We start from the raw sequence: 227955 nt of genomic DNA on the forward strand, positions 1-227955 counted from the left end.
AGGAACGGACGCTTCCTTCGGAAGACCCTCTCAGGCTTTCCTCCGGGCGCTTCCCTTCGGTGTCTCCGACTCTATCAGGATCATTTCCCCCGGCCTAATCGGCCGCCGGATTCACCAGAGAGATGCGGAACGCCTCTTGTGCTGTCATCAGAGTAAGCATTTCGAGGCGGGAGATTGCCACCGCTAATCCGGAGCCTAGCAGCTTCCGGACAACTGTTCAAATCTACCTCCCGCCAGCCTCCCCGTCAAGGGGTGGTGCCGGGCGGTGATGACCATAGCAGTCCGGCCGGGCGCCACGCACATCCGACGCCCGTCATGCCGCCGTGGGCACGGCGGCGGGCCGGTCGGCGGCCTCGACGTCGCCGGTCTCCCCCGCGCGGACGGCGCGGCCCCCGGCCACGGCCACGTACGCCAGAAAGGCCAGTTCCGCTGCCACGCCGATGGTGATCCGGGCCCAGGTCGGTAGGCCGGACGGCGTCACGAAGCCTTCGATCAGACCCGACACGAACAGGACGGCGGCGAGGCCGACGGCCATGCCGATCGCCGCCCGGCCCTCCTCGGCCAGCGCCTCGCGGCGGCTGCGCGGACCCGGGTCGACGATCGTCCAGCCGAGCTTCAGTCCGGTGCCCGCAGCGACGAAGACCGCCGTCAGTTCGAGGAGGCCGTGCGGCAGGACGAGGCCCAGGAACACGTCCAGGCGGCCGGCGGACGCCATGAGACCGATGCCGACGCCGAGGTTCGCCATGTTGAGGAGCAGCACCCACAGGACGGGGACGCCCAGCAGCGCGCCGAAGATCAGGCAGACGGCCACGGCCTGCGCGTTGTTCGTCCAGACCTGGGCCGCGAAGGACGCGGCCGGGTTGCTGGAGTAGTACGCCTCGTACTCACCGCCCGGACGGGTCATCTGCCGCAGCTCCTCCGGCGCCGCGACGGCCGACTGGACGTCCGGGTGCGTGCCGATCCACCAGCCGATCACCGCCGCGAGCAGCAGGGAGAGCACGGCGGTCGGGGCCCACCAGCTCAGCGTGCGGTGGACGGCGGCCGGGAAGCCGACGGCGAAGAACCGCCCGGCGTCGCGCCACGAGGAGCGGCGCGGGCTCGTCACCGCGCTGCGGGCGCGGGCGACGAGGCCGGTGAGCCGGGCGGTGAGCGCGGGGTCGGGCGCGCTGGAGCGGATCAGGGAGAGGTGGCTGGCGGTGCGCTGGTAGAGGGTGACGAGTTCGTCGGCCTCGGCACCGGTGCGTCGGCGTCGGTGGCGCAGCAGTTCCTCCAGGCGCTCCCACTCGGCCCGGTGCGCGCTGACGAAGACGTCGACATCCATGGGGAGAGCTTGGCAGAAGGCCGCCGTGGCGGTCAGCCGCTCCCGGTCGGCAGACTGTTCGCATGGGCGACGGCATGGGTGAGAAGGGGACGGGTGCGTGAGCGAACTGGTGACGGGCGACGCGGTGGTGCTCGGGCTGCGGCCCGCGCGGCTGCCGAGCCGGGCGCTGGCGGTGGCCTTGGACCTCGTGGTGCTGTGGGCGGTCTACCTGCTGCTGTCGGTGGCGCTGATGACGGCGGTGGGTGCGCTGGACGTCGCGGCGGTCGCGGCCGTGCAGGTGGGGCTGCTGGTGCTGGTGCTGATGGGGGTGCCGGTCGCGGTGGAGACGCTGAGCCACGGGCGGTCGCTGGGGAAGGTGGTGTGCGGCCTGCGCGTGGTGCGGGTGGACGGCGGCCCGGTGCGTTTCCGGCACGCGCTGGTGCGCGGACTGCTGGGGTTCGTCGAGATCCAGCTCACGCTCGGGACGGTCGCGTGCGTCGCGTCGCTGGTGTCGGCGCGCGGGCGGCGGCTCGGGGACGTCTTCGCGGGGACGCTCGTGGTGCGCGAGCGCATACCCGTGGCCCGGACGGCGGCGGTGCCGCCTGCCCCGCCGTGGCTGGCGGGGCAGCTGGGCGGGCTGGACCTGTCGCGGGTGCCGGACGGGCTGTGGCTCGCGGTGCGGCAGTTCCTGACCCGCGTCGGGCAGCTCGATCCGCAGGTCGGCGAGTCGATGGGGCGGCGCCTGGCGGAGGACGTGGCCGCGGCCACCGGCACGCCGCCTCCGCCGGGCGTCCCGGCCGTGGGGTACCTGTCCGGGGTGCTGGCCGAGCGGCAGGCGCGGGAGGCGCGGCGCGCCTTCGGGGGCGCGGCCGCCCAGGCTCCGGGGCCGTCCGGACCGCCGCAGCCGCCCGCCGCGCCGGTGTCCGGGCAGGCGCCGCCGGCGGCTCCCGCGCCGCCCACCGCACCGGCTCCCCCCGCGCCGTCCGCGGAGCCGCACGGCGCGGGGCGCAGGGGGCCGGGCGGGTTCGTGCCGCCCTCCTGAGCCGCGCCCGGCAGCGCCGGGCCGCCCCGGCTCAGGGGAAGGCGGAGGGCGGGGACTCCAGCTCCTCCAGTTCGACGCCGGGGGCGGCGAGTACGACGTCGCCGGCGAGGTGGACCGTCTGCTGCTCCCCGGTCTGGAGGTCGCTGACCTGGTACGCGTCCACGGTCAGGGGCCCGCTGTCAGTGGGGTGTGTTTCGCTGCCGAGCAGTGCCCAGCCCTGGTCGAGGGTGCGGGGTGCCAGCACGGGCGGGGCGAAGGCGACGAGGCGGGCGCGGGCCGGTGGTCCGCCGGGGGCCGGGCGGAGCAGGCGGGCCGTGGCGACGAGGAAGGCGGGTGAGGCGCCGGTGAAGGCGTGGGCGGCGGTGTTGCCCTCCTGCGCGTGGGTCCCTCCGGGGTCGCCGCGGACCCAGGTGACGCCGTCGAGTGCGGCGCCGCGGACGTGCCAGGCGGTGGTGCGCAGTTCGAGACGCAGGGGACGGCCGAGTCCGTCGAGGGTGAGGTCGACGGAGCCCGCCTCGGCTCCCGAGGCGGTGGTGGTCCGGGAGACGTAGCGCCAGCCGGAGGGGCCGGTGGCGCACTGGAAGTGTTCGTCGCCGAGGGGGGTGTGGTCGTGGGGGTCGTGGAGCGAGTAGCGGCCGCGGGGCATGGTGGGTCCTCGATACGGCGGGCCCCCGTCGCCCGGGCGGGCGGCGGGGGCCGGGTGCCTGCTGCTGCCGGGTGATCAGTACCGGTAGTGGTCGGGCTTGAACGGGCCCTCGACGGGGACGCCGATGTAGGCCGCCTGCTCCGGGCGCAGGGTGGTGAGCCTGGCGCCCAGTGCCTCCAGGTGCAGGCGGGCGACCTTCTCGTCCAGGTGCTTGGGCAGCACGTAGACGCCGGTGGGGTACTGCTCGGGCCGGGTGAACAGCTCGATCTGGGCGATCGTCTGGTTGGCGAAGGAGTTGGACATGACGAACGACGGGTGACCGGTGGCGTTGCCGAGGTTCAGCAGGCGGCCCTCGGAGAGCACGATGATCTTCTTCCCGTCCGGGAAGGTCCAGGTGTGCACCTGGGGCTTGACCTCGTCCCGCACGACGCCGGGAATCCGGGCGAGCCCGGCCATGTCGATCTCGTTGTCGAAGTGGCCGATGTTCCCGACGATCGCCTGGTGCTTCATCCGCTCCATGTCCGAGGCCAGGATGATGTCCCGGTTCCCGGTGGTGGTGATGAAGATGTCGGCCGTCTCCACCACGTCGTCCAGCGTGGCGACCTGGTAGCCGTCCATCGCGGCCTGGAGGGCGCAGATGGGGTCGATCTCGGTGACGATGACGCGGGCGCCCTGGCCGCGCAGCGACTCGGCGCAGCCCTTGCCCACGTCGCCGTAACCGCAGACCACCGCGACCTTGCCGCCGATGAGCACGTCGGTGGCCCGGTTGATGCCGTCGATCAGCGAGTGGCGGCAGCCGTACTTGTTGTCGAACTTGGACTTGGTCACCGCGTCGTTCACGTTGATCGCGGGGAAGAGGAGGGCGCCTTCCTGCTGCATCTCGTACAGCCGGTGCACGCCGGTGGTGGTCTCCTCCGTGACGCCGCGGATCTCGGAGGCGAGGTTCGTCCACTTGGCCGGGTCCGCCGCGAGGGTGCGGTGCAGGAGTTCCAGGATGACCTGGTGCTCCTCGTTCTCGGCGGTCTCGACGGCCGGGACCTCGCCGGCCTTCTCGTACTCCACGCCCTTGTGGAGGAGCAAGGTGGCGTCACCGCCGTCGTCGAGGATCATGTTGGGGCCGCCGGTGGCGGCGTCCGTCCAGGTCAGGGCCTGCTCGGTGCACCACCAGTACTCCTGGAGCGTCTCGCCCTTCCAGGCGTACACCGGGACGCCGCGGGGCGCTTCGGGGGTGCCCTCGGGGCCGACGACGACGGCGGCGGCGGCGTGGTCCTGGGTGGAGAAGATGTTGCAGGACGCCCAGCGGACGCGGGCACCGAGCGCCACCAGGGTCTCGATCAGCACGGCCGTCTGCACGGTCATGTGCAGCGAGCCGGTGATCCGCGCGCCGGCCAGCGGCTGCTGCGCGGCGAACTCCTCGCGGATCGCCATCAGGCCGGGCATCTCGTGCTCGGCCAGCGAGATCTCCTTGCGGCCGAACGCCGCCAGGGAGAGGTCGGCGACCTTGAAGTCCTGGGAGGTGTCGGGCGTCGTCATGAAAGCTGCTCCGCGGTTCGCTCGGGGTACGGGGTGCTGGTCTGCGGCAGCGGGCAGGGCGGGTACGCGAAGGCGCGCGGTGCCCGGCGGTGTGGCGTGCGCCTCCACGGGCGCGTCCGCGGACCCACCGGTCCCTGGCCGCAGCGCAGTCCGTCGGAGGCCCTCTCTCCCTCGACCGCCCCGGTGTGCGGGGCGCCCGACCGCCATCAGCAGCGACGTCTGTGCGCTGTCGACGGTACACCGTTCGCACGCGCGCACGCATCGCGCCGTCCGGCGGCCGGGCGGGACGGCGCTCGGGGCGGCACGGTGCGGCGGCCGGGGCGCAGCGGTCAGGGCGTGGCGGCGGGGCGGTAGAGGTCGGGTTCCAGGTAGATGACGCGCGCGGTGGGAACGGCGGTGCGGATGCGGGTCTCGGCCTCGTCGATGGCCCGGGCGATCTCCGCCGCCGTGTCGTCGTGCTCGACGGCGACCTTCGCGGCGACGAGCAGTTCCTCCGGGCCCAGGTGCAGGGTGCGCATGTGGATGATGCCGGTGACGGTCTCGCCGTCCACCATGGCGTCCCGGATCTTGTCCAGGTCCCCCGCGCCGGCGGACTCGCCCAGCAGCAGCGACTTCGTCTCCACCGCGAGCACGATGGCGATGACCACCAGCAGGACGCCGATGCACAGGGTGCCGACGCCGTCCCAGACGCCGTCGCCGGTCAGCAGCGCCATGCCCACGCCGCCCAGGGCCAGGACCAGGCCGACCAGCGCGCCGAGGTCCTCCAGCAGGATGACCGGCAGCTCGGGGGCCTTGGCGTGCCGCACGAACTCGGTCCACGACTGATCACCCCGGACGGCGTTGGCCTCCTGGATGGCGGTGCGGAAGGAGAAGCACTCCGCGATGATGCCGAAGACGAGGACGCCCACCGGCCAGTACCAGTGCTCCAGCGGGTGCGGGTCGGAGATCTTGTGGTACCCCTCGTAGAGGGCGAAGACGCCGCCGAGGCTGAACAGCACGATGGCGACGAGGAAGCTGTAGATGTAGCGCTCGCGCCCGTACCCGAAGGGGTGCTCCTTGCTGGCCGCGCGCTTGGCCTTCTTCCCGCCGAGCAGCAGCAGGCCCTGGTTGCTTGAGTCGGCGAGCGAGTGGACGCCTTCGGCCAGCATCGACGAGGAGCCGCTGAAGGCCCAGGCGACGAACTTGGCGACGGCGATGGCCAGGTTGGCGAACAAGGCGGCGAGGATCGCCTTGGTACCGCTGTGGGCGCTCATCCGGTTCCTTCCGGTCGGTCCGCGTGTGGCGCCGGTGGACGGCTCAACGCGGTGCCACGGCAGCCGTGGCGCGGAAGAGCGTACCGCTCCCTTCGGCGTGCACCTCGGTGCCCGCCCGCGCGTACGCCGATCCGCCCCGGGGCAGCACCAGTTCGCGCCCCGCGCCGTCCGAGAGCGTGACCTCTCCGGCGGTGCACAGCAGGATCTGGGCGCCCGCGTCGGGCAGTCGGCGCGCGGCGGCTCCGGGCGCGACGACGTGGCGGGTGAGCCGGAACTCGGTGACGGGGGCGGCGTACACCTCGTCCCCGGCGGCGTCGGCCTCCGGGCGCAGCACCGCGGGGTCGCCCGGTTCGAAGCGCACGACGCGCAGCAGTTCCGGCACGTCCACGTGCTTGGGCGTGAAGCCGCAGCGCAGGACGTTGTCGGAGTTGGCCATCAGTTCCACGCCGAGCCCGCTCAGGTAGGCGTGCGGCACGCCGGCGCCCAGGTACAGGGCCTCGCCGGGTTGCAGGCGCACGTGGTGCAGGAGGAGGGCGGCGACGAAGCCGGGGTCGCCCGGGTAGTGGTGGGCGGCTGCGGCGCAGGCGGCGTAGGCGGCGGCGTGCGGTCCGCCGTTCCCGGCCAGCCGTTCGGCGGCGGCGACGGCTTCGGTGACGGTCGTGGCGGACTCCGCCCGGTCGGCGGTCAGGACGGCGGTGAGCACCTCGCGCAGCGCCTCGGCCTCGGGGCGGGCGTGCAGCAGGTCGGCGTAGGGCTTGAGCCCGTCGACGTCGAGGGCGGCCAGCAGCGCGGCGGCCTCCTCGGCCGGGCGGAACCCGCACAGGCCCTCGAAGGGCGTGAGGGCGCAGAGCAGTTCGGGCTTGTGGTTGGCGTCCTTGTAGTTGCGGTGCGGTGCGTCGGCGGGGACGCCCGCGGCCTCCTCGGCGGCGAATCCCGTGGCGGCCTGGCCGAGGTCGGGGTGGACCTGGAGGGACAGCGGCGCGGCGGCGGCCAGGACCTTGAAGAGGAACGGCAGCCGCGGTCCGAAGGCGTCCACGGCGGCGGTACCGAGTTCGCCGGCCGGGTCGGCGGCGATGACCTCGGAGAGCGGCTGCGGGCCCGTGCCCCGGTCGACGTGCGAGGGCGCGCCGGGGTGGGCGCCCATCCACAGTTCCGCCTGCGGTGTGCCGGTGGGTTCCTGGCCGAGGAGTTCGGGGATGGCCGTGGTCGATCCCCAGGCGTAGGGGCGCACGGTGTTGACGAGGCGGTCCATGGGGCGTTTCCTTCGCAGCGTTGCGGCTCGGCGCCGTGCCGGGGTGCGGGCGGGTCGGGCCGGGTCGGGCCAGACTTACGCGCTCGCGGTGAGCGTGAGGTAAACCGCGGCGAAATCGGTGGTGGCGACGAGGTCGGCGGCGGCCTCCAGCGCGCTGCTGCCCTCGGCGGGGCGGAGTTCGCTGAGCGCGGTGCCGTGCGCGTGGGCCAGCGCGCGGACGGCGGGCGCGGCCGTCTCCCCGGTGTCGCCGCCCGTCTGCGGAGGCCGGGCGTCTTGCGGGCTCGCCTGCGGGGGTCCGGGGGCCGGGGGCGGGCTGTCCCGCAGCAGGACGAGGCGGGGACGCAGGGCCTGCGCTTCCTCCACCCGGTCGCGGAAGAAGTCGTCGGGGGCGGTGCCGGATCCGGTGCCGGAGCCGCCCGCGAAGGCACCGGTGAGCAGGGCGGCGTGGCTGGTGAGGGCTTCGGGCAGTTCCGCGGCGAGCGCGGGGCGGCCGGGCAGGGCGGCGAGGACGGTGGTGAAGTGGCGGGCCGCCGCCGAGGCGAGGGGGCCTTCGCTCCACAGCACCGGCAGCGCTTCGGCGAGTTCGACGGCGAGCGTCTTGGCGGGGTTGGCGTAGGTGGGTGTGGCGGGCCCGCAGCGCTCGGCGATGCGGTCGAGCCGGTCGGCGAGGGCCTGGACGGCGGTGCCGGGGGTTTCGCCGAGCCCGAGCCGGTCGGTGAGGACGAGCAGGGGCGTGAGCAGCGCCCACAGGGTGCCGGGCACGGTGGCGGGGCGGCCGGGCGGGGAGCCGGGGGTGCCGTCGGCGGGCGCGGCGGGCGGCGGGGCGACGGGGACGGCGAGGCCGTGCGTTCCGCTGACCGTCTCGGCGAGCGGGCCGCCCGCCGGGGTGACGGCCACGACGGTGCAGCCCCTGCGGTACGCCTGTTCCGCGAGGAAGGCCAGGCCCGGTTCGGTGCCGTCGGGTGTGACGACGAGCAGCAGGTCCACCGGGCCCGCCCAGCCGGGGAGCGTCCAGCGCAGGGCGTGGGGGGCCGCTCCGGCGCCGGTGGGGCGCAGCAGGGCGACGGGGACGGCGCCGTGGTTGACGGCGGCGAGGAGGTCGGCGGCGCAGCCCGCGGCCGGTCCGGGGCCGGCGACGAGGAGGCCGCGGGGGCGGCCGTCGGGGCGCAGGGAGGTGAGCCCGGCCTCCGTGGCCTGCCGGGCCGCCGTGCGGACCCGGGCGCCGGCTCCGGCGGTGCCGCGCAGGAGTCCGTGGTGGTCGGCGCGGGCCAGGGCCTCGGCGTCGTCGAGCAGCGACTCGTCCAGCATGGCGGGCTCCCGTCAGCCGGGGCGGCGGGCCTCGTCGACGAGCAGGACGGGGATGCCGTCGCGGACGGGGTAGGCCAGGCCGCAGGCGTCCCCGGCGCAGACCAGTTCGCCGTCGGGCGCGGTGTCCGTGCCCGTCTCCTCCGGTGCCTGCGGGGCCGCCTCCTCGCGGAGGGGGGCGTGGCACGCGGGGCAGGCGAGGATCTCCAGGAGACCGGCTTCGAGCGGCATGGTGTCCCTCCAGGTGGGTGTGCGGGCCGGCTGGTGCGCGCGGGCTGCGGTCAGCCTACCGCCGGTGACCGCCCCCGGACCGTCCGCGGGCCCGCGCGGACGGCGGGCGGGCGGACGGGTGCCGGGAGACGGTCACCGGGGACGGCCCGCGCGAGGCGGCCGCCGCAGGGGGGGGGCACGCGTGAGGTGCCACCCCGCGAGGCGTGCGCCGTGGGTGTCAGGCGCGGACGAGGGCCAGGACCTCGTCGCGGACCCTGCGCATCGTGGCGGCGTCGCGGGCCTCGACGTTGAGCCGCAGCAGCGGCTCGGTGTTGGACGCGCGGAGGTTGAACCACCAGTCGGACGCGGTGACGGTGAGGCCGTCGAGGTGGTCGAGTCCGACGCCGTCCCACTCGGCGTAGGCGGCCTCCACGGCGGCGGCGCGTCCGGCCTGGTCCTCGACGCGGCTGTTGATCTCGCCGGAGGCGGCGTAGCGGTCGTAGGAGGCCACGAGCTGCGACAGCGTGCCCTCCTGCTCCCCGAGGGCGGCCAGGACGTGCAGGGCGGCCAGCATGCCGGTGTCGGCGTTCCAGAAGTCGCGGAAGTAGTAGTGCGCGGAGTGCTCGCCGCCGAAGATGGCGCCCGTCCTGGCCATCTCCTCCTTGATGAAGGAGTGGCCCACCCGGGTGCGGACGGGGGTGCCGCCCGCCTCCTTGACCACCTCGGGCACCGACCAGGAGGTGATGCAGTTGTGGATGACCGTGCCGCCGCCGTGCTTGGCCAGCTCGCGGGAGGCGACGAGGGCGGTGATCGCGGATGGGGAGACGGGCTCGCCGCGTTCGTCCACGACGAAGCACCGGTCGGCGTCCCCGTCGAAGGCCAGGCCCAGGTCGGCGCCGGTCTCGCGCACCCGCCGCTGGAGGTCCACGATGTTGGCCGGGTCCAGCGGGTTGGCCTCGTGGTTGGGGAAGGTGCCGTCCAGCTCGAAGAAGAGCGGGTCGAGGTCGAGGGGCAGCCCGTCGAGGACGCTGGGCACGGTGTGGCCGCCCATGCCGTTGCCCGCGTCGACGACGACCTTCAGCCGACGGATTCCCGTCAGGTCGACCAGGGTGCGCAGGTACTCGGCGTAGGCGGCGAGCAGGTCCTGTTCGGTGACGGTGCCGGGCGTGGCTCCGGAGGCGGGGAGACCGGCGCGCTGCCACTTCTCCACCAGGGCGCGGATCTCGGCGAGACCGGTGTCCTGGCCGACGGGTGCGGCACCGGCCCGGCACATCTTGATGCCGTTGTACTGCGCCGGGTTGTGGCTCGCGGTGAACATGGCGCCGGGCCGGTCGAGGTGGCCGCTGGCGAAGTAGAGCTGGTCGGTGGAGCACAGGCCGATGAGGGTGACGTCCGCCCCGCGTCCGGCGGCGCCCCGGGCGAAGCTGGCGGCCAGGCCCGGTGACGAGGGCCGCATATCGTGTCCGACGACGATCGCGCCGCCTCCGGTGATCTCGGCGAAGGCGGCGCCGAACAGTTCCACCAGCTCCTCGTCGAGCTGGTCGGGCACCGTTCCGCGCACGTCGTACGCCTTGATGATCTGCGAGACGTCAGGCACAGCCCACCCCTTCGGGAGTCCGTTGCAGGGAGCACAAATCTACCGGTCGCATCCCGCCTGCCCCTGCGGCGCCGTCGGTAACCGGCCGCGTCAGTTGTCGGGTGAGCGCAGGACGCGCAGGTGGCCGCGCCGGGCGACCTCCATCGGGTCGACCTCGGGACGCCGGGGCGTGGGCTCGCCGCGTTCGCGGGTGTTCCGGGGGCCCCGGGCGGCTTCGCGCACGGCGTCGGCGAGGGCTTCCAGGTCGTCGCCGCTGGGCCGTGCCGGGCCCGGGGGTACGGCGAGCCGGACGACTTCCCAGCCACGGGGGGCGGTGAGCCGTTCGGAGTGGTCGGAGCACAGGTCGTAGCAGTGCGGTTCCGCGTAGGTCGCCAGCGGCCCGAGCACTGCGGTGGAGTCCGCGTAGACGTACGTCAGCGTCGCTACGGCGGGACGACCGCACGCGGTGCGCGAACAGCGACGTACAGGGCTCACGATGTTGGACCGTACCGTACTTGTGAGCGGGCCGCGACGACTCCTCCCCACGTCACCCGGCCGTGTCGTCCCGCTTCGCCCGGTAACGCACCACGCGCCAACGGCCGCGGGCGGCGCGGGGGTCGGCCCGGGAGCCACCGCGGACCAGCGGCGGGCCGGACGCGGGCCCGGCGCGGGGTCACGGCCCGGCGCCACGGGCCCGGACGCGGCCACCGCCGTCCCGGTCCGCCCCGGGCCCGCGGGACGGCGGTGGCGGGGCGCCCGCTGCGGCTACGCTCAAGCGTGATGAGCAGCTCCGTACCGCCGCCCCGGCCCCCGGACCGGGCGCGCCACCGAGACCGGCACGGCCGGGGCATGCGCGGCCCCGTCGCGCCGCCGCAGGTCCCGCTCGCGGTCAGCCGTGCCGCGTCCTTCGACGATCTGGTGCGCGACTCCGCCGAGCGGCTGGAGCGGCAGTGGCCGCAGCTCTCCTCGGTCGTCTTCGGAGTGCAGGAGGTGCCGGGGCCCGGCGAGGACGGGTCCGGGGACGGGGCCTTCGACGGGCCCGGCGCGCCCGTGCCGCTCGGCGGCCTCGTGCCCGCCCGGGGGGACCGCCCGGATCAGGTCGTCGTGTACCGCCGTCCGGTGGAGCTGCGCAGCAAGACCCGTGACGAGCGGGCGCTGCTCGTCCACGAGGTCGTCGTGGAGCAGGTCGCCGAGCTGCTCGGGCTGGCCCCGGAGTCCGTGGACCCCCGGTACGGGCAGGACTGACTCCGGCCCGTACCGCCGCGCCGGACTTCAGTCCGTGAGCACGGACAGGTCCTGCTCGACTTGGGGTACGGCGACCGTGCCCGCGTCGTCGGGCAGCGCCTGCACGGTGAACATGGGGACGCCGTCCTCGCTGCGGGCCAGCATGCGGGCCGGGTGCACCGGTCCCCCGGAGACGTGCTCGACCGTCAGCGCGAAGCGGCCCTTGCCGCCCTCCGGCCGCAGGTCCGTCACCGCCGTGGTCGTCCCGGGCTTCAACGCGTAGGTCTTGACGACGGGTTCGCCGCCTTCGCTGCCCGCCGACGCGGTGACCCGCACGGTGGCCGCGCTGTCCGGGGCCGTCAGGAACAGGGTGCTGTCCGCGGTGCCCGCCGCCGCGCCGCCCGCCGCCGTGGCGCGCTCGACGAGGGGGGCGGTGGCGGGGACGAAGGCCGTCTCCTGCTCGCCGTCCTCCTCGCGCAGGACCCGCACGGCCGCCATGACCGGCGCGTCCGCGCCGCCGGAAGGCGTCAGCACCAGCGAGGCGGGCTCGCCCCGGGTGAGGTCGGCGAGGTCGACGGCGGTGGTCATCCCGCTCTTGACGTGCAGCGTCTCCTGGCCCGCCGGGGTGAAGGAGCCGGACGGCCCGGCGAGGCGCACGGCCAGCTCGATGTCCGCCTCGCCCGGTGTGAAGGCCGTCAGCCGCACCTCCGTGGCGTCGCCGGGGATGCCCGGCACGACCACGGGGCCGTCGGCGGGGGCGGCCGGGGCGAGCCAGTCGGAGCCCAGCTTCTCGTCGAGTGCCTGGACCTGGGCGCCGACGCGTCCCACGCGCGCCGCCACGTGCAGGGTGGCGTTCTCGGCGGGCCGTGAGGCGAGCGTGGACAACAGCACCGGCACGCTGGAGCGCGCCGGGATGGTGATGCCCGTGCCGCTCTCGGTCTCGACCACGCCGTCGGTGTCGTAGAGCCGCAGGTCGACGGTGGCGGTGCTGTCGTCGGGGTTGACGAGGTGGACGTAGTCGTGGCGCGCGTCGGCGGTACTGACGCCGGGGAACCAGAACGCGGTGCCGGGGGCGGCGCAGTGGGCGCCGAGCATGCCCCGGCCGCTGCCGCCGGAAATGGTGGTCGTCTGCTGCACGGTCCAGCCGGGTGCCAGTCCGCCGGTCGCCGTCCCGGCGAGCGCCGGGGCGTCGGGGCGGTCCGTCTCGTGCACCACCGGGGTGCCCGGTTCCTCGACCGCCGCCGGGACACCGGCGTCCGCGTTCTCGTCGTCCTCCTCCTGGCCGCCCTTCTCCAGCGTGGAGGGCGCGGGCCGCAGGGCGGCGCTGCCGCCGTCCGGGGCGCCCTCGGCGGGAGCGGGGGTGAAGGCGGTGTAGACGGTCTCGGCCAGCTCGGAGGTGGACGGCTGCGGGCAGACCAGCGCCGAGCGCTCGACCGGGAGCCGGGCGGCGGCGGCCGGGGGTGCGCCGGCGGTCGGGGCGCCGGCGGGGAGGGTCAGGGTCGCCACGCCGGTGACGGCGGCGAGCGCGGTGACCGTCCCGAGCAGGGCGACGGCGGGGCGGTTGAGGCTCACTGCTGGCTCCGGTGGTCGTACGTCGTGCCGTCGTGGGCGCCGTTCCCGTACCCGTCGTAGGGGCCGTCGTACGGTCCGCCCGGGTGGGGCGCGGGGTGCGCGTCGGGGTGGCCGCCCGGCCCCTGGCCGTATCCGTCGTAGCGCTCGTCGTACCGGCCGCCGTAGGGGTCGTCGTGCGGCCCCGGGTACGGCTGGGGGCGGGTGTCGCCGTAGGGCTGCTGCTCCGGCACGTACGGCTGGGGCTGCCCGTCGCCGTAGGGCTCGGCGTACGGCTGCGCCTCCCACTCCGGCTGGGGCGGGGACGAGGGCGCTTCCGGCGCGCCGGGCTCCCCGGGCGCGGGTGCGCCGTCGGGCTCCGGCGTCTTCTCGGCGGCGGCGCGCAGCCGCCGTGCCCGGCGGCCGTCGCCCTCGGCGCCCTCGGCGGGGACGGGCGGCGGCTCGGCGGCCTCCGGGAGGTCGTCGTCGTGGACGCGGCGCCGCCCGGGCAGCGCGAGCACCAGCACGACCAGGGTGAGGGCGGCCTGCGTCCACACCCACGCCGTCCGGCTGAGCGGCGTGTCGTAGGTGACGGTCACCGGGCCCGCCTCCGGGCCGAGCGTGAAGCCCTGGGCCCAGCCGTCCACGGTGACGGGTTCCAGCGGCCGGCCGTTGTGCGTGGCCCGCCAGCCGTCGGCCGCCGCGTCCGCGAGCCGCAGCACCCGGCCCTCGGGCCCGGCCGGGACGTCGCCCCGGGCGTCGACCGGCCCGGCCGGTACGGCGTACGGTCCCGCGCCCTCGGTGACGACGGTGACCCGGGCGATGTCGGCGCCGGTGCCGTCGTCCACCCGCCAGAGCTGGCCCCCGGCCTGGTTGCTGAGCCGTTCGAGGCCGGGCGTCGCGTTGAGCACGTCGACGGCGCTGCGCGGGGTCCCGGCGCGGGCGAACACGTAGCGCACGCCGTACCCGCCGAGCTGTTCGCGCTGGTCGGCTCCGGACCCGGCGACGAGCCGGGCGACGATGCCGTCCAGCCGGGCGCCGGCCCCCGCGGTGCTCAGCAGGTCGCCGTCGCCCAGACGGGCGCCGGAGCCGCGCACGAGGGAGTAGCGCACGGGTGTCCCGTCGCCGCCGGTCAGCACCAGCGTGCGCGGCCGGTCGCCGGTGGCGGACTCCTCCGCCACGAAGGCGGGCACCTGGACGGGAGCGCGGCGCTCCAGCGGCCCGTCCGCGCCGGTCACCGTCCAGCTCAGCGCCGAGACGACCGGTGCCGCCGCCGCGGCGGCGGCGACGAGGACGGCGACGGGCTGCCGCCAGCCGAAGGACTCGGCCGCGACGCGTCCGCGCGCCCCCTCGGCCCCCAGCACGGCGGCGGCCAGCAGCGCGAGCCCGTAGACGAGCGTGGCGGGTCCGGCCCACGCGGAACCGGCGGCGGCCACCGCGAACAGCAGTCCGGTCAGGGCGCACGCCCAGGCGGCGGCGACGGTGGCCCGGCGCTCGCGGCGCAGCAGCGCGGCCAGCGCGGCGAGTACCAGCCCGAGCAGGAGGAGCCCGCCGTGGGTGCCGGGGCCGCCCGGGTCCAGCGCGAGCAGGTGCACGGCGGAGGGGGTGGCGGAGGCGTACGGGAGTCCGGCCTCGGTGAGGAACGCGGCCGGGTCGGTGAGCAGCGTCCACGACCAGGGCGCCAGCAGCAGCAGCGGCGTGGCGAGCAGCAGCAGCGCGCGCGGTGCGTACGTGCCCAGGCCGCCGCCCCGGCGCACGGCTAGTGCGGTAGTGAGCAGCGTCAGCACGGCGGCGACCGGCCAGATGACGGGCGTGAACGCGGTGGTGAGCGTCAGCAGCAGGACGCAGGCCCACAGCGCGCGCCGGCTGGGCCGGGCGGTGCCGGGCCCGGCGGCGGCGACTGCGGCCCGCGCCATGGGCGGCAGCAGCACGGCCAGCACGGCGGTGCCGATCCGCCCGGTGGCCAGCGCCCCGGTGACGGCGGGCAGGAAGGCGTAGGCGACGGCGCCCCAGGCGCGCAGCAGGCGGGAGCCGACCAGCGGGCGGGAGGCGAAGTAGGCGGAGAGCCCGGCCAGCGGCACCGAGCAGACCAGCAGCAGCGTCATCGTCAGCCCGGTGCTGCCGAGGAGGACCGCCGCGAGGGCGGCGAGGACGGCGAGGTAGGGCGGCGCGGAGCCGTCGGCGCCCACGCCGACGGGGTGCCACGCCTCGGCGTAGCGCGCCCACAGTTCGGCGGCGCCGCCCGGAGCGGGCAGCAGGGCGCCTCCGGCGAGGGCGCCGCCGCCGAGCAGGGCGCGGCAGGCGACGAGCGAGATGAGCAGCAGCACGGCGAACAGCACGGGTGCGGGCTTGCGGGCGATCCGCTTGAGCCGGGCGAACTGCTCGACGTCCAGGAAGTCGGCGTCGTCCGAGCCGGGGCCGGATTCGACGGCGCCGTGCCGGCTGCCGCCCGTCGTCTCGGTGTCGTCGCCGAGCGACAGGGACGCGGCGGCCTGTTCGACGGTGGCCCGGATGGTGGCGCCGGGCGGCGGGAAGTGCGGGCGGAGTTCGCCGTGGGCGACGGCGGGTCTGCCGCGGCGGCGGCGGGCGGCGGCGAGCAGTCCCGGGCGCAGCAGTGTGCGGACGAGACCGGTGATCTCCTCCAGGGCCTGGCCGGGGACCTTGCCGACGAGGTAGGCCACCGTCCGCAGCAGGGTGCCCAGGACGAGCCGGAGCAGCACCCAGGGCAGGGCGCGGGTGCGGGCGTTGGCGAGCAGCGTGTAGACGGCGCCCGCCTTGTCGACGCGGTGCGGCCCGGCGACGGCGCGGCCCGCGCAGTCGATGGGGCGGCGCTCGCGGGCCGCCGCCTCGGCGTGCCGCAGGACGGCCTGCGGGGCGACCAGGACGGTGTGCCCGGCCGCACGGGCGCGCCAGCACAGGTCGACGTCGTCGCGCATGAGCGGCAGCCGGCGGTCGAAGCCGCCCAGGCGTTCGAAGGCGTCGCGCCGGATGAGCATGCCCGCGGTGGAGACGGCGAGGACCTCGCGCACCTGGTCGTGCTGGCCCTGGTCCTGCTCGCGGCGGTCCAGGCCCGTCCAGCGCCGTCCGCTGTTGGCGATGGAGACGCCGACCTCCAGGAGCTGGCGGCTGTTGTACCAGCTCCGCAGCTTGGGTCCGACGATGGTCGCGGACGGGCTGCTGTCGGCGACGCGCAGGAGTTCGAGCAGGGCGTCGGGTTCGGGCGCGCAGTCGTCGTGGAGCAGCCACAGCCAGTGCACGGGTTCGCCGTGCGGGAACTCCGGCATGTCGTAGGTGTCCATGCGCCACCTGCGCGTCTGCGGGTCCCAGGCGTCGGGGCGCTTGAGGTAGGGCAGCTCGTCGGGGGTGAGGGCGGGCGCGGTGCGGGCCGCCTCCGCGACGGCGGTGCCGAATCCGGTGCGCCGGGCCAGGTGCAGCACCCGGTCCGGGCCGAGGGCGTCGGCGAGGAGCTGGGCGGAGGCGTCGGCGCTGCCGGTGTCGGCGGCGATGACGTCCTGGGCGGGGCGCGTCTGGCCGGTCACTCCGGCCAGCGCGTCGGGCAGCCACCGCTCGCCGTCGTGGGAAACGAGCACGGCGGTCACGACGTGCTGGGGGAACTCGGGGGCGGCCTGCTCGTACTGGGCCGCCGACTGGCTGTGCACGGACATCGAGCTGTCGGCCCCGGTCGGTGTGGGTGGTGGCGACGCGCGCTGCGTCGTGGACGGTGCCCCACCCTAGTGCGGTTCGGCGCGGGCGCGCCGGGCCGCTGCCCGGGGACGCCGTCCGCTACGCCCGCGCTGCGCCGCTTTCACCGCATTGCCGCCCAACGCGCCCGCGTGAAGCGCCTGTTGCGCGGGCGGGCGGCCCCGGACCGGGCCGGACACGGAACGGCCCCCTGGGCGCCGGGCCGGACGCGGAGGGGGCCGGGAGAGCGGGACGGGCGCGTCAGACCGCTGCCTTCTTCAGCCGGCGGCGTTCCCGCTCGGACAGGCCGCCCCAGATCCCGAAGCGTTCGTCATTGGCGAGGGCGTACTCCAGGCATTCGGACCGGACCTCGCAGGCGAGGCAGACCTTTTTGGCCTCGCGCGTGGAGCCGCCCTTCTCCGGAAAAAACGATTCCGGGTCCGTCTGAGCGCACAGCGCGCGCTCCTGCCAGCCGAGCTCCTCGTCCGCCTCCTGTACCAGCAGCTGCTGGAACTGCTCGGTCATGTGCGCGCCCCTCGTCGTCTTTGCGTCCCCGTGTGCCGTTGTTGTCGATCCCTGAACGACACGAGTGAAATTACAAGTGCGCCGATCAAGGGCAGTCAAGCCGGGTTCTGCTATTGAGCCGGTTATTCACTCTGCGGAACCAAGGCCCCGCAGAAAGTGTTCAAATCGCCACAAACTTTGCGGCGATCCCACCCCACCCGGTCTCGCTCCGCCACGGGGACGAGAACACGGCGGAGGCGGACCGCGTGGTGCCGCACGCACCGGAGCGACCAAGATCACTAAGTGACCACGGGCACGCGACGGCCTTGACCCGTGCGGTTGGCACGCCTTGTATCCGCCCTCGCGGCGCACAAACCTTTCGGCTGCGCACCTCACCGGTTGGAGTGAGGAAGTGCGGCCAAACCGGGCATCCGGTTGACAGGCGGACGGCGCTCGCGCTCTCCTGTCCCCATGCCAGCGACCACCGCGTACCGCCAGGCCCGCACCAGCGGGTCCCTTCGCGCTGCCCGGGTGCTGTGTCGCTGTTGCTGTCCGCGCTGCCGCTGAGGTCCCGCCGCCGCCTTCGGCCCGCCCCTCCGGTACGCCCGCTCCCGGGATGTCCCGCTCGGTCCTGAGCCCGTCGGCGCCTCCCCGCCGTACCCCCGTACTGCCGTAGCGCCGCACCACCGTACTGCCGTACCCCGCGCCGCCGCGCCCGCTGCCCGCTCTCCGCCCCAGGGAACCGCCACCGTGAACAGCGACGTCGAAATCGCCGGCGACCTCCTCGCCGTCACCCACCTCCTGCCGCCCGCCCCGGCACACCCCGGCACCGTCGCCGGGTTCGCCGGGCTCGCCCGCCGCCTCGCGGACGACCGCGCGGGCTGGGAGCCGCTCGTCCGCTACGACGCCACCACCCGCTGGTACCACCGGCTGCGCACCGGTCCCGGCTACGAGGTGTGGCTGCTGAGCTGGCTCCCGGGCCAGGGCAGCGGCCACCACGACCACGGCCCGTCCAGCGGCGTCCTGACCGTCCTTGCCGGGCGGCTCACCGAGCACACCGGCGGGCGCACCCGCACGCTGGCCCCGGGGACGCAGCGCGTCCTCGCGCCGGGCCGCGCGCACGAGGTCGTCAACACCGCGCTGGAGCCCGCCGTCAGCCTGCACGTCTACTTCCCCGGCCTGACGCAGATGCCGATGCGCCCGCCGCGCGACGCGGCGGGCACCGCCTCGCCCGCGCTCCGGGACGCCGCCGCCGGCTGACAGACTGTCCCGCATGCAGCGCATTGTGGTTCTGGCCGGAGGCATCGGCGGCGCCCGGTTCCTGCGCGGCCTCAAACAGGCCGCGCCCGACGCGGACATCACCGTCATCGGCAACACCGCGGACGACATCCACCTGTTCGGGCTCAAGGTGTGCCCGGACCTGGACACCGTGATGTACACGCTCGGCGGCGGCATCCACGAGGAGCAGGGCTGGGGCCGGGCCGGTGAGACGTTCGCGGTGAAGGAGGAGCTGGCCGCCTACGGGGTGGGGCCCGAGTGGTTCGGGCTCGGGGACCGGGACGTGGCCACCCACATCGTGCGGACGCAGATGCTGGGCGCCGGATACCCGCTGAGCGCCGTCACCGAGGCGCTGTGCGAGCGCTGGCAGCCCGGCGTTCGGCTGCTGCCGATGACGGACGACCGGGTGGAGACCCACGTCGTCATCGACACCGGCGAGGGCCGCAAGGCCGTCCACTTCCAGGAGTACTGGGTGCGGCTGCGCGCCGCGGTCGAGGCGCACGCCGTCGTGCCCGTGGGCGCCGACCAGGCCGCCCCCGCGCCCGGCGTGCTGGAGGCCGTGGCGGCGGCGGACGTGGTGCTCTTCCCGCCGTCCAACCCGGTCGTGAGCGTCGGCACGATCCTGGCCGTCCCCGGTGTGCGGGAGGCCATCGCGGACGCCGGGGTGCCCGTCGTCGGGCTCTCCCCCGTCATCGGCGGCGCCCCGGTGCGGGGCATGGCCGACAAGATGCTGGCCGCCATCGGCGTGGAGACGAGCGCCGCCGCCGTCGCGCGGCACTACGGCTCGGGGCTGCTGGACGGCTGGCTCGTCCACACCGACGACGCCGGTGCCGTACCGGAGGTGGAGGCCGCCGGCATCCGCTGCCGGGCGGTGCCGCTGCTGATGTCGGACGAGGCCGCCACCGCCGCGATGGCCGGCGAGGCGCTCACGCTGGCCGCGGAGGTGCGCGTATGACGGCGGCGCGCGGTCCGCGCGAGGCGTCGGACGTGCCCGCGTACCGGGTGTGGGCGCTGCCGGGCATCCCCGAGGTGGCGCCGGGCGACGATCTGGTGCGGCTCGTCGCGGAGGCCGCCACCCGGCCGGGCCTGCCCGGCCTGGCCGACGGCGACGTGGTCGTCGTGACGTCGAAGATCGTCAGCAAGGCCGAGGGCCGGGTGGTGCGCGCGGCCGACCGCGAGGCGGCGATCGACGCCGAGACCGTCCGTGTCGTCGCCCGGCGCGGCCCGGCGCGGATCGTGGAGTCCCGGCACGGCTTCGTCATGGCGGCGGCCGGGGTGGACGCCTCCAACACCCCCGCGGGCACCGTGCTGCTGCTGCCCGAGGACCCGGACGGCTCCGCCCGCCGCCTGCGCGACGGCCTGCGCGCGGCGCTGGGTGTCGAGGTCGGCGTCGTCGTCACGGACACCTTCGGGCGGCCCTGGCGCGAGGGGCAGACGGATGTGGCGATCGGCGCGGCCGGGCTGCGCGTCCTGGCGGACCTGCGCGGCGGTACCGACGCCCACGGCAACCCGCTCGGCGTCACCGTCACCGCCGTCGCCGACGAACTGGCCGGGGCGGGCGAGCTGGTGAAGGGCAAGGCGGACGGCCTGCCGGTGGCCGTCGTGCGCGGTCTGCCGCAGCACGTGCGCGAGCTGGCGCCCGACGACGGGGACGAGCCGGACACCGGGGCGCGGGCTCTGGTGCGCGCGGCCCGGAACGACATGTTCCGGCTCGGTGCCTCCGAGGCCGTGCGGGAGGCGGTGGCCCAGCGCCGCACCGTCCGCGCGTTCACCGACGCGCCGGTGGACGGCGGGGCGGTGCGCCGCGCGGTGGCCCTAGCCGTCACCGCGCCCGCCCCGCACCACACGGCGCCCTGGCGGTTCGTCCTGCTGGAGAGCGCGCACGCCCGGCTGCGGCTGCTGGACGCGATGCGGGACGCGTGGATCGCGGACCTGCGCGCGGACGGGCGCAGCGAGGAGTCCGTCGCGCGCCGGGTGCGCCGGGGCGACGTGCTGCGCCGTGCGCCCTACCTGGTGGTGCCGTGCCTGGTGACGGACGGCGCGCACGCCTACCCGGACGCGCGGCGGTCGGCCGCCGAGCGGGAGATGTTCGTCGTCGCGGCGGGCGCCGGGGTGCAGAACTTCCTCGTCGCGCTGGCCGGGGAGCGGCTGGGTTCGGCCTGGGTGTCCTCGACGATGTTCTGCCGCGACGTCGTGCGGGAGGTGCTGGAGCTGCCCGCCACCTGGGACCCGATGGGCGCCGTCGCCGTCGGTCACCCGGCGGAGCCGCCGCGCGAGCGGCCCGAGCGGCCGGCCGCGGACTTCACGGTGGTGCGCTAGCCGGCCGGCCCGCCCCCGCGGGGGCGCTCAGATCGTGGCGGTGTCGCGGACGTACATGCGCGGGGCCCGGCGGGGCAGGGCCGGGCCCCCGGCGAGGACGAGCCGGGCCGCGCGGTGGCGCTGGCCCGCGTAGGGGGCGAGGAGGGCCAGCATGCCCGCGTCGTCGGTGTCCCGGCGGCCGGTGAGCGCGTAGCCGACCTGCCGGGGCAGGTGCAGGTCGCCGACGGTGATGGCGTCCGGTTCGCCGTTGGAGCGCTGGAGCGTCTCGGCGGCCGTCCACGGTCCGATGCCGGGGACGGCCTGGAGCCGGGCCATCGCGTCCGGCAGGGCCATGGCGGCGGCCTCCTCCAGGCGGGACGCCACCCGGCAGGCGCGCAGGACCGTCGCGGACCGCTTGCCGTCCACCCCCGCCCGGTGCCACTCCCAGGACGGGACGAGCGCCCAGGTGCGCGGCGCGGGCGTGACGTACAGGCCCTCGGGGCGGCCCGCGGCGGGGCCGGGCGCCGGTTCGCCGAAGCGGCGCAGCAGCAGCCGCCAGGCCCGGTACGCCTCGTCGGCGGTGACCTTCTGCTCCAGCACCGAGGGGATCAGCGACTCCAGCACCAGCCCGGTGCGCACGAGCCGCACCCCGGGGTTGCGGCGGTGCGCCTCGCGGGTGACGCGGTGGTGGGCGGTGAACTCCTCGGGGCGGTCCTCGGCGCCGAGCAGCGCGGGCAGCCGGTCGAGCGCCCAGGCCGCGCCGGGCCCCCAGGCGTCGGCCCGGACGCCGGTGCCGTCGGCGGCGAGCCGGAGCGTGGCCGGGCCGTCCGGTGTGCGCTGCGTCCGCCACACGGCCCCGGCGGCGACGCGGTAGGCGGGGTCGTACGGGCCGCGCCGCAGCACGCCTAGGCTGCGGCGCAGGTCGTACGGGCCAGGCGGCGCCCAGCGGCGGGTGAGGGACACCGCACCAGGCTAGCCCGCCGGGGCGGCGGCTCCCGCCGGGGTGGGGCGGGGCGTCAGGTGCAGTCGGCGGAGAAGCGCACGGAGGCCGCCGGTATGCGGGCGTCGCACCAGATGCGGATGCCGTCGCGCAGTTCGTTGTCCGCCCCGACGTCGGCGCCGTCCCCGATGACCGCGCGGTCCAGCACCGTCCGCTCGCCGATGCGGGCGCCCGCGCCGACCAGCGACTCCCGCACGACGGCGCCCGGCTCCACCACCGCGCCCTCCAGGACCGTGCTGCCCTCGACCTCGGCGCCCGGCCCGATCCGCGCCCCGGCGCCGACCACGGTGCCGCCGGTCAGCTTGGCGTCGGGGGCGACGTCGGCCCCGGCCACGACGAGGTGTTCGCCGTGCCGTCCGGGGACGGCGGGCGAGGGCGCCCGGCCCAGCACGAGGTCGGCCGAGCCGCGCACGAAGGCGTGCGGGGTGCCCAGGTCCAGCCAGTAGGTCGAGTCCACCATGCCCTGGAGGTGGGCGCCCTCGGCGAGGAGCCCGGGGAAGGTCTCCCGCTCGACGGAGACGGGCCGCCCGCCCGGGATCGCGTCGATGACCGAGCGGGTGAAGACGTAGGCGCCGGCGTTGATCTGGTCGGTGACGATCTCCTCGGGCGTCTGCGGCTTCTCCAGGAAGGCGGTGACGCGACCGGAGCCGTCGGTGGGCACCAGTCCGAAGGCGCGCGGGTCGGGGACCCGGGTGAGGTGCAGGGAGACGTCGGCGCCCGAGGTGCGGTGGGTGCCGACGAGGGCCGCGATGTCGAGCCCGGTGAGGATGTCGCCGTTGAAGACGAGCACGGGGTCGCCGGGGGCCGAGTGCAGTCGGGAGGCGACGTTGCGCAGGGCGCCGCCGGTGCCCAGGGGCTCCCGCTCGGTGACGTACTCCAGCTGGAGGCCGAGGGCCGATCCGTCGCCGAAGTAGGGCTCGAACACCTCCGCGAGGTAGGAGGTGGCCAGCACGACGTGCTCCACCCCCGCGGCGCGGGCGCGGGCGAGCTGGTGGGTGAGGAACGGCACCCCCGCCGCCGGGACCATGGGCTTGGGCGTGTTGACCGTCAGCGGACGGAGCCGGGTGCCCTTGCCTCCGACGAGGAGGATCGCTTCTGTCACCGTCGTCTCTGCTTCCTGCCGGGGCCGCCCGCACGGGGTCACTGCTGGTGGGTTCGGATGGGCGGCCAGTGTATGCAGACGGGGGACGTGCCGGACCCCGGGCAAGGTTGCCCGGGGTCCGGCACGCGCATGCGGCGACGTGGGCTCATCCGGGGGAGCGTAGGGGCGCACAGGGGGCGTGCGGAGCGCCGGACGGCGTGCGTGACGCCGCGCACGCCGGGCCAGCACACGCCGTCGGCGCCGGAACCGCCCGCCGGGCGGCAGCGCCCGCGTCAGCGGCCCTGGAGGCGGGCGGCCAGCGAACGGATGCTGGGGAGCTTGCCGTAGAGGCGGGCGCCGGGGCAGGCGGTGTTGAAGCCGTCCCGGTGCCCGGCGATGGTCCGCATCGTGACCCGGGTGCCCTTCTTGTACTTGCCGCCCCCGGAGACCAGGGACGTGCTCGCCGCCGGGTTCGCCCCGTACAGCCCGAGCTTCCACGCGGTGATCTTGGCCACGGCGTCCGTCGCCGCCCTCGCCGGCTCGGCGCTGGTGAAGGTGCCGAGGACGGCGATCCCGGTGGTGTCGCTGTTGAAGCCGTAGGTGTGGGCGCCCATCACCGGCCTGGCCACGCCGCCGGCCCGGCCCTCGTAGATCTTCCCGCACTTGTCGACGAAGAAGTTGTAGCCGACGTCGCGCCAGCCCAGGCTGCCCACGTGGTACTGGTAGATGCCGCGCAGGATCGACGGCACCTGCGCGCAGGTGTAGTTGTTCGTTCCCGCCGTGTGGTGGACGAAGGCGGCCTTCACCGTGTTGGTGTAGAGGAAGCCCCCCTCGCGCAGCCGCTCGTCCGCCCCCCAGCCCCTGCGGGTGACGATGCCGGGGCGCGGACCGATGAACGGCCGCGCCTGCGCCCCGCCCGCGTCCCGCGTGGCCGGGGCGGCCCCGTCGTGGGCGGCGACGAGGTCGGCTTCCGCCTCGGCCCGGTCCAGCGCGGGGATGAGGGTGGCGCCGAGTTCGGCGAGCTGGGCGTTGGCGGCGCTGCTCGCGGCGTCCTGCGGGGTGAGGCCGGACGGCGCCGGGGCGGCGGCCCGGGTGCCGTCGGCGGGGGCGGAGCCGGTGGCGGCGAACCGGGCGGCCGGGCCGCCCGCCGGGTGCGCGGCGGTCTCCACGCCGGTCTCCGCGCCGGTCTCGGGCGGCAGGTAGCCGCCGTCGCGGTCCTCGGGCGCCTCGGCGGTGCCGCCCGCCGGGTCGCCGGGGCCGCTGCCGGGGTCGACCAGTTCCAGGCGCAGGCCGCGCGGCAGCCGCGCCGTCTGCTCGCCGGACTCCGGGAGCACCCGCACGGCCACGCCGTCCGCCGCCCCGGCCCACAGCGGCGCGGTGCTGCCCCGCACGGTCCCCTCGCGCCGCTCGGGTGAGCCCGGGTCGGGGGCGTCGTGGCTGTGGGTCTCCAGCGGCTGCCAGGGCGACCACGTGCCGGTGTCCGCGTCCCGGGTGCGCACCTGCACCCGTCCGTGCAGGTGCTCGGCTGCGTCGTCCCAGGAGACCCCGGCGAGCGAGAAGCGTTCCACCGTGCGGGGCGCGAACCCGGCGTCGGCGCCGGCCAGTCCGGCGGAGCCGCCCGCCCGGTCGCTCCCGGCTCCCGGGTCGAGGCGGGGCAGGGGCACCGAGCGGTGGGACGCGGGGCGTCCGGCCCCGTCCGGGCCGCGGTCGGCTGCGGCGCCGGTCCGCGGCCCGGCGGCGGGGGCGGCGGCCGACGCCGCAACCGGAGCCTGGGGCTGGGCCGGACGGGCGGTGACGGTGGCGGTGGCGGACGGGGCGAGGGGCACCAGCAGAGCGGCGGTACAGGCCACTCCGATCGAGGACGAGAGAAGTGCACGCATAGTCATGATGGTGTTCATAACCTGTTACGGCTGTCTATTCGGCTATTGACGCCGTTTGTCCTGGAAAATGCCCCAACCACCCGCCGCCCTAGGCCGGACTGACGAACCGCCAGAGCGCGCGGGCCGTACCCTGGCGCCCATGAACGCCACCGACCGCACCCCCGCCGACCTGCTGCGATCCGCGCTCGCCGGGGACGCAGCCCGCCCGCTGGTGACCTTCTACGACGACGCCACCGGCGAACGCGTCGAACTGTCCGTCGCGACCTTCGCCAACTGGGTGGCCAAGACGGCCAACCTCGTCCAGGACGAGCTGTCCGCCGAACCCGGCGACCGGGTGGCGCTGCTGCTGCCCGCGCACTGGCAGACGGCGGTGTGGCTGCTGGCCTGCGCGGAGACGGGCGTCGTGGCCGCACCGCAGGCCGACCCGGCGGACGCCGACCTCGTCGTCGCGGGACCGGACGCGCTGGAGGCCGCCCGCGCCTGCTCCGGGCCACGGGTGGCGCTGAGCCTGCGTCCGCTCGGCGGCCGGTTCCCCGAGGCGCCGGAGGGCTTCGCCGACTACGCGGTGGAGGTGCCGGGCCAGGGCGACCGCTTCGTCCCGTACGTGCCGCCCGCGCCCGACGCCGTCGCCCTGGCCGCCGGGGGCCGGGAGCTGACCGGCGAGGAGGTGGTCGCCCAGGCGCGGGCCGACGCCGGGGCGCTCGGCCTGGCGCCGGGCAGCCGCGTGCTGTCCGGGCGGGACTACGCCGACTGGGACGGCCTCTCCCAGGGCCTGCTGGCCCCGCTCGCGGCGGGCGCGTCGGTGGTCCTGTGCCGGAACCTGCACCTGCTGGACGACGACGCGCTCGCCGCCCGGAAGGCCAGCGAGCGCGTCACCCATTCGGTCTAGGCGGCGCCGTCGGCGTCGCTGCTCACGGCGTCCGCGACGCGGCGGCCCGGAAGCCGGGCGAGCGCGCGGGCGGGCGTCCCGGGCGGGCGCGGTCCGGCACGCGGCCGGGTGCCCCGGGCGGGCGGGGGCGGGGGCCGCCACCCGTCCGCAGTAGCCCGGCTACGGCCATGGCCTCACCATGGGTGAGGAGGACGAGCCGGAGAACCGGCCGCGACCGCCCGGATCTGACGGCGGGCACCGCAAGCCGTCGCGTCGGCGGAACCGCGTACAACCTCGCGCGGTTCCCAGGTGTCTGCTTGGGCAGCCGGAACCGTACGTGCGTACGGACCGGCACGCCGCCGAACGCGAGGGATGAACGCCGTGACCACAGCCGATTCCGAGGGCAGCCCCCAGCCGGAGCCGCAGCCGGAGACCGCGCAGGGTCAGGACGACGCGGCGGGTGCCCCCGCGTCCCGCTCCCAGCGGGGCCGCTGGCTGCGCCGGATCGCGGTGGGCATCACCTTCGTCCTCCTGGTCTCCGCCGGGGTGGGGTGGTCGCTGCTCCACAAGCTGGAGGACAACATCACCACCGACACCGGAACCGCCGAGGTGCTGGAGCGGTACGACGAGGAGCGCCCCGAGCCGGTCGTCCTGGAGGCGAAGAACATCCTGATCATCGGCTCCGACTCCCGCGACGGCGGCAACGCCGCGTACGGGGAGGACAGCGGCACGGCCCGCTCGGACACCGCGATCCTGCTGCACCTGGCGGCCGACCGGGACCGCGCCACGGCCATCTCGCTCCCCCGCGACCTCATGGTGACGGTCCCCTCCTGCCCCCGCCAGGACAGCACCGGCCAGGACGGCGGCCAAGACGGCACGGAGCCGGAGAGCACGGAGCAGGACGGCGCGGAGCGGCAGGAGGAGAGCACCGAGGAGCGGCTCGCCCAGTTCAACTGGGCGTACCAGGTGGGCGGCGCGGCCTGCACGATCCGCACCGTCGAGAAGCTGACCGGCATCCGGATCGACCACCACCTGGTGATCGACTTCCAGGGGTTCAAGGAGATAGTGAACGCGGTCGGCGGTGTGGAGGTCTGCCTGCCGGAGCCCGTCACCGACCGGGACGCGAAGCTGGACCTGCCCGCGGGGCGGCAGACACTGGAGGGCGAGGACGCGCTCGGCTACGTCCGCGCCCGGCACGCGCTCGGCAACGGCAGCGACACCCAGCGCATGACGCGGCAGCAGGAGTTCCTCGCCTCGCTGTTCCAGAAGGTGCGCAGCAACGGCGTCCTGATGAACCCGGCGAAGCTGTACCCCGTCCTGGACGCGGCCACCTCCGCCCTCACGGCCGACGAGGGCCTCAACTCGCTGACCGAGCTGTACGACGTGGTGCGCGGCGTGCGGGACGTGCCCGCGGAGCGCGTCACCTTCCTGACCGTTCCCCGTCAGCCGCACCACCTCAACCCGAACCGGGACGAGCTGGTGCAGCCCGACGCGGACCGGCTGTTCGCCATGGTGCGTGACGACGAGCCGGTGGACGTGAGCGGCAACGACCCGATGCCCGCGGGCGGCGAGGACGACGGCCGCGGCGGCGGGACGGCGGCGGACGGCGCGGACCCCTCCCCCTCCCCCACGTACCGGGGTTCGACGGCGGCGACGGACAGCTGCGACTGAACGGTCCGGCGCACCCGGCGAATTGCGGCGATGGGCCCGCTTCGACCGTTGTGCGTTTCGTCACCGGCATGGCTCCGTGCCGAGCGGGGCGGATAGTGTGAACGCTCGACCGACCACCCTGACGCCCCGAACGCTCGGGGAACGAGGCGCCGTCCGGCACAACGGAGGACACACGCGACGTGGACGCGCAAGGCCGTGGGCACGCGGGGGATATCGATCCCGCCGACCAGTGGGTGCTCAACCCCCGGACGGGCAATTACGAGTTGCGTCTGAATCCCGCCGGTGACCCGTCGGGTGGCGCGCCGGAGTCCGGCCGCGCGGCGCCGCCGCACCAACGCGGACCCGCGCCCGGCGAGAGCACGGGCCGTCGCCCCGCCCCCGGCGGCACCGGTGCCGCCACGAGCGGTACCGGCGCCGCCCGGGCTGGCACCCGCTCCGGCGAGGGCACCGGCACCCGCTCCGGCGGAGCCGGGCAGCGCCTCCCGGCGCAGCGCGGGCGCCGCGCGGGCGGTCCGCAGCGCGGCGGCGGGCCGGTCAGCCGCCGCAAGCCCAAGGCGAAGCCGCCGCGCAGGAAGAAGGTGCTGCGCATCGGCGGCGGCGCCATCGCCCTGCTGGTGCTCGCCGGGTGCACGACGGCCTCCGTCCTGTACTTCAAGCTCAACGGCAACATCGACAAGGTGGACGTCGGTATCCGCAACGACGCCACCACCGACGGCCCGGTCAACATCCTGGTGATCGGTACCGACGCGCGCACCGGCAAGGGCAACGAGAAGTACGGCGACCTCGACAGCGTGGGCCACGCGGACACCACCTTGCTGCTGCACGTGGCGAAGGACCGCTCCAACGCCACCGTGCTGAGCATCCCCCGCGACATGGTGACCGACATCCCCGCGTGCCCCACGCAGCAGCCCGACGGCTCCGAGAAGGTCATCCCCGGCGAGCAGGGCGTGCGGTTCAACGAGAGCCTGGGTCAGCACGGCCGCGACCCGGGCTGCACGTGGCGCACCGTCGAGCAGTTGACCGGCCTGAAGATCAACCACTTCATGATGGCCGACTTCAACGCCGTCAAGACGCTCTCCACCGCCGTCGGCGGCGTGGAGGTGTGCGTCGCCAAGGACATCGACGACCCCAAGTCCCACCTGAAGCTCTCCGCCGGGACGCACGTCGTCGAGGGCGAGCAGGCGCTGGCCTTCGTGCGCACCCGCAGCTCCGTCGGTCTGGGCAGCGACCTCAGCCGCATCGAGCTCCAGCAGCAGTTCCTCGGTTCGATGTTCCGGCAGATGAAGTCCGCCGAGACGCTGACCAGTCCCACGAAGCTGCTCGACCTGGCCGACGCGGCCACGAAGGCGCTGACCGTCGACACGGGCATCGGCAGGGCGACCGACCTGGCGGCGCTGGCCCGGGACCTCTCCCGGGTGCCGCCGAAGAACATCACCTTCGCCACCGTGCCGGTGCTGGACAACCCCGCCGAGACGGTGAAGACCACCGTCGTCCTGGACGAGGCCAAGGCGCGGCCGCTGTTCGAGATGGTGAAGGCGGACAAGTCCCTGACGGAGACGGGGAAGAAGAAGGCCGGTGACGCCAAGGGCGGCGCCGCCGAGCCCGCGAAGGCACCGGCGGCCGAGGTGCGGGTGGACGTCCTCAACGGCGGCGGCCCGATCGGCGCGGCCCAGCAGACCGTCTCCTGGCTGCAGAACTCCCAGGGCGTGTCGCTGTCGCGGAACGCGGGCAACGCCGAGGCCGAGCAGCCCGCGACGACGCTGAGCTACGGGCCCGACCAGGCCGGACAGGCGGCCACCCTCGCGGAGCTGATGGGCCTGCCGAAGTCCGCGCTGAAGGAGCAGGCCGCGGACGCCGGGCCCGGGGTGCCGATGACGCTGACGCTCGGCGGGGACTTCGACGCGGCCGGTACGCCGCTGGTGGCCCCGGACAAGGCGCCCGAGGGCGTCCAGAAGATCAACGGCGGGGACGACGCCGTGTGCGCGAAGTGAGCGGAGCGCCGGGGACGGCGGCGGGCGGCGGCGCCCCGCGTGCCCGGCGGGTGCTGCGGGGGGCCGCCGTGGCCCTGGCCGGGCTGGTGCTGGCCACCGCGGGCGCGGGCTACCTCTACGTCGAGCACCTGAACGGCAACCTCCGCAAGGAGGACCTGCACCTGGGCGACAACAAGCTCGACAGCAGCAAGCCGGACGCCCGGGGCCGGCGCCCGCTGAACATCCTGCTGCTGGGCTCCGACAGCCGGAACTCGGACGAGAACGTGCGCCTGGGCGGGGCCCGCGCGGACCGGGGACGGCCGCCGCTGGCGGACGTGCAGATGCTGCTGCACCTGTCCGCCGACCGCGACGACCTGTCGGTGCTGTCCATCCCGCGCGACACGCGGGTCACGATCCCCCGGTGCACCGACCCGGACGACGGCACCGTCCACGGGGAGCGCGTGGACCGCATCAACGCGAGTCTCCAGAACGGCGGTCCCGGCTGCACGGTGGCCACCTGGGAGGAGCTGACGGGCATCCCCGTCGACCACTTCATGATGGTGGACTTCGCCGGGGTGGTGGCCATGGCCGACGCGGTCGGCGGCGTCCCGGTGTGCGTGGACGCGAACGTCCACGACCGGCGTTCGGGCCTGCGCCTGCGGGAGGGCGAGACGACGGTGCGCGGCGAGCAGGCCCTCCAGTGGCTGCGCACCCGGCACGGCTTCGCCGACGGCAGTGACCTGGGCCGGGCGAAGGCCCAGCACATGTACATGTCGTCCATGGTGCGGCAGCTCAAGGAGGGGACGCGGCTCAGCGATCCGGGGAAGCTGCGGGCCCTGGCCGAGGAGGCCACCGGGGCGCTCACCGTGGACCGCGGGCTGGACAGCGTCGGCAAGCTCTACGACCTGGCCCAGGACCTGCGGCAGGTGCCGACCGAGCGCATCACGCTGGCCACGATGCCGTGGGTGTACGCCCCCGGCGGCGCGCACGTGCTGCCCAAGGAGGGCGAGGCGGAGCAGGTGTTCTCGATGATCCGCCGGGACGTCGCGCTGGACGGCCGGGGCCGCGAGGAGACCGCCGGGCCGGAGGCCGGTGCGGACGGCGGTTCGGACGGTGCCGGGGACAGCGCCGACGACGGCGCTCCGGCCCCGGGGGCGGACCGGGCGGACGTCGCCGTCCGGGTGCTCAACGGCACCGGCACCGCCGCCCGGCCCGCCGTGACCGGCCGGGCGGGCGCCGTCGCGGAGGCGCTGCGGGCGGACGGGTTCACCCGCGCCGCCGCCGAGCACACGCCGCGCTCCCAGTGGGACACCGTGCTGACCTACCCGCGCGCCGGGCAGCGCGGCGAGGCGCTCGCCGTCGCCCGGAGCCTCGGCCTGCCCGACCGGGCCGTCCGGCACTCGGCGGGCGAGCCCGGGCTGACGCTGACCGTCGGCGCCGACTGGCGCGAGGGCACCGCCTACCCGGCACCGCCCGGGGGCGCGCCGGAGCCGTCGGCGGACGAGCCGCCGGACTCCCTCGACGGCCTGAGCGGCGACGACGCCTCGGCGTGCATGGAGGTCAATCCGAACGCCACGTGGTGACCCGCGCCCCCGGCGGACGGGGGCGCGGGCAGGCGGGCGCGGGCGGGGCGGCCGGACGGGGACGGCCGTCAGACGGCGGGGGCGGGCTCGCGGCGGGAGGCGATGACCTTGCGGGCCAGCGAGCGCGGGCTGGTGAGGTAGCCCCAGCCCCAGGACATGTGCATCGTCGCCAGCGCCAGCGGTATCCGCGCCCGGGCGCCCGGCGGCAGTCCCCGGCCCGCCGGGACGGAACCGGCGGTGATCGCCGCGAGGTACCCCGCCGGGACGACCAGGCACCACGGACTGAGCACCACGCCGGTCACGAGCCCCGCGGCGATGGCCAGCACGGCGGCGGGCGGGGCGAGGTAGCGCAGGTTCACCGATCCGGCGTGGTAGCGGGCCACCACGTGCCGCCAGCGGCCGTAGTTGCGGTACTGCTTGGCCAGCGCCCGCACCGAGGGCCGGGGCCGGTAGGACACCAGCAGCTCCGGGGAGAACCAGATGCGGCCCCCGGCCGCGCGGATGCGGTAGTTCAGCTCCCAGTCCTGGGCGCGGATGAACTCCTCGTTGTACCCGCCCTGCTGTTCCAGGACCTCGCGCCGGAACACCCCGAGGTAGACGGTCTCCGCCTCGCCCGCCGCGCCGCCGGTGTGGAAGGCGGCGTTGCCGACGCCGACGCGCGACGTCATGGCGGCGGCCACCGCCTGCTCCCAGGCGTTCTCGCCCTCCGCGTGCATGATGCCGCCGACGTTGGCGGCGCCCGTCTCCTCCAGCAGGCGCACGGCGGTGGCGATGTAGCCGGGCGAGAGCATGCCGTGCCCGTCCACCCGGACGACGACGGGGTGCCGGGAGGCCGCGATGGCGGCGTTGAGCCCGGCCGGGGTCCGTCCCGTGGGGTTGGCGACGGTGCGCACCCGGGCGTCCTCGGCGACGAGCGCGGCAGCGATCTCGTCGGTGGCGTCGGTGGAGGGGCCGAGCGCGATGACGACCTCCATCTCGCCCTCGTAGCTCTGCCGCAGGATGTGCCTGACCGACTCGCGCAGATGGCGCTCCTCGTTCAGTACGGGCATGATCACGGAGACGGCGGGCAGGGGCGCGTCCGGCCGCCGGGGCGCTGCTGAGGTCACCCGGTCACGTTACCGCGTACGGGGGACGGCCCCGCACGGCAGCCGGTCGGTGCGGGCACGCCCGCCTACGGTGCCCAGTACCCCTATCGGTGCAGAGGTGTCCCACGTGTCCGCAACGCCGCGTCCCGCCCGGCGCCCTCCGGCCCGCCGCCCCCGCCGCTCCCCGAGGTGGGGCGTGTGGATCAGCGCCTGCACGGCGGGCGCCGTCCTCGCCGTCAGCGGCTCCGGCCACGTCGTCGTGACGGGGGTGGCCGCCGACATCGGCCGGGTGGATCCCTTCGAGGGCCTGCGGGACCGGCCGGAGCAGGGCGAGGGCGTCAACTTCCTCGTCGTGGGCGTGGACGGCCGCGAGAAGCTCACCGACGCGCAGAAGCGGAAGTACCACCTGGGCGGCGCGTCCTGCCGCTGCACCGACACGCTCATGCTCGTGCACCTGTCCGCCGGACGCGACCGGGCCTCGGTGGTGAGCCTGCCCCGCGACACGTACACCACCATCCCGCCGCACACCGACCCGGGCACCGGCGACGCCCACGGCGAGCACCGGCTCAAGCTGAACGCCGCCTACACGCACGGTGGTCCGGAGCTGACCGTGCGCACGGTCGAGAAGATGACCGGCGTGCGCGTCCACCACTACCTGGAGGTGGACTTCACCAGCTTCATGCGGACGGTGGACGTGCTCGGCGGCGTGCCGGTGTGCACGGTCGAGCCGCTCAAGGACAGCCGTTCCGGTCTCGACCTCCCGGCGGGCACGACGGTCCTGAACGGCGGCGAGGCGCTCCAGTACGTGCGCTCCCGGTACGTGGACGGCGAGGCGGACCTCGGACGCATGCAGCGCCAGCAGCGGTTCCTCGCCTCCGTCATCGACCAGGTGACCGCCGGCGGCGTGCTGCTGAACCCGGGGAAGCTGAAGGAGGTCGCCTCGGCCGTGCTCGGCTCGGTGCGTGCCGACACCGGCCTCGGCAGCGCGGAGCTGCTGGCGCTCGGGCAGGCCATGCGCGGCTTCGACCCGGCCTCCTCCGAGTTCACCACCGTCCCCGTGCAGGACAGCCGCCACCGGGTGCCCGGCATCGGCGAGACGGTGCTGTGGGACGAGGAGGGGGCCGCGAAGCTGTTCGCGGCGCTGCGGGAGGACCGGCCGCTGGCCCCGCGCGCGGAGGGCGAGAAGCCCAAGCCGCGGGCCGTCCCGGTGGAGGCGGACCCGCGCAACGTCCGTGTCCAGGTGGACAACGGCACCAGGACGCCCGGGCTCGGCCACCGGGTGGACCAGGCGCTGCGCGCGACGGGCTTCGACACCACGGGCATCTCCGGCAACGCCGAGCGCCGGGACATCGAGACGACGCTCATCGGCTACGACCCGCGCTGGGAGCGGGCCGCCCGGTCGCTGCTCGCCGCGCTGCCGGGCGCCGAGCTGGTGGCGGAACCGGAGCGGGGACCCGAGCTGCACGTCGTCGTCGGGGAGGACTTCGAGGAGGTCACCCCCGTCCGCCCGGCCGGTCCCGGGCCCGGTGGTGAGGACGCGCGGCGGCACGGCCACGCCACGACGACCGGGGACGAGGTCGTCTGCCCCTGAGCCGCCCGGCCCCGGGGACGTCCGGCTCCCGGGGCGGCTCCCGGGACGGCGGGCGGGTCAGTCGTCGAGCAGGCCCTCGGCGGCGCGCTTCTCGCGCAGCTCCCGGATGGCCCGGCGGCGCGCGAGGCGGTGGGTGCGGCGGATCTGCGCCTCCTGGTACCGGCGCCGGTCGCGTTCCGTCTGCGGCAGGACCGGCGGGACGGGACGCGGCCTGCCCTCGCCGTCCACGGCGGCGAACACCAGGTAGGCGGTGCCGACCTGCGTCGCGGGCGTGGACTCGTTCCAGCGCTCGGCCAGCACCCGCACCCCGACCTCCATGGACGTGCGTCCGGTCCAGTTGACCTGCGCCTTCACGTGGACGAGGTCGCCGACGCGGACGGGTTCGAGGAAGACCATCTCGTCCATCGACGCCGTCACGGCCGGACCCTCGGAGTGCCGTCCGGCCACGGCGCCCGCGGCGTCGTCCACCAGCTTCATGATCACGCCACCGTGCACGGTGCCGAGCAGGTTGGTGTCACCCTGCGTCATGATGTGGCTCAGGGTGGTGCGCGAGGCCGAGGTGGGCTTGCCCGGGAGGTCGCTCTCGCGGGCGGCGGTGGCGGGGTCGGTCATGCTCACCACCCTAAGCGGCGGCCCGGACGGCGCACGGTGTGCATCAGCTCTGCCACAGTGGCGACCCGATTCCGTACCCGGGCGTGTCGCCTCCCCGTGGGGCAGGGCACACTTCCGGCATGAACGACTGGCCCGAGCGATGGACGGACGAGCGCGGCGGCGAGCGCTACGGAAGCGGTGCGAGCAGTGAGCGCCCCGAGGCGGCGCGCGTCATGCCGACGGTGCGCCGTGGCGGGGGCCGCGTCCCGCCGCAGCCCGCCGCGCCCCCCGCCGGGCCGGGATACGGCGCCGGGCAGGTCCCGGCGCAGGGCGGCTACGACTCCGGGTACAGCGACGGCCGCGTCTACGGCGGCTCCGGCGGCCACGGAGGTCCCGGAGGCCACGGCGGCGCGGGCGGCCACGGCGGCGGCCCTCCCGGCCCGGGGCGGGCGCGGCCCAACTGGGGGCGCCGTGTCAAGGCGGGCCTGATCACCCTCGTCGTCGTCCTGCTGGTCGTCTCCGTCGGCACCTACTTCTGGGCCGACTCCAAGCTGCGCCGCGAGGTGGACCTCGCGCAGGTCGAGGACCGCCCCGAGGGCGGCAAGGGCACGAACTACCTGATCGTCGGCTCCGACAGCCGCGAAGGGCTCAGCTCCGAGGACCAGAAGCGGCTGCGCACCGGCTCCACCGAGGGCAAGCGCACCGACTCGATGATGATCCTGCACGTCGGGGACAACGGGAACAGCCTGATCAGCCTCCCGCGCGACTCCTGGGTGACGATTCCCGAGTTCACCGGCTCGGAATCCGGCCGCCGCATACCCGCGCAGCAGCAGAAGCTCAACTTCGCGTACTCCGTCGAGGGCCCCGAGCTGCTGGTCCGCACCGTCGAGTACAACACCGGCCTGCACATCGACCACTACGCCGAGATCGGCTTCGGCGGCTTCGCCAACCTGGTGGACGCGCTCGGCGGCGTGGAGATGTGCTTCGACAAGCCGGTCAAGGACAAGAACTCCGGCGCCGACTTCGCCAAGGGCTGCCACGAACTGGACGGCGCCGAATCCCTCGCCTTCGTCCGCAACCGCTACAACGCCGAGGGCGGCGACCTCGGCCGCACGAAGAACCAGCAGAAGTTCCTGGCCGCGCTCGCCAAGGAGAGCGCCACGCCCGCCACCGTCCTGAACCCGTTCGCCCTCTACCCGACGATGGGCGCCGCGCTCGACTCGCTGGTGGTCGACAAGGAGATGGGCCTGTTCGACCTGGCATCGATGTTCTGGGCGATGAAGGGGCTCAGCGGCGGGGACGGCACCCAGATGAACATGCCCGTCTCCGGGCCCTTCACCAGCCCCAGCGGGCAGAGCGCGCTGAAGTGGGACATGGAACGGGTACGGCCGCTGATGGAACAGCTCAAGAACGACGAGAAGGTCACCGTCGAAGGGAACTGACCACGGCCGGCTTCCACGCCACACCGGCCCGGAGTCGACCCCTGGGCGCCCCACCGTACGGACCCGCGCGGTGGGGGCGCCCCGCAGTCGGACGCGGGCGCCGTCAGACGAGGCCGAAGCTCCGGGCCTTCACACCCGCCACGAAGGCGGAGAACGAATCAGCGGGGACACCCAGCACCGGACCAGCCGGGTTCTTGGAGTCACGGACCGGGACGGTGCCGGTGACGGACGCGACGCGCGGAGCCCACTCAACGCAGGACCCGCCGTTGTTGCTGTAGGAGGACTTGACCCAATGCGGGGCCAGGAAATCGGTCATCACGGGGTGCCCTTTCGTAGCTGGTGGATCACGTCCACGGAGGCTGCCTGCGAGAGAGACACAGCCTGCAACTGACGGTAAGTCCTCACCAGCGGCAGCACGGAGGTCAGTTCCCGGTCCAGGTGCCCCTGCGTCTGTGACTCGACGTAGGAGATCACGGACCGGTCCTGGAGGGTGAGCAGATTTACCAGCCGATCGAAGGGGCGACGCTCGCCGAGGCTGAAGGGGGCGAGTTGCAGCATGGTGTTCGGTCGTGCGGCGAAGTCGATCAGGTGTCGCGACTGGGTGTCCATGACGGCGGGACCGCCGATGGGCCGCCGGATGCAGCTTTCATCCAACACTGCGATCACCATGGGCGGCATGGGGGCGCTCCAGCGCGGCTTGACGCTCCATGAGGAACGTGACGCGTTCCTCCGCCTGCTCGCGTGTGATGTCGCCACGCTCGACAGCGCTGTTGGCCAGCGCCAGCGCGTACTCGCGGGTCTGAAGCGGTCCGGGTATCACGCCCGTTTCAAAGAGCCGGATCTCCGACGCCCTGCCCTCATGCCCCACGTACTGCGGAAAGCCTTCCAGCAGCACACCATGCCGGATCTCGCGCCACTCGCGTTCGAACGTGTCAGCGCTGCCGTTGAGACCGAACGCACCATCGCCACTGCGCGAAAAGCGGAGGGTTGGCACCTTGCGACCAGTTTCCACGGCCGAGATGTGCGTGCTGGAGTATCCCGTGTGCGCGGCCAGGTCTTCTTGCTTCCAGCCACGTTCCTCCCGCAGCCTGCGAACGCGCGCACCGAAAGCCGCTTCCGGGCTGCTCTCCGGATCCAGCTCCTTGCGGTTTACCAACCTGGCACCAACTTTCCTTCCAAGTACCACAGGTTGAACGAGTCCCCACTCTAGTTCACGCTGAATTCCCTTGGTAGTGGAACCACTACGGAGAGGAGCCGTCGTGCCCGATGAGGATGGGCCCGCGCAGCAGGAAGCCCCGACCGTCCCGGCACCGGGCCTTGGTTCGCTCGTCATGGACGTCGTGCGGGGCCGGGTGGGGGAGCTCCGGCGTGAGCGGGGCGGGTTGTGGTCACTGCGGCCGATAGAGGGCGGACAGCACTGGACGGTGGCCCCGGCCGATACGCGGCCGGTCACTCCGGGCGAGCGGCTGCGCGCGGAGACCACGCGGCGGAACGCCCGCAGCCGGGGAGCGCTGCTGTGACCACGCCGGCCCGCCGCACGTCCGGGTTCGTCAACCGGACCCTGCGGCCGCATCTGGGCGACGACGCCCCGCCGCTCACCTACACGTGGCCGCCCCCCCGCCTGTACGTGCTCGCCGGCGCCGACATCTCGATCCCCGAGGAGACCTTCCGCCCGCGGCTCATTCACGGGCCAGGCTCTCGCGATGGGCGCGCTTTCGACTGCCGAGGCATTACGCCGTGGAATTCACCGGACTTCCGCTTCCTGCGCCTACCGGACGCGTACCGCCTGCTCGCCCGTGGCCTGCCCGCGTTCCTGACGGGCAGCCGGGTCCGGGGGGGGGACGTGCGCGGGTCAGGGGCGGGTGGCGGCGTCGCGGTCGGGGTGGAGGGGGAAGACCTGGTCGAGTCCGACGATGCGCAGGACGCGCAGCGTACGGGCGGGGACGGCGGCGAGCGCGATGTCCGCGCGGGCGGTACGGGCGTGATTGCGGGCGGCGATCAGCGCGCTGATGCCGCTGGAGTCGCAGCACTCCATCCCGGTCAGGTCCAGGACGAGGCGCTGGCCCGGCTGGAGGGTGACCGTGGTGAGCAGGTCGCGCAGCTCGGAGGCGGTGACGTAGTCGAGGTCGCCGGAGATCTCCAGAACGGGCCCGGTGCGGGCGTCCCGGACGGTCGTCTTCAGCGGACTCATACGGCGTCCCCCGTCCGGGAGCCGGGCACGGGGACGCCGAGGGCGAGCAGCGCGGTGTCGTCGTCGAGGCCGTCGCCGAAGTCGTCCAGCAGACCGGTCAGCGCCTCGATCACCGCGTGCGGGGGGCTGCCCGCATGCCCGGCCACGAAGGCGCGGAGCGCCTCGTCCCCGTACAGCAGCACCCCGCCCCCGTCCTCCTCCTCGTCCACGGGGGTGCGGGCTTCGGTGAGGCCGTCGGTGTAGAGCAGGAGGGTGTCGCCGGGGCCGAGCGTGGTGGCGGCGGTGGTGAAGGGCGCGGTGGGCAGGATGCCGATGAGGAGGCCGCCGGGCGTCGGCAGGAAGTCGGCCGTGCCGTCGGCGCGCAGGACGAGGGCCGGGGGGTGGCCGCCCGAGGCGATGCGCACCGCGACCTCGCCGGATGCGGGGTCGGTTTCGAGGAAGCCGAAGATGGCGGTGCAGTAGCGCGGATCGCCGTCCGTGTAGTGCTCGTGCAGCACCTGGTTGAGGGTCGTCAGGGCGGAGACCGGGTCGGGGTCGTGCAGCGCGGCGGTGCGCAGGGTGTAGCGGGTCAGCGAGGTGAGGGCGGCGGCCTGGGGGCCCTTGCCGCACACGTCGCCGAGGAAGAAGGCGAAGCGTTTGCCGTCGACGGGGAAGACGTCGTAGAAGTCGCCGCCGAGCCGGTCGGGGGAGGCGGTGCGGTAGTGGGCCGCCGTCTCCACTCCGGGCACCTGCGGCAGGGCGGCGGGCAGCAGCGACTGCTGGAGCACGGCGAGGGCGTCCTGGAGCCGGGCACGGTCGGCCTCCGCCTGCCTGCGCGCCTCCTCGGCCGCCTTCCGGGCCCGCAGGAGTTCCTCCTCGTAGGCGCGGCGGTCCCGGGCGTCGAAGACGGTGGTGCGGATCAGCAGCGGCTCGCCGGTGCCGCCGTGCTTGACGGCGGAGGAGACCAGGACCGGAATCCGGCCCCCGTCGGCCCGCTTCATCTCCAGGGCTATGCCGTTGATCGTGCCCTGCATCCGCAGCAGGGGCGCGAAGTGCGTCTCGTGGTACAGCTTGCCGCCCACGGTCAGCAGGTCGGTGAACCGCATCCGGCCCACCACCGCCTGGCGCTCCAGGCCGAGCCAGCCCAGCAGCGTGGCGTTGACCTTCGCCACGGTGCCGTCCATCAGCGTGGACAGGTACCCGCACGGCGCGCTCTCGTACAGCTCCTCGGCGCTGTCCTCCAGCAGCGCGGCGAACACCGCGCCCGACACCCTGCCGCCGCCGGCGTCGTGCGGATCGGGCTGCCGCCCGGTGCGGCACATCACCGCAAACCCGCCAAGAACTCGGTGATAGCCGCGTTGGTGGCCTGCGGCGCGGACAGGTGCGGGCAGTGCCCGGTCGCGTCGAGCGTGACCAGCTTCGACCCGGAGATCGACTGGTGCACGAAGGCCCCGACCTCCCGGGGGGCGATGGCGTCCTGGAGGCACTCCAGCACCAGCGTCGGCACCCCCACGCCCTTCAGGTCGTCCCGCGAGTCCGACAGGAACGTGGTGCGGGCGAAGACGCGCGCCATGTCCGGGTCGGTGGCGCAGAAGCTGTTCGTCAGCTCCTCACCCAGCTCGGGACGGTCCGCGTTCCCCATGATCACCGGCGCCATCGCCGCCGACCAGCCCAGGTAGTTCGACTCCAGGGACGTCAGCAGCTCCTCGATGTCCTCCGCGCTGAACCCGCCCCGGTAGCTGTCGTCGTCGATGTACCGCGGAGAGGGGGCGACCATCACCAGCGCTCCGATGCGCTCCGGAGCCATCCGGGCGGCCATCGCCCCGGTCATCGCGCTCACCGAGTGCCCGACGAAGACGGCGTCGCGCAGGTCGAGCGCCTCGCACACCTCCACCACGTCCCGGGCGTAGCCGTCCAGGGAGGCGTAGCGGTCCTCGGAGAAGGCCGACAGGTCCGAGCGCCCGGACCCGACGTAGTCGAACAGCACCACCCGGTAGTCCTCGGCCAGGGCGGGCACCGTCAGGCGCCACATGTTCTGGTCGCAGCCGAAGCCGTGCGCCAGCACCACCGCCCGGCCCTGCGGGTTGCCGGTGACGGTGACGTTGTTCCTGCGCGCGATGTCCATACCCACCACTCTCTCAGGCCCGCCCCCGCTCACCAATCCGGTCCGGTCCCGGGGCGCCCCGGGACCGGACCGGACGCCGCGCACGGGGGCCGCGCACGGGGGCCGGACGTCCCGCCCGCCGCCGGGGACGGGCGCCGCCCCGCGCCGGGGTCAGGTGCCCCGGGGGTCAGGTGTCCTGCGGCCGGGGGTAGCACAGGCAGAACGGGTGCCCGGCAGGATCCGCGTAGACCCGGAAGCTGCGCCTGCCGCCGTCGTCGCCCTGGAGCAGCGTCGCGCCCAGCTCCAGCACCTGCCGTTCGGCCTCCTCCCGCGCGTCCCCGGGCACGTCCAGGTCCAGGTGCGCCTGCTGCCCGTGCTCGGTACCCGGCCACTGCGGCGGCCGGTGGCCCTCGGAGCGCTGGAAGGCCAGGTTGTAGCCGCCCGGCCCCTCCAGCTCGACCCAGTCGTCGTCGCTGTCCTGGGCCGTCTCCCAGCCGAGGACGGCGGCGTAGAAGGCGGCGAGCGTACGGGGGTCGGGGCAGTCCAGGACGGTCGTGCCCATACTGGCGATGGCCATGCGCGTTCCTCCAGGCGTACGGGATCGGACGGGCGACGGGCTCCTCGGGCGCACGCGACGGGCTCCGCCGGATGTACGGATCAGGCGGTGGGGCGGCCCAGCGCGCGGAACGTCCAGCCCGCCTTGCGCCACGCGGCCGGGTCCAGCGCGTTGCGGCCGTCCAGGATGTGCCGCTCGGACACCTCCTCGGCCAGCCGCTCCGGGTCCAGCTCGCGGAACTCGCGCCACTCGGTCAGGTGCAGGACGACGTCCGCGCCGCGCACCGCCTCCTGCGCCGTCGGGGCGTAGCCGAGCGTGGGGAACAGGGCGCGGGCGTTGTCCATCCCCTTCGGATCGTAGACCGTGACCTGCGCACCCTGCAGGTGGAGCTGCCCCGCGACGTTGAGCGCCGGGGAGTCGCGCACGTCGTCCGAGTCCGGCTTGAAGGTGGCGCCCAGCACCGCGATGCGCTTGCCCAGCAGCGTCCCGCCGACCGCGTCCCGGGTCAGCTCGACCATGGCGCCGCGGCGGCGCATGTTGATGGAGTCCACCTCGCGCAGGAACATCAGCGCCTGCGAGGCACCCAGCTCACCCGCGCGGGCCATGAAGGCCCGGATGTCCTTCGGCAGGCACCCGCCGCCGAAGCCGATCCCGGCCCGCAGGAACTTCCGGCCGATCCGCTCGTCGTGCCCGATGGCCTCCGCGAGCTTCGCCACGTCGCCGTCCGCGGCCTCGCACACCTCGGCCATGGCGTTGATGAAGGAGATCTTGGTCGCCAGGAAGGAGTTCGCAGCCGTCTTGACCAGCTCGGCCGTCGGGAAGTCCGTGACCACGAACGGGGAGCCCTCGGCGACCGGGGTGGCGTACACCTCGCGCAGCAGCTCCTCCGCGCGCTCCGAGCGCACGCCCACGACGATGCGGTCCGGGCGCAGGGTGTCCTCGACGGCGAAGCCCTCCCGCAGGAACTCCGGGTTCCACGCCAGCTCGGCCTCCGCCCCCACCGGCGCCAGCTCCGCGACGCGTGCGGCCAGCCGCTCCGCGCTGCCGACGGGCACCGTCGACTTGCCGACCACCAGCACCGGCCGGGTGAGCAGCGGCGCCAGCTCCTCCACGACGGCGTCCACGTAGCTCATGTCACAGGCGTACTCGCCGTGCCGCTGCGGCGTGTTCACGCAGACGAAGTGGACGTCGCCGAACTCCGCCACCTCCGCGTAGGACGTGGTGAAGCGCAGCCGCCCCGAGGAACCCGCCACGCCCGCCACGTGCCGGGCCAGCAGCTCGTCGAGCCCCGGTTCGTACATGGCCGCCCGGCCCTGGGAGAGCAGCGCGATCTTCTCCGGCACGACGTCGAGCCCCAGCACCTCGAACCCCAGCTCGGCCATGGCCGCGGCATGGGTGGCGCCGAGGTAGCCGGTGCCGATCACGGTGATCCTGGGGGCCATGGGGGGTACTCCTGACGGCGCGGACGGGACGCTGCCCGAGCATAACCGGGTCATTGTCGCCCAGCTCACCTATCCCTGTGCGGGCGCCCACCTCTAGAATTGGGTTACTTAACGGTAGTTAGCACGCACGCATCTCCAGGGGAGTGAGCCACCGTGGCGGGAGCCGCTGATTTCGACCTGTACCGGACGTCCGAGGAGCACGAGATGCTCCGTGACTCGGTGCGCTCGCTCGCGGAAGCGAAGATCGCCCCGTACGCGGCCGAGGTGGACGAGGAGGCCCGCTTCCCCCAGGAGGCCCTGACCGCCCTCACCGCCAACGACCTGCACGCCGTGCACGTACCCGAGTCCTACGGCGGCGCGGGCGCCGACGCCCTGGCGACCTGCATCGTCATCGAGGAAGTGGCCCGCGTGTGCTGCTCGTCCTCGCTGATCCCGGCCGTCAACAAGCTGGGTTCGCTGCCGGTGATCCTCTCCGGCTCCGAGGACCTGAAGAAGAAGTACCTGGCCCCGCTCGCCAAGGGCGACGCGATGTTCTCGTACTGCCTGAGCGAGCCCGACGCGGGCTCGGACGCCGGCGGCATGAAGACGCGCGCCGTCCGCGACGGCGACTCCTACGTCCTCAACGGCGTGAAGCGCTGGATCACCAACGCCGGCGTCTCCGAGTACTACACCGTGATGGCCGTCACGGACCCGGACGCCCGCACCAAGGGCATCAGCGCCTTCGTCGTGGAGAAGGGCGACGAGGGCGTGTCCTTTGGGGCGCCGGAGAAGAAGCTCGGCATCAAGGGCTCCCCCACCCGCGAGGTCTACCTCGACAACGTGCGCGTCCCCGCCGACCGCATGATCGGCGCCGAGGGCAGCGGCTTCGCCACCGCGATGAAGACGCTCGACCACACCCGCATCACCATCGCCGCCCAGGCGCTCGGCGTCGCCCAGGGCGCCCTGGACTACGCCAAGGGCTACGTCCGCGAGCGCAAGCAGTTCGGCAAGCCCATCGGCGACTTCCAGGGCGTGCAGTTCATGCTCGCCGACATGGCGATGAAGCTGGAGGCCGCCCGCCAGCTCACCTACGCCGCCGCCGCCCGCTCCGAGCGCGTCTCCCTCGGCGCCTCCGGCGAGGACCTGACCTTCTTCGGCGCCGCCGCCAAGTGCTACGCCTCCGACGCCGCGATGGAGATCACCACCGACGCCGTCCAGCTCCTCGGCGGCTACGGCTACACCCGCGACTACCCGCTGGAGCGCATGATGCGCGACGCGAAGATCACGCAGATTTACGAAGGCACCAACCAGGTCCAGCGCATCGTCATGGCCCGCAACCTGCCGTAACACCGTCCCCCGCGGGCCCGGTGCCTGCGGTACCGGACAGCAGCCCGCGCGATACGGCCCCCGGCGCCCAGCGTGCCGGGGGCCGCATCGCGTCATGCCGGGGCATCCTGGCTGACGCCGGGCGGGAAACGGTAGCTGAGCCGCACACACGACGGCCCCCGGCACGCTGGGCTCCGGGGGCCCGGGCACGGTGTTCCGGGCCCGTGGTCGGCGTACTGGGTCCAGTTGAACCACGTGGTCTCGCCCCGGTGGTTCGTCCGGCGTCGCTGCCCCTGAGTGACGGCGTACGCGTCCCACGCCGCCCGTCCGGTCCTGGTCACGTCTCGGCCCTTCGCTTCCTGCGGTCAGCCGCCCCGCGTCGCCGTCGGCGCGCCCGGGGGTCTCAGCGGCCGACCGGGTCGCGTGGACACGACGCGGTGGAGGGGGGCCGGGGCGGGGTCAGCCGCCGAGGCCGGGGCTGTTGTCGGGGGCGCCGTCGCCGTGCGGGGGGAGGTCGCCGCGTTCGACGGGGGCGCCGCCCCCGGGCACCTCCGGCAGGAGGGCGTCCAGTTCCGCGTCGTCGGCGGGGCGCGCGGCCCCGGCGGCGGCGCGGAGGGTGTCCTGGCCGGTGCCGGGGCGGGCGCCGCTGACCCGGACGACGTGCCCCTCCCCCGCGCGGGCGTACTCGTGCCCGCCCCCGGCGCTGCGGTAGAGCAGTTCGCCCTCCTGCTCGCAGGTGATCTTCCCGGAGCCGGACGGGATGGCGGGTTCGGCGCACCCCAGTGCGGCCAGGTCGCCGCTCTCCACGCTGAGCTGGAACATGGCGCCGGTGTCCTGGGAGACGTACATGGCGCTGAACCCGTCGCCGCCGTAGACGCCGACCGACTGCTGCGCCATCTCGTAGCCGGCCGCCTCGGTGACGTAGACCAGCTCCGGGTCGGAGCCCATCCAGCGGGTGCGCTCGGCCAGTTCCTCCGCGTCGACCGCGGGTTCCTGCCCTCCGCAGGCGGTCAGGAGCAGCGGCAGTACGAGGACGGCGGAGAGGGCGGACCGGGCGGACGGGCGTTTCGCGGTGGTCATGGCTCCATGGTGTCGTACGGGTGTACGCCCCCGGGGTTGTCGTTGCCGTTCCGTAGCATGGCGTCACCACGAGGGAACGGAGCGGGAATGTCCGTGGCGGAAGGGCTCTACCGGGTGCGCAACGTCGGCAGCGGGCTGCTCCTGGAGGTGTACGAGGGGCGGGCGGGCAGCGGCGTCAACGTGCAGCAGGGCGTGCAGGAGGGGTCCGAGGGCGCTGCACGGCAGCTGTGGCGGATCATGGCCGTCCACGAGGGCAGCGCGCTGCACCACATCGAGAGCCTGGCGAGCGGCAAGCGGCTGGACGTGGCCGGGGCGTCCGTGGAGCCGGGGGCGAACGTGCAGCAGTGGGGGGCGAACAACTTCGGGGCGCAGGAGTGGCTGCTGGAGGGGCACGTGGACGCTCCCGGCCGGTATTCGCTGGTCAGTTACGTGAGCGGACTCCCGCTGGAGGTCGCCGGTGCCTCCGGTGAGCCCGGGGCCAACGTCCAGCAGGGCGAGGACACCGACACTCCGGCCCAGTGGTGGACGCTGGAGCCCGCCCGCTCCCCCGGCTGACCGGCCGGGCCGTGGGTACACGGACGTCACCGACTCCCCCCGCACGGGAAGGAAGGTGACGTTCATGCGGACGGTCCGCAGGCGGTTCGAGGAGAGCCTCGCGCTCCAGTTGGCGCTGGTGTTCCTGCTGGGGCTCGGGGCGGCGAAGCTGGTGCGCCCGCACCAGGGCGTGCTGGTCTGGCTGCTGAACGCGGTCCTCTACACGACGGTCGCCGGATGCGTCCTGTGGTACCGGGCGCGCAAGGATTCCCGGACGCTCGGCACGGACCGGAAGGGCCTGGTGGCGGCCGAACACCGGTTGCGGAAGGGGGAGGTGCCCGACGATCCGGCCGAGCGCGCGCAGCTGCGCCGCCTGGTGGCCGAGCGGGAACGGCAGATGGGGCGGACGCGCTGGATGGTGCCGGTGCTCGTCGCCATGGTGGCGCTGCCGGTGGCGCTCGCCGCCCGGGCGGGTTCCTGGACGCTGGCCTTGCTCGCGCTCGCCGGGGCGCTGGGCGTCGCCGCGGCGGTCGTGCTGATGCGCCGGAAGGCCGTCCGTACCGTGCGCCGCACGGCGCGGGCCCTCGACGCGGCCGACGCCGCGGACGCCCCGCCGCCCGCGGACGCCCGGGGCGAGGACGCGCACCGCACGGCGCGGTGACGGCGTCCGGCCGCCCGGCTCCGTAACGCCCGCCCCGCGAGGGCGCCCGCCCCGCGACGCCGCCCGGTCAGCCGTCCCCGGCCGGGCCGTCCAGCGAGGCGAGCGTGGCGTTGGACGGCCGCGTGCGGGCGCCGAGGTCGCGGGCGACGTCCTCGGCCGCGCGCAGGGTGCGCACCGCGTTCTTCCACGTCAGCTTCGCCAGGTCGGCGTCCGACCAGCGGCGGTCCAGCAGTTCGGCGACCAGGCGGGGGTAGCCGGCGACGCTGCCGAGCCCGTCGGGCAGGAAGGCGGTGCCGTCGTAGTCGCCGCCGATGCCGACGTGGTCGATGCCCGCCACCTCGCGCATGTGGTCCAGGTGGTCCGCGACGGTGGCGGCCGTGGCGCGCGGCCTGGGGTGGGCCTCCTCGAAGGCGCGCTGCACGGCCATGGCACGCGGGGTGGTGTCCAGCGGGTGCAGCCCGCCTGCGCGCATGTTGGCGTCCGCCGCGTGGGTCCAGTCCACGGCGGCGGGCAGGATGAACTTCGGGACGAACGTGGCCATGGCCAGCCCGCCGTTGGCCGGGAGCTGGGCGAGCACGTCGTCGGGGACGTTGCGCGGGTGGTCGCACACCGCGCGGGACGAGGAGTGCGAGAAGATCACCGGCGCCGTGCTCACGCGCAGGGCGTCGCGCATGGTCGTGGCCGCCACGTGGGAGAGGTCCACCAGCATGCCGAGGCGGTTCATCTCGCGGACCACCTGCTCGCCGAAGCGGGTGAGGCCGCCGTGCCGGGGCTCGTCGGTGGCGGAGTCGGCCCAGTCGGTGTTGTCGTTGTGGGTCAGCGTCAGGTAGCGGACGCCCAGCCGGTACAGGCCGCGCAGGGTGCCGAGCGAGTTGGCGATGCTGTGCCCGCCCTCGGCGCCCGTGAGGGAGGCGATGCGGCCCCGGGCGCGGGCGGCCTCCATGTCGTCGGCCGTCCGCGCCGGGGCCAGGTCGTCCGGGTAGCGGTCGGTGAGCTGCCGGACGGCGTCGATCTGCTCCAGGCAGGCGCTGACGGCGGCGTCCCCGGCCAGGTCGGTGCGCACGTACACCGACCAGAACTGGGCGCCCACTCCCCCGGCGCGCAGCCGGGGGATGTCGGTGTGCAGCACGGCGGACTGGTCGGTGCCGACGTCGCGGGCGTCGAGGTCGTAGCGGACCTGTTCGCGCAGCGCCCAGGGCAGGTCGTTGTGTCCGTCGGCGACGGGGTGGGCGGCGAGCAGTTCGCGGGCGCGGGCGAGGCTGTCGCTCACGCTCAGCCGCCGAACCCGAAGCCGCCGCCCTGGCCCGTCTTGCTGCGCAGCCGGCGGCCCTTCTCGGTGGCCTGCGCGTTCAGCTCCTCCTGGAAGGCGGCCATCCGCTCGCGCAGCCCCTCGTCGTGGGCGGCGAGCATCCGCACGGCCAGCAGTCCGGCGTTGCGGGCTCCGGCGACGGAGACGGTGGCGACGGGCACGCCCGCGGGCATCTGCACGATGGACAGCAGCGAGTCCATGCCGTCCAGGTGCTTGAGCGGCACCGGCACGCCGATGACCGGCAGGGGGGTGACGGAGGCGAGCATGCCCGGCAGGTGGGCGGCGCCGCCGGCTCCGGCGATGAGCGCCCTGAGCCCGCGCCCGGCGGCCTCCTCGCCGTAGGCGATCATCTCGCGGGGCATGCGGTGGGCGGAGACGACGTCGACCTCGTAAGGCACGTCGAACTCGTCGAGGGCCTGGGCGGCGGCCTCCATGACGGGCCAGTCGGAGTCGGAGCCCATGACGATGCCGACGGCCGGGGACGGGGAGCCGGTGCTGGACGCAGCGCTCATTCGGTGATCGTTCCTCGCAGGTAGTCGGCCGCGTGGCGGGCGCGCTCCCGCACGTCTGCCAGGTCGGGACCGTAGGTGGTGACGTGCCCGACCTTGCGGCCCGGCTTCACGTCCTTGCCGTACATGTGGATCTTCAGCTGCGGATCACGCGCCATGCAGTGCAGGTAGGCGCCGTACATGTCGGGGTAGTCGCCGCCGAGGACGTTGGCCATCACCGTCCAGGGCGCGCGCGGCCGCGGGTCGCCGAGCGGCAGGTCGAGCACGGCCCGCAGGTGGTTGGCGAACTGGGAGGTGACAGCGCCGTCCTGCGTCCAGTGCCCGGAGTTGTGGGGGCGCATGGCCAGTTCGTTGACGAGCATGCGCCCGTCGCGGGTCTCGAACAGTTCGACGGCCAGGTGCCCGGTGACGTCCAGTTCCCGGGCGATGTGCAGGGCCAGTTCCTGGGCGGCGGCCGACGCCTGCGGCGCGAGGCCGGGCGCGGGCGCGACGACGGTGTCGCACACGCCGTCGACCTGCACGGACTCCACCACCGGGTAGGCGACGGCCTGTCCGTGCGGGGAGCGGACGACGTTCGCGGCCAGCTCCCGGACGAAGTCCACCTTCTCCTCGGCCAGCACCGGCACCCCGGCCCGGAACGGGTCGGCGGCCTCCGCGGCCGAGCGCACGACCCACACGCCCTTGCCGTCGTAGCCGCCGCGCACCGTCTTCAGGACGACGGGGAAGCCGCCGCCCTCGGCCGCGAACGCGGCGACGTCGGCCGGGTCCGCGACGATGCGGTGGCGGGGGCAGGGGATGCCGAGCGCGTCGAGCCGGGCGCGCATGACGCCCTTGTCCTGCGCGTGCACCAGGGCGTCCGGGCCCGGCCGGACGGGGATGCCGTCGGCCTCCAGGGCGCGCAGGTGCCCGGTGGGCACGTGCTCGTGGTCGAAGGTGATCACGTCACAGCCGCGGGCGAAGGCGCGCAGCGTCTCCAGGTCCCGGTAGTCGCCGACGACGACTTCACCGGCGACCAGGGCCGCGGAGTCCTGCGGGGTGTCGCTGAGGAGCTTGAACTGGATGCCGAGCGGGATGCCCGCCTCGTGGGTCATACGAGCGAGCTGGCCACCGCCGACCATGCCGACTACCGGAAACGTCACGGTTCAAGGGTACGGGGGCCGGGGCACCCGGTTAGCATGAGGCCGCCGAGTGACGCAGACCGGACGGGGCGATGAAGATCACGATGAGCGGACGTCTCGCACTGTCCGTGCGGCTCCGGCGGCTCCTGCGGGAGCTGGGGAAGTTCGGGACGGTCGGCGCGTTCGGGTTCCTGGTGAACGTCTCGGTGTTCAACCTCTGCATCCACACCTTCGGGCTGGCGCCGGTGCGCTCGGGGGTGATCGCCGTGTCGGCGGCGGTCTGCACCAACTACGTGGGCAACCGGTACTGGACGTACCAGCACAGCGACAAGCGCAGGATACGCCGCGAGCTGACGCTGTTCCTGCTGTTCAGCGGGGTCGGCATGGTGATCGAGAACGGTGCGCTGGCGCTGTCGCACTACGGCTTCGGGTTCACCTCGTCGCTGGCGGACAACATCGCCAAGAACGTCGTCGGCATGGGGGTGGCGACGGCGTTCCGGTTCTGGTCCTACCGGACGTGGGTGTTCCGGAAGGCTCCGTCAGCCCGTGGCCGGGGCGGCGACGACCTCACGGCTGAGGAAGAGCGCGAACACCGGCGGGTACTGCTGTAGCAGCTCCAGCCGTCCGCCGTCCGCCTCGGCCAGGTCCCGGGCGACGGCGAGCCCGAGCCCGGTGGAGTTGCGTCCGCTCACCGTCCGCTCGAAGACCCGCGAGCCGAGTTCCGGGTCCACCCCCGGCCCCTCGTCGGTGACCTCCACGACGACCTGGTTGCCCGCCACGCGGGTGCGCAGGGCGACGGTGCCGTCGCCGTGCACGAGGGAGTTCTCCACCAGCGTCGCCAGCACGGTGGCCACCGCGCCCGGGGTGCCGACGGCGCGCAGCCCGGCCTTGCCGGAGTGGACGACGGCCCGGCCCGCGCCCCGGTAGGCGGGGCGCCACTCCTCGACCTGCTGGAGCACCACCTCGTCCAGGTCGAAGCCGACGGCCGAGGTGGAGCGCGGGTCGCGGCTGTTGGTGAGCAGCCGTTCGACGACGTCGGTCAGCCGCTCGACCTGCGCCAGCGCGATGGCGGCCTCCTCCCGCACGGAGTCCGGGTCGCTGTCGGCGGTGGCGACGATCTCCTCCAGCCGCATGGACAGCGCCGTCAGCGGGGTGCGGAGCTGGTGGGAGGCGTCCGCCGCCAGCCGCCGCTCGGCGGTGAGCATGCGCGCGATCCGCTCGGCACTGGAGTCCAGGACGTCCGCGACCCGGTCCAGCTCGGGGACCCCGTAGCGCCGGTGCCGGGGGCGGGGGTCGCCGGACCCGAGGCGTTCGGCGGTCTCGGCCAGGTCGGTGAGCGGGGCGGCGACGCGGCGGGCCTGGCGGACGGCCAGCAGGGCGGCGGCGAAGACGGTCAGCAGCGCCACCGCGATGATGAGCATGAGGATGCGGCCGACCTCGTCGCTGACCGCGCTGCGCGGCTGCCGCACGGTGACGACCTCGCCGTTGCCGCCCTTGGCCCGGCCCTCGATCGTCCCGCCCTGGGGCCGCTCCCCCAGGGCGATCGGCGGCTGCCCGGGGAGTTCGATGCTCACGTACCGGTCGGCGGGCACCGCGCTGCGCATGGTGCGCCCGGTGACCTGCTCGCCCGCGGCGATCCTGGCCTCCACGACGGCCACGAGCCGGGCGGCCTCGGACTGCGTCGTCTCGTGGACGCTCTTCTCGATGGCCTGCGTCTCCACGATGACCAGCGAGGACCCGAAGACGGCGACGACGACGAGCACCACGGCGAGCGTGGAGTTGATCAGGCGGCGGCGCATCGGACGGCGGCGCTAGTTCTTCTCGAAGCGGAAGCCGACGCCGCGCACGGTGGAGATGTAGCGCGGGTTGCCCGCGTCGTCGCCGAGCTTCTTGCGGAGCCAGGAGATGTGCATGTCGAGCGTCTTGGTGGACGACCACCAGGTGGTGTCCCAGACCTCGCGCATGAGCTGGTCGCGGGTGACGACCCGGCCGGCGTCCCGCACGAGGACCCGCAGCAGGTCGAACTCCTTGGCGGTGAGCTGGAGCTCGTCGTCCCCGATCCAGGCCCGGTGCGACTCGACGTCGATGCGCACGCCGTGGGTCGCCGCCGGGGGCTGCGCCTCGGTGGTGCCGCGCCGCAGCAGCGCCCGGACGCGGGCGAGCAGCTCGGCGAGGCGGAAGGGCTTGGTGACGTAGTCGTCGGCGCCGGCGTCGAGGCCGACGACGGTGTCGACCTCGTCGGCGCGGGCGGTGAGCACCAGGACGGGGAAGGCGTGGCCGTCGGTGCGGAGTCTGCGGCAGACCTCGAGCCCGTCCATGCCCGGCAGGCCGAGGTCGAGGACGACGAGGTCGATCTCTCCGTGGAGGCCGGCGTCGAGCGCGCCGGGGCCGTCCTGGCGCACCTCGACCTCGTACCCTTCGCGGCGCAGCGCGCGGGCGAGCGGCTCGGAGATGGACGCGTCATCCTCGGCGAGCAGTACTCGGGTCATGGCCCGATGGTAGTCCCGCCGGGCGAACGCCGGGACCGCTGTTCGGAGCGGTGGGCGAGCGCCGCGGCGCGCCATCGAACCGTCTTTGGTCTAGTCCGCAGAGCGTCGGCCGGATCGAACGATCACCTGGGAATGCCAGAGGTAAAGAGGATTTTACCTGTGTTCCACGCCTCATCCGTCTTCGATGGGCGTGTCGGCGTGGCGTAGGGTGTGCTCGCTTCCCTCCGGGGGAGCCAGGGGTCCCCGGCACACCGCGGCCCGGCGGCACGACCGCGGGCCGCCCGCCGGGCCATTCTCCGAGAACCATCCGCGCGGACCGGCGCCACCGGCCCGCGCCACCCCCCGTCCGGGCGCGCGCCCACCCCGCGTCGCGTCCCGAACCCGAAGGAACCCCCCTCATGGCGTCCAGCATGTCGAAGGGCCGCGCCCCCTCCGGCGGCAACACCTTCTTCGGCCACCCGCGCGGGATGGCCACGCTCTTCCTGACGGAGATGTGGGAGCGCTTCTCCTGGTACGGAATGCGCGCCATCCTCGTCCTCTACCTGATCGCCGGGGTCCTGGACGGGCCCCTGGAGGACCGCGAGACGCTCGCCGCCGCGATCTACGGCGTCTACAACGCCGTCGTCTACATGACCTCCATGCCCGGCGGCTGGGTGGCCGACCGGCTCTGGGGCGCCCGCAAGGCCGTCCTCGTCGGCGGCATCGTCATCGCCGCGGGCCACTACGTCCTGGCGGTCCCGAACAACGCGACGTTCTTCGTCGGGCTGGGCCTGATCGCCATCGGGACCGGCCTGCTGAAGCCGAACATCTCCGCCATGGTCGGCGGGCTCTACGAGGGCCAGTCCAGCGCGCGCAGGGACGCCGGTTTCACGCTGTTCTACATGTCGATCAACATCGGCGCCCTGGCCGCGCCGCTGATCGTCGGCTCGCTGGGCCAGAAGGTGAACTGGCACCTGGGCTTCGGCGTCGCCGGCGTCGGCATGACGCTGGCCGTCATCCAGTACGTGCTGGGCGGCAAGCACCTCGGGGACGTCGGCCGCCACCCGACGAACCCGGCCTCGGCCGAGGAGAGGCGACGGGTGCTCAACCGGGTGCTGCTGTGGAGCGGCCTCGCGGTCGCGGCCCTGCTGCTCGACCTGGCGCTCGGCACGTTCACCGTCGAGCACATCGTCAACGTGCTGGCCGTCCTCGGCATCGTGGTGCCGGTCGGCTACTTCTGGACGATGTTCCGCAGCCCGAACCTGACGGCGCGGGAGCGGCCGAAGGTCGTGGCCTTCGCCTGGTTCTTCGTCACCGCCGTGCTGTTCTGGATGATCTACGACCAGTCCGGCTCGCTGCTGACGATCTTCGCCGACCAGAAGACCGACCGCTCCATCGGCGGCTGGGAGTTCCCGGCCTCCTGGTTCCAGTCCGTGAACCCGACGTACGTGATCATCCTGGCGCCGCTCTTCGCGGCGCTGTGGGTCAGGCTCGCCCGGCGGGAGAGGGAGCCGAGCACGCCGGTGAAGTTCGGTCTGGCGATGCTGCTGATCGGCGGCTCCTTCGGGCTCATGGGCCTGGCGGGCGCGGCCGCCGCGAGCAGCGACACCGGCCAGGTGACGGTGTTCTGGCTGCTGGGCGTCTACCTCGTACAGACCCTCGGCGAGATGTGCCTGTCGCCGGTGGGCCTGTCGCTGTCCACGAAGCTGGCGCCCAAGGAGTTCGTCAGCCAGATCATGGGCCTGTGGTTCCTGGCGACGGCCACCGGCAACGCGCTCAACGGCTGGGTGACGCGGCTGAACGGGCCGCTGGGCGACACGCTGTACTACGGGATGTGGGCGGTCGTCGCGGTGGCGGCGGGCCTGGCGTTCATGGCGGGCTCCCGGAAGCTGCGCGTGCTGATGGGCGACGTGCGGTAGCGCCCGCGCCGCGCCGCCGCACGGGAGACGCCCCGGCCGGGGAACCGGCCGGGGCGTCTCCCGTGCCGGGGGCCGGGGTGAGGCTCCGGGGGCCGGGGCACCGGGGCCGGGTACGCCGGGCGCCGGGCGTACCGGGAGGGGGCCCGCGCGCGGTCAGGCGGCGGGCCGGAGAGTCCGGAGGGTGGCTCTGGGCGGGGTGTGTGGGTTCAGCGGGCGTTGGCCAGTTCGGCCCAGACGGCCTTCCCGGAGCCCTCGGGGGCGTGGGCGACGCCCCAGTCGAGGCAGAGCCGCTCCACGATGAACATGCCGTGCCCCCCGGGACGTCCCGCGCGGTGCGGGGAGCGCGGCGCCGGTTCCCCCGCGCCCGCGTCCAGGACCTCCACGCGCAGGGAGCGGGGGCCGTACGCCAGGCGCAGTTCCTGCGGTCCTCCCGCGTGCAGGCAGGCGTTGGTGACCAGCTCCGAGACGACCAGCAGGACGTCCTCGGCGGCGGCCCGCTGGTCCGCCTCGACGGCGGGGAGCCAGCCCCAGTCGTTCAGGGCCGTCCGGGTGAAGTCGCGCGAGCGCTGCACCGCGCCGCTCACTCCGACGAGCCGCAGTCGGCGAACCTGGTGCAGCTCCCGCACCTGGCCGGCCGACGCCGCGACGGGCGCTGGCGCCTCCTCCGGCTCCGGGCCGAGGCCGCCCGCCGGGGAGGGCCGGGTGGTGCTCATCAGTGCTTCACCTCACCGGTTCACGGAGTTGGTCATCTCACCGTTCGCGCCCCGCGCGGGGAACGGCCACCGACATATACAGATGGTCTCCTGCCCGTACCGGGGCTGGGAACACCCCTTGATTGTGCCGGGTCGCCGTGACGCGGGTAACGCGCTCATCGGAAGGTACACCCGCATCAGCGGCCGGACAGCTCTGCGAGGGCGTGGTCCAGGTCGTCGTGCAGGGAGAAGACGGTGCCCGCCCCGGTGATCTCGAAGACCCGGGCGACCGCGGGCCGCATCGCGGCGAGGTGCACGGCGCCGCCGGCGGCCTCCGCGCGCAGCCGGGCCGTGAGGAGGACGTTGAGACCGGTGGAGTCGCAGAAATCCAGCCCCGAGCAGTCGACGACGAGACGGTGGCAGCCCTCGTCAAGGCTTTCCTCCAGTGGGGTACGCAACAGCGGGGCGGTGTGGTGGTCAAGCTCACCTTCCGGGCTCAGCACCGCCGTCGCGCCGTCCCGGCGCACGCCGACCACCAGCCGCCCGTACCTGCTCTCCACCCCGGGCATTCCGCGGTCCATGGACACCTCTTCCGCTTTCCCCCGCCCGTGCAGCGCCGCGGGCTCGCCGCGTCCGCAGCCTAGAACCCTACGCCTTGACGCCCCTTTCCGACACCCGCACAAAGCCGCCAAGCGTGGAAAACCGGACATAGCGCACTTGCCATATCGCTGCCGCACCCGATACGCCTAAGAGGTAATCCGCAAGACACGTCGGCCATGGAGGCGCCGCACCTCGCAGTGCACGTCACGGCTCCGGCAGCCATACGCCGGTCAACAATGGAGGACACACCATGTCACCCCAACTCGACGAGGTGCGCGCCGAGCGCAGCACCCCTTACGAGGACGTCGACGCCGTCAACGACGGTGATCCCGTCACTCGGGAGGCCGCGCTGACCGCGCCGTCGACCATCCTGCCCGAAGTTTTCGCCGCCACACCTGGCGATCCGGCGCTGGAAGACCTCGACGGCCAGCTCGCCGAGTTCCCCGCGATCCCCCCCTACGGCGAGGTGGGGCCGCTGGACGCGCGTGCCCTGTCCAAGACGCTGTTCGAGCGCCTGGAGAACCTGGAAGAGGGCACGTACGAGCACGCCTACGTCCGCAACACCCTGGTGGAGCTGAACCTGGCCCTGGTCAAGTTCGCCGCCTCCCGCTTCCGCTCGCGCAGCGAGCCCATGGAGGACATCGTCCAGGTCGGCACGATCGGCCTCATCAAGGCGATCGACCGCTTCGAGATGGGCCGGGGCGTCGAGTTCCCCACCTTCGCCATGCCGACGATCATCGGCGAGGTCAAGCGCTTCTTCCGCGACACGTCCTGGTCGGTGCGGGTCCCGCGCCGCCTCCAGGAGCTGCGGCTCGACCTGGCCAAGGCCGGTGACGAGCTGGCCCAGAAGCTGGACCGCGCCCCGACCGTCGCCGAACTGGCCGACCGCCTGGACCTCTCCCGGGAGGAGGTCGTCGAGGGCATGGCGGCGAGCAACGCCTACACCGCCAGCTCCCTGGACGCCCAGCCCGAGGAGGACGAGACCGAGGGCGCCCTCGCGGACCGGCTCGGCTACGAGGACGACGGCCTGGAGGGCATCGAGTACATCGAGTCGCTCAAGCCGATGATCGCCGAGCTGCCCCAGCGGGACCGGCAGATCCTGTCGCTGCGCTTCGTGGCGAACATGACGCAGTCCGAGATCGGCGAGGAGCTGGGCATCTCCCAGATGCACGTCTCCCGGCTGCTCTCCCGCACCCTCGGCAAGCTCCGCAAGGGGCTGATGGTCGAGGAGTGAGCGTTCCAGGGCAGGCCCGCGTCTGCCCCGTAGGGGTCGTCCGGACGGATGCGTCCGGGCGGCCCCTTCGCCGTTCCCGGCGCCCGGAAGGCTCCCGGGCGCCGACGCGGCCCCGGCGGGCCCCGGCCCCCGCGTCAGGGCGCCGGACGGACGGCCGGGGCGCGGGCCGGGTCCCGGCCCAGGAAGGCCACCAGGCGGTCCCCGGGACGCGCGGACGGCGGCACCGCGACCGGCGCCGCGAACAGCGGGGCACGGGCGTCCGGCACGGGGACGAGCCGGGGCGCCACGCGCAGCAGCTCGTCCGCGAGGCCGTCGGGGACGGGGCGGTCCGGCCGCCCGGCCGCCCGGTGGACGTCCCAGCCGTGCACGGCGATCTCCAGCGCCCCGGCGCTCGTCACCACCGACGTGGTCAGCGGGCAGCCGCCCACCGCCACGGCGCGGCGGGCGCGGTCCGCCGCGCTCCAGGCGGCCAGCAGCCGGGAGGCGGCCCCCCGGAAGGCGTCCGCCGGATCAGCGGCGGTGGCGGCGTCCTCCGCGCCGGGCGCGAGCCCGACGCGTCCGGTGTCCACGCCCTCCCGCAGCGCGGCCAGGGACTCGTTGAGGTGGCGCAGCAGCGTGCGCAGATCCCAGCCCGCGCAGGGCGTCGGGCGGGCCAGCGCCCCGGGCGGCAGCTCGCCGACGGCGCCCAGGGCGTAGCCGATGGCGCGTTCCAGCAGCTCCGTCCCGTCGGGTGGCGGACTCATCTCGGCACTCCTCGCGCGGGCATGGCCACTCCTCGCGTGTGGTCGTCGCACGCCGGACGCCTCGTGCGCCGGCACCGGGACAGACACCCGCGGTGCCGGGAACTCATCGGTGCCAGGCGTGCACGCCGCGCGACCAGACGTCCCGCACCAGCGGCACCCCGGGCCGGTAGGCGAGGTGGACGTGGCTGGGGGCGTCCAGGACGGCCAGGTCGGCGCGGGCCCCCGGGGTGAGGCGGCCGATGTCGTCGCGGCGCAGCGCGGCGGCGCCGCCGGCCGTCGCGGACCACAGCGCCTCGTCGGGCGTCATGCCCATCTCGCGCACCGCCACTGCCACGCAGAACGGCATGGAGCTGGTGAAGGACGAGCCGGGATTGCAGTCCGTGGACAGGGCGACGGTGACGCCCGCGTCCAGCAGCCGCCGCGCGTCCGGGTAGGGCGAGCGGGTGGAGAACTCGCAGCCCGGCAGCAGCGTGGCGACGGTGTCCCCCTCGGCCAGCGCCGCCACGTCCGCGTCGGTGAGGTGGGTGCAGTGGTCCGCCGACGCGGCGCCCAGCTCGACGGCGAGCCGCACGCCCGGCCCGGGGCCGAGCTGGTTGGCGTGCACGCGCGGGAACAGGCCGCGCGCCATGCCCGCCGTCAGCACGGCCCGCGCCTGGTCGCCGTCGAAGGCGCCGCGCTCGCAGAAGACGTCCACCCAGCGGGCATGCGGGGCGCAGGCGTCCAGCATCGGCCCGGTGACCTGCTCGACGTACCCGGCGACGTCGTCGGCGTACTCGGGCGCCGCGACGTGGGCACCGAGATAGGTGACCTCCTCCAGGCGGGCGGCGGCGACGCGCAGCGCCCGCGCCTCGTCGTGCGGGGTCAGCCCGTAGCCGGACTTGGTCTCCAGCGTGGTGGTGCCCTGGCTCAGCGCCTCGCGCACGTACCGGTCGAGGGTGGCGGCGAGTTCGGCGTCGCTCGCCGCCCGGGTGGCGGCCACCGTGGTGCGGATGCCGCCGGCCGTGTAGGGGCGGCCCGCCATGCGGGCGTCGAACTCCTCGGTGCGGTCACCGGCGAACAGCAGGTGGGAGTGGGAGTCCACGAACCCGGGGACGACCGCGCGGCCCTGCGCGTCGTACACGGTGTCGGCGGCCGGGGCCGAGCCGTCGGTCCCGGCCCACACGACCCGCTCGCCCCACAGGACGACGGCGGCCTGCCGGATGACGCCGAGCGGGCCCTCGCCGAGCGCGGGGTCGCAGGTCACCAGGGTGCCGATGTTGCGGAGCAGCGTGGCGGGGGCCGACGGGGTGGGCTCGGTCACGGGTGGTCCTCTCCTCGGGGTGACGACGGCGGTGTGCCGCGCACCGGACGGCGGCGCACACACCGTGCCACGCGCACGCCCCGGGAAGCGGCGGATCCGGCCAGGCGCCGGCGTTCCGGCTCCCCGCCGGCGGAGGCGGGGAGCGCCGTGCCGGCGGCGGGCGCGGCGCGTCCCGTGCCGGGCGGGCTCACGCCGTGACGGCGGCGATCGCGCGGGCCAGCTCCGCCGCCGGGTCGGGCACCAGCGTGTGCGCGCCGTCCCGCACCACCGTCCGGCCGCCGACGACCGTGTGCCGCACGTCCGCCGCCGTCGCGGCGAACACGGCGGCCTCGGCGGCGAGCCCGGGCGGCGGACCGGCCGTGCGGACGGAGTCCAGGGCGACCGTCGTCAGGTCGGCGAGCGCCCCCGGGGCGATCCGGCCCGCCTCCGGCCAGCCCAGCGCGGCGTGCCCGGCCGCCGTGGCGGCGGTGAGCAGCGCGGCGGCCGTCCAGTGGCCCCGGGTGCGGGTGCGCAGCCGCTCGTCCAGCTCCAGGGCGCGGGCCTCCTCCAGCAGGTCCACGACGGCGTGGCTGTCGCTGCCCAGCGACAGCGGGCTGCCCGCGCGCTGGAGCGCCGCGGCCGGGCCGATGCCGTCGGCCAGGTCGCGTTCGGTGGTCGGGCACATGCACACGCCCGTCCCGGTGCCGCCGAGCAGCGCCACGTCCGCCTCGGTGAGGTGGGTGGCGTGCACGGCCGTCGTGCGGGGGCCGAGCACGCCGTGGTCGGCGAGCAGCCGGGCGGGGGTACGGCCGTACGCGGCGTGGCAGGCGTCGTTCTCGGCGGGCTGCTCGGAGAGGTGGACGTGCAGCGGCGCGTCCCGGTCGGCGGCCCAGCGGCGCACCGTGGGGAGCGCCCGCGCGGGGACGGCCCGCACGGAGTGCACGGCCGCGCCCACCCGGGTGGTGGCGTCCGGCCGCAGCGCGTCCGCCCGCTCGGCCCAGGCGTCGGCGTCGCCGTCGGAGAAGCGGAGCTGCGCCCGGCCCGGCGGGGCGCCGAACCCGGCGGAGAGGTAGCAGGTGTCGAGCAGGGTGAGGCGGACGCCCGCGTCGGCGGCTGCGGCGACGAGCGCCTGCCCCATGGCGTTGGGGTCGGCGTAGCGGGTGCCGCCGGGGCCGTGGTGCAGGTAGTGGAACTCGCCGACGCAGGTGATGCCCGCGAGGGCCATCTCGGCGTAGGCGGCGCGGGCGAGCGCGTGGTAGCCGTCGGGGGTGAGGCGCTCGGCGACCCCGTACATCGTCTCCCGCCAGGTCCAGAAGTCGCCGGTGCCCGCCTGGGTGGTGCCGCGCAGCGCCCGGTGGAAGGCGTGGCTGTGGGCGTTGGCCAGTCCGGGCAGGGTGAGGCCGCGCAGCACCTCGGCGCCCGGCGGCGGCGCGGGCACGTCCCGGCGGACGGCGGTGATCCGGCCGCCCGCGGTGTCGACGGCCACGCCCGGGTGCGGGCGGCCGTCGTCCAGCCAGGCGTGTTCGGCCCAGTACGTCACGGACACGCGAGGTCCTCCAGAACATCGGCGAGCGCGGCGACCCCGGCGGCACAGTCGTCCTCGGCGGCGTGTTCCGCCGGGGAGTGGGACACGCCGGTGGGGTTGCGCACGAACAGCATGGCCGTGGGCACGGCGGCGGCGAGGACGCCCGCGTCGTGCCCGGCGCCGGTGGGCAGGACGGGGACGCCGCCGAGGCGGGCCGCGACGCGGTCGCGCAGGGCGCCGGCGAACGTGACCACCGGGGTGAAGGACTCGCGGGTGACCTCCACCCGCACCCCCTCGCGCTCCCCGTGCCCGGTGGCGGCCCGCTCGACGGCGGCGACCACGGCGTCGAGCGTGCGCTCGTCGGCGGCCCGGGAGTCCAGCCAGGCCCGCACCCGCGAGGCGATGGCGTTGACGCCGTTCGGGTCCACGGCGACCTTCCCGAAGGTGGCCAGCGCCCCGGCCGCCTCCGCGCGGGCGCGGGCGTCCAGGACGGTGCGGGCGTAGGTGAGCATGGGGTCGCGGCGGTCGGCCAGACGCGTCGTCCCGGCGTGGTTGGCCTCGCCGTGGAAGTCGAACCGCCAGCGGCCGTGCGGCCAGATCGCGGAGGCGACGCCGACGGGGTGCCCGGTGGCGTCCAGCGCCCGGCCCTGCTCGACGTGCAGTTCCACGAACGCCCCGACGCGGGCGAGCCGTTCCGGATCCGGGCCGATGGCCTGCGGGTCGTGCCCGGCGGCCGCCATGGCGTCGGCCAGGGTGGTGCCGTCGGCGTCGCGCAGCTCCCGCGCGGCGCGCGGCGCGAGCGTGCCCGCGCTGAGCCGGGAGCCGGTGCAGGCCACGCCGAAGCGGGCGCCCTCCTCGTCGGCGAAGTTGACCACCGCGAGCGGCCGGAGCAGCCGCGCTCCCCGCCCGCGCAGTTCGTCCAGGGCCGCGAAGGCGGAGACGACGCCGAGCGGGCCGTCGAACGCGCCGCCGTCGGGAACGGAGTCCAGGTGGGAGCCGGTGACGACGGCGTCGCCCGCCGCCGGGTCGCCCAGCCAGGCCCACTGGTTGCCGTTGCGGTCGCTCTCGCAGGCCAGCCCCCGGGCGGCGGCCTCGGCGCGGAACCAGGCGCGGCAGTCGGCGTCGGCGGCCGTCCAGGCGTGGCGGCGGTAGCCGCCAGTGCCGCGGTGGCGGCCGATCGCGGCCAGGTCCCGCCACATCGTGTGGAAGCCGGACGGGCTCACGCGGGGCCGTCCTCGCGCATGGGGACGCGCACGCCGCGCGCGGCGGCGACGGCCTCGGCCTCCTCGTACCCGGCGTCCACGTGCCGGATGACGCCCATGCCCGGGTCGTTGGTGAGGACCCGGCGGATCTTCTCGCCCGCCAGCGGGGTGCCGTCGGCCACCGTGACCTGCCCGGCGTGCAGCGAACGGCCCATGCCGACGCCGCCGCCGTGGTGCAGCGACACCCAGGAGGCGCCGGAGGCGACGTTGACCATGGCGTTGAGCAGCGGCCAGTCCGCGATGGCGTCGGAGCCGTCGCGCATGGCCTCCGTCTCGCGGTAGGGGGAGGCGACCGAGCCGCAGTCCAGGTGGTCGCGGCCGATGACGACGGGCGCGGACAGCTCGCCGGAGGCGACCATGTCGTTGAACCGCTCCCCCGCCCGGTCCCGCTCCCCCTGGCCGAGCCAGCAGATGCGCGCGGGCAGGCCCTGGAAGCGCACCCGCTCCCCGGCCAGCCTGATCCAGCGGGCCAGCGGCTCGTTGTCGGGGAAGAGGCCGAGGACGGCGCGGTCGGTGGCGTGGATGTCCTTCGGGTCGCCGCTGAGGGCCGCCCAGCGGAAGGGGCCCTTGCCCTCGCAGAACAGCGGGCGGATGTAGGCGGGGACGAAGCCGGGGTAGTCGAAGGCCCTGCCGTAGCCGGCGAGCCTGGCCTCGCCGCGCAGGGAGTTGCCGTAGTCGAAGACCTCCGCGCCCGCTTCGTGGAAGCCGACCATCGCCTCCACGTGCCGTGCCATGGACTCGCGGGCGCGTGCGGTGAAGTCGGCGGGCTTCTCGGCGGCGTAGGCGGCCATGTCGGCGAAGTCCACGCCGAGCGGGAGGTAGGCGAGCGGGTCGTGGGCGCTGGTCTGGTCGGTGACGATGTCGACGGGCGCGCCCGAGGCCAGCAGCCTCGGCACCACCTCGGCGGCGTTGCCGAGCACGCCGACCGACAGCGCACGGCGCTCGTCGCGGGCGGCGGTGGCCAGCTCCAGGGCGTGGTCGAGGGAGTCGGCGCGCACGTCGAGGTAGCCGTGCTCGATGCGGCGGTCGATGGCGCGGGGGTCGCAGTCCACGCACAGGACGGCGCCGCCGTTCATCGTGACGGCCAGCGGCTGGGCGCCGCCCATGCCGCCGAGCCCGGCGGTGAGGGTGAGCGTTCCGGCGAGGGAGCCGCCGAAGCGTTTGGCGGCGACGGCCGCGAACGTCTCGTAGGTGCCCTGGAGGATGCCCTGGGTGCCGATGTAGATCCACGAACCGGCCGTCATCTGCCCGTACATGGTGAGGCCGAGCTGCTCCAGGCGGCGGAACTCCTCCCAGGTGGCCCAGTCCCCCACCAGGTTGGAGTTGGCGATGAGCACGCGCGGGGCCCACTCGTGGGTCGTCATGACGCCGACCGGGCGGCCGGACTGGACGAGCATCGTCTCGTCGGCCTTGAGTGTGCGCAGGGTGCGCACCATCGCCTCGAAGGACGGCCAGTCGCGGGCGGCCTTGCCGGTGCCGCCGTAGACGACGAGGCGGTCGGGGTGCTCGGCGACCTCGGGGTCCAGGTTGTTCTGGAGCATCCGCAGGGCGGCCTCCTGCGGCCAGCCCCGGGCGCTGAGCGTGCTGCCGCGCGGGGCGCGGACCGTGCGCGGCCCGGCCGCGGACCGCGCGTGGTGTGGTGGGCGTCCGGGGTGTCCTGCGTGGTCCGCCATGGTCCGTGCCTCCCGTGCCGCGTCAGTGGGAACGATCTATTCAGACACTGTACGGACTGAATAGAGCTAGTCAACAGCCTCCCGTGCGCCGGACCGCCCTCCCGTGCTTGGCTGGCCGCCATGGACGCCGACAGCCGTGAGGAACCGCCGGCGGGGAACCGCCGGGACGCCCGCCCGGAAGCCCGGCCCGGCGCGGACCCGGTCCGGGACGCCGCGCCGGAGGCCGCCGCGCCGGACGGAACCCCGCCCGGTGGGGCCGAACCCGGTGGGGCCGCGCCGCCGGACGCCGCCGCCCGGCGCGACGCGGCCGTGCGCGCCGCCGTCGCGCGCGGGCTCGTCACCGAGGAGCGGCCCGTCGCGGCCCTGCTGGACGTGGACGCCGTGCGCGGGGCCGCCGCCGCCCTGCACACCGCCTTCGCGGAGGTGACCGCCCCCGGACAGCCCGTGCTGCACGCCTTCGCGGTCAAGGCCGCCTCACTCGTGCCCGTCCTGCGGCTGCTCGCCGACGCCGGACTCGGCTGCGAGGTGGCCAGCCCCGGAGAGCTGGCGCTCGCCCGCGCCGCCGGGGTCCCGCCGGAACGGACGGTGCTGGACTCCCCCGCCAAGACGACGGCCGAACTGCGCGAGGCGCTGGCCCTCGGGGTCCCCCTCAACGCCGACAACCCGGAGGAACTGCGCCGCCTGGACGCCCTCGTCGGACCCGCCGGGCCCGGCGCGCCCGTCGGGCTCCGCGTCAACCCTCAGCTCGGCGCCGGGTCGATCGACGCGATGAGCACCGCGACGTCCACCTCCAAGTTCGGCGTGGCCCTGCGCGACGAGGGCGCCCGCGCCTGGGTGCTGCGCGCCTACGCCCAGCGCCCCTGGCTCACCCGGCTGCACGTGCACACCGGCTCGCAGGGCGTGCCGCTGGAGCTGATGGCCGACGGTGTCGCCGCCGCCCACGCCCTGGCGGAGGAGATCAACGCCGCCGCCGGACGGCGGCAGGTGGACACCGTGGACATCGGCGGCGGCCTTCCGGTCAACTTCGGCTCGGACGAGACCCGGCCGACGTTCGCCGCGTACGCGCGGCTGCTGCGCGACCGCGTCCCCGGCCTGTTCGACGGGCGGTACGGGCTCGTCACCGAGTTCGGCCGCGCCCTGCTGGCCAAGGCGGGCGCGGTGCTGGCCCGGGTGGAGTACGCCAAGGAGGCGGGCGGGCGGCGCATCGCCGTCACCCACGCCGGGGCGCAGGTGGCCGTGCGCACCGTCTTCGCCCCGCAGTCCTGGCCGCTGCGGGTGGCCGCGTACGACGGGCGGGGCCGCCCGAAGGCGGGGCGGGGCGTGCGGCAGGACGTCGCCGGGCCCTGCTGCTTCGCGGGCGACCTGGTGGCCGTCGGGCGGGAACTGCCGCCGCTGGACACCGGCGATCTGGTGGCCCTGCTGGACACCGGCGCGTACTACGCCTCCACGCCCTTCGGGTACAACAGCCTGCCCCGCCCGGGGGTGTACGGCTTCCGGGCGGGGCCGGAGGGCGTGCGCTTCACCACCGTGCGCGCGCCCCAGACGCTCGCCGGGGTCGTCGCCGAGTCCGGTGGCGGGCAGCGGGACGCGCTGACGGAACTGGGCTGACGCCGCCGGACGGCGGCGGGCACAGCGCGGGCGTGACGGCGGGCGGCGTCCGGCGGCGGTGGGCGCCGGTGGGCGGCGCGGTGGGCTCAGGTCACAGCGAGGCGATGACCCGGTCCGCGAGCACGTACACCGTCTCGTTCCCGCAGGAGAACGTCAGGGCGTAGCCGCCGGAGATCCCCGAGCCGCCGAGCAGGACCGGCGGACGCCCCCGCCGCAGCGACTCGGCCAGCCGCTCGGCGGTGTCCCGGTGGCCGGGCGAGAGGCACACCGTGGTGCCGTCGGCGAACACGTACACGTCCAGCGTGCCGAGCGGGCCCGGCCGCACGTCGGCCAGCTCCGTCCCGGCCTCGGCCACCGCCGCCAGCCGGGCCACCGTGCGCTCGCCCTCCTCCGCGCCCTCGCGCCCGGCGCGGCCCTGCCCGGGAACGACGGGCTCGCCGGTGAGCGTGTGGTGCGGGTCGGACGGGTGGCGGCGGCGGGCAGCGGCCCGTCCGGCCGCCTCCGCGGCGGCGCGGGCCGCCGCGGCGTCGTCCTGCCCGGCCCCGGTGCCGCCCCGGGGCACGTCGGCCCGCTCGCCACCGTCCTGCGGGGCGTCGCCCGGCTCCGCCCCGGCGTGCGGCGCCTCGGGGGCGGCGCCGGGCTCCCGGGGGGTCTCCCGGTCCGGCTGGCGCGGGAGAACCGGAGCGGACTCCACCGGCGCGGTCACCTCGTCCAGGAGCGCGTCCAGGAGCGCGGCGTCCACGGCGTCCACCGCGTAGTCGGAGTGCGGCGCGTACGGCGCCTGGGCGTCCCCGCCCCCGTTATGCGCCTCCTGCGCGGCCCAGAAGGCCCGCGCCTCGGCGAGTTCGCGCTCCCGCTCGGCAGCGAGGGCGTCACTCACGGCGGCCCGCAGCTCCTCCCGCGCGGGCACGGACCGGGCGCCGGGCACCACGGCGTCCGCGGCCCGGACGCCCGCCGCCAGGTCGGCGCGCAGCCCGGCGACCTCGCGGCGCAGCCCCCGCACGGCGTACAGCGCGGCCCCGCTCAGCGCCGCGACGACCACGGCGGCCAGCAGCAGGATGAGGGATATGACGATCACTGACGTACTCCCGAGTCGGCTACAGCCCCCTGAATTCCTACCTCAGCTTTACCGCCTGAGCCCCATAAGCACAGCGGATAACATCACATAACGCGCATGCCGCCCTCCTTGCGGAGCAGTGCACGAAGGCCCTGAGCTGGGAAAAGACAGCGCCCCCAGGACAAACATCACATCCTGGGGGCGCTTCGGTCTCGACGCCGCATCTACGCGCCACGACGGCACAAAACGGAACCTGTGCCACCGCCACCGGACCGGCCAACCCTCGGGGCCCTACCGCCCGCCGCGGCTCAGCTCAGCCGCACACACCCCACGCCGCGCACCGCTTCACCTCCGCTACCGGCAGGCCCGCCCTCGTTCCTCGGGGCGGCCCTACCGTCCGCTGCGGCTCAGCTCAGCCGCACACATCTCATTCCGCGCGCCGCTTCACCTCCGCTACCGGCAGGCCCGCCCTCGTTCCTCGGGACGGCCCTACCGTCCGCTGCGGCTCAGCTCAGCCGCTCGATGACCATGGCCATTCCCTGGCCGCCGCCCACGCACATCGTCTCCAGGCCGAACTGCTTGTCGTGCCACTGGAGGGAGTTGATCAGCGTCGTGGTGATGCGGGCGCCGGTCATGCCGAAGGGGTGGCCGACGGCGATGGCGCCGCCGTTGACGTTGAGCCGGTCCAGGTCGATGCCGAGGTCCTGGTAGGACGGGATCACCTGGGCGGCGAACGCCTCGTTGATCTCCACCAGGTCGATGTCCCCGACGGACAGGCCCGCGCGGGCGAGCGCCTGCTTGCTCGCCTCGACCGGGCCGTAGCCCATGATCTCCGGGGACAGCCCGGAGACGCCGGTGGAGACGACGCGGGCCAGCGGCGTGAGGCCCAGCTCCCGCGCCTTCGTGTCGGACATGATCACCAGCGCGGCGGCACCGTCGTTCAGCGCGCAGCAGTTGCCCGCCGTCACCAGGCCGTCGGGGCGGAAGACCGGCTTCAGCCCCTCGACGCCCTCCAGGGTGACGCCGGGGCGCGGGCCGTCGTCCTTGCTGACGACCGTGCCGTCGGGCGTGGTGACCGGAGTGATCTCGCGGTCCCAGAACCCGTCGGCGATGGCCTTCTCGGCGAGGTTCTGCGAGCGGACGCCGAACTCGTCCATCTCCCGGCGCGTCACCCCCTTGACCCGGGCCAGGTTCTCCGCCGTCTGGCCCATGGCGATGTAGACGTCCGGCAGCTCGCCCGCCTCGCGCGGGTCACTCCAGCCGGTGCCGCTCTGCTCGGCGCGGGCGGCGGTGCGGGCCTCCGCGTCGGCGAACAGCGGGTTGTGCGTGTCAGGGAGCCCGTCGGAGCTGCCCTTCACGCTGCGCGAGACCGTCTCGACACCCGCCGAGATGAACACGTCCCCCTCGCCCGCCTTGATGGCGTGCAGCGCCATCCGCGTGGTCTGGAGGGAGGAGGAGCAGTAGCGGGTCACGGTGCAGCCGGGCAGGTGGTCCATGCCGAGCTGCACGGCGACGACGCGGCCGAGGTTGTGGCCCTGCTCGCCACCGGGAAGGCCGCAGCCGAGCATCAGGTCGTCGATGTCGCGCGGGTCGAGCTGCGGCACCTTGGCGAGGGCCGCCCGGACGATCTCGGCCGTCAGATCGTCCGGCCGGACGTCCTTGAGCGACCCCTTGAAGGCGCGTCCGATGGGCGAGCGGGCGGCGGAAACGATGACTGCTTCAGGCATCACGGCTCCAGGAAGACGGCGCGGCAGGACTGTGAGGGAAGCTACCGGCGCGTAGGGCCAAGGTCACGGCTCACGGCGTGTGACACCGCTCGCAGCGGAACGTCAGGCGTCACCCGCGACGGCCACGCGCCGGGGCACGTACCCGGACAGCTGTACCCACAAGGTGCGCACGTCACCACCGCGACGCGCGGCCACCGTCACGGACGCGGAACAATCCCGCGTCTTTCGCGCGTTGTCACGGTGGACTAGCGTGCGGCTTTTGCCGAACCATTACTCTGGTCGAAGAGGCCGTGCCGTGCGGCCATGGAGGAGTGAGATGAGGAGCAGCAACCCGGTCTTCTCGCGACGGGGGTTCAGTCGGGACGGCAACGCCGGCTTCGCCGGTCAGCCGCAGGCCGGGAACCCGTACGCTCAGGGCGTTCCCGCGGGCAGCCCGTACGCGCAGCCCCAGGCCGGCAACCCGTACGCGCAGCCGCAGCAGGGCACGCAGGGCTTCCCGCCCGCCGCCCCGCCGCAGGCCGACCGCATGACGATGGACGACGTCGTCTCCCGCACCGCCATCACCCTGGGTACGGTCATCGCTGCGGCGACCGTCGCCTGGATCACCGACCTGCCCGTGGGCGTCGCGTTCGTCGCCATGCTCGTCGCCTTCGGCCTGGGTCTGTGGCAGTCGTTCAAGGCCAAGGCGTCCCCGCCGCTGATCATCGCCTACGCGGTGTTCGAGGGCGTCTTCCTGGGCGCGATGAGCAACTACGTCAACCAGTGGGCGCCGGGCGCCGCGATGCAGGCGGTGATCGGCACCATGGCGGTCTTCGCCGCGGTGCTGTTCCTGTACAAGTCGCGGATCATCCGCGTCAACGCCCGGTTCGCCCGGTTCGCCATCGCGGCGGGCATCGGCTACGGCCTGCTGTGCCTGGTCAACCTCGGTTTCGCGCTGTTCGGCGCCGGGGACGGCTTCGGCTTCCGCACCGGCACCATCGGCATCCTCATGGGCGTCGCCGGTGTGCTCATCGCGTCGCTGTTCCTGGCCCTGGACTTCAAGCAGGTCGAGGACGGCATCGCCTACGGCGCGCCGCGCGAGGAGTCCTGGCTCGCCGCGTTCGGCCTGACCATGACGCTGGCCTGGATCTACTTCGAGTTCCTGCGCCTGGCCTGGATCCTGAACAGCAGCGACTGAACCGCCCGGCTCCGGCTCCGGAGCCGCTGTGGCACCCGAAGGGCCCGCGAGGTACGCCTCGCGGGCCCTTCCCACGTGTCCGGGCGGCTGTCCGTCTCCGAACGGCTGTCAGAACTTGCGGGCGGCGCGCCCGCGCCGCAGATCGTACTCAAGCACTATGGCCTTGGCGTGGCCGTAGGAGAGGTGGTGCTCCCCGCACAGCCAGTTGACCCGGTCCTCGAAGCGGAAGAAGGCGGGGCCGTCATCGACGGTCCGGAGCCAGTCACCCAGCTCGCGGCCCGTGCACTCCGGGATGCGGGAGAGCAGCTTCTGATGGGTCTCCTCGGAGAAGACGTGGGACATCGGCGCCTCCGGACGCGTTCGCTGAGCCCTTCGTGACACCGTGCCGCAGCGAGCAGACGTTGGCAACAGCGCACGCGGGGGCGCATAGGCTTGCCGCGTGCTCGATGTGAATCCACTGCTGACCGCCGTCGACGCGCTGGCCGGACGGCTGCGCGCGATGCCCCAGAGCGCTCTGCGGCGCGGCGCGGCGGCCGTCGCGCTGGAACTGGCCCGGGAGCTGGCCGACCGGGCGCAGCGCCTGGAGGAGCCGGACCGTCCGCCGAGGGAGATGCCGGACGCGGGCCTCTTCGCGGCCGGGGACCAGGTGGCCGTCGCGGGCAACGACCTGGCCGAGGCCCTGCGCACGTCGGGCACCGCGCGCGAGCTGGACGAGGCGCTGGACCGCGTGGACCGGGCGGCCCGGGCGGTGCGCTGACCCCGGCGCTCCCCGCTGCGGCCGTGCCGCTGGACGGGAGGCGGTGTCCCACCGGCCCGGAACCACGGCGCCCCCACCGGCCCGGCCCCCCCCGGACCCGTCCCGCCCGGGATTGGCGGCTCAGCCGGGCAGGAACAGGCCGCGCTCGGCGGCGCGGGAGTCGAACTCCTCCAGCCGGGCCTGGGCCTCCGGCAGCTCGTCGCACATGGCCTCCAGCAGCACCCGTCCCAGCAGCATCGGCGCGCAGGCGGTGTCGAACACCAGGCCCGTGCCGACGGCGGCGGGCAGCAGGACGTCCTCGGGGCGGGCGACGGGCGTGAACGCGCTGTCGGCCACGGTGACGACGCGCAGCCCGGCCGCACGGGCGTGGTCCAGCGCCGCGACGACCTCGCGGGGGTGCCGGGGCAGCGCGAAGCACAGCAGCGCGGTGGCCCCGGCGCGGGCGGCGGCGTCGATGCGGTCCGTGAGCATCGTGCCGCCCTCGTCCAGCAGCCGCACGTCCGGGTGGACCTTCGCGGCGAAGTAGGCGAAGCCGCGCGCCTGGGCCGAAGCGGCGCGCAGCCCCAGCACCGGCAGCGGCCGGGAGGCGGCCAGCAGCGCGGCGGCCCGCAGGACGGGCCCGTGGTCGGCGAGCTGGGCGGCCAGCAGCCGCAGATTGCCGATCTCCTCCTCGACGGCCTGCTGGTAGGCGTTGGCGGTGTCCCGCGCGCCGACCGCACCACCCGGTCCGCCGGGCGCCTCGCGCAGGTGGCGGCGCAGCGCCGGGTAGCCGTCGAAGCCGAGGGCGACGGCGAAGCGGGTCACCGAGGGCTGGCTCACCCCGGCCAGCTCCGCCAGCTCCACACTGGACAAGTAGGGGGCCTCGTCCGCCCGGCGCACCAGGCACTGCGCGATGCGGCGCTGGGTGGGCGTCAGCCGGTGCCCCTCGAACAGCTTCTGCAGCCGCGCCGCCGCGCCGCCCATGGCGTCCACCTGCCCTCCGCGCTGGTCCCCGGATCGTCGCGCCCGTCCGGGTCATTCAGGGATCACCGACTCTGCATGACGTTATGCAGACAGGCAAGTCCGGGGGTTACCCCCCGTGCGCGGAGAGCCGCCCCCGCCTACCGTCAGCCGCATGAACGCCGCAGACCCCGAGCTGAAGCGGGAACTCGACGCCACCCTGCAGACCCGCAAGGAACTGGGCCCCGAATACGAGGACGAGCTGATCGACTCCTTCCTGGGGAAGATGGACCAGCGACTCGACGCGCTGGTGGAGACGCGGGTGCGCCGCCGCATCGCGGAGGAGCAGCTCAGCACGTCCCGGGAGGCGCCGTCCGGCCGCCGTCCGGAGGCGCCACCGACCAGCGCGGCCGTCCTCGGACTCGCCGTGGTCTCCCTCGTGCTGTCCGTCCCGCTGACCGCGATCGTCTCCCAGGAGACGAACGTGTTCGGCGTCCTGCTGGTGTGGCTGGGCATCGTCGGTGTGAACGCCGTCCACTCGGCGGGACGCCTCGGCTGGGGGCACCGGCGCGACTGACCGGCCGCCCCGGAGCGCTCCGGCGGGGACCGCCGCACCCCGGTGTCACCACCGGGGACGGGACGACGGCGGTCCCCGCGACGACGCGGCCGGGTCAGGACCGGCTCCGCGCCGGGCGGCCATGGAGTTCCGGGAGCCGCTCCGGAGGTCCGTGGTGCCGCCGCTGCCGGCGTCGCTGCCGGCACCCCCTACGGTGCCGCCCCGTTGTTAACCCCGCTTTGCCGCCCCATGACGTTTCCCGTCCCACGCCGCCCTCGCGCGCGACACGCGCTCCAGGCCCCAGGCGCACGACCACGCGCCGGACACCGGTGCACGCGGGCTCGCTTCGGCGCGCGCGTCGCTTACGCGACGTCGGGACGTGTCATCAGCGGTGCCCGCAGATGCAGCGCCAGACTCGGGCTGGTCAGGGGCACGACGTTCCACGTCGCCGTCGCGGTCCCCGTACCGGCGTCGACCGACAGCCGGACCCGGTGCGGTGTGGTGATGACGTAGAGGTCGGCGGTGAACGTGTCGCCCTGCCAGGCGCCGGCCGCGACGACGGGGCGGCCGAGCGGCGCGCTTTCCCGCCACGTGCCGTGACCGGCCTCGATGGTGAGGGACGGCCCGAGTCGCAGGAGCCATCCGTCGTCCACGGGATCGACCGTCACCGTGGTCCCCTCCGGCAGGGCGGAATCCGCGACGGAGGCGTCGAGCCTCGCCGTGGCGGAACGCTCCGGGGCGGCCGAACCCGGTACCGGCTCCAGCGACAGCCGCCGCAGCCGGCCGGCGAGGATCTCGTCGTCCCGGGTGCTTCCCGCCTGGTCCAGGCCCGGCAGCAGGCACTCCCACAAGGGGCCGAGCACCGCCTCCGCCTGCGGGACGGCGCCGGTCACGGCGACCACGAGCTCGTGCGACGGGACGACCACGCACAGCTGGCCGTAGGCGCCCTCGCCGCGGTAGCCGTGCTGCGACATCCAGAACTGGTAGCCGTACCCGCACAGCGCGTCGGGGTTCTTCGACCAGTCGTCGATCTGCCGGGTGCCGATGTGCCGTCTGGTCGCCAGCTCCACCCACTCGCGCGGGACGAGCCGCCGGCCGTTCCACAGACCTCCGCGCAGCAGCAGTTCGCCGAAGGCGGCGACGGCCTCGGTCGTGAGGTGCAGTCCGTGGAATCCGAAGACGGCGCCGCTCGCCACCCGGTCCCATTCGGCGTGGTCGACGCCCATCGGCGTGAAGAGGCGCTCGTCCAGCAGTTCCGCCAGGCCTCGGCCCGTGACCCGTTCCACCATCCGGGCCAGGACGAAGGTGGTCGGATTGTCGTAGGCGTGCCGTGTTCCCTCGGGCTCGGGGAACGGTACGCGCAGGAAGCCCTTCACCAGGTCGCCCGGTTCCCGCTGCCATGCCTCGGCGAGGCTGTCCGTACGGTGTCCGGCCGTCATGGACAGCAGGTGGTGCACGGTGAGGCGGCGTCCCTGTTCCGGGAGGCCGGCCGGGACGTGGTCGGGCAGCACGTCCACGACCCGGTCGTCCGGCGCGAGCAGCCCGTCGGCGACCGCGAGCCCCACGGCGACCGAGGTGAACGACTTGGTCAGCGAGTAGAGGAGGTGCGGGCGCCCGGCCGAGTACGGCGCCCACCAGCCCTCGGCGACGACGTGACCGCGGCGGACGACCATGAGGGAGTGGCACTCGACGGACCGCGCTTCGAGCCGGTCCAGCAGCGCGGCCACCGAACGGGACGAGATCCCCGAGGCGGCCGGCGCCGAGCGCGGCAGGAGGGTACGCCGGGAAGCCATCCGGGCACGGTATACGAAGGCGCTGCCGGGCCCCAGCGATTATCTGATCGGCTCAGACCTGAGTCGCGCCCGCGGTCCCGGGCCGCGTCCGGACGGACGAAGGCGAAGGCGACCGGCCCGCCCGCGCCGGGACGGGGCGGGGTTCGCCGTCGGTGCTACGCGGGAAACTACTGCGCGCTGCCGTTCTCGGACAGGAAGGCCAGGACGTCCTGGCGCGTGACGATCCCGGTGGGCTTGCCGTCCACCAGGACCACCACCGCGTCCCGTCCTTCGAGCGCGGTCACCATCTTCCCCACCGGCTCTCCGGAGCCGACGACCGGCAGCGGCGCGCTCATGTGGCTCTCCAGCCGGTCGTCCGGCCCGGCGTGATCGGCGTACAGGGCGTGCAGCAGCACGCGCTCCTCCACGGCCCCGATCACCTCACCGGCCATCACGTCGGGGTGCCCCGCGCCCGGTGCCACCACCGGCATCTGCGACACCCCGTACTCCCGCAGGATCGTGATCGCGTCGCCCACGGTCTCGGAGGGGTGCACGTGGACGAAGTGCGGGATGCCGTCCGTCTTCTGCGCCAGCACGTCACCGGCCGTGGGCTCGGCGATGGACCGGTCGCTGAACCCGTGCTGGCCCATCCAGTCGTCGCTGAAGATCTTCGACAGGTAGCCGCGCCCGCCGTCGGGGAGGACGACCACGACGACGTCCTGCGGCGTGAGCCGCTCGGCCACGCGCAGCGCGGCGACGACGGCCATGCCGCAGGAGCCGCCGACGAGCAGGCCCTCCTCCCGGGCGAGGCGGCGCGTCATCTGGAACGAGTCCTTGTCGGAGACGGCGAGGATCTCGTCCACCACCTTGGGGTCGTAGGCGGTGGGCCAGAAGTCCTCGCCGACGCCCTCGACCAGGTAGGGGCGGCCCGAGCCGCCGGAGTACACCGAGCCCTCGGGGTCCGCGCCGACGATCTGCACCCGCCCGTCGGAGACCTCCTTCAGGTACCGCCCGGTGCCGGAGATCGTGCCGCCCGTGCCGATGCCCGCGACGAAGTGGGTGATGCGGCCGCCGGTCTGCTCCCACAGCTCGGGACCGGTCGTCTCGTAGTGCGAGCGCGGGTTGGCGGCGTTGCTGTACTGGTCCGGCTTCCAGGCGTCCGGCGTCTCGCGCACGAGCCGGTCGGAGACGTTGTAGTAGGAGTCCGGGTGCTCCGGGGCCACCGCCGTCGGGCAGACGACGACCTCGGCGCCGTAGGCGCGCAGCACGTTGATCTTGTCCGTGGACACCTTGTCCGGGCAGACGAAGACGCAGCGGTACCCCTTCTGCTGGGCGACGATGGCCAGGCCCACGCCCGTGTTGCCGGAGGTCGGCTCCACGATCACGCCCCCGGGACGCAGTTCGCCGGAGCGCTCGGCCGCCTCGATCATGCGGACGGCGATCCGGTCCTTCACCGAACCGCCGGGGTTGAAGTACTCCACCTTCGCCAGGACGGTGGCCCCGGAGGAGGAGGTGACGTTGTTCAGCTTGACCAGCGGGGTGTTGCCGACAAGCTCGATCATCGACTCGTGATACTGCACTGTGGTCTCCGCATCGGCAGGGGCGACCGCGGTCGCGGTCCCGGGACAGAAGCCTATTGCGCGCCGCGCGCCCGCGCCGCAGGTCACCCGGTGTTGCAGCGCGCCCGCAGTGGGGCAGACACAACGGTAGACACGGGTACGGTCGGGCCGCAGGGGAGACGGGAAGGCGGGGGCGATGTCGAGAGCGAGGGTGGCACGGCGGATCGCGGCGGCCGCGGCGTACGGCGGGGGCGGGATCGGACTGCTGGGCGGCGCGGCGCTGGGGCTGCTCGTCACGGAAGTGCACCTGACGCGGCGGAAGGTCGGCGGTTCGGACGACGTGCCGCCGCGCGCCGAGGGACTGTACGGCGCGGTCTTCGGGCACCGGGGCGGGAAGCCGCTGCGGCTGGCCTTCCTGGGCGACTCGACGGCGGCCGGGCAGGGCGTGCACCGCGCCCGGCAGACGCCTGCCGCGCTGGTCGCCTCGGGCCTCGCGGCGGTGGCCGAACGTCCGGTGCGGCTGCGGAACGTGGCACTGCCCGGCGCGTGCTCGGACGACCTGGACCGCCAGGTGACGCTCCTGCTCGCCGACGCCGACCACGTCCCGGACGTGTGCGTGGTGATGATCGGCGCCAACGACGTCACGGAGCGGATGGCGCCGAGCCGGTCGGTGCGGTACCTGGGCGAGGCCGTCACGCGGCTGTGCGCGGCCGGGAGCGAGGTCGTCGTGGGTACCTGCCCGGACCTGGGCTCGGTGGAGCCGATGGGCCAGCCCCTGCGCTGGCTCGCCCGCCGCCTGAGCCGGCACCTGGCGGCGGCCCAGACGATCGCGGTGGTCGCCCAGGGGGGCCGCACGGTCTCCCTGGGCGACCTCCTGGGCCCGGAGTTCGCGGCCAACCCGCGTGAGCTGTTCGGCCCCGACCACTACCACCCGTCCGCCGAGGGCTACGCCACGGCGGCGATGGCCGTCCTGCCCACGGTGTGCGGCGCGCTCGGCCTGTGGCCGGAGGCGGAGGAGCGGCCGGACGCGGCGCGGCGCGAGGGGCTGCTGCCGGTGGCCTACGCCGCCGCCAGGGCGGCGTCCGAGGGCGGCACCGAGGTCACCGCCGTCCGCGGCCCCTGGGCGCTGCTGCGTCACCGCCGCCGCCGGCGCCTGCCCGCCGAGGACCCGGCCCCGGCCGGCGCCGCACGGTCCGCCTCCCCCGGCTCCGGTCACCCCGACGGCTGACCGGAACGCCGGTGCCCACCAGGGGCCCGGGCCTGGCGGCGCGGCGGCGGACGGGCGGCACGTGGCGCGAATCGTACGCGCGCGTTGACGCGCGGGGGTGGCGCGCGGTGTTCCCGCGAGCCTTCCCTCCACCCCCGCGCGCCGACGCCGGAGCATTGCCCGGGTGCGTCCGCGGCCGGAGACTTCGCCGTGTCCCACCCGATCCTCGACCTTCACGGAAGGACCTCATGGTGGCCTTACGCACCCGCTTCACCGCGATCATCGCGGCCTGCCTGTTCGCCGTCGGCTCCGGCACCGCTGCGGCCGCGCCGGACGGCGGCCCCGGCACGACCGACCGCACGTCCGAGCGCGCGACCGACCACACGTCCGAGCACACGTCCGCGTCGGCCAGCGCGGCCAACCGGATCGATGACGGGAGCTTCGAGTACCCGACCGCCCCGGCGAACTCGTTCACGACGGTCACGGCGGGTCAGTCCATCGGCCCGTGGCAGGTCACCGGCGGAGCGGTGGACCTGATCGGCGCCGGCTTCTGGGAGGCGGCCGAGGGCGGCCAGTCCGTCGACCTCAACGCGACCCGGGCCGGAGCCGTGACCCAGACGTTCAAGACCAAGCCGGACCAGACGTACACGGTCACGTACGCGCTCGCCGCCAACCCGGAGGGCGGCCCCGCCGTGAAGACGGGCCGGGTCCTGGTGGACGGTCAGAACTTCCAGGACTTCTCGTTCGACTCCACCGGGAAGACCCGCGCCGACATGGGCTACGTCAAGCGGCACCTGGTGTTCGTGGCCACCGCCGACACCACGACGCTGACGTTCGCCAGCGGCGTCCCCGGTGCCCACGGACCGGTCATCGACGACGTGGCCGTCCGCGGCTGCCACTCCTGCTGCGGCCGCTGAGCCCTGGAGCCCCGGCCACGCCGGGGCTCCCCTCCAGTCGACGCGGCGCCCCGCGCCGTCGGTGCGGGACGTCATGGTGCGGAACGCTGATGCGGGCCATGAGGGGCGGTGCGCCCACGGTGCGCCCACGAGGATGCCGCTGTCCTTGACAACGGCGCGTTTCCGCAGGTCACCGGCTGCGAGCCGGTGTGCCCGGAGCCGGATTCGAACCGGCACGGCCCACGAGGCCAACGAGGTTTAAGCTCGTCGTGTCTGCATTCCACCATCCGGGCACCGGCTTCCGGGCCCGCCGCGCGCGGCAGCGGCCCCTCCTGGGTGCGGGAAGAGCGTAACCGCATCAGTGCGCTCTGTGTCCCCGTCCTTGCATGAAGTTGTCTTATTTTATTGGGAGCTGACGATCCCTCACCCCGTGACCAGCGCATCCAGGGGCCGGTACCGGCACGCGCCGGACCGAGCGGATGTCGCAAAGTCATTCGTGACCGCCGAGTAGGGGCCAGGGCCCCCGGGTTCTGTCGGGGACACGGTCCTCCCCAGGTATGACCGCGCGGTGGTGTCCGTCCCTCCGAAGGCTCCCCCAAGACGGGCAGCGCGGCGGACGAGCAGGCCGGAACGGGCGCCGACGATGGAGGGGTACCGACGTCCGACGTCCGACAGGAGCCCGCACCCGTGACCACCAGCACCCAGCCCGGCGTCCTCGCCACCGCCCCCGCCGGCACGGCGGCCGCCCGCGCCACCGACCTGTCCAAGGTCTACGGCACGGGTGAGACCCAGGTGGTCGCGCTCGACCACGTGTCCGTGGAGTTCCTCCGGGGCGAGTTCACCGCGATCATGGGACCCTCGGGCTCCGGCAAGTCGACGCTCATGCACTGCATGGCCGGGCTCGACTCCGTCAGCAGCGGCTCTGCCTCCATAGGCGAGACCGAGCTGACCACCCTCAAGGACAAGAAGCTCACCCGGCTGCGCCGGGACAAGATCGGCTTCATCTTCCAGGCGTTCAACCTCCTGCCCACGCTCAACGCCCTGGAGAACATCACCCTCCCGCTGGACATCGCAGGCCGGAAGACGGACCGGGCCTGGCTGGACCAGGTCGTGGACACCGTCGGGCTGTCCGGGCGGCTCAAGCACCGGCCGAGCCAGCTCTCCGGCGGCCAGCAGCAGCGCGTGGCGGTCGCCCGCGCGCTGGCGTCCCGGCCGGAGATCGTCTTCGGTGACGAGCCGACGGGCAACCTGGACTCCCGGTCCGGCGCCGAGGTGCTGGGCTTCCTGCGGAACTCGGTGCGGGAGCTGAACCAGACCGTCGTCATCGTCACGCACGACCCGGTGGCCGCCTCCTACGCCGACCGCGTCGTCTTCCTCGCCGACGGCCGCATCGTGGACGACATGGCCGCGCCGACGGCGGAGAAGGTGCTGGAGCGGATGAAGGGCTTCGAGGCCAAGGGGCGGACGAGCTGAGGCAAGGCCCCTCCCACTCACCCGACCCTCCGGATCACCCAGGACTCACCCATGTTCCGTACCGCCGTGCGCAACGTGCTCGCGCACAAGGCCCGGCTGCTGATGACCGTGCTCGCCGTCCTCCTGGGCGTCGCGTTCGTCTCCGGCACGCTGGTCTTCACCTCCACCATCTCGGCCGCCTTCCAGAAGAGTTCCGAGCAGGGCTTCTCCCACATCGACGTGGCGATCCGTCCCGACTCCTCGGAGTCCGGCACGCCCGGCTCGGCGCCCGCGCTGAGCGGGGAGGTGCTGGAGCGCGCCGAGGAGCTGCCCGGCGTCGCGTCGGCCACCGGCTCGGTGTCCGGGTTCGCCGCGCTCGTCGACAAGGACGGCAAGCTCGTGGGCCAGGGCTGGTCCACGAGCGGCGCCAACTACTACGCGGGCGGCGACGGCACCGACGACCGCTACCCGATGCGCGAGGGCCGCGCCCCCGAGCGGGCGGGTGAGATCGCGCTCGACGCGCGGACCGCCGAACGCACCGGCTACGCGGTCGGCGACACCGTCCGCATGTCCGTGGACGGGCCGGTCCGCGAGGAGAAGGTCACCGGCGTCTTCACCACCGACGACGGCGGCGTCGCCGCGGGCGGCACGCTCGTGCTCTTCGACACCGCCACGGCGCAGGAGCTGTTCACCGCGCCCGGCGAGTACACCGAGATCATCCTCGCGTCCGACGACGGCACCTCGCAGGCCGAGCTGCTGCGCGCGGCCGAGGACGCCCTGCCCGAGACGGCCGAGGCCGTCACCGGCCAGACGCTCGCCGACGACCAGGCGGCGGCGATCGAGTCCGAGATGAGCGGTCTGCGCACCGGCATGCTCGTCTTCGCGGGCATCGCGCTCTTCGTCGGTGTCTTCATCATCGCCAACACGTTCACCATGCTCGTCGCCCAGCGCACCCAGGAGCTGGCGCTGCTGCGCGCGGTCGGTGCCAGCCGCCGCCAGGTGACGCGTTCGGTCCTCATCGAGGCGTTCGTCGTGGGCACGATCGCGGGCGTCACCGGTCTGCTGGCGGGCATCGGCATCGGTGCCGGGCTGCGCTCGCTGATGGGCGGCTTCGGCGCCACCGTCCCCGACGGGCCGTTGCTGGTGACCGGTCAGACGGTGCTCGCCTCCATGCTGGTGGGCGTCGTCGTGACCGTGCTGGCCGCCTGGCTGCCCGCGCGGCGCGCCGCGAAGATCCCGCCGGTGGCCGCGATGAGCAGCCTCCACGCGACGGCGACGACCCGCAGCCTGGTCGTCCGCAACAGCATCGGTTCGGTGCTGGTGGCCGCCGGTGCCGCCCTGGTGTTCACGGGCACCGGCATGAAGGCCGAGGAGGCCGCGACGCCGATGGGCGCGGGCGGCGCCCTGCTGATCGTGGGCGTCTTCGTGCTGACGCCGCTGCTGTCCCGGCCGCTGATCGCGGCGGCGGCACCGGTGCTGCGGGCCTTCGGCGTCTCGGGGAAGCTGGCCCGGCAGAACGCCGTGCGCAACCCCCGGCGTACCGCGGCCACCGCCGCCGCGCTGATGATCGGCCTGACGCTGATCACCGGCATGACGGTGATCGCCGGCAGTGTCCAGAAGGCCATCGAGCAGATGGCGACGGGCTCGCTGAAGGCGGACTACACCGTCAGCATGGCCAACTTCCTCCCGCTCTCCCCCGAGATCGAGCGCACGCTCGCCGCCGACGAGCGGGTGACGGCGATCAGCCCGCTGCGCAACTCCCCCGCCGAGATCGAGGGCGGCCGGGAGTACCTGACGGGCGTCAACGGCGAGCACATCGGCGACCTGACGGCGCTGGACTTCTCGGCCGGCTCCTTCGAGGGGCTGAGCGGAGACCGGGCGGTCGTGGACGAGCGGACGGCCGAGAGTTACGGCTGGGAGGTCGGCTCGGCCTTCGCGGTGACGTACGAGGACGGCGGGCGCGGCGAGCTGACGGTCTCCGGCGTCTACGAGGGCAACGAGATGATCCAGGGGATCATGCTCGACACCGGCACGCTGGACCCGCACCTCCAGCGGCAGCACGCCATGCAGCTGCTGGTGGGCACCGGCGGGGACGCGAGCGAGGCGATGAAGTCGGCGCTGGAGGCGGAGCTGGGGAACAACCCGGCGATCCTGGTGCAGGACGAGCAGGACGTGGCCGAGTCCATCGCCCAGATGTTCACGCTGATGCTGAACATGCTCTACGGGCTGCTGGCCATGGCGGTCCTCGTCGCGGTGCTCGGCGTCGTCAACACGCTGGCGATGTCCGTCTTCGAGCGGTCGCAGGAGATCGGGATGCTGCGCGCGATCGGTCTGGACCGGCGGGCGGTGAAGCAGATGGTGCGGCTGGAGTCCGTGGTCATCTCGCTGTTCGGCGGGGTGATGGGCGTCGGCCTGGGCCTGTTCTTCGGCTGGGCGGCGGGGGAGGCGATCGGCAGTTCGCTGTCCACCTACGAACTGGTGCTGCCGTGGGGCCGGATGGGCGTCTTCCTGCTCCTGGCCGCGGTGGTCGGCGTGCTGGCCGCGATGTGGCCCGCGCGGCGGGCGGCCCGGCTGAACATGCTGGCGGCGATCAAGACCGAGTGAGCCGGAGCCGGAGGTGCCGGAGCCGTCGGAGCGGGTGTGAGCCGCAGGTCAGCGGCCGGCCCGGGTGGGGCGCCGTGCGCGTCGCACCCCGGCCGCCGCGCGTCCGCCCCGCGCGTCCGCCCCGCCCGTCCGGGCACGCGGAGTGGAACGGGGCGGGACGGGCGGGCGGCGCGGCGGGGAACCGTGCGGGAGCGAAAGAGGATGGCGGGCTGGGAGCGTCCGGTACCAGCAACCGACGCGTTCTGAGGAGGACTCGGTGCCTACAGTGCTCGCCCGCGATGAGGCCCGGTACGACGGGCACCCTGAGCCCGGTCAGGCCCCGGAGAACTCCTGTGGATGGTCCCGTTTCCTCGCGCTGGCCGCCTGCCGGAATGCACGGTTCCGCTTCCTGTCCTCGGCGGGCGCCGAAGCCGCCACGTGCGTCGTCCTGCGGGTCAGGCGCGGCAGGCGGATGCTGCGGCACGTCGTCGCCGTGGTCCCCGTCGGCCGCACGCTCGACCTCGTGGGCGTCGCCCGGCTGTACGGCGGCAGCTCGGCCGGGTACGTCCCGGCGGAGACGGCCGAGTCGCTCACCGGGTGCGCGCCCGGAGCGATCGCCCCCCACACCGACGGCCCGGGCCTCGAACTGGTGCTGGACCAGCGGCTGCGGGACCGGGAGGAGATCGTCTTCGCCGACGTCCGCCCCGACGTCTCCATCGCCCTGAACACCGACGACTACCTCACACTCGCCCGGCCCCGGACGGCCGCGATCACGGCCTGAGCGCCCTGGTCCGGCCCGGGCCCGGGTGCGCGGGCGCCACGCGCGCCCGCCCCCGTGCCGGGGTCCGCGGTACGGCGCCCCGCCCCCGTCGCGCCGTACCGCGGGCCCCGGCTTCCGCCTGCCCGCACGCGGGAACGAAGCGGGAGCGGCACGGGAACGGGGTGCGGCACACCGGCCCGCCCGCGACGACCGCGGCACCCCGGGCGGACGCCACGGCCGGCGCGCGTCGCCACGCGCGCGGGCCCCTTGGGCGACCGCCCGGCCCTCCTCTCCCGCCCGCCGGCTCCCCCGGCCACCCCCGGCCCGTCGCGGCACCCGCCGCGCCGGGCCTCGCGCGTGCCCCGGGCGCTCCCGCGCGCGCCGGGCTGCTTCCGCGCGCACCCGGCCCCCCGCGGGCCCCTGCGGGCCCGGCGGGGGCCCGCGCGAGCCGCGCCGCGACGGCAGGGGAAGAAGGTGCCCAACGCATATGCAGAATTCCCTCCGTGTAATTCCTGGGCGAATTGTGCCGCTATCAGGCGCCGGTAATTGGGGGGTAACCTGCCAGTCTGTGGAGGGGAACGGAGCGGGAAGCCGGACTGCGAGTCTCGGTCATGTCGAAAGCACCACGACTGGCGAGAGGGCACGAGAATGCGCATCAAGCTGAGCGGCCTGGTCGGAATCCTCGCAGCGGCCGCCTTCTCCTGGGGGGTTGCCATGGACGTCACGAGCGGCACGCACTACGAGCAGCGCACCACCGTCACCGCCAGCGGCCTTGTCCTGGCCCCCCTGGACGACAAGGGAACCCCCTGACAGCACCACCGTCCCACCCCGTCGGCTCTTTTGAGAAAAGCCCAGTTCTCAAAAGAGCCGACGTGCGTTTTCCGGAACTCCCATCCGCTCGTACAGGGCGTCCGCCCGCTGCCGGTAATCCTCCGCCTTCGTGGTTTCACCGAGGGCGAGACTGGCGTCGGCCAGGGTGTCGAGGGCCTGCGCCATCTCGTACCGGAACTTGATGCTGACCGCCAGTTCATAGGCGCGACGCCCCCGGGCCAGCGCCAGTTCGGGTTCACCGACGGCCCGGTAGACGCGGCCCGCGATGCTCTCGACCGTCGCCTGCCGCACGGTGACGTCCCGCATCGCCGGGATCTGGAGCGCCCGCTCGACGTACTCCTTGGCCTGGTCGTGCTCGCCGAGCAGCACGTGGGCGGCCGAGTGCTGGGCGAGGATGAGCGCCGTCGTGGCCGGGCCGTTGAGGTCGTCGCACAGCCGCAGCGCGGCGTCCAGTTCCTTCAGCGCCTGCTGCGGCCGGCGCAGGCCGATCAGTGCGAAGGCCAGGCTGGAGCGGGCCACGATGGTGTGGCCCGGGTCCCCGATGGCCTCCCAGAGGTCGATGGCCCGTGCCGCCGTATCGGCGGCTTCCTCGAACTTGCCCAGCCGCACGGTCACGGAGCTGAGCACGTTGAGGGTCCCGGCCTGCTCCCGGGCGCTGCCGAGCTGCTGCTCCAGCAGGCTGGCGCCCTCCAGGAAGCCGAGCGCCTGGTGGAACTCGCCGAGGCTGTTGTACATCTGCCCCAGCCGTCCCATGCACCCCGCCTCGCTCTCCTGGTCGCCGAGGGACCGGGCCAGCACCAGCGCCTCCTCCAGGCAGGTCACGCCCTCGGGGAACGCACCCACCATCCAGTGCTCCACCGCGAGGGTGGTCAGCGACAGCCGCAGCATGTCGCGGTCGCCCAGGGCCCGTGCGGCGGTGACGCCGATGGTGCACGCCCTGCGGGCGTCCTGCGGGTAGTTGCGGATCGCCGAGTGGAAGGAGAGCGTGCGCGGCAGGTACGCGGCGTGCCGGTACCTGCCGTGGGAGTGGGCGAGTTCGACGGCGGCCAGCATGCTGTCGCGGTGCCGGTCGAGCCAGGCGAGGGCGGCGTCGCGCCCGGGGAACGGCGGCGGCCCCGCCGCCCGGGTGGGCAGCAGGTCCGCGTGGCGGGAACGCTCGGGGAACAGCGCGTCACACGCCCGCTCGGCGCTCAGCACGTAGTGGTCGAGCAGCCGCTCGACCGCCTGCTCCTCCTGCTGTGCGGTGCCGGAGCCGCGCAGGCCGAGCGCGAAGCTGCGGACGAGGTCGTGGAAGGAGTACAGGCCCGGCTCGTGCTCGTCCAGCAGGTGCGCGTCGAGCAGCGCCTCCAGGGCGTCCTCAGCCTCCAGCGGGGTGCGGTCGAGCAGCGCGCCCGCTTCCTCGGGGCTGAGGGTCTTGCCCGGGTGCAGGCCCAGCAGCCGCAGGTCGGCGCGCTGCCGGTCGTTCATGGCCTGGTAGGACATCCGCAGGGCGACGGCCACGCTGCGGCCGGCCGAGTTCAGCTCGTCCAGCCGGCGCGTCTCGTCGGCGAGCCGGCCTGCCAGACGCTGGATCGTCCAGTGCGAGCGGTTGCGCAGCCGGGCGGCGGCGATCCGGACGGCGAGCGGCAGCCCCCCGCACAGGCGGATCAGCTCGGCGGCGGCGGCCGGTTCCCTGGCCACGCGTTCGGCGCCGAGCGTGCCGCGCAGCAGGTCGAGGCCGTCCTCCTCGGAGAGCACGCCGAGGGAGAGCCAGTCGGCGCCGTCGAGGTCCACCAGCCGCGGGCGGCTGGTGATGAGCGTCAGGCAACTGGGCGACGACGGGATGAGGGGACGCACGTGGTCGGCGTCGGCCGCGTTGTCCAGGACGATGAGGAGCTTGCGCTGCCGGGTGATCGAGCCCCACAGGGCGGTGCGGCCGGCCGCCGCGGTGGGCACCTCGTCGCTGGGGACGCCGGCCGCCGCGAGCAGCGCCTCCTGCGCCATGAGGGTGCTGAGCGGCTCCTGACCGGGGGTGTAACCGCGCAGGTCGACGAAGAGCTGGCCATCGGGGTAGTCCTCGGCGAGCCGGTGGGCGGCGCGGACGGCCAGGGCCGTCTTGCCGCTGCCGCCCATGCCGTCGATCGCCACGATCCTGGCGCACTGCCCGCAGACCCCGGGGGCGCGGCGCACCGTCTCGCTGATCCAGCGGAGTTCGGCCTCGCGTCCGGAGAAGTCGCGCAGGTCGTACGGGAGGGCGCTGGGGACGGCACCCGCTGACGGCGGGGAGGCCGCCGGAGTGGCCGCCGTCGGCGGGGAGGCCGCCGGAGTGGACGGGGCGGGCGGTTCGCGGTCCCGCTCGGAGGGAGGGGGCAGGCCGTCGGCGGACGCGGCGTCCGCAGAAGGCGCGACGGGCGCGACCGGCACGGAGGGCGCGGCGGACGCGGCCCAGGCGGGGCCGGCGGCCGGAGCGGCGGAGGCGGGTGGGGCGCCGGGGACAGGAGGGGCTTGGGCCGAACCGGCCGAGCCGGCCGGAGCGGCGGGCGCGACGGACTCGATCGCGCACGCGTCCTGCGGGACGGAGGGCGCGTGGGGGGATTCGGCGGGGGTGGTGAGGGCGGCCAGGTCCGGGCTCTGGCGCAGGATGCGCTCGTACAGCGCGGCCAGTTCCACGCAGGGGTCGATGCCCAGCTCGTCGGCCAGCAGCGCGCGGACCCGGTTGTACTCCTCCAGCGCCTCCGCCTGCCGGCCCGTACGGTACAGGGCCAGCATGAGCTGGGCGCGCAGGGTCTCGCGGAGGGGGTAGCGGTGCACCAGCGTGCGCAGCTCGCCGACGACGTCCACCGCCCGCCCCTCGGCGAGCTTGAGCTGGAAGAGCTGCTCGGCCGCGCCGAGGTGCTGTTCCTCCAGCGCGGCGGACGCGGCGTCGATGACGGGGCCGCCGAACCCGGCCATCACGGGGCCGCGCCACAGTTCCAGGGCCGCCTGGAGTTCGTCCACGGCCCGCACCCGGTTTCCCTCGCTGACGGCCTGCCGGGCACGGCTGACGCGGGCCCGGTACTGCGAGAGGTCGAGCTGGTCCTCGGCGACGACGGCGCGGTAACCGGGGCCGGCCGTCTGGATGAATCCGGAGCCGCCGGGGATGCGCTGCCTGAGTTCCGCCACGGCCTTGCGGATCTGGTGGGAGGCGCTGCTGGGCGGGCAGCTGTCCCAGGCGGCCTCCACCAGGCGGGCGACGGGCACCACCCGGTTCGCCTCCAGGAGCAGCATGACCAGCGTGCGCTCCCTGAGCGAGCCTCCCAGCCTTAACGGGACATCGCCGTCCCATCCCTCAAGCGCACCGAGGATCCGGAAACTCGGTCGTTTTCGCGCAGCACTCAACACCATGCGCTCGCCAGCCCCCCGTCGCTGTACTTGGCCATGCGTGAGCATCAGCGATCGATTCTACGCACGCGGGACCTGGGGCAGCAATGAACGTACGGGGCCCGTGCGCTCGTCCGGCTATCACGCGTTTGAAGGTTGAACGGTAACCGAACGGCATCCAGGCGGTAATCGGTCCGTACACGCTCCCCGTGCCGGGACGCACCGCACCCGGCGGGTTTCGGTTAGGGGGAGCGATGGAGACCGGCCACGACGTGGTAGGAGACCTTTGCACCGACCTGTTCGCCTCACTGCTCCGGCGCGACCAGCGCCTGAAGGCGGAGGCCTACGTCCGGGCGCTGCTCGCGGCCCGAGGAAGGAAGACGCTGCGGAACATCGCCGGGCAGATGGGCGGCGAGTCGGCGCAGCAGAGCGTGCACCATTTCATCAGCAGTTCGTCCTGGGACTGGTCGGCCGTGCGCCGGGCCCTGACCCGGCACGCCGAGGCGCTGGTCGCGCCCCGGGCCTGGGTGGTCCGTCCGCTGGTCATTCCCAAGGCGGGGCCGCACTCGGTGGGCGTGGAGCAGCAGTTCGTCCCGCACCTGGGCCAGACGGTCAACGGCCAGCAGGCGTTCGGGGCGTGGCTGGCCTCCGGGCAGGCCAGCGTGCCCTGCAACTGGCGGCTGGTGCTGCCGGACAGTTGGCTGGAAGACCCCTTGCGACGCAGCCGCGCGTGCATCCCGGCCACCAGCCGGGCCGCGTCGCTGGAGGAGTGCGCGAGTGAGGCCGTGCGCCAGGTGCACGGCGGTCACGCGCCACGGCGCCCCGTGGTGCTGGACGCGGAAGGTCTTGACGTCCAGCGCTGTGTGCACTATATGACCCAGGGCGCGGCGGCACCGCTGCTGATGCGGGTCGGCACGGAGACCCCGCTGCGCGTGGACGGCACGGCCGTGCACGGCTACTGCGGCACACCGGTGTCCGCCGGGCGGCTCGTCGCCACGATGAAGCAGTTCCGGCAGCGCGCCGACGGCGCCCTGCCGGGCGGCGGACGGAACCGGCAGGGGGTGGTGGCGGCGATCCCCGTCGTCCTGCCCGCACCCGGGCCCCGGCTGCCGCTGCTGCTGCTGGCCGACTGGGCGGCCGGGCCGCACGGCCCGGCCCGGCTCTGGCTCACCCCGGCGACCGGCACGCCCGTGCCCGCTCTGCTCGGCCTGGCCCGGCTCGCGGACACCGTCGGGCGGGACGTCGCCCAGGTCTCCGAACGCATCGGCATCCGCGACTTCGCCGGGCGCTCGTTCCAGGGCTGGCACCGGCACATCACGCTGGTCTCGGTCGCGCACCTGGCCGCCGTCCTGGCCCAGGCGTCCCGGCACACGGCCGGCGACGCGGCCTACGCCCACGCCGCCTGACGGTCCGTTCGGGGAACCGCCGGCCCACGGCCGCCCGTCCGCGCCCGCCGCGCCGACGGGCGGCCCGCCGTGCCCCGGGACCGTCGCGCCGCGGCCGGTTCAAGCACTGCCCGAGCCGTGGTCAAGTTCCGGGCGCCACGGTGGGGCCCATGACGCCACTGCCGCCCACCGAGCTGCGGGTCGCCGCCCTGGAGCGGCTGCTCGGGGACCCGCGCGACACCGCGCAGCCGCTCTCGGACGCGGCGGTCCTGGCCGCCGGGCGGCGGGGTGAACTGCCGCTCGGCGGCGAGCCGCTGCTCGCGGCCTTCGGACTGCACGAGGAGTTCGTCCCGCGCGCCCTGGGCGGGCGGCTCACCGGCCTCGACGCCCTCGCCCGCCTGCTGCGCGCGGTCTTCCGCCGGGACGCGGCACTCGGCCGCGCCTACGGCACCGCGTCGCTGCTGCCCGCGCTCACCGTGTGGCAGTACGGCACACCGGAACAGCGGTACCGCACCGCGAAGCTGCTGCTGGACGGCGGACGGCTGGCGGCCGCCGTGCAGGAGACGTCCTACTACACCGACGCCGGCGCCCGGCTCCACACCGACCCGGACGGCGACGGGGCGCTGACGCTCACCGGCCGCACCCCGGCGCTCGTCAACGCGCCGAGGGCGGCGGCCTTCCTCGTCCTGCCGCAGCGGCGCCCGCCCGGACACGGCGACACCGCGCTTCTGCTGGACGGCGAGGAGCTGCCCGCCACCGCCGTGCGCGAGGTGGCGCCGCCCACCACCGCGGGCGGCGCGCGGCTGCCGATGGGCGAACTGCGCCTGGACGGCTGGCGGGTGCCCGAGCGCTGCGTGGTCGGCACGGCGGGCCAGGGCTCCGCCGCCGTGGTGCGCGCGCTCCAGCTCACCCGCCCCCTGCTCCCCTCGATGGCGGTCGGCTGCGCGGACTCCGCGCTGCGCTCGGTCCTGTCCGCCGTGCTCGCCGGGAGCGGTGGCGCACGGTCCCTGACCTCCCGGTACGTGCGCGAGGTCGCCGCCGCCGCGTTCGCGGACCTGCTCGTCGCCGACTGCCTGTCCCTGGTGGCGCTGCGCTCGCTGCACCTCGTGCCGGACCGCTCAAGCCTGCTGTCGGCGGCCAGCGCCTACCTCGTCCACCGGCTGCTCCAGCAGAGCACCGGCGACCTGCTGCCGGTGCTGGGCACCGACGCGCAGCGGGACACCCCGGACGGCACCGGGCACGGGACGTTCCGCAAGCAGCTCCGCGACCTGGCGGAGCTGCCGCCGGGGCAGGCCGGTGCCGTGGCGGCGCTCTCCGCGCTGGTGCCGCAGCTCGCCACCCTCGCCCGGCGCTCCTGGACGGCCGGGCCCGGCCCCCGGGACGCCGCCCCGGCCGCGCTGTTCCGCACCGAGGGCGGCCTGCCGCCCCTGGACGCGGACGGGCTCAAGGTGGCCGCCGCCGGCGACCCGCTGACGGCGCTCCTCACCCATCCGGACGCCGCCCTCGACAGCGGCCCGGACCTCGGCGCCCACGGCCCGGCGGTACGCGGCCACGCCGGGGTGCTGGCGTCCGGACTCGCGGCGCTGGCCGCGGAGTGCCGCGTCCTGCCGGAGCGCGACCCGGCGGTGCTGGCCAACCCGCGCGGTTACGCCCTCGCCGAGCGCTACGCGCTGCTGGCGGCCGGGGCGGCCTGCCTGGGCGTGTGGCGGTGCGGCCCGCGGGGCGCCGGCGCGCAGGACGGGCCCGGCGCGGCATTCCTGCGGCGGCCGGAGTGGCTGGCCGCCGCCCTCGCCCGGATCACCCTGCGGCTGGGGCTGCCCGTGCCGGACCCCCCGGCCGGCGCCCCCGACCCCACCGACGTCCTGGTGTCGGAGGCCGTGGCGCGCTGCCACGCGGGCCGCAGCCTCGACCTCTACGCCACCGCGCTGGGCGGCGGGCAGCAGCCCGACGCCGCCCCGCCGCCCGCCGCGCCGGCTGCGTCCGCCACGTCCGCCGAGTCCACCGCACCGGACATGGCCGCCCTGTCCGCCCTGTCCGCCCTGTTCGCCGCACACTGACCGCCCGCCGTGAGCCGCACACCGAACGCCGTCCGCCGTGAGCCGCACACCGGATGCCGGGCGGCGAGCGCCGGACGAAACCGACCGACACCGACATGACCGCCATGCGAAGGGAGACAGCCATGGGTTCACCCCGTGGCCTCGTGGGGCCGCCCCCGGTACGCGTACGCGCCGGGGACGGACCGTGGGAGGCGCTGGACACCGCCCTGGAGGACGGTGACTACGCGCTGGCCTACGGGTTCCTCGCGGACTGGGACCCGGACGGGAGAACCCCCGGGGAGCTGACCCGGCTGCTGGGCACCGAGGCGGACCGCTACGGACGTCTGGAGTGCCCCGAGGCGCGCCGCCGGTTCGCCGCGTCCCGGCTGCTGCTCAAGCACGTCGCCGCCGCCGTGCTGCGGGCCCGGCCTGAGGAACTGGAGCTGGCCCGGCACCCCAACGGGCGGCCCTACCTGCGCGGGTGCGGCCAGCTGGAGGTCTCGCTCAGCCACACCGGGACCGCGCTGGCCGTCGGACTGAGCCGGCGCGGCCCGATCGGCGTGGACATCGAACCGTCCGGCCGCACCGTCTACGGGACGGGCCTGGAGGAGGAGGTCTGCACCGGGCACGAGCGCTCCCAGCTCGGCTGGCTGCCCGAACCGGAGCGCAACGGCGCGGTGATCCGGCTGTGGACGCTCAAGGAGGCGTACAGCAAGGCGCTCGGGCACGGGCTGCGGCTGCCGTTCCGGTCCTTCGGCTTCACCACGCCGCTGACCGCCACCGCCGTGCCCCGGCTGCTCGCCGTGGACGGCACGCCGGCCGACGACGTGGGCTGGCAGTTCGAGACGCACCCGCTGGCCGACGGCTACACGTTGAGCACGGCCGTCAGCCCGCCCGGCACCGGACCCGGCGCCCCGCAGCCCACCGAAGCCGGGGACCTGCTGGACAAGACCATGACGTCGGCCGTGCTGGGCTGCTACCGCAAGGACGATCCGCAGCCCGCCGGGGCCCACGCGCCGGGACGGTCCGGGTGAGCGCACGCGCCGCCGCCCGGACGGCGCCCGGCGGCGGACCCGGCACGCCCCACCTGCGGGAGCTGGCCGACGGCGTCTTCGCCTACGTGCAGCCCGACGGCGGCTGGTGCCTGAACAACGCGGGCGTCCTGCACGCCGACGGGCGCACCGCGCTGGTGGACACCGCGGCGACCGAGGCGCGGGCGCTGGCGCTGCGGGACGCCGCCGCCCGCGTCGCACCGGCGCCGCCCCGGTACGTCGTCAACACCCATCCGCACGGCGACCACACCTTCGGCAACTGCGTCTTCACGCCGGAGGCGACCGTCGTCGCGCACGAGGGGACGCGCGCCGAGATGGCCGAGGCGGGGCTGCACCTGACGGGGCTGTGGCCGGACGTGTGCTGGGGCGGGCTGTCCGTCAGGCTGCCCGACGTGACGTTCCGGGACGCCGCCACGCTGCACGTGGGCGGCCTCCGCGCGGAGCTGCTGCACCTGGGGACCGCCCACACCACCAACGACACCGTCGTGTGGCTGCCCGAGCAGCGCGTGCTGTTCGCCGGTGACGTCGTCATGTCGGGCGCGACGCCGTTCTGCCTGACCGGTTCGGTGGCGGGCTCGCTGGCCGTCGTCGAGCGGCTGCGGGAGCTGCGGCCGCGCACGGTGGTGGCCGGGCACGGCCCCGTCGGCGGGCCCGAACTGCTGGACACCACCCGCGGCTACCTGCGCCGGGTGCAGGAACTGGCCGCCCAGGGCATCGCGGCGGGCCTCACCCCGCTCCAGACGGCGCGGGAAGCCGACCTCGGCCCCTACGCGGAACTCCTCGACGCCGAACGGCTGGTGCCGAACCTGCACCGCGCCTACGCGGAGGCCCGGGGCGGCGCCCCGGGCGTGCGGCTCGACATCGAGGAACTCTTCGCGGAAATGATCGCATTCCACGGGCGGCTGCCGCTGTGCCACGCGTGAACCGGACCGTGCGGAAAACGCGGTGCGCCGGTTCGCGCACGCCACGGAATCGCCGGCACCGGCGACCGCCAGGAGCAGAAAGGGTTGTGCGTGAGCGTCACACAGGACATTCCACAAACGGCTTCCGAACTGCCGCAGGGCCTTTCCGAGGAGGGCACCACCCGGGCCCGGGTGGCGGAACTGACAGCCCTGCGGCAGCGCGTCCGGTCGGGGCCGGATGAGAAAGCCACGGCCGCACAGCGGGCGAAGGGCAAACTCACCGCCCGGGAACGGCTGGATCTGCTCTTCGACCCGGGCACGTTCACCGAGACGGAGGCGCTGCGGCGGCACCGGGCCACCGGATTCGGCCTGGAGGCGAAACGGCCGCACACGGACGGTGTCATCACCGGCTGGGGCCTGGTGGACGGCCGCACGGTGTTCGCCTACGCGCACGACTTCCGCGTCTTCGGCGGAGCCCTCGGCGAGGCCCACGCGCAGAAGATCCACAAAGTGATGGACCTGGCCGAGACGGCCGGGGCCCCCATCGTCGGCCTGTGCGACGGGGCGGGCGCCCGCATCCAGGAGGGCGTCACGGCGCTGGCCGGGTACGGCGGCATCTTCCAGCGCAACGTGCGCAACTCCGGGGTGATCCCGCAGATCAGCGTCATCATGGGACCCTGCGCGGGCGGCGCGGCCTACTCGCCGGCGCTCACCGACTTCGTCTTCATGGTGCGCGGCACCTCGCAGATGTTCATCACCGGACCGGACGTCGTCCAGGCCGTCACCGGCGAGCAGATCACCCACGAGGCGCTGGGCGGCGCGGACGTGCACGCCGCGACCTCGGGGGTCGCCTCCTTCGCCTACGACGACGAGGAGAGCTGCCTGGAGGACGTGCGCCACCTGCTGTCCTTCCTGCCCTCCAACAACCGGGAACTGCCGCCCGTGCAGCCCGCCGGCGACCCGGCCGACCGGCGCACCGAGGCGCTCACCGACCTCGTCCCGGCCGAACCGGGCCAGGCGTACGACGTCACGAAGGTGATCGCCGAGATCGCCGACCACGGCGAGTGGTTCGAGGTGCACGAGCGGTGGGCGCCGAACGTCATCTGCGCGCTGGCCCGCCTGGACGGGCGCGTCGTCGGGATCGTGGCGAACCAGCCCGCGCGGCTCGCGGGGGTGCTGGACATCGACTCCTCCGAGAAGGCCGCCCGGTTCGTCGGGTTCTGCGACGCGTTCAACATCCCGCTGGTGACGCTCGTGGACGTGCCCGGGTTCCTGCCCGGCGTCGGCCAGGAGCACGGCGGCGTCATCCGGCGCGGTGCGAAACTGCTGTACGCGTACTGCAACGCGACGGTGCCGCGCGTCCAGCTCATTCTGCGCAAGGCGTACGGCGGCGCGTACATCGTCATGGACTCCCGCTCCATCGGCGCCGACCTGTCGCTGGCCTGGCCGATCAACGAGATCGCCGTGATGGGCGCGGAGGCGGCGGCGAACGTCGTCTTCCGGCGGGAGATCGCCGCCTCGCCCGATCCGGACACCACGCGCAAGGAGCGGATCGCGGAGTACCGCAGGGAGCTGATGCACCCCTACTACGCGGCCGAACGCGGGCTGGTGGACGACGTCATCGACCCGGCCGAAACCCGCTCGGTGCTCATCCGCGCGCTGGCCATGCTGGGCGACAAGCACGCGCCGCTGCCCAGCCGCAAGCACGGGAACCAGCCCCAGTGAGCGGCGTGGGGAGGCCGAAGCCCGGTCCGGCGGAGCTGATGGGCGAGGCGGGCTGGCGCATCGTGCGGGGTTCGCCCACCGCGGAGGAGGTCGCGGCCCTCGCGGTGGTGCTCGCCGCGCGGCTGCGCGCTCCCGCCCCGGCGGCCGGCGGCACAGCCGTGCGGGCGGTGGTGCGGTGGAGGCCGGACCGCACCGATCCGGCGGCCGCCCGCTCGTGGGCTGCCCAGCCCCGCCCCGGCTGGCGCAGCGCCGCCTGACCGCCAGCGCCGGAAACCGCCGCGCCGCACACCCACCGCACCCGCCGGGCCGCCCGGCGGGTGCGGTCGTCTGTGCGCGGACGTGCGGTGGCGGCGGTGGCTCAAAATCGATGTGACACTCTCGGCCAGTCCCCATAGGGGAATCACTCGTGGCGCGCTTACGGTTTGGTTGCCACCCTCTCAGAAACAGAACGCGGCATCGCATTCTTCATCTCATGAAGAGGAGCATGTGCAGTGCGATTCAACCTCATCGGCCCGTTCGAGATAGTCAGCGACAACGGCAGAACGTACATGCCGACCACCCCGAAGGTCCGCCAGACGTTGGCATTGCTGCTCACCCGGCCCAACGAGATCGTCACGTCCGACTGCCTCATCCAGGAACTGTGGGGCGAGCGTCCGCCCCGCAGTGCCATCACCACGCTGCAGACGTACATTTACCACGCACGCAGAATGTTCGAGACCGAGGGCCTGATCGCGCCCGACCGCCCGCTGCTGGTGACGCACGCGCCGGGCTACCTGATCGCGGTCGAGGACGACGAGGTGGACATCCGTGTCTTCGAGCACCTCGTGGCACGCGCCCACACCGAGCTGAGCCACGGGCAGCCGGGGGCCGCCGCCGGGCACCTGAACCGGGCGCTGGAGCTGTGGCGCGGACCGGCCCTGTCCAACATCCCGTCCGGTGACGTGCTCAGCGGGCACGTGGTGCACCTGGAGGAGGTCCGCATCCGCGCGCTGGAGCTGCGGATCGAGGCCGAGAACCAGCTCGGCAGGCAGCGGGAGTCCATCCCGCAGCTGCGCCGCCTGGTCAACGACTACCCGCTCAACGAGTGGTTCCACGGCCAGCTCATCTCCGCGCTGGGCTGCGCGGGGCGGCGCGCGGAGGCGTTGCAGGCGTACCAGAGCCTGCGCCGCATCCTCCACGACGAGCTGGGGCTCGAGCCGTCGCCCGAGTTGCAGCGGCTCCAGCTCCAGGTGCTCTCCCCGCCCGCGGACAGCGTCTCGACGCCGCCCACGGCACTCCAGCCGGGTCAGGACCTGCTCCGCATTCCCACGTTCGCCTGACGCCCGCCCGGCGCGTCTCCGCCCCGCTGGAGATCCACTCCAGCGGGGCGGAGACGCGCCGGGCGACCGGACGGAGGTCCGGCCGCCGCGGGGTCAGGAGTTCTTGACGCAGAAGTCCCGGACGGATTCGGCGAGGTAGCCGATCCGCTCGGCGTCCAGGCCCGGGTAGACCCCGACCCAGAACGTGTGCTCGGCCACCAGGTCGCTGTTCACCAGGTCGCCCACCGTGCGGTGCGGACGGTCCAGGTAGGCGGGGTGGCGGGTGAGGTTGCCGGCGAAGAACCGGCGTGTGCCGATGCCGCGCGCCTCCAGGTGCTCCACCAGCGCCTTGCGGGTGTAGCGGGCCTCGGGCGCGACGGTGAGGGCGAAGCCGAACCAGCTCGGGTCGCTGTCCGGCGTCGGCACCGGCAGGACGAGGCCCGGCGTGCCGTCCAGCTCCTCGCGCAGTCGGCGCCAGTTGGCGCGCCGCGCGTCGGTGAAGGCGGGCAGCTTGGCGAGCTGGGTGAGGCCGAGGGCGGCCTGGAGGTCGGTGGACTTCAGGTTGTAGCCGACGTGCGAGAAGATGTACTTGTGGTCGTAGCCGTGCGGCAGCGTCCCCATCTGGTAGTCGAACCGCTTGAAGCAGCGGTTGTTCTCGCCCGGTTCGCACCAGCAGTCCCGGCCCCAGTCGCGCAGGGACTCCACGATGCGGGCCAGCGCCAGGTTGTCGGTGAGGACGCAGCCTCCCTCCCCCATCGCGATGTGGTGGGCGGGGTAGAAGCTGGTCGTGGCGACGTCGCCGAAGGTGCCGGTGAGCCTGCCCCGGTAGGTGGAGCCGACGGCGTCGCAGTTGTCCTCGATGAGGAACAGGCCGCGCTCGTCCGCCAGCCGCGCCACCTCCTCGGCGGCGAAGGGGTTGCCGAGCGCGTGCGCGATCATGATGGCCTTCGTGCGCGGCCCGATCGCCTCCGCGATCCGCTCGGGGGTGGTGTTGTAGGTGCCCACCTCGACGTCGACGAAGACGGGGACGAGGCCGTTCTGGATGATCGGGTTGACCGTGGTCGGGAAGCCCGCCGCCACGGTGACCACCTCGTCTCCGGGCACCAGCCTGCGGTCCTCCAGCAGCGGGGAGGTGAAGGCGGACATCGCCAGCAGGTTGGCCGAGGAGCCGGAGTTGGCCAGGTGCGCCTTGCGCAGCTTGAAGAACCGGGCGAAGTCCCGCTCGAAGCGGCGGGAGCTGACCCCGGCCGCGACGCGCAGGTCGAGGGCGGCCTCCACCAGCGCGGCGCGGTCCTCCTCGTCGAACACCGCGCCGGAGGGCCACACCTCGGTGACGCCCGGCTCGAAGCCCTGCGGCTTCGAGCCCTCGTCGAGGGCGTGGTAGTCGCGCACCGCCTCCAGGATGCGGGCCTTGGCCGCCGCCTTGGCCTCCGCGGACTGGGTCATGTCGTTTCGCCTCCCACGGCGTCATGTGCTGATCGGTGGACTGCGGCGATGAGCCGGGCCTGCCGGACGATCGCCTCGCCGGCCGTGCCGGGGCCGGGCGGAGCCGTGCCGTGCCGCGCCGCGCCGGACGCGACGGCCGCGGCGAAGGCCGCGACCGTGCCCCGGCACTGGTCGTAGGGGGCCAGCTCGCGGTGCTCCACGCCGTCCGCCCGCTCGATCACCACCGTCGGACGGTGGTCAGCGGGCGGGGTGAACGCGTGGTCGAGCCGCAGCCGCCCCGCACTGCCGTGCAGTTCGTACCGCGACGTGTAGTGGTGCTCCATCCCGAACGTGACGTGCGCCGTCACCCCGTCGGGGCGGTGCAGCAGCGCGGAGCCCGACACGTCCACGCCCCGCGCGGCGTCCCGGTGCAGCACCGCGCCCGCGACGGCGAGCCCGTCGCCGAGCAGCACGGACGCCGTCCGCAGCGGGTGGCAGCCGACGTCCAGCAGCGCGCCGCCGCCCAGGTCCGCCCGGTAGCGGATGTCGTCGTCCGGGCGCGGCGGGATGGTGAAGGCGGCGCTGAGCGACCGGAGGCGCCCGATGGCGCCCCCGGCCACCAGATCCAGCACCGCGCGGTGCTGCGGGTGGTGCACCGACATGTAGTTCTCCGCCAGCACCAGCCCGGCGGCGCGGGCCCGCTCCACCAGGGCGGCGGTGGTGCCGGGGTCGGTGGTGAGCGGCTTCTCGGCCAGCACGTGCTTGCCCGCGTCCAGCGCGCGGCGCACCCACGTCGCGTGCAGCGCGGCGGGCAGCGGGACGTAGACGGCGTCCACGGCGTCCGGTCCACGGCGCTCCAGCAGTTCCGCGTAGCCGCCGACGGCGGTGCCGCCGAAGCGGGCGGTGACCCGCGCCGCCCGTTCGCGGCTGCGGCTGGCCACCGCCGCCAGCGTGACCCCCGGCGTCCGGGACACCGCGGGCAGCACGCGCCGCACCGCGATGTCCGCGCAGCCCAGCACCCCGAGCCGCACCGGGGCCGCCGCGCCGCTCACCGCAGGAACCGCAGGCAGGTCAGCAGGTTGCGGGCCTCCACGTTGACCTGGTTCGCGTGCTGGGCGAAGGCGGCCAGCTGGCACGGCGTCATCCACACGAACCCCTCGCCCGGGTCCAGCGGCGCGTCCTCGTCGGCGACGACGACGTAGCGGTTCTCGGCGTGGTGGAACCGCCCGCCCTCCTCGGAGTGGACGACGTCCAGCAGCGTCGCCGAGCGGGGTGCGAGCCGTACCCGGCCCAGGTAGCGGGGGCGCCGTTCGATGGGCAGGTGGCGGTAGTTGGACGGCAGGCACTGGACGGTGGGGCCCAGCTCCGCGACGTCGAAGGTGCCCGCCTCGGTGCGCAGGCGCACCAGCAGGTGCAGCCGGTCCTCGATGTGCCGGGCGAGGAAGGCGATCAGGCCGCGCCCGGCCGGGGCCAGCATCGGCTGCGACCAGCGGGAGACCTCCCGCCCCTCGGCCTCCACGTCCACGCCCATGACCGAGAAGAACCGGCCGTCCTCGTGGGTGACGGACGTGCCCGAGTGGCTCCAGCCCTTGACGTCCGCGAGCGGGACGCGGCGGCGCCGGAATACGGCGGTGGAGCGGACCTCGGTGAGCGCGCTGCGCAGGTCCGTCATCCGGTGCAGGCTGCGCTCCCCCGTCCAGTCGGCGAAGCCGTCGAGCCGTCCGACGAGAGGGGCCTCGGCCTGGCCGCGCCAGTTCCACGGCAGGCCGGACAGGACGGTGCGGGTGTCCATGTTGACGAGGTTGTCGGCGCGCAGCAGTTCGCCGATCTGCTCCAGCGTCAGCCAGCAGAACCCGGGGCGCACCGGCACGTGGCCGCGGGCCTCGACGATCATGTTGCGGTTGCGCTTGGCCAGGAACCAGGCGCCCTGCTCGGACTGGAGCGCGTCGAAGACGACGCGGCCCCGGCTCGGGCCGAGGAAGTGCTCCAGGTACGGCACCGGCCGCCCCGCGTGGACCCGGGTGTAGTTCGACCGGGTCGCCTGCACGGTCGGCGAGAGCTGGAGCAGGTTGATGTTGCCGGGCTCCATCTTCGCCTGGAGCAGGAAGTGCGGGACGCCGTCGAACTCCTGGACGACGATGCCGAGCACCCCGGCCTCGGGCTGCACGATGACGGGCTGCGACCACGCGGGCGTCTCGCGGCGGTCCGTCTCGACCTCCACGCCCTCGATGGTGAAGAACTTGCCGGTGCGGTGTCCCAGGTTGCCCGTCTCCGGGTCGAAGGACCAGCCGTCCAGCTCCTCCAGCGGCACCGGCGTCACCCGGTGGCGCTGCACGCGCTGCTGTTCGGCGAACCACTCCAGGAACTCGCTCGTCTGACGGAACACCCGGTCCTCCCCAGGTTGAGCGCGGATTCGGCGTGCGGTCCCCACCGGGAGTCCGGGAGCCGGGTGGGGGCGGCTCGGTACGCGGTGCGTCCGGCCCGCGGCGTACCGCCGGGCGCGGCGCGGGGCCGCGTCCGGCGGTACGGGGGTCAGTCGCGGGCCTGCTCCAGGGCGGCCAGGACGGCCGTCTGCCGGGTGTCGCGGGCGCGCACCAGATCCTCGTAGGAGGTGCCGTACGCCTCCTCGGCCTGCTCGATGAGCGAGGCGATGGTCTCCTCGTCCATGCGGGGGCGGCCCAGCAGCTCCCAGCCCTGTTCCAGCCCGGCGCCGAGCGTGTTGAGCCACTTGCGCAGGCCGCCGGTGCCGCCGCCGAGGTGGAAGGCGAGGAACGGGCCGACCGTCGCCCAGCGCAGCCCGATCGAGTGCGTCACGATGTCGTCCAGCTCCTCGACCGAGACGACGCCCTCGCGCACCAGGTGGATGCTCTCGCGCAGCAGCGCCGACTGGAGCCGGTTCGCCGCGAAGGCCAGGATCGGTTTGCGCAGCACGACCGGGTGGCGGCTGACGGACCGGTAGAACGCCACGGCCTCCTCGACGGCGGCCGGGTCGGTGCGCTGCCCGGCCACCACCTCCACCAGCGGCACGACGTGCGGCGGGTTGAAGGGGTGCCCGACGACGAGCCGGCCGCCGTCGGGCATCCGCTCGCCCATCGCGTCCGGGTTCAGCGTGGAGGTGGACGACAGGATCAGCGCGCCGGCCGGGGCCGCCTTGCCGATCCGCTCGAACAGCTCCTGCTTCAGCTCCAGGTTCTCCGGAGCGTTCTCCTGGACGACGTCGGCCCCGGCCACCGCCCGCTCCAGGTCGGGTTCGAAGGTCAGCCCCGCCGCCAGCTCCCCCGGGTCCCGGGGGCCGCCGGGCAGGTAGGGGGCGGACAGCTCCAGGGAGTCGCGCACGATCCGCTCGGCCTCGGGCCTGCGGCTGTTGACGACGACCCGCAGGCCGTGCGCGAGGAACAGGGCGATCCAGCCGAGGCCGATCGTGCCCGCGCCGATGACGGCGACCGTGCGCCGCGTTCCGCTCTGGCTCTCGCTCGTCTGGCTGGTCACTGCCGTACGCCCTCGCTTCCGAGCTTGGGGATGACCTCTTCGGCCATCAGCCGCATCGTGGTGGCCGCCTCGTCGAAGGACAGGTGCCCGGAGTGCACGCCGAGGCTGATGGTGATGTCGTCGCCGAACCAGGCGGCGATCTGTTCGAGCTGCGCCCGCACCTGTTCGGGGGCGCCGATCAGCAGCTTGTTGGCCGCCAGCTTGTCCCCGAAGTGCGAGCGCTTGGTGGCCTCGACGAGCTTCTCGTAGCCGGGGTAGGCGCTGGAGCGGGTGGTGCCCCAGGACTCCACGGCCGCGCTGATGGCCGCGGTGTTGCGGGCGTCGTCGTGGCGGCCCTTCTCCCGCGCCCGGTCGCCGTCGGGGTCCACGACGCAGGGGTAGCTGAAGTGGATCTGCTCGGTGCCGGGCTCGCGCCCGGAGGCGGCCCACTCCGCGCGGTACAGGCGCAGCCGCTCCTGCAGCTCCTCGGTGGACATCACGTTCGGGACGGTCTGGAGGTGGTGCCCGGCGCGGCCCGCCTCGGCGCACGACTCGGCGCTGCGGGCGGTCGTCACGAAGACCGGCGGGTGCGGCTGCTGCACGGGGCGGGGCAGCAGCGTGACCGGGCCGAACTGGTGGAACGTGCCGTCCCAGACGGCGTCCTCGCGCGTCCACAGCTCCTTGATGGCCGCGACGCCCTCGGTGAACCGGTCCTTGCTCTCGTCGATGGGGACGCCGAACGCCTTGAACTCGTCGGGCAGGAAGGCGCGGCCGAAGGCGGCGTCCACCCGGCCGCCCGAGATGGCGTCCAGCATCGCCAGCTTCCCGGCGAGCTTGACCGGGTGCTGGAAAGCGGGGATGGTCGCGCTGGTGCCCAGCCGCACCCGGCGGGTGCGGCCCGCGGCGGCGGCCAGGAAGGTCACCGGGTCGGGGCTGTAGCCGCCGTAGGAGAAGAAGTAGTGCTCGACCATCTTCACGTGGTCGAAGCCCAGTTCCTCGGCGAGGTCGACCAGGCGCAGGGCCTCGTCGAAGTACTGCGGCGCCGGTTTGTCCTCGGGGCCGACGGTGGGGAAGAAGACGATGCCGAACCTCATGCCGACTCCTCCGCGCCGCTCTCGCGGGCGGCGCCGTCGTGGGTGAGGTCGCGGTGGGCGACCCGCCAGAGGCCGTCGTCCCCGCGCACCAGGTGGTCGTGGCAGACCACGCTGGCGAAGATGTCCAGGGTGCCGCCGCGCGGTGTGCGCATGGCCAGCGCGTAGGCGCGGGTGCGCAGCGAGCCGTCCGGCTGCGGGCGCACGTCGAGCATGCCGAGCCAGTGCCGGAAGTCGATGCCCTCGGCGTCGAGCCGCTGCTGGCGGGCGCGGGAGGAGGCGCGGATCGCGTCGCGCCCGCGCAGCGGCTCGTTCAGCCGGCTGGCCTCGGCGAAGACGGCGTCCTCGGTGAACGTCGTGGTCCAGGCGTCCGGGTCGCCGTCGTCCAGCAGGCCCATCTGGCGGGCGTAGAACTGCTGGACCTGCGTGTACAGCTCGGCGGTGACGTACCCGTCCGCAGTGGTGGCCGCCGTGGGAGCGGTGGCTGCGGTGACGGTCGCTGCGGTGCTCATCCGCACTGCCTTTCCTGTCGGGGTAACGGGGCTGGTGGTTCGGGGAGCTGGAGGAGCTGGGCGCCGTAGGCCGCCCCCGCCGTGTCGAAGCGCAGGGCGACGTGGCTGGCCAGCCCGTGCACGTCCCGCCACACGCGCTGGAGCGGGTGCGGGGCGAGCTGGCCGGTGCTGCCGATCGTGCGGTACAGCCGCTCGACGACGTCGACGAGCTGCTCGACGGCGAGCGCGCAGTCGGCCGGGTTGCGGGCCGCCTCCACGCGGGTCGCCGCTTCCGCGTCGGCCACCCGGGCGGCCCGCTCCAGCAGCATCGCGGCGGCGTCGACGGCGGTGGCGGCGCGGGCGGCGGTGCGCTGGGTGTCGGCGTCGCCGCCGGCCGACAGGGCGTCGGCCAGCCGGTGGTCGGACCAGACGCGCAGCGCGCCGCGGGCCGCGCCGAGCGCGGGCGCGGCGAACAGCAGGCCGCTCAGCAGCCGCAGCGGCGCGGTGTGGCAGCGGGCGGTGGAGCCGGTGGGCCGTCCGGCGAGCATCTCCCCGCGCGGGAAGGCCCGGTGCCGGGGGACGAACACGTTGTCGGTCACCAGCGTGTTGCTGCCGGTGCCGCGCATCCCCACGGCCGTCCAGGTGTCCTCGACGCGGTAGTCCCCGCGGGGTACGGCGAAGAACCAGGGCGTCTGGTGGTCTCCGGCCGGAACGAGGGCGCACACCAGGGCCCAGCCGGAGAAGTCGACGGCGCTGGTGAAGTCCCACTCGCCGGTGATGCGCCAGCCGTCGCTGACCTCGGTGGCGCTGCCGCGGGGCACGAGGGCCCCGGCCACGGCGGTGTCGGGGCCGTCGGCCCACAGGTCCCGCTGGCCCTCCTCGGGGAGGTAGGCGCCCATGCGGGCGGCGCCGGCGATCACCGAGGCGCACCAGGCGGCGGACGTGCACCCGGTGCCGAGCGCGGCGACGGCGTGCAGCAGTTCGGTGCAGCCGCCCGCCGTGCCGCCGAACCGCTCGGGCACGAAGTGGCGGGCGAACCCGGCGCCCAGGAGCGCGGCCCGGACGTCCGGGTGCAGCGTGCGGTCGGTGTCCGCCCCGGCCGCGTGGCGGGCCGCCAGCTCCGCGGCCTCCTGCGCGGCGGGCAGAAGCAGATCCCTGCTCGTGCGTGGCTGGCTTGGTGGCATGCGGCCCACTCCTCGCCTGTCGGACAACGGCAGCGTCGTTCCGACAGTGCCGACGCCCGCTCCAGCCCGGCTGGAACACCGCTCAATCCCCCGGACGCCCGCCCGCGGCGGGACGCGGACGGCGGGCGCGCGGACGTCCCCGCGCACGGGCGGGCGTCCCCGCGTGCACGCGGGCGCGGGCGGGCGGCAGCCGGGGCCGGGCGGTCAGGGGCGGGGCGCGGCGGCGGCCTCGCCCGGCGCCGCTCCGGCGTCCCCGGCCGCCGGTTCCGGGCCGCCGTCCGCCGGGCCCCCGTCCGCCGGGCCGCCGTCCGCCGCGTCGGGCTCCGGCCGGTCCGCGGGCTGCGCCGCCTCGGGGGCCTCCCCGGGGCGGCGGGGCAGGAACAGCGCGGGGAGCAGCATGGCCGCCACGAGGGCCAGCACCCACCAGAACGTGTCGCCGTAGGCGGCCGGGTCCTCCGGCTCCCCGGGCGGGCGCGGCGAGGCGTTCAGGTGCGCGGCCAGCAGCAGGGCGACGACGGCCGTGCCGAAGGACGCGCCCACGCGCTGCACGACGGCGATCATCACCGTGCCGCGCGGGATGCGGTCGGGGGGCACGTCCCGGTACGCGGAGGTGATGATGGCGACGCCGATGACGCCGAGGCCCAGGCCGCGCGCGCACAGCGACACGCCGAGCCACAGGTCGTCCGGCGCGCTCGCCAGCTGGGTGAAGGCCACCGTGCCCGCCGCCGCGACCACGGTGCTGCCGAGGACGAGCAGCCGCGGGTCGTAGCGGTCCACCAGCCACCCGGCGAGCGAGATGCCGATGAGCATCCCGAGGCCCTGCGGGGCGAGCAGCCAGCCGATGGCGGCGTTGTCGTAGCCGAGCGAACGGGCGTAGAACAGCGGCAGGATGAACAGCGCGCCGTAGACGGCGACGCCGTGCAGGAACAGCAGCACGGCCGAGGACGAGAAGGAGCGCGAGGTGAACAGCCGCACGTCCACCAGCGGTTCGGAGGCGCGGGCCGAGTGGCGGCAGAACGCGCCGGTCAGCAGCAGCCCCGCCGCGAGCACGGCGAGCGTCACCGGGTCGGTGAGCCCGCCGGCGTCGTGGACGCGCGAGAAGCCGTAGACGAGCGCCACCATGCCCGGCGGGAGGAGCAGCAGCCCGGTGCGGTCCACCGGGGTCGCGCGCCGCTCACCGCCGGCGGGCAGCACCCTCCAGGCCAGGGCGAGCGCGACCAGGATGACCGGCACGTTGACGAAGAAGATCCAGCGCCAGCCGACGCCGTCCACGATGAAGCCGCCGACGACCGGGCCCATGATCGGGGCGAGCTGTCCCGGGATGCCGACCAGGCTCATCACCCGGCCGAAGCGCTTGGGGCCCGCCGCCTGCGCCAGGATCGCCTGCACCATCGGCAGCACCATGCCGCCGCCGACGCCCTTGACGACGCGGAAGGCGATGAGGCTCTCCACCGACCAGGCCACGCCGCACAGCACCGAGCCGCCGAGGAAGACGGTGAGCGCGAACAGCCACATCGGCTTGGCCCCGAACCGGTCCACGGCCCAGCCGACGACCGGGGTGACCAGCGCGAGGGTCAGCAGGTACGCCGTGCTCACCCACGGCAGCGCGGCCTGCGACGCGTCGAGGTCGCGGGCGATCTCGCTGAGCGCGACGCTGACGATCGTGGAGTCCAGCAGGGCGGCGATGGCGCCGATGAGCAGGGTCCCGGCGAGGACGAGCAGCCCGCGGTCGAGACGTTCCGGAGCCGGAGTCGGAGTCCGCATGCCGCCACCGTACGGAGGCGCGGTCCACCTCCGCTCGGGCCCCGCTCGAAGACGGCTGGAACCGGGCGCCGGGGACCGCCTCAGCCCCGGCGGACGCGGGTCCCGGGCGGGCCGCGGGGTCCGGCCGGTTCAGTCCCGGCGGCCGTCCGCGGCGACGCTGCGCCGCCGCACCTGCCAGCGCCCGTCGCGCGGCACGAGGTGGTCGTGGCAGAGCAGGGAGCCGCGCACGCCCAGCGGCCCGCCCCGGGGCGTCGCCACGGCCAGTGCGTAGTAGCGGGTGCGCAGCGAACCGTCCGGCTCGGCGGTGACGTCGAGCATGCCGAACCAGTGGCGGAAGTCCAGCCCCGCGGCGGCGATGCCCGCGACACCCTCGCGCACGGAGGCCCGGATGGCCTCCCGGCCGACCTGCGGCTCCGGCTGCCCGCCCGCCTCGAAGACGGCGTCCTCGGTGAAGGTCTCGGCCCAGGCGTCCGGGTCGGCGTCCGCGCCCTCGATCAGGTTCATCTGCCGGGCGTAGAACTGCTGGACGTCGGTGTAGACCTGCGCTGACACGTCGCTCACCTGGTTCCCCTGACGTCGTGTGGTGCCCGCGGCGAACGGGTGCCGCCACCGTGGCCCGCGCCGCTCGCGGACCGGACGAGGGGCGGGCGAGCGCGGCTGGAACCCGGGGGCCGTCCGCCGCCCTTCGAGCGGCCGTCGAGCACCGCACCGCACGGTCCGGGCAGAGGCTCCCGACCCGCCGCCACCCGAAACGAGGTTCCGCCATGCGCGTCCTGTTCGCCGTTTCCCCCGGGCTCGACCACCTCTACCCGGCCCTCGGCCTGGCCTCCGCGTTCCGCGTCGCCGGGCACGACGTCGTCGTGGCCACCGCCGGGGTCACGGTCGAGGCGGGCGTGCGGGCCGGTCTGACCGTGCGCGACGTGGCGCCCGGCGCCGACTTCCAGTCCATCTTCCCCAAGAAGGGCACCCCGCAGGAGCGGACCCGGGCCATGCGCGAACGCGGCCGGGAGATCACGGCCTCGGGGGTGACGCCCGACGTCATCCTGGAGAAGTTCGGCATCGTCAACGACCTCATGGCCGACGGCACCCTGCGCTTCGCGCAGGCGTGGCGCCCCGACCTCGTCGTCTACTCCCGGCTCCAGGGCGCCGCGCTGCTGACGGCCCGCGCGCTCGGCATCCCGGCCGTCGAGAACGGCTACAGCTTCCTGCGCGAGGGCGACCTGCCGTCGCGGCTGCTGCCGCACCTCGCCCCCGGTTTCGAGCGCCACGGGGTGCCGCTGGAGCTGCCGCCGGTCACCGCGCTGTACTTCGCGCCGCAGCACATGATGCGCGGCGAGGGCGAGGGCTGGCCCATGCGGTTCGTGCCCTACCACGGCGGCTGCGTGCTGCCGGACTGGCTGGCCGAGCCCCGCACGCGCAAGCGCGTCGTCGTCACGCTCGGCACGATCGTGCCCGGGGTGGCGGGCGTGGGCAGCCTGTCCAGCGTGCTCGCGGCGGCCCGGGGGGTGGACGCCGAGGTGATCCTCGCGCTGGGCGACGACCCTGACCTCGCGCCGCTGGGCCCCCTGCCGGACAACGTGCGCGTCGTCGGCTGGACGCCGCTCAGCGCCCTGCTGCCCACCCTCGACGGGATCATCCACCACGGCGGCGCCGGGACGACGCTGGCCGCCGCGCACGCGGGCGTGCCGCAGCTCGCCATGCCCTACGGCGCCGACAACTGGATCAACGCGGAGATCGCGGAGACCGCGGGCGTCGGGCTGAGCAAGGAGCCGCACGAGGTGGACGCCGGGGTGCTGGAGACGCTGCTGCACGACGAGGGCCTGCGCAAGTCCGCGGACGCCCTCGCCGGCGAACTCGCCGCGCAGCCGGGCCCCGACGCGATGGTCCCCCGCCTGGAGGCGCTGGCCCACGCCGCGTCCCAGACGGCGTCGAGCCGGAGTTGAGGGGCGCCGCACACGGTGGGGCGGATCACCGCACAGAGAAAGGAAGCGACGTGGGAGAACGCAGGGTGAGACGCCCGCACACGGCGCTGCTGGCCGCCGCGGCGGCCGCACTGGCCGTCACCGCGCTGCCCGCCACCGCGCTGCCCGCCACGGCGGCGCCCGCCACGGCCGCGCCCGGAGCGGGCGGCAGCCGGACACCGGCCGCGGCACAGGACTTCGGGGCGACGGAGCTGGGCACGCTGCCCGGCAGCGCCACCAGCCACGCCTACGGCGTCAACGACCGTGGTGTCGCCGTCGGTTCGTGCGACGCGGAGGGCGGCAGCCGCCCGGTGCTGTGGCGGCCGGACGGCACCGTCCGCGCCCTGCCCACGCTGCCGGGCGACGTGAGCGGCACCGCCTACAGCCTCAACGACCGCCACGTCCTCGTCGGCAGCACCATGGGCGGCGACGGCGTGGAGCGCCCGGTGCGCTGGCGGGGTCTCGGCGAGCCCACCGCGCTGCCGGGCCTTCCCGGCTCGCCCAGGGGCCGGGCCTACGGAATCAACGAGCGCGGCGTGACGGTCGGCTTCTCGGCCACCCCCGACCTCGTCTACCAGGCGATGCGCTGGGACGCCCACGGCAGGCCCTCGCGGCTGCGCCCGCTCCCGGGCGACCACGGCAGCTCCGCCAGCGAGATCAACAACCGGGGCGTGGCCGTGGGCTTCTCCACCTCGCCCGAGGGCAGGCAGCGGGCCGTGCGCTGGCTGCCGTCCGGACGCCCGCTGCCGGTCGGCGCGCCGCTGCCCGGCGACGACTCCACCCAGGCGAGCTGGATCAACGACCGCGGCCAGGCCGTCGGGAACTCCTTCAAGGCCGGCTTCGGGCTCAACTCGCCGTACCACGCGGTGCGCTGGAACGCGCGGGGGCAGGCCCAGCCGCTGCCGCCGCTGCCGGGCGACACGGGCAGCGGGGCGTTCGGCATCAACGACGACGGCGTCGTGGTCGGCTTCTCCTACACCCCGGGCGGCTCGTTCCGCGCGGTGCGCTGGGACGAGCACGGCCAAGTGAGCGACCTCGGGCCGGGCTGGGCGTTCCTGGTGAACGACGAGGGGGTGGCCGTCGGCCACCTGACCACCGCAGAAGGCCAGGAGCGCGCCGCGCGCTGGCGTCCGTGACACAGGAGGCGTGAGGACGAATGGCACCCGTGAACCCCGCGAGACCCGGGCAGCCCCGGACGGCCGAGCACGGCGTACCGGTCCGCGCGGCGGCGGAGCCGGTCTTCCGGCTCCTGGCCGACCTGGACGCCTGGCCGCGCGTCTTCCCGCCCTTCGTGCACCTGGAGCGGCTCGGGCAGGACGAGCGGGGCCGCGAACGCGTCGGCATGTGGGCGATGTCGGGCGAGCGGATCGACCACTGGGTGGCGCTGCGCACCGTGGACGAGGCGGGTCTGCGGGTGTCCTTCGTCCCCGAGTCCGCCCCGCCCCCGCTGGGCTCGATGCACCGCTCCTGGGTGGTCGAGCCCGAGGGGGCGGAGGCGTGCACGGTGCGGCTGCTGCACGAGTACACCGTGCGTGAGGACGCCGACGCGGGCGCCCTCGCGGCGGTGGAGCGGACCGTCGCGGAGATCGCCGCGGCCGAGCTGTCCGCGGTGCAGGCGGCGGCGGAACTGGTGGCCGCCTTCCCCAAACTGCTGCTGGAGGTCGAGGACTCGGTCACCATCGCGGCGCCCGCGCGGGCCGTCTACGCCTTCCTGCTGGACGCCGGGCGCTGGCCCGAGCGGCTGGACCACGTGGCCAGCGCGGACGTGCGCGAGGACGGGCCGGACACCCACGTGCTGGAGCTGGTCACCAACGAGCAGCGCGGCGGCACCTTCACCACGAAAACCGCCCGCGTCGGCATCGCCCCGCATAAGATCGCGTACAAGCAGTTGCTGCTCCCACCGCTCGGCAGTTCCCACCACGTCCAGTGGCTGATCGAGGAGACCGCGCACGGCACCACGGTGACCTCCCGGCAGACGGTGGTCATCAAGGAGTCCGGGGTCGCGGCCGTCCTGGGCGAGGGGACGGATCTGGCACAGGCGCGCGCCTTCGTGCGCCGCGAGCTGAGCAGCAAGGTCCTGCTCGTGCTGGAGCAGGCCAGGGACCACTTGGAATCCGTGGAGAGGACGTCATGATGAGAGCGGCGGCGCTGTCCGGCTTCGGACCGCCCGAGGTGCTGCGGGAGACGGACGTCGAGGAGCCGCACGCCGGGAGCGGCCAGGTGCGGGTGCGGGTCCGCGCGGCGGGGGTGCTGCCCTTCGACGTGCGGGTGCGCGGCGGGTGGACACCGCCGTTCATCAAGCGCGAGTTCCCGCTCGTCCTCGGCAACGAGTTCGCCGGGGTCGTCGACGAGACGGGCGAGGGTGTGACCTCCTTCACCGCCGGTGAGGAGGTGCTGGGCTACGGCGTGCTGGGCGGCTACGCGGAGTACGTCGTGGTGCCCGCCGAGCAGCTCGTGCGCAAGCCCGCCGCGATGCCCTGGGAGGTCGCCGCCGGGTTCTCCGGGAACGGGCAGGGCGCGCACATGGCGCTGTCCACGACCGGCGTGCACGAGGGCGACACCGTCCTGGTCAACGCGGCGGCCGGCGGGTTCGGCACGTTCTCGGTGCAGCTCGCCCTCGCCTGGGGCGCGGGCACCGTCATCGGCACGGCCAGCGAGCGCAACCACGACCACCTGCGCGCCCTGGGCGCCGTCCCGGTCACCTACGGCGAGGGCCTCGTCGAACGGGTGCGGGCCGTCGCCCCGGACGGCGTGGACGCGGCGCTGGACGCGGCCGGTCCCGAGGCGTTGCGCGCCTCGGTGGAGCTGGTCAAGGACCGCGACCGCGTGGTGACGATGGTCGCCACGGAGGAGGCCGCGGAGCTGGGCCTGCGGGACGTGGGCGGTGCGCGGTCCGCCGAGCGGCTGGCGGAGCTGGTGGAGCTGTACGAGCGGGGGAAGGTCACCGTCCACCTGCGGGAGGTGTACCCGCTGGAGCGGGCCGCCGACGCCCACCGGGACGTGGAGAGCGGCCACGGGCGCGGCAAGGTCGTCCTGAGCATCGCCTGACGGGTATCACCCGGCGGATGACGCCCCGCACGACGGACGCCCGAGGGGGCGGCCACGGTGGACTTCCGTGGCCGCCCCCTCGCGCTGTTCCGGCCTCGAGATCCCTTCGACCGGCAGTGGGGACGATGCCCGCAGGAGAGCGAACCCGACTACCGGAGGTGCCCAGTTGAAGGGAATCATCCTGGCCGGCGGGAACGGGACCCGGCTGCATCCGATCACCCGTGGTGTCTCCAAGCAGCTGCTCCCGGTCTACGACAAGCCGATGATCTACTACCCGCTGTCGGTGCTCATGCTGGCCGGCATCCGCGACATCCTCATCATCTCCACCCCGGACGACCTGCCCCAGTTCCAGCGGCTGCTGGGGGACGGCAGCACGCTCGGGCTGGACCTCGGTTACGCCGAGCAGGCCGAACCCCGGGGGCTGGCCGAGGCGTTCGTCATCGGCGCCCGGCACGTCGGGGACGACCCCGTCGCCCTGGTGCTCGGCGACAACATCTTCCACGGCTCCGGCTTCGCGCAGCTCCTGCGCCGGCACGTGCCGCACACCGACGGCTGCCTGCTGTTCGGCTACCCGGTCAAGGACCCCGAGCGCTACGGCGTCGGGGAGGCGGACGGGACCGGACGGCTGCTGTCCATCGAGGAGAAGCCCGCCCGGCCCCGTTCCAACCGCGCCATCACCGGGCTCTACTTCTACGACAACGACGTGGTGTCCATCGCCCGGGAGCTGCGCCCCTCCCCCCGGGGCGAGCTGGAGATCACGGACGTGAACCGGCACTACCTGGACCGGGGCAAGGCGTCGCTGGTGGACCTCGGCCGGGGCTTCGCCTGGCTGGACACCGGCACCCACGACTCGCTCCTGGACGCCTCGCACTACATCCAGACGCTGGAGAGCCGCCAGGGCCTGCGGGTGGCCTGCGTGGAGGAGGTGGCCCTGCGCATGGGGTTCATCAGCCCGGAGGCGTGCCACCGGCTCGGTGCGGCGCTCGGCAAGTCCGGCTACGGCCAGTACGTCATGGCGGTGGCCGAGTCCGTCCTGGAGTCCCGCGCCTCCCGGCCGTCCAGCCTCGCCCCGGTCTGAGCACCCGGCCAGACGCGTGCAGGGGCCCGCCCGGTGTCCTGGGAGACACCGGGCGGGCCCCTGCGGCACGGGCGGGGCCGGATCAGGGCAGGACGTCGATGCGGCCCATCTGGCCGCCAGAGGAGTGGCCGAGCTGGTGGCAGTGGAAGACGTACTGGCCGCTGTACTCGCCCCACGTCATGGCGATCTTCACGCTCTCGCCGGGACCGAGCGTCACGGTGTCCTTGAGCCCGGCGTCCGTCGGTCCGGCCGGGCCGCCGTTGCGCTCCAGCACCCGGAACATCACCAGGTGCGTGTGGAAGCTGTGCCAGACGTGGAAGTCGGGCGGCGCGACGGGGGTGTCCACGTTGCGGATCGTCCACACCTCGCTGCTGCCGACGCGCGTGACGACGTCGGCCCGCTCCGGGTCGTACGTCCGGCCGTTGATGGTCATGGCCGGGAACGTCTGGAGCGTGAAGTCCCGCTCCACGGTGCCCCGCGGCACGGGCGGCAGCTCGGCGAGCCGGTCCGGCACCCGGCTGCGGTCCGCGGTGCCCCGCACGACGTCGAACCGCATGACCTCCGGCCGCTCGCCGGGCAGCGCGCCGGTGTTCTCCAGCACCACCGAGGTGCCGACCCGGTAGCGCGCGAAGTCCACGACGACGTCGAGGCGTTCGCCGCCCAGCAGCGTCACCTCGGTGTGGCCCACCGGCTCCGCCAGCAGACCGCCGTCCGAGCCGATCTGCGTGAACTCCGCGCCGTCGGCGAACCGCAGCCGCAGGTAGCGGTTGGCGCAGGCGTTGTAGAGCCGCAGCCGGTACTTGCGCGCCGCGACCTCGAAGTACGGCCGCTCCTTGCCGTTGACGAGCATGTTCGGGCAGTCGGAGGGGCGGGTGTAGCGCAGCGTGCCGTCCGCCTCCACCCGCGCGTCGCGGATGGCCAGCGGGATGTCGTACCGGCCGGACGGCAGCGGCAGCCGCCGCTCCTCCCGGTCGCTGAGCAGGTAGGTGCCGTGCAGCCCCAGGAAGACGTTCTCGGCCTCCAGGTGGTGCGCGTGGTCGTGGTACCACAGCGACGACGCCCGCTGGGTGTTCGGGTAGCGGTAGGTGCGGCTGTCGCCGGGCTCGATGGTGTCCATGGGCAGCCCGTCGTGCTCGGAGCGCACGTGCCCGCCGTGCAGGTGGACGGCGGTCGGCACGGTCAGCCCGTTGGTCTGCCGGATGACGACCTCCCGTCCGCTGCGGGCGCGGATCGTCGGCCCGGGGAAGGTGCCCCCGTAGGTGCGCACCCGGGAGGTGAGGCCCTTGACGATCTCGGCGTCGGCCTCCTTCATCCGCATGCGGTAGAAGTCGGCGCTCCGGGTCGACCGCACCGGGCGCAGCACCCGCGGCACCGGCATGGCCTGGGCGAACGGCGCGGCGTCGGCGGTCTCGGCGAGGGCCGCCGGACCCGTCGCCGGGGAACCGGCCGCCGCCACCCGCTCCCACGGGAACAGGGCGGCGGCGCCGCCCGCGGCGGTGAGCTTGAGCAGATTCCTGCGGTTCAGCATGTTCCTCTTCCCGCTCGGGTCAGGGTCGTTGACGGGCGTGGGCGGCCCGCGCCGGGCGCCTGGACGCACAGGGCCAGGAGCACGCCCAGCGGCAGGCAGTAGCGCAGGACGGTGGCGGCCTCCGCGGCGGCGCCCGTCCACAGCGCCCCGCCGCCCGCCCCGCCCGCGAAGGCCGAGGCGAGGGCGAGGACGGGCACGGCGGCCAGCGCGCCGGCCACCGCGGCGAGCACGGCGAAGGCGAGCCGGACGGCGAGCCCGTCACCGGCGTCCGGGGGCGGGGGCGTGCCGCGCGGCGTGCCCCCCGGCAGGCCGCGCAGCAGGGCGGGCAGGCGGCGGGCGGCGGCGCCCGCCGCGGCCAGCAGCGGCAGCAGCAGGTAGACGGCCGCCGCCGCGAGGGCCAGGTACAGCCCGGCGCCGCCGCCCTGGGCGCCGTGCGTGCCGTGTGACGCGCCGCCGTGCCACCACACGTGGTCGCCGGGCTGGACGTGCGTCACCGTGCGCCCGTACGCCAGGTGGGCGATCAGCGCGGCCTGCCCGAAGGCGAGCAGGCCGAGCACGGCCGGGCGCGGGGCGAGGACTCCGCGCGGTGCGCCGTCCCGGGCGGTCCGCGCGAAGCCGGTCACCGCTCGTGGTCCGTGGTGCGGGCGAGCGCGTCCCAGCGCTCCCACTCCGCGAGCCGCTCGCGGTAGACGCGCGGCGCCAGGTCGGCGGCGTTGTTGCCGAGCAGCAGCCGCAGCGGCGGGTCCTCGGCGTCCACCAGTTTCAGCAGCGCCTCGCCCGCCTTGCGCGGGTCGCCGGGCTGGAGGTGGGCGTAGGCGCCGGACATGCCGTGCCGCCGCTTGGCCAGCACCTCGTCGTACTCGGGCATCGGCGTGGCCCGCACCATGGAACCGGCGCTCCACTCGGTGCGGAACTCGCCGGGCTCGACCAGCGTGACGCGGATGCCGAACCCGGCGACCTCCCGGGCCAGCGTCTCGCTCATCCCCTCCAGCGCCCACTTGCTGGCGTGGTACAGGCCGATGTTGGGGTAGGTGGCGATCCCGGCGATGCTGGACATCTGCAGGACGTGTCCCCCGCCCTGCCCGCGCATGACGGGCAGGACGGCCTGCGTCATCCACAGCGCGCCGAAGAAGTTGACCTCCATCTGGTCGCGGGCCTGCTGCTCGCTGACCTCCTCGACGCCGCCGGAGAGGCCGTAGCCCGCGTTGTTGAGGAGCACGTCGATGCCGCCGGTCCGTCCGGCGGCCTCGCGCACCGTGGCGAACGCGGCCTGCCGGTCGGTGACGTCGAGGGGCAGCGGCACGACCCGGTCGCCGAACCGCTCCGCCAGGTCCGCCAGCGACCGGGGGTCGCGGGCGGTGGCCACGACCGTGTCGCCCGCCTCCAGGACGACCTCGGTGACGGCCCGGCCGAGGCCCCGGGAGGCGCCGGTCACCAGCCAGGTGCGCCGCCGTTCGCGGCTCATCCGCGCGCCCCTTCCGCGTACTCCTTGGCGTGGCCGAGAGTGGCCCGGCTGTTGGTGCCGAGCGCGTTGCGGATGAAGGTGCGGGCCTCCTCGATCCCGGCGTCCGCGCCGAGGATCGCGGGAATGCTGCCGGTGTTGAGCACGACGGTGTGCTGGGAGGTGGCCGTGGTGACGCCCGCGTCGTCCTCGGTGAGCTCCCAGTAGCCGGTGTGCAGGGCCATGAGGGCGGGCAGCGTGGTCTGCTTGTAGGCGATGCGGTGGTGCGGGAAGCACACGCGCACCGACTCGGTGGTGTGCGAGGAGCCGTCCTTCGTCAGGGTGTCCATGCGCAGCACCTGGAGCCCGGGGGTGTCCTCGCGCAGGTCGACCTCGGCCACGTGCGGCAGCCGGTCCTTCCACAGCTGCGCCTCGTTGATGAAGTCGTACACGTCCTTGGCGGAGCCGTTGATCCGGACGGAGTCCTCGAAGGACAGCGTGAGGTCGGCCGAGCCCGTGGCCAGTTCCACGTTCGACTTCAGGGCGGCCAGTTCCGAGCGGCTGTTGCGGTCCACCGCGCGGTCGATCCAGGCGAGCTGCTCGGGGTCGTCGTCGACCGCCCGGTAGTCGTGCAGCAGCCGGACGGTGGCCCGGCGCTCCTCCAGCGGCTCGATGACCCAGGTGCCGCCCATGGCGGCGACGGGCGGTGCGGGAACCTCCTGGCGGAAGCTGATGCGCAGGCCCTCCGGGTCCAGGACGCGTCGGGAGGTCCAGTTCTTCGCCTCACCGTTGGCCGTCGCCCAGATCCGGATGCGCTCCTCGGTCTCGCCCCGCTCCACGTAGTCCACGTACACGGTCGGCGGGAAGATGCGGGGCCAGTTCTCCACCTCGGCGATCAGCCGGTACACCTCCGACGCCGGGGCGTCGATCGTGATGTCGTGCTCGACCTCGCGCACGGTCATGGCCTTCTCCTTGGGCTCCTTGGGATGGCGGGCAGGGCGGGTGCGGGCCGGTCAGAAGTTCCCCAGGCCGCCGCAGACGTTGAGCGCCTGCGAGGTGATGGACGCGGCGGTGTCGGTGACCAGGTAGCCGACCAGGCCGGCCACCTCCTCGGGCGTGGAGTAGCGGCCGAGCGGGATCTTGGCCTGGAACTTGGCGAGGATCTGCTCCTCGGTGGCGTCGTAGGCCGCCGCGTACCCCTGCCGGACCCGCGCCGCCATCGGCGTCTCCACGTACCCCGGGCACACCGCGTTGACGGTGATGCCGGTGGGCGCCAGCTCGTTGCCCAGCGCCTTGGTGAAGCCGACGACTCCGTGCTTGGACGCCGAGTACGGCGCGCCGAGCACCACGCCCTGCTTGCCGGCGGTCGAGGCGACGTTCACGACGCGGCCCCGGTCCTTGGCCCGCATGCCGCCCGTGGTCAGCACCTCGCGCGTCATGAGGAACACGCTGTTGAGGTTGGTGTCGATCACGTCGTACCAGAGGTCGTCGGTGATCTCGGCCGTCGGGCCGCCGCCGGAGCGGCCCGCGTTGTTCACCAGGACGTCGACGGGGCCGAAGCGGTCCACGGCGGCCCGGACGAACGCCTTGATGTCCTCGGGGGACCGGACGTCGCAGGTGGTGCCGTCCACGTCCAGGCCCTCGGCCTGGAGTTCCTTGACGGTGTCGCTCACCGCGTCCTGGGTACGGGCGCAGATGAAGACCCGGTGGTTCTGCTGGGCCAGCAGCCGCGTCACCGCGAGTCCGATGCCACTGGTCGCGCCGGTGACGACGGCGACCCGCTGTTCGTGATCCGACATGCGCTCTCCTCGTGATGGCCGGTTCGGTGGCGGGCCGTCGTCGCTGGTGCGCAGCCGCGCGTCGCACCCGGGTCGCGGCACCCGCGCCACGCAACGTCACAGAGCGCGCTGGAACCCGGCTCGAAGCGACCTGGTGGCCCGCTCCCGCCCCGGGGGACGGCGGGTGCGGCCCCGACCGGGCTTCGAACGGCGGTCGAGCGGCGGCCCGCACGGTCGGTCACGGCAACGTCAGACACGAGAGGCGACCATGATCAATCTGTTTCAGCCTCAGGTCGGCGCGGAGGAACTTGCCGCGGTCGCCGAGGTGTTCGACGACAAGTGGCTGGGCCACGGCCCACGCACCAAGGCGTTCGAGGCGGCCTTCGCCGAGCACGTCGGCGTCGGCGCCGAGCACGTCGTCTTCCTCAACTCGGGCACCTCGGGCCTGTTCCTCGCCCTGGAGTCGCTCGGGCTGGGCGAGGGCGACGAGGTCGTGCTGCCCTCCCCCAGTTTCGTCGCGGCGGCCAACGCCGTCGTGTCGTGCGGGGCCCGTCCGGTCTTCTGCGACGTGCACCCGCGCACGCTCAACCCCACCGCCGAGGACATCGAGCAGGTGGTGACGCCCCGGACCAGGGCGGTCATCGTCCTGCACTACGGCGGCTACCCCGGCGACATCCGGCGGATCGCCGAGCGCTGCCGGGAGCTGGACATCTCCCTGGTGGAGGACGCGGCCTGCTCGGTGGCGTCCCGGGTGGACGGCCAGGCCGTGGGCACCTTCGGGGACGTGGCCATGTGGAGCTTCGACGCCATGAAGGTCCTGGTCACCGGCGACGGCGGCATGCTGTACGCCAAGGACGCCGAACGCGCCGCCCGCGCCCGGCGGCTCGCCTACCACGGGCTGGCCCAGCCCAGCGGCTTCGGCTACGCCAAGGTGTCCTCCCGCTGGTGGGAGCTGGACGTCCCCGAGCCGGGGCGCCGCGTCATCGGCAACGACCTGACGGCCGCGCTGGGCACCGTCCAGCTCCGCCGGCTGCCGCAGATGGTGGACCGCCGCCGGGAGATCTGCGCCCTGTACGACCGCGAACTGGCGGGCGTGCCCGGCCTGCTGCTGCCGCCCGCCCTGCCGGACGGGCACGAGTCCACGCACTACTTCTACTGGGTGCAGATGTGCCCCGACATCCGCGACGACATCGCCGGTGACCTGTACCGGGAGGGCATCTACACCACCTTCCGCTACGCCCCGCTGCACAAGGTGCCCGCCTACGGCGCGGCGGACTCGGCGCTGCCGAGGGCGGAGTGGGCCGCCGAGCGCACCCTGTGCCTGCCGCTGCACCCGGGCCTGAGCGACACGGACGTGCGCACGGTCACCGCGGCGCTGCGCACGGCCCTCCAGGCCCGCAGGACGGCGGCCGAGGCGGTGACGGCATGAGGGTCTTCGTGACCGGGGGCGCCGGGTTCATCGGCTCGCACTACGTCCGCACCCTGCTCGCGGACGGCTACCCGGGCTGCGAAGGGGCCCGGGTCACCGTCCTGGACAAGCTGAGCTACGCGGGCAACACCGCCAACCTGCCCATGGACGACGAGCGGCTGACCTTCCTGCGCGGCGACGTCCTTGACCAGGAGCTGCTGCGGCGGGTGCTGCCCGGGCACGACGCGGTGGTGCACTTCGCCGCCGAGTCGCACGTGGACCGCTCGGTGGACGGCGCGACCGCGTTCGTGCTGAACAACGTGCTGGGCACCCAGAGCCTGCTGGACGCGTGCCTGCACACCGGCACCGGACCCGTCGTGCACGTCTCCACCGACGAGGTGTACGGCTCGATCGCCACCGGCGCCTGGAGCGAGGACGAGCCGCTGCTGCCCAACTCGCCCTACTCGGCGTCCAAGGCGGGAAGCGACCTGATGGCCCGCGCCTACCACCGCACGCACGGCCTGGACGTGCGGATCACCCGCTGCTCCAACAACTACGGGCCGCACCAGCACCCCGAGAAGCTGATCCCGAACTTCGTCACCCGGCTGCTGCGCGGCCTGACCGTCCCGCTGTACGGGGACGGGGCGAACGTGCGCGAGTGGCTGCACGTGGACGACCACTGCCGGGCGATCGCGCTGGTGCTGGCGCGCGGCCGGGCCGGGGAGGTCTACAACGTCGGCGGCGCCACCGCGCTGACCAACCGGGAGATGACCCGGCGGCTGCTGGAGCTGTGCGGCGCGGACTGGGACCGGGTGGAGCACGTCGCCGACCGCAAGGGCCACGACCTGCGGTACGCCATCGACGACGCGAAGATCCGCGCCGAGCTGGGCTACGCGCCGCGCCACACGCTGGAGGCGGGGCTGCGCGAGGCCGTCGAGTGGTACCGCGACCATCCGGGCTGGTGGAAGCCCCTGGTCGAGCGGTCCGGCAATGGGTGAGGCGGCGGCGGTCTCCTTACCGCCGGGAACCGGCGCGGCGCGGGACGTCACCGGGGGCGGGCTGCCGCTGTACTGCGTGCCCCACGCGGGCGCCGGGACCTCCGCGTTCGCCCGCTGGCCCGCGCTGCTCGGCCCCGGGATCCGCCCGGTGCCGGTGCTGCTGCCGGGCCGGGACCGCCGCAGGCGGGAGGCGCGCGTCACCACCCGGGCGGCCCTGTTCGCGGACCTGCTGCGCACCCACGGGCCGCCGCCCCCGGGCCCGTACGCGCTGTACGGACACAGCCTGGGCGGGCTGGTCGCCTACTCCGCCGCCCGCGCCCTGCGCGCCGCCGGGCACCCGGGGCCCGCGCTGGTGGTGATCGGCGCGTGCCCGCCACCGGACGCCACCGTCCCGCTGACCGAGAGCGCCACCCTGCCCGACGACGAACTCCTCGCCGTGCTCCAGGAGTTCGGCGCCGTGCCGCCGGACGCCCCCGCCGGGGGCATCTGGCGGCGGACCGCGCTCGCCGTGCTCCGGGACGACCTGCGGCTGGCCCGGTCGCTGCGGGACGCCGCCGACGGACCGCTGGACGTGCCGCTGCTGACCGTCGCCGGGGACGCAGACCCGCTGGCCGGGCCCGGCGTGATGGCCGGCTGGCGGCGCTGGGCCGCGGGCGGCCACACCGCACGCACCCTGCCCGGTGACCACTTCTTCGTCCGGGGCACCGCGCTGCCCCGGCTGCTGAGCCGCGCCTGCCGTGTCGTACTCAGGAGGACCGTTGTGAGGGATAGCCGATGAACCGACGTGTCGTGATCACGGGAATCGGGGTGGTCGCGCCGGGGGGCGTGGGCACCAAGGAGTTCTGGTCCCTGCTCACCTCGGGACGCACGGCCACCCGGGGCATCTCACTGTTCGACGCGGCGCCCTTCCGCTCCCGGATCGCCGCCGAGGCCGACTTCGACCCGCTCGACCACGGGTTCACCCCCGAGGAGGCCGGCCGTCTGGACCGGGCCGCGCAGTTCGCCGTCGTGTCCGCCCGCGAGGCGCTGGCCGACAGTGGCCTGGACGGCAGCCTCGACCCGCTGCGCACCGGCGTCACCCTGGGCAGCGCCGTCGGCGCGACGATGGGGCTGGACACCGAGTACAACACCGTCAGCGAGGGCGGCGCGAACTGGCTGGTGGACCACACGCTGGCCGTGCCGCACCTGTTCGACTACTTCGTGCCCAGCTCGATGGCGGCCGAGGTCGCCCGCCGCAGCGGCGCCCAGGGGCCGGTGTCCCTGGTCTCCACCGGCTGCACCTCCGGCCTGGACTCCATCGGGCACGCCGTCGAGCTGATCCGCGAGGGCAGCGCCGACGTCATGGTCGCGGGCGCCACCGAGGCGCCCATCTCCCCGATCACCGTCGCCTGCTTCGACGCCATCCGGGCCACCTCCCCGCGCAACGACGAACCGCAGACGGCGTCCCGCCCCTTCGACCGCACCCGCAACGGCTTCGTGCTCGGCGAGGGCTCCGCCGTCCTGGTGCTGGAGGAGCTGGGCAGCGCCCAGCGGCGCGGCGCGCACGTCTACGCCGAGATCGCCGGGTTCGCCAGCCGCTGCAACGCCTACCACATGACCGGGCTGACCAAGGACGGCCGCGAGATGGCCGAGGCCATCGGCGTCGCCCTCGCCGAGGCCCGCATCGACCCGTCCGCCGTGGACTACGTCAATGCGCACGGCTCGGGCACCAAGCAGAACGACCGGCACGAGACGGCCGCCTTCAAGCGCAGCCTGGGCGCCCACGCCTACGAGGTGCCCGTCTCCTCCATCAAGTCGATGATCGGGCACTCGCTCGGCGCGATCGGCTCCCTGGAGGTGGCGGCCAGCGCCCTGGCCATCGAGTACGACACCGTGCCGCCCACGGCCAACCTGCACGAGCCCGACCCCGAGTGCGACCTGGACTACACGCCGCTGACCGCCCGCGAGCAGCGCACCGACACCGTCCTGAGCGTCGGCAGCGGCTTCGGCGGCTTCCAGAGCGCGATGGTCCTCACCCGCCCGCGACCCGTCCAGCCCGGAGAGTCCGCATGACCGCGACGACGACCCGCACCCGCACCGGCGCCCGCGACGGGGCGCCCCCGGCCGAGGCCGTCGTCACCGGCATCGGCGTCGCCGCGCCCAACGGCCTGGGCACGCCCGCGTGGTGGCGCGCGACGCTGGCCGGGGAGAGCGGCATCCGCCCGCTCACCCGCTTCGACGCCGGCCGCTACCCCGCCCGGCTCGCCGGGGAGGTGCCCGGCTTCGACGCGGCCGAGCACGTCCCCAACCGGCTGCTGCCGCAGACCGACCACATGACCCGGCTCGCCCTGGCCGCCGCCCAGGAGGCGCTGGACGACGCGGACGTGGCCGCCGCCGAACTCCCCGACTACGCGGCGGGCGTGGTGACGGCCGCCTCCGCCGGCGGCTTCGAGTTCGGGCAGCGCGAGCTGCAAGCGCTGTGGAGCCGGGGCGGCAGCCACGTCAGCGCCTACCAGTCCTTCGCCTGGTTCTACGCCGTCAACACCGGGCAGATCTCCATCCGGCACGGCCTGCGCGGGCCCAGCGGAGTGCTGGTCACCGAGCAGGCGGGCGGGCTGGACGCCGTCGCGCAGGCCAGGCGCCAGGTCCGCAAGGGCATCCGGGTGCTGGTCACCGGCGGCGTGGACTCCTCCCTGTGCCCCTGGGGCTGGGCCGCCCACCTGGCCGGCGGGGAACTGAGCGAGTCCGGCGACCCGGCCACCGCCTACCTGCCCTTCACCGAGGACGCCCGCGGGCACGTCGCCGGGGAGGGCGGCGCGCTGCTCGTCCTGGAGGACGCCGACGCCGCGAAGGAGCGCGGCGCCCGCGTCTACGGCAGCGTCGCCGGGTACGCGGCGACCTTCGACCCGGCGCCCGGGACCGGCGCGCCCTCCCGGCTGCGGGACGCCGCCGCCCTCGCCCTGGCCGACGCCGGGGCCGGACCGGACGAGGTGGACGTGGTGTTCGCCGACGCCGCCGGACGCCGCGACGCCGACCGCGACGAGGCCGCCGCGCTCGCGGACCTGTTCGGCCCCCGGGGCGTCCCCGTCACCGCGCCCAAGACGATGACCGGCCGGCTGGCCGCCGGCGGCGCCGCGCTGGACACCGCCGCCGCGCTGCTGGCCCTGCGCGACCAGGTCGTCCCCCCGACCGCGCACGTGGCCGGACCGGCCGCGGACTGCCCGCTGGACCTCGTCACCGGTGCGCCCCGCGCCGCCGACCTGCGTACGGCGCTGGTGCTCGCCCGGGGCCGGGGAGGCTTCAACGCCGCCCTCGTCGTGCGCGCCCCCGCGCCCTGACCCACGCCCCCGACTCCGACTCCGGCCCCGGCCTCGTGCCGGCCCCCGCCCACGTATCCCCGCTCACGCTCGTCCGAGCCGCACGCCCGTCCATCCCGTTCCCCGACCAAGGAGCTGTGACCGTGCCCGAGATGAACATCACCGAGCTGACCGCCCTGCTGCGCGAGTGCGCCGGAGCGGACGAAATGGTCGACCTCGAAGGCGACGTGCTCGACGTGCCCTTCGCCGACCTGGGCTACGACTCGCTGGCCGTCCTCCAGACCACCGGCCGCATCGAGCGGGACTACGCGGTGAGCCTCGACGAGGAGGCCGTCGCCGAGGCCGAGACCCCGCGCGCCTACCTGGAGATCGTCAACAGCGAACTGTCCTCCCGCACCGGGGCCTGACCGCTCCTCCCCTCCCCGGAAGGGCCCGCGGCGTCCGGCGGCAACCGCCGGACGCCGCGGGCCTTCGCCGTTCCCGCCCTTCCCACCCTTCCCGCCAGGCGGCCGTTACCACCCCGCCGGTCCGGAACGGTCCCGGTCCGGACCTGTCGCCTTCGGCGGCGTTCCCGATCCGTTCCCGCCGTCCGGGCCGCCCCGCACCAGCCCGCCCACCCGTCACAGAACACCACCGTGCCCGGCGAATAGTGAGGAACCCTCGGTAACCGGGAGGAAACACAACGGTACGGACGCGGGATTCCGGCGCGGGAGGCTCGACCCGCTGGCGGGGTGACGCCTTCGGCCCCGCGCCCCCCTACAGGAAGGAGTGGCCAGGTGCATCCCCTGGTCGACATCCGCGAGGAGGTACGTGAGGCGCTCCGGGAGCGGCGGCCGGTCGTCGCCCTGGAATCGACCGTGATCGCGCACGGTCTGCCCTACCCGGGCAACGCCGAGACGGCGATCGCGGTCGAGAAGGCGGTGCGGGACGCCGGCGCCGTCCCCGCCACCGTGGGCATCGCGGACGGCCGCTTCACCGTCGGCCTGGACGCGGCCGGCGTCGAGCGGCTGGCGACCGCGCCCGCCGGGCGGGTGGCCAAGGTCAGCAGCCGCGACATCGGCCCCGCGCTCGCCTCGGGCGGACTGGGCGCGACCACCGTCGCCGCCACGCTCGTCGCGGCGGAACTGGCCGGTGTCCCGGTGTTCTCCACCGCCGGGATCGGCGGCGTCCACCGCGACGCCACCCGCACCTTCGACGTCTCGGCCGACCTGGTGCAGCTCGCCCGCAGCAGGGTCGCCGTCGTCTGCGCGGGTGCGAAGAGCCTCCTGTCCCCGAAGCTGACGCTGGAGTACCTGGAGACCCTCGGGGTGCCCGTCATCGGCTACCGCTGCGACGACTTCCCCGCCTTCTACTGCCGGTCGAGCGGGCTGCGCAACCCTCAGCGCATGGACGACCTGGCCACCATCGCCCGCGCACTGCACACCCACTGGGACCTGGGCCTGCCCGGCGGCGCCCTGGTCACCTCCCCCATCGACGAGGAGCACGCGCTGGACCACGACGAGACCGAGCGGGTCCTGCGCACCGCGCTCGCCGACGCCGGACGCGACGGCGTCAGCGGACCCGCGCTCACCCCCTACCTCACCACGGCGGTCTCCCGCGCCACCGGCGGCGCCAGCACCGCCGCTAACCGCGCCGTCCTCCTCAGCACCGCCCGCACGGCGGGCGGGCTGGCCGTCGCCCTGGCCGCCGCCGGCGCCCCCGGGGCCGGGCGATGACCGGCGCCGCCGTCTTCGACCTGGACGGCACCCTGGCCGACACGCCCTGCGTGATCAAGCGGCTGCTGGTCAGGGTCTGCGCCGAACACGGCCGCCGGGTCCCTCCCGAACGCGCCGCGCTGACCATCGGCATCCCGCTGGAGACGGCCTTCGGGCACCTGCTCGGCCTGCCGCCGCAGGACCCGGAGGTCTGCCGGGCCGTGCGCCGCTACCGCGTGCTGTTCGAGGAGGACGTCCTCGGAGCGGGCGCGTGGCTGGTGCACGCGGGCGTCCCCGAGGGACTGGAACGGCTGCGCGCGGCCGGTGTCCCGCTGGCCGTCGCCACCTCCAAGGTGTCCCGCAGCGCCCACGCCCTGCTGGAGGTCACGGGCCTCGCGCACCACTTCCCCGTCGTCGTCGGGCACGACATGGTCACCCGGGGCAAACCGGACCCGGAGTCGGGTCTGCTCGCGGCCCGGCTCCTGGGCGTGCCCGCGCACACCTGCGCCTACGTCGGGGACACCGCGACGGACCTGCGCATGGCCCGCGCCGCCGGCATGCGGCCGGTCGCGGTGACCTACGGCGTCGGCAGCCGCGCGGACCTGGCCGCCCTGGCCGACGGGGCGGTGTACGACGACTTCGCGGACGTCGTCGACACCCTCCTGTCGCCATACGGCCCGTACCGCCCGCCGGCCCGCGTGCGCGTCCCCGAGCGGGCCGGCGAACAGGCCCTCGCGTGACCCCGGCGGCATCCGGCCCCGCGTCCGCCGCGCGGGAACCGGCCCCGCGGGCGCGGACGGCGCCGCAGGCAGCCGCGCCGCGCGGCGCCGTCGTCCCGGCGGGCGCGCTGGCGTTCCAGCCGCGTGACGGGTGCTCCGTCGCCACGGCCGTCGGCCCGCACCTCGGCGCGCGGATCGTCCGCCTGGACGTGGTGCGGGTCCCCGCGGGCGCGCACTGGCACCCGGCGGACTCGGCCGCCGAGGAGAACGTCGTCGTCGTCTTCGGCGGTTCCGGCACGGCCGGGTCCGGTAACGCCGCGCAGCGGGTGCGCCGGGCGGACACCGTCTACGCGCCCACCGGCGACACCTACGCGCTGCGCGCCGACGCGGCCGGGCCGCTGACCGTCTACGTGTGGCGGACCGTGCTGCGGCCCGGACGCGCGCCCGGCGCCGCCCCGCGCCGCTTCTCCCGGCTGTGGAACGGCGAGACCCAGCTCAGGGGCTTCACCGGGACCGTCGAGGGCGCGGCGCGGCAGAAGACGGCGACGATGAACTTCCTCTTCTGGCCCGGCACCGGTTCGCCGCAACTGTGCCTGCACTGCGGCGTCATGGCACCCGGTGAGTACTTCAACGTGCACGTCCACCCCGAGAGCGAGGAGGCGTTCATCGCCTTCGAGGGCGAGGGCCAGCTGCACCTGGACGGGCAGTGGTACGACGCCCGCCCCGGCGACGTGCTGTACGCGCCGCCCGGAGTGCCGCACGGCACCCGCCACCCGGCCGGGGACCCCTCGGCCCCCCGTTTCGCCACCTGTGGCGGTCCCACTCCGTTCGATCCGGTGCTGTACGACCGCGCCGGCGTCCCGACAAAGGTTCGGTGATCCGACATGTGCAGGATATTCGGCCACTTCGACGCCGAGGCGACCCCGGACGAGCTGCGGGCGGTCGCCGCGGCCCAGCGGCACGGCGGACCGGACGCGCAGACCCACACCAGCGGCCGGGGCTGGGCCCTGGGCAGCAACCGGCTGGCCGTCATGGACCCGGACGGCGGGGCCCAGCCGTACACCCTGGGCCGCGGCATCACCGCCGTCTTCAACGGCGAGATCTACAACCACCGGGAACTGCGCGAGAGGCTCACCGCCCGCGGCCACACCTTCACCGGCACCTGCGACGGTTCGGTGATCCCCGCCCTGTACGCCGAGTACGGCGCCGCCTTCGCCGACCACCTCGACGGCATGTTCTCCATCGCGCTGGTGGACCTGCGCGGCGAGCCGACGCTGTGGCTGGTCACCGACGAGGTCGGCATGAAGCCGCTGTACTACCGCTGGGACGCGGCCCGGCGGCACCTGTACTTCGCCTCCGAGCTGCCCGCGCTGCTGTCCTTCCACGCCGTGGACGCCTCCCCCCGGGAGGCCGGACTCGACGCCTACCTGGCGACGAAGACGCCGTTCGGCGAGCAGACCATGTTCGAGGGCGTCCGGGTCCTGCCCCCGGCCGCCACCGTCAGGGTCACCCGGGCCGGGGGCATGAACGTCACCCGGCGCCCCGTCGCCGACGAGCGGGCGCCGCACGGCCGGGAGGCGGAGGCCGCCGCCCGCGTCCACGAGCTGCTGCGCACCGAGGTGCACCGGCTGACCGAGGCCGACGTGCCGGTGTCCGCCATCACCAGCGGCGGCCTCGACTCCGGCCTGGTGACGGTGCTGGCCGCCGAGAGGATCCCCGGCCTGCACTCGTTCAACATCGCCTACACCGGGACGTGGCCGTCGGACGAGCGCGCCTTCGCCCGCGAGGTCGCCGCGTACGCGGGGACCGAGCACCACCAGGTCGAGATCGACCCGGCCACGTTCCCGTCCCTGCTGGCCGACGTCGTCCGGCACCTGGGCCAGCCCAACGCGGACCCGATCACCCTGAGCACCCACGCGCTGTTCGCGGCGGTACGCGACGCGGGGTTCAAGGTGGCCCTCACCGGCGACGCCGCCGACGAGCTGTTCGGCGGCTACGACCGCATCCACCGGGCCGTCCACACCCCCTCGGGCACCGACTGGGTGCCCGCCTACGTGGAGGCGCTCGCGGCCGTCCCCACCTCCCTGCGCGAGCGCCTCTACACCCCCGAGTACCGGCTGTCCGTGGCGGACGGCGGCCGGGTCTCGGACGAGATCGCCGAACGGCTGCGGGCCTCCACCCGGCCCGACGTCATGTCCACGCTCACCGACTTCGAGATCGGCGAGCGGCTGCCCGCCTACCACCTGCGCCGGGTGGACCACCTGTCCATGGCGGCCTCCGTCGAGGTGCGGCTGCCGTTCTGCCAGCCGAGCGTGGTGCGCTACGCCCGTTCACTGGAGGCCGGCCTCAAGGTCTCCGGGGGGCGGCGCAAGAGGGTGCTGTACGCGGCGGCGCAGGGACGGCTGCCCGCGTCCGTCCTGAACCGGCCCAAGCAGCCGTTCACGCTGCCCGTCACGGCGATGCTCCAGCCGGGCCGGCCGCTCATGGAGTACGCCCGCGACCTGCTGTCCGCCGACCGGCTGCGCCGTCGCGGCCAGCTCGACCCGGCCCGGGTGGAGGCGCTGTTCCGCACCCAGGCGCACCGCCCCGACGACCGCGCGGCGATGGCGATCTGGTCCCTGATGGTGCACGAGCTGTGGCTGGAGCAGTTGCGCCCGGCCACCGCGCGCCGGGCGCTGGACCAGCGGGACCTGGAGGTGGCGGTGTGATCGGCTACATCGCGCGGGCCGTCGGTGCGCCGACCCCCACGCTCGTCCTCGACCAGCGGCAGCTCCCGAGGGACGAGGAGCAGCTGCGGCCCCTCCTCACCCGCATCCGCGAGTGGCTGGAGCAGAACGGGCGCAGCGACATCCTCAAGTTCGCCCTCGTCGAGCCGTCCGGACATCCCATGTTCGACCTCGACTACCGCTTCGTGCAGGGCCTGCCCGCCGGAGTGGACCGGTTCGACTTCCAGGCCAGCTGCGGTCACTCCATCCTCGCCTCGGTGGTCGCCGCCGACGGTCAGGCGTGGCTGCCGAAGCTGACCCCCGGCGGCCGGGTGCGGGTGCGCGTCGTCGACAACGGCGACCAGGTGGTGTGCGAGGTGGACGAGGCGCGGCGGCGCAGCGGCAGCTTCACCGTGCACTTCCTCCAGGGCGCGGGCGCCCGCCTCGACGACCTGCTGCTGACCGGCAACCCGGTGGACCAGCTCCTGACGCCCTCGGGCGTGCAGGCGGCCTCACTCGTCTCGATGGGCAACCCGTACGTCTTCGTGGACGCCACCGAACTGGGCCTGCGCAGTGAGGCGGAGCTGTTCGGCGCGGGCGACGGGACGTTCGCCCAGATGCTCTCCATCCGGACGGCGGCGGCCGAACTGCTCCAGTGGCCCACCGACGGCGTGCTCCCCAAGATCGCCGCGGTCGGCCACTACACCGACGGGCACCTGGCGGTACGGGCCATCTCGGTGCCCACGTGGCATCCGAGCATCGCGCTGACCGGCACCACGTGCCTGGCCGCCGCCGCGAGCATCCCCGGCACCGTGCCCGAGCGGCTGGCCCGCGCTGCGGGACTGCCGCGCGGCGTCATCGAGATCGACACACCCAGCGGCAGCACCGCGGCCGCGGCCTCCGTCGCCGGACGCGGCGACGGCGCCGGCACCCTGCACTGGGTCAGCGTCAGCCGCAAGCTCGCCGAGCTCCACGAGCCGCACTGCATCGGCTCGCTGAAGAACTACGACTACAAGGAGGAGACGGCATGGCAGCCGCTGACGGTGTGACCCGCGCCGCGGTGCCGCCCCCCGCGCCCCCGCCGCGCGCCACGCCTTCTCCGCCCGCCACGCCCTCGCGGGACGAACTGGCCGCACGGTACGCGGCGCTGTACGAGACGCTCCGGCGCTGCGCGGGCCCCGCGGACGCGGCGGGCGAGCTGCCCGGGGAGGTCCTCGCGGCGCTGCGGTCCTCCGGGATACTCGGCGCGGCCATCGCCACCGAGTACGGCGGCCACGGCGGCGACGCGGTCCTGACCAACCGGCTCGTCGAACAGGTCGCCGCCGCCGACCCGTCCGTGGCCATCATCCTGTTCCAGCACTACGCGGTGAGCGCCCGCATCAGCGAGTGGGGCACCCCCGGGCAGTGCGCCCGCTACCTGCCCGAGCTGGCCTCCGGCGCCTGGATCGCCGCGTCCGCGTGGAGCGAGTCCGGAGCCACCGCCGACAAGCGGAACCTGGCCACCACGGCCGTCCGCGCCGACGGCGGCTGGGTGCTGGACGGTGCGAAGACCTTCACCACCGCGGCGGGCCTGGCCCAGGTCTACCTGGTGCTGGCCCAGTCCGCCCGGCCGACGCGGACCGCCTCCGCCTACGGCAGCGACGGGCAGACGTTCTACCTGGTCGAGGCCGGCAACCCGGGCCTCACCGCCGACACGGGCACGGATCTCGTCGGCATGCGCGCCTCGGCCACCGGCTTCGTCGAGCTGACCGCCTGCCACGTGGCCGACTCGGCGGTGCTCGGACCCGTCGGCGACGCCGTGCGGATCATCGCCGGAGTCCGGGAGTCCGGCGCCACGCTGGGCGCCGTCTCCCTCGGTATCGCGGAGTCCGCCTACCAGCTCGCACTCGCCCACGCCCGGCGGCGCGGACTGGCCGGGGCGCAGGCCGTCCGCCACCGGCTGGTGGACCTGGGCGCGCGGGTGGCGGCCACCCGCGCGCTGGTGGACAGCGCCGGGCGCCGCGACACCTCCGCGCCCGGCGACACCACCCTGCACAGCAAGCTCGTCGCCTCGCAGCTCTCCGAAGAGGTGGTCACCGAGGCGCTGCGGCTGCTCGGCAGCGCGGGCTACCTGCGCGACCACGCGCTCAACAAGCTGGCCCGGGACGTGCGCGCGGTCGGCCTGATGGGCCCCACCAACGACCTGTGCCGGGAACTGGCCAGCGCCGCATGGACCACCTGACCCGCCGCACGGACTCCGCGACGTCACGCACCTACGGAACAGGAGAACCGGTGAGCACTACCCACGATCTCGTCATCACCAACGCGCGCGTGGTGACCCCCGACGGGGTCCACGACGGCGGGGTGGCCGTGACCGCAGGACGCGTCTCGGCGCTCTTCCCCGCCGGTGCCGCCCCGGCCGCCGAACGCACCATCGACGCCCAGGGGCGCTACCTGCTGCCCGGCCTGGTCGACTCCCACGTGCACTTCCGCACCCCCGGCCTCACCCACAAGGAGGACTGGGCGCACGGCAGCCGCGCCGCCGTCGCGGGCGGGGTGACCACCGTCATCGACATGCCCAACACCGAGCCGCCGCTCATCCAGCCGGAGCTGGCCGCCGAGAAGTCCGCCCTCGTCGAGGGCCACTCCCTCGTGGACTACCGCTTCCACCTGGGCGTCACCGTGGACAGCGTGGAGGACCTGCGGCGGCTGGAGCCCCGCCAGGCCACCTCGGTGAAGGTCTTCATGACCGGCCACCACACCGCGCCGCACGTCATCCGCGACCCGGCCGTGCTGGAGCGCGTCTTCGCCGTCGCCGCCGAGCACGGCATCCGGCTCGTGCTGCACGCCGAGGACGACGGCGTCTTCGCGCTGCTGGACGAGTCCCAGGACCCGCCGGCCGGGTACGACGCCTACGAGTCCGCGCACCCGCGCAGCGGCGGCATCGTCGCCGTGTCCCGGGTCATCGAACTCGTCCGCAGGTACGGGACGGCCGCGCACATCCTGCACGTCTCCTCCTCGGAGGAGTCGGACCTGCTCAAGGCCGCCGGCCGGATCGGCCTCAACATCACCTACGAGGTCACCCCGCACCACCTGTCCTTCTCCGCCCCCGACACCCAGCGGCTGGGCGCCCGCATCCGGCTGCGCCCCGCCATCCGCTGCGTCAGGGACCAGGGGCGGCTGTGGGAGGCGCTGATGGACGGCGGCGTCGCCACCGTCGGCAGCGACCACGCGCCGCACACGAAGGAGGAGAAGATCCTCGCGGTGGCCGACGCCCCGCCCGGCCTGCCCGGCGTGCAGGAGCTGCTGATCGCCGTGCACACCGGCATGCGGCGCCGCTACCCGGAACTCGCCCAGGACGACGTCATGGTCCGCATCGCCCGGCTGTGCGCGGAGCGCCCGGCCGAGCTGTTCGGGCTGGACGGCCGCAAGGGCCGCATCGCCCCCGGCCTGGACGCCGACTTCGTCCTGTTCGACCCGGACGCGACCTGGATCATGGCCTCCGGGCACGCCGAGTCGAAGGCCGGCTGGTCGGCCTACGAGGGGTGGACGTTCACCGGCCGGGTGGACGCCACCGTCCGGCGCGGCGAACTCGTCTACGACGGGCGGGGGGACGAGCCCCGCTTCGGCACCCCGACCGGCATCTGGCTGGACGCGCGGCCGTGCGTCCCGGGCACCGCGCCCGCCGGGAAGGAAGCGGCCAGAGTCCCAGCGCCTCCCGGCCACCCGGCCCCCGCTCCCGCCTGACCCCGGGCACCCCGGCCCACACCCCTCCCCGACCGCCGCCGCGCGGGCGGACCGTGCCGAGGACGGCGCAGGGGCCGGTCCTCCCCACGGATGGAGGACCGGCCCCTGCGGACGGGCGGGACGTCAGGAGACGCGGGCCTTCTGCTTCTCGGCGGCGGCCGGGGCCGGGGCCGGGCGGGCGGCCTCGTAGAACTCCTCGCGCGGGTTCTCCATCGCGCCGAGCGAGACGACCTCGCGCTTGAGGAACATGCCGAGGGTCCAGTCGGCGAAGACGCGGACCTTGCGGTTCCACGTGGGTACGGCCATGCCGTGGTACGCGCGGTGCATGTACCAGGCCAGGCGGCCCTTGAGCTTGATCTTCGTCTTGCCCATGACGACCATCGCCACGCCCTTGTGCAGGCCGAGTCCGGCGACCGCGCCCTTGTTGGCGTGCTTGTAGTCCGCCTGCGGGAAGCCCCGCAGCCCGGAGATGACGTTGTCGCCGAGGACCCTGGCCTGGCGCAGGGCGTGCTGCGCGTTCGGCGGGCACCAGGCGTTCTCGTTGCCGGCCGCGCGGGCGGCCAGGTCCGGGATCTGGGCGTTGTCGCCCGCGGCCCACACGTAGTCGGTGCCGGTGACCTGGAGCGTCGGCTGGGTGTCCACGTGGCCGCGCGGTCCCAGCGGGAGGCCGTAGCGGGCGAGCACCGGGTTCGGCTTGACGCCGGCCGTCCACACGATGGTGCTGGAGTCGACCTCCAGGCCGTTCTTCAGCACGACGTGGCCGTCCACGCAGGAGTCCATCGACGTGGACAGGTAGACCTCGACACCGCGCTTCTGGAGGTGCTCCAGGCCCCACCTGCCCAGCTCGGGGCCGACCTCGGGCAGGATCTTGTCGGCCGCGTCCACCAGGACGAAGCGCATGTCCTCGCGCTTGACGTTCCGGTAGTAGGCGCAGGCGTCGCGGGCCAGGTCCTCGATCTCGCCGATCGTCTCGGCACCGGCGAAGCCGCCGCCGACGAAGACGAAGGTGAGGGCCTTGCGGCGGACGTCCTCGTCCGTCGTGGAGTCGGCCTTGTCGAGCTGCTCCAGCACGTGGTTGCGCAGGCCGATGGCCTCCTCGACGCCCTTCATGCCGATGCCCTGCTCGGCGAGCCCGGGGATCGGGAAGGTGCGCGAGACGGCGCCGAGAGCGACGACGAGGTAGTCGAAGGGCAGCTCGTACGCGTCGCCGACGAGCGGCGTGACGGTGGCCACCTTGCGGTCCTGGTCGATGCCGCTGACGCGGCCGGTGAGGACCTCCGCCTTCGGGAGCACGCGGCGCAGCGGCACCACGACGTGGCGGGGGGAGATGGAGCCAGCGGCGGCTTCGGGGAGGAAGGGCTGGTACGTCATGTAGGAGCGCGGGTCGACGACGGTCACTGTCGCCTCGCCGTACCGCATCTTCTTCAGAATGCGGCGCGCTGCGTACAGACCGACGTACCCACCACCTACGACGAGGATGCGAGGACGCTCCGTGGTGCTCATGCCATCGAGTATCCAGCACCCGAACGGGGGTCGCTCGTGAGCCCCTTCACAAGCACCTGCCGCACCCCTGTTACACTTCCCCGCCCCGCGGCCGGGGCACGCGTCCCGGTGAAGGCTCCGCCGGTCTCACCACACCGGGAGACCCCGCTGTGAGCTGCACGATCGCGCAGCCGCCCGCCGGACGGGACGCGGACAGCGGGCGGCGGACGTCCGCCCGCTCCGCCCGTCGCGGCAGCGGCCGACGGCGCCTCAGCCGGCGCGCGGAGGGCGCGGAAACGGGAAAACCGCCCCTGCCGGGCGGTTTTCCTTGTGAAGAACTTCACGATGTTTCCCGCCGGGGCCCGGCGCGACCCCGGCCGCTCAGCCGAGGAAGCGGCGCAGGCCCAGCCGTCCCCACAGCAGGCTCACGCCGTACGAGAGCCCGATGACCAGCGCCAGCGTGCCCAGCAGCAGGGCGGCGGCAGCGGGCGCGCCCAGATCGGCGGAGACCAGCGGGTGCACCAGTTCCTCCACGAACAGCACGTGCACCATGTACGCGCCCATCGCCGCTCCCGAGAGCTTCGTGAGCGCCGGGCGGTACCGCTCGGGCACCCGGACACGGCTGACGAGCAGCAGCACGGACGCGGTCATGACGGCCACGATGACGTGGGCGTTGGGGATCACGTAGTGGATCTGCGTGTGGTACCAGAGGCAGGCCGCCATGGTGAGCGGCAGCAGCACGGCGAACAGCCAGCGGCGGCCCCGCAGCGCGCGGGCGGGCAGGGCCAGCAGCAGGGCGCCGCCGACCGCGTACGCCAGCGAGTACGTGTCGAAGCCCCAGCCGACGGACGGCGTCTCCCAGCCGGTGACGTCCCCCACCGTCGACAGCAGGCTCGGCGCCACGGCGACGCCGAGCAGTGCGAGGCACAGCCGCCACGGCCACCGGCCGTCCCTGAGCAGCACGGCACAGCCCAGCACCGCCACGATGGGCAGGTAGGCGTAGAGGAACCACAGGTGGTATGCGGGGCGCACGGAGCCGAACAGCGCGTCCACCGCCAGCTCCACCATGGGTTCCGCGTTGCGGTTCCGCAGCCAGGCCCACAGGAGGTAGACGCCGGTCCAGGTGAACAGCGGGACGCCGCTGCGCACGACGCGCCGCCACATCCGCGCCTCGCTGCCGGGCACCGCCCCCACCAGCACGCCCCAGCCGGCGATGGCGAAGAACACCGGCACGGCGAAGGAGTTGAGGGCCTCGACGACGTGGCCGGTCCAGTAGACGTCGCTGCCGCGCGCCTCCTCGTTGCCGACGGCGTGGAGGAACGCGGCGGCCACGTGCCCGAGGATCACGGCACAGGAGGCCACCAGGCGCAGCACGTCGATGTCGAAGCGGTGTTCCGGCGGTGGTGCGGGGTCCGCCGCGAGGGGACCGTCCGCCACGGGCCGGGCGGAGGGGTCGGAGGCGGCGGTGGCCGGGGCGGTGGAGGCGGGGGTGTGAGACGGCATGGTTCCCGGGGGGGGGCGGTGAACGGGGGGGACAACCGGGCGGAGCGTCCGGGGAACGCTAGTGGCCCGGCGGTAACGGCGGTCGTTCTGCACGTGTCCGCCACGTGAACGCCGCGCCCGCGCGGTGCGCCGCCCCCGGCCCCGCCGCCCGTACCGGCGGCGTCCACGCCTGCCGGGACGGCGCCCGGTCCGGGATCGTTGGCCGAAACAGTGGTGGCGGGGCGTGTGACTCCATACGATCACCACGCAGGCAGACGCACCTCGTTCCGGCCCAGCCAGGAGGCATCCATGCAACGCCGTAGGTCCGCGCTCCCGCTCACCGCCGCAGCAGCGCTGCTGGCCGGGGTTCCGCTGCTGACGGGGTGCGGCAGCGACGCGCACCCCGGCGCCGCCGCCGTGGTGGACGGCGAACGGATCACGGTGTCCCAGGTCCAGGCGCGGGCCGAGGCCGTCCGGGAGGCGCAGCGCGCCGACCCGGACAGCGCGCGGCTCATCAGCAGCACCGGCCCGCTGCCCCGCTACACGCTCAACGCCATGCTGCTCGAAGAGGTCGTCGAGGAGGCCGCCCGGGAGCAGGGGGTCGAGGTGACCCGGCGCGACGTGCAGGAGTGGCGCGCCGAGCAGGAGACGCGGATGGGCGGACGCGAGGGCCTGGAGGCCGCGATGCTGCGCGAGCAGGCCGTCCCGCCGCAGGAGGTGGACACGGCCCTGCGGACGGACCTGCTCGTGCGGCGTGTCGCCGAGGCGCTCGGCGTGCAGAACGACCCGGGGGCCGGGCAGGTCCTGAACCGCGCCTTCACCGAGGCGGCCAAGCGTCTGGGCATCGACGTCAGTCCCCGCTTCGGCACGTGGAACGACGAGCAGCTCTCGCTCGTCGGCCAGACGCCGCCGTGGCTCAAGCAGGCCGAGACGCCGCAGGAACCCGCCTGACCGGGCGCGTTACATTCACCGGATGACCACACCCGATTCCGCGCCCGGCGTCCCCGGCGCCCCCCGCACGGCGCCGGGCGCGCCGGACACCGGCCGCGTCGTCCTGCTCACCACCAGCCACCGGGTCGCGCCCGGTCTGCTGTCCTGGCCCGCGTGGCAGGCGCTGCGCGGCGCGGACCGGGTGGTGTGCGCGGACGCCGGGCACCCGCAGCTCCCGTATCTGCGCGAGGCGGGCGTGGCCGTGGAGATCGCCGGTCCGGAGGCCAGGGAGCTGGTGGACGCGTGCGCGGGCGGCCGCACGGTCGTGGTGGTCGCCGGGGCCGAGGGCGAGCCCCGGCTCACCGACGGGCTGGCCCGCCTGGCGGGCGGCGGCCGGGAGGCCATGCCGGATCTGGAGCTGCTGCCCGGCTCCCACGACCTGCCCGGCGCCCGCCTGCTGGATCTGGTCGAGGTCATGGACCGCATCCGCCTGGCCTGCCCGTGGAGCCGCCGGCGCACCCACGAGGACCTGGTGAAGTACGGGATCGAGGAGGCGTACGAGCTGGTCGAGGCCATCGAGACCGGTGACCGGGCGGCGCTGCGCGAGGAGCTGGGCGATGTCCTCCTCCAGGTCGTCTTCCACGCCCGCATCGCCGAGGACGACGCGGCGGACCCGTTCTCGGTGGACGACGTGGCGGCGGCGATCGTCGCCAAGCTGGTCCACCGCCACCCGCACGTCTTCGGGGACGAGACGGCCGAGACGCCCGAGGACGTCAAGGCGCACTGGCTGCGCACGAAGGCCGCCGAGAAGCGGCGCACGTCGGTGACCGAGGGGGTGCCGCTGGACCAGCCCGCGCTGGCGCTCGCCGCGAAGCTGGCGGGCCGCGCCCGCACGGCGGGCCTGGACGTCCGGCCGTCCGGCGGCGGCCCCGGCTACGAGCTGCTGGCTCTGGCCGTCCGCGCCGAGGCCGAGGGCACCGACCCGGAGACCGCGCTGCGCGCCGCCGCCCGCGCCTACCGGGACGCGATCGTGGCGGCCGAGGCGGCCGGGGACAGCCGGCCGGCGGAAGGGGACGTTCCGCTCGCGTAACCCGGACGCGACCGGGTACGCGAACGGCATGGATGAGATGTTTGCGGTGCCTGATCTGTTGGTCGGAATTGCCCCTTTCATCATCGGTCTGGGCGTGGTCGCCCTGCTGACGTGCGCCGTTCTCCTGGGCCTGCGGAAGCTGCGGCGCAGCAACGGCATGTCCGGCCCTCCCGGGCAGCACCCCGGCGGGGCGGACACGACGGGCCACGGCCCCGAGGTGTCCGGGGCCACCGGGCACGAGCGCGAACTGCGCGAGCCGGACGAGGTCCCGCGCGACGGCAGGCGGCGCCTGCCGCACGAGATGCCGGGCTTCGGGAACTCCGGCACCCGGCGCCAGCAGTCCGGCGGCCGGCGCCGCTGGGAGAGCAGCACCCGGGGCGGCGGCTCCAAGGGCGGCGGCTGACCGCACCCGGCACCCGGCACCCGGCACCCGCGAAGGCCACCGCACGGGGCCGCCCGCGGGTGCGTGTGCCCGCCCGCGCGGCCACCGCGCCGTGCGCGTTAGCGTCGCGGGGTGAACGCGCCGCACGAACCCGCCTCCCGCTGCCCCGTCCCGCACGGCCCGGCCCCCGCCCTCTTCAGCCGGGAGTTCGCCGCCGACCCCTACCCGGCCTACGCCTGGCTGCGCGAGCACGCGCCCGTGCACCGCGCCGAGCTGCCCAGCGGGGTGTCCGCCTGGCTCGTCACGCGCTACGCCGACGCCCGCGAGGCCCTCGCCGACCAGCGGCTGAGCAAGAACCCGGGGGCGCACAGCGAGCGCGCGCACGGCAAGGGCAAGGTCGGCATCCCCGGTGAGCGCAGCGCGGGGCTCATGACGCACCTGCTCAACATCGATCCGCCCGACCACACCCGGCTGCGCCGCCTGGTCTCGCGCGCCTTCACGCCCCGCCGGGTGGCCGCCTTCGCGCCGCGCGTGCAGGAGCTGGCGGACACCCTCATCGACGGTTTCGCCGAGCGCGGCTCCGCCGACCTGATCCACGAGTTCGCGTTCCCCCTGCCGATCTACGCGATCTGCGACCTGCTCGGCGTCCCCGCCGAGGACAGGGACGACTTCCGGGGCTGGGCGGGCATGATGCTCCGGCACGGCGGCGGGCCGCGCGGCGGCGTGGGCCGGGCCGTGAAGCGGATGCGCGGCTACCTGGCCGAACTGATCCACCGCAAGCGCGACGACCTCGGCGACGACCTCATCTCCGGGCTGATCCGCGCCAGCGACCACGGCGAGCACCTGAGCGAGGCGGAGGCCGCCGCGATGGCCTTCATCCTGCTGTTCGCCGGGTTCGAGACGACCGTCAACCTCATCGGCAACGGCACCTACGCGCTGCTGCGCCACCCCGCCGAGCGCCGCCGCCTGGCGGCGGCCCTGGCGGCCGGGGACGACGGGCTGCTGGAGAGCGGCGTGGAGGAACTGCTGCGCTACGACGGACCGGTGGAGCTAGCCACCTGGCGGTTCGCCACCGAGCCGCTGACGCTGGGCGGGCAGCGCGTCGCCGCGGGCGACCCGGTGCTGGTGGTGCTGGCCGCGGCGGACCGGGACCCGGAGAAGTTCGCCGCTCCCGACACCCTCGACCTGGCCCGCCAGGACAACCAGCACCTCGGCTACGGGCACGGCGTCCACTACTGCCTGGGCGCGCCGCTGGCCCGGCTGGAGGGCCAGCGGGCACTGGCGACCCTGCTGCGCCGCCTCCCGGACCTGCGGCTCGCCGCCGAGCCGGACGACCTGCGCTGGCGCGGTGGACTCATCATGCGCGGACTCCGTACGCTGCCCGTGGAGTTCACCCCGGCGCCCGCCACCGCCGGGCGGACCCCGTGACCTCCACGTGATCTGCGCGACACTGGCTTGTGACGGACACCCGTTCGCCGCTACCTTCAGCCGCTAACCGTTTCCGCCCGTCCCTCCCAGGGGCGCGCCGCTGTCGTACGAGAGGCCCTCGCATGCGTTCCGGGACCGGTCGGCACCGCCGACCCCGTCAGGCCCCTGCCGTTCTCGTCACCGCGGGGGTGACCGGAGCGGGGTTCGCCCTGCCGCTGCTCGCCACCGTCAGCGCCCAGGCCGCCGAGGGGACGGTGTGGGACCGCGTCGCCGAGTGCGAGAGCGGCGGCACGTGGAGCGCCAACGCGGGCAACGGCTACTACGGCGGTTTCCAGCTCACCCTGGACACCTGGAAGCAGCACGGCGGCACCGAGCACGCCGAGCGCCCCGACCTCGCCAGCCGGGGCCAGCAGATCGCGGTGGCCGAGGCGATGCTCGCGGCCGAGGGCCCGGACGCCTGGCCCGCCTGCGCCGTCTCCAGCGGCCTGACGGCACAGGCCAACGGCGTTCCGGACACGTCCACGACGCCGCAGGCGCGGGGGTCCGCGCAGGAGGCGGAGCAGCGCTCCGGCGGCGCCGCGGCGAGCCCGTCACCGGACGCGCGGCCCGGCACGCTGTCCGCCTCCCCCACCCCCGAGGCGGACACCGGCGCGCGCGGGGACGGCGGGCAGCGGCGCGCGGCGGGCGGCGACGCCTCCGGCCCGGACACCCGGGACCGCTCCACCCCCGGGAGCGGGACGGCCGGGAGCGCGACGGCCCAGGACAGCGCGGCCCGGGACGGTGCCGCGGCCCGGGACGGTGCCGCGGCCCGGGACGGACACACCGCGCAGGACGGCGCCACCCCCGGCCCGTCCGCACCGCGTGGCACCGGCGAGGAGGCCGCGGGCGCGCCGGAGGGGCGCGCCGAGAGCGGCGGACGGCACCGGGGCGCGCCCGACCCGCAGGAGGCGGCGGCCGGTGCCGCCGAGCGCTCGGACCGCTCCGGGGGCCGCCACGCGGCGTCCGCACGCCCCGGCGAGGCGGCCGCGCCCGGGGGGACGACCGCGTCCGGCGCCTACGAGGTGGCGCCCGGTGACTCCCTGTCGGGCATCGCCGCCCAGCACGAGCTGACCGGCGGCTGGCCCGCGCTGTACGAGGCGAACGCCTCCGTCGTCGGCGGCGACCCGGACCTGATCCTGCCCGGTCAGACGCTCGAACTGGCCGACCCGGAGGCGGAGTCGGTCCCCGGGGAGTGACGCGGCGTCACCCGTCCGCACGTAGTGTGACGATGATCACATTCACGTCCCGGCGTGTCCGGTTCGCCACACACCGTCACGTCGTGCGTCACCTGCGGCAATAGAGCCGTCTACGCGTCAAATCACCCCAAGGGCGACGCTTCAGGGGTGATTGATCCGATTATTGCGGTGTGCTTACCGTCACATCGCCCGCTTCCGCGGGCCCGGCGGCCGCCACGCCGAATCCTGCCGGCGGTTACCGGGAACGTCGTCGCGTCAGCGCCGCCGGCAGGAGCGGGGGAACCAGGTAAGCGCCGCTCCGGCGGCTAGGGGTGAAGTCCGCGGCGGGCGCGCTCGCGGCGGACCGGGCCACTCACAGCCCGAACCCGACAGCTCACCTCGCAGGCGTCCGGTGAGAAGGATCTTCCATGCTGTCTTCCCGACTGGCTTCCCGCAAGAACCGCAACCGCCAGCCCGCCGTCGTCCGCATCGCCGCCTCGCTCGCCGGGTTCGCGGGCGCCACCGTCGGCGGCTCGGTGGCCGGCGCGGGCAGCGCGCAGGCCGCCTCCGTCGACACCTGGGACCGCGTCGCCGACTGCGAGTCGAGCGGCAACTGGGCCATCAACACCGGCAACGGCTACTACGGCGGGCTCCAGTTCAAGCAGTCGAGCTGGGAGGCGGCCGGCGGGCTGCGGTACGCGCCCCGCGCCGACCTCGCCACCAAGGACCAGCAGATCGCCACCGCCGAGCGACTCCTGGCCATGCAGGGCCCCGGCGCCTGGGGCTGCGCCGACGAGGGCGGCCTCACCTCCGGCGGACCCGCCGCCTCCGTCGACACCCAGGGCGCGGCCCCACAGCCCCAGCAGCGCGCCGCCCAGCCCCAGCCGCAACCGCAGCCGCAACCCGCCCAGCCGGCCCACTCCGGCCAGGGCGTCCACGTCGTGCGGCCCGGCGACACCCTCGCCGACATCGCCGCCGCCAACGGCACGACGTGGCAGGAGCTGTACGCCGCCAACCGCGACGTCGTCGGCGCCGACCCGGACCTGATCTTCCCCGGTCAGCGGCTCACCGTGTGAGCCGGGCGCCCCGCCGTACGGGACGGCCGCCCTACCGTCCCGTACGGCGAGACGCCGCTCCTCGCCGCCCGGTTTCTTCCCCGTTTGAACAAACCCGTCGTACCGCGCCGACCTGCGGCTTCACGAGATGTTCCGTCCCCGGACCCGGCCCGCGGCCCCCGCGCGGGGCCGCGGACCGTTAGGCTCTCGCCCAGGAAGCCCGACCACATGAAGGAGAACCTCGTGCCGTCCATCGACGTCGTCGTAGCCCGCGAGATCCTCGACTCGCGAGGCAATCCCACGGTCGAGGTCGAGGTCGGCCTCGACGACAGCAGCACCGGCCGCGCGGCCGTGCCCTCCGGCGCCTCCACCGGCGCCTTCGAGGCGCTGGAACTGCGCGACGGCGACAAGAACCGCTACGGCGGCAAGGGCGTCGAGAAGGCCGTGCTGGCCGTCATCGAGCAGATCGGCCCCGAGCTGGTCGGCTACGACGCCACCGAGCAGCGCCTCATCGACCAGGCCATGCTCGACCTGGACGCCACCGCGGACAAGTCCTCGCTGGGCGCCAACGCCATCCTGGGCGTCTCCCTGGCCGTCGCGCACGCCGCCTCCGAGGCGTCCGACCTGCCGCTGTTCCGCTACCTCGGCGGCCCGAACGCGCACCTGCTGCCGGTGCCGATGATGAACATCCTCAACGGCGGCTCCCACGCGGACTCCAACGTCGACATCCAGGAGTTCATGATCGCCCCCGTCGGCGCGGAGTCCTTCTCCGAGGCGCTGCGCTGGGGCACCGAGACCTACCACGCGCTGAAGGGCGTCCTCAAGGAGCGCGGCCTGTCCACCGGCCTGGGCGACGAGGGCGGCTTCGCGCCGAACCTCGGCTCCAACCGGGAGGCGCTGGACCTCATCCTGGAGGCCATCGAGAAGGCGGGCTACGCCCCGGGCCGCGACATCGCGCTCGCCCTGGACGTCGCCGCCTCCGAGTTCTACAAGGAGGGCTCCTACGCCTTCGAGGGCCAGTCCCGCACCGCCACCCAGATGACCGCCTACTACGGCGAACTCGTCGACGCCTACCCGCTGGTCTCCATCGAGGACCCGCTGTACGAGGACGACTGGGAAGGCTGGCAGACCATCACCGAGCAGCTCGGTGAGAAGGTCCAGCTCGTCGGCGACGACCTGTTCGTCACCAACCCCGAGCGCCTCCAGCGCGGCATCGACGACAAGGCGGCCAACGCCCTCCTGGTGAAGGTCAACCAGATCGGCTCGCTCACCGAGACCCTCGACGCCGTCGAGCTGGCCCAGCGCAACGGCTTCAAGTGCATGATGTCGCACCGCTCCGGCGAGACCGAGGACGTCACCATCGCCGACCTCGCCGTCGCCACCAACTGCGGCCAGATCAAGACCGGCGCCCCGGCCCGCTCCGAGCGCGTCGCCAAGTACAACCAGCTCCTGCGCATCGAGGAGATCCTGGACGACGCCGCCGTCTACGCCGGCCGCAGCGCCTTCCCGCGCTTCAAGGGCTGATCCCCGCGGGCGCCCGCGCGGCGCCCCGGCGGCGGCCCGTCCGCCCGTCGCACCGCCGTCCCGGCCCCGCGGTCCCGTACCGTGTGGCCGGGACGACCGGCACCGCCCCGGCGCGCGGCCGTCCCGGCAGCAGACCAGGAGCGGGCGAGAGGGAGGCGACGTGGCCGCGGAACGGGAACGGTCCTCCACCGCGACCCGGCTCAGGGCGCTCGGTGAGGAGGCCGCGCAGCGCGTCTACCGCGCGCAGGACCGGCGGCTGCTCCGCGCCCCGCGCCGCGGCCGGCTCACCGGGCGGGCGGCGCTGCTGGCGCTCGTCGTCTGCTCGCTGGTCGTCGCACTGGCCTACCCGACGCGGCAGTACGTCTCGCAGCGCGCGGAGATCGCCGAGCAGCGCCGCCAGGCCGCCGAGTACCGGCAGCGCGTCGCGGAGCTGCGCGAACTGAAGGCCCGCCTCCAGGACGCCGCGTACGTCGAACAGCTCGCCCGCGAGCACCTGCACTACGTGCGGCCGGGCGAGCGCGGCTACACCGTCCGGGACGGCACCGCCGAGCCGCGCCGTCCCGCCGACCGCGACAGCAGCGACCGCGCCTGGTACCGCAACCTGTTCGACGGCCTCGACCGGGCGGACGGCGCCGGCGCCGACCGCTGAACCCCGCCGCCAGCCGGCCGCTGGACCTCACAGACGAACCGGAAGACACCTCCCCCGCATGGACACTCCGCCGCCCCCGACCGAACCCACTCCGCCCACCGACGCGGACGTCGCCGCCTTCCGGGCCCAGCTCGGACGGCCCCCGCGCGGCCTGCGGGCCATCGCGCACCGCTGCCCCTGCGGACAGCCCGACGTGGTCGAGACGGCGCCGCGCCTGGAGGACGGCACCCCGTTCCCCACCACGTACTACCTGACCTGCCCCCGGGCCGCCTCCGCGATCGGCACGCTGGAGGCGGACGGCGTGATGCGGGAGATGACCGAGCGGCTCGGGCGGGACGCGGACCTGGCCGCCGCCTACCGCGCGGCGCACGAGGACTACCTCGCCCGCCGCGACGCCATCGGCGTGCTGGAGGGCTTCCCCAGCGCGGGCGGCATGCCCGACCGGGTCAAGTGCCTGCACGTCCTGGTCGCCCACGCGCTCGCCGCCGGGCCGGGCGTCAACCCGCTGGGGGACGAGGCGCTGGCGATGCTGCCCGAGTGGTGGCGCAAGGGCTCCTGCGTGCCGGACACCGCCCCGCCCGGCTCCGGCCCGGGCCCGGCGGGCTCCGGCTCCGGCTCCGAGGAGGCCGGACGGTGACGCGCGTCGCCGCCGTGGACTGCGGCACCAACTCGATCCGGCTGCTCGTCGCCGACCTCGACCCGGCCACCGGCGCCCTCACGGAACTGGACCGCCGCATGCGGATCGTCCGCCTCGGGCAGGGCGTGGACCGCACCGGGCGCCTGGCCCCCGAGGCGCTGGAGCGGACGTTCGCCGCGTGCCGCGAGTACGCCGACGTCATCGGCTCCCTGGGCGCCGAACGCACCCGCTTCGTGGCCACCTCCGCCACCCGCGACGCCGGGAACCGCGACGTGTTCGTCCGCGGCGTCGTGGAACTGCTCGGCGTGGAGCCCGAGGTCGTCACCGGCGACCAGGAGGCCGCGTTCTCCTTCACCGGCGCGACGCGGGAACTGGCCGGTGCCGGGCTCGGCACCCCGTACCTGGTGGCCGACATCGGCGGCGGCTCCACCGAACTGGCGCTCGGCGCCGACGGCGTGCGCGCGGCGCGCTCCCTGGACATCGGCTGCGTCCGCATGACCGAGCGCCACCTCGTCCACGACGGCGCCGTGGACGACCCGCCGGACCCGGCCCGCGTCGCCGCCCTGCGCGCCGACGTGGACGCCGCCCTCACGCAGGCCGGGCGCACCGTCCCCGTCACCGAGGCCCGCACCCTCGTCGGCCTCGCCGGCAGCGTCACCACCGTCGCCGGGATCGCCCTGGACCTGCCCGCCTACGACTCCGCCGCCATCCACCACTCCCGCGTGAGCCTGGAGCAGGTCCGGGCGATCACCGACCGCCTGCTGAGCTCCACCCACGCCGAACGCGCCGCCATCCCCGTCATGCACCCGGGACGCGTGGACGTCATCGCCGCCGGTGCGCTGATCCTCCAGTCCGTCATGGAGCACTGCGGGGCCGCCGAGGTCGTCGTCAGCGAACACGACATCCTCGACGGGATCGCTCACAGCTGCGCCGCCGAGGCGCACTGAGGGGCACTGAGGGGTACTGTCAGGCGATGCCGGCACCGGGCGGGGCGTCAGAGGTTGCGGTAGACGTCCCGCCGGTCGCCCACCTTGACAACGAGGACGACGAGTTCACCATCGTTGATCTGATAGGCGACTCTGTAGCTTCCGACCCGGAGCCGGTAGAGGCCCGACGGGCCGGTGAGCTTCTTGACGTCGGCGTCCTGGCGGTACGGGTCGTCACCGAGCGCGGTCAGCGCGGTCAGGATGCGCATGGCGTCGGGGCGGCTGACGGCCCGGAGCTGCCGCTGCGCCGCCGTGGTGAACCGGAAGGCGTACTTCACGCCGCCTCGCCGTCCTGCTCGGTGAACAGGTCCGCCAGCAGTTCCGCCATGGTCACGGTGGGGCCGCCCTCGGCCAGGACCGCTTCGGCCTCGCGCGCCAGCATCACGTCGGCCGCTTCCTCCAGGGCTTCGAAGTCTGCGATCGGGACCACGGCCGCCACCGGGGCGCCGTTGCGCGTGATGACGGTCGGGACACCTTCCTCGGCCCGGTTGATGTGATCGGCGAGGTGCGCGCGGGCTTCCCGTACAGTCACGGTGTTCTCAGTCATGGAGTCAGTGTACGCACCTGCGTGTACACAACGCATGTTCGGGAGGAATCGCGTTCGTGCGCGATCCTCGACGGCATCGCCCACCACGTGGCGGCCGAGGCGCGTTGAGGACCTGCGGCCGCCGGGGCCGGGCGGGTGCCCGGCCCGTGCGGGCGGTTCAGCGGGTGACGCGCTTGACCCGGCGGGCCACGCGCAGGGCCGTCCGGCTGCCGGGGAAGCGGTTGCCGGGGGCGAGGCTGCCGGGCAGCTCCAGGCTGGTCAGGCGGCGGCGCTTGAAGTAGGGCGCCGCCTCCGGACCCCAGTGCGCGGCCAGCCAGGCGTACGCCTCACCGCGCAGCTCCGGGTAGAGCCGGGGCTGCATGCAGTAGCCCACCGTGCGGACGAGCGCGGCCAGGCCGGTGACGTCCTCCCCGGTGAACGACGCCTGCTCCGGCGGCGGCTGCTGCTCCAGGTCGGGGAGCAGGGCGTCCACGACGGTGAGCGGGACGCGGTTGCTGTTCTGGTACGGCACGATCCGGTCCAGCAGCTCCCGGGTGCCCACCCGGGCGACGGAGATCCCGTAGTAGGCGGCGGCGGTGAGCATCGCCGTCGAGAAGCAGCCGACGACCAGACGGGGGCGGCAGCGGCCGAACACCGCCTCGGCCAGCATGGACGTGCTCGGGGTGAGGAGGCTGACGCCGCAGTCGGCGGCGGCCTTCTCCAGGGCGCGGGAGTAGCTGGCGGGCGCCGTGGGGTGCGGTTTGAACAGGACGCGTTCGTGCCCGGCGGCGGCCGCGGCGCGCAGCATGCGCGCGTGCAGCTCCTCCTCCTCGTCGGCGGTGAGGATGCCGAGCGCGGCGAGGTACTGGCCCAGCAGGACGGCGGTGGGTGCCGCCTCCGGGTCCTCGGGGACGCCCGGGTCGGCGGCGGCCGCGGCGGTCAGCTCGTCCAGCACCGCGCGGAAGGCCGCGTCCGGGACGGCCTCGGCGCCGACGCCGTACTCGGTGAGCAGCAGCGGGCGCAGCCCCGGCACCAGGTCCAGGTGCAGCAGCCGCCGCACGCGGGCGGCCGTCGCGGCGGGCAGGGACTCACGGGTGGGGCCGTAGCTCATGAGCCCGTCGGCGTACACGTGCACGTCGGCGTCGGCGAAGATGCCCGCGAGCGCCGCCGCCGGGTTGACGTGCACGGACTCCACGACGAGGTCGGTGGGGCCCTCGTCCAGCGCCCAGGCCTCGCGCAGGACGCGCTGCCACAGCGGGCGGTCCTGCGCGGGCGGCGCCCAGTGGCCGGGGTGCAGCGGGCGGATGGTGTCGTTCCAGTCCACCACCAGGTCGAAGCGGGCGGCTACGCCGTCCCAGCCCGCCATGCCGGGCAGCGCCGTGGCCGTCTCGGGGACGGCGGCGTTGTTCGACACCACCAGCACCCGCCGGGCGTCCGCGGCCGGGCCGAACAGCCCGGCGTCCAGGGCGGCGGCCAGCGTCGCCGCGCCGTAGAGGGTGGAGACCTCGAAGATCTGGGGGCGCGGCCGTGCCGCGGCCGTACCGGTGCCGTCCGTCATGGTCACGCCGCCGCCTTCCCGTTGCGTCCCAGCAGTTTCCGCAGCACCTTCGCCCGCGGCCGGTCGAGCACGTCCAGCACCCCGTCCAGGACCCCGGACGGCATGCGGCGCAGCGCGGCGGCCGACTCGCGCCGCAGCGCCTTGGCGGTGGGGGCGTCGTACCGTGCCGAACCGGCCACGTGGAAGGCGATCATCGCGCAGTAGGTGCGCACGATCTTCGGCAGGAAGCGGTCGGCCTCCGCGTCGGCGGAGACGGCGGCGAGGATGCGGTCGTGCGCGGGGATGAAGTCGAGCTGGCGCTCGTCGCCGATCTGGGTGAGCGAGGTGGCGACGCCGCGCCGGTAGAAGACGCCGTGCAGTCCGGTGGTGGCGAACGTCCGTGCCTTCAGGTGCAGTTCCCAGGTGAACACGCGGTCCTCGGCCGTGCGCAGCCGCGGCACGAAGCGCAGCCCGGCGTCGTCGAAGAGGTTCCTGCGGTAGATCCCGGCCCACACGAAGGGGTAGTCGACCATCGTCTTCATCGAGGGCGGGACGATGGCGTCCCGCGGCGAGACGGCGACGTCCCGCCGGGGGGCGGGGGCGCGTTCGACGATCCGGGCCTTCCCCGTCGCCTGGACGTGGTCGGTGCGCACGAAGTCGCAGTCCAGGCGCCGGGCGGCGGCCAGCAGCGCGTCGAGGTAGCCGGGGGCGTACCAGTCGTCGCCGTCCAGGAAGGTGAGCCAGTCGCCGCGCGCCGCGTCGATGCCGGTGTTGCGGGCCTGGGAGATGCCCTGGTTGGTGTCGTGCCGGATGACGCGGGCCCGGGGGATGTCCGGTGCCGCGCGGTGCAGCAGGTCGCCCGTGGCGTCCGTGGAGCGGTCGTCGACGAGGACGAACTCCGTGTCCGGCCCGGCGTTGCGGGCGAGGCTGCGGAGGGTGTCCGGGACGAACTCCTGGACGTTGTGGCAGGGCACGATGACAGAGAGTTTGGGCACGTGGTTTCCAGTCGGAGCGGGCAGGCCGGCGAGACCGGCCAAGGCACCCGGCCCCGGACGGGGAGCGTAGTGACGTCAACCGGTGGACGGATGCCGGTCAGGGAACATCCGGGTGAACTTCGTGCGTACGTGCCGGGAAGCAGGCCACCGCCGGGCGGGCGTCACCGCCGGGTGAGGTGGTGGCGGCACAGCGCCTCGTCCTGGAGGAGCTGGGTGACGACGCTGTCGTGCGGCCCGCGTTCGGCGGCGTACTCCCGGATCAGCTCGGCGATCTCCGGCAGCGCGCGGGCGTACTGGCCGGTGTCCATGAGCGTGACCGCGTACTGCTTGCGCAGGGTCCGCACGACCGGGGACGCGGCGCCGTGCTCGGCGACGGCGGCCGGCAGGGCGCGGCCGAGCAGTTCGGCGACGTGGGCGTAGTGGCCGGCCGCGAGGAGCCCGCGCACCTCCTCCAGCGTGGCGGTGAGGCCGGTCGCCGGGGGCGGCCCGAAGCCGGTGCGGGCGGGCGCCGGGCGCGGCGGCCAGGGCGCGACGGGTTCGCGGAACGGGCGCGTGGGGTCCAGCGGCGGCGCGGGCCCGTCGCCGCTGCCCGCACGGGGCAGCAGGGGGGCCAGCGCGTCGTAGACCTCGTGGGCGTCGGCCGGGCGGGCGGCGGGCTCCCGGTGCAGCAGCCGGTGCACGAGGGCGGCCAGCGGTGCGGGCGTCTCCGGGCGCAGCCGCGACACCGGCACGGGCTCCTCGTGCAGCTTCTTGTAGAGCAGCCCCGCCGCCTCGGGGGCGTCGAAGGGGACGCGTCCGCCGAGGAGTTCGTACAGCAGGACGCCCAGCGCGTACAGGTCGGCGGCCGGGCCGACGGGCGCGCTGCCCATGGCCTGCTCGGGCGCCATGTAGACCGGTGTGCCGATGAGCGTGCCGGTGCGGGTGAGCCGGGAGGCGTCACCGACGGAGCCGACGGCCGCGATGCCGAGGTCGAGGACCACCACGCGGCCGTCGGGCCGCACGATCACGTTGCCGGGTTTGAGGTCGCGGTGGACGATGCGCACCGCGTGCACGGCGACCAGGGCGGAGCACAGCTGGGCGGCGACGGCCACCGCCCAGCGCCACGGGTAGGGGTCGTGCTCGGCGAGGTGGTCGGCCAGGTCGCTGCCCTCCAGCCGCTGCATGACGAGGAACAGTTCGTCGTCCGCCCGCCCGGCGTCGAAGACGGTGACGAGGTTGGGGTGGTCGAGCTGGGCGGTGACGCGGCACTCGCGTTCGAACCGCTCCCGCAGTTCCTCGGGGTCGGCGGTGCCGGACAGCGACGCCATCCGCCCGGAGTGCATGAGCTTGACGGCGACGGGCCGCCCGCCGAGCCCCCGGTCGTGGCCGCCCCACACCTGGCCCATCGCGCCCTTGCCGAGCGGTTCGGTCAACTCGTAGCGGCCCGCGATGACGCGGCCGATCACCGGCCCTCCCGCTTGCGCAGGAGCTGGTCGAGTTCGTCGAGTTCGGAGGCGACCTGCCGCATGCGGTCGCGCGGCTCGGGCTGCGGGGCGGGACCGGGCGGCCCGGGCGGCGGAGCGGCGGGAACGTGCGGTGCGGGACCGGCGTGCACGGTGGGGTGCTGGTGCAGGCCGGGCGGCGGGGCCGGGGGCGCGGGCGCGGCGGCCTGCGGGTACCCGTAGCCGGTGGCGGGCGGCGCGATGTGCGGGCCGGACGGCGGCCCCGGTTGCGGGTAGCCGTATCCGTAGGGCGGCGGCACGGGGACGGGGCGCGGGAAGCGGTCGGCGACGATGGCGTGCGCGGTGGCGCCGCCGATGAACGCGACCAGGTAGAGCCCGGCCATGGCGCTGGCCGTCGAGTCCGAGGACTCCTCGGGGGTGAACTCCAGGAGCAGGATCTCCAGGACGACGCCGACGGCGAACGCCCCGAACACCGTCCAGTCCAGCGGACGGCGGCGCAGGAGGGCGAAGCGCAGGGACGGCACCCAGGCCAGCAGGCCCAGTGACCACACGGGGAACGACGCGAACAGCAGCCGCACCGTCATCGCCTTGCCACCGGGACCCGTGCGGCGGGGCGGCGGCGTCGGGTATCCCCCCGTGCCGTACATCTGCATGCTCCTGTCACCAGCCTGCCAGCATCATAGGAGCCGAGGGTATCCAGCGGACGGACCTCCGCGGACCCCGGTCCGCGCATCGGGCGGGCCCGGTCCGCACATCGGGCGGGCGTCAACCGGGTTCGACGGTACCGTCGGTGAGTCCGTCGTACATGCCCTGCACCAGCCGGTCGCCCAGTTCCCCGGCCAGCCGCAGCTCCGCCTCGAAGGCGGCCAGGCGGCGGAAGTGCCCGGCGTAGCCGCGCTGCTCCGCGAGCGGGAGCCGGGGCAGCCTGAGCCGCCGCACGTCCACCCGGGAGGCACTGGAGGCGTAGCTGCTGGCCTGCCGCGTGTTGGCGGTCGAGCGCAGGAACCCGGCGACGAACCAGGGGTCCAGGACCGCCGGGTCGCAGCGCAGCAGGTACAGCGGCTTGGCGAGGACCTCCCCGGCGCCGCCGGCGTCCACGACGTGGGCGGTGCCCCCGCCCAGGACGGGCACGATGACGTCGCCCTCCCGGGTCACCGCGGGCTCGCCGTCGAAGCCGCCCGCCCGCACCTGGAGCGCGCCGGTGCGCGCCAGTTCGCCGACGGTGGTGAGCGACCAGCGCGGCGCCCGCCCGGCGGCGGGCTCGGCAGCGGGCGCGAGGTCCAGGGTGCGGCGCAAGGTGGCGTCCAGTTCGCCGCGCACCCCCGCCAGCGCACGGGCCCCGCCGTCCGCCGCGGCAGCGGGCAGGTGGCGGGCGGGGGCGAGGTCCACGTCGTCGTCCAGCAGGTCGATCACCGGCCGCGCGCCGCACACCCCCGGCTCCTCGGGCACGGACCCGTCGGCGTCGAAGGCGCGCCAGGCGGTGAGCACCGTGCCGGTCAGCGCGTCCCAGGGCAGCGGTTCGCGTCCGGCGGCCTGGTGGCGGGTGCCGGTGTCCACGAACAGCAGGTGCGACGCGGGCGCCGCGTCGGCGCGGGGCCCGCGCAGCACCCACAGGTGCAGCGGCAGGCTGTGCGGCGGCGCGGCCCCCGCGGGCAGGGCGATCACGGCCCGCAGGGCGCCCCGGCGCAGCAGCGCGGCCCGCACCCGGCGCCCGGTGCGCCGCGAGGCGGCGGCGGGCGGCATGAGGACGACGGCGGTGCCGCCGGGCCGCAGCCGGGCGAGCGCGTGCTGGACCCAGGCCAGTTCGGACTCCGTGCGGGCGGGCAGGCCGTACTCCCAGCGCGGGTCGTGGGCGAGTTCGTCGTGGCCCCAGTTGCGTTCGTTGAACGGCGGGTGGCACAGCACGGCGTCGACGGCGGGCGCGTCGCCCGGCGGGGTGCGCAGGGCGTCCTCGGTGCGGACGTGGACGGCGGGCGGGCGCGGGGAGCCGCACAGCGTCAGGCGCAGGGCGGCGAGGCGGGCGAGGGCGGGATCGGTCTCCTGCCCGTGCAGTTCGGCTGGCGCGGGCGCGGCGGGGCCGGACGCGGCCAGGCCGGGCGAGGCGGGGCCGGACGCGCGGCGCAGGGCGGCGGCCAGCAGTTCACCGGAACCGCAGGCGGGGTCGAGCACGGTGGGGGCGGGCCCGGCGAGCCGGGCCATCAGGTCGGCGGCGCGCGGCGGGGTGCGGGTGTGGGCGCGCGGGTTGGCGTCGAAGTAGCGGTCCAGGAGGAAGGCGAAGGCGGGCCCGGGCCCCAGCTCCCCGGCGAGTTCCGCGAGCTGCGGGACGGCGCCGGACGGCCCGGGCCCGCCGGCCGGGGCGGCGAGCAGGGCCTCACCGGCCCGGGTGAGCGCGGCGGCGGCCCCGCCGGGGTCGGCCTCGACGCGCTGCCAGACCCGTTCCCGCAGCGGGACCTCGGCGAGCTTGCCCTGCGCGCGCAGCCACTCCTCCACCTCCGGCAGGCGGTAGGTGGGGCTGGCCTCGGTGCCGCCGACGGGCTGCGGGAAGTGCGGGTAACGGCGGCGCCAGTTGCTGACGGCGGCCCGGCCGACCCCGGCGAGCCGGGCGATACCGGCCGCGGTCACCTCTGGCGTGTCCGGTGTGCTCTGCGACACGACGCGGGCCTTTCTGGGGGCGTGGGCTGCGGGCGTTGCTGGGGCGGCCCCGAGCATACCCGGGCCTGGCCGGGCCGACCGGTTCACTGCGTGAACATGCTCAACACCGTGAACCGTGTTGACTCGATTCACAAGCCATGCTGTCATTGACGCATCGGTTCACAACGAGCCGCGTTGACGCACACAGTCCGTCACAGATACCGAGGGGTCCCGACATGTCCGCGAACACCACCCGCGCCCGCCACCTCGCCGCCGCCGCGGCCGCCGCCGTCCTCGCCCTCGGCGGCCTCACCGCCTGCGGCATGGACGAACCGACGAAGGCCGACACCGCCGGGAACGCCCAGCAGGACACCGGAACGGACACCACCGGCGGCACCGGGGACGCCGGGGACGCCGGGGACGCTGAAGACACAGCCGGGAACAGCGGGGAAGGCGGCCCCTACGCGGGCGGCGAGACCGCCGTCTACGACAGCGGCCTCAAGGTCACCGTCTCGAAGGCCACCGCCTACACCCCCGGCGAATACGCCATCGGACACACCGCCGGCAACGACGCCCACCAGGTCACCATCACCCTGGAGAACACCGGCGACGAGAACGTCTCCGCCGACCTCCTCATCGTCACCGCACGCGCCGGCGAAGAGGGCACCAGCGCCGAGGAGATCTACGACGACACCGTCGGCGAAGGCTTCACCGGCGAACTCCTGCCCGGCAAGAAGGCCACCGCCGCCTACGCCTTCGACGCCCCCGCCGACGCCGCCGTCCTCGACCTCGAGGTCGAACTCCTCGACTTCTCCACCGCCCCCGCCCAGTGGAGCCTCACGCTCTGACCCCCACGAGGACCGCCCCGCGCACACGGCGGGCGCCGCACCGGCACACCCCCCGGCCGGACGCGCCCGCCCACCGCGTCACGAACCCAGCACCGCCACCAGGAACTCCCCCGTCCACGCCAGCAGCTCCCGGCCCACCACCGGCTTCCCCCCGATCCCGCCCGCCTTCGGACGCGGCACCAGCACCTGCCCCGCCGACGCCTTCACCTGCGACCCCGGGTACAGCCGCGTCAGCCGCAGCTCCTGCGACTCCCGCAGCTCCACCGGACCGAACCGCACCCGGTTGCCCTGCAACGTCACATCCGAGACACCGCACGAACGGGCCAGCAACCGCAGCCCCGCCACCAGCAGCAGGTTCTCCACCGGCTCCGGCAACGGCCCGTACCGGTCCACCAGCTCCTCGCGCACCGCGGCGATGTCCTCCTGCGAATCCGCCGCCGCGATCGACCGGTACGCCTGGAGCCGCAACCGCTCCCCCGGCGCGTAGTCGTGCGGCACGTGCGCGTCCACCGGCAGCTCGATCTTCACCTCCAGCGGCGCGGCCTCCTCCTCCCCGCGCCCCTCCAGCGACGCCCGGAAGTCCGCGACCGCCTCCCCCACCATCCGCACGTACAGGTCGAACCCCACCCCCGCGATGTGACCCGACTGCTCCCCGCCCAGCAGATTGCCCGCGCCCCGGATCTCCAGGTCCTTCATCGCCACGTACATCCCCGCACCCATCTCGGTGTGCTGCGCGATCGTCGCCAGCCGCTCGTGCGCCGTCTCCGTCAACGGCTTCTCCGGCGGATACAGAAAGTACGCGTAGCCCCGGTCCCGGCCCCGGCCCACCCGGCCCCGCAACTGGTGCAGCTGCGACAGCCCGAAGGTGTCGCCCCGCTCGACGATCAGCGTGTTCGCGTTCGAGATGTCGATCCCCGACTCCACGATCGTCGTCGACACCAGGACGTCGAACTTCTTCTCCCAGAAGTCCACCACCACCTGCTCCAGCGCCGCCTCCGACATCTGCCCGTGCGCCGTCGCGATCCGCGCCTCCGGCACCGCCTGCCGCAGCCGCGCCGCCGCCCGGTCGATCGACTCCACCCGGTTGTGGATGTAGAAGACCTGACCCTCCCGCAGCAGCTCCCGCCGCACCGCCGCACCGATCTGCCGCTCCTCGTACGGACCCACGAACGTCAGCACCGGATGCCGCTCCTCCGGCGGCGTCGTGATCGTCGACATCTCCCGGATGCCCGTGACCGCCATCTCCAGAGTCCGCGGAATCGGCGTCGCCGACATCGTCAGCACGTCCACGTTCGCCCGCAGCTTCTTCAGCTGCTCCTTGTGCTCCACACCGAACCGCTGCTCCTCGTCCACGATGACCAGGCCCAGGTCCTTGAACTTCGTCTCCGACGAGAACAGCCGGTGCGTGCCGATGACGATGTCCACCGACCCGTCCCGCAGACCCTCCAGCGTCGCCCGCGACTCCGCCTCGCCCTGGAACCGCGACAGCGCCCGCACCACCACCGGGAACTGCCCGTACCGCTCCGAGAACGTCCCGAAATGCTGCTGCACCAGCAGCGTCGTCGGCACCAGGACGGCCACCTGCTTGCCGTCCTGCACCGCCTTGAACGCCGCCCGCACCGCGATCTCCGTCTTGCCGTACCCCACGTCCCCGCAGATCAGCCGGTCCATCGGGACCGCCTTCTCCATGTCCTCCTTGACCTCGCCGATCGTCGTCAGCTGGTCCGGCGTCTCCACGTACGGGAACGCGTCCTCCAGCTCCCGCTGCCACGGCGTGTCCGCCCCGAACGCGTGCCCCGGCGCCGCCATCCGCGCCGAGTACAGCTTCAGCAGGTCCGCGGCGATCTCCTTGACCGCCTTCTTCGCCCGCGCCTTCGTCTTCGTCCAGTCCGCACCCCCCAGCCGGTGCAGCGACGGCGCCTCCCCGCCCACGTACTTCGTGACCTGCTCCAGCTGGTCCATCGGCACGAACAGCCGGTCCCCCGGCTGGCCCCGCTTCGCCGGGGCGTACTCCACCACCAGGTACTCGCGCGTCGCCCCCTGCACCGTGCGCTGCACCATCTCCACGTACCGGCCCACACCGTGCTGCTCGTGCACGATGAAGTCACCCGGGACCAACGTCAGCGGATCGATCGTCTTCCGGCGCCGCGCCGGCATCCGCACACCCTCACGGCCCGCCGCCCGCTGCCCCGTCAGATCCGTCTCCGTCAGCACCGCCAGCCGCAGCTCCGGCGCCACGAACCCGTACTCCAGCAGCCCGCACCCCACGTGCACCACCGACGGCGACAGCTCCTTCAGCTCACCGTCCAGCCGCGCCGCGATCCCCTCGCCGCCCAGCACCTCCACCGTGCGCGCCGCCGGACCGTGCCCCTCCGTCAGGTACACGCACCGCCAGCCGTCCGCCAGCCACCCCTTGGTGTCCGCCAGCGCCCGCGCCGTGTCCCCCCGGTAGGACTCCGCAGCCCGCAGCCCCAGCCGGACGGTGTCGTCCTCCAGCTCCGCGTCCGCCGTGAACGGACTCACCGACCACCACGGCATCCCCAGCTCACGCGCCCGCTCCCGCACGTCCGCCAGCGGCCACAACGACGCGGCCCCCACGTCCACCGGCGCCTGACCGCCCCCCGCGCTCGCCGCCCACGACGCCTGGAGGAACTCCTGGCTCGTCGCCACCAGATCCGACGCCCGCGACCGCACCCGCTCCGGATCGCACACCACCGCCATGCTCCCCGCGGGCAGCACGTCCAGCAGCAGCTCCATCTCGTCCACCAGCACCGGTGCCAGGGACTCCATCCCCTCCACCGCGATGCCCTCGGCGATCTTCCCCAGCATCTCGTCCAGCTCCGGATGCCGCTGCGCCAGCTCCGCCGCCCGCGCCCGCACCGCGTCCGTCAGCAGCAGCTCCCGGCACGGCGGCGCCCACAGCCCGTGCTCCGCCACCTCCAGCGACCGCTGGTCGGCCACCTTGAAGTAACGGATCTCCTCGACGTCGTCACCCCAGAACTCCACCCGCAGCGGATGCTCCTCCGTCGGCGGGAACACGTCCAGGATGCCGCCGCGCACCGCGAACTCACCGCGCTTCTCCACCAGCTCCACGCGCGAGTACGCCGCCGCCGCCAGCCCGTCCACCAGCGCACCCAGATCGGCGCTCTCCCCCGAACGCACGCTCACCGGCACCAGCTCGCCCAGTCCCTTGACCTGCGGCTGCAACACCGAACGCACCGGAGCCACCACCACCGACACCGGACCGGCCGACGGGTCGTCCGCCGCCGGATGCGCCAGCCGCCGCAGCACCGCCAGGCGCCGTCCCACCGTGTCGCTGCGCGGCGACAGCCGCTCGTGCGGCAGCGTCTCCCACGCCGGGAACTCCGCGACCGCGTTCTCGCTCCCCTGCGGCATCAGCGAGCGCAGCGCCGCCGCGAGGTCCTCCGCCTCCCGCCCCGTCGCCGTCACCGCCAGTACCGGGCGCCCCGCGCCCCGCGCGAGCGCCGCCACCGCGAGCGGCCGCGCGGCCGGGGGGCCGACCAGGTCCACCCGCGGGCGGTGACCGGCCGCGGCGGCCTCGACCGCCTCGCGCAGCCCCGCATCGAGAACAACAGCGTCAAGCAGACCGGACAGACTCATGGCTGGCGTATTCCGTCCCACAACGTCGAGGCTGGACAACACGAAGGGCCCGACACGCACGCGGGCCGGGGGCATTCCAGCGTACGCGCCACCGGTGCCACATCCCCCGCCCAGCGCGCCGCGGTGCGGCCACACGAGAACGGGCCCCGGCCGACAACCGACCAGGACCCGGACCAGCTCCCCCGCCAGGACTCGAACCTGAACTGGCTTATCCAAAGTAAGCAGTGCTGCCGATTACACCACGGGGGATCACAAATGCGTCACTTCGGGCATTGATCGACGCCGCCCGAATCGACGCCCTCCACTATGCCGCACCACCACCCCTCGACGCGACGGTACAGATCAGCGCTGCGGGTTGCGGCGAGGAACGCGGGGGTTCGGTTTCTGCGTGGGTGTTGTGGTGAAAAGGCGCTGGTCGTGAACGTCGGGACGCCCCCGGGAAGTGCGGGGAGCGGGGTCTTAGGGTGGGCGGTATGACCGAGTCGGGGGTGGATGTGCGCGTGGCGGGCAAGGGGCGGCGGGCGGGGCCGCTGTGGTGGGGGCGGCCGCGCAGCGCGGTGCTGGACGTGGCCCTGGCGGTGGCGTCGGCGGCGGAGTGCGCGGCGCAGGGGGTGCCGTTCGCCCGGGAGACGGGCGTGCCGGTGCTGCTGGGCGTGCTGCTCGGTGTGGTGGCGGGTTCGACGGTGGTGCTGCGGCGGCGGTATCCGATCGCCGTGGTGCTGGTGGCGATCGCGGTGACCCCGGCGCAGATGGGGTTCGTCCTGGGCACGGTGGGCCTGTACACGCTGGCGGCCTCGGACGTGCCGCGCCGGATCATCGTGCTGCTGTCGGGGATGCAGGCGGTGGGGATCTTCGTCGTCTCCTACGTGCTGTTCCGGCCGGGCGGCGTGGAGGCGGACATGCCGGGTCCGCGCTGGTTCCTGCTGCTGATGGCGGCGCTGCTGTCGCTGGTGGCGACGGTGCCGCCGGTGCTGTTCGGCCTGTACGTGGGGGCGCGGCGGCGGCTGGTGGACGCGTTGCGGGAGCGGGCCGACGGGCTGGAGCGGGAGTTGTCGCTGCTGGCGGAGCGGGCGGAGGAGCGGGCGGAGTGGGCGCGCAACGAGGAGCGCACGCGGATCGCCCGGGAGATGCACGACGTGGTGGCGCACCGGGTGAGTCTGATGGTGGTGCACGCGGCGGCTTTGCAGGCGGTGGCGTTGAAGGACCCGGCGAAGGCGTCGCGCAATGCGGCGCTGGTGGGTGACATGGGGCGGCAGGCGTTGTCGGAGTTGCGGACGATGCTGGGGGTGCTGCGGTCGCACGAGGTGTCGGCGGAGGGGTCGCGGGCGGCCTCGGGGGCGTCCGGGCCGGAGCGGGACGGGGACGGCGGGGGGCGGCCGCTGGAGAAGGTGGCGCTGTTCGCGGCGGCCGCGGCGGAGCGGGACGCGGCGTCGGGGCCGCGGCTGGGTGAGCTGGAGCAGCTGGTGGGGCAGTCGCGGGCGGCGGGCATGGTGGTGGAGCTGTCGGTGGAGGGTGTGGCGCGGCCGTATCCGGCGGCGGTGGAGCAGACGGCGTTCCGGGTGGTGCAGGAGGCGTTGACGAACGTGCACAAGCACGCGGCGGGGGCGCGGACGCGGGTGCGGCTGGCGCACCGGGGTGCCGAGGTGGCGGTGCAGGTGGAGAACGAGGCGGCGGCGGCCGGGGTGGCGGACGCGGGGCTGCCGAGCGGGGGGAACGGTTTGGTGGGGATGAGGGAGCGGGTGACGGCGCTGGGGGGCGGTTTCGTGTCGGGGCCGACGGCGGCGGGTGGTTTCCGGGTGTCGGCGGTGATTCCGGACCGGTCGGCGCGGTAGCCGGGGGGCGACGCGGGAGCCGGGGGTCAGCCCGGTGCGGGGGTGAGGCGTACGGGCTGGGTGCCGGTGACGAGGGTGGCGAGGGCGGCGTCGAGGGTGGGGCCGAGGTACCAGTCGCCGCTGTGGTCGAGGCTGTAGACGCGTCCTTCGGAGTCGATGGCGAGGAGCGCGGTGGGTTCGCCGTGGTGGCCGTGTTCCTCGCCGAGCGGGGCGATGTCGGTGGCGAGGGCGCGGCCGAGGTCGGCGAGGGTGCGGACCCAGTGGAGCCCGGCGGCGGGGTCGATGGTGAGGGGCGTGGGGGCGATGTGGCGCCCCGGTGCGGTGCCGGTGATGTGGAGGCCGCCGAATTCGGCCCAGGCTTCGACGGCGGCGGGGAAGACGGCGTGGCGGTGCCCGGTGGGTGAGGTGTGGGCGCGCAGGGTGTCGGCCCAGATCTCGGCCTGGCGCATGTCCCAGCGGCCGGGGGTCCAGCCGGCGGTGCGCAGGGCGGCGTCGACGGCGACGGGGAAGCGGGTGGTCATCGGTTCGTGGCGGCGGGGTCGACGGCGCGGACGCCGAAGTGGGCGAGGAGTTCGGTGCAGGAGCGGCAGGGGGGCGCGTAGGTGCCGTGCTGGGGGTCGCCTTGTTCGCGGATGCGACGGGTGGTGACCTTGGCGTGCTTGAGGGCGCGGCGTGCGTCGCCTCCGGTGAAGGGTTTTCTCGCCGCGCGTTTGGAGCGGCCGGCCTCGGCGGTGGTGAGGTAGCGGGACAGGAGGACGGCTTCGGGACAGCGTCCGGTGTGGCGTTCGCGCCGGTCGGTGGTGAGGGTGTCGAGGAAGTCCTGGACGAGCGGGTGGTGCTCGGGGGGCTGGAGGGCTTTGCCCGCGGCGCAGGTCAGGGTGGTGCCGCGGACGGAGAGGGCGGCTGCGGTGGTGGGCATGATGCCGTCGCGCCGGTGGTGCAGGAGGGGTGCGGTGCCGTCGGCGGGGCCGGTGGCGCCCCAGCCGATGCGCGGGTCCGAGGTGTGCTGTGCGGCGTGCATGTGGTGTTTCCTCCCCGTTGTGACCCTCGTGTGCGGGATCTGACTTTGCCAAATCTTCGCGCGGTTGCGGTAGTCGGGGGCGTGTCGGGCGCGTCTTACGGGCGGGGCCGGGACGGGGCGGCCGGGGGCGCGGGGTGTGCACATACGCTGGGGGCGACAGTCGCCGCGCAGCAGGGAGCACCGCCATGACGTCAGGTCGGCTCGGGCAGGAGGGCGCGCCGCCGAACGCGGCGTACGCGGGCCAGGTCGTGCACTTCCCCGACCCGGTGCGGGCGGCGCGCTTCCCGCGGGGGGTGCGGGTGGACGGGGAGGGGTTCCCGGTGTTCACGCCGTACGCGCGGGCCGCGGCGGAGGTCGCGGAGCCGCCGGAGGGTTTCGGTGTGGACGAGTTGCGGCTGACGGACTACGTCTCGGCGAACGCGGCGCAGCACGCGGCGGGGCACGAGTTGTGGGCGGATCTGCCGGCGGTGGCGACGCCGCACGGCTGGACGTGGCACCACGTGCCGCGCAGCCGCCGTCTGGAGCTGGTGCCGGTGGAGGTGAAGGCGCTGCTGCGGCATCACGGGGGTCTGGCGACGGCGGCGGTGGACCACGGCAAGCGGGGGACGCGTCCGCTGCAGGAGACGCGTCCGGCGCACTTCGAGGTGCCGCACGGTGTGGCGGTGTCCGAGGAGCAGGTGGTGCTCGTCGAGGAGGCGCTGGGGTACCGGCTGCCGGGCGCCTACCGGGCGTTCCTGAAGGCGGCGGGCGGGTGTGCCCCGGTGGGGGTGGCGCTGGACGCGGAGCTGGGGCTGCTGCTGGACCAGCCGTTCTTCTCGGTGCGGGACGAGGCGGCGGTGAACGATCTGGTGTACGTCAACAAGTGCCTGCGGGACCACGTGACGAAGGATTTCCTGGGGGTGGCGTTCGTGCACGGCGGGCTGCTGGCGGTGCGGGTGCGCGGCGAGGACGCCGGGTCGGTGTGGTTCTGCCCGTATGACGACGCGCGGGACGGGGACGGGCTCGACGTGCGGGAGCGGGTGGCGGATCTGCTGCTGCCGTGCGGGGAGGACTTCGACGCGTTCCTGTTGCGGCTGGCGGGCAGTCCGCCGGAGTTGGAGACGGTGGCGAACCTGATGGTCGACGGTGGCTTCGCGCGGGCCGTCGCGGTGGAGGGGTGAGCGCGGTGGTGACGTTCGCGCAGGCGCAGGAGCGGGCTGAGCGCTGGGTCAACGAGGGTGTCCCGGCGTACCAGCGGCGGCGGGTGCAGGTCCGGGAGTTCGATCTGGGTTTCGTGGCGTGGGCGGAGGACCGGGAGGACGGGCCGCGTGCGGACGGTGGCCGGACGCGGCTGGTGATCGCCCGGGACAGCGGGGAGTCGACGCTGTGGCCGGGGCTGCCGGTGGGTGAGGTGATCCGCCGGTACGAGGAGGAGTACGGGGCGCGGGCGGAGGAGCCCGCCGTGGCGGCGCCGCGCCGGGTGGATCTGGAGGCGACGTCGTTCCTGCTGACGCCGCCGGAGTGGTTGCAGGAGGCGGCGGACCGTCTGGGGCTGCCGGACGGCGGTGCGGGGCGGGGTGGGCCGGAGGGGTCCGCTGTGGCGGCTTCCGCTGGGGACGCCGCGGCTGCGGCTCCTCCGGCGGGTGCGCCGGAGGAGCCGGACGCCTCGGGGGCGGGGCAGGGGCCGCCGGTCGTGGGCGGCTGGGCCGACACCTCGGATTCGGGTCAGGGCGAGTCGCTGGCGCTGCCGGAGACGGTGCCGGCGGCGCCGCCGGGGGCCGCCGAGGAGGCGCACGGGCCGCGGCCCGCGGGTGCGGAGCCGGCGACGGAGCTGATGCCCGAGGGCAGCGCGCTGCCGCGTACCCGGTTGTCCCCGGCGGTGCCGGAGCCGCAGGGCGAGCCGTCCGCCCCGGAGCCGGGCGAGGGGGCCGCGGGGCCGGGCGAGGCCGGTCCGGAGTCCGCCGACACGGTGACGGGCCGGGCTGCTCCGGCTGCGCCGCCCAGGCCGTCCCGGGGCGGGGGTCCGGCGGTGCCGCCGCCGCCCGGCGCGCCCGGGGTGCCCGGCGTCCGACAGCCCCGGGACACCCCGGCGCCGGGCGTCCGGCCCGACGGCGCCCCGTCCGACGCCACGCCGTCCGACGCCACGCCTCCGGCGGGTGCCGCGCCGGAGGGCACGCCCGGCGGCGCGGCGGGCGGTTACGTGCCGACGCAGCTCGTCCCGGCGGACGGTCCGGGGCGGCCCGGGTCCGACGGCGGCAGCGGCACCGGCGGCTCCGGCTCCGGCGGGGTGCACCAGGCGGCGACGATGCTGTCCGGTCCCGCACCGGACGGCCAGGGCGCACCGGGCGGCCAGGGCGGGCAGCAGCCCCCGGTGCCGCCGCCCGCTCCTGCGGGCGTGCCGGGTCAGCAGGGCCGGGGCGGCGGCCCGGCCGGTCCCCCGCCGCCCCCGGGTCCGCCCGGCAGGCCGGGCCAGCCCGGCGGCGGGGTGCACCACGCGGCGACGATGCTGGCCGGTCCCGGTCAGCACGCCGGTCCGGCCGCGCCCTCCGGTCCCGGCACGCCCCCGCCGCCGCAGCCCCCGCCCGGCGTCCGGCAGCCCCCGCCCGGCGCCGCGCAGGCTCCGCCCGGGGCGCAGCAGCCCCCGCCCGCGTACGGCTATCCGCAGCAGCCGGGCGTGCCCATGGTGGGGCCCGGCTACATGGCGGTCCTGCGCTACCGGGCGCCCGACGGCTCCGAGCAGCAGCTCATCCGCCGCTCGGCGCCGGGCCTGCCGCACCCGGAGTGGCAGGTCCTCTACGAGCTGCGCGCCCTCGGCGTGCCGCCGCAGCAGGTCATCGAGCTGCACACCGAGCTGGAGCCCTGCGACCTGCCGGGCGGCTACTGCGCGCGGATGATCCGGGAGACGTGGCCGCAGGTGCGGGTCAGCCACACCGCCGCGTACGGCAGCGACCACGGCTCCCGGCAGCGGGGCATGCACCACCTGCTGGTCCACCAGGGCGAGTTGCACCAGGTCGCGGACGGTCCCGCGCGTCCGGCTCCGGTGCGGGCGCCGTTGCAGCCGGTGCCGCAGGCGCCGCCCGTCCCGCCCGAGGGGGTGGGTCACGAGCTGCTCCAGGCGTTCGGCCCGCAGGGCGTGTTCCGGTTCGACCAGCGCGCGGTCTCCCGGCAGGGCGTGCCCGACGTCGTCGCGCAGACGCTGGTGTGGGCGGGGCTGCCGCTGGACTTCGGCCCGTTCTTCTGGGCGCAGGCGCAGCCGGGCCGTCCCGTGCCGACGCTCGCGGAGCTGGCGCAGGAGCGCGGGGTGCAGCCGGGCCCCGACGCGGGTTCGTACCTCGTGATGGGCAGCGACTTCGGGCGGCAGGTGTGCGTGCAGTACGGCACGGCGCACATCGTGGCGGTGCCGCTGGAGGCGGCGCCGGACGGGCAGCCCGCGCCCGCCCAGTTCGTCAACTCGGGGCTGCCGGAGTTCGCCCGGTGCCTGGCGATGGCGGGCCGCATGTGGCGGCTGCGCTACGGGCTGACGCCGGATCAGGCGGGCCGCTGGACGGTGGACTTCCAGCAGCAGCTCGCCGCGCTCGATCCGGCGGCGCTCGCGCACCCGGAGAACTGGTGGTCGGTGCTGGTCGAGCAGATGTGGGACGGCCTGCTGTAGCGGGCGCGCCGGGGCGTGGCGCGCCCGCCGCTTGGGCGGCGGGCCGCCGATGCCGCATCCTTGGTTGCCAAAATGGCCTTGAGTGTCCGGTACGGCACCAGGTGGGACGCTTTGGGCACATCACGCCGACGTGAAGGGCTCGCTATGTCATCGACGGTGTCGCCGCACGGCTTTCCGGTCGTGCGGGGCCGCGGTTACCGACCCGCACAGGTGGACCGGCGGGTCGCCGACCTGCTGGCGGAGAGTCAGGACGCGCGGGAGCGGCTGGCCCGGCTGGAGGTGCTGGCCGGGGAGCTGGACGAGGAGGCCGGGCGGCTGCGCGCCCAGGTCGCCGCGCTGCCCCCGCCCGCGTACGACGCGCTGGGCGGCCGGGCGCTGGCCCTGCTGGCGGAGGTCGAGGCGGAGGCCGCGGACGTGCGGCGTACGGGCGAGAGCGACGCGGCCCGGCTGCTCCAGGACGCCGAGGAGGCCGCGCGGCGGCGGCGGGAGGCGGCCTCGCGGGAGGCAGCCGGGATCAGGGCGGCCGGTGAGGAGGCCGCTGACGCCGTGCTCGCCGGGGCCCGCGCCGAGGAGTCCGGTATCCGCGGGGCGGCCCGCGCGGACGCCGGGCGGCTGCGCGAGGAGGCGGCGGCGGCGCTGCGGGAGGCGGGCGAGCGGTGCTCGGCGCTGCTGGCGGGGCAGGAACGCGAGCACGCCGCGAAGCGTGAGACGGCGGAACGGGGGCTGGCCGCCCGGGAGGCGGACGCCGCCGGCCGGGAGGCGGAACTGGAGCGGCGCGGCGGGGAGCTGCTGGCCGCCGCCCAGCGGGACCACGCGCGGGCGGCCGAGGAGGCCGCGCGCGAGGAGGAGGCCGCGCGGGCGCGGGCCGGGGAGATCGTCGCGGCGGCCCGCGCGCGGGAGGAGCGCCTGGAACGGGAGACGGAGGGGCTGCTGCGGGAGCAGGGCGAGGAGGCGGACGCGCTGCGCGAGCACCTGGACCGGGTGCGGGGGGCGCTGGCCGCGCTGACCGGCCGCGCGGTCGCGCCCTCCCCCGAGTCGCCCGAACCGGAGCCGCCCTCGCCGGAGCCGCCCGGCCCGCGGTCGCCGTGACCGGGACGGCGCCCGGTGCCTCGCCGGGGCGCCGGGCGCCGGGGCACCGGCCTCCGCGCTGGCCGCCGCCGGGCCCGGAGAACCGACCGGTATCCTGCGGGTGACATCCACCCGAAGCCGAAGGGCACACCGTGAGCGCCAACCGCCCGGCAGCCGTCGTCGTTCTCGCAGCGGGTGAGGGCACCCGCATGAAGTCGGCGACGCCGAAGGTCCTGCACGAGATCTGCGGGCGGTCGCTCGTGGGTCACGTCGTCTCCGCCGCCAGGGAACTGAAACCGGAGCACCTGGTCGTGGTCGTGGGCCACGCCCGTGAACAGGTCACCGGCCACCTCGCCGCCCGGGACGCCGGGGTGCGCACCGCCGTGCAGGAGGAGCAGAACGGCACCGGCCACGCGGTCCGCATGGGGCTGGAGGCGCTGGCCGCCGAGGGCGTGCGGCTGTCCGGAACCGTGCTCGTCGCCTGCGGGGACACGCCGCTGCTGACGAGCGGGACGCTGGCCGCGCTGGCGCGGACGCACGCCGGGGACGGCAACGCCGTCACCGTGCTGACCGCGCGGGTGCCGGACGCCACCGGGTACGGGCGGATCATGCGCGCCGCGGACGGATCGGTGACGGGGATCGTCGAGCACAAGGACGCCACCGACGAGCAGCTTGCCGTGCGGGAGATCAACTCCGGGGTGTTCGCGTTCGACGGCGCGCTGCTGGCCGACGCGCTGGGCCGGGTGCGGACGGACAACAGCCAGGGCGAGGAGTACCTGACGGACGTCCTCGGCATCCTGCGCGCCGACGGGCACCGGGTGGGCGCCTGCGTGGCCGCCGACCACCGGGAGATCGCGGGCATCAACAACCGGGTGCAGCTCGCGCAGGCGCGCCGCATGCTGAACGACCGGCTGCTGGAGCGGGCGATGCTCGCCGGGGTCACCGTGGTGGACCCGGCGACCACGTGGGTGGACGCCGACGTCACGTTCGAGCCGGACGCGCTGGTGCACCCGGGCACCCAGCTCCTGGGCGCCACGCACCTGGGGGCCGGCTGCGAGGTGGGGCCGCAGGCGCGGCTCACCGACACCCGGGTGGGCGCGGAGGCGACGGTGAGCAACACCGTCGCCGTCCGGGCCGAGGTGGGCGAGGGCGCGTCGGTGGGGCCGTACGCGTACTTGCGGCCGGGCACGGTCCTGGGCCCGCGGGCCAAGGCGGGCACGTACGTGGAGATGAAGAACGCGACGGTCGGCGAGGGCAGCAAGGTGCCGCACCTGTCCTACGTGGGGGACGCCACCATCGGCGACCACACGAACATCGGTGCGGCGAGCGTCTTCGTCAACTACGACGGCGAGGCCAAGCACCACACCACGATCGGTTCGCACTGCAAGACGGGCTCGGACAACATGTTCGTGGCGCCGGTCACCGTCGGGGACGGCGCCTACACGGCCGCCGGCTCGGTCATCACGAAGGACGTGCCGCCCGGGTCGCTGGCCGTCGCCCGGGGCCAGCAGCGCAACATCGAGGGCTGGGTGGCCCGCAAGCGGCCCGGCAGCGCGGCGGCGCAGGCCGCCCAGGCGGCCGGGGAGGAGCGGGAGAGCGAGCGCGGGGGACCCGGCGCGTGAACCGGGCGTCCCCCGCACCCCGCGCGCGACCAGCGCGGACGACCGGACAGGCGGCGAACGGCGTACCCCCGCGGGGGCGTACCGTGAAAGGCGCACACCCAGCGAGGCCCAAGGAGACAGTGCAGTGACCGGGATCAAGACGTCCAGCGAGAAGAAGCTGATGCTCTTCTCCGGCCGCGCCCACCCGAAGCTGGCGGAGGAGGTGGCCAGCGAGCTCGGGGTGGACCTGGTCCCGACGAAGGCGATCGACTTCGCCAACGGTGAGATCTACGTGCGGTTCCAGGAGTCGGTGCGCGGCGCGGACTGCTTCCTGATCCAGAGCCACACCGCCCCCATCAACAAGTGGATCATGGAACAGCTCATCATGATCGACGCCCTGAAGCGGGCGTCGGCCCGCAGCATCTCCGTGGTGATCCCGTTCTACGGCTACGCCCGGCAGGACAAGAAGCACCGGGGCCGCGAGCCGATCTCCGCGCGGCTGATGGCGGACCTGCTCCAGGCGGCGGGCGCGCACCGCGTCCTGAGCGTGGACCTGCACGCCGACCAGGTGCAGGGCTACTTCGACGGCCCCGTGGACCACCTGTTCGCCCTGCCCGTGCTGACCGACTACATCGCCAGCCGGGTGGACCGCGACAAGCTCACCGTCGTCTCCCCCGACGCCGGGCGGGTGCGGGTGGCCGACCGCTGGGCGGACCGGCTGGGCGCGCCGCTGGCGATCGTCCACAAGCGCCGCGACCCGGACGTGGCCAACCAGGTCACCGTCCACGAGGTCGTCGGTGACGTGGCGGGCCGGGTGTGCGTGCTGGTGGACGACATGGTCGACACCGGCGGGACGATCTGCGCCGCCGCGGACGCGCTGTACGCCAACGGCGCGGAGGACGTCATGGTGACGGCCACCCACGGCATCCTGTCGCACCCGGCGCCCGACCGGCTGAAGAACTCCCGGGTGAGCGAGTTCGTGTTCACGAACACGCTGCCCACCCCGGAGGAGCTGGACCTGGACAAGGTGACGGTGCTGTCCATGGCGCCGACCATCGCCCGCGCGGTGCGCGAGGTGTTCGAGGACGGCTCGGTCACGAGCCTCTTCGAGGAGCAGAGCTGATCGATTTACGGTACGGCCTCCCCGCCGGGTAGCATCACCACGTTGCTCGGCGAGGGAGGCCGCACCGCGGGTGCGGCGGTCCGTAATCGACGCGCTCTTCGTAGCAGGCCGGTCGTGGCCGGGTGACGTCCGCAGACCCACCCCACAGCACGAGGAGCGATCGTCATGGCTGACGTGAAGATTTCCGGCAGCGTCCGCAAGGAGTTCGGCAAGGGCGCGGCCCGCCGGCTGCGCCGCCAGGAGAAGGTCCCCGGCGTCGTCTACGGGCACGGCGCGGCGCCGCTGCACGTCGAGCTGCCCGGCTACGACCTGATGATGGCGCTCAAGAGCTCCAACGTCCTCATCGAGCTGGACGTCGAGGGCAAGAAGGAACTGGTCATCCCGAAGGCCGTGCAGCGCGAGGCCATCCGCGGCTTCCTCGTCCACATCGACCTGCTCACCGTCCAGCAGGGCGAGACGGTCTCCGTGGACGTGCCGCTGCACACCGAGGGCGACCTGGCCCCGGGCCAGTTCATCCTGGAGCACGTCATGAACTCGCTGCCCGTCGAGGCCGAGGCCACCCACATCCCGGAGTCGGTCACCGTCTCCGTCGAGGGCCTGAGCGCCGGTGACAGCGTCCTGGCCAAGGACGTGCCGCTGCCCAAGGGCACCACGCTGCACGTGGACGGCGACGCCGTCGTCCTCCAGGTGCTCGGCGCCCAGGCGGAGGAGCCGACCGAGAACGCCGAGGGCTCCGAGTCCGCGGAGTGATCCGGGGCCGGGCCGCCGGGGAGGGCGGGCAGGTATGAGCGAGTCGTCCACGGGCCCCTGGATCGTCGCCGGTCTGGGCAACCCGGGGCCGGGGTACGCCGGGAACCGGCACAACGTCGGGTTCATGGTCGCCGATCTGCTCGCGGAGCGGATGCGGGCGCACTTCAAGGCGCACAAGGCCCGCGCGCAGGTCGTGGAGGGCCGCCTCGGCCCTGTGGGACCGGCCGGGCGCCGCGTCGTCGTCGCCAAGCCGATGACGTACATGAACCTCTCCGGCGGCCCGGTCACCGCGCTGCGCGACTTCTACAAGACGCCGGTGGAGCAGATCGTCGTCGTGCACGACGAGCTGGACCTCGACTACGGCGCGCTGCGGCTCAAGCTCGGCGGCGGGGACAACGGCCACAACGGGCTCAAGTCGCTCACGAAGTCGCTGGGGCCCGGCTACCACCGGGTCCGGTTCGGCGTGGGCCGGCCGCCGGGGCGGATGGCGGTCGCCGACTACGTCCTGAAGGACTTCCCGGCGGCCGAGCGCAAGGAGCTGGACTACTTCGTGGACCGGGCCGCCGACGCCGTCGAGAAGCTGGTCCTCGACGGTCTGGCCCCGGCCCAGAACACGTACAACTCCTGACGTGCCGCTCGCCGGACGAGGCGGCCTCGTCCGGCGAGCGGGCGCGGGCCGGGCACGGGCCCGGCGCGGCCGTCACGCCCGGCGGTGCCCCACCAGGCGGGGCTTGGCCTCCAGGCCGTCCAGCCCGTGCCACGCGAGGTTGACCAGGTGCGCGGCCACCTCCGCCTTCTTGGGCTTGCGCGCGTTCAGCCACCACTGCCCGGTGAGCGCGACCATGCCCACCAGCGCCTGCGCGTACATCGGCGCCAGCTTCGGGTCGAAGCCGCGGGCCTTGAACTCCAGGCCGAGGATGTCCTCGACCTGCGTGGCGATGTCGCTGATCAGTGACGCGAACGTGCCGGTGGTCTGGGTGACCGGCGAGTCGCGCACCAGGATGCGGAAGCCGTCGGTGAAGGTGTCGATGTAGTCGAGCAGCGCGAACGCGGCCTGCTCCAGCAGCTCACGCGGGTGGCCCGCGGTGAGCGCGCTGGTGACCATGCCGAGCAGCTGCCGCATCTCGCGGTCGACGACGACCGCGTACAGCCCTTCCTTGCCGCCGAAGTGCTCGTAGACCACGGGCTTGGAGACGCCTGCCTTGGCGGCGATCTCCTCCACCGACGTGCCTTCGAAACCGCGTTCGGCGAACAGGGTGCGGCCGATGTCGAGGAGCTGCTCGCGGCGTTCCTTGCCGGTCATGCGCCTGCGCGCGCGCCGGGAGGTGGTGGGGGGTTTGTCCTGCATGCTGCGCTCGCTGCGGTCGTCGGTCGGCACGGTGACCATCATGCCGCGTCGGCGGTGCTCCGTTCCCGGCGGGAAGCTTTCGGGTCCTCGGAGCGCTTGGCGGCGAGGCGGCTCTCCTGCGGCCAGCGGACGTCGTAGGCCCAGCCGGCCTTCTCGAACCAGCGGATGATCCGCGCACTGGAGTCGATCTGCCCGCGCTGCACGCCGTGCCGGGCGCAGGTGGGGTCGGCGTGGTGCAGGTTGTGCCAGGACTCGCCGCAGGACAGCACGGCCAGCCACCACACGTTGCCGGACCGGTCGCGGGACTTGAAGGGGCGCTTGCCGGCGGCGTGGCAGATGGAGTTGATGGACCAGGTCACGTGGTGCAGCAGCGCGACGCGCACCAGGGAGCCCCAGAAGAACGCGGTGGCCGCGCCCTGCCAGGACCAGGTGGCCAGGCCGCCGATGACGGCCGGCAGCGCCAGGGAGACGGCGGTCCACCCGATGAACTGGCGGGAGATGCGGCGGATGGCCGGGTCCTTGACCAGGTCGGGCGCGTACTTTTCCTGCGGGGTGCGCTCGCTGTCGAACATCCACGCCATGTGCGCCCACCACAGGCCCTTCATCAGGGCGGGGACCGTCTCGCCGTAGCGCCACGGGGAGTGCGGGTCGCCCTCGGCGTCGGAGAACTTGTGGTGCTTGCGGTGGTCGGCCACCCAGCGCACGACGGGTCCTTCGACCGCCAGGGAGCCCGCGATGGCGAGCGCGATGCGCAGGGGGCGCTTGGCCTTGAAGGAGCCGTGCGTGAAGTAGCGGTGGAAGCCGATGGTGACGCCGTGGCAGCCGATGTAGTACATGGCCACGAGCAGGCCGAGGTCGAGCCAGCTCACCCCCCAGCCCCAGGCCAGCGGTACCGCGGCGATGAGGGCCAGGAAGGGTACGGCGATGAAGAGGAGGAGGGTGATCTGTTCGACCGACCGGCGCCCGTCACCGCTGAGGGTGGCGGAAGCGTCCGCCGGGGTGGTTCCGGGCTGCTCCGCGGTGGTGCCGACGGTGTCGTCGACCAGGTCTGGTGTCGTCGTCATGTACGTCCTCGTCCGACGGGTACTAGGTCCGGTCCCACCTACGGGACCGTAACCTACGGTTTCGTAAGTATGGCAGTCATTTCTCCCCCGTCTACAGTCTGGCCGGTTCACGGGAGGCGAAACGGACGGAGAAGCTCCGCTGCCCGGTGCGTGGACAGGCGAGTACCCGGGTAGGGGCGCCACCTATCCTTGAGGCGTCGGACAGTGCGGTCCGTGACCCGCCAAGAGCGAAGATGTCCTGAACCCCCGAGTGACAGGGCTGCCGTCGGTCACGTGTATCAGCCGCCGGCGGCCGCCGCCCGAAAAGCCGCCAAGAGCTGCTGCCGAATGCTGCAAGGAGCCGCCTCTCATGAGCAGTGCCGACACCCCCGCCGAGGCCGTGGAGTCGCCCGAGGCCACCAGTGCCCTGCGTGCCGACATCAGACGCCTGGGTGATCTGCTGGGTGAGACCCTGGTCAGGCAGGAGGGCCAGGAACTGCTGGACCTCGTCGAACGCGTACGGGCGCTGACCCGCAGCGACGGCGAGGCCGCCGCCGCGCTGCTGGGCCGTACCGACCCGCAGACCGCCGCCAAGCTGGTGCGGGCCTTCTCCATCTACTTCCACCTCGCCAACGTCACCGAGCAGGTCCACCGCGGCCGTGAGCTGCGGGCCCGCCGGGCGGCCGACGGCGGCAGCCTGGCCCGCACGGCCGACATGCTCAAGGACGCCGACCCCGGCCACCTGCGGGAGACGGCCCGGAACCTGGGCGTGCGCCCGGTGTTCACCGCCCACCCGACGGAGGCGGCCCGGCGCTCGGTGCTGACGAAGCTGCGCAAGGTCGCCGAGCTGCTGGACGCCACCGACCGCTCCGAGCGCCGCCGCACGGACCTGCGGCTGGCCGAGAACATCGACCTCATCTGGCAGACCGACGAGCTGCGGGTGGCCCGTCCCGAACCCGCCGACGAGGCGCGCAACGCCGTCTACTACCTGGACGAGCTGCACGGCGGAGCCGTCGGGGACCTGCTGGAGGACCTGGCGGCCGAGCTGGAGCGGGCCGGTGCGCCGCTGCCCGCCGGTTCGCGCCCGCTGACGTTCGGCACCTGGATCGGCGGCGACCGCGACGGCAACCCGAACGTCACCCCGCAGGTCACCTGGGACGTGCTGCTGCTCCAGCACGAGCACGGCATCACCCAGGCGCTGGAGCACGTGGACGAGCTGCGCGGCGCGCTGTCCAGCTCCATCCGCAACTGCGGCGCGACGCGGGAGCTGCTGGACTCCCTCAGCGACGACCTGGAGCGGCTGCCGGAGATCACCCCGCGCTACAAGCGGCTCAACGCCGAGGAGCCGTACCGGCTGAAGGTGACCTGCGTCCGGCAGAAGCTGCTCAACACCCGCGAGCGGCTGGCGCAGGACGCCCCGCACGTGCCGGGCCGGGACTACCTGGGCACCGGGGAGCTGCTGGCGGACCTGGAGCTGGTGCAGACGTCGCTGCGCGAGCACCGCGGCGGGCTCGTCGCGGACGGCCGGCTGGAGCGCGTCATGCGCACGCTGGCGGCGTTCGGCCTCCAGCTCGCGACGATGGACGTGCGCGAGCACGCCGACGCCCACCACCACGCGCTGGGCCAGCTCTTCGACCGCCTCGGCGAGGAGTCCTGGCGGTACGAGGACATGCCGCGCGACTACCGGCACCGGCTGCTGGCCAAGGAGCTGCGCTCGCGCCGCCCGCTGGCCCCGACCCCGGCACCGCTGGACGAGGCGGGCGCCAAGACGCTCGGGGTGTTCCGCACGGTGCGCCGGGCGCTGGACACCTTCGGGCCCGAGGTCATCGAGTCGTACATCATCTCGATGTGCCAGGGCGCGGACGACGTGTTCGCCGCGGCCGTCCTGGCCCGCGAGGCCGGGCTGATCGACCTGCACGGCGGCTGGGCGCGCATCGGCATCGTGCCGCTGCTGGAGACGACCGACGAGCTGAAGATCGCCGACGAGCTGCTGGACGCCATGCTGTCGGACCCCTCCTACCGCAAGCTGGTCGCGCTGCGCGGCGACCTCCAGGAGGTCATGCTCGGGTACTCCGACTCCTCGAAGTTCGGCGGCATCACCACCTCGCAGTGGGAGATCCACCGGGCGCAGCGGCGGCTGCGGGACGTGGCGCACCGGCACGGGGTGCGGCTGCGGCTGTTCCACGGCCGGGGCGGCACCGTCGGCCGGGGCGGCGGCCCCACGCACGACGCGATCCTCGCCCAGCCCTACGGGACGCTGGAGGGCGAGATCAAGGTCACCGAGCAGGGCGAGGTGATCTCGGACAAGTACCTGGTGCCGTCGCTGGCCCGGGAGAACCTGGAGCTGACGGTCTCCGCGACGCTCCAGGCGTCCGCGCTGCACACCGCCCCGCGCCAGTCGCAGGAGGCGCTCGCCCGCTGGGACGCGGCGATGGACACCGTCTCGGACGCGGCGCACGGTGCCTACCGGGCGCTGGTGGAGGACCCGGACCTGCCGGCGTACTTCTTCGCCTCCACCCCGGTGGACCAGCTCGCCGACCTGCACCTGGGCTCGCGCCCCTCGCGCCGCCCGGACTCGGGCGCGGGCCTGGACGGGCTGCGGGCGATCCCGTGGGTGTTCGGCTGGACGCAGTCGCGGCAGATCGTGCCGGGGTGGTTCGGCGTCGGAACGGGCCTGAAGGCGGCCCGCGAGGCCGGGCTGGACGCGGTGCTCACGGAGGCGTACGAGCACTGGCACTTCTTCCGGAACTTCCTGTCGAACGTGGAGATGACGCTCGCCAAGACGGACCTGCGCATCGCCCGGCACTACGTGGAGACCCTGGTCCCGGCCGAGCTGCGGCACGTCTTCGACGACATCGAGGCCGAGCACGCGCTGACCGTGCAGGAGGTCCTGCGCGTCACCGGTGAGGGCGGGCTGCTGGAGTCCGACCCGGTGCTGCGGCAGACGCTGAAGATCCGCGACGCCTACCTGGACCCGATCTCCTACCTCCAGGTGGCGCTGCTGGACCGGCAGCGCCAGGCCGCCGAGCGCGGCGAGGAGCCGGACCAGCTGCTGTCGCGGGCGCTGCTGCTGACGGTCAACGGTGTGGCGGCGGGCCTGCGCAACACCGGCTGACGTCCGGCTCCGGCCGGCCCGGGACGGGCGGCGGCGCACCGGCGGTCCGCCGCGGGTGCGCCGCCGCCCGTCCGCGGCTCCGCCGCCCCCGGCGGCCCGGTCAGTGCGCCTTGCGGGCGACGGCGAAGACGCGGCGGAACGGGAAGGCGGTGCCGTGCGGGCCCGGCGGGTAGGCGGCGCGCAGCCGTTCGCGGTACTCGTCGAGGAACGCGTCCTGGGCGCGCGGATCGTCGGCGAGCGCGGTCAGGACGGGGCGCAGGGCCGTCCCGCGCACCCACTCCAGGACCGGGTCGGTGCCCTGGAGGAGCCGGACGTAGGTGGTCTCCCAGACGTCGGCCGCGCAGCCGAGGTCCGCGAGCCGCTGGAGGTACTCGTAGGGCTCCAGGATGTGCACGTAGCGTCTGCCCTGTTCGCCGAGGCGTTCCCGCCAGCGGGGGGTGTCGCACAGCTCTCCCAGCAGGGCGTGGCTGGGGGCGATGAAGTTGCCGGGGACCTGGAAGGCGAGGACGCCGCCCGGTGGCAGGGCCTCCAGCCAGGACTTGAAGGATTCCGCGTGGCCGCGCACCCACTGGAGGGCCGCGCTGGAGACGATGAGGTCGAACTCGCCCGGCGGCTCCCACTGCCCGATGTCGGCCGGGGCGAAATCCAGCCGTCCCCCGCCCGGGGTGGGGCCCGCGTGGACCGCGGCCGCGGCCAGCATCTCCGGGGAGCTGTCATAGCCGGTGATGTGCGCGTCTAACCACCGGTCGGCCAGCAGCGCCGTGACGTTGCCCGGGCCGCAGCCCAGGTCGGCGATGCGCGGCGGGCGCCCGGTGTCGGGCAGCTCGGGAATGCGCGTGAGCAGGTCGAGGAAGGGGCGGGTGCGGTGATCGGCGTGCTGGAGGTAGACCTGCGGGTCCCAGACGGGAACGGATGGCATGAAGGGCCTCCTTGCGTACGACGGACCTGCCGTGCCTGTCGGCGGTCCCGGCGCCCGGAGCCTTCCACCTGCGGAGGCCCGGCACCCCTCAGCGTGCGGGAGCTTTTGTCTTGACGTCAAGAAACTTTACGGCGAGCGAACTACTACACTGGCCGCCATGGAGGACGAGGTCGACCGACTGGTGGCAGCATGGCGCCGTGAACGCCCCGATCTCGACGTGGAGCCGCTGGAAGTACTCAGCCGGGTGAGCCGACTCGCCCGCCACCTCGACCGGGCCCGGCGCATCGCGTTCTCCGAGCACAACCTCGAACCGTGGGAGTTCGACGTGCTCACCTCGCTGCGCCGGGCTGGCGCACCCTACCAGCTCTCCCCCGGACAGCTCCTCACCCAGACGCTCGTCACCTCCGGCACCATGACGAACCGCATCGACCGGCTCGCGAAGAAGGGCCTGGTGGAACGGCTGCCCGACCCCAGCGACCGGCGCGGCGTCCTCGTCCGCCTCACCACCGAGGGCCGCAACCGCGCCGACCAGGCCCTGGCCGGACTCCTCGCGCAGGAACGCGCCATCCTGGCCGAGCTGTCCTCCGGCCAGCGCCTGGAACTGGCCGCCCTCCTGCGCCGCCTCACCGCCCCCTTCGACAACGTCCCCGCCTGACCACCCCGCTCCGCCCCGGGATCGATGCGGGCGAAGACCTTCGCTGTTTTCGCCAAGCCTCGCACCGCGAGGCCCTCATGGACCGGTTCAGGGGAGGGGGTGGGGTTCGGCGGGGGTGAGGCCGGCGCGGCGGGCCAGGGCGACGGCGGCCAGCGTCGAGTGCACGCCCAGCTTGCCCAGCACGTTCTGCATGTGGGTGCGGACGGTGTGCGGGGACAGGAACAGCCGTTCCGCCACCGCCTTGCGGCCCAGGCCCGCCACCATGCAGCGCAGCACCTCCTGCTCGCGCGGCGTCAGCGAGGCGAGGAGCCGCTCGTGCTCGCTGCGGTGCCGGGCCCCGGCCGTCAGCTCCCGCAGCACGCCGGTGAGCAGGACGGGCGGCACGTGCGTCTCCCCGCGCACGACTCCGCGCACCACCTGGAGGAGCCGGGCCAGTGACGTGTCCTTGGCCACCCACCCGGCGGCCCCGGCCTGGAGCGCGGCGGCGGCGCGGCGCGGGTCCTGGCCGCCGGCGGCCAGGACCACCGTGCGCAGCCCGGGGTGGACGCGGCGCACCCGGGTCAGCAGCGCCGCGTCCTCCCCCGGTGCGGCGAGGGGCGGGGCGGCCGGGACGGCGGGCGGGCGCGGGCCCTCGTCCGGCGCCACGTCGATCAGTTCGGCGTCGACGAGCAGCACCCCGAAGGGGCGTCCGGCCGCGGCGGCCCGGGACAGGCAGTGCAGTGCCGCCGCGCCGCTGCCCGCCGCGGCCACCTCGACGTCCGGTTCTGCTCCGAGCGCGGCCCCCAGCGACTCGGCGAAGACGCGGTGGCCGTACGCCACCAGCACCCGGATGCGCTGCACACCCACCCCGTCCCACCCCCGTCCGGCCCACGGCGTCGTCTGCCAGCGTACGGACGCCCTGCGGGAACGGAAGGCCGCTCGGGGAAAGTGGCCGGTGCCTGTCGCACCGGACGCCTCCGGTGGCCCGGTGTCCACCTTCGGCACCGCGGCCGACAGGGCCAGCCGCGTCCGGCTGCGGGACCGCGACACCCGCCGCTCCCCCGTGTCCGCCGCGCTGCGCGGGGCATCCCGGCGGGCGGGAACAGGCGCTGGAGGTCTGCGCCCGGCCGGTGGACGCCCGTCCGCCGGAGAGGGCGGGCGGGCTCACCGGCCGGCCACGTGTGCGTCAAGGAGCCGGGCTGACCCGCCGCACGCCGGCGGAGGGCACCGCCTCGAAGAGGCGGGGCGGGCGGTGGCCCGCGCGGGCGAAGGCCGCGGTGACGGCGTCCCCGACCTCGGCCGTCGCGTCCTGCTCGACGAGGACGACGGCCGAGCCGCCGAAGCCGCCGCCCGTCATGCGGGCGCCGAGCGCCCCGGCGGCGTTCGCCGCTGCCACGGCCAGGTCCAGTTCCGGGCAGGAGACGGCGTAGTCGTCGCGCAGGGAGGCGTGGCCCGCCGTCAGGACCGGGCCGACGTCCCGGGGGCGGCCCGCGTCGAGCAGGCCGACCACCTCCGCGACGCGGGCGTTCTCGGTGACGACGTGCCGCACGAGGCGGGGAAGACGCGGATCGTCCACGGCGCGGCGCAGCCGCTCCAGCGTCTCGTCCAGCCCTTCGGGTGCCACGTCGCGGAGCGCGGGCACTCCGAGCGCCCGCGCGGCGCGCTCACACCCGGCGCGCCGCTCGGCGTACGCGCCGTCGGTGAGCGCGTGCTTCACCCGGGTGTCCACGACGAGGAGGCGCAGTCCGGCGGTGGTGAGGTCGAAGGGGACCGCGCGCACCGCGAGGTCGCGGGTGTCCAGGTGCAGCGCGTGGCCGGCGGTGCAGCAGGCGCTCGCCATCTGGTCCATGACCCCGCAGGGCACGCCGACGTGGACGTTCTCCGCGGCCTGGCAGACGCGGGCCAGTTCCGGCCGGGTCAGGCCGAGGCCGTAGAGGTCGTTCAGCGCGGCGGCCGTGGCGACCTCCAGGGCGGCGGAGGAGGAGAGTCCGGCGCCGGTCGGCACGGTGGAGGTGAAGGCCAGGTCCGCGCCGCCCACCTGGTGCCCGGCCTCGCGCAGGACGGCCAGGACGCCCTCGGGGTAGGCCGTCCAGCCCTGCGTGGCGCCGTCCGAGACGAGCCGCAGGCCGGGTCCGGGCCGCCGGGTGGCGGTGACCCGGGTGGTGTGCGGGAGAGCGAGCGGCAGGACGAAGCCGTCGTTGTAGTCGGTGTGCTCGCCGATGAGGTTGACGCGGCCGGGCGCCTCCCACACCACGGCGCCGAGGTCGGCGGCGGTCACGTGGCGGCCCCGCGCCCGGCGGCCGGTTCCGCCTGCTGGGCGAACGTCCAGGCGTCGGCGATGATGTCCGCCAGTTCCGGGCGCCTGGGCCGCCAGCCCAGCCGCTGCCGTGCCCGTTCCGCCGAGGCGACGAGGACGGCCGGGTCCCCGGGGCGGCGCGGCGCCGGCCGCGCGGGGACGGGCCGGCCGGTGACCTCCCGCGCGGCCTCGACGACCTGGCGCACGGAGAAGCCGCTGCCGTTCCCCAGGTTGCACACCAGGTGCTCGCCGGGTGCCGCCGCGTCCAGGGCGAGCAGGTGGGCCTCGGCCAGGTCCGCGACGTGGATGTAGTCGCGCACGCAGGTGCCGTCGGGCGTGGGGTAGTCCTCGCCGTAGACCGCGACGGACGGGCGGCTGCCCCGCGCCGCCTCCAGCACCAGGGGGATCAGGTGCGACTCGGGGTCGTGCCGTTCCCCGTAGCGGCCGTAGGCCCCGGCCACGTTGAAGTAGCGCAGCGAGACGGCGGCCAGGCCGTGCGCCGCGCACTCCCCCGCGATCATGTGGTCGACGGCGAGTTTGGTGGCGCCGTACGGGCTGGTGGGAGCCGTGGGGGCGTCCTCGGTGAGCAGGCCGGTGCCGGGTTCGCCGTACACGGCGGCGGTGGAGGAGAACACCAGGCGCCGCACGTCCGCCTCGCGCATGGCGGCCAGCAGGTCCATGGTGCCGCCGACGTTGTTGCGCCAGTAGGCGGCCGGGTCGGCGACGGACTCGCCGACCTGGGAGCTGGCGGCGAAGTGCAGCACCGCGTCGAAGGAGCCGAGCGGCTGCCCGGCGCGTTCCAGCGCCCCGGCCGCGTCCTGCACGCGTCCCTCGGCGAACCGGGCGTCCGCCGGTACGGCGGCGCGGAAGCCGGTGGACAGGTCGTCCAGGACCGTCACCCGGTGTCCGGCCTCCAGCAGGTGCGCCGCGACGACGCTTCCCACGTACCCGGCCCCGCCGGTCACCAGGAACGTCCCCTGGTCCGTGCCCGTCATGCGCTCGCCACCTCCCGGAGCCGCCGCGCCGCCGCTTCCGGCGACACGTCGTTGATGAAGGCGCCCATGCCCGATTCCGAGCCCGCCAGGTGTTTCAGCTTCCCGCTCGCGCGGCGGATGGTGAACAGCTCCAGGTGCAGGGCGAAGTCCGCGCGGGCGGCGTCGTCCCGGCGGCCGGTGGGCGCCTGGTGCCAGCCCGCAATGTACGGGGTCGGCGGCTGGTCCGGCCCGAAGACGCGGTCGAAGCGGCGCAGCAGTTCGAGGTAGACGCCGGGGAACCCGGCGCGCGCCGCGTCGTCCAGTCCGGTGAGGTCCGCCACCCGGCGCCGGGGGTAGAGGTGCACCTCGTAGGGCCAGCGCGCGGCGTGGGGGACGAAGGCCGTCCAGTGGTCGGTCTCCAGCACGACGCGGGTGCCCTCGGCCCGTTCCCGCGCGAGGACCGTGTCGAACAGGTTCTCCCCGGTGCGTGCCCGGTGGGCGGCGAGCGCCCGCAGCGCGTCGGCGGTGTGCGGGGTGACGAAGGGGTAGGCGTAGATCTGGCCGTGCGGGTGGGCGAGCGTGACGCCGATCTCCGCGCCCCGGTTCTCGAAGCAGTACACCTGCGCGACGCCCGGGAGGCGGGACAGCTCGGCGGTGCGGTCCGTCCAGGCGGCCAGCACCAGGGCGGCCCGTTCCTCGGTGAGGGAGGCGAACGACGCCTCGTGGTCGTCGGTGAAGCAGACGACCTCGCAGCGGCCCCGCCCGCCGGCGAAGGACGGGAAGCGGTTCTCGAACACGGCCACCTCGTAGCCGTCGTCCGGGATCTCGCCGGACCGGCCGTCCCGCGTGGGGCACAGCGGGCAGGCGTCGGCGGGCGGGTGGTAGGTGCGGGACTGGCGGTGCGCGGTGACGGCGACGTGCTGGTCGCGCAGCGGGTCGTAGCGCGTCTGCGTGGTGATCTCCACGTGTGGCAGCGGGCGGCGGTCGACGGCGGTGCGCACGGCGTCGTCCCGGCTGTCGTAGTAGATCAGCTCACGGCCGTCCGCCAGCCGTGTCGGCGTCTTCTTCACCGGGCGTTCCTCATGATGCGTGGCCTCATCGTGCGTCCCTCACCGTGCGGATCTCGCCGTGCGTCACCTCAACGTGCGCCCATTTCCAACACGAACGAACACAATGAAGCACAAAGCAACAGCCGCGGTCAAGGGGTGCGCCGCTCAGCGCTCCGCGGTGCCGCGTTCGCGCGCGCGGTCCAGCAGTCCGGTGCGGGCCGCGAACGCCGCCGCCTCCAGCCGGGAGCCCACCTCCAGCTTCACCAGCACGCGCTGGACGTGGGTGCGGGCCGTGCTGGACGCGATGCCCATCCCGGCGGCGATGCGGCGGGTGTCCTCGCCGTCCGCCACCCGGGCCAGCACCTCCGCCTCGCGCGGCGTCAGCAGGGCCAGCAGCCGCGCCGCCTCGTCGCCCGGCCCCGCCGCCGGGTGCAGTAACTCGGTGAACGCCTCCGCCAGGAGGTGCGGCGCGACGGCCGCCTCCCCCGCCCGCGCCCGCACCAGCGCCCGCTCCACGCACTCCACCCGCTCGTCGCTGCGGACGTAGCCGCACGCGCCCGCCGCGAAGGCGGCGGCCAGCCCGTACGGGCTCGGGACGGGGCCCAGCACGACGACGGCGATCTGCGGACGCTCGCGCCGGATGCGGGCCACCGCCTCGAAGGCGCCGGCCTCGGCCGGGTGGCCCGTGCCCCACACGCACACCTCCGGCATGCGCCGCACCACCAGCTCGACCGTCCCGGCGGGGCGCGGGACGGCGGTTCCCGGTGCCGCGGCGGCCGGGGGCGGGGCGGCCGGTGCCGCGGCGGCCGGGGGCGGGGCCTTGGGGACGGCGGAGGCGGCAGCGGGGGCGGCCGGGGACGCCGCCGCGGCGACGACGCGGTGGCCGCGCAGCCGGAGCGCGGACGCCAGCGCCTCGGCCAGCAGCCGGTGCTCGTCCACCACCATGACCCGCATGCCCATCGACCCGCCCCCACTCAACCGGTTCCGGCAAGTTACCGGCTCCCCGCGCCCGGCGCCGCCCTTCGCGGACGTTCGGCCGGGAACAGCGCACCGCGGACACGACCGCGCCGGTCCCGCCACCCGGGGGCGGCGGGACCGGCGCGGCACGAGAGGCGGCGCGGGGGGCGGCGCGTCAGCGGAAGACGGCCAGCTCACCCTTGTTCAGGGACGTGTCCCGGTACACCGACTCCGAGACGAGGACGAGCGTGCCCTCGTGCCACAGCGACCGTCCGTCACCCTGCTGGGCGATACGGCTCAGTTCCTCCTCCTCCTTGGGGAGCTTCAGGTACTCGCTGCCCTCGCCCGTCGCCAGGTCGAGCGCGTAGAGCACGCCGCTCTCGCCGTAGCCCCCGCCCTCGTAGGTGAGCAACTGGCCCTCGTACAGGGCCAGCGGGCTCGTCCTGTTGCCGGTGGACGACTCCGAGACCCACCGGTTCTTGCCGGTCGACAGGTCGATGGCGACGATCTCGTTCACCCGGGAGTCGTCGGCTCCGGGGTGCATCTTGGTGGCCAGGAAGAGCGTGTTGCTGTCCTTGTCCACGAGCGCGTTGTAGCAGTCCGCGGGGCCGATGCCGGTGCAGGCGACGTCGAACCGCTCCTCGGTGTCCACGCTGATCTTCTGGGCGACCGAGGCTTTGCGGCCGTCCACCGTGAGCGTCATGATCTCGTTGAAGAAGATCGAGCCGCCGTTGCCCGCGCTGACGCCCAGCACCAGCGGATCGGTGGACAGCACGCGCTGGACCTCGATGCCGGCCGGCGCCTCCCACTCCCACTGGGTCTTGCCCGCCGCGTCCAGCGACTGGAGCTTGTACTCGTCGCCGAACCCGCACTCCACCAGCGACAGGAACTCCTCGCCGCCGAGGTAGGCGCGGTCACGGCAGTCGGTGTACTCCTCCTTGGCCTTCCACAGCAGCTCGCCGTCGTCCGTGGCGTAGGCGGCCGAACCGCCGTTCCAGGCGACGCCCGCCACGTCGGTGGTCAGCGCCGCGTGCGGGTAGCTGACGTCCGGGTAGTCCTCGCCGTCCTTGGCCGGGAGGTCCTTGCGCCACAGCTCCTTGCCCGCCGCCAGGTCGATCAGCATGATCTTCTCGCACTTGCCGCCCCACACGATGAACGCCTTGTCGTCCACCGCCTGGTGCGCCGCCGTGCAGTGCCGGGCGCGCGGGATCTTGATCTCCCACGCCTGGTCACCCGACTCCAGGTCGAAGGCCACGACGCGGCCCACCGAGTACTTCACCACGGTGTCACCGGCGAACCAGGTGCCGGGCGTGTCCTGGATGATCTCTTCCTTGACCACCGGGGACTCGGTGCTCCAGAGGAGTTCGGCCGAGCCGTCCCGGGCCGCCGGAACGTTGCCGCCCTCGTCGACGTCGCCGCCCTTGCCCTCGCTGGTGCCCGTGGGACCGCCCTTGGCCACGTCGTCCTCGTCGTCACCGCCCGAGGTGATGAAGAAGACGGCGCCCACGGCGATCAGGGCGACCGCCACCACCGAGGCGATGACCAGGAGCAGCTTCTTGTTCGCGCCGCCACCGGACCCGCCCGCGCCCGGGAGGGGCTGCGTGGGGAACTGCCCGTACGGGCCGGGCTGGCCGTACGGGCCCGGCTGCCCGTACGGACCCGGCTGACCCGGCTGCCCGTACGGACCGGGCTGACCCGGCTGCCCGTAGGGGCCCGGCTGACCCGGCTGGCCGTACGGACCGGGCTGGCCCGGGTAGCCGTAACCGGGCTGCGGGGAGCCGGGCGGCTGCCCCGGGGCCTGCGGGTAGCCGTAACCGGGCTGGGGGGCGCCGGGCGGCTGGTTCGGCGGTGCGCCCGGCGGCTGCTTCTGGAGGGACGGCCCTTCCGCGGGCGGCTGCCGGTACCCGTAGCCGGGCTCCGGCGGGGCACCGAAACCGCCCTCGGCCGGCGGGGCCGGCGACTGCTCGGGCTGCTGGGACCCGGGCTGCTCGGACGCGTGTCCCTCCGGCGGCTCGGACGGCCGGTCCTCCGGCTGCCGGTCCTCCGGCGGCTCGGGTGGCTGGTTCGGCGGCTGCTGGGGTGGCGGCGGCTGCGACATCATGATCCTTCTGCGCACGCGCGGACCGACTGCCCTGCCCCTCATTCCCCCGTAGGGACGAGCGAATCGGACATCTGGCCCGCCGACTTTGCGTCATTCCTCGGCTGTTGAGCGAAGCCCTTTGTACCACCGGACACCGTCACGCCCCCGGCCGGTTCCGCCCGCCGTCACTGCTCCTCGGCCAGCTCCAGCCAGCGCAGCTCCAACCCGTCCTTCTCCTCGGTGAGTTCGCGCAGCTCACCGTCGAGCCGGGCCACGCGCTCGAAGTCGGTCGCGTGCTCGGCCATCTCGGCGTGCAGCGCGGTCTCCTTCTCACCGATCCGGTCGAGCCGCCGCTCGATGCGCTGCAACTCCTTCTGCGCCGCCCGCGACGCGGCGGCCTGCTTGGCGGCGGCCTGCTTGCCCTGGCCGCCGTCGGCGGCCTTCCCCGCCGCGGCCGGGGCCGCCGACGGCGACGCGGTCGGCCCGGCGCCCTCCCTGGCCCGCGCGCGGCGCTCCAGGTACTCGTCGATGCCCCGCGGCAGCATCCGCAGGCTGCGGTCACCCAGCAGCGCGAACACCCGGTCGGTGGTGCGCTCGACGAAGAACCGGTCGTGGCTGATGACGACGAGGGAGCCGGGCCAGCCGTCGAGCAGGTCCTCGAGCTGGGTCAGCGTCTCGATGTCCAGGTCGTTGGTCGGCTCGTCCATGAACAGGACGTTGGGCTCGTCCATGAGCAGCCGCAGGAGCTGGAGACGGCGGCGCTCACCGCCGGAGAGGTCCCCGACAGGCGTCCACTGCTTCTCCTTGGTGAAGCCGAACCGCTCGCACAGCTGGGAGGCGGTCATCTCCCGCCCCCCGCCGAGGTCCACCCGGCCGCGCACCTGCTCGACGGCCTCCAGCACCCGCAGCGCCGGGTCCAGCTCGGCCACCTCCTGCGACAGGTACGCCAGCCGCACCGTCCGGCCGACCGTGACGCGCCCGGCGGCGGGCTGCCGTTCCCCGTCGCTGAACGCCGCGTCGGCCAGGGCGCGCAGCAGCGACGTCTTGCCCGCGCCGTTGACGCCGACCAGCGCCACCCGGTCCCCCGGGCCGACCTGCCAGGTGAGGTGCTCGATCAGCGTCCTGGGACCGGCCTGGACGGTGACGTCCTCCAGCTCGAACACCGTCTTGCCCAGGCGGGAGCCCGCGAACCGCATCAGTTCCGCACTGTCGCGCGGCGGCGGCTCGTTCTCGATCAGCGCGTTCGCCGCCTCGATGCGGAAGCGCGGCTTGCTGGTGCGGGCCGGGGCGCCCCGGCGCAGCCAGGCCAGCTCCTTGCGCATGAGGTTCTTCCGCTTGGCCTCCTCGGTGGCTGCGATGCGCTCCCGCTCGGCCCGCGCGAAGACGTAGTCGCTGTAGCCGCCCTCGTACTCGTGCACCACCCCGCGCTGCACGTCCCACATCCGCGTGCAGACCTGGTCGAGGAACCAGCGGTCGTGGGTGACGCACACGAGCGCGGAGCGCCGGGCCCGCAGGTGCGCGGCGAGCCAGGCGATGCCCTCGACGTCGAGGTGGTTGGTGGGCTCGTCCAGCGCGATGAGGTCCTGCTCGGCGATGAGCAGCTTGGCCAGCGCGATGCGGCGCCGCTCGCCGCCGGACAGCGGACCGATGACGGTGTCCATGCCGTCGGCGAAGCCGGGCAGGTCCAGGCCGCCGAAGAGGCCGGTGAGCACGTCGCGCACCCGGGCCACGCCCGCCCACTCGTGGTCGGCCAGCTCCCCGAGCACCTCCTGGCGCACGGTGGCGGCCGGGTCGAGCGAGTCGTGCTGCGTCAGCACGCCGAGCCGCAGCCCTCCCGCGTGGGTGACCCGCCCGGAGTCGGCCGGTTCCAGCCGGGCCAGGACGCGCACGAGCGTCGTCTTCCCGTCCCCGTTGCGGCCGACGACGCCGATCCGCTCGCCCTCGTTCACCCCGAGGGAGACGCCGTCAAGCAGGGTGCGCAACGTGTACGCCTTGCTGACGGCTTCCAGGTTGACGAGGTTGACGGCCATGAGGTCGGGCTCCTTGCGAGGTGGGGGCAACGGCCACCCTAGTCGCCCCCGGCCGTGCCCCCGCACGTCCCCGTCGCCGGGCCCGCGCACCCCGGCTCCGGCCTACCCGGCGTTGAGGATCTCCGCCACGACCGGGCCCGCGTTGGTGCCGCCGTGCCCGGACGCGGGGATCAGCGCGGCGGCGGCCAGGTCGTCGCTGAAGCCGATGAACCAGGCGTTGGGCAGCTCCTGCGCGTCGACCTCGGCCGAACCCGTCTTGCCGCCCTTGTCGCCGCCGACGGAGGCCATCGCCTCCTGCGCGGTGCCGCTGGTGGCGGTCGTCCGCATCAGCGAGCGCAGTTCCTCGGCCAGTGCCGGACTCATCGGCCGGGGCGCCGTCGCCAGGGCGCGGCCGTCCACGTCCTGCGGGACGATGACCGGCTGGTGGAAGGCGCCCGCCTTCACCGTGGCCGCCACCGACGCCATGATCAGCGGGTTCGCCCGCACGCCGCCCTGCCCGATGAGCGAGGCGGCCATCTGGGCGTCGGACTGGACCGGCACCGCGCCGTCGAACGTGCCGGTGCCGACCGACCAGGTCAGGCCGATGCCGAACAGGTCGCGGGCCTGCTGGGTGAGGTCGTCGTCCGACAGCTCCGGCGCCTGGCTGATGAAGGCGGTGTTGCAGGAGCGGGCGAAGCTCTGCCGGAACGTGCCGCCCTGGATCTCGAACTCGTCGAGGTTCTGGAACTTCCACCCGCCGTGCGTGAAGAACTTGGGGCACGGGTGCGGGGCGTCGGCGGAGGCGAGGCCCTTCTCGATCAGCATCGAGGCACTGACGACCTTGAACGTGGAGCCGGGCGCGAGCGAGCCGCGCAGGGCGGAGTTGAAGCCGCCCGCCGGGGTGCTGGCGACGGCCAGGATCTCCCCGGTGCTGGGCCTGATCGCCACGGCCGACCCCTTGGCCTTGCCCTCCAGGGCCGCCTGCGCGGCCTTCTGGAGCCCGGCGTCCAGCGTCGTGCGCACCGTGCCGGGGGTGCCTTCGGTCAGCTTCTTGAGCACCTTCTTGTCCTTGCCGTCCGCGCCCACGACGCGGGTCACGATCCCCGGCTCGCCCCCGGCGGAGTCCGTGTACCGGCGGGTGACGTCGGCCAGGACGGCGGCCAGCTCCGGGTACTCCTTGGCGGTCAGCTCCTGGCCGTCCCGGTCCACGGTGACGACCTCGGGATCGCCCGCGGCGTCGGTGACGAGGGTGTCGCCCTCGGCCAGCTCCGGGTGGAGGACGGCGGGCTCCCAGTCGACGACGGGCTCGCCGTCCGCGCCGCGCACGACGGTCAGCCCGGAGGTGTAGGCGAGGCTCGCGGTCTGCTCCTGGTGGGTGATGGAGGCGGTGACGTCGAAGGGGACCTCGGCGCCCGCCGGGGTCCCCTCGGTGAGGTCCACCGCCGTGACGCCCGCGTCCTTCGTGAAGGCGGCCAGGGCCTTGGCGGCGGCGGTCTCGTCATCGGTGAGCGCGGCGGCCTCCGCGGTGTCGCCGGACTCCCAGGCGGTCAGGAACGCCCCCGCCGCCGTGCGCACCTCGGTGGCGCTGGGCGGCCCGGTGGGTGCGGCCCCCGGCTTGCTGTCGTCCTGGCTCGTGCGGAGCACGCCCGGGTCGTTCCCGGACTGCGTGCCCTCACCACCGACGAACGCGTAGGCACCGAATCCCGCGGCCCCCACGGCGGCGGCGCAGACGGCACCGATCACCGCCATCTTCTGACCGTCTCGCATAAGTCGCTGACCCCTCCACCCCACCCCGGCAGCCACCGGGGACTCCCCAGGCACCCTAGAGCACGCCCGTCGCGCAGGGCATCGGCGGACGTGGGGCCCGCCACGGTCCGTTGCAGGGCTGTGACACGCTCGGGCTGGACTTCTCCCGCGGGCGGCCGGACGCCGTCAGATCCAGGTGCCCAGCCACATGCGGGCCCGCCACTGGTCCATGGACAGCTCGCCCGCGGTGTACAGCGGCCAGAAGTAGACGAAGCCCCCGGCCCCACGGCCCGCATGGCGTTGACCAGCCAGTTTGTTACTCAGCAAGGGGATGTTCGTCGCCCTGGGCCGTCTCTGGGCCGTGATCATGGTTTCGGGGTCGCTGGAACAGGTTGTCCACGGCCTGCCGCGTGCGGCCTTCGCTGCTCGGCATCAGATGCGTGTAGGTCCGCAGGGTGAATCCCGGGTCGCTGTGGCCAAGGTACTGACTCAAGGCCCGGACGTTCTCCCCGGCGTCCAGCAGCAGCGAGGCGTAGAAGTGCCTCAGCGCGTGCATGCCGTGCTCCCTCGCGCTCGCGTACCGCTCCCCTTCTTCCCGCGCCGGGAGTACACCGGCGTCCACGAGAGCGGGCTTCCAGACGTGATCGTTGAAGTGGCTCACCCGGACGTGCAGCCCCCGTGTCCCGCTGAGGAGGAGCTGACGGGTCACTGGGGGTCCCTCCGGGGTCCGCCACGGCAGAGTGACCTCTATGGGCGGAAACCGCTTCAGGTGGGCGCGGAGGGCGTCACTGACGGCTTCGGGCAAGGGCACATCCCGCACCTTCCCGCCCTTCGGCGGCGCGAACACGTACTTCCCCCGAATCCGCTTGAGTTGGTGCCGCACCGCGACCCAACCGCCATCATGGTCCAGCTCGTCGAGCGACAGCCCGAACACCTCCCCCTGCCGCATCCCGCACCCGGCGCCGACTGTCACGGCGACCCGGAACCGCTCGGGCAACGCGGTCCGGACGGCGTCGACCTGGTCCAGAGTCCACGGCACAACCGGGGCCGGGCTCTCCCTGGGCAACTTGACCGAGCGCGCCTTGCACGGGTTTTTGCTCAACACGCCGTCGTCCACGGCGGCGCTCAGCACAGCCGAGACCGTGCCGACGATGATCCGTCGATGCGACGCTGCCGGGACGCTCGTTTCAAGCGCCGCAATCCAGTCGCGGATGTGACTGGGCTGGAAGGAACCGAGGGGGCGGCTTCCGAAGTACGGATAGGCGTGCAGCCGCAGCCGACGTTCAGCAGCTTCACGGCTGTTGACCTCCCCCGCGTGCGCCGCCACCCAACGTCCCGCGTACTGCTGGAACGTCGTCCGGCTGGTCTTGGGGTCGGTGTACTGGCCCCGGCTCATGTCTGCTTCGACGGCGTTGAGCCAGTCCTCAGCCCGCCGTTTCTGCCGGTCGGGGAAGCTCTTGGACTTCTCCGTTCCGTCCGGGCCGATGTACCGGGCGCGGTAGCGCATGCCGGTGCCGTGGCGGTCGGTCTTGACGCGTCGGGGCTTGCCGTTGGCGTCGGGTTCGGTCTTGTACCAACGGTCTTGGACGTGTCCGGCCATTCCGGGAGCTCTCCTACTGGCTAGCGGCAAGTGCGCAGGTGGAGGCGCTTGCTGGGGGGTGTGGTGGCCCGGTACTGGCTAGTGGCAAGTTGCCCAGTGGCCAGTACCGGGAGTGGCCGTCAGGCGGCGTCTTGTGCTGCGAGCTGGGTGATCCAGGCGTGGACGGCGGCGGGGTCGTAGCGCAGGTGCTTGCCGACGCGGAAGCCGGGCGGCCCGGTGCGTTTGCGGCGCCAGGCGTAGACCGTCTCGACGGGCACGGCCAAGAGGGAGGCGAGGTCTTCGGGGGTGAGGTAGCGGTCGGGGAGGCCGCCGCACAGCGTGGCGCGGGGGTCCGGACCGGGCTTGGTGACCATGGGTTTGGTTACTCCTTGTGTCCGGATCTGGGCGTGGAGAGGGCGTGAGTTGGCGGTCCTAGAGAGTTGGGGGATCGCAGCGTCCGCAGCGTCCTAGCGTCCGCAGGCGCGTGTTTGCGCAGGTGGAGTGGGCTGTGAGGTGTGGACGCTGGTTGGACGCTGCGGACGCTGGACGGTTCGAGCGTCCGCAGCGTGGTTGGTGCTCCGGGCCGCTTCGGTGCGGCCCGGCCCGGCACGGTAGCCGGTGGGTTTGCCGTGGTCAGGCGGTTAGGGGGAGGCGTCCGGCGTGGGCTGGTCGGGCCAGAGGGGGCCTTGCCGGGGTGTGGACGCTGCGGGGTCGTTGGCGGGGGCGCGGGTGAGGATGAGCAGTCGGTGGCGGTGCCGGTCCTGGCTACGCTGCGTGTCGTCCACGGCGACGCCGATGGAGCGCAGGAGCGGGGCGAGGCGTTTGACGCGTCCGCTGGCGCGGGTGGCGTCCTTGGGCCAGTTCGGCGGACGGACCGGCCCCGGTGTGGGGAGGGCGTCCAGGAGTTGGGCGGCGGTGCCCTGCCAGGTGCCCGCCTGTTCGACCAGGTGGGAGATGGCCATGGCGAACGGGTCGCCTTCCAGGGCGTCGCTGGCGACGTTGGCTGAGGTGGCCAGGTAGTCGCCCAGGGTGTTCCAGCCCTGGGTGCGGTCCACGGCGGCCAGGACGCGGGCGAAGTCGGCCATGCGCGGCATCGACTCCAGACGCACGTGCGGGAGTTCGGCCAGCACGGCGGCCAGCACGTCGCACAGCGCGCCCAAGGCCGCGGGGCGTGCCGTCCCGAACGCGGCGTCCAGTTCCTCTTCGCTGCGCCGCTGGTGCGCCTCGATGAGGTTGAGGTCGAGCATCAGCACGCGCTCGGCCAGGTCCCCGGCCAATGCGCCGGCGTCGATGGTGGTCATGGCCAGCACCCGGCGGAAGGTGAGGACGACGACGTCGTCGTCGGTGTACAGAGCCCGGTCCACCACGCCGTCACCGGTGACGGCCTTGCACAGGGTGTCGGAGAGCCACGGCGGGATGGTGGAGACGTTGTCCAGGCACAGAGCCCAGGAGGTGAACGCCTGCCGCGACCACGCCTTCTCGTCGCGTGGCTGGCTGCGCTTGGCGGCCGGTGAGGGGTCGATGAGGTTGATGAACATCTGCGCGGCCTTGGACTTGCCCGTGCCCTGTTCTCCCTTGCAGACCAGGGCTGGGTGGGGGATGTCGGGAATCCAGGCTGCGGCCAGCCAGGCGACGAGCTGGCGGAAGGCGGGGGTGTCCATGTTCACCAGCGCGTGGAGCTGGGCCAGGCCGTCGCCGTCGCGGACGGGTTCGGGCATGGGCGCCATCGCGCCCGAGCGGCGGAAGAGGACCGGCGAGCGGTCCCGCACGGTCCAGGAGCCGGGAGAGATGACCACGGCGCGGCCGTCCGCAGTGCCCAGGTCCACCACCACGGCCCCGTCAGCGGCCCGGCCCACCCGTAGATGCACGGGGGTGGGGTCGGTGTCCTCCGCGATGCCTTCCAGGACGGTCATGGCGTCGGCCAGCGCGGACTGGGAGGCGACTTCCCCGGGGTAGGCGTCCGCGAAGGCGCGGGCGAGCCGCTGCCGCACACCGGTCCGGCCCCGCAACGGCAGGGCGATGTTCGGGCCGTCCAGCGCCACGGCGTAGGGACGGCCATCCGTCGAGATCACGAACCGGTACTGCTGGCGAGCCATGTCCACGATCCGCGCGGCAGCCGGGGCCTTCTTCCCCCCACCGTCACCGCCCCCCGAACCCGCGTTCACGCCGTCCGGCGCCGTGTTCACGGTGCCGGGTGCGGTGTTCACCGGGTTGGGCCGGGCGTTCATGGGACCGTTCACGGTGCTCACGGGCCGGACGGTGCCGTTCACCGGTCGGGGGGCGCCGTTCACGGTCGTGTTCACGGCGTTCATACGGTCACCGCCTGGTCGTCGGGACCGCCACACACGCGGCGGGGCCGGGGGGCGTGCAGGCAGCCGGACCGCACCGCCGAACGCGGCGTACGCGAGCGGACCGGGGTCGATCCGCACTGGTCAGGGGGCGACTGGTGGCCGACCCGATCGGCCACCCGGTGGGGCGACCACCGAGCGGTGAACACCGGGTGGTGGGCGTGAGCGAGTCGGGCCAGGATCAGCCAGACCGGATGAACACCTGTGGCCGACTGATCGGCGCTGACCTGCGTGACGGCACCCGTCACACCCGCCGTCACACTCGGCGTCGTGGTCGGGCCACCGGTCCCCGGACCGGACACCGCAGTGTCCGGGTCGCCGGTCATCTCGGTGACCGCACCCGTTGCCGCCGCATGAGCGCAGATGACCAGGGCCAGCAGCAGGGGAAGGCGGTCGGCCTTGCGCTCATTGCAGGCCCGGCACGCCAGCATCAGCGAAGTGACAGACCACGAGCGCCACAGCGACAGCGGCACCACGTGGTCGAGCGTCGCTTCACGCAAGCTGGTGAACGGACGACGGCAGTACCAACACCGCGCCCCGTGACGGCGGGCAAGCTGGTCCTTCCGCAACCGCCGCCGCGCGGCGCTCGGACAGCCCCGCTCCCTCATGCCGCACCCGCCAGGTGCGCAGTCGGGGCCGGGACGCCGAAGACGCGCGTAACGGCCCGCGCGGCGGCATGCAGGTACTCCAGCGGCGGCACCTGCGAGTGCCCCTTCCGTACCCGGTCCAGCAGCGCGTCAACAGCCAGCTCGGCCGCCGCGTCCAGTGCGGTCACGTCGCTGGCCAGCATCCCGAACCAGACCGCGTACCGAACCTCCCCGTCGTCGTCCAAGTCCTCGCACCGTAGACATACCCCCGGCGTCAGCGTCAGTAGCGCCAGCAGCTCACCGAACGACAGGTAGGCACGCGCCGCCACCTCGACCCGCGTCGGCTCCCGCGACTCAGCGTCGCCGAACACGTCCACTCCATCGACCAACCGACCGACCGTCGCGCTACTCTCGTCGTGCATCTGGAGACCCCAATCTCGTTGGATGCGCAGCCCTGGCGGGTGGCACCCCGCCAGGGCGTACGTGTTTCGACCATGGGCAGGCGCCAGCTTGGCTAGGTCGCGCCTGTCGTTCGGCCTTGCTCAGCTCTAGAGTGTTCTAGAGCGGCCATCTCGTCAAGAGGTGTGCTGAAGCGCTTTAGAGCGGAGGGTCTTCATGGTGGACAACGGCCAGCAGGCGATGCCCCCCTACCGGCGGATCGCTGCGAAGATCAGGCAGCGAATCGAGCGTGGGGAACTTCTGCCGGGGGACCGCATTCCTTCCGTCCGGGAGATCGAGCGGACGGAGGGGGTATCCACAGCGACCGCCACGCGTGTAGCTGCGGTTCTGCGCTCCGAGGGGTTCGCAGAGTCAATTCCGGGTGTTGGCACGATCGTGAGTGCACGGCGTCGCCAGACGACGGGGCCTGATCGGCTCACCATGCTGCGAGCGGGTGGCAGCGGCTTCCGCGATGGCGAGCGAACCGAGGTGCTGTTCTCTGAGTTGGTCCCGGCCCCTGAGTCCGTCGCGGCAGCCTTCGGGCTGTCTGAGGGGGAGGACGTAGTGCAGCGGGAACGCGTCTACAAGGACGGCCAAGGGGTCGTGAGCCTTTCGACTTCGTGGCTGCCGGGTGTGTTCGCTGAGTCGGCGCCGGAACTGCTGTCCACCGATCCGCTGCCGAAGATGACGTTCGGCCTCGTGGAAGAGCGGACCGGCCGTCGCGCCGTCCGCCGACGGGACGTTGTGGCCATCAGGCCAGTGCCCAGTGATGTGGCCGAAGTGCTGGGGGTCGAGCCTGACAGTCCAGCGCTCACGATGACTAATTGCTACTGGGACCAGCACGGCGAAATGACTGAGTACGCGATCGATTTCCTTGGGCCAGGCCGGGAGCTCTCTGCTGAGTATGAGCTCGACTGACCTCAGCGCCTGACGCTTCCGCCTAGCGGTGGGAAGGGAGCTCTGACCCGCCGTTGCAGGGACGTACGACCGGCATCCGCACAGGAGCTGCTAGAAGCTAGACAGCTGGTCAGAAGGTGCTTGCACTGCTAGGGCCGCTGCTAGACCTAGCACACATTGTCGCTAGGTCTAGCAGCGGTTCCCCGGGACTCCGGTGAAGATGCTGGACGGCCGCCGTAGTCACCATCGCTCGTCGGCACGACCCTTGGCAGCCGCAGTGCGAGCGCGTGGCGACTGTGGCGCCGTCCGGCCGCGATCGTAGGGGCAGACAAGAGGAGCACCCGGCACCCGGAGCGGTGTGCTCCTCTTGTCTGCCGGGGGCCGTGGCTACACAGCGTGCCAGGGAGGGAGACAGACCCCTTACGCGGGACGAATTCGCGGTCTCCTGCCCCGCCCGGCATAGGGCTTCTCCCGCCTCCCTGACTCCCTGAAACGGCCTACGTGCCTGTTCAGCGGGGGCGAGAGGCGGAGGGAGGCGTTCAGGGAGAACTCCCTGCCTCCCTGAACGCCTCCCTCCACTCTGTGTGACTGTAACCGGGGCCTCAGTGCGTGGCCCGGACCAGCTCTTAGCGGGGGGAGGCAAGGTGTCAGCGGGGGTGTCAGCCGCCCCGGGGCCGGGTTTCTATAGGTCAACGCGTGCGCGCACGTGAGCTGACACCCGGCTGACACCCCTCTGACACCCTGCCTGACACCCCGATACGACCACCTGACACCCCCGGATCACTGGGCTGACACCCCACCTGACACCGGCTGACACCCCCTGAGTGCCAGGTGAGGTGTCAGCCGGTGTCACTGCTGCTGGGAAGGGGTGTCAGCCCGTATGAGCGCCCAGGGGCACAGCGGAACAACAGCTCTTAAGGGAGGCGTTGCGGGGGCGCACAGTTGTGGCCCTGGCGTGGAGCGGGGAGGCTGGAACATCCCCGGGCGGGTGTGTCGTGGAGAAGGTTCGCGAGGTGCGTTGGCTTTCCTCCCCGGCCGGAAGCGTCCCGTCTCCCCACGGCCCGCATGCTGGGAACGGGTCGGCCGGCACGGCCCTGACGCCCTGCCGAAGCCAGTCGGCCGGGCATGCGAGACCGCTAGCGTCCACACACCTCCCCCTCCTAAGAGCATCTTTGACCTGGGAAAACGCGTGCCTGATCACGGGGTGTGCCCGGACGCTGCGGACACTGTTGGACACTAGACGAAACGTTTAGCGTCCACACCAAAACGGCAGCTCAGACGGGGTGCGGAAGGGGCTTCGGACGCTGCGGACGCTGTATCCCCTTAGCTCTCTCAGAAGAGTGAAAGCCAGGGGTGCCGGAGCGTGTGAAGAGGAACGCGCGGGCAGCGGGACTCCACGATGCTTTTAAAGGGGCGCCCCCTGAAAAGCCCCACCGGCCCCGTGCGGGCCGGAGATCGTGGCGGCACTGAGCGTGGCGCCCCTGTCGTGTCACCCTGTCGTCTGTCACCTGTCTGTCGTGTGTCTGTCGTCTGTCGCCCCGCAGATCAAAGGGGGGTCACAGGTGTTTCGACAGGCTTTGGGGGTCCGGCCGGGAGTGGGCGACAGGCGACAGTCTGCGGACACGCGACGGGAGAAGAAGCCACCCGCCGCACGGCTGTGGCCTCTTCCTGCCGGCACACGGCTCCTGGGCAGTGGAGGGCGCCCCCACTGCCCAGGAGTGCCAGAGCGGGAAGGACGAGGGGCATCAGGGCCTCCAAACCCGGGTTCTCGTGGTCGCCCAGGTCAGGCCACTATCCGCTAGCGGCCTGGTCAGGTGCGGTGTTGGCCGCTAGCGGGGCCGCTAACGCTAGCGAGCGGGGCCGCTAGCGTTAGCGGCCCCGAAGGGACAGCATGCGGACCACCCGCCCCGGCCGCCGCCAGTACGCCGACAACGCCCACGGCCATAGGCGCCCGGCAGTCGTCGGCCGAAGGCCGTCCTTCTCGCCCCTCCCCCGGGCCGGGCTCCGGGCCGTCTGTGGGCCGTCAAGGGGCGACCAACGACGACCGGCGACGGCCGACAACGCCCGGTGTGCGCCGGGCGTCGTCGGCCGTCGTAAGCCGCGTTTTCGCAGCTAGATCCACGTGGAGAGCCACATGCGGGCCCGCCACTGGTCCATGGACAGCTCGCCCGCGGTGTACAGCGGCCAGAAGTAGACGAAGTTCCACGCGACCAGGAGCACGACGACGCCGCAGGCCACCAGGCCGACGGCGCGGCGCCCCTCGGTGACGCCCGGTGGCCCGGCCACCGCGCCCAGCAGCATCGCCACCGCCAGGCACAGGAACGGCACGAACACGACGGCGTAGAAGAAGAAGATGGTGCGTTCCTGGTAGAGGAACCACGGCAGGTACCCGGCGGCCACCCCGCACAGCACGGCCCCGGCCCGCCAGTCGCGGCGCAGCGCCCAGCGGTAGAGGGCGTAGACGAGCGCGGCGCAGCCCACCCACCACAGCACGGGCGTGCCCAGCGCCAGCACCTCCTGGGCACAGCCGCTCGGCTCGGTGCAGCCCGGGTCGCCGTAGTCCTGCGACTCGTAGTGGTAGGAGACGGGCCGCCCGTTCACCAGCCAGCTGAACGGGTTGGAGTCGTAGGCGTGTTCGTCGGTGAGGCCGACGTGGAACTCGTAGACCTGCGCCTCGTAGTGCCACAGGCTGCGCAGCGGCCCCGGCACCCAGCTCCACGCGCTGTCCGCGCCCGCGCCGGTGTGCCAGTCGCGGTAGTAGCCGCCTCCGGTGGCGAACCAGCCCGTCCACGAGGCGAGGTAGACGACGGCGGCGACGGGCACCAGCGAGACGAACGCCGGGACGGCGTCGCGCAGCAGCGTGGTGCGGGCCGGTCGCCGGGCCCCCGCGGTGCGGCGGGCGTTGAGGTCCCAGACGACGGTGAGCAGCCCGAAGGCGGCCAGCACGTACAGGCCGCTCCACTTGGTGCCGACGGCCAGGCCCAGGCACACTCCGGCGGCCAGCCGCCACGGGCGCAGGCCGAGGTTCAGCCGGTCGGCGACGCCCCGCGCCTCCCCCGGGCCCCGGCCGCCGGGTGGCCCGGAGGGCAGGGCTGCGGCCAGCCGGGCGCGGGAGTGGTCCCGGTCGGCCAGCAGGCAGCCGAACGCGGCCAGCACGAAGAACATCAGCACCAGGTCGAGCAGCGCGGTGCGGCTCATGACGAAGTGCAGCCCGTCCACGGCCATGAGCGCCCCGGCGAGGCAGCCGAGCGCCGTGGAGCGCAGCAGCCGCCGCCCGACGCGGCACAGCATCAGCACCGACAGGGCGCCGAGCACGGCCACCATGAAGCGCCAGCCGAACGGTGTGAGCCCGAAGAACTGCTCGCCCAGCGCGATGACCCACTTGCCGACCGGCGGGTGCACCACGTAGGACGGGTCGCCGCTGAGCGGGATCACCTGCGGATCGGCCAGGATCTGCTGGTTGGCGCTCTCCGGCCAGGCACCCTCGTAGCCCAGTTCGCGCAGCGCCCAGGCGTCCTTGGCGTAGTACGTCTCGTCGAATATCACGTCGTGCGGATGGCCCAGCCGCCAGAACCGCAGCAGCCCCGCGAACAGGGCCACCAGCAGCGGTCCGCCCCAGCCGCGCCACCGCGGTTCCACCCCGAGCGCGGACCACACCCGGATGCCGGAACGGGGGAAGGACGGCACCAGCCGCTCGCGCACGTCCGGGCGGGACGGCGGCACGTACCCGTAGCGGCGCAGCCGGTCCTGCCAGGCCGTCGGGGCGTCGTGCTCGGGGGCCGCGCTCTGCTCGGCGGGCGTCGCGGTCTCACTGCTCACCGGGACATCGTAGGGAACGGCCGCGCCGGTGCCCCGCGGCCGCCCGCCCGGCGGGGCACGTGCGGGGCGCGTGCGGGCGCCGGACGGGTGCGAGGATGGGGCGGTGACCGGAACCCTCGTACTCGCAGGCACGCCCATCGGCGACGTCACCGACGCCCCGCCGCGGCTGGCCGTGGAACTGGCCGGGGCGGACATCGTCGCCGCCGAGGACACCCGGCGGCTGCGGCGGCTCACCCAGGCGCTCGGCGTCCAGCCCGGCGGGCGGGTCGTCTCGTACTTCGAGGGCAACGAGGCCGCGCGCACCCCGGAGCTGGCCGAGGCCCTGGCGGGCGGGGCGCGGGTGCTGCTGGTGACGGACGCGGGCATGCCGTCCGTCTCCGACCCCGGCTACCGGCTGGTGGCCGCCGCCGTGGACCGGGGCGTCGCGGTGACCGCCGTACCCGGTCCCTCCGCCGTCCTGACCGCCCTCGCGGTGTCCGGGCTGCCGGTGGACCGGTTCTGCTTCGAGGGCTTCCTGCCGCGCAAGGCGGGCGAGCGCCGGACCCGGCTCGCGGAGGCGGCCGGGGAGCGGCGCACCCTCGTCTACTTCGAGGCGCCGCACCGGCTCGCGGCGACGCTGGCCGCGATGGCGGAGGCGTTCGGCTCCGACCGTCCGGCGGCGGTGTGCCGGGAGCTGACGAAGACCTACGAGGAGGTCAGGCGCGGTCCGCTCTCGGAACTGGCCGCCTGGGCCGAGGGCGGCGTGCGCGGGGAGATCACCGTCGTGGTGTCCGGTGCCCCGGAGCCCGGCCCGCAGGAGCTGGACGCGGCGGAGCTGGCGCGGCGCGTGGCCGCCCGCGAGGAGGCGGGCGAACCCCGCAAGGAGGCCATCGCGGCGGTGGCCAGGCAGGCGGGCGTCCCCAAGCGCGAGGTCTTCGACGCGGTCGTCGCCGCGAAACGCGCCTGACGCCCCGGCCGACCCGCCCGACCTGCCCGGCGCCCCGGCCCTCCGCCCTGCTGCCGTGCGCGCGCACGGCAGCAGGGCGGAGGGGAACGTATCGTGAGGTAAGGGACGGAATCGGACGTGCCGCCGACGGGACGGGGGCAGGGCAGGGGAAAGGAGCGGCCATGACGGATTCCGCGGACACACCGAGGACCCCGCCGCTGCGGACGGCACGGGAGGCGTACGGGTTCGCCTGCCTGGCCTGCGGCCACGCCTGGGAGCAGACGTACGACATCGAGCACCACCTCGACAGCGACGACCGCCCGTTCTACCTCTACTACACGGCGGGACGGCGCGTCCCCTCGCCGCTCAACCGGCTCACCTGCCGCCAGTGCGGGGAGCACAACGTCCGCGTCGTCCGGGCGGGGCAGGCGTCCGCCGTCCACTCCGCCCTCGGCCGCGGCTGGCCCCCGCTGCGGGACTAGGACCACCGGATCGCGACGCAGGCCGCCCCGGGCGCGGGATGCGCCCGGGGCGGCCTGTGTGCCGGTGTCGTCCGCGTGCGTCGCCGTCAGGCGCCGGTCACGCCGGAGGACTTGCGCTTGCGGAGGAAGAGCGTGACCGCACCGCCGACGAGGATCAGGCCGAAGGCGGCACCGATCATCAGCGGCGTGTTGCTGCTGCTGCCGGTGGCGGCGAGGTCGCCGTCACCCACCGGGGTCTTCGACTCCTCCTGCGGGGTCTCGCCCTCGCCGCCGCCGGTCGTGCCGCCGGTGGTGTCGTCCTCGCCACCGGTGCTGCCGCCGGAGGTGCCGTCGCCGCCGCCGGTGCTGCCGCCGGTGGTGTCGTCCCCGCCGCCGGTGCTGCCGCCGCCGGAGGTGCCCTCGGTCTCACAGTCGAGGACGCCCTCGAAGGTCGCCTCGAAACCGTTCGTGCCGGTCACCGTGATCGCGTACTGCTGGTCCTCGCCGACCGGGACGGTGACGGTCGTTTCGCCCTGCGGCTCCACCTGGTGCGTCTCGCCGCCCACGGTGAACTCGAAGGTCTCGTCGCCCTCGTTCGTCACGGTGAGGTCGACGCCGCCCGCGACGCAGTTCTTCTCGGCGGTCACCGCCGGGATGGGACCCTCGTTGGCCCAGGTCGCGGTGGCCGTGGCGGTCACCGTCGACTCGGTGGAACCGGCGAGGATCTGCGTCTGGCTCTTGACCTCGCCGATGCTGGAGAAGACGCGGCCGATCGGCACCTGCGTGGCGGCCTGCGCGGACAGCGAGGCGCTGCCGGGCTCGGTGCCCTCCGGCACGTCGAAGTACAGCTCCCCGCCGTCGGCGGCCGTGGTGACGACGTTGCCGTCGGCGTCGACGATCCGCACGCCCTCGGCGCCCTCGGGCGCACCGATGCTGACGGAGGCCGCGTTGGTGTCCACCGTGACCGGTCCGAGGCGCTCGCCGGCCTTGCCGGAGACGGCCTCCGGGCTGAGCGACAGCGAGGCGGCGGGCTCGGCGACGTCCTGTGCGGCACCTTCGAGGTAGTCCGCGAGCTTTTCCGCCGCGGCGTTCTTGGCCACCACGTCGGCACCGTCGGAGAAGCGCCAGATGGCGACCTGCGTGCCGGCGGCGGCCGTCTTGGGCGTCAGCCGTCCGGCACGGATTCCGGCGGCCTCAGCCAGCGCGTCCAGGTCGCTCACCTGGGGGTAGCTGTTCTGGAGGATCCACAGGATGTGGCCGGCCTTCTCGTTGTCGTTGAGCGAGGACTCGCTCCACGACACCTCGCCGTAGCGGGCCTTGTCCACGGTATTGCGGCCGATGTCGATGCAGTACGTCTTGAGCGTGCCGCCGCCGTCGACGGTCATCTCGAAGAGGCCCGCGCTGATCGTGTCCTTCGTGCCGTCCGGCTGGTTGATGACCGCGTTGGCGTAGGTCTTCAGGCCGTCCAGGGTCGCGGTCGCGCCACCGGGCTGCCCGGGGTTGTCGTCCGCCGCGGCGGGAGCGGCACCGGCTATCCCCCCGGCTACGAGCAGGCAGGGCGCCAGCACAGCGGCGGCGATACGTCCTACTGCCCGTCTGTGAACAGGTTGCATGGTCTTCCCTCCAGCGCAGAGGGACGGTGGCCCGTCCGCGCCGCACGAGTGTTCAGGTGAGCCGAAGAAGTCAGGGTCGATGACAACGGGGACAACGGAAGCAACGGGGACAGCAGAGCCTCGCGGCTTCCGGGTCATGCGTCAGTTGCCCGTTCCGACCAGAGATTGTTATCAGATACCCGGGTTCCGTGGGCGGCCCTCCGTCAGATTGGGTCTGAACCGACGGTATCCGGCCCCGGACTGACGGACGCCGGTGCCCTGCCCCGCGGTTCCGCCGCGCGGGCCCTCAACGGCCGGACGCCGAGGGGACGTGGGCCTCCCGGCCGACGGCCTGCCTATGATCGCGGTATGCCGACCAGCCAGCCCGCCCCGCCGCTGCCCGTGCCCCTCGACGTGCCGGTGGCGGACTCGCACACGCACCTCGACATGCAGGACACGACCGTCGCGGAGGCGCTGGAGAAGGCCGCACGGGTCGGCGTGACGACGGTGGTGCAGATCGGCTGCGACCTGGCGCGCGCCCGCTGGGCGGCCGACGTCGCGGCCGAGCACCCGGGCGTGTGGGCCGCCGTCGCACTGCACCCGAACGAGGCGCCCCGCCTCGCGCTGGAGGAGGGGCGCGAGGCACTGGAGGCGGCGCTCGCGGGCATCGCGGAGCTGGCGGCGCTGCCGCAGGTGCTCGCGGTGGGCGAGACGGGCCTGGACTACTTCCGCACCGGACCCGAGGGCGTGGCCGCCCAGCAGGAGTCCTTCCGCCGCCACATCACGCTGGCGAAGGAGCTGGGCAAGGCGCTCGTCATCCACGACCGCGAGGCCCACCACGACGTGCTGCGGCTGCTGGACGAGGAGGGCGCCCCGGAGCGCACCGTCTTCCACTGCTTCTCCGGCGGCGCGGACATGGCGCGGGTGTGCGCGGCGAAGGGCTACTTCATGTCCTTCGCGGGGAACGTGACGTTCAAGAGCGCCCGGCCGCTGCGGGAGGCGCTGGCCGTCGCCCCGCCCGAGCTGCTGCTCGTGGAGACCGACGCGCCCTTCCTCACCCCCGAGCCGTACCGGGGACGGCCGAACGCGCCGTACCTCGTCCCGGTCACGCTGCGGGCGATGGCCGAGGTGCGGGGGACGGACGTGGACGTGCTCGCGGAGCACGTGGCGGCGAACACCGCGCGGGCCTTCGGGTACTGAGCGGGTACGGACGCCGTGCGCACGGCCCGTAAACTGCCCCGGTGAGCACAGCCCCCGACCCTTCCCCCCAGCCGCCGCCGGACGCCCTGCTCGGGCCGGGCGAGGTGCGCGAGCTGGCGGCGGCGCTGGGCGTGCGTCCCACGAAGCAGCGCGGCCAGAACTTCGTCATCGACGCCAACACCGTGCGGCGCATCGTGCGCACCGCGCGGGTGCGGCCCGACGACGTCGTGCTGGAGATCGGCCCGGGGCTCGGTTCGCTGACCCTGGCACTGCTGGAGAGCGCCCGGTGGGTGACGGCGGTGGAGATCGACGACGCCCTGGCCGCCGCCCTGCCCGCCACCGTCGGGGCGCGGCTGCCGCAGGCCGCCGACCGGTTCGCGCTGGTGCACTCGGACGCGCTGCGGGTGACGGCGCTGCCCGGCCCGGAGCCGACCGCGCTGGTGGCGAACCTGCCCTACAACGTCGCCGTGCCGGTGCTGCTGCACATGCTGGCCACGTTCCCGACGATCGACCGCACGCTGGTGATGGTGCAGTCCGAGGTCGCCGACCGGCTGGCCGCCCCGCCCGGCTCGAAGGTGTACGGGGTGCCGTCGGTGAAGGCGGCCTGGTACGCGGAGGTGCGCAGGGCCGGGGCCATCGGGCGCACCGTCTTCTGGCCCGCGCCGAACGTGGACTCGGGGCTGGTCTCGCTCGTCCGCCGGGACCCGCCGGTCACCCGGGCGAGCCGGGCCGAGGTGTTCGCGGTGGTGGACGCCGCCTTCGCGCAGCGCCGCAAGACGCTGCGGGCGGCGCTGAGCGGCTGGGCCGGTTCGGCGGCCGCCGCCGAGGCCGCGCTGACGGCGGCGGGCGTCTCGCCGCAGGCCCGCGGCGAGTCGCTGACCGTCGAGGACTTCGCCGCGATCGCCGAGCACCTGCCGCCGGGCGCGCCCGGCGGGCCGTCCCGGCCCGGCGGGCTGTCCCGGCCAGACCGTCCGTCCGGTCCGTCCGGGCCGTCCACGGAGGAAGAGACCAGGTGAGCGTCACCGTCCGCGTTCCGGCCAAGGTCAACGTGGGGCTGGCGGTGGGCCCGGCGCGGCCCGACGGCTTCCACGACCTCGCCAACGTCTTCCTCGCCGTCGGCCTCCACGACGAGGTGACCGCCGCCCCGGCGCCCGGACTGGAGCTGACGTGCTCCGGGCCCGGCGCCCGGCAGGTGCCGCTGGACGGCACCAACCTGGCCGCCCGCGCCGCCCGGCTGCTGGCCGGGCGGCACGGCCTCGCGCCGGACGTGCACCTGCACATCGCCAAGGACATCCCCGTCGCCGGCGGCATGGCCGGCGGCAGCGCGGACGCGGCGGGCGCCCTGGTGGCCTGCGACGCGCTGTGGGGCACCGGCACCTCCGAGGCCGAGCTGCTCGACCTGTGCGCCGAGCTGGGCTCCGACGTGCCGTTCTCGCTGCTCGGAGGTGCCGCGCTGGGCCGGGGCCGGGGCGAGCTGCTGACGCCGCTGCCGGTCGGCGGCACGTTCCACTGGGTGTTCGCGGTGGCCGACGGCGGCCTGTCCACCCCGGCCGTCTACCGCGAGTTCGACCGGCTGGCGCAGGACCGTACGGTGCCGCCGCCCGAGGCGTCCGCCGGGCTGCTCGCCGCGCTGCGGGACGGGGACGCCGCCGCGCTGGCCGCCGCGCTCGCCAACGACCTCCAGCCCGCCGCGCTGTCCCTGCGGCCCGCGCTCGCCGACACGCTCGCCGCGGGCCGGGCGGCGGGCGCGCTGGCGGCGCTCGTCTCCGGCTCCGGCCCGACCTGCGCGTTCCTCACCGCGGACGCCTCCGCCGCCACCGAGGTGGCCGGGGCGCTGACGGCGTCCGGCACCTGCCGCACGGCCCGGGTCACCACCGCCCCGGCCCCCGGCGCCACGCTCCTGCCCTGACGCGCGGCGCACGGCCCGCGCGCCTCCCGCACGCCACCTTTCGGCGCACCACCACCGCGCACGGGCCCGGGGCCGCCCCGGCGGCCGGGTCAGCCCGTGCGGAGGCAGCCGCGCAGGGCGCGGATCAGCGCCTGCGGGCGCGGGTCGGAGGTGAGCGACTGCTGGAGGCCCGCGGTGACGTAGCCGAAGCCGATGCCCTCCTCCGGGTCGGCGAAGGCCAGCGACCCGCCGCGTCCGGGATGGCCGAAGGACGCGGGCGTCAGCATGGGGGAGGCGGGGCCGTGCAGCATGTACCCGGAGCCGAACCGGGTCCGGACCACCAGCACCCGGTCGGGTCCGGCCGACTCCTCGGTGCGGGCCAGCGCGAGGGTGGCCGGTACGTACAGCCTCGGACCGGGCACCGGTCCGTGCACGGGGCCGGTGAGGGCGGCGTAGAAGCGGGCCAGCGCCCGCGCGGTGCCCACTCCGGCCGAGGCGGGGTGCTCGGCCGCGCGGTAGGCGGGGTCGTTCTCGTCCGGCGCCGGGTCCACGGCGGCGAAGGCGCGGCGGGTGAGGGAGTCCCGGTCGCGGTAGGCGTCGGCCACGGCGGGTTTGGGGCGCACGCGCAGTCCGGCCGAGGGCGGCGGCTCGGGGGCGGGCACGGGGGCGATGCGTCCGGCCCGGTGCTGTTCGGCGCCGGGCAGCCCGATCCACAGGTCCAGGCCCAGCGGTCCGGCGACCTCCCGGGCGAACCACGTGCCGAGCGACTGCCCGGTGGCGCGGGCCACGAGTTCGCCGAGCAGCCAGCCGTAGGTGTGCGCGTGGTAGCCGTGGGCGGTGCCCGGCTCCCACAGCGGCGCCTGCGCGGCCAGCGCGCGCGGGCCGCTGACACCGTCGCGGGCCTGCGCGGGCGTGAGCGGGGCGTCCAGCGCGGGCAGTCCGGCGCGGTGGGCCAGCAGGTGGCGCACGAGGACGCGGTCCTTGCCGTTGGCCTTGAACTCCGGCCAGTAGGTGCCGACGGGTGCGTCCAGGTCGAGCCGTCCGCGCTGGTGGAGCAGGTGCGGGACGGCGGCGGCCGGGCCCTTCGTCGCGGACCGCACGATCTGGACGGTGTCCCTGGCCCACGCCCGTGCGCCGGTGGGGTCGTCGGCCTCGGCCCGGCCGCCCCACAGGTCCACGACGGGGCGTCCGTCGCGGTAGACGGTGAGGGCCGCGCCCACGTCGCCGCGCTCGGTGAAGTTGCGGCGGAAGGCGTGCAGCACCGGTTCGTAACCGGTGGCCACCGTGCCCTGGACGTCGGTCACTGCGCTGCCGCTCCTGCCGTTCGTGCTTCTCGTTTCCGCCCCCATCGTCCTACGGGCGGCCAGGGGCCGACGACCGGGGGTCACAGCGGGCGGCCGGGCGCGGGGACGGCGGACGGCCGCCGGGAAGGGGGGACGGCGTCGGGGGCGGCGGGGTGGCCGCCGCCGGGAACGAGAAGACGGGTGGCCGCGCGCGTGGACGGCGGCGGGCGGGCGTGCACCCGGCCGTCCCGGCCTCCCGGGCGGCCCCGCGCGCCCGGCGCCCCCCGACGCCGGGCGACGAGGCGTCCGGTGTGCCCGGCCACTGGGGGCCGTGGCGTCGGCCGGCCCGGGCACCGCCCGGAGCGCCGGTCGTCCCGACAGCCCGTCGATCGCCGTGCGACCACCCGATGATAGGCACCTGTTGCGAACCGGTCGCAAGAGCGCACGGGCCGGCACACGGCGTGAGATGTGGGTCAGCTCACACCCCCGGTGCGGTGACCGAACGACTCGTTCCGGTGTCTTACGAGGTGACGGGCAAGGCCCGCGAAGGAGACAGAGGATGCCGCCCACCCCGCCCCCGACCCCCCTCACCATCGACCACACCGTGCAGGCCAGACTGATCGCCCGGCCCGGCAGCCGCCCGGTGCCGGCCACCCTGCGCTACGACAGTTCCGACCCGCTGGCGCTGCGGATCGTCTTCCCCGCCGAGGCCGCCCTCGACGGTGCCGAGGTGACGTGGCTGTTCGCCCGCGCGCTGCTGGACGAGGCGCTGCGCGGTCCCGCCGGGCTGGGCGACGTGCGGTTCTGGCCCAGCCGTCCGGGGCGCACGGTGCTGGAGCTGAAGGCCCCGGAGGGCACGGCCCTGGTGGAGCTGGCCACGGAGGACCTGCACCGGTTCCTCGCCGCCACCTACGCCTTCGTCCCCGCCGCCGAGGAGACGAACCGGCTCGACCTGGACGGCACCCTGACGGCCCTCCTCGGGCCCGTCTGACTGATTCCGCGTCCCCCGGGAGCCCGGGGCGGGCCCCGGACGCACCGGAGGGGCCCGGCGTCACCGCCGGGCCCCTCCGGGCCGAAGAGGGCCGCCCCCGTCCGGGGGCGCCGCGTCACACCGTGCTCGGCTCCCGTTCGGCCGTCCGGTCCGCTTCCGCGGCCGACGCGTTGAGGTGGCGCTGGAGCTTCTCCCCCTCGACGTCCACGTTCGGCAGCACCCGGTCCAGCCACCCCGGCAGCCACCACGCCTTGTCGCCCAGCAGGGCGAGCACGGCGGGGACGATGGCCATGCGCACGACGAACGCGTCGAAGAGGATGGCGACGGCCAGGCCGAAGCCCATCATCTTGATCATGGAGTCGCCGGCGCCGATGAAGCCCGCGAAGACGCTGATCATGATGACCGCCGCGGCCGTGACGACCCGCGCGCCGAGCTGGAAGCCGGTGACGATGGCCTGGCCGGGCCGCTCGCCGTGCACGTACGCCTCCCGCATCCGGGTGACGAGGAAGACCTCGTAGTCCATCGCCAGGCCGAAGATCACACCGATCAGGAAGATCGGCATCATCGACATGATCGGCCCGGTCTGCTCCACGCCGATGAGCCCCGCGAGCCAGCCCCACTGGAAGACGGCGACGACCGAGCCCAGCGCGGCCAGCACCGACAGCAGGAAGCCGAGCGCGGCCTTCAGCGGCACCAGCACCGAGCGGAACACCATCAGCAGCAGCACGAACGCCAGGCCGACGACGAGCGCCAGGTAGGGCACGAGCGCGTCGTTCATCACCTGCGAGAAGTCGATGGCGATGGCGGTCGCGCCGGAGACGAGCACCGCGGCGCCGGTCTCGGACTCGACGTCCCGGGTGCCCTCGCGGATGTCCTGCACCACGTCCTCGGTCTCGGGGCTGCTCGGCCGGGACTCGGGTATCGCCGACATCATCGCGGCGTCGCCCGCCTCGTTGAGCTGCGCCGGCGAGACGGTCACGACACCGTCCGTGCCGGCCACCGTCTCCCTGACCCGCTCCGCGACGGCCTGCGGGCCGCCGCCGTCCGCCGCGTCCGCGAGGTCCACCACGACCACGAGCGGCCCGTTGAACCCGGGGCCGAAGCCCTCGGCCACCAGGTCGTAGGCGCGCCGCTGCGTCGTGGACGTCGGCTGGTTGCCCTCGTCGGGCAGGCCCAGCGTCATCGAGGAGACGGGCAGGGCCAGCGCGCCGAGCCCGAGGACGGACACCAGCAGCACGGTCACCGGACGGCGCAGGGTGAACCCGGCCCAGCGGCTGCCCAGGCCCGGCTTGGTGTCGGCGGTGCGCAGCGGGACGCCGGTCCCCGGGTTGGCCTGGCGCACCTTGCGCCCGTAGATCCGCTTGCCGACCAGGCCGAGCGCGGCCGGGACGAGGGTCAGGGCCACGAGCACCGCGATGACGACCGTGGCCGCCGCCGCGAAACCCATCTTCGTCAGGATCGGGATGTTCACGACCGCCAGCCCGGCCAGGGCGATGACGACGGTGAGCCCGGCGAACACGACGGCCGAGCCCGCCGTGCCCACGGCCCGTCCGATGGCCTCCTCGCGGTCCCGGCCCTCCGCCAGTTCGGAGCGGTAGCGGGAGGCGATGAACAGGGCGTAGTCGATGCCGACGGCCAGGCCGATCATCATCGCCAGGGTGCCGGTCGTGGCCGACAGGCCGAGCGTCGCGCCGAGCGCGGTGATGCCCGCCATGCCGACGCCGACGCCGATCAGGGCGGTGATCAACGGCAGTCCGGCGGCGACGAGCGAGCCGAAGGTGAGGATGAGGACGATCGCGGCGACGCCGATGCCGATGATCTCGCCGTGGCCCATGTCGGGCTCGGTGAACAGCGCGTCACCCCCGACCTCCACGGTCAGGCCCGCGTCGCGGCCGGTCTCGGCCGCCGCCCGCAGCTCCTCGCGGCTCTCGTCGGTCAGCTCCATGGCCGGTTCCGCGTACGTGACCTGCGCGTAGCCGATCTGCTGGTCCTGGCTGACCGAGCCCGCCTCCACGGCGGGCGGCACGACCTGGGCGACCTGCGAGTCGCCGCCGGGCGCGAGTTCGCCGAGCACCTTCTCGACGGCGGCGGCGTTCTCCTCTGCGGTGATCTTCTGACCGTCCGGTGCCCGGAACACGATGCGCGCCTGCGCACCGTCGGCGGCGCCGCCGGGGAAGCGCTCCTCCATCAGGTCGAAGGCGTGCTGGGCCTCGGTGCCGGGGAGGGCGAAGTCGTCGTCGGGAGGTGTGGAGGCGGTGGACGCGGCGGCCCCGACGGCGAACAGCACCACCACCCACAGCAGGGCGACGATGCCGCGCCGCCGGAAGGCGAGCCGGCCGAGTTTGTACAGGAAGGTGGCCACGGGGGTGATTGCTCCGGTCTGTCTGATGGATCGGTGCGGATCGAGGCGGATCACGTGTGGATCAGCGCGGATCAGTACAGCGGTGAAAGTGACAGCCTCTGACAATCAAGACGCCCGGGACCCCCCGGGAGGTGTCCGCTCCCGCGCGGTGAGGCGCACATCACAGCGGGACGCGGAACGGCGCACCACCCCGCCACGTCCCCGCACGCCCCCCCGCCCCCGCGTCCGCGCCGCCGGCCGCCGGCTCCGGCCGCCACCCGCGTCAACCCCGCGGCGGCAGGACTTGCCCCCGCGACCGCGCCGACGAACCATGAGAGGGGTGAGTGACGACGCCGCGTACCTCCGCTTCCCGCACCTCCACGGTGACCTGCTGTGCTTCACCGCCGAGGACGACCTGTGGGCGGCCCCCCTCGCCCCCGGCGGCACCGAACCGGACCGCGCCCGGCGGCTGACCGTGGACCGCACCCGCGTCGGACCGCCGCGCTTCTCCCCCGACGGCCGGCACATCGCGTTCACCTCGTGGCGCAGCCTCGATCCGGAGGTGCACCTCGTCGAGGCGTCCGGCGGGCCCGCCCGGCGGCTGACGTACTGGGGTGCCACCGACACCCGCGTCTGCGGCTGGACGCCGGAGGGCGACATCCTGGCCGTCGCCTCGCACGGGCAGCCGTTCTCCTACTTCGCCTGGGCCCACCGGCTGCCGCTGGACGGCAGCCCCGGCGGGACGCTGCCGTGGGGGCCGTGCGCGGACGTCGCCGTCGCCGACCTGGGCGGCCACCCCGGCAGCGAACGGCGCACCCTGCTGCTGACGGGCAAGCCGCCGCACGAACCGGCCGCCTGGAAACGCTACCGGGGCGGGGCCACGGGGCGGCTGTGGCTGCACGGCGAACGCCTCCTGCCGGACCTGCCCGGGCACCTGGACTGCCCGATGCTCGTCCGGGACCGCGCTGCGGAACAGGCGGACGGGCGGCCCGCCTGGCGGGTCGCCTTCCTCTCCGACCACGAGGGCACGGCCAACGTCTACTCCTGCCGCCCGGACGGCTCCGGGCTGCGCCGCCACACCGACCACGCCGACTTCTACGCCCGCAACGCCTCCACCGACGGCTCCCGGATCGTCTACCAGTGCGCCGGGGAGCTGTGGCTCGTGGACGACCTGTCCCCCGCCGCCGTCCCCCGGAGGCTGCCGGTCCGGCTGTGCGGCCCGCGCACCGGGCGGCGCGGCTACCAGGCACCGGCCGCCGCGCACCTGGACGCCCTGGCCGTGGACGTCACCGGGCGGGCCAGCGCCGTGTGCGTGGGCGGCGGGCTGTACTGGCTCACCCACCGGGACGGCCCGGCGCGCGTCCTGGCCGCCACCCCCGGAGTGCGGGTGCGGCTGCCGGAGATGCTCGGCGCCACGGGCCGCGTCGCCTACGTCACCGACGCGGCGGGCGAGGACGCCGTCGAGATCGCCCACCTGCCCCGGGCCAGCGGCGGCCGGGACCCGCGACGGCTCGCGGCCGGGAAACTGGGCCGGGTCCACGAGCTGGTCGCCTCCCCCGACGGGGAGCGGCTCGCGGTCGCCACGCACGACGGGCGCCTCCTGCTGCTGGACACGGCGGCACCGGAGGAGGACGACGGGGACGGCACGGCGGACGGCGGGGGTGCCGTCCCGCAGGAGCTGATCCGCTCCGGCAACGGTCCGGTGCGGGACCTCGCCTTCTCCCCCGACTCCCAGTGGCTGGCCTGGTCCCACCCGGGCGTCGGACGCACCCTGCGCCAGATCCGCGTCGTCCGGCTCGCCGACGGCACGGTCATCGACGTCACCGACGGCCGGTTCGAGGACGAGCAGCCGGTGTTCACCCGGGACGGGCGCTACCTGGCGTTCCTGTCCTGGCGCGGCTTCGACCCCGTCTACGACGTGCACACCGGCGACCTGTCCTTCCCGCTCGGCTGCCGCCCCCACCTCGTCCCGCTGTCCTCCGCGACGCCGTCCCCCTTCGCCCTCAACCCGGAGGGCCGCCCGGCGGCGGGCGGCCTCGACCCGGAGGAGCTGCCGGACGGCCCCGACGGCGACCGCGCCGTCACCGTGGAAGCCGAGGGGCTGGCCAGCCGCGTCACCCCGTTCCCGGTGACGGCCTCGAAGTACGCGGCGCTGCACCCGGTGGCCGGCGGCGGGCTCGTCTGGCTGCGCTACCCGATCTCCGGCGCGCTCGGCGAGACGTTCGCCAACCCGGCCGACACCTCCGGCAAGCCCACCCTGGAGCACTTCGACCCGGCCCGCGCCAAGCGCACCGAGCTGAGCGCGGAGGTGGACTGGTTCGCGGTGAGCGGCGACGGCACGCGCATGGTGATCAACGACGACGGCGACCTGCGCGCCGTCCCGGCGGGCGAGAGCGCGGACAGCGACTCGACCGTCTGGATCGACCTCCGCCGCGTCCCGCACGAGGTGCACCCGCCCGCGCAGTGGCGGCAGGCGTACGCGGAGGCGGGCCGCATCGTCCGGGCCTACTTCTGGGAGCCGGGCATGTGCGGCATCGACTGGGACGCGGTGCTGGAGCAGTACCGGCCGCTGGTGGAGCGGGTGGCCTCGCCGGACGAGTTCGCCGACCTGCTGCGGGAGGTCATGGGCGAGCTGGGCACCTCCCACGCCTACGTCTCCGCGGCGCGCCGCAACGAGGGGCCGCCGCACTACCAGCGCCCCATCGGGCTGCTCGGGGCGAACCTGGCCCGCACGGCGTCCGGGGCGTGGCAGGTCACCCGCATCCTGCCCGGTGAGTCCTCCGACTCCCGGGCCCGTTCGCCGCTGGCCGGTTCCGGCATCCGGGACGGCGCGCTCCTCACCCACGTGGACGGCCGCGCCGTGGACCCGGACCGCGGCCCCTACCCGCTGCTGGCGGGGGCGGGCGGCACCACGGTCGAGCTGACCTTCCGCTCCCCCGACGGCACGGGCCCGGCCCGCCGGGTGGCGGTCGTCCCGCTCGTGGACGAGCGGCCCCTGCGGTACCAGGACTGGGTGGCCAGGCGGCGCGCGGTCGTCCGGGAGCTGAGCGGCGGCCGGTGCGGCTACCTGCACATCCCCGACATGGGCGGCTCCGGCTGGGCCCAGTTCCACCGCGACCTGCGGATGGAGGTGTCGCGCCCGGCGCTCATCGTGGACGTGCGCGGCAACGCGGGCGGCCACATCAGCGAACTCGTCGTGGAGAGCCTCACCCGCACGATCCTCGGCTGGGACCTCACCCGCCACGCGCAGCCCGTCTCCTACACCTCCAACGCGCCGCGCGGACCGGTGGTGGCCCTGGCCGACGAGGCGACGTCGTCGGACGGCGACATGATCACCGCCGCCTTCCGGCTGCTGGGGCTCGGCCCCGTGGTGGGCGCCCGCACGTGGGGCGGCGTCGTCGGCATGACCGGACGGCACCAGCTCGGCGACGGCACGGTCATCACGGTGCCGATGAACGCGGCCTGGTTCGAGGCGTACGGCTGGGACGTGGAGAACCACGGGGTGGACCCGGACATCGAGGCCCTGCGCACCCCGCTCGACTGGGCCGAGGGCCGCTACACGGTGCTGAGCCGGGCGGTGCGCACGGCGCTCGACCTGCTGGAACGCCACCCCGCCCGGACGGCCCCCGGCTACGGGGACGTCCCCGACCGCCGGCGCCCGCCGCTGCCACCCCGCACGGCCTGAGCCGCATGCCCGCGCCCGCGCGGGGTACCCGCACGGGCGACCGGACGTCGACGAGGAAAGAGGTGCGTCATGGGCGTGCGACACGACGAGGGCGATGCGAAGGACCGGGCCCGGCAGAAGGTCGACGAGGCCACCCGCAACGCCGGGAACCCCTCCGACCAGCAGCGCGGCCAGCAGGAGTCCTCGCCCGGCGACCGTCTGCGCGAGCACATGCGCGAGGACCAGGAGCGCCTGAACGACGACGAGCGCTGGGGCGCGTGAGGGCGGCGGCCCGCCCTTCGCGATGACGGCGGTGCGCGCCCCGGCCGGGGCGCGCACCGCCGCGCCGTCTCACAGCCGTTCGCGCTCGTCCGCCGCGCCGCCCGCGCCGACGAGTCCCGTGCCGCGGGTGCCCCGGGAGGCGGCCAGCTTCGGTTCCGCCTTCCGCATCTCCCCGGCCCCCACCACGCCGATCACCGACGGCAGGTAGCCGCGGACCGTCTGCATGCCCCGCAGCCACCACTGCCCGTACACGTGGTGCCCGCGCCGCTCGATGCCCGCCACAAGGCGGTCCACGGCCGGGCCCAGCGGATACGTCTTGTTGGACGGCCAGGGCAGCGCCGCGCGCAGGTCCCGCAGGACGTCGTCCCGGTCGGCACCGCGCACCATGTCCGTGTCGGTCCAGCTCAGGTAGCCGACACCGACCCGCACCCCCTTGTAGCCGACCTCGGCGCGCAGGCTGTGCGCGAACGCCTCGACACCGGACTTCGAGGCGCAGTACGCCGACATCATCGGCGCCGGGGTGATCGCCGCGAGCGAGGCCACCTGGAGGAAGTAGCCGCGCGACTCCAGCAGCAGCGGCAGGAACGCCCGCGCCGTGACGGCTCCGCCGATGAGGTTGACCTCGATGACCCGCCGCCACGCGACCGGGTCGGACTCCGTGAACGGCCCGCCGGCCGCCACCCCGGCGTTGGCCACCACGACGTCCGCCTTGCCGAACCGCTGCCGGACCTCGTCGGCCACCCGCGCCATCGCCACGTGGTCGGTGACGTCGGCGTGCCAGTACGCCGAGTCCGTCGGCAGCGCCTCGCTGACCTTCTTCAGCTCGTCCGGTTCCAGCCCGACGAGGGCGATGTTCGCGCCGCGCGCCGCGAGCTTGCGGGCGAGCAGCTCGCCCACGCCGCGGGCCCCGCCGGTCACCACGGCGACCTGGCCCTCCAGATTCCAGCGCTTCATGCCGTCTCCTCGAACTCGGTCGTCTTCGTTCCCCGCGCGCCGGAGCCCGCGTCGCCCGCCCCGCCCGGCAGGTGGTCCCGGGCCAGGGCGCGCAGCACGTCCGCGACCGTCTCCGGGTCCTCCATCGGCGTCATGTGCCCGAGACCGGGCAGTTCGTGCAGCGCGACGCAGTCCGGCAGCGCGGCGGCCAGTTCCCTGGCGTGCGCGACCGGGGTGAGCCGGTCACGGGTACCGGCCAGGACGGCGGTGGGCACGGTCAGCTCCGGGAGCTGCCGGACCACGTCCAGGGCGTGCAGCACCCCGCCCCAGGCGGACCGGACGAGCCGGGGACAGGCGTGCACGATCCGCGCGCACGCCTCGACGGCGTCCGCCGGGGCGCCGGGGCCCATCGTGGCGTAGGCCAGGGCGCGCCGGGAGAGGGCGGAGACCGGCCCGAGCGGCAAGGGCGAGCCGAGCAGCAGCTTGTGGGCCGCCGCCCGCGTGCGCTCCGAACGCAGCGGTATCACCCGCGCCTGCCCGGACAGCCGTTGCGCGCCGGTGCTGCACAGCAGCACGGCGGCGGCGTGCCGCCGCAGCGCGGGCCGCCCGGCGGCGGCCATGACCGTCATGCCGCCCATGGAGTGCCCGCCTATGACGGCCCGCTCGTCCTCGTCCAGGACGGTGTCGAGCACCGCGCACAGGTCGTCGGCGAGCCCCTGGACGCCGTAGCGGCCGGGCGTGGCCGGGGAGCGTCCGTGGCCGCGCTGGTCGTAGGCGACGACGCGGTGCCCCTCGGCGGTGAGGCGGCGTATGACCGGCGCCCAGAACACGGTGGAGCACGTCCAGCCGTGGGCCAGGACCACCGGCGGCCCGTCCTGCGGGCCGTGGGTCTCGACGTGTATGCGGGCCCCGGTCGCGGAGACGGCCGTCAGCTCGCGGACGGGGGCGGGCGGGGCGAACCGCCCGGTGGGGACGCGCGTCGGGCGGCTCATGCGGTGGCCTCCCGCACGGCGGACGCGGCCGGTGCGCCGGCCGCGCCGGGCCGGTGGGACGCGCCGCGCAGCACCTCGTACTCGTCGAGCCGCACCTCGCGGGTGACCTTGCGGAACTCGGCGGTGGTGCCGGGCCACACGGTGGTGTTGCGCCCGTTCGCGTCCAGGTACCAGCTGTCGCAGCCGCCGGTGTTCCACACGGTGCGCTTCATCCGCTCCTGCACCTGCTGGCTCCAGGCGTGCACGGCGCTGCGGCGGGCGTCCAGCGCGACCTTGCCGCCGAGGGTGTCGAGCTGCCGCAGGTAGTCGATCAGGTAGTTCAGCTGGGCCTCGATGATGAGGATCATCGAGCTGTTGCCGAGCCCGGTGTTGGGGCCGATGATCGTCAGGAAGTTGGGGAAGCCGGCCGCGCTGGCGCCGCGCAGCGCCTCCATGCCGCCGGTCCACTCCTCGGCCAGCGTCGTCCCGTTCGCCCCCTTGACCCGGTGGGCGATCGGCATGTCCGTGACGAGGAAGCCGGTGCCGAAGACGACGGCGTCCACCTCGGCCTCCGTGCCGTCGGCGGCCACGAGGGTGTTGCCCCGCACCTCCTTCAGCCCGGACGCCACGAGGTCCACGTTGTCCTGCGCGAGCGCCGGGTAGTAGGAGTTGGACAGCAGGATGCGCTTGCAGCCGATGCGGTAGTCGGGCGTGAGCTGCGCGCGGGTGTGCGGGTCCTTGACGGCCCGCCGGAGGTGCGCCGAGGCCAGCTTCTCCACCACGCCCAGCTCACCGGGCCGCTTGGTGAAGGCGCTGACCTGCAACTCCCGGATGCCCCACAGGATCTGGCGGCGCAGGTAGCGGGTGACGGGCAGCTTGCTGTGCAGCCACCGCTCGGCGCCGGTGATCCTCCGGTCCACCCGGGGCAGCACCCACGCGGGGGTGCGCTGGAAGAGGGTGAGCCGTCCGACGGTGGGCTGGATGGCGGGCACGATCTGGATCGCGGACGCGCCGGTGCCGATCATGGCGACGCGCTTGCCGCGCAGGTCGTAGTCGTGGTCCCACTGCGCGGAGTGGAAGACCTTGCCCTCGAAGCCGTCGAGCCCGGGCACGTCCGGGATCTTCGGGTCGGAGAGCGGGCCGGTCGCCGAGACGACCAGGTCGGCGGTGAGGGTGCCCTGCGAGGTCTCCACGACCCAGTGCAGTTCCTCGCTGTCCCAGGTGGCCTGCTGCACCTCGTGGCGGAAGCGGATGTGCGGGCGCAGCCCGAAGTCGTCGGCGACCTTCTCCAGGTACGCCCGGATGTGCGCCTGCCCGGAGAAGCTCCGGGGCCAGTCGGGGTTGGGGGCGAAGGAGAAGCTGTAGAGGTGGGACGGCACGTCGCACGCACACCCGGGATAGGTGTTGTCGTGCCACGTGCCGCCGACCGCCTCGCGGCGCTCCAGCACCACGAAATCCGTGATCCCCGCGCGCCGCAGCCGTACGGCGGCCCCCAGGCCACCGAATCCGCTTCCGATCACCGCCACCCGTACGTGCTCGTGCTCGCGCTCGGCCATGCCGCGCCCTCCCGGTCCGTACTCCGCTGATCGTGCCAGTAATCACTGGCACGATCGAAGCGTAGGGCAGCTCCGTACTGATGGGTAGGGGGTGAGCCGGGAAAAGTTACCGCTGGTTGCACCGAACGCCCCGCGGGCTCCGGAACCGGGAGCACAAGGCTCCCGGGACATCAGGACCTAGGCTGGCCGGGTGGGGATCTCTGACGAACAGGACGACCAGCCCGGCGCCTCCCCGGCGCCGGACGCCGCCGGAGTGCCGGACGCCGCCGCGGCGCGGGCCGCCGCCGGAGCGCCCGCGCCGCAGCGCGAGTACCGCGCGGCCGAACTGGCGGAGGCCGCCGGGATCACCACACGCACCCTGCGCTTCTACCGGGAGCGCAGGCTCCTGCCCCCGCCCCGCCGCGAAGGCCGCATCGCCTGGTACACCGAGCACCACCTCGCCCGGCTGCACACCATCGGCGGCCTGCTCGCCCGCGGTCACACCCTCGGCGGCATAGCCGACCTGCTCACCGCCTTCGAGAAGGGCCGCGACTCGCACAGCGCCGCCGAACTGCTGGGCCTGGGCCAGGCCGTCACCCCGCCGTTCTCCGAGGAGACCCCCGTCCGCCTCACCCCCGAGGAACTGGCCGGCCACTTCCCCGGGGAGGACACCCCGGAGAACCTGTCCGGCACCATCGAACTCGGTTACCTGGCCGTGGACGGCGACGAACTCGTCCACGTGAGCCGCCGGCTGCTGGACGCCTCGGCCGCCCTGGTGCGCGAGGGCATCCCGCTGGCGGCCGTGCTGGACGCCGCCCGCGAGGTGCGCAGCCACGTCGAGGCCATCGCCACCGTCTTCGCGGACGTCATCAGCACCCACCTGCTCACCGGGGAGCGGCCGGCCGGGCAGATCGCCGAGTCCGTGGACCAGCTGCGCCCCTACGCCAAGCAGGTCGTGGACGCGGAACTGGCCATGGCGCTGGACCGCCGCGTCCGCACGGAGGTCGAGGCGTGGCTCACCAGCCGCCCGGCGAACAGCCCGGACGGCAGTTCGGACAGCGGACCGGCGGACGGTCCGGCCGTCCCCGGCTGACACCGTGCGCGCCGGTGCGCCCTTGCGGGCACGGCCGCAGCACCGCAACCATCACACCCGGTGAGTCGTCTGACTCCGCGCGGCCTTCTCCGGCGACGGCCGGAACCGCGCACCAGGGAGGGGAGCACCCATGGCACCACGCACCGTACGGCGCCGCAGACTCGGAGCGGTGGTGGCCGCCGTCGCCGTCGCGGCACCCCTCGGCGTCGTCGTGACCGCCGCACCGGCGCAGGCCGCGCCGTGGTGCAACGTCAGCACCGGCCCGTACCAGAAGCAGGTCGAACGGTTCCTGAAGCGCACCGCCGACGGGAAGCAGTCGCTGAGCGACTGCCGGGCGATCCAGTCGTTCCAGACCCGGCACGGCATAGCCCCGAACGCCGGCTACGCCGGGCCCATCACCTGGGGCGTCATGTCGCTGATGAACCAGCAGAAGGCCGCGGGCAAGACGCCGAACAAGGCCGGGAAGTGCCCGGTCAACAAGGGCCGCATCGCGTGCGTCGACCTGACCCGGCAGCTCAGCTGGGTTCAGGACGGCCGGAAGCTCGTCTACGGGCCGGTACCCGTCCGCACCGGGCGCGACCGCTACGAGACGCGCACCGGCGCGAAGAAGATCTACTGGCGGAACAAGAACCACTGGTCGACGCTCTACGACGTCGCCATGCCCTACAGCCAGTTCTTCGACGGCGGCATCGCGTTCCACTCGATCAAGGGCAGCGTGTGGTCGCCGCCCGGTTCGCACGGCTGCGTGAACATGCGCGACGCCGACGCGAAGAAGTACTGGTCGCTGCTGAAGAACGGCGACGACGTGCACGTCTGGGGCCGCAAGCCCGGCACCTGAGCCACCGTCGCCGTCCCCGCCCGGTGCCACCACCGGGCGGGGTCCGGCGGCTGGCCCGGCGGGCACGCCCTGGCGGACAGCACCCGGGGGCGCCGCCGTCGTGCAGGGGACGGCCGTCACCGCGCGGGCGGCGCGGACAGCTCCTTCACCCAGACCTGCTCCCGTCCACCGCCAGGCACCTCCTCGCCCAGCCGTCCGGTGTCCACGAACCCGTGGCGGCGGTAGAGCGCGCGGGCGTGCCCGTTGCCGGGGCTGACGGCCAGCTCCAGCGTGCGCGCCCCCGCGTGCCGCGCCCACCGCTCCACCTCGCCGACGAGCGCGTCACCGACGCCCAGACCGCGCGCCCGGGGTCCGGCCCACACCGAGAGCAGCCGCACGACGCGGCCCTCCTCGTCCGGCACGCCGCTGGCCTGGCCCACCGGTTCCCCGTCCAGCACGGCGAGCAGGTCGAGGGCGCCGGGGAGCGACAGGCGGGCCCGCCAGCGCTCCTCCCGGTCGCCCGCGCCCTGCCAGTCCGCGAGACGCGAACCGAACGCGTACGGCGCCTCCGCGAGCGCGGCGAGCCGGACGGCCCGCCACAGCTCCCAGTCGTCCGCCGTCAGCACCCGCAGCCGGAGCGTCACCGGAGCGGCCATGCCATCACGCCTGCCCGAAGACGGCGGTGACGGGCGCGTGGTCGGACCAGCGTTCCGCGTGGCTGGCCGCCCGCTCCACGTACGCCTTGACGCAGCGCGCCGCCAGGCCCGGCGTCGCGGCGAGCAGGTCGATGCGCCAGCCGCTGTCGTTGTCGAAGGCCCGGCCCCGGTAGGACCACCACGAGTACGGCCCGTCCTGGTCCGGGTGCTGCTGCCGGACGACGTCCGTGAAACCGCCGTCGGCCGGGTCGAGGACGCGGTCCAGCCACGCCCGCTCCTCCGGCAGGAAGCCGGAGTTCTTGCGGTTGCCCCGCCAGTTGCGCAGGTCGGCCTCCCGGTGGGCGATGTTCCAGTCGCCGCACACCAGTGCCTCGCGGCCCTGCGCCGCCGCGCGCTCCCGCAGCTCCTTCAGGTACGGCAGGAACGCGGCCATGAACCGTTCCTTCTCCGCCTGCCGCTCGGTGCCCACCTCACCGGAGGGCAGGTAGAGGCTGCCCACCGTCACACCCGGCAGGTCCACCTCCAGGTACCGCCCGGCGGCGTCGAACTCGCTCACCCCGAAGCCGGTCCGCACGGCCTCCGGCTCCCGGCGGGTGAGAAGTGCCACACCAGACCGGCCCTTCGCCGCCGCCGGCGCCCACTGGGCGTACCAGCCCTCCGGGGCCCGCACGGCGCCGGACAGCTGCTCCGGCAAGGCACGCACCTCCTGGAGGCACACGACGTCCGCCTCGCACCCGGCCAGCCAGGGCACATAACCCTTGCCCGCGGCAGCCCGCAGGCCGTTGACGTTCACCGTCGAGACCTTCAGCATGCCCGCACCTTACATACGATGCCGCCATGCAGATCATCCCCATACCCTACGACCACCCCGACGCGGTGAAGCTCGACGCCGAGGTCCAGCAGGAGTACGCCGAGCGCTACGCGAGCGAAGGCGACGTCACGCCGCTCGCCCCGGAGATGTTCGAGCCGCCGCGCGGCCTGTACCTGCTCGCGTACGACGACGCGGAGCGGCCCGTGGCGACCGGCGGGTGGCGGGCGATGGACCGCGACGGCGAGGGCTACGCGGACGGCGACGCCGAGGTCAAGCGCATGTTCGTCGTCCGGGACGCCCGGGGCCGGGGCCTGGCCCGCACCATCCTGGCCCGGCTGGAGGACAGCGCCCGCGCGGCCGGACGCGTCCGGATGGTCCTGGAGACCGGCATCAAGCAGCCCGAGGCCATCGCCCTCTACCGCTCCTCGGGCTACGAGCCGTGCGGCAAGTTCGGCTGCTACCGCGAGGAGCCCGACAGCCGCTGCTTCGCCAAGCCCCTGCGCCCCGACGGCTCGCTCCCGGCTCACTCCAGGGTGCTCTCCTCGACGTTCTCCATGCGGGCGTAGAGCACCTGCTCGTTGACCTCCAGGTGGTTGATCAGCCGCAGGGCGGCGGCGATGCCGTTGCCGACCAGCTCCCCGGCCACCTCGCCGTACTCGACCTGCACCAGCACGTTCGGGGCCCGCTCGTCGTGGGCCTGTCCCTGCGGGTCGCGCCAGGTGCCCACGGCGCCGATCTCGGTGGCCGCCTGGAGCACGAAGGCCACCGCGTGCGCCTTGGGACGCGGCAGGGTCAGCGTGAGCAGCTCGCGCTCGACCCGTTCGAGCTGCACGCCCGTCCCGGCGTCACCGAACAGCAGCGCGTACAGGAGGTCCTTGGCCTCGCGCAGCAGCGCCTCACCGGCCGGTGAGCGGTGCTCCGCGGTGATGAGCCGCCCGCCCTTCTCCGGCGCCCCGTCCAGGTGACCCTCCGCCTCCAGCCGGGCGCGGTCCCAGGCGCGGAACCGGGTGACGCAGGCGGCCAGCCGGTCGGTGTCGAGCTTCCACGCCCTGATCCGCTCCCGCCGCGCCGCCCGTTCCTCCTCGGGCTCGGCGGGCGGGTCAGCCGCCCGTGCGGGCTCCCGCAGCACGCGGGCGAGCAGCTCCTCCACCAGCCAGTCCCGGGGCTGCGCGGACAGGGACGCGCGGACCCGCACCCGCAGCTCGTCCCGCAGTTCGGCCTGCACCCGTGCGACGACGTCATCGGCACTCACCATGCCCGGCACCCTAGGAGCGCCCCCCGCTCCCCGTGCCCCGGAACCCGTTCCAAACCCCCCACCCGGGTGAACCCGGACACCGCCTCCCGTTCGTTCTCGAGCGGGCCGGCGAAGAGCGCCGCGACCGTCCTGGCCGTCGACGCCTCCGCCGTGCCGCAGCGCGTTGCCGACCAGGTTGGCGACGATGGTGTCGAAGCGGCGCGGGTCGAGCCGGGCGCGGACACCGTCCGGCAGGTCCGCGCGGACCAGGCTGGTCCAGCGCCGGGTGCTCCAGCGAGCCGTTGGGCAGACTTGCGTACTAATCACGCCTGAAACGACGAGATCCCGATCCGACGGTGACCGTCTGATCGGGATCTCGTGAACCGTTCCTGAGCTAACCCATGAACGGCCACGTGCGGTGGACCTGAGGGGATTCGAACCCCTGACCCCCTCGTTGCGAACGAGGTGCGCTACCAACTGCGCCACAGGCCCTTGCGACGGGTGAAACTGTAGCACCCCAGGTGGGACGGGCGAAAATTCGCGGGCGTCACTCGTTGGCGGCGCGGGGGCGGTCCTCGTCGGCGTACTGGTCGAAGAGGGGCGTGCGGCCGCGGGGGCGAGCCGGGGCCGGAGCCGGGGCCGGGGCCGGAGCCGCGGCCGGGGTCGGGGGCGGGGTGGGCTCCGCGGTGGCGGAGCGGGCCGAGCTCCAGGTGTCCGGCGCGCCGAGGTCCACGCCGGAGGCGCTGCGGGGGGCGACCGGGGCGTTGACGTAGGTGGGCAGCGGGACGGGGACCGGGTCCCAGCCGTCCGTCTCGCCGGAGCTCCGGCGCTCGCGCTGCTGGTCCACCCACTCGGCGTGGTCGGTCTCCTCCACCAGGGCCCGGCGGTCGTCGCTGGGGGTCGGGGCGGGGGTGGGCGGCGGGGTGGCGGGTTCCGGGGCGGGCGTGGGGCGGGCGCCCGGATCCACGGCGGTGGGGGCGACGGCGCGGCGGCGGTCGTGGAGCTGGCGGGCGGCGGCCTCGGCGCGGTGCTGGTCCAGCCGGACGGCGTAGCGGCGGCGTTCGTGGGTGCGCAGGTAGAGGACGTAGGCCGTGAGCAGCAGGGCGGGGATGGCCGGGGCCCACAGGTAGCGCAGACCGGCCACGGCGGCGAGTACGGCGCCGAGGGTGAAGGCGAGGAAGAGGACCATCGTCGTGCGGCGGCGGCGGGCGAGGACCTGCGCGCGGGCGGCCCGTTCCTGCGGCGGAAGGGGCGCGGAGTCGGCGACGGGCCGGGGGTCGGGGTCGTGCCCGCCGTCCGGCTGCTCGTCCGCCGGGGCGTCCCCGGTGCCGCGTTCCTTGGCCTGGCGCCGCTCTGCCGCCGCTCGTCCGGTCAGCATCCGGATGGCGGTGGTGAAGCGTTCCGTCGGCCGGGCGTCGTTCAGTTCGTCCTGGCGGCGGAGCCACATCGGCACCAGGTAGGCGGCCCAGGCCCCGACGATGACTGCGTAGATGAGGCCGCTGCTGCTCACGTCTCACACGGTAGAGGGGTTTCATGCGGAGCATCGGCCAATTGAGGCGGTGTGTCGCGCGATCTGTCTGCTCTCTCAAAGATTTTCGGCGATTACCGACCAGGTCAGACCGGATATGTGTGCAATTGATCACGAGGCGGAGGGAAAAGCATCCGGGAATTCGAAAGTATGATCGAATTCCCGGTAGTTCATTTCTGGGGCTCGCTGCGGCTGGACCGGTGCCAGCGCACGAGCAGGCTTTCGGGCACCTCCTCGACGGTGAGCGCGTAGACGAGGTGGTCGCGCCAGGCGCCGTCGATGTGCAGGTAGCGCGGGCGCAGCCCCTCCTCCCGGAAGCCGAGCTTCTCCACGACCCGCCGGCTGGGGGCGTTCTCCGGGCGGATGCAGACCTCGATGCGGTGCAGCCCGACAGTGCGGAAGCAGTGGTCCACGGCGAGCGCGACCGCCGTCGGGGTGACGCCGCGTCCGGCGACCGACTGGTCGACCCAGTAGCCGATGTGGGCGGAGCACATCGAGCCCCAGGTGATCCCGGCGACGGTCAGCTGCCCGGCGAGCTGGCCGCGCAGTTCGATGACGAACGGCAGCATGCGCCCGGCCTGCGCCTCGCTGCGCAGGTGCCGGACCATCTGCCGGTACGTGGGCCGCTGCGGCGGCACGTGCCCGGGCGGCGCGGGCGGGACGGTGGCCTCCCAGGGCCGCAGCCAGGCACGGTTGCGCTGGTTCACCTCGCGCCACGCCCGCTGGTCGCGCATTCTTATGGGGCGGAGGGTCACGTCGCCGTCCGCCAGTTCCACCGGCCAGACGGCGTTCAGTGGGAGTCCTCTCTGGAGTGGTCGCCGCCGCGGAGCTGGTCGACAGCGTGCGGCAGGAGCCCGGCGAGGACGGCGAGGCCGTCCTTCACCCCGCCCCGCGAACCGGGGAGGTTGACGATCAGGGTGTGTCCGGCGACGCCGGCCAGGCCGCGCGAGAGGGCGGCGGTGGGCACCTTCGCCAGGCCCGCGGCGCGGATGGCCTCGGGGATGCCGGGCACCTCGTAGTCCAGCACCCGGCGGGTCATCTCGGGGGTGAGGTCCATGGGGGTGAGCCCGGTGCCGCCGGTGGTGAGGACGGCGTCGTAGCCGGAGGCGGCCGCCGTCCGCAGCACCTCCTCGACCGGCTCGCCGTCGGGGACGACGCGGGGCCCGTCCGTCTCGAAGCCCATCGCGCGCAGCCCCTCCACAAGCAGCGGCCCCCCGGTGTCGGCGTAGACGCCGGCGGAGGCCCGGTTGGACACGGTGACCGCCAGGGCGCGCCCCGCCCGCGCCGGGGGCGCGGTCACGACCGGCTCCAAGTGCCGGACGCGCCGCCCGTCTTCTCCTCGACGCGCACGTCGGTGATCACGGCACCCTTGTCGACGGCCTTGACCATGTCCACGACGGTCAGGGCGGCGACGGAGACGGCTGTCAGCGCCTCCATCTCCACACCGGTGCGGTCGGTGGTGCGCACCGTCGCGGCCAGCTCCACGGCGTCGTCGGCGACGTTCAGCTCGACGTCCACGCCGGAGACGGACAGCGGGTGGCACAGGGGGATCAGCTCGGGCGTCCGCTTGGCGCCCATGATCCCGGCGATGCGGGCGGTGGCCAGGGCGTCCCCCTTGGGCAGCCCCCCGTCGGCCCCGCGCAGCAACGCGACGACGCGCGGAGAGACGAGCACCCGCCCGCTGGCCCGAGCGGTGCGCGCGGTGACGTCCTTGCCCGAGACGTCGACCATCCGGGCCGCTCCGGACGCGTCGAGGTGCGTGAGGTGCTGCTGGCTGTTCATGACCAGATACCGTACCGGCAGCGGACACCGGGCGGGCGACGACCGGCACTCCCCGCGCGGCCGGCACTCCCCGCGCGGCCGGTACTCCCCGCACGGCCCGGCGCTCCCGCACGGCCCGGCGCTCAGCCCAGGAGGACGACCTCCAGCTCGTCGCCGTCCGCCGCCTCCGTGACCGTCTCCGGGATGACGGCGAGCGCGTCCGCCTGGGCCAGCGCGGCGATGAGGTGGGAACCGGCGCCGCCGACCGGACGGACGGTGCCCGTCCCGACCGGCACGCCCGCCGCACCCGCACCCGCACCCGTCTCGTCCGACGCGTCCGTCCCGTCCGGCGGGGTGTAGGCCGCGCGGAGGAACTGCCGCTTGCCCTCCGGCGACGTGAGCGGCGCCGCCGTGGCCAGCCGCGCCCGCACCCGGGGGCGGTGCACGTCCGGCGCGCCCATGAGCGTGCGGATGACGGGCCGGACGAACAGCTCGAAGGACACGTAGGCGCTGACGGGGTTGCCGGGCAGCGCGAGCAGCGGGACACGGTCGGCGCCGATGAGCCCGAAGCCCTGCGGCTTGCCCGGCTGCATGGCCAGACGGCGGAACTCCACGCCGCGCCCCCAGGCCACGAGGTCGTCGCCGGGGGCGGTGCCGATGCTGCTCAGCGCCTCCTTGACCACGTCGTAGGCGCCCACGCTGACGCCGCCGCTGGTGACGATCACGTCGGCGCGCACGAGCTGGTCCTCGATGGCGGCGCGCAGGGCGTCGGCGTCGTCGGCGACGGCACCCACGCGGTAGGGCAGGCCGCCCGCGTCCCGCGCGGCGGCGGTGAGCACGTAGCTGTTGGAGTCGTGGATCGCCCCCCGGCGCAGCTCCTCCCCCGGCGCGACGAGTTCGCTGCCGGTGGACAGGACGACGACCCGCGGCCGGGGCCGCACCGGAACCGTGCCGCGTCCGATGGCGGCGAGCAGTCCGAGCTGCGGCGGCCCGAGCACGGTGCCCGCCCGCAGGGCGACCGTGCCCGCCGCCACGTCGCTGCCGCGGGTGCGCACGTACTGCCCGGCCCGGACCGGCCGGTGGACGCGGACCTCGCCGCCGGAGCCCGAGGGGTCGGCGGCGTGGGCCGCCATGGCCTCGGCGGGGCCGCCGCCGGTCCCGCCGTCCGTCCACTCCACGGGCACGACGGCCTCCGCGCCGGGCGGCAGCGGCGCCCCGGTCATGATGCGGGCGGCCTGGCCCGGTGCGACGGTGGGCAGCTCGCCGCTGCCCGCGGCGACGTCGCCGACGACGGCCAGCACGGCCGGGTACTCGGCGCCGGCGCCTTCCACATCTGCGGTGCGGACGGCGTAACCGTCCATGGAGCTGTTGTCGAACGGCGGCAGGGCGGCGGGCACCGTCACGTCCTCGACGAGGACGCAGCCCTGGGCCTCCAGCAGTTGCAGTTCGATGGGCTCCAGCGGGCGGACGGCGTCGAGCACGTCCGCCAGGTGGTCGTCGACGGACCAGAGGCCGCTCACAGTCCCGCAGCCCCCTGCATCACCGGTTCGAGGCCGGGCCGGGAGCCGCCGGGGCCGCCACCGTCGGTGCCCGCGGTGTCGGCTCGCATCTCCTCGCGCACGAACTCCCGCAGCCAGGCGCGGAACTCCGGGCCGAGGTCCTCGCGCTCGCAGGCGAGGCGGACGATAGCGCGCAGGTAGTCGCCGCGGTCGCCGGTGTCGTAGCGGCGGCCGCGGAAGACGACGCCGTGGACGGGGCCGCCCAGCGAGCGGTCGGCGGCGAGCGTCTGGAGGGCGTCGGTGAGCTGGATCTCGCCGCCGCGTCCGGGTTCGGTGCGGGCGAGCACGTCGAAGACGGCCGGGTCGAGGAGGTAGCGGCCGATGATGGCGAGGTTGCTCGGGGCGTCGGCGGTGTCGGGCTTCTCGACGAGGTCGAGCACCTTGACGACGTCCTCGTCCCCGGCCGGGGCGACGGCGGCGCAGCCGTACAGGTGGATGCTGGCGGGCTCGACCTCCATCAGCGCGACGACGCTGCCGCCGCGCTCCTCCCGGATCTGCGTCATCCGGGTGAGCAGCGGGTCGCGCGGGTCGATCAGGTCGTCGCCGAGGAGGACGGCGAAGGGCTGGTCGCCGACATGCGGGGCGGCGCAGAGCACCGCGTGCCCGAGCCCCTTCGGGTCGCCCTGGCGGACGTAGTGGATGTTCGCCAGGGCGCTGGACTCCTGCACGCGCTCCAGGCGGTCGTCGTCGCCCTTGCGGCGCAGCGCCTGCTCCAGCTCGTGGTTGCGGTCGAAGTGGTCCTCCAGCGGGCGCTTGTTGCGTCCGGTGACCATGAGGACGTCCGAGAGGCCCGCTGCGACGGCTTCCTCGACGACGTACTGGATCGCGGGCTTGTCCACGACCGGCAGCATTTCCTTGGGGGTGGCCTTCGTGGCGGGAAGGAAGCGTGTACCGAGGCCGGCGGCCGGGATGACCGCCTTGCTGATCCGGGTACGTGTCGAAGTCATGCCGGAAACCCTATCTGCTGGTGGTACGCGTACGGGGGGAGCGAAAAGCCCCTGGGGACAGGGTCTCCCGGCACGTGGTCCGCGGGCCGGTGACACCATGCCGCCGGACGGATGATGCGACAGAGAACCGGACGGACGGTGTACGACACGTGAACCAAACCCACCACACGGGCGACGCGGCCGCCGCCTCGCCCGCCGAGGCGGTGCGTGCGGCGACGGGCGGGCCGCAGGAGGGCGTCGCGGCCGGGAAGCGGGCCCTGCGCCGGGACCTGCTCAGCCGGCGGGCCCGGCTGGCCGAGGACGCCGCGCGGGAGGCCGCCGCCGCTCTCACCCGGCGCGCCCTCGCGCTGCCGGAGCTGGCGGACGCGGGCACCGTCGCCGCGTACGTCCCGGTCGGCCGCGAGCCGGGGGCGCGCGCGCTGCTGGACGCGCTGCGCGAGCGCGGCACGCGGGTGCTGCTGCCCGTCCTGCTGCCGGACGACGACCTGGACTGGGCGCCCTACGGCGGGGCCGGGCACCTGCGCGCGGCCGGGCGCGGCCTGTGGGAGCCCGACGGGGAGCGGCTGGGGCCGGACGCGGTGACGGAGGCCGGCACCGTGCTGCTGCCCGGCCTCGCGGTGGACGTGACCGGACTGCGCCTCGGGCGCGGCGGCGGTTCCTACGACCGGGTGCTGGCGCGGCTGGCCGCCTTCGGCGCGCACCCGGCCCTCGTCGTGCTGCTGTACGACCACGAGCTGCTGACCAGCGTCCCCGCCGAGCCGCACGACCGGCCGGTGCACGCCGCCGTCACGCCATCCGGGGTGACGCGCTTCCCCGCGGGGCGGCCCGCGGGGTGACGCGGGCAGCCGTGCGGGCAGCCCCGTGCGGGCGCAAGCCAAACGGGACGGCGTCCGCACGGCGGGACGGCTACGGGGTGAGCGCCATCGTGTCCTGGGCGGCCTCGTCGACCGCCGCCCGGCTGTAGGCCCAGGGCAGCAGTTCGCCGTCCGCCCACAGGTCCATCTGGTCGGTGTAGTTCGTGTGGTAGGCGTGCCCGGAGGCGCCGGTGAGGTTGATCCAGCGGGACTTGTCGAAGTCCTCCAGGTTCACCACCATCCGCATGGACGGCACCCAGGTGACGCCGTATCCGCCCGCCGCGTTCCAGCCGGTGGCGTTGACCGCGTCCTTGCCGCCGGACAGCTCCCACGGCCCGCGGTTGAGCATGCGCTGCACCAGGCCGGGGCCCGCGGTGCCGAGGGTCTGGTTGCGCAGCAGCAGCAGGTGCAGGCGGCCCCAGCTCCAGGTGTCGATGTTCTTGCCCAGCTTGGTGGTCAGCTCCCAGCGGGCGTCCTTCATGGCGCGCGCCAGCAGCTCGTCGCGGCCCTCGGCGGCCGGGGTCTCCAGGCCGTCGGCGGGCGCCTTCCACCACGGGCTGTCGGGCTGCTCCAGCAGGCGGCGCACCACCTCGAACCAGCGGTCGCCGCCGTCGGGCTGGGCGGTGGCGGGGCTGCGCTGGCCGCACTCGCGCACGGTGCGGGCGGTGCCGTCCAGGTCCTCCAGCGGGCCGGAGTCGTCGGCCGGGCGCACCCGCAGGCACTGTCCCTCCACGCGCAGCTCCTTGGGGAGCTTGTCGCCGAAGGCCAGCATGAGGAGGTTGCGCCAGACGCCGTTGAAGTAGGCGGCGGGCGCGGAGTCCGCGTCCTGCGTGTAGTCCCAGCCCTCCAGGAGCTGCTGGGCCTCGCGGACGTAGGGGTCCGCGACGTCGATCTTGAGCAGGTACGGCACCAGGACCTTGGCGATCTCGTTGCTGCTGTCGGTCTGCATGGCCCCCATGTCGGCCATGGAGATCTTGCCGCCGTCCCTGGTCTTCGACTCGATGAGGTCGTTGATGCGCTGGCTGCGGGTGCCGTAGCTCCAGTCATCGGTCAGCAGGTACGGGTACGTGCGCTGGTCGACGACGGCCTGGTTGGCGGTGACGATGTAGCCGCGCTCGGGGTTGTACTCGTAGGGCAGCGCGGTCTGCGGGACGAAGCCGCTCCACTGGTAGGCCGGGTCCCAGCCGGGCGCGGGGTAGCGGCCGTCGTGGCCGCCGCCGTCCTCGCCGCGCACCGGGATCTGGCCGGGCGCCTGGTAGCCGATGTTGCCCGCGGTGTCGGCGTAGATCAGGTTCTGCGAGGGGACGGCGAAGTCGCGGGCGGCGGCCCGGAAGCCGGTGAAGTCGCTCGCGCTGTTGAGGGCGAAGACGGCGTCCATCGTCTTGCCGGGGGTGAGCGCCGTCCAGCGCAGCGAGACGGCGTAGCCGGTGCCGCGGTCGGGGGCGGGGCCGTCGACGGGGGCCGACTCGCCGACGCCGCCCAGTTCGGTGCTGCGGTCGGAGACCAGGGGGCCGTTGCGGGTCGTGCGGACGGTGATCTCACGGTCCGGCGCGCCGGCGACCCGGATCGTCTCCTTGCGCGTCTCGTAGGGCACCTGCTCGCCGTCGTACAGGTAGCGGCCGTCCTCGATCTTCTCCAGGTAGAGGTCGGTGACGTCGGCGCCGAGGTTCGTCAGGCCCCAGGAGATGTCCTGGTTGTGGCCGATGACGACGCCGGGCATGCCGGAGAAGGTGAAGCCGGACACGTCGTAGGGGCACTCCTGCGTCACCTGCACGCAGTGCAGGCCCATCTGGTACCAGACGGACGGCAGTTGCGGGGACAGGTGCGGGTCGTTGGCCAGCAGCGGCTTGCCGCTCGTCGTGTACCGGCCGGAGACGACCCAGGAGTTGGAGCCGATCCCGCTGCCGTTCGGGCCGAGTAGCGCGGGGAGGCCGTCGAGGGTGCGGGAGAGCCCGGCGAGCTGCGCCTGGACGCCGTCCGTCACGCCGTCCGCGGTGCCGTCACCGGCGTCCGGGGCGGGCTCGGCGCCGGGGTCGAAGGCGTCCGTGGCGGAGTCGACGGCTCCGCCCGTCACGATGGGCCGGTGGCGGTCGTAGGGGTAGTCCGGGTACAGCTCCTCGATCTGCTCCTGGCTGAGGCGCTCGGCCATCAGGGCGCGGTCGATCTCGTCCCGGACGTTGCCGCGCAGGTCCCAGGCCATCGCCTTGAGCCAGGCGACCGAGTCCACCGGCGTCCACGGCTCGGGCTCGTAGCCGCCGTTGACCAGCCCGAGCGCCGCGTACTCCACGGACAGCTCCGCCCCGCTGCGCGTCTCCAGGTAGGCGTTGACGCCCGCCGCGTACGCGTCGAGGTGGTCCTTCGTGCGCTGCGACAGCTCGGTGTCGTACTCCTCCTGGGCCACGTCGTGCCAGCCGAGCGTGCGCAGGAAGGCGTCGTTCTCCACCTGCTCCTCGCCGAACATCTCGGACAGCCGGCCCGCCGTGGTGTGGCGGCGCACGTCCATCTCCCAGAAGCGGTCCTGCGCGTGCACGAAGCCCTGCGCCATGAACAGGTCGGCGGCGCTGCGGGCGTAGACCTGCGGGATGCCGTGCGCGTCCCGCTTCACCTCCACCGTGCCGGCCAGGCCTTCGAGCTTGACCGAGCCCGTCGCCTGCGGGAAGGAGGCCCGGACGGTGCCCACCGTCCAGAAGGCCCCGCCGGCCAGCCCTGCGAGGAGCAGCAGCACCAGTGTGATCACGAGCAGGCGGGTGCGCCGGGACCGTTTCTTGACGGGCATCGCTGTCCTTACGCGGGCAGAGTGGAACTCGGGGAGCCAGGGGTTCTGGAAGAGCTGTGCTGGGGCAACTCTAGGCGGCCCCGGTGACGGCCCGTACGGGGAGTCACGCCTTGTGCGGAGTGCCCGGTTCCCGTCCGGGTGCGGCGCCGCCGACGGCCGCCGCCTGCCGGTACCTGCCAGTAGGAATTCCGGCGGGAAGCCCCCTCGTCGCCGAGCGGTGTTAAATTGTTAGGCTGGGAAACGAATATTTACGCACCCTTAGCGCCCTCGGGGTCTTGCGCACGAGCGCGACCGGTGGGAGGCGCCCCACGGAGAGGAACGGCCCCTGACTGTCGACCGCCTCAACGAACTCCTGCTCGCCTGCTCCCTCGTCCTCCTGGTGGCCGTCGCCGCCGTCCGGCTCTCCTCCCGCAGCGGACTGCCGACGCTGCTGATCTACCTCGGGATCGGCGTGGCCATGGGCGAGGAGGGCCTCGGCATGGACTTCAGCGATCCCGCGCTGATGCAGGTGCTCGGCTATGCCGCCCTGGTGATGATCCTCGCCGAGGGCGGGCTCGCGACGAAGTGGCGGGACATCAAGCCGGCCGTCCCCGGCGCGGCGGTCCTGGCGACCGCGGGCGTCGCCATCAGCGTCTTCGTCACGGCCGCGGCGGCGCACTTCCTCATCGGCCTGAGCTGGCAGCTCTCCCTCATCCTGGGCGCCGTCGTCTCCTCCACCGACGCGGCGGCCGTCTTCTCGGTGCTGCGCCGCGTCCCGCTGCCGCGCAGGCTGAGCGGCATGCTGGAGGCCGAGTCCGGGTTCAACGACGCCCCCGTGGTCATCCTCGTCCTCGCCTTCTCCCAGCTCGCCACCGACCCGATGCCCTGGTACCGGCTGATCGGGATGATCGTCTTCCAGCTCGTCGTGGGCCTCGCCGCCGGGCTGGCGGTGGGCAAGCTCGGCGAGTGGGGGATGCGGCACGTCGCGCTGCCCTCCTCCGGCCTCTACCCGATCGCGGTGCTCGCGCTGTGCGTGCTGTCGTACGCGGCCGGGGCGCTCGCCCAGGGCAGCGGTTTCCTCGCCGTCTACATCACCGGGCTCATCCTGGGCAACGCCAGACTGCCGCACCGCCCGGCGGTGCGCGGCTTCGCCGACGGGGTGGCGTGGATCGCGCAGATCGGCCTGTTCGTGCTGCTGGGCCTGCTGGTCACGCCCAGCGCGCTGCTGCGCGACTTCTGGCCCGCCATCCTCATCGGCCTGGCCCTCACCGTGGTGGCCCGACCGCTGTCGGTGCTCGCCTGCATGACGCCGCTGCGCATGCCCTGGCGGGAGCAGGTCCTGATGTCCTGGGCGGGTCTGCGCGGCGCGGTGCCCATCGTCCTGGCCACCATCCCGATGGTGGCCGGTGTCGGCCAGAGCGACCGCATCTTCAACATCGTCTTCGTGCTCGTCGTCGTCTACACCCTCATCCAGGGGCCGACGCTGCCCTGGCTCGCCCGGGTGCTGCGGCTGGGTGACGGCGACGGGGCGACGGACGTCGAGATCGAGTCGGCGCCGCTGGAGCGGCTGCGCGGCCACCTGCTGTCGGTGTCCATCCCGGCGCAGTCCCGGATGCACGGCGTGGAGGTGGGCGAGCTGCGGCTCCCGCAGGGCTCGGCGGTGACGCTCGTCGTGCGCGGCGGCAAGAGCTTCGTGCCCCTGCCGACGACGGTGCTGATGCGCGGGGACGAGTTGCTGGTGGTGGCCACCGACGCCGTGCGCGACCACGCGGAGCAGCGGCTGCTCGCCGTCGGGCGGGGCGGCAAGCTGGCCGGCTGGCTGGGACGGCACCCGAACCCCGGACCGCCGGGCGCCGCCGGGGCCCCGGGGCGCTCGGCCCCGAGCCGGTAGGGCACGCGGCGGGCGGCCGCGGCGGGGTTCCGGGGCGGCGCCCGGCGAGGCCCCGGCGGGGTGTTCCGGCGCGGCGGGTCGTTCCGGGGGGACGGCGCGGCGTTCCGGGACGGACGGGGCCCCGGCCTTGGAATGCCAGGTGCGGCGTCACCGTTAGACTGGCTACGCAGAAGTAGTCACTCCTGCGCTCTTGACCGGTTTCCGACCCTGCCTGACGCAGAGCTGGCGCCACCGGTGCGGCGCGAGGCGACGGGGGAGTCCTCGCCCGCGGTCCCGCCCGGTCCAGGCGCGAGAGGACAGCTCTCGGCGCACCGCCGCACCGGCCGGCCATGCGCTACCAGGCGGCAGAAAGGCCCGGCCGTGGCGTCCAAGCCCGGCTACCGACAGCTGTTGCGCACCCCGGGTGCCTGGTCGTTCCTGCTTCCCGGCTTCCTGGCCCGGCAGCCGTTCGCCATGCTGACCATCGGTATCGTGCTGCTCGTCCAGCACACCACCGGCTCGTTCGGCACGGCGGGCGTGGTGTCCGCCACGACGGGCGTCGCCATGGCGCTGTGCGCCCCGCAGGCGGGCAAGCTCGTCGACCGGTTCGGGCAGCGCGCCGTCCTGCTGCCCGGGGCGCTCCTGCACGCCGGCGCCGTCTCGCTCCTGACCGTGCTCGCCCTGACCGGCGCGCCGCTGTGGGCGCTGCTGCTCACCGCCGTTCCGGCCGGTGCCTCGGTGCCGCAGGTCGGCCCGATGGTGCGGGCCCGCTGGTCCCACCGGCTGGGCGGCGGTCCGCTCATGCCGACGGCGGCGGCGTTCGAGTCGGTCACCGACGAGTTCACCTTCGTCGTCGGCCCGGTCCTGGCCACCGCGCTGTGCACGGGCGTGCACCCGGCCGCCGGGCTGGCCGCCGAGGCGGCGCTGACCGTGGTCGGCGGACTCCTCTTCGCCGCGCAGACCCGCACCGCACCGCCGGCGCACCGCCGGGCGGCCGCTGCGGGACGGAAGCCGGGCTCCGCCCTCGCCGTGCCGGGCGTGCCGGTGCTGATCACCGTGTTCCTGGGCATCGGCGCCGTCTTCGGCGGCATGCAGGTCTCGCTGACCGCCTTCACCCAGGCGATCGGCCAGCCCGGCGCCAACGGCCTGCTCTACGGCGTCTTCGCGGGCGGCAACATGCTGGCGGGCGTCCTCTGCGGCGTCATCGCCTGGCGTTCCGCCCCGCACCGTCGGCTGCCGTTCGCGTACGGGACGCTGGCCCTGACGACGGTGCCGCTGTTCTTCGCGGCGTCGGCCGGGTCGGTGTGGCTGCTCGGCGCGGTCGGCCTGCTGGTGGGGCTGGCCACGGCACCGTCCATGATCACCGGCTTCACCCTGGTGGAGCGGCTCGTCCCGGCCGGGACGCGGACGGAGGCGTTCACCTGGCTGACCGGCGCCGTCGCGCTGGGGCAGGCCCTGGCGACCACCACGGCCGGGCAGTTCGCCGACGGCTTCGGAGCCGCCGCCGGCTTCACCGTCCCGCTGATCGGCACGGCCCTGGCCGCCGTCACCGTCGCCACGCTGCGCCGCAGGCTCGTCCCGCCGGCCGAGGAGGGGGCCGACGGACGCGTCGTGGCGCGTGGCGCCGGTCACCGTGTGCCCGTCCCGGTGGACTAACCCGCCGGAATGCTGCACCATGGACCGTCGTTAGCACTCCACAGTGACGAGTGCCAGGAGGAGCAAGTGCCGACCTATCAGTACCAGTGCACCGAGTGCGACGAGGGCCTCGAGGCGGTCCAGAAGTTCACCGACGACGCCCTCACCGAGTGCCCGAGCTGTTCGGGACGCCTGAAGAAGGTGTTCTCCGCGGTCGGCATCGTCTTCAAGGGCTCCGGTTTCTACCGCAACGACAGCCGCGGCTCGTCGTCCGGCAGCAGCCCCGCGTCCACCACGCCGTCCGGCTCCTCCGGTTCCTCGTCGGACTCCTCGTCGGGCAGCGGCGCCAAGAGCGACTCCGGGTCCGGCTCGTCCGGCACATCCGGTTCGGGCAGCGGCAGCGGCGCCAAGAGCGACGGCGCCAAGTCCCCCGCCGGTACCTCCGCGGCCTGACGAGCGGCTGCGGCCCTGCGGCACGGCGCCCGGCCCGTCCGGGCGCCCCGCGCCACGACGCCGCACGGTCCGCGCCGGGCCGACGCCCCGGTGGGCGTCGCCGCGTGCGGGCTAGGGTGGCCGTATGAGTGAACTGGCGGCACAGGGCGAGGCGGCGGAGGCGCGGATGGGGCTGGAAGGCCCGGCTCGGGCCGAGATCGGCGTCATCGGCGGATCGGGCTTCTACTCCTTCCTCGACGACGTGACCGAGGTGCGCCTCACCACGCCGTACGGGGAGCCCAGCGACGCCCTGTTCATCGGGGAACTCGCGGGCCGCCGCGTGGCGTTCCTGCCCCGGCACGGACGCGCGCACCACCTCCCGCCGCACCGGATCAACTACCGCGCCAACCTGTGGGCGCTGCGCGCCGCCGGGGTGCGGCAGGTCCTCGGTCCCTGCGCGGTCGGGGGCCTGCGGGAGGAGCACGGCCCCGGCACACTGCTCGTGCCCGACCAGCTCGTGGACCGCACGCGCTCACGCGCGCAGTCGTACTTCGACGGAGAGGAGCGGTCCGACGGCCGCCGCCCCAACGTGGTGCACGTAAGTTTCGCCGACCCGTACTGCCAGAGCGGCCGCGAGGCGTCGCTGGGGGCCGCGCGGGCACGCGGCTGGGAGCCGGTGGACGGCGGCACCATGGTCGTCGTCGAGGGCCCGCGCTTCTCCACCCGCGCCGAGTCGCGCTGGCACGCGTCCCAGGGCTGGTCGGTGGTGGGCATGACCGGCCACCCGGAGGCCGTGCTCGCCCGTGAACTGGGCATGTGCTACAGCTCCCTCGCCCTGGTGACGGACCTGGACGCGGGCGCGGAGACCGGCGAGGGCGTCTCCCACAGCGACGTGCTCGTCGTCTTCCGGCAGAACCTCGGGCGGCTGCGCGAGGTGCTGTTCGACGCGGTGGCGGCCCTGCCCGCCGAACCGTCCTGCCCCTGCGGTGAGGCGCTGGCCGGGGTCGACCTGGGCATCGACCTGCCGTAGGGCGGGGCGGGGCGGTCCGGGCGGGGCAGGGCGCGGCGGCCGGGGCGGGGCCTTCCCGACGGGCTGCCGCCCGGGGCTGCGGGGCGGGCCGCCGGAGCACGTCCGGTGGATGACGTTGTCCACAACCGGTGGGTTGTCCACAGGGCTGAGCGCAGTCGCGCGGAACGCGGCACGGTGGTGTCCGTCCCGTCGCCCAGCCCGAGGTGGTACCGCCGATGTCCACTCCTGCCCCCTGCGTGCCCCCGGCCCGCGCCGTGCCGCACTTCGCCCCCGTACGGCCGCGCGGCGCCGTGCGCTCCCGGCTGCGCGTCGTCCTGCGGCGCACCGGGCGCACGGTGGCCTGCGTGCTGGCCGCGTCCGCCCTGGGCGTGGCCGCCCTCGGTCCGCCGGGCGGGGCGGACCGCCCTCCGGACGGTCCGGGTGCGGCCGGGGACGCCGTGGCCGGGCGCACCGCGGCGGACGCGGCAGCCGCGGGGCCGCCGACGGTCCCGGCGGGCGCCACGGGAGCGGAGGGCCCGGCGGGCGCACCGCCCGAGCTGGTCCGGGCGCCGGTGCGGATCGCCGACGC

General features: G+C 74.5%; 195 protein-coding genes, 3 tRNA genes, 1 pseudogene and 1 riboswitch (1 of these 200 only partly in view). Of the genes and pseudogenes, 92 read left to right on the forward strand and 107 right to left on the reverse strand.

Features of this window, described 5'->3' with window-relative positions:
* Positions 1 to 313 precede the first annotated feature (313 nt).
* Complete coding sequence (locus V1J52_RS14135; RefSeq protein WP_330140127.1) at positions 314 to 1321, reverse strand: stage II sporulation protein M; 1008 nt, start codon at positions 1319 to 1321, stop codon at positions 314 to 316.
* 97 nt (positions 1322 to 1418) lie between these two features.
* Between V1J52_RS14135 and V1J52_RS14140 the strand changes: the two genes are divergently transcribed.
* Positions 1419 to 2342 carry an RDD family protein gene (locus V1J52_RS14140; protein WP_330140128.1) on the forward strand — a complete coding sequence of 308 codons (924 nt, stop codon included), beginning with the start codon at positions 1419 to 1421 and terminating at the stop codon, positions 2340 to 2342.
* A gap of 31 nt (positions 2343 to 2373) precedes the next feature.
* On the opposite strand, the gene V1J52_RS14145 is transcribed toward V1J52_RS14140, so the two are convergent.
* The 8 genes from V1J52_RS14145 to V1J52_RS14180 form a co-directional block, all read right to left on the reverse strand.
* Entirely contained in the window at positions 2374 to 2988 is a 615-nt protein-coding gene (locus V1J52_RS14145; protein WP_330140129.1) for a hypothetical protein, read from the reverse strand.
* A gap of 75 nt (positions 2989 to 3063) precedes the next feature.
* A complete protein-coding gene (gene ahcY, locus V1J52_RS14150) occupies positions 3064 to 4521 on the reverse strand; it encodes an adenosylhomocysteinase (RefSeq protein WP_330140130.1) in 1458 nt (485 codons plus the stop codon).
* Positions 4522 to 4850: 329 nt separating this feature from the next.
* Positions 4851 to 5774 carry a cation diffusion facilitator family transporter gene (locus V1J52_RS14155; protein ID WP_330140131.1) on the reverse strand — a complete coding sequence of 308 codons (924 nt, stop codon included), beginning with the start codon at positions 5772 to 5774 and terminating at the stop codon, positions 4851 to 4853.
* A 43-nt stretch (positions 5775 to 5817) separates the two neighbouring features.
* Positions 5818 to 7026 carry a mannose-6-phosphate isomerase, class I gene (gene manA / locus V1J52_RS14160; protein ID WP_330140132.1) on the reverse strand — a complete coding sequence of 403 codons (1209 nt, stop codon included), beginning with the start codon at positions 7024 to 7026 and terminating at the stop codon, positions 5818 to 5820.
* Positions 7027 to 7101: 75 nt separating this feature from the next.
* Complete coding sequence (locus V1J52_RS14165; protein ID WP_330140133.1) at positions 7102 to 8334, reverse strand: SIS domain-containing protein; 1233 nt, start codon at positions 8332 to 8334, stop codon at positions 7102 to 7104.
* 12 nt (positions 8335 to 8346) lie between these two features.
* The gene (locus tag V1J52_RS14170) at positions 8347 to 8562 is read right to left on the reverse strand and encodes a Trm112 family protein (RefSeq protein WP_330140134.1); all 216 of its coding nucleotides are present in this window, start codon (positions 8560 to 8562) and stop codon (positions 8347 to 8349) included.
* Between the two features lie 217 nt (positions 8563 to 8779).
* Entirely contained in the window at positions 8780 to 10138 is a 1359-nt protein-coding gene (locus V1J52_RS14175; protein ID WP_330140135.1) for a phosphomannomutase/phosphoglucomutase, read from the reverse strand.
* Positions 10139 to 10228: 90 nt separating this feature from the next.
* A complete protein-coding gene (locus V1J52_RS14180; RefSeq protein ID WP_330140136.1) occupies positions 10229 to 10663 on the reverse strand; it encodes a DUF3499 domain-containing protein in 435 nt (144 codons plus the stop codon).
* A gap of 234 nt (positions 10664 to 10897) precedes the next feature.
* Here V1J52_RS14180 and V1J52_RS14185 point away from each other — a divergent pair, with 234 nt between their 5' ends.
* On the forward strand, positions 10898 to 11362 hold the full coding sequence (locus V1J52_RS14185; RefSeq protein ID WP_330140137.1) for a metallopeptidase family protein: 465 nt from the start codon (positions 10898 to 10900) through the stop codon (positions 11360 to 11362).
* A gap of 27 nt (positions 11363 to 11389) precedes the next feature.
* Here V1J52_RS14185 and V1J52_RS14190 read toward each other — a convergent pair whose 3' ends face one another.
* From V1J52_RS14190 to V1J52_RS14200, 3 genes are all read right to left on the reverse strand, one after another.
* Positions 11390 to 12913, reverse strand: coding sequence for a DUF5719 family protein (locus V1J52_RS14190; protein ID WP_330140138.1), 1524 nt, complete (start codon positions 12911 to 12913; stop codon positions 11390 to 11392).
* Entirely contained in the window at positions 12910 to 16554 is a 3645-nt protein-coding gene (locus V1J52_RS14195; protein WP_330140139.1) for a glycosyltransferase family 2 protein, read from the reverse strand. Before V1J52_RS14195 ends, V1J52_RS14190 begins: the two co-directional genes overlap by 4 nt.
* A 277-nt stretch (positions 16555 to 16831) precedes the next feature.
* Entirely contained in the window at positions 16832 to 17095 is a 264-nt protein-coding gene (locus V1J52_RS14200) for a WhiB family transcriptional regulator (protein ID WP_330140140.1), read from the reverse strand.
* A 729-nt stretch (positions 17096 to 17824) separates the two neighbouring features.
* Here V1J52_RS14200 and V1J52_RS14205 point away from each other — a divergent pair.
* The 3 genes from V1J52_RS14205 to V1J52_RS14215 are packed head-to-tail and all read left to right on the forward strand — an operon-like array spanning position 17825 to position 20671.
* Positions 17825 to 18334, forward strand: coding sequence for a cysteine dioxygenase (locus V1J52_RS14205; RefSeq protein ID WP_330140141.1), 510 nt, complete (start codon positions 17825 to 17827; stop codon positions 18332 to 18334).
* 13 nt (positions 18335 to 18347) lie between these two features.
* Positions 18348 to 19307 carry a 2-phospho-L-lactate transferase gene (gene cofD / locus V1J52_RS14210; protein WP_330140142.1) on the forward strand — a complete coding sequence of 320 codons (960 nt, stop codon included), beginning with the start codon at positions 18348 to 18350 and terminating at the stop codon, positions 19305 to 19307.
* Entirely contained in the window at positions 19304 to 20671 is a 1368-nt protein-coding gene (locus tag V1J52_RS14215) for a coenzyme F420-0:L-glutamate ligase (protein ID WP_330140143.1), read from the forward strand. Before cofD ends, V1J52_RS14215 begins: the two co-directional genes overlap by 4 nt.
* 27 nt (positions 20672 to 20698) lie before the next feature.
* Here the strand turns inward: V1J52_RS14215 and V1J52_RS14220 are convergent, their stop codons facing one another.
* The 3 genes from V1J52_RS14220 to V1J52_RS14230 form a co-directional block, all read right to left on the reverse strand.
* Positions 20699 to 21613 carry a DNA-3-methyladenine glycosylase family protein gene (locus V1J52_RS14220; protein WP_330140144.1) on the reverse strand — a complete coding sequence of 305 codons (915 nt, stop codon included), beginning with the start codon at positions 21611 to 21613 and terminating at the stop codon, positions 20699 to 20701.
* Positions 21614 to 21666: 53 nt separating this feature from the next.
* Complete coding sequence (gene manB / locus V1J52_RS14225) at positions 21667 to 22752, reverse strand: mannose-1-phosphate guanylyltransferase (protein WP_330140145.1); 1086 nt, start codon at positions 22750 to 22752, stop codon at positions 21667 to 21669.
* A gap of 272 nt (positions 22753 to 23024) precedes the next feature.
* Positions 23025 to 24611 carry an N-acetylmuramoyl-L-alanine amidase gene (locus V1J52_RS14230; RefSeq protein ID WP_330140146.1) on the reverse strand — a complete coding sequence of 529 codons (1587 nt, stop codon included), beginning with the start codon at positions 24609 to 24611 and terminating at the stop codon, positions 23025 to 23027.
* 139 nt (positions 24612 to 24750) lie between these two features.
* Here V1J52_RS14230 and V1J52_RS14235 point away from each other — a divergent pair, with 139 nt between their 5' ends.
* The 4 genes from V1J52_RS14235 (at position 24751) to V1J52_RS14250 (ending at position 30703) form a co-directional block, all read left to right on the forward strand.
* Positions 24751 to 25500 carry a TIGR03089 family protein gene (locus V1J52_RS14235; RefSeq protein WP_330140147.1) on the forward strand — a complete coding sequence of 250 codons (750 nt, stop codon included), beginning with the start codon at positions 24751 to 24753 and terminating at the stop codon, positions 25498 to 25500.
* Positions 25501 to 25851: 351 nt separating this feature from the next.
* Positions 25852 to 27150, forward strand: a complete 1299-nt coding sequence (locus V1J52_RS14240) for an LCP family protein (protein WP_443075823.1) — start codon at positions 25852 to 25854, stop codon at positions 27148 to 27150.
* 179 nt (positions 27151 to 27329) lie between these two features.
* Positions 27330 to 29141, forward strand: coding sequence for an LCP family protein (locus V1J52_RS14245; protein WP_330140149.1), 1812 nt, complete (start codon positions 27330 to 27332; stop codon positions 29139 to 29141).
* Positions 29129 to 30703 carry an LCP family protein gene (locus tag V1J52_RS14250; protein WP_330140150.1) on the forward strand — a complete coding sequence of 525 codons (1575 nt, stop codon included), beginning with the start codon at positions 29129 to 29131 and terminating at the stop codon, positions 30701 to 30703. The genes V1J52_RS14245 and V1J52_RS14250 overlap by 13 nt, the downstream gene beginning before the upstream one ends.
* Before the next feature lie 68 nt (positions 30704 to 30771).
* On the opposite strand, the gene V1J52_RS14255 is transcribed toward V1J52_RS14250, so the two are convergent.
* Positions 30772 to 31809, reverse strand: a complete 1038-nt coding sequence (locus tag V1J52_RS14255) for a glycosyltransferase family 2 protein (protein WP_330140151.1) — start codon at positions 31807 to 31809, stop codon at positions 30772 to 30774.
* Between the two features lie 70 nt (positions 31810 to 31879).
* On the opposite strand from V1J52_RS14255, the gene V1J52_RS14260 reads away from it, so the two are divergent.
* Positions 31880 to 33379 (forward strand): LCP family protein, encoded by a 1500-nt coding sequence (locus V1J52_RS14260; protein WP_443075824.1) that lies wholly within the window; start codon positions 31880 to 31882, stop codon positions 33377 to 33379.
* Between the two features lie 57 nt (positions 33380 to 33436).
* On the opposite strand, the gene V1J52_RS14265 is transcribed toward V1J52_RS14260, so the two are convergent.
* The gene (locus V1J52_RS14265) at positions 33437 to 33991 is read right to left on the reverse strand and encodes an acyl-CoA thioesterase (protein WP_330140153.1); all 555 of its coding nucleotides are present in this window, start codon (positions 33989 to 33991) and stop codon (positions 33437 to 33439) included.
* Between the two features lie 119 nt (positions 33992 to 34110).
* Here V1J52_RS14265 and V1J52_RS14270 point away from each other — a divergent pair, with 119 nt between their 5' ends.
* Positions 34111 to 35412 (forward strand): LCP family protein, encoded by a 1302-nt coding sequence (locus V1J52_RS14270; protein ID WP_330140154.1) that lies wholly within the window; start codon positions 34111 to 34113, stop codon positions 35410 to 35412.
* Between the two features lie 103 nt (positions 35413 to 35515).
* Here V1J52_RS14270 and V1J52_RS14275 read toward each other — a convergent pair whose 3' ends face one another.
* Positions 35516 to 35728 carry a DUF397 domain-containing protein gene (locus V1J52_RS14275; protein WP_330140155.1) on the reverse strand — a complete coding sequence of 71 codons (213 nt, stop codon included), beginning with the start codon at positions 35726 to 35728 and terminating at the stop codon, positions 35516 to 35518.
* Positions 35728 to 36568 (reverse strand): annotated as a pseudogene (locus V1J52_RS14280) (helix-turn-helix domain-containing protein). Before V1J52_RS14280 ends, V1J52_RS14275 begins: the two are co-directional and overlap by 1 nt.
* A gap of 103 nt (positions 36569 to 36671) precedes the next feature.
* Here V1J52_RS14280 and V1J52_RS14285 point away from each other — a divergent pair.
* Complete coding sequence (locus tag V1J52_RS14285) at positions 36672 to 36932, forward strand: hypothetical protein (RefSeq protein WP_330140156.1); 261 nt, start codon at positions 36672 to 36674, stop codon at positions 36930 to 36932.
* A 332-nt stretch (positions 36933 to 37264) separates the two neighbouring features.
* Here V1J52_RS14285 and V1J52_RS14290 read toward each other — a convergent pair whose 3' ends face one another.
* From V1J52_RS14290 to V1J52_RS14310, 5 genes are all read right to left on the reverse strand, one after another.
* Positions 37265 to 37603 carry an STAS domain-containing protein gene (locus V1J52_RS14290; RefSeq protein WP_330140157.1) on the reverse strand — a complete coding sequence of 113 codons (339 nt, stop codon included), beginning with the start codon at positions 37601 to 37603 and terminating at the stop codon, positions 37265 to 37267.
* A complete protein-coding gene (locus V1J52_RS14295; protein ID WP_330140158.1) occupies positions 37600 to 38904 on the reverse strand; it encodes a PP2C family protein-serine/threonine phosphatase in 1305 nt (434 codons plus the stop codon). Before V1J52_RS14295 ends, V1J52_RS14290 begins: the two co-directional genes overlap by 4 nt.
* A complete protein-coding gene (locus V1J52_RS14300) occupies positions 38904 to 39707 on the reverse strand; it encodes an alpha/beta fold hydrolase (RefSeq protein ID WP_330140159.1) in 804 nt (267 codons plus the stop codon). The genes V1J52_RS14295 and V1J52_RS14300 overlap by 1 nt, the downstream gene beginning before the upstream one ends.
* 166 nt (positions 39708 to 39873) lie before the next feature.
* Positions 39874 to 40263: a VOC family protein gene (locus tag V1J52_RS14305; protein ID WP_330140160.1), complete on the reverse strand. Its 390-nt coding sequence runs from the start codon at positions 40261 to 40263 to the stop codon at positions 39874 to 39876.
* Between the two features lie 80 nt (positions 40264 to 40343).
* Positions 40344 to 41684 carry a UDP-glucose dehydrogenase family protein gene (locus V1J52_RS14310; protein ID WP_330140161.1) on the reverse strand — a complete coding sequence of 447 codons (1341 nt, stop codon included), beginning with the start codon at positions 41682 to 41684 and terminating at the stop codon, positions 40344 to 40346.
* Between the two features lie 153 nt (positions 41685 to 41837).
* Between V1J52_RS14310 and V1J52_RS14315 the strand changes: the two genes are divergently transcribed.
* Entirely contained in the window at positions 41838 to 43010 is a 1173-nt protein-coding gene (locus V1J52_RS14315) for an acyl-CoA dehydrogenase family protein (protein WP_330140162.1), read from the forward strand.
* Between the two features lie 438 nt (positions 43011 to 43448).
* On the opposite strand, the gene V1J52_RS14320 is transcribed toward V1J52_RS14315, so the two are convergent.
* Complete coding sequence (locus V1J52_RS14320) at positions 43449 to 44069, reverse strand: hypothetical protein (protein ID WP_330140163.1); 621 nt, start codon at positions 44067 to 44069, stop codon at positions 43449 to 43451.
* A gap of 87 nt (positions 44070 to 44156) precedes the next feature.
* Here V1J52_RS14320 and V1J52_RS14325 point away from each other — a divergent pair, with 87 nt between their 5' ends.
* Both V1J52_RS14325 and V1J52_RS14330 read left to right on the forward strand, forming a co-directional pair.
* Positions 44157 to 44624 carry an RICIN domain-containing protein gene (locus V1J52_RS14325; protein WP_330140164.1) on the forward strand — a complete coding sequence of 156 codons (468 nt, stop codon included), beginning with the start codon at positions 44157 to 44159 and terminating at the stop codon, positions 44622 to 44624.
* Positions 44625 to 44688: 64 nt separating this feature from the next.
* Complete coding sequence (locus V1J52_RS14330; RefSeq protein WP_330140165.1) at positions 44689 to 45264, forward strand: hypothetical protein; 576 nt, start codon at positions 44689 to 44691, stop codon at positions 45262 to 45264.
* A 67-nt stretch (positions 45265 to 45331) separates the two neighbouring features.
* Here the strand turns inward: V1J52_RS14330 and V1J52_RS14335 are convergent, their stop codons facing one another.
* Genes V1J52_RS14335 through V1J52_RS14345 form a run of 3 tightly spaced genes read right to left on the reverse strand, consistent with a single transcriptional unit; the run spans position 45332 to position 48221 of the window.
* Entirely contained in the window at positions 45332 to 46534 is a 1203-nt protein-coding gene (locus tag V1J52_RS14335) for a dipeptidase (RefSeq protein WP_330140166.1), read from the reverse strand.
* A 2-nt stretch (positions 46535 to 46536) separates the two neighbouring features.
* Complete coding sequence (gene purE / locus V1J52_RS14340; RefSeq protein ID WP_330140167.1) at positions 46537 to 47085, reverse strand: 5-(carboxyamino)imidazole ribonucleotide mutase; 549 nt, start codon at positions 47083 to 47085, stop codon at positions 46537 to 46539.
* Positions 47082 to 48221, reverse strand: a complete 1140-nt coding sequence (locus V1J52_RS14345) for a 5-(carboxyamino)imidazole ribonucleotide synthase (RefSeq protein WP_330140168.1) — start codon at positions 48219 to 48221, stop codon at positions 47082 to 47084. The genes purE and V1J52_RS14345 overlap by 4 nt, the downstream gene beginning before the upstream one ends.
* Positions 48222 to 48304: 83 nt before the next feature.
* Between V1J52_RS14345 and V1J52_RS14350 the strand changes: the two genes are divergently transcribed.
* Positions 48305 to 48811: a GtrA family protein gene (locus V1J52_RS14350; protein ID WP_330140169.1), complete on the forward strand. Its 507-nt coding sequence runs from the start codon at positions 48305 to 48307 to the stop codon at positions 48809 to 48811.
* Here the strand turns inward: V1J52_RS14350 and V1J52_RS14355 are convergent.
* A complete protein-coding gene (locus tag V1J52_RS14355; protein ID WP_330140170.1) occupies positions 48740 to 49999 on the reverse strand; it encodes a sensor histidine kinase in 1260 nt (419 codons plus the stop codon). The genes V1J52_RS14350 and V1J52_RS14355 overlap by 72 nt on opposite strands.
* 12 nt (positions 50000 to 50011) lie before the next feature.
* The gene (locus tag V1J52_RS14360) at positions 50012 to 50689 is read right to left on the reverse strand and encodes a response regulator transcription factor (RefSeq protein ID WP_330140171.1); all 678 of its coding nucleotides are present in this window, start codon (positions 50687 to 50689) and stop codon (positions 50012 to 50014) included.
* Positions 50690 to 51087: 398 nt separating this feature from the next.
* Between V1J52_RS14360 and V1J52_RS14365 the strand changes: the two genes are divergently transcribed.
* Positions 51088 to 52587, forward strand: a complete 1500-nt coding sequence (locus V1J52_RS14365) for a peptide MFS transporter (protein WP_330140172.1) — start codon at positions 51088 to 51090, stop codon at positions 52585 to 52587.
* Positions 52588 to 52793: 206 nt separating this feature from the next.
* On the opposite strand, the gene V1J52_RS14370 is transcribed toward V1J52_RS14365, so the two are convergent.
* A complete protein-coding gene (locus tag V1J52_RS14370) occupies positions 52794 to 53300 on the reverse strand; it encodes an ATP-binding protein (RefSeq protein ID WP_330140173.1) in 507 nt (168 codons plus the stop codon).
* A gap of 176 nt (positions 53301 to 53476) precedes the next feature.
* Positions 53477 to 53860: an STAS domain-containing protein gene (locus V1J52_RS14375; RefSeq protein WP_330140174.1), complete on the reverse strand. Its 384-nt coding sequence runs from the start codon at positions 53858 to 53860 to the stop codon at positions 53477 to 53479.
* A gap of 269 nt (positions 53861 to 54129) precedes the next feature.
* Between V1J52_RS14375 and V1J52_RS14380 the strand changes: the two genes are divergently transcribed.
* The gene (locus V1J52_RS14380; RefSeq protein ID WP_330140175.1) at positions 54130 to 55113 is read left to right on the forward strand and encodes an RNA polymerase sigma factor SigF; all 984 of its coding nucleotides are present in this window, start codon (positions 54130 to 54132) and stop codon (positions 55111 to 55113) included.
* 134 nt (positions 55114 to 55247) lie between these two features.
* Here the strand turns inward: V1J52_RS14380 and V1J52_RS14385 are convergent, their stop codons facing one another.
* The 5 genes from V1J52_RS14385 to hutU all read right to left on the reverse strand — a co-directional run bounded on the left by V1J52_RS14385 (position 55248) and on the right by hutU (position 61595).
* Positions 55248 to 55856 carry a TIGR03086 family metal-binding protein gene (locus V1J52_RS14385; protein ID WP_330140176.1) on the reverse strand — a complete coding sequence of 203 codons (609 nt, stop codon included), beginning with the start codon at positions 55854 to 55856 and terminating at the stop codon, positions 55248 to 55250.
* 103 nt (positions 55857 to 55959) lie between these two features.
* The gene (gene hutI, locus V1J52_RS14390) at positions 55960 to 57156 is read right to left on the reverse strand and encodes an imidazolonepropionase (RefSeq protein ID WP_330140177.1); all 1197 of its coding nucleotides are present in this window, start codon (positions 57154 to 57156) and stop codon (positions 55960 to 55962) included.
* Between the two features lie 187 nt (positions 57157 to 57343).
* Entirely contained in the window at positions 57344 to 58681 is a 1338-nt protein-coding gene (locus tag V1J52_RS14395; RefSeq protein WP_330140178.1) for a formimidoylglutamate deiminase, read from the reverse strand.
* The gene (locus V1J52_RS14400) at positions 58672 to 59859 is read right to left on the reverse strand and encodes an allantoate amidohydrolase (protein ID WP_330140566.1); all 1188 of its coding nucleotides are present in this window, start codon (positions 59857 to 59859) and stop codon (positions 58672 to 58674) included. The genes V1J52_RS14395 and V1J52_RS14400 overlap by 10 nt, the downstream gene beginning before the upstream one ends.
* 20 nt (positions 59860 to 59879) lie before the next feature.
* Positions 59880 to 61595: a urocanate hydratase gene (hutU, locus tag V1J52_RS14405; protein ID WP_330140179.1), complete on the reverse strand. Its 1716-nt coding sequence runs from the start codon at positions 61593 to 61595 to the stop codon at positions 59880 to 59882.
* A 120-nt stretch (positions 61596 to 61715) separates the two neighbouring features.
* Here hutU and V1J52_RS14410 point away from each other — a divergent pair, with 120 nt between their 5' ends.
* Positions 61716 to 63203, forward strand: coding sequence for a type III PLP-dependent enzyme domain-containing protein (locus V1J52_RS14410; RefSeq protein ID WP_330140180.1), 1488 nt, complete (start codon positions 61716 to 61718; stop codon positions 63201 to 63203).
* 91 nt (positions 63204 to 63294) lie between these two features.
* On the opposite strand, the gene V1J52_RS14415 is transcribed toward V1J52_RS14410, so the two are convergent.
* Together V1J52_RS14415 and V1J52_RS14420 are read right to left on the reverse strand one after the other, a co-directional pair.
* Positions 63295 to 64281 carry a hypothetical protein gene (locus tag V1J52_RS14415; protein WP_330140181.1) on the reverse strand — a complete coding sequence of 329 codons (987 nt, stop codon included), beginning with the start codon at positions 64279 to 64281 and terminating at the stop codon, positions 63295 to 63297.
* A 485-nt stretch (positions 64282 to 64766) separates the two neighbouring features.
* Positions 64767 to 65987 carry an acetyl-CoA C-acetyltransferase gene (locus V1J52_RS14420; protein ID WP_330140182.1) on the reverse strand — a complete coding sequence of 407 codons (1221 nt, stop codon included), beginning with the start codon at positions 65985 to 65987 and terminating at the stop codon, positions 64767 to 64769.
* Between the two features lie 316 nt (positions 65988 to 66303).
* Between V1J52_RS14420 and V1J52_RS14425 the strand changes: the two genes are divergently transcribed.
* Positions 66304 to 67164, forward strand: coding sequence for a Bax inhibitor-1/YccA family membrane protein (locus V1J52_RS14425; protein ID WP_330140183.1), 861 nt, complete (start codon positions 66304 to 66306; stop codon positions 67162 to 67164).
* A 108-nt stretch (positions 67165 to 67272) separates the two neighbouring features.
* Here V1J52_RS14425 and V1J52_RS14430 read toward each other — a convergent pair whose 3' ends face one another.
* Positions 67273 to 67506 carry a DUF4287 domain-containing protein gene (locus V1J52_RS14430; RefSeq protein ID WP_330140184.1) on the reverse strand — a complete coding sequence of 78 codons (234 nt, stop codon included), beginning with the start codon at positions 67504 to 67506 and terminating at the stop codon, positions 67273 to 67275.
* 97 nt (positions 67507 to 67603) lie between these two features.
* On the opposite strand from V1J52_RS14430, the gene V1J52_RS14435 reads away from it, so the two are divergent.
* Positions 67604 to 67921 carry a hypothetical protein gene (locus V1J52_RS14435; protein ID WP_330140185.1) on the forward strand — a complete coding sequence of 106 codons (318 nt, stop codon included), beginning with the start codon at positions 67604 to 67606 and terminating at the stop codon, positions 67919 to 67921.
* A gap of 120 nt (positions 67922 to 68041) precedes the next feature.
* On the opposite strand, the gene V1J52_RS14440 is transcribed toward V1J52_RS14435, so the two are convergent.
* The gene (locus V1J52_RS14440; RefSeq protein WP_330140567.1) at positions 68042 to 68884 is read right to left on the reverse strand and encodes a MurR/RpiR family transcriptional regulator; all 843 of its coding nucleotides are present in this window, start codon (positions 68882 to 68884) and stop codon (positions 68042 to 68044) included.
* Between the two features lie 151 nt (positions 68885 to 69035).
* Here V1J52_RS14440 and V1J52_RS14445 point away from each other — a divergent pair, with 151 nt between their 5' ends.
* Positions 69036 to 69437 carry a hypothetical protein gene (locus V1J52_RS14445; protein ID WP_330140186.1) on the forward strand — a complete coding sequence of 134 codons (402 nt, stop codon included), beginning with the start codon at positions 69036 to 69038 and terminating at the stop codon, positions 69435 to 69437.
* Between the two features lie 341 nt (positions 69438 to 69778).
* On the opposite strand, the gene V1J52_RS14450 is transcribed toward V1J52_RS14445, so the two are convergent.
* Both V1J52_RS14450 and V1J52_RS14455 read right to left on the reverse strand, forming a co-directional pair.
* Positions 69779 to 71209: a serine hydrolase domain-containing protein gene (locus tag V1J52_RS14450; RefSeq protein WP_330140187.1), complete on the reverse strand. Its 1431-nt coding sequence runs from the start codon at positions 71207 to 71209 to the stop codon at positions 69779 to 69781.
* A 167-nt stretch (positions 71210 to 71376) separates the two neighbouring features.
* Positions 71377 to 72768, reverse strand: coding sequence for a cystathionine beta-synthase (locus V1J52_RS14455; protein ID WP_330140188.1), 1392 nt, complete (start codon positions 72766 to 72768; stop codon positions 71377 to 71379).
* A gap of 175 nt (positions 72769 to 72943) precedes the next feature.
* Here V1J52_RS14455 and V1J52_RS14460 point away from each other — a divergent pair, with 175 nt between their 5' ends.
* Both V1J52_RS14460 and V1J52_RS14465 read left to right on the forward strand, forming a co-directional pair.
* Positions 72944 to 73975 carry an SGNH/GDSL hydrolase family protein gene (locus tag V1J52_RS14460; RefSeq protein ID WP_330140189.1) on the forward strand — a complete coding sequence of 344 codons (1032 nt, stop codon included), beginning with the start codon at positions 72944 to 72946 and terminating at the stop codon, positions 73973 to 73975.
* A 227-nt stretch (positions 73976 to 74202) separates the two neighbouring features.
* Positions 74203 to 74871: a choice-of-anchor C family protein gene (locus V1J52_RS14465; RefSeq protein ID WP_330140190.1), complete on the forward strand. Its 669-nt coding sequence runs from the start codon at positions 74203 to 74205 to the stop codon at positions 74869 to 74871.
* A 189-nt stretch (positions 74872 to 75060) separates the two neighbouring features.
* Here V1J52_RS14465 and V1J52_RS14470 read toward each other — a convergent pair.
* Positions 75061 to 75143 (reverse strand) — tRNA-Leu (locus tag V1J52_RS14470).
* A 394-nt stretch (positions 75144 to 75537) separates the two neighbouring features.
* Here V1J52_RS14470 and V1J52_RS14475 point away from each other — a divergent pair.
* The 4 genes from V1J52_RS14475 (at position 75538) to V1J52_RS14490 (ending at position 80455) form a co-directional block, all read left to right on the forward strand.
* Positions 75538 to 76323 carry an ABC transporter ATP-binding protein gene (locus V1J52_RS14475; RefSeq protein ID WP_330140191.1) on the forward strand — a complete coding sequence of 262 codons (786 nt, stop codon included), beginning with the start codon at positions 75538 to 75540 and terminating at the stop codon, positions 76321 to 76323.
* A 51-nt stretch (positions 76324 to 76374) separates the two neighbouring features.
* Positions 76375 to 78906 carry an ABC transporter permease gene (locus V1J52_RS14480; RefSeq protein WP_330140192.1) on the forward strand — a complete coding sequence of 844 codons (2532 nt, stop codon included), beginning with the start codon at positions 76375 to 76377 and terminating at the stop codon, positions 78904 to 78906.
* A 256-nt stretch (positions 78907 to 79162) separates the two neighbouring features.
* Positions 79163 to 79666 (forward strand): YbaK/EbsC family protein, encoded by a 504-nt coding sequence (locus V1J52_RS14485; RefSeq protein WP_330140193.1) that lies wholly within the window; start codon positions 79163 to 79165, stop codon positions 79664 to 79666.
* A 627-nt stretch (positions 79667 to 80293) separates the two neighbouring features.
* Positions 80294 to 80455, forward strand: a complete 162-nt coding sequence (locus tag V1J52_RS14490; protein ID WP_330140194.1) for a hypothetical protein — start codon at positions 80294 to 80296, stop codon at positions 80453 to 80455.
* 48 nt (positions 80456 to 80503) lie between these two features.
* Here V1J52_RS14490 and V1J52_RS14495 read toward each other — a convergent pair whose 3' ends face one another.
* A complete protein-coding gene (locus V1J52_RS14495) occupies positions 80504 to 83722 on the reverse strand; it encodes an AfsR/SARP family transcriptional regulator (protein WP_330140195.1) in 3219 nt (1072 codons plus the stop codon).
* 347 nt (positions 83723 to 84069) lie between these two features.
* Here V1J52_RS14495 and V1J52_RS14500 point away from each other — a divergent pair, with 347 nt between their 5' ends.
* The 7 genes from V1J52_RS14500 to V1J52_RS14530 all read left to right on the forward strand — a co-directional run bounded on the left by V1J52_RS14500 (position 84070) and on the right by V1J52_RS14530 (position 92234).
* The gene (locus tag V1J52_RS14500) at positions 84070 to 85221 is read left to right on the forward strand and encodes an IS701 family transposase (RefSeq protein WP_330140196.1); all 1152 of its coding nucleotides are present in this window, start codon (positions 84070 to 84072) and stop codon (positions 85219 to 85221) included.
* A gap of 149 nt (positions 85222 to 85370) precedes the next feature.
* Positions 85371 to 87257, forward strand: coding sequence for an acyl-CoA dehydrogenase (locus V1J52_RS14505; protein WP_330140197.1), 1887 nt, complete (start codon positions 85371 to 85373; stop codon positions 87255 to 87257).
* Between the two features lie 122 nt (positions 87258 to 87379).
* Positions 87380 to 88270 (forward strand): 4'-phosphopantetheinyl transferase family protein, encoded by an 891-nt coding sequence (locus tag V1J52_RS14510; RefSeq protein WP_330140198.1) that lies wholly within the window; start codon positions 87380 to 87382, stop codon positions 88268 to 88270.
* Positions 88267 to 89211, forward strand: coding sequence for an MBL fold metallo-hydrolase (locus tag V1J52_RS14515; protein WP_330140199.1), 945 nt, complete (start codon positions 88267 to 88269; stop codon positions 89209 to 89211). Before V1J52_RS14510 ends, V1J52_RS14515 begins: the two co-directional genes overlap by 4 nt.
* Positions 89212 to 89319: 108 nt before the next feature.
* Positions 89320 to 90915, forward strand: coding sequence for an acyl-CoA carboxylase subunit beta (locus V1J52_RS14520; RefSeq protein WP_443075837.1), 1596 nt, complete (start codon positions 89320 to 89322; stop codon positions 90913 to 90915).
* Between the two features lie 5 nt (positions 90916 to 90920).
* Complete coding sequence (locus V1J52_RS14525) at positions 90921 to 91172, forward strand: hypothetical protein (RefSeq protein WP_330140200.1); 252 nt, start codon at positions 90921 to 90923, stop codon at positions 91170 to 91172.
* Positions 91173 to 91406: 234 nt separating this feature from the next.
* Complete coding sequence (locus V1J52_RS14530) at positions 91407 to 92234, forward strand: AfsR/SARP family transcriptional regulator (protein ID WP_330140201.1); 828 nt, start codon at positions 91407 to 91409, stop codon at positions 92232 to 92234.
* 93 nt (positions 92235 to 92327) lie between these two features.
* Here V1J52_RS14530 and rfbH read toward each other — a convergent pair whose 3' ends face one another.
* The 9 genes from rfbH to V1J52_RS14575 all read right to left on the reverse strand — a co-directional run bounded on the left by rfbH (position 92328) and on the right by V1J52_RS14575 (position 102197).
* Positions 92328 to 93659, reverse strand: coding sequence for a lipopolysaccharide biosynthesis protein RfbH (rfbH, locus tag V1J52_RS14535; RefSeq protein ID WP_330140203.1), 1332 nt, complete (start codon positions 93657 to 93659; stop codon positions 92328 to 92330).
* Positions 93656 to 94690 carry a Gfo/Idh/MocA family protein gene (locus V1J52_RS14540; protein ID WP_330140204.1) on the reverse strand — a complete coding sequence of 345 codons (1035 nt, stop codon included), beginning with the start codon at positions 94688 to 94690 and terminating at the stop codon, positions 93656 to 93658. Before V1J52_RS14540 ends, rfbH begins: the two co-directional genes overlap by 4 nt.
* Entirely contained in the window at positions 94687 to 96024 is a 1338-nt protein-coding gene (locus V1J52_RS14545; protein ID WP_330140205.1) for an NDP-hexose 2,3-dehydratase family protein, read from the reverse strand. Before V1J52_RS14545 ends, V1J52_RS14540 begins: the two co-directional genes overlap by 4 nt.
* A gap of 146 nt (positions 96025 to 96170) precedes the next feature.
* A complete protein-coding gene (locus tag V1J52_RS14550) occupies positions 96171 to 97127 on the reverse strand; it encodes a 3-hydroxyacyl-CoA dehydrogenase NAD-binding domain-containing protein (protein WP_330140206.1) in 957 nt (318 codons plus the stop codon).
* Complete coding sequence (locus V1J52_RS14555) at positions 97124 to 98200, reverse strand: LLM class flavin-dependent oxidoreductase (RefSeq protein WP_330140207.1); 1077 nt, start codon at positions 98198 to 98200, stop codon at positions 97124 to 97126. The genes V1J52_RS14550 and V1J52_RS14555 overlap by 4 nt, the downstream gene beginning before the upstream one ends.
* The gene (locus tag V1J52_RS14560; RefSeq protein ID WP_330140208.1) at positions 98197 to 98709 is read right to left on the reverse strand and encodes a nuclear transport factor 2 family protein; all 513 of its coding nucleotides are present in this window, start codon (positions 98707 to 98709) and stop codon (positions 98197 to 98199) included. Before V1J52_RS14560 ends, V1J52_RS14555 begins: the two co-directional genes overlap by 4 nt.
* Complete coding sequence (locus tag V1J52_RS14565) at positions 98706 to 99872, reverse strand: acyl-CoA dehydrogenase family protein (protein ID WP_330140209.1); 1167 nt, start codon at positions 99870 to 99872, stop codon at positions 98706 to 98708. Before V1J52_RS14565 ends, V1J52_RS14560 begins: the two co-directional genes overlap by 4 nt.
* Positions 99873 to 100076: 204 nt before the next feature.
* The gene (locus tag V1J52_RS14570; protein WP_330140210.1) at positions 100077 to 101636 is read right to left on the reverse strand and encodes an MDR family MFS transporter; all 1560 of its coding nucleotides are present in this window, start codon (positions 101634 to 101636) and stop codon (positions 100077 to 100079) included.
* A 129-nt stretch (positions 101637 to 101765) separates the two neighbouring features.
* Complete coding sequence (locus V1J52_RS14575) at positions 101766 to 102197, reverse strand: nuclear transport factor 2 family protein (protein WP_330140211.1); 432 nt, start codon at positions 102195 to 102197, stop codon at positions 101766 to 101768.
* Between the two features lie 203 nt (positions 102198 to 102400).
* On the opposite strand from V1J52_RS14575, the gene V1J52_RS14580 reads away from it, so the two are divergent.
* The 5 genes from V1J52_RS14580 (at position 102401) to rfbA (ending at position 107723) form a co-directional block, all read left to right on the forward strand.
* A complete protein-coding gene (locus tag V1J52_RS14580; protein ID WP_330140212.1) occupies positions 102401 to 103579 on the forward strand; it encodes a nucleotide disphospho-sugar-binding domain-containing protein in 1179 nt (392 codons plus the stop codon).
* Between the two features lie 65 nt (positions 103580 to 103644).
* Positions 103645 to 104733 (forward strand): hypothetical protein, encoded by a 1089-nt coding sequence (locus V1J52_RS14585; RefSeq protein WP_330140213.1) that lies wholly within the window; start codon positions 103645 to 103647, stop codon positions 104731 to 104733.
* A 29-nt stretch (positions 104734 to 104762) separates the two neighbouring features.
* Positions 104763 to 105731, forward strand: a complete 969-nt coding sequence (locus V1J52_RS14590; protein WP_330140214.1) for an aromatase/cyclase — start codon at positions 104763 to 104765, stop codon at positions 105729 to 105731.
* The gene (locus V1J52_RS14595; RefSeq protein ID WP_330140215.1) at positions 105728 to 106645 is read left to right on the forward strand and encodes an NADP-dependent oxidoreductase; all 918 of its coding nucleotides are present in this window, start codon (positions 105728 to 105730) and stop codon (positions 106643 to 106645) included. The genes V1J52_RS14590 and V1J52_RS14595 overlap by 4 nt, the downstream gene beginning before the upstream one ends.
* 166 nt (positions 106646 to 106811) lie before the next feature.
* Positions 106812 to 107723 carry a glucose-1-phosphate thymidylyltransferase RfbA gene (rfbA, locus tag V1J52_RS14600; protein ID WP_330140216.1) on the forward strand — a complete coding sequence of 304 codons (912 nt, stop codon included), beginning with the start codon at positions 106812 to 106814 and terminating at the stop codon, positions 107721 to 107723.
* An 82-nt stretch (positions 107724 to 107805) separates the two neighbouring features.
* On the opposite strand, the gene V1J52_RS14605 is transcribed toward rfbA, so the two are convergent.
* Genes V1J52_RS14605 through V1J52_RS14625 form a run of 5 tightly spaced genes read right to left on the reverse strand, consistent with a single transcriptional unit; the run spans position 107806 to position 112491 of the window.
* On the reverse strand, positions 107806 to 109251 hold the full coding sequence (locus V1J52_RS14605) for a multicopper oxidase family protein (protein WP_330140217.1): 1446 nt from the start codon (positions 109249 to 109251) through the stop codon (positions 107806 to 107808).
* Positions 109245 to 109874, reverse strand: a complete 630-nt coding sequence (locus tag V1J52_RS14610; RefSeq protein ID WP_330140218.1) for a hypothetical protein — start codon at positions 109872 to 109874, stop codon at positions 109245 to 109247. The genes V1J52_RS14605 and V1J52_RS14610 overlap by 7 nt, the downstream gene beginning before the upstream one ends.
* Complete coding sequence (locus V1J52_RS14615; RefSeq protein WP_330140219.1) at positions 109871 to 110716, reverse strand: oxidoreductase; 846 nt, start codon at positions 110714 to 110716, stop codon at positions 109871 to 109873. Before V1J52_RS14615 ends, V1J52_RS14610 begins: the two co-directional genes overlap by 4 nt.
* Positions 110713 to 111654: an aromatase/cyclase gene (locus tag V1J52_RS14620; RefSeq protein WP_330140220.1), complete on the reverse strand. Its 942-nt coding sequence runs from the start codon at positions 111652 to 111654 to the stop codon at positions 110713 to 110715. The genes V1J52_RS14615 and V1J52_RS14620 overlap by 4 nt, the downstream gene beginning before the upstream one ends.
* A 51-nt stretch (positions 111655 to 111705) precedes the next feature.
* Entirely contained in the window at positions 111706 to 112491 is a 786-nt protein-coding gene (locus V1J52_RS14625) for a 3-oxoacyl-ACP reductase (protein WP_330140221.1), read from the reverse strand.
* Between the two features lie 247 nt (positions 112492 to 112738).
* On the opposite strand from V1J52_RS14625, the gene V1J52_RS14630 reads away from it, so the two are divergent.
* The 13 genes from V1J52_RS14630 to V1J52_RS14690 all read left to right on the forward strand — a co-directional run bounded on the left by V1J52_RS14630 (position 112739) and on the right by V1J52_RS14690 (position 127016).
* The gene (locus V1J52_RS14630) at positions 112739 to 113899 is read left to right on the forward strand and encodes a DegT/DnrJ/EryC1/StrS family aminotransferase (RefSeq protein ID WP_330140222.1); all 1161 of its coding nucleotides are present in this window, start codon (positions 112739 to 112741) and stop codon (positions 113897 to 113899) included.
* Positions 113896 to 114876, forward strand: a complete 981-nt coding sequence (rfbB, locus tag V1J52_RS14635) for a dTDP-glucose 4,6-dehydratase (RefSeq protein ID WP_330140223.1) — start codon at positions 113896 to 113898, stop codon at positions 114874 to 114876. The genes V1J52_RS14630 and rfbB overlap by 4 nt, the downstream gene beginning before the upstream one ends.
* A complete protein-coding gene (locus V1J52_RS14640; RefSeq protein WP_330140224.1) occupies positions 114869 to 115654 on the forward strand; it encodes a thioesterase II family protein in 786 nt (261 codons plus the stop codon). Before rfbB ends, V1J52_RS14640 begins: the two co-directional genes overlap by 8 nt.
* On the forward strand, positions 115651 to 116928 hold the full coding sequence (locus V1J52_RS14645) for a beta-ketoacyl-[acyl-carrier-protein] synthase family protein (RefSeq protein WP_330140225.1): 1278 nt from the start codon (positions 115651 to 115653) through the stop codon (positions 116926 to 116928). Before V1J52_RS14640 ends, V1J52_RS14645 begins: the two co-directional genes overlap by 4 nt.
* A complete protein-coding gene (locus tag V1J52_RS14650; RefSeq protein ID WP_330140226.1) occupies positions 116925 to 118193 on the forward strand; it encodes a ketosynthase chain-length factor in 1269 nt (422 codons plus the stop codon). Before V1J52_RS14645 ends, V1J52_RS14650 begins: the two co-directional genes overlap by 4 nt.
* A gap of 131 nt (positions 118194 to 118324) precedes the next feature.
* The gene (locus tag V1J52_RS14655; protein WP_330140569.1) at positions 118325 to 118579 is read left to right on the forward strand and encodes an acyl carrier protein; all 255 of its coding nucleotides are present in this window, start codon (positions 118325 to 118327) and stop codon (positions 118577 to 118579) included.
* A gap of 369 nt (positions 118580 to 118948) precedes the next feature.
* Positions 118949 to 119887, forward strand: coding sequence for a pseudouridine-5'-phosphate glycosidase (locus V1J52_RS14660; RefSeq protein ID WP_330140228.1), 939 nt, complete (start codon positions 118949 to 118951; stop codon positions 119885 to 119887).
* Positions 119884 to 120606, forward strand: a complete 723-nt coding sequence (locus V1J52_RS14665) for an HAD family hydrolase (RefSeq protein WP_330140229.1) — start codon at positions 119884 to 119886, stop codon at positions 120604 to 120606. Before V1J52_RS14660 ends, V1J52_RS14665 begins: the two co-directional genes overlap by 4 nt.
* The gene (locus tag V1J52_RS14670) at positions 120603 to 121463 is read left to right on the forward strand and encodes a cupin domain-containing protein (RefSeq protein ID WP_330140230.1); all 861 of its coding nucleotides are present in this window, start codon (positions 120603 to 120605) and stop codon (positions 121461 to 121463) included. The genes V1J52_RS14665 and V1J52_RS14670 overlap by 4 nt, the downstream gene beginning before the upstream one ends.
* A gap of 6 nt (positions 121464 to 121469) precedes the next feature.
* Entirely contained in the window at positions 121470 to 123293 is a 1824-nt protein-coding gene (gene asnB, locus V1J52_RS14675; protein WP_330140231.1) for an asparagine synthase (glutamine-hydrolyzing), read from the forward strand.
* Positions 123290 to 124339, forward strand: a complete 1050-nt coding sequence (locus V1J52_RS14680; RefSeq protein WP_330140232.1) for a PrpF domain-containing protein — start codon at positions 123290 to 123292, stop codon at positions 124337 to 124339. The genes asnB and V1J52_RS14680 overlap by 4 nt, the downstream gene beginning before the upstream one ends.
* Positions 124318 to 125511 carry an acyl-CoA dehydrogenase family protein gene (locus tag V1J52_RS14685; protein WP_330140233.1) on the forward strand — a complete coding sequence of 398 codons (1194 nt, stop codon included), beginning with the start codon at positions 124318 to 124320 and terminating at the stop codon, positions 125509 to 125511. The genes V1J52_RS14680 and V1J52_RS14685 overlap by 22 nt, the downstream gene beginning before the upstream one ends.
* Positions 125512 to 125561: 50 nt before the next feature.
* Entirely contained in the window at positions 125562 to 127016 is a 1455-nt protein-coding gene (locus tag V1J52_RS14690) for a dihydroorotase (protein ID WP_330140234.1), read from the forward strand.
* Positions 127017 to 127139: 123 nt separating this feature from the next.
* Here V1J52_RS14690 and V1J52_RS14695 read toward each other — a convergent pair whose 3' ends face one another.
* Together V1J52_RS14695 and V1J52_RS14700 are read right to left on the reverse strand one after the other, a co-directional pair.
* Entirely contained in the window at positions 127140 to 128519 is a 1380-nt protein-coding gene (locus V1J52_RS14695) for an NAD(P)/FAD-dependent oxidoreductase (protein ID WP_330140235.1), read from the reverse strand.
* Positions 128520 to 128879: 360 nt separating this feature from the next.
* On the reverse strand, positions 128880 to 130001 hold the full coding sequence (locus V1J52_RS14700; RefSeq protein WP_330140236.1) for an acyltransferase: 1122 nt from the start codon (positions 129999 to 130001) through the stop codon (positions 128880 to 128882).
* Between the two features lie 288 nt (positions 130002 to 130289).
* On the opposite strand from V1J52_RS14700, the gene V1J52_RS14705 reads away from it, so the two are divergent.
* The 10 genes from V1J52_RS14705 to V1J52_RS14750 all read left to right on the forward strand — a co-directional run bounded on the left by V1J52_RS14705 (position 130290) and on the right by V1J52_RS14750 (position 139836).
* Positions 130290 to 130931 (forward strand): SurA N-terminal domain-containing protein, encoded by a 642-nt coding sequence (locus tag V1J52_RS14705; protein WP_330140237.1) that lies wholly within the window; start codon positions 130290 to 130292, stop codon positions 130929 to 130931.
* 22 nt (positions 130932 to 130953) lie between these two features.
* A complete protein-coding gene (locus V1J52_RS14710) occupies positions 130954 to 132000 on the forward strand; it encodes a nucleoside triphosphate pyrophosphohydrolase (protein WP_330140238.1) in 1047 nt (348 codons plus the stop codon).
* Between the two features lie 46 nt (positions 132001 to 132046).
* Entirely contained in the window at positions 132047 to 132403 is a 357-nt protein-coding gene (locus V1J52_RS14715; RefSeq protein WP_330140239.1) for a DUF6479 family protein, read from the forward strand.
* A 111-nt stretch (positions 132404 to 132514) separates the two neighbouring features.
* The gene (locus V1J52_RS14720) at positions 132515 to 133810 is read left to right on the forward strand and encodes a cytochrome P450 family protein (RefSeq protein ID WP_330140240.1); all 1296 of its coding nucleotides are present in this window, start codon (positions 132515 to 132517) and stop codon (positions 133808 to 133810) included.
* 188 nt (positions 133811 to 133998) lie between these two features.
* Positions 133999 to 135045 carry a transglycosylase family protein gene (locus V1J52_RS14725; RefSeq protein ID WP_330140241.1) on the forward strand — a complete coding sequence of 349 codons (1047 nt, stop codon included), beginning with the start codon at positions 133999 to 134001 and terminating at the stop codon, positions 135043 to 135045.
* 249 nt (positions 135046 to 135294) lie between these two features.
* Positions 135295 to 135448: riboswitch (cyclic di-AMP (ydaO/yuaA leader) on the forward strand.
* 4 nt (positions 135449 to 135452) lie between these two features.
* Positions 135453 to 136100 carry a LysM peptidoglycan-binding domain-containing protein gene (locus V1J52_RS14730; protein WP_330140242.1) on the forward strand — a complete coding sequence of 216 codons (648 nt, stop codon included), beginning with the start codon at positions 135453 to 135455 and terminating at the stop codon, positions 136098 to 136100.
* A gap of 222 nt (positions 136101 to 136322) precedes the next feature.
* Positions 136323 to 137603, forward strand: a complete 1281-nt coding sequence (gene eno / locus V1J52_RS14735) for a phosphopyruvate hydratase (protein ID WP_330140570.1) — start codon at positions 136323 to 136325, stop codon at positions 137601 to 137603.
* 160 nt (positions 137604 to 137763) lie between these two features.
* Entirely contained in the window at positions 137764 to 138252 is a 489-nt protein-coding gene (locus V1J52_RS14740) for an FtsB family cell division protein (RefSeq protein WP_330140243.1), read from the forward strand.
* Between the two features lie 58 nt (positions 138253 to 138310).
* A complete protein-coding gene (locus V1J52_RS14745) occupies positions 138311 to 138889 on the forward strand; it encodes a DUF501 domain-containing protein (RefSeq protein ID WP_330140244.1) in 579 nt (192 codons plus the stop codon).
* Complete coding sequence (locus V1J52_RS14750) at positions 138886 to 139836, forward strand: Ppx/GppA phosphatase family protein (protein WP_330140245.1); 951 nt, start codon at positions 138886 to 138888, stop codon at positions 139834 to 139836. Before V1J52_RS14745 ends, V1J52_RS14750 begins: the two co-directional genes overlap by 4 nt.
* Before the next feature lie 47 nt (positions 139837 to 139883).
* Here V1J52_RS14750 and V1J52_RS14755 read toward each other — a convergent pair whose 3' ends face one another.
* From V1J52_RS14755 to V1J52_RS14785, 7 genes are all read right to left on the reverse strand, one after another.
* Positions 139884 to 140153, reverse strand: coding sequence for a type II toxin-antitoxin system RelE family toxin (locus V1J52_RS14755; protein WP_330140246.1), 270 nt, complete (start codon positions 140151 to 140153; stop codon positions 139884 to 139886).
* Complete coding sequence (locus V1J52_RS14760; RefSeq protein WP_137302729.1) at positions 140150 to 140422, reverse strand: type II toxin-antitoxin system Phd/YefM family antitoxin; 273 nt, start codon at positions 140420 to 140422, stop codon at positions 140150 to 140152. Before V1J52_RS14760 ends, V1J52_RS14755 begins: the two co-directional genes overlap by 4 nt.
* A gap of 157 nt (positions 140423 to 140579) precedes the next feature.
* The gene (locus V1J52_RS14765) at positions 140580 to 141959 is read right to left on the reverse strand and encodes a polysialyltransferase family glycosyltransferase (RefSeq protein ID WP_330140571.1); all 1380 of its coding nucleotides are present in this window, start codon (positions 141957 to 141959) and stop codon (positions 140580 to 140582) included.
* Between the two features lie 2 nt (positions 141960 to 141961).
* Positions 141962 to 142933, reverse strand: coding sequence for a glycosyltransferase family 2 protein (locus tag V1J52_RS14770; protein ID WP_330140248.1), 972 nt, complete (start codon positions 142931 to 142933; stop codon positions 141962 to 141964).
* Between the two features lie 161 nt (positions 142934 to 143094).
* On the reverse strand, positions 143095 to 144378 hold the full coding sequence (locus V1J52_RS14775; RefSeq protein ID WP_330140249.1) for a serine/threonine-protein kinase: 1284 nt from the start codon (positions 144376 to 144378) through the stop codon (positions 143095 to 143097).
* The gene (locus tag V1J52_RS14780) at positions 144375 to 145022 is read right to left on the reverse strand and encodes a hypothetical protein (RefSeq protein WP_330140250.1); all 648 of its coding nucleotides are present in this window, start codon (positions 145020 to 145022) and stop codon (positions 144375 to 144377) included. Before V1J52_RS14780 ends, V1J52_RS14775 begins: the two co-directional genes overlap by 4 nt.
* Before the next feature lie 118 nt (positions 145023 to 145140).
* On the reverse strand, positions 145141 to 147084 hold the full coding sequence (locus V1J52_RS14785) for an N-6 DNA methylase (protein ID WP_443075825.1): 1944 nt from the start codon (positions 147082 to 147084) through the stop codon (positions 145141 to 145143).
* Positions 147085 to 147242: 158 nt separating this feature from the next.
* On the opposite strand from V1J52_RS14785, the gene V1J52_RS14790 reads away from it, so the two are divergent.
* Positions 147243 to 147854, forward strand: coding sequence for a DUF4352 domain-containing protein (locus V1J52_RS14790; RefSeq protein ID WP_330140252.1), 612 nt, complete (start codon positions 147243 to 147245; stop codon positions 147852 to 147854).
* A gap of 78 nt (positions 147855 to 147932) precedes the next feature.
* Here V1J52_RS14790 and mfd read toward each other — a convergent pair whose 3' ends face one another.
* Both mfd and V1J52_RS14800 read right to left on the reverse strand, forming a co-directional pair.
* Complete coding sequence (gene mfd / locus V1J52_RS14795; RefSeq protein ID WP_330140253.1) at positions 147933 to 151475, reverse strand: transcription-repair coupling factor; 3543 nt, start codon at positions 151473 to 151475, stop codon at positions 147933 to 147935.
* Between the two features lie 177 nt (positions 151476 to 151652).
* Positions 151653 to 151724: transfer RNA gene (locus tag V1J52_RS14800), tRNA-Gln, on the reverse strand.
* 224 nt (positions 151725 to 151948) lie between these two features.
* On the opposite strand from V1J52_RS14800, the gene V1J52_RS14805 reads away from it, so the two are divergent.
* On the forward strand, positions 151949 to 153307 hold the full coding sequence (locus tag V1J52_RS14805; protein WP_330140254.1) for a sensor histidine kinase: 1359 nt from the start codon (positions 151949 to 151951) through the stop codon (positions 153305 to 153307).
* Between the two features lie 26 nt (positions 153308 to 153333).
* Here V1J52_RS14805 and V1J52_RS14810 read toward each other — a convergent pair whose 3' ends face one another.
* Together V1J52_RS14810 and V1J52_RS14815 are read right to left on the reverse strand one after the other, a co-directional pair.
* A complete protein-coding gene (locus V1J52_RS14810; protein ID WP_330140255.1) occupies positions 153334 to 153828 on the reverse strand; it encodes an SUKH-3 domain-containing protein in 495 nt (164 codons plus the stop codon).
* Positions 153825 to 154328, reverse strand: a complete 504-nt coding sequence (locus V1J52_RS14815) for a YwqJ-related putative deaminase (RefSeq protein ID WP_330140256.1) — start codon at positions 154326 to 154328, stop codon at positions 153825 to 153827. Before V1J52_RS14815 ends, V1J52_RS14810 begins: the two co-directional genes overlap by 4 nt.
* 185 nt (positions 154329 to 154513) lie before the next feature.
* On the opposite strand from V1J52_RS14815, the gene V1J52_RS14820 reads away from it, so the two are divergent.
* The 7 genes from V1J52_RS14820 (at position 154514) to pth (ending at position 163129) form a co-directional block, all read left to right on the forward strand.
* A complete protein-coding gene (locus tag V1J52_RS14820) occupies positions 154514 to 155488 on the forward strand; it encodes an SMI1/KNR4 family protein (protein ID WP_330140257.1) in 975 nt (324 codons plus the stop codon).
* Entirely contained in the window at positions 155485 to 157959 is a 2475-nt protein-coding gene (locus V1J52_RS14825; protein WP_330140258.1) for an SUKH-4 family immunity protein, read from the forward strand. The genes V1J52_RS14820 and V1J52_RS14825 overlap by 4 nt, the downstream gene beginning before the upstream one ends.
* Before the next feature lie 210 nt (positions 157960 to 158169).
* Positions 158170 to 159048, forward strand: a complete 879-nt coding sequence (locus V1J52_RS14830) for a cellulose-binding protein (RefSeq protein ID WP_330140259.1) — start codon at positions 158170 to 158172, stop codon at positions 159046 to 159048.
* 131 nt (positions 159049 to 159179) lie between these two features.
* Positions 159180 to 160649, forward strand: a complete 1470-nt coding sequence (glmU, locus tag V1J52_RS14835; RefSeq protein ID WP_330140260.1) for a bifunctional UDP-N-acetylglucosamine diphosphorylase/glucosamine-1-phosphate N-acetyltransferase GlmU — start codon at positions 159180 to 159182, stop codon at positions 160647 to 160649.
* Between the two features lie 124 nt (positions 160650 to 160773).
* Positions 160774 to 161751 (forward strand): ribose-phosphate diphosphokinase, encoded by a 978-nt coding sequence (locus tag V1J52_RS14840; protein WP_330140261.1) that lies wholly within the window; start codon positions 160774 to 160776, stop codon positions 161749 to 161751.
* 165 nt (positions 161752 to 161916) lie between these two features.
* Positions 161917 to 162501 (forward strand): 50S ribosomal protein L25/general stress protein Ctc, encoded by a 585-nt coding sequence (locus V1J52_RS14845; RefSeq protein ID WP_330140262.1) that lies wholly within the window; start codon positions 161917 to 161919, stop codon positions 162499 to 162501.
* Positions 162502 to 162535: 34 nt separating this feature from the next.
* The gene (gene pth / locus V1J52_RS14850; protein ID WP_330140263.1) at positions 162536 to 163129 is read left to right on the forward strand and encodes an aminoacyl-tRNA hydrolase; all 594 of its coding nucleotides are present in this window, start codon (positions 162536 to 162538) and stop codon (positions 163127 to 163129) included.
* A 72-nt stretch (positions 163130 to 163201) separates the two neighbouring features.
* Here pth and V1J52_RS14855 read toward each other — a convergent pair whose 3' ends face one another.
* Together V1J52_RS14855 and V1J52_RS14860 are read right to left on the reverse strand one after the other, a co-directional pair.
* Entirely contained in the window at positions 163202 to 163891 is a 690-nt protein-coding gene (locus V1J52_RS14855) for a TetR family transcriptional regulator (protein WP_443075826.1), read from the reverse strand.
* The gene (locus V1J52_RS14860; RefSeq protein WP_330140264.1) at positions 163888 to 164913 is read right to left on the reverse strand and encodes an acyl-CoA desaturase; all 1026 of its coding nucleotides are present in this window, start codon (positions 164911 to 164913) and stop codon (positions 163888 to 163890) included. Before V1J52_RS14860 ends, V1J52_RS14855 begins: the two co-directional genes overlap by 4 nt.
* 349 nt (positions 164914 to 165262) lie before the next feature.
* Between V1J52_RS14860 and ppc the strand changes: the two genes are divergently transcribed.
* On the forward strand, positions 165263 to 168007 hold the full coding sequence (gene ppc / locus V1J52_RS14865) for a phosphoenolpyruvate carboxylase (protein ID WP_330140265.1): 2745 nt from the start codon (positions 165263 to 165265) through the stop codon (positions 168005 to 168007).
* Between the two features lie 100 nt (positions 168008 to 168107).
* On the opposite strand, the gene V1J52_RS14870 is transcribed toward ppc, so the two are convergent.
* Complete coding sequence (locus V1J52_RS14870; RefSeq protein ID WP_330140266.1) at positions 168108 to 168926, reverse strand: trans-aconitate 2-methyltransferase; 819 nt, start codon at positions 168924 to 168926, stop codon at positions 168108 to 168110.
* A 157-nt stretch (positions 168927 to 169083) separates the two neighbouring features.
* Here V1J52_RS14870 and V1J52_RS14875 point away from each other — a divergent pair, with 157 nt between their 5' ends.
* Positions 169084 to 169581: a MarR family winged helix-turn-helix transcriptional regulator gene (locus V1J52_RS14875; protein ID WP_330140267.1), complete on the forward strand. Its 498-nt coding sequence runs from the start codon at positions 169084 to 169086 to the stop codon at positions 169579 to 169581.
* Positions 169582 to 169668: 87 nt separating this feature from the next.
* Here the strand turns inward: V1J52_RS14875 and V1J52_RS14880 are convergent, their stop codons facing one another.
* From V1J52_RS14880 to V1J52_RS14945, 14 genes are all read right to left on the reverse strand, one after another.
* A complete protein-coding gene (locus tag V1J52_RS14880) occupies positions 169669 to 170421 on the reverse strand; it encodes a helix-turn-helix transcriptional regulator (protein ID WP_330140573.1) in 753 nt (250 codons plus the stop codon).
* A gap of 325 nt (positions 170422 to 170746) precedes the next feature.
* The gene (locus V1J52_RS14885) at positions 170747 to 171838 is read right to left on the reverse strand and encodes a galactokinase (RefSeq protein WP_330140269.1); all 1092 of its coding nucleotides are present in this window, start codon (positions 171836 to 171838) and stop codon (positions 170747 to 170749) included.
* Positions 171835 to 172851 carry a UDP-glucose 4-epimerase GalE gene (gene galE, locus V1J52_RS14890; protein ID WP_330140270.1) on the reverse strand — a complete coding sequence of 339 codons (1017 nt, stop codon included), beginning with the start codon at positions 172849 to 172851 and terminating at the stop codon, positions 171835 to 171837. The genes V1J52_RS14885 and galE overlap by 4 nt, the downstream gene beginning before the upstream one ends.
* Positions 172848 to 173900: a galactose-1-phosphate uridylyltransferase gene (gene galT / locus V1J52_RS14895; protein WP_330140271.1), complete on the reverse strand. Its 1053-nt coding sequence runs from the start codon at positions 173898 to 173900 to the stop codon at positions 172848 to 172850. The genes galE and galT overlap by 4 nt, the downstream gene beginning before the upstream one ends.
* A 144-nt stretch (positions 173901 to 174044) precedes the next feature.
* Positions 174045 to 174839 (reverse strand): helix-turn-helix transcriptional regulator, encoded by a 795-nt coding sequence (locus tag V1J52_RS14900; protein WP_330140272.1) that lies wholly within the window; start codon positions 174837 to 174839, stop codon positions 174045 to 174047.
* A gap of 172 nt (positions 174840 to 175011) precedes the next feature.
* A complete protein-coding gene (locus V1J52_RS14905) occupies positions 175012 to 176937 on the reverse strand; it encodes an outer membrane protein assembly factor BamB family protein (protein WP_330140273.1) in 1926 nt (641 codons plus the stop codon).
* 164 nt (positions 176938 to 177101) lie between these two features.
* Positions 177102 to 178946 carry an ABC-F family ATP-binding cassette domain-containing protein gene (locus tag V1J52_RS14910; RefSeq protein WP_330140274.1) on the reverse strand — a complete coding sequence of 615 codons (1845 nt, stop codon included), beginning with the start codon at positions 178944 to 178946 and terminating at the stop codon, positions 177102 to 177104.
* 102 nt (positions 178947 to 179048) lie between these two features.
* A complete protein-coding gene (locus V1J52_RS14915; protein ID WP_330140275.1) occupies positions 179049 to 180692 on the reverse strand; it encodes a penicillin-binding transpeptidase domain-containing protein in 1644 nt (547 codons plus the stop codon).
* A gap of 165 nt (positions 180693 to 180857) precedes the next feature.
* A complete protein-coding gene (locus V1J52_RS14920) occupies positions 180858 to 180998 on the reverse strand; it encodes a hypothetical protein (protein ID WP_330140276.1) in 141 nt (46 codons plus the stop codon).
* Complete coding sequence (locus V1J52_RS14925) at positions 180988 to 182271, reverse strand: tyrosine-type recombinase/integrase (RefSeq protein WP_330140277.1); 1284 nt, start codon at positions 182269 to 182271, stop codon at positions 180988 to 180990. Before V1J52_RS14925 ends, V1J52_RS14920 begins: the two co-directional genes overlap by 11 nt.
* Before the next feature lie 119 nt (positions 182272 to 182390).
* A complete protein-coding gene (locus V1J52_RS14930) occupies positions 182391 to 182624 on the reverse strand; it encodes a helix-turn-helix domain-containing protein (RefSeq protein WP_330140278.1) in 234 nt (77 codons plus the stop codon).
* Positions 182625 to 182891: 267 nt separating this feature from the next.
* Positions 182892 to 184499 (reverse strand): AICE element replication initiation protein, encoded by a 1608-nt coding sequence (locus V1J52_RS14935; RefSeq protein WP_330140279.1) that lies wholly within the window; start codon positions 184497 to 184499, stop codon positions 182892 to 182894.
* A 59-nt stretch (positions 184500 to 184558) separates the two neighbouring features.
* Positions 184559 to 185206 (reverse strand): HNH endonuclease, encoded by a 648-nt coding sequence (locus V1J52_RS14940; RefSeq protein ID WP_330140280.1) that lies wholly within the window; start codon positions 185204 to 185206, stop codon positions 184559 to 184561.
* Positions 185203 to 185556, reverse strand: coding sequence for a hypothetical protein (locus V1J52_RS14945; protein ID WP_330140281.1), 354 nt, complete (start codon positions 185554 to 185556; stop codon positions 185203 to 185205). The genes V1J52_RS14940 and V1J52_RS14945 overlap by 4 nt, the downstream gene beginning before the upstream one ends.
* A gap of 244 nt (positions 185557 to 185800) precedes the next feature.
* On the opposite strand from V1J52_RS14945, the gene V1J52_RS14950 reads away from it, so the two are divergent.
* Positions 185801 to 186541, forward strand: coding sequence for a GntR family transcriptional regulator (locus V1J52_RS14950; RefSeq protein WP_330140282.1), 741 nt, complete (start codon positions 185801 to 185803; stop codon positions 186539 to 186541).
* Between the two features lie 2091 nt (positions 186542 to 188632).
* On the opposite strand, the gene V1J52_RS14955 is transcribed toward V1J52_RS14950, so the two are convergent.
* Positions 188633 to 190339 carry a dolichyl-phosphate-mannose--protein mannosyltransferase gene (locus V1J52_RS14955; RefSeq protein ID WP_330140283.1) on the reverse strand — a complete coding sequence of 569 codons (1707 nt, stop codon included), beginning with the start codon at positions 190337 to 190339 and terminating at the stop codon, positions 188633 to 188635.
* Between the two features lie 103 nt (positions 190340 to 190442).
* On the opposite strand from V1J52_RS14955, the gene rsmI reads away from it, so the two are divergent.
* Positions 190443 to 191285, forward strand: a complete 843-nt coding sequence (rsmI, locus tag V1J52_RS14960) for a 16S rRNA (cytidine(1402)-2'-O)-methyltransferase (RefSeq protein WP_330140284.1) — start codon at positions 190443 to 190445, stop codon at positions 191283 to 191285.
* 161 nt (positions 191286 to 191446) lie between these two features.
* A complete protein-coding gene (locus tag V1J52_RS14965) occupies positions 191447 to 191746 on the forward strand; it encodes a hypothetical protein (RefSeq protein WP_330140285.1) in 300 nt (99 codons plus the stop codon).
* Between the two features lie 86 nt (positions 191747 to 191832).
* On the opposite strand, the gene V1J52_RS14970 is transcribed toward V1J52_RS14965, so the two are convergent.
* On the reverse strand, positions 191833 to 193338 hold the full coding sequence (locus V1J52_RS14970) for a Cys-Gln thioester bond-forming surface protein (protein ID WP_330140286.1): 1506 nt from the start codon (positions 193336 to 193338) through the stop codon (positions 191833 to 191835).
* Positions 193339 to 193686: 348 nt separating this feature from the next.
* Here V1J52_RS14970 and V1J52_RS14975 point away from each other — a divergent pair, with 348 nt between their 5' ends.
* The 3 genes from V1J52_RS14975 to V1J52_RS14985 are packed head-to-tail and all read left to right on the forward strand — an operon-like array spanning position 193687 to position 196426.
* Entirely contained in the window at positions 193687 to 194517 is an 831-nt protein-coding gene (locus V1J52_RS14975; protein ID WP_330140287.1) for a TatD family hydrolase, read from the forward strand.
* Positions 194518 to 194558: 41 nt separating this feature from the next.
* Positions 194559 to 195533, forward strand: coding sequence for a 16S rRNA (adenine(1518)-N(6)/adenine(1519)-N(6))-dimethyltransferase RsmA (gene rsmA, locus V1J52_RS14980; protein WP_330140288.1), 975 nt, complete (start codon positions 194559 to 194561; stop codon positions 195531 to 195533).
* Entirely contained in the window at positions 195530 to 196426 is an 897-nt protein-coding gene (locus V1J52_RS14985) for a 4-(cytidine 5'-diphospho)-2-C-methyl-D-erythritol kinase (protein WP_330140289.1), read from the forward strand. Before rsmA ends, V1J52_RS14985 begins: the two co-directional genes overlap by 4 nt.
* Before the next feature lie 89 nt (positions 196427 to 196515).
* Here the strand turns inward: V1J52_RS14985 and V1J52_RS14990 are convergent, their stop codons facing one another.
* Entirely contained in the window at positions 196516 to 197754 is a 1239-nt protein-coding gene (locus V1J52_RS14990) for a serine hydrolase domain-containing protein (protein ID WP_330140290.1), read from the reverse strand.
* A gap of 493 nt (positions 197755 to 198247) precedes the next feature.
* On the opposite strand from V1J52_RS14990, the gene V1J52_RS14995 reads away from it, so the two are divergent.
* The gene (locus V1J52_RS14995; protein ID WP_330140291.1) at positions 198248 to 198679 is read left to right on the forward strand and encodes an SsgA family sporulation/cell division regulator; all 432 of its coding nucleotides are present in this window, start codon (positions 198248 to 198250) and stop codon (positions 198677 to 198679) included.
* A 115-nt stretch (positions 198680 to 198794) separates the two neighbouring features.
* Here the strand turns inward: V1J52_RS14995 and V1J52_RS15000 are convergent, their stop codons facing one another.
* Positions 198795 to 201041 carry an MMPL family transporter gene (locus tag V1J52_RS15000; protein WP_330140292.1) on the reverse strand — a complete coding sequence of 749 codons (2247 nt, stop codon included), beginning with the start codon at positions 201039 to 201041 and terminating at the stop codon, positions 198795 to 198797.
* Positions 201042 to 201351: 310 nt separating this feature from the next.
* Between V1J52_RS15000 and V1J52_RS15005 the strand changes: the two genes are divergently transcribed.
* Together V1J52_RS15005 and V1J52_RS15010 are read left to right on the forward strand one after the other, a co-directional pair.
* The gene (locus V1J52_RS15005) at positions 201352 to 204705 is read left to right on the forward strand and encodes a S41 family peptidase (protein WP_330140293.1); all 3354 of its coding nucleotides are present in this window, start codon (positions 201352 to 201354) and stop codon (positions 204703 to 204705) included.
* 69 nt (positions 204706 to 204774) lie between these two features.
* Positions 204775 to 204966: a hypothetical protein gene (locus V1J52_RS15010; RefSeq protein WP_330140294.1), complete on the forward strand. Its 192-nt coding sequence runs from the start codon at positions 204775 to 204777 to the stop codon at positions 204964 to 204966.
* A 69-nt stretch (positions 204967 to 205035) separates the two neighbouring features.
* Here the strand turns inward: V1J52_RS15010 and V1J52_RS15015 are convergent, their stop codons facing one another.
* The 3 genes from V1J52_RS15015 to V1J52_RS15025 are packed head-to-tail and all read right to left on the reverse strand — an operon-like array spanning position 205036 to position 208426.
* Positions 205036 to 205920: an SDR family oxidoreductase gene (locus V1J52_RS15015; RefSeq protein ID WP_330140295.1), complete on the reverse strand. Its 885-nt coding sequence runs from the start codon at positions 205918 to 205920 to the stop codon at positions 205036 to 205038.
* Positions 205917 to 206891, reverse strand: coding sequence for an alpha/beta fold hydrolase (locus V1J52_RS15020; protein WP_330140296.1), 975 nt, complete (start codon positions 206889 to 206891; stop codon positions 205917 to 205919). The genes V1J52_RS15015 and V1J52_RS15020 overlap by 4 nt, the downstream gene beginning before the upstream one ends.
* Positions 206888 to 208426, reverse strand: a complete 1539-nt coding sequence (locus tag V1J52_RS15025) for a flavin-containing monooxygenase (protein WP_330140297.1) — start codon at positions 208424 to 208426, stop codon at positions 206888 to 206890. The genes V1J52_RS15020 and V1J52_RS15025 overlap by 4 nt, the downstream gene beginning before the upstream one ends.
* Positions 208427 to 208616: 190 nt before the next feature.
* Here V1J52_RS15025 and V1J52_RS15030 point away from each other — a divergent pair, with 190 nt between their 5' ends.
* Both V1J52_RS15030 and V1J52_RS15035 read left to right on the forward strand, forming a co-directional pair.
* Positions 208617 to 209498 carry a MerR family transcriptional regulator gene (locus tag V1J52_RS15030; RefSeq protein ID WP_443075827.1) on the forward strand — a complete coding sequence of 294 codons (882 nt, stop codon included), beginning with the start codon at positions 208617 to 208619 and terminating at the stop codon, positions 209496 to 209498.
* 130 nt (positions 209499 to 209628) lie between these two features.
* Complete coding sequence (locus V1J52_RS15035) at positions 209629 to 210336, forward strand: L,D-transpeptidase (protein WP_330140298.1); 708 nt, start codon at positions 209629 to 209631, stop codon at positions 210334 to 210336.
* 116 nt (positions 210337 to 210452) lie between these two features.
* On the opposite strand, the gene V1J52_RS15040 is transcribed toward V1J52_RS15035, so the two are convergent.
* Together V1J52_RS15040 and V1J52_RS15045 are read right to left on the reverse strand one after the other, a co-directional pair.
* A complete protein-coding gene (locus V1J52_RS15040) occupies positions 210453 to 210971 on the reverse strand; it encodes a GNAT family N-acetyltransferase (RefSeq protein WP_330140299.1) in 519 nt (172 codons plus the stop codon).
* A 4-nt stretch (positions 210972 to 210975) separates the two neighbouring features.
* Entirely contained in the window at positions 210976 to 211782 is an 807-nt protein-coding gene (locus tag V1J52_RS15045; RefSeq protein ID WP_330140300.1) for an exodeoxyribonuclease III, read from the reverse strand.
* Positions 211783 to 211808: 26 nt separating this feature from the next.
* On the opposite strand from V1J52_RS15045, the gene V1J52_RS15050 reads away from it, so the two are divergent.
* Positions 211809 to 212348 carry a GNAT family N-acetyltransferase gene (locus V1J52_RS15050; protein WP_330140301.1) on the forward strand — a complete coding sequence of 180 codons (540 nt, stop codon included), beginning with the start codon at positions 211809 to 211811 and terminating at the stop codon, positions 212346 to 212348.
* Here V1J52_RS15050 and V1J52_RS15055 read toward each other — a convergent pair.
* The 8 genes from V1J52_RS15055 to galU all read right to left on the reverse strand — a co-directional run bounded on the left by V1J52_RS15055 (position 212306) and on the right by galU (position 218811).
* Entirely contained in the window at positions 212306 to 213037 is a 732-nt protein-coding gene (locus tag V1J52_RS15055) for a hypothetical protein (RefSeq protein ID WP_330140302.1), read from the reverse strand. The genes V1J52_RS15050 and V1J52_RS15055 overlap by 43 nt on opposite strands.
* 398 nt (positions 213038 to 213435) lie before the next feature.
* A tRNA-Ala gene (locus V1J52_RS15060) sits at positions 213436 to 213508 on the reverse strand.
* Between the two features lie 55 nt (positions 213509 to 213563).
* Positions 213564 to 214526 carry a divisome protein SepX/GlpR gene (gene sepX, locus V1J52_RS15065; RefSeq protein ID WP_330140303.1) on the reverse strand — a complete coding sequence of 321 codons (963 nt, stop codon included), beginning with the start codon at positions 214524 to 214526 and terminating at the stop codon, positions 213564 to 213566.
* Positions 214527 to 214714: 188 nt separating this feature from the next.
* On the reverse strand, positions 214715 to 215338 hold the full coding sequence (locus V1J52_RS15070) for a GNAT family N-acetyltransferase (RefSeq protein WP_330140575.1): 624 nt from the start codon (positions 215336 to 215338) through the stop codon (positions 214715 to 214717).
* Entirely contained in the window at positions 215335 to 215844 is a 510-nt protein-coding gene (locus V1J52_RS15075; RefSeq protein ID WP_330140304.1) for a MogA/MoaB family molybdenum cofactor biosynthesis protein, read from the reverse strand. Before V1J52_RS15075 ends, V1J52_RS15070 begins: the two co-directional genes overlap by 4 nt.
* Entirely contained in the window at positions 215841 to 216326 is a 486-nt protein-coding gene (gene moaC / locus V1J52_RS15080; RefSeq protein WP_330140305.1) for a cyclic pyranopterin monophosphate synthase MoaC, read from the reverse strand. Before moaC ends, V1J52_RS15075 begins: the two co-directional genes overlap by 4 nt.
* Positions 216327 to 216448: 122 nt before the next feature.
* A complete protein-coding gene (gene glp / locus V1J52_RS15085) occupies positions 216449 to 217825 on the reverse strand; it encodes a molybdotransferase-like divisome protein Glp (protein ID WP_330140306.1) in 1377 nt (458 codons plus the stop codon).
* On the reverse strand, positions 217822 to 218811 hold the full coding sequence (gene galU / locus V1J52_RS15090) for a UTP--glucose-1-phosphate uridylyltransferase GalU (protein ID WP_330140307.1): 990 nt from the start codon (positions 218809 to 218811) through the stop codon (positions 217822 to 217824). Before galU ends, glp begins: the two co-directional genes overlap by 4 nt.
* A gap of 203 nt (positions 218812 to 219014) precedes the next feature.
* Between galU and V1J52_RS15095 the strand changes: the two genes are divergently transcribed.
* A complete protein-coding gene (locus V1J52_RS15095) occupies positions 219015 to 219647 on the forward strand; it encodes a 5-formyltetrahydrofolate cyclo-ligase (RefSeq protein WP_330140576.1) in 633 nt (210 codons plus the stop codon).
* 70 nt (positions 219648 to 219717) lie between these two features.
* Here the strand turns inward: V1J52_RS15095 and V1J52_RS15100 are convergent, their stop codons facing one another.
* A complete protein-coding gene (locus V1J52_RS15100; RefSeq protein ID WP_330140308.1) occupies positions 219718 to 222441 on the reverse strand; it encodes a penicillin acylase family protein in 2724 nt (907 codons plus the stop codon).
* 325 nt (positions 222442 to 222766) lie between these two features.
* Here V1J52_RS15100 and V1J52_RS15105 point away from each other — a divergent pair, with 325 nt between their 5' ends.
* From V1J52_RS15105 to V1J52_RS15125, 5 genes are all read left to right on the forward strand, one after another.
* Positions 222767 to 224311: a potassium/proton antiporter gene (locus V1J52_RS15105; protein ID WP_330140577.1), complete on the forward strand. Its 1545-nt coding sequence runs from the start codon at positions 222767 to 222769 to the stop codon at positions 224309 to 224311.
* A 360-nt stretch (positions 224312 to 224671) separates the two neighbouring features.
* Complete coding sequence (locus V1J52_RS15110; RefSeq protein ID WP_330140309.1) at positions 224672 to 225946, forward strand: MFS transporter; 1275 nt, start codon at positions 224672 to 224674, stop codon at positions 225944 to 225946.
* 66 nt (positions 225947 to 226012) lie between these two features.
* Positions 226013 to 226378, forward strand: coding sequence for an FmdB family zinc ribbon protein (locus V1J52_RS15115; RefSeq protein ID WP_330140310.1), 366 nt, complete (start codon positions 226013 to 226015; stop codon positions 226376 to 226378).
* A gap of 166 nt (positions 226379 to 226544) precedes the next feature.
* On the forward strand, positions 226545 to 227387 hold the full coding sequence (locus V1J52_RS15120; protein WP_330140578.1) for an S-methyl-5'-thioadenosine phosphorylase: 843 nt from the start codon (positions 226545 to 226547) through the stop codon (positions 227385 to 227387).
* 215 nt (positions 227388 to 227602) lie between these two features.
* Positions 227603 to 227955: the 5' portion of an RcpC/CpaB family pilus assembly protein gene (locus tag V1J52_RS15125; RefSeq protein WP_330140311.1), read on the forward strand. 304 nt of this gene lie beyond the right edge of the window; 353 of the gene's 657 nt are visible here — the first part of the coding sequence; it begins with the start codon at positions 227603 to 227605; its stop codon lies off the right edge, out of view.

Source organism: Streptomyces solitudinis (assembly GCF_036323765.1).
Taxonomy (GTDB): Bacteria; Actinomycetota; Actinomycetes; order Streptomycetales; family Streptomycetaceae; genus Streptomyces.

What these genes read in the sequence shown, in the direction of transcription:
- V1J52_RS14355 (WP_330140170.1), bottom strand. Translation starts at nt 49,999, where the DNA reads ATGCGCCGCCGCCTGATCAACTCCACGCTCGCCGTGGTGCTCGTCGTC.
- V1J52_RS14500 (WP_330140196.1), top strand. Translation starts at nt 84,070, where the DNA reads ATGGAGACCGGCCACGACGTGGTAGGAGACCTTTGCACCGACCTGTTC.
- V1J52_RS14560 (WP_330140208.1), bottom strand. Translation starts at nt 98,709, where the DNA reads ATGAGCACCGCAGCGACCGTCACCGCAGCCACCGCTCCCACGGCGGCC.
- V1J52_RS14265 (WP_330140153.1), bottom strand. Translation starts at nt 33,991, where the DNA reads ATGACCGACCCCGCCACCGCCGCCCGCGAGAGCGACCTCCCGGGCAAG.
- V1J52_RS14910 (WP_330140274.1), bottom strand. Translation starts at nt 178,946, where the DNA reads ATGGCCGTCAACCTCGTCAACCTGGAAGCCGTCAGCAAGGCGTACACG.
- V1J52_RS14785 (WP_443075825.1), bottom strand. Translation starts at nt 147,084, where the DNA reads ATGCTCGGGGCCGCCCCAGCAACGCCCGCAGCCCACGCCCCCAGAAAG.
- V1J52_RS15045 (WP_330140300.1), bottom strand. Translation starts at nt 211,782, where the DNA reads ATGCTGAAGGTCTCGACGGTGAACGTCAACGGCCTGCGGGCTGCCGCG.
- V1J52_RS14570 (WP_330140210.1), bottom strand. Translation starts at nt 101,636, where the DNA reads ATGCGGACTCCGACTCCGGCTCCGGAACGTCTCGACCGCGGGCTGCTC.
- V1J52_RS14765 (WP_330140571.1), bottom strand. Translation starts at nt 141,959, where the DNA reads ATGACGGACGGCACCGGTACGGCCGCGGCACGGCCGCGCCCCCAGATC.
- V1J52_RS14790 (WP_330140252.1), top strand. Translation starts at nt 147,243, where the DNA reads ATGTCCGCGAACACCACCCGCGCCCGCCACCTCGCCGCCGCCGCGGCC.
- V1J52_RS14330 (WP_330140165.1), top strand. Translation starts at nt 44,689, where the DNA reads ATGCGGACGGTCCGCAGGCGGTTCGAGGAGAGCCTCGCGCTCCAGTTG.
- V1J52_RS14915 (WP_330140275.1), bottom strand. Translation starts at nt 180,692, where the DNA reads ATGCGAGACGGTCAGAAGATGGCGGTGATCGGTGCCGTCTGCGCCGCC.
- V1J52_RS14905 (WP_330140273.1), bottom strand. Translation starts at nt 176,937, where the DNA reads ATGATGTCGCAGCCGCCGCCACCCCAGCAGCCGCCGAACCAGCCACCC.
- V1J52_RS14845 (WP_330140262.1), top strand. Translation starts at nt 161,917, where the DNA reads ATGGCTGACGTGAAGATTTCCGGCAGCGTCCGCAAGGAGTTCGGCAAG.
- V1J52_RS14325 (WP_330140164.1), top strand. Translation starts at nt 44,157, where the DNA reads ATGTCCGTGGCGGAAGGGCTCTACCGGGTGCGCAACGTCGGCAGCGGG.
- V1J52_RS14185 (WP_330140137.1), top strand. Translation starts at nt 10,898, where the DNA reads ATGAGCAGCTCCGTACCGCCGCCCCGGCCCCCGGACCGGGCGCGCCAC.
- V1J52_RS14300 (WP_330140159.1), bottom strand. Translation starts at nt 39,707, where the DNA reads ATGGACATCGCGCGCAGGAACAACGTCACCGTCACCGGCAACCCGCAG.
- V1J52_RS14685 (WP_330140233.1), top strand. Translation starts at nt 124,318, where the DNA reads ATGGCAGCCGCTGACGGTGTGACCCGCGCCGCGGTGCCGCCCCCCGCG.
- V1J52_RS14460 (WP_330140189.1), top strand. Translation starts at nt 72,944, where the DNA reads ATGTCGAGAGCGAGGGTGGCACGGCGGATCGCGGCGGCCGCGGCGTAC.
- V1J52_RS14450 (WP_330140187.1), bottom strand. Translation starts at nt 71,209, where the DNA reads ATGGCTTCCCGGCGTACCCTCCTGCCGCGCTCGGCGCCGGCCGCCTCG.
- V1J52_RS15040 (WP_330140299.1), bottom strand. Translation starts at nt 210,971, where the DNA reads ATGGCCGCTCCGGTGACGCTCCGGCTGCGGGTGCTGACGGCGGACGAC.
- galU (WP_330140307.1), bottom strand. Translation starts at nt 218,811, where the DNA reads ATGACTTCGACACGTACCCGGATCAGCAAGGCGGTCATCCCGGCCGCC.
- rfbH (WP_330140203.1), bottom strand. Translation starts at nt 93,659, where the DNA reads ATGACCCAGTCCGCGGAGGCCAAGGCGGCGGCCAAGGCCCGCATCCTG.
- V1J52_RS14360 (WP_330140171.1), bottom strand. Translation starts at nt 50,689, where the DNA reads ATGACCCGAGTACTGCTCGCCGAGGATGACGCGTCCATCTCCGAGCCG.
- V1J52_RS14745 (WP_330140244.1), top strand. Translation starts at nt 138,311, where the DNA reads ATGGACACTCCGCCGCCCCCGACCGAACCCACTCCGCCCACCGACGCG.
- V1J52_RS14270 (WP_330140154.1), top strand. Translation starts at nt 34,111, where the DNA reads ATGAACGACTGGCCCGAGCGATGGACGGACGAGCGCGGCGGCGAGCGC.
- moaC (WP_330140305.1), bottom strand. Translation starts at nt 216,326, where the DNA reads ATGAACAGCCAGCAGCACCTCACGCACCTCGACGCGTCCGGAGCGGCC.
- V1J52_RS14240 (WP_443075823.1), top strand. Translation starts at nt 25,852, where the DNA reads ATGAACGCCGTGACCACAGCCGATTCCGAGGGCAGCCCCCAGCCGGAG.
- V1J52_RS14170 (WP_330140134.1), bottom strand. Translation starts at nt 8,562, where the DNA reads ATGCCGCTCGAAGCCGGTCTCCTGGAGATCCTCGCCTGCCCCGCGTGC.
- V1J52_RS14855 (WP_443075826.1), bottom strand. Translation starts at nt 163,891, where the DNA reads ATGATGGTCACCGTGCCGACCGACGACCGCAGCGAGCGCAGCATGCAG.
- V1J52_RS14420 (WP_330140182.1), bottom strand. Translation starts at nt 65,987, where the DNA reads ATGCCTGAAGCAGTCATCGTTTCCGCCGCCCGCTCGCCCATCGGACGC.
- V1J52_RS14165 (WP_330140133.1), bottom strand. Translation starts at nt 8,334, where the DNA reads ATGCTGGACGAGTCGCTGCTCGACGACGCCGAGGCCCTGGCCCGCGCC.
- V1J52_RS14810 (WP_330140255.1), bottom strand. Translation starts at nt 153,828, where the DNA reads ATGACCACCCGCTTCCCCGTCGCCGTCGACGCCGCCCTGCGCACCGCC.
- V1J52_RS14155 (WP_330140131.1), bottom strand. Translation starts at nt 5,774, where the DNA reads ATGAGCGCCCACAGCGGTACCAAGGCGATCCTCGCCGCCTTGTTCGCC.
- V1J52_RS14555 (WP_330140207.1), bottom strand. Translation starts at nt 98,200, where the DNA reads ATGAGGTTCGGCATCGTCTTCTTCCCCACCGTCGGCCCCGAGGACAAA.
- V1J52_RS14505 (WP_330140197.1), top strand. Translation starts at nt 85,371, where the DNA reads ATGACGCCACTGCCGCCCACCGAGCTGCGGGTCGCCGCCCTGGAGCGG.
- V1J52_RS14440 (WP_330140567.1), bottom strand. Translation starts at nt 68,884, where the DNA reads ATGGGCGGCGCGGCGGCGCGGCTGCAGAAGCTGTTCGAGGGGCACCGG.
- V1J52_RS14625 (WP_330140221.1), bottom strand. Translation starts at nt 112,491, where the DNA reads ATGTCGGATCACGAACAGCGGGTCGCCGTCGTCACCGGCGCGACCAGT.
- ppc (WP_330140265.1), top strand. Translation starts at nt 165,263, where the DNA reads ATGAGCAGTGCCGACACCCCCGCCGAGGCCGTGGAGTCGCCCGAGGCC.
- V1J52_RS14930 (WP_330140278.1), bottom strand. Translation starts at nt 182,624, where the DNA reads ATGGTCACCAAGCCCGGTCCGGACCCCCGCGCCACGCTGTGCGGCGGC.
- pth (WP_330140263.1), top strand. Translation starts at nt 162,536, where the DNA reads ATGAGCGAGTCGTCCACGGGCCCCTGGATCGTCGCCGGTCTGGGCAAC.
- V1J52_RS15100 (WP_330140308.1), bottom strand. Translation starts at nt 222,441, where the DNA reads ATGCCCGTCAAGAAACGGTCCCGGCGCACCCGCCTGCTCGTGATCACA.
- V1J52_RS14290 (WP_330140157.1), bottom strand. Translation starts at nt 37,603, where the DNA reads ATGAGTCCGCTGAAGACGACCGTCCGGGACGCCCGCACCGGGCCCGTT.
- V1J52_RS14320 (WP_330140163.1), bottom strand. Translation starts at nt 44,069, where the DNA reads ATGACCACCGCGAAACGCCCGTCCGCCCGGTCCGCCCTCTCCGCCGTC.
- V1J52_RS14700 (WP_330140236.1), bottom strand. Translation starts at nt 130,001, where the DNA reads ATGCCGTCTCACACCCCCGCCTCCACCGCCCCGGCCACCGCCGCCTCC.
- V1J52_RS14730 (WP_330140242.1), top strand. Translation starts at nt 135,453, where the DNA reads ATGCTGTCTTCCCGACTGGCTTCCCGCAAGAACCGCAACCGCCAGCCC.
- V1J52_RS14510 (WP_330140198.1), top strand. Translation starts at nt 87,380, where the DNA reads ATGGGTTCACCCCGTGGCCTCGTGGGGCCGCCCCCGGTACGCGTACGC.
- V1J52_RS14710 (WP_330140238.1), top strand. Translation starts at nt 130,954, where the DNA reads ATGACCACACCCGATTCCGCGCCCGGCGTCCCCGGCGCCCCCCGCACG.
- hutU (WP_330140179.1), bottom strand. Translation starts at nt 61,595, where the DNA reads ATGGCGGACCACGCAGGACACCCCGGACGCCCACCACACCACGCGCGG.
- manA (WP_330140132.1), bottom strand. Translation starts at nt 7,026, where the DNA reads ATGGACCGCCTCGTCAACACCGTGCGCCCCTACGCCTGGGGATCGACC.
- V1J52_RS15050 (WP_330140301.1), top strand. Translation starts at nt 211,809, where the DNA reads ATGCAGATCATCCCCATACCCTACGACCACCCCGACGCGGTGAAGCTC.
- V1J52_RS14565 (WP_330140209.1), bottom strand. Translation starts at nt 99,872, where the DNA reads ATGCCACCAAGCCAGCCACGCACGAGCAGGGATCTGCTTCTGCCCGCC.
- V1J52_RS14480 (WP_330140192.1), top strand. Translation starts at nt 76,375, where the DNA reads ATGTTCCGTACCGCCGTGCGCAACGTGCTCGCGCACAAGGCCCGGCTG.
- V1J52_RS14605 (WP_330140217.1), bottom strand. Translation starts at nt 109,251, where the DNA reads ATGCTGAACCGCAGGAATCTGCTCAAGCTCACCGCCGCGGGCGGCGCC.
- V1J52_RS14630 (WP_330140222.1), top strand. Translation starts at nt 112,739, where the DNA reads ATGATCAATCTGTTTCAGCCTCAGGTCGGCGCGGAGGAACTTGCCGCG.
- V1J52_RS14595 (WP_330140215.1), top strand. Translation starts at nt 105,728, where the DNA reads ATGATGAGAGCGGCGGCGCTGTCCGGCTTCGGACCGCCCGAGGTGCTG.
- galE (WP_330140270.1), bottom strand. Translation starts at nt 172,851, where the DNA reads ATGACGGGCACGGACCAGGGGACGTTCCTGGTGACCGGCGGGGCCGGG.
- V1J52_RS15120 (WP_330140578.1), top strand. Translation starts at nt 226,545, where the DNA reads ATGGGGCTGGAAGGCCCGGCTCGGGCCGAGATCGGCGTCATCGGCGGA.
- rfbB (WP_330140223.1), top strand. Translation starts at nt 113,896, where the DNA reads ATGAGGGTCTTCGTGACCGGGGGCGCCGGGTTCATCGGCTCGCACTAC.
- purE (WP_330140167.1), bottom strand. Translation starts at nt 47,085, where the DNA reads ATGAGCGCTGCGTCCAGCACCGGCTCCCCGTCCCCGGCCGTCGGCATC.
- V1J52_RS14195 (WP_330140139.1), bottom strand. Translation starts at nt 16,554, where the DNA reads ATGTCCGTGCACAGCCAGTCGGCGGCCCAGTACGAGCAGGCCGCCCCC.
- V1J52_RS14410 (WP_330140180.1), top strand. Translation starts at nt 61,716, where the DNA reads ATGGACGCCGACAGCCGTGAGGAACCGCCGGCGGGGAACCGCCGGGAC.
- V1J52_RS14695 (WP_330140235.1), bottom strand. Translation starts at nt 128,519, where the DNA reads ATGAGCACCACGGAGCGTCCTCGCATCCTCGTCGTAGGTGGTGGGTAC.
- V1J52_RS14445 (WP_330140186.1), top strand. Translation starts at nt 69,036, where the DNA reads ATGAACGCCGCAGACCCCGAGCTGAAGCGGGAACTCGACGCCACCCTG.
- V1J52_RS14665 (WP_330140229.1), top strand. Translation starts at nt 119,884, where the DNA reads ATGACCGGCGCCGCCGTCTTCGACCTGGACGGCACCCTGGCCGACACG.
- V1J52_RS14490 (WP_330140194.1), top strand. Translation starts at nt 80,294, where the DNA reads ATGCGCATCAAGCTGAGCGGCCTGGTCGGAATCCTCGCAGCGGCCGCC.
- V1J52_RS14965 (WP_330140285.1), top strand. Translation starts at nt 191,447, where the DNA reads ATGACGGATTCCGCGGACACACCGAGGACCCCGCCGCTGCGGACGGCA.
- V1J52_RS14940 (WP_330140280.1), bottom strand. Translation starts at nt 185,206, where the DNA reads ATGAGGGAGCGGGGCTGTCCGAGCGCCGCGCGGCGGCGGTTGCGGAAG.
- V1J52_RS14400 (WP_330140566.1), bottom strand. Translation starts at nt 59,859, where the DNA reads ATGTGGCGGGACCTGGCCGCGATCGGCCGCCACCGCGGCACTGGCGGC.
- V1J52_RS14925 (WP_330140277.1), bottom strand. Translation starts at nt 182,271, where the DNA reads ATGGCCGGACACGTCCAAGACCGTTGGTACAAGACCGAACCCGACGCC.
- V1J52_RS15020 (WP_330140296.1), bottom strand. Translation starts at nt 206,891, where the DNA reads ATGAGCCGCCCGACGCGCGTCCCCACCGGGCGGTTCGCCCCGCCCGCC.
- V1J52_RS15015 (WP_330140295.1), bottom strand. Translation starts at nt 205,920, where the DNA reads ATGAAGCGCTGGAATCTGGAGGGCCAGGTCGCCGTGGTGACCGGCGGG.
- V1J52_RS15035 (WP_330140298.1), top strand. Translation starts at nt 209,629, where the DNA reads ATGGCACCACGCACCGTACGGCGCCGCAGACTCGGAGCGGTGGTGGCC.
- V1J52_RS14870 (WP_330140266.1), bottom strand. Translation starts at nt 168,926, where the DNA reads ATGCCATCCGTTCCCGTCTGGGACCCGCAGGTCTACCTCCAGCACGCC.
- asnB (WP_330140231.1), top strand. Translation starts at nt 121,470, where the DNA reads ATGTGCAGGATATTCGGCCACTTCGACGCCGAGGCGACCCCGGACGAG.
- V1J52_RS14950 (WP_330140282.1), top strand. Translation starts at nt 185,801, where the DNA reads ATGGTGGACAACGGCCAGCAGGCGATGCCCCCCTACCGGCGGATCGCT.
- V1J52_RS14380 (WP_330140175.1), top strand. Translation starts at nt 54,130, where the DNA reads ATGTCACCCCAACTCGACGAGGTGCGCGCCGAGCGCAGCACCCCTTAC.
- V1J52_RS14875 (WP_330140267.1), top strand. Translation starts at nt 169,084, where the DNA reads ATGGAGGACGAGGTCGACCGACTGGTGGCAGCATGGCGCCGTGAACGC.
- V1J52_RS14200 (WP_330140140.1), bottom strand. Translation starts at nt 17,095, where the DNA reads ATGACCGAGCAGTTCCAGCAGCTGCTGGTACAGGAGGCGGACGAGGAG.
- V1J52_RS14135 (WP_330140127.1), bottom strand. Translation starts at nt 1,321, where the DNA reads ATGGATGTCGACGTCTTCGTCAGCGCGCACCGGGCCGAGTGGGAGCGC.
- V1J52_RS14620 (WP_330140220.1), bottom strand. Translation starts at nt 111,654, where the DNA reads ATGACCGTGCGCGAGGTCGAGCACGACATCACGATCGACGCCCCGGCG.
- V1J52_RS15010 (WP_330140294.1), top strand. Translation starts at nt 204,775, where the DNA reads ATGGGCGTGCGACACGACGAGGGCGATGCGAAGGACCGGGCCCGGCAG.
- V1J52_RS14145 (WP_330140129.1), bottom strand. Translation starts at nt 2,988, where the DNA reads ATGCCCCGCGGCCGCTACTCGCTCCACGACCCCCACGACCACACCCCC.
- V1J52_RS14900 (WP_330140272.1), bottom strand. Translation starts at nt 174,839, where the DNA reads ATGGGCATGCGGGTCATGGTGGTGGACGAGCACCGGCTGCTGGCCGAG.
- V1J52_RS14995 (WP_330140291.1), top strand. Translation starts at nt 198,248, where the DNA reads ATGCCGCCCACCCCGCCCCCGACCCCCCTCACCATCGACCACACCGTG.
- V1J52_RS15005 (WP_330140293.1), top strand. Translation starts at nt 201,352, where the DNA reads ATGAGAGGGGTGAGTGACGACGCCGCGTACCTCCGCTTCCCGCACCTC.
- V1J52_RS14580 (WP_330140212.1), top strand. Translation starts at nt 102,401, where the DNA reads ATGCGCGTCCTGTTCGCCGTTTCCCCCGGGCTCGACCACCTCTACCCG.
- V1J52_RS14370 (WP_330140173.1), bottom strand. Translation starts at nt 53,300, where the DNA reads ATGAGCACCACCCGGCCCTCCCCGGCGGGCGGCCTCGGCCCGGAGCCG.
- V1J52_RS14650 (WP_330140226.1), top strand. Translation starts at nt 116,925, where the DNA reads ATGACCGCGACGACGACCCGCACCCGCACCGGCGCCCGCGACGGGGCG.
- V1J52_RS14655 (WP_330140569.1), top strand. Translation starts at nt 118,325, where the DNA reads ATGAACATCACCGAGCTGACCGCCCTGCTGCGCGAGTGCGCCGGAGCG.
- V1J52_RS14235 (WP_330140147.1), top strand. Translation starts at nt 24,751, where the DNA reads ATGAACGCCACCGACCGCACCCCCGCCGACCTGCTGCGATCCGCGCTC.
- V1J52_RS14305 (WP_330140160.1), bottom strand. Translation starts at nt 40,263, where the DNA reads ATGGCCATCGCCAGTATGGGCACGACCGTCCTGGACTGCCCCGACCCC.
- V1J52_RS14820 (WP_330140257.1), top strand. Translation starts at nt 154,514, where the DNA reads ATGACGTCAGGTCGGCTCGGGCAGGAGGGCGCGCCGCCGAACGCGGCG.
- V1J52_RS14215 (WP_330140143.1), top strand. Translation starts at nt 19,304, where the DNA reads ATGACGGCGGCGCGCGGTCCGCGCGAGGCGTCGGACGTGCCCGCGTAC.
- V1J52_RS14760 (WP_137302729.1), bottom strand. Translation starts at nt 140,422, where the DNA reads ATGACTGAGAACACCGTGACTGTACGGGAAGCCCGCGCGCACCTCGCC.
- ahcY (WP_330140130.1), bottom strand. Translation starts at nt 4,521, where the DNA reads ATGACGACGCCCGACACCTCCCAGGACTTCAAGGTCGCCGACCTCTCC.
- V1J52_RS14705 (WP_330140237.1), top strand. Translation starts at nt 130,290, where the DNA reads ATGCAACGCCGTAGGTCCGCGCTCCCGCTCACCGCCGCAGCAGCGCTG.
- V1J52_RS14275 (WP_330140155.1), bottom strand. Translation starts at nt 35,728, where the DNA reads ATGACCGATTTCCTGGCCCCGCATTGGGTCAAGTCCTCCTACAGCAAC.
- V1J52_RS14860 (WP_330140264.1), bottom strand. Translation starts at nt 164,913, where the DNA reads ATGACGACGACACCAGACCTGGTCGACGACACCGTCGGCACCACCGCG.
- V1J52_RS14375 (WP_330140174.1), bottom strand. Translation starts at nt 53,860, where the DNA reads ATGGACCGCGGAATGCCCGGGGTGGAGAGCAGGTACGGGCGGCTGGTG.
- V1J52_RS14645 (WP_330140225.1), top strand. Translation starts at nt 115,651, where the DNA reads ATGAACCGACGTGTCGTGATCACGGGAATCGGGGTGGTCGCGCCGGGG.
- V1J52_RS14385 (WP_330140176.1), bottom strand. Translation starts at nt 55,856, where the DNA reads ATGAGTCCGCCACCCGACGGGACGGAGCTGCTGGAACGCGCCATCGGC.
- V1J52_RS14640 (WP_330140224.1), top strand. Translation starts at nt 114,869, where the DNA reads ATGGGTGAGGCGGCGGCGGTCTCCTTACCGCCGGGAACCGGCGCGGCG.
- V1J52_RS14425 (WP_330140183.1), top strand. Translation starts at nt 66,304, where the DNA reads ATGAGGAGCAGCAACCCGGTCTTCTCGCGACGGGGGTTCAGTCGGGAC.
- V1J52_RS14990 (WP_330140290.1), bottom strand. Translation starts at nt 197,754, where the DNA reads ATGGGGGCGGAAACGAGAAGCACGAACGGCAGGAGCGGCAGCGCAGTG.
- mfd (WP_330140253.1), bottom strand. Translation starts at nt 151,475, where the DNA reads ATGAGTCTGTCCGGTCTGCTTGACGCTGTTGTTCTCGATGCGGGGCTG.
- V1J52_RS14230 (WP_330140146.1), bottom strand. Translation starts at nt 24,611, where the DNA reads ATGCGTGCACTTCTCTCGTCCTCGATCGGAGTGGCCTGTACCGCCGCT.
- V1J52_RS14465 (WP_330140190.1), top strand. Translation starts at nt 74,203, where the DNA reads ATGGTGGCCTTACGCACCCGCTTCACCGCGATCATCGCGGCCTGCCTG.
- V1J52_RS14310 (WP_330140161.1), bottom strand. Translation starts at nt 41,684, where the DNA reads ATGGCCCCCAGGATCACCGTGATCGGCACCGGCTACCTCGGCGCCACC.
- V1J52_RS14805 (WP_330140254.1), top strand. Translation starts at nt 151,949, where the DNA reads ATGACCGAGTCGGGGGTGGATGTGCGCGTGGCGGGCAAGGGGCGGCGG.
- V1J52_RS14495 (WP_330140195.1), bottom strand. Translation starts at nt 83,722, where the DNA reads ATGCTGCTCCTGGAGGCGAACCGGGTGGTGCCCGTCGCCCGCCTGGTG.
- V1J52_RS15025 (WP_330140297.1), bottom strand. Translation starts at nt 208,426, where the DNA reads ATGGCCGAGCGCGAGCACGAGCACGTACGGGTGGCGGTGATCGGAAGC.
- V1J52_RS14815 (WP_330140256.1), bottom strand. Translation starts at nt 154,328, where the DNA reads ATGCACGCCGCACAGCACACCTCGGACCCGCGCATCGGCTGGGGCGCC.
- V1J52_RS14295 (WP_330140158.1), bottom strand. Translation starts at nt 38,904, where the DNA reads ATGTGCCGCACCGGGCGGCAGCCCGATCCGCACGACGCCGGCGGCGGC.
- V1J52_RS15055 (WP_330140302.1), bottom strand. Translation starts at nt 213,037, where the DNA reads ATGGTGAGTGCCGATGACGTCGTCGCACGGGTGCAGGCCGAACTGCGG.
- V1J52_RS14970 (WP_330140286.1), bottom strand. Translation starts at nt 193,338, where the DNA reads ATGCAACCTGTTCACAGACGGGCAGTAGGACGTATCGCCGCCGCTGTG.
- V1J52_RS14780 (WP_330140250.1), bottom strand. Translation starts at nt 145,022, where the DNA reads ATGTACGGCACGGGGGGATACCCGACGCCGCCGCCCCGCCGCACGGGT.
- V1J52_RS14350 (WP_330140169.1), top strand. Translation starts at nt 48,305, where the DNA reads ATGAGCGGACGTCTCGCACTGTCCGTGCGGCTCCGGCGGCTCCTGCGG.
- V1J52_RS14365 (WP_330140172.1), top strand. Translation starts at nt 51,088, where the DNA reads ATGGCGTCCAGCATGTCGAAGGGCCGCGCCCCCTCCGGCGGCAACACC.
- V1J52_RS14615 (WP_330140219.1), bottom strand. Translation starts at nt 110,716, where the DNA reads ATGAGCCGCGAACGGCGGCGCACCTGGCTGGTGACCGGCGCCTCCCGG.
- V1J52_RS14975 (WP_330140287.1), top strand. Translation starts at nt 193,687, where the DNA reads ATGCCGACCAGCCAGCCCGCCCCGCCGCTGCCCGTGCCCCTCGACGTG.
- V1J52_RS14430 (WP_330140184.1), bottom strand. Translation starts at nt 67,506, where the DNA reads ATGTCCCACGTCTTCTCCGAGGAGACCCATCAGAAGCTGCTCTCCCGC.
- cofD (WP_330140142.1), top strand. Translation starts at nt 18,348, where the DNA reads ATGCAGCGCATTGTGGTTCTGGCCGGAGGCATCGGCGGCGCCCGGTTC.